This window comes from Clostridioides sp. ES-S-0190-01 (assembly GCF_020658275.1).
GTDB lineage: Bacteria > Bacillota > Clostridia > Peptostreptococcales > Peptostreptococcaceae > Clostridioides.
Genome location: NZ_JACVWA010000043.1, coordinates 1 through 183,554 on the forward strand (window position 1 = coordinate 1; position 183,554 = coordinate 183,554).

Below are 183,554 nucleotides of genomic sequence, written 5' to 3' on the forward strand. Positions count from 1 at the left end.
TGAATTTTCTCTTTAGCAAGAGCTCTAGTTTTTGTGTAAGACTCCGAACCTTTACTATAATCATTTAACTCTATATCAGAGCTTTGATACTTATCGGAGATATTGTTTGTGTCATTATCAGCAAAAGTAATACTTGGAGTAGCAGTAAATAACATACTAAGTACCAATGTGCTAGATAATAACTTACATAATCTTTGCTTAAACATATTAAATTACCTCTTTTCCCTTTTAATAATTATAATTAGCATAACATTCTTAATTATTTTAATCAACAGATTATTGTTCAAGAAAAGTGTATTTATAATAAGTATACATTTTATATATATGAGAAAAATAAAAATACAATATTTTGTTATCTGATAAAAAATAAAGGGTATAAGTAATATATAAATAAAATGGAGGAATCTTAAATTATGTACAAAACTATAAATAAAAATCAACTTAAGGAAATGATGAAAAATGAAAAAGATGTTTTATTGTTAGATGTAAGAACTAAAGATGAATTTAATGAAAGTAAAATAGAAAATGCGATAAATATATCTTTACAAGAGTTAATTAATAATATAGATGAAATTTATGAATATAAGGATAAAAAGGTAATAGTTTATTGTAGAAGTGGTCACAGAAGTGTTACAGCATGTAATTTATTAGCCGAGGAAGGTTTTAAGCATTTGTATAACTTAAAATCTGGAATAACTGATTATATGAATTAAATACTTAGGTTATGTTAGGTGAAGTAATTTAATATTAAATTTTTATGATATGCTTTTATAAATTATAAAGGCATATTTTTATTTAAAGAAAATAAAGCTAGAATATATGTAAAAGTTATATTTATTTTTTAGACGAAGAGAATTACAAAGGATTAATGTAACTACAAGTTTATCTAAAGATATGCAGAGTGGTATAAAAAATGTCAATCTGTATATCTTTAGAATAGAAGTAAAAGATGGAATGTAATACAAAATTATATTTGTAAAATATATGTATCTCTGATTGTTGAGTAGGGATATATTTAAATATTCATAAGATGAGTTAGGAAAGAACGAATTCTTTCTATCTTTTCATCATTAGAAATGTCATTACGTAGTAATATACCTTGTTGACCGTATACACAAAAGTATGCTGTTGTATCGGAATCAGGAACATCAATTTCTCCTCGCAAATGAGCTAGTTCAATTTGTTTTTTTACAATTGGCACAAGCTTTTCACAGACTTTTAAAGATAACTGGTCATGAATTTTTTTGTTTTGTTCTCCATGACATATTTTGTAATAAAGATTATCATCAGTTTCTATATCAATAAATGTTGGTACTTCTTCAATTATTTGTTTTAATGTTTTATTTTTATCGTTTAGTATAGATAGCATTTTATCTACTAAAGTTTGTGCATACTGATCTATAGCACTATCAAATAAGATTTCTTTTGATGGAAAATAACGATAACATAAACCTTGTGCAACATTCATATATTTTGCAATATCAGTAATAGAAGTTTTTTCATATCCATTTTCATAAAATAACTTCATTGCAGTATCTAAAATTTCTTGTCTACGCTCATTAGGTTCTTTAGTAATACGTGGCATATAGCACCCTCCTTCTGATTTCAAGTACATAATAGCATATGGGATTTTGAAAGTCAATGAATGAATATCAGTCATTTATAAGTAATTGTGAGGGATAGTCTATTAACTAGAAAAAGGTAGTAACTGAGAAGCTACTACCTTTAATATAAACTTAAACTATAGATTATTTTTATAGGATTTTTAAAGATATAATCAAGTGTTTAATGTCCAGTTAAATTACTATCACCAAATTTTTTGTTAAATGGTTTTATAACTCTATTTATAGGCCCTTTTAAAAGTACATTTAAGCAGATGAACAAAATCATAAATAATAGTAATACTAATACATCCTTAATTAAATTTGGAGGATATATACCACCAACAGCCTCCCTTGTGGCACCTATTGCGTAAGTAAATGGCATTATAGGGTTTATTCTTTGGAAGAATGTAGGTGTAACTTGTATAGGGAATGTACCACCAGAAGAACCAATCTGTACAACTAGTAGTACTATTGCAATTGCCTTTCCTATATTTCCAAACACAGACACTAAAGAGTAAACTATAAAATTAAACACCATACTAGTAAACATGAGTAGAATTATTAGTAAAATTGGATGTTCTGCTGTTACTCCTAATAATAATATATCTCCAGTTCCAATTATAAATCCTTGAACGAGGGCTATACTTAAAAAAGTAAGTCCTCTTCCAAAATAAATCTCATAAGGTTTATAGTTTCCATGTACAGATGTAGATAATAATGCTGAAAGCAGTAATATACCTACCCATGTAGAAAGAACACTATAAAATGGTGTCATTGCAGAACCATAGTTGGCAATTGGATATAATTTTTCTGTCTTTACTTCAACAGGTTCCTTTAAAAAGTTTGATTTTGTCAATATATCACTTTCAAGTAAGTTAACTAATTTTTTCATATCCTCGCCATTGCTAATTTTACTTAAAGTATCAACTAAGTCATCCAACATTTCTTTTGCCAAAGGCAGTTTTTCTCTTATTAATGATATACTTTCTTGTGCATTTCCTGAAAGACTTAAAGAAGTAGTAAGAATTTCTTCAACCTTTGGAAGTTTTGCTTCTGCTTTATCTAAAACAGTAATTATATCATTTGCTACATTTATGCTTTTTTCAAATATACTGTTTATAGGTTTTGATATTTTTGAGTCAAAATTATTCAAAATATTTAAATTAATTCTTCCTATACCATTTGATAAACTTAAAACATTATTTAAGGCACTTATAGATGGCTGTTGCCCAGATATAACCTTATCTTTAATATCATTTAATGTTGATATAGAAGAATCTATTTTATTGCTGGAATCTTCAAGGCTATTTATTACATCATCCAGTCTATTGTTGGATGTAAGCTGATTCAATTTAGTTAAAAAATCTTCTAAAGTATCATTTAAAGATTGTAAGTTAGAAAGCTTTTCTGATAAATTGTCTATCAATTTTGGTACATCTTCACTTCCACTGTTTACAGCATCAATTAAATTTAATGTAAGAGAAGAAGCAGAAGATGAAAGGTCAACCATTAAATTTAAATCAGACTTTATAAGAGGAGAAAGTTCATCTACATTGTTATTTGTATCCTCTAAGAATTTTTTTACATCACTTGATAATAATTTTGTATCATTTAAAGTCTTTTTAATTGTAGGTAAATCAGCCTTAATATCTCTAACTGTACCTGATAATTTTGAAGTAGCATCAGCAGCTAAATCGACCGTTTTATTTATATGGTCAAATCTTTTTTGAAGGTCCATAAGAGAGTTTTCAACTTTTGTTAGTTTTGGAAGACCATGTTCAATTCCTGCACCAACTCCATTTGATACACCAAGAACTATTTCACTCACTGTCTTTATTATTGTTTGATTAACTTGTAACTGTATTGCAGAAGCTCCCTTGTCAGTAATCTTTGGTGCAACTGCATTTATCTTTTCATTTACTGTATAGATAAGTTCACCCTTTTTGACATCATCTGTAATTAGGGAAGTTAAATCTTTTGTGAAATTCTTTGGAATCTTAAGTGATGCATAATAAGTACCTTTTTTAACACCTTCAAGAGCCGTTTTCTCATCTACAAACTGCCAACCTAAACTTTTATTATCTTTAAGTTGTTCAATTAACTGGTCTCCGATATTAATTTTCTGTCCTGCTATCTCATTACCTTTATCTTCATTTGTTACTGCTACAAGCATATTAGCAGTACTCCCATATGGGTCCCAAGATGCTTTTATGTTAAACCAAGCATATAAAGATGGTAAAAAAGCAAGTCCTACAACTATTATAAGTACTGCATAATTTCCACGTATATCTTTTAGGTCATTTTTAAAAATTTCTAATATATTTTTTAAACCCTTTGAAGGTCTTAAATTTTTCATATTATTCCAGTTTAAAATTTCTTTTAAACCATTTGTTTTTTTCAAATCTCTCACCTCCTGAATATTTTAATAGATAAAAAAGTTAGATTTATAATCAATTTTAAATTATATTACTTTTTACACAAATAGTAAAGTTAAAGTTTTGTCTTAATTTTAATACATATATATTATATATAATAGTATGCTATAAATATATATAAATATGGGAAATAAAAACAAATAATTTATAAAATATATAGTATAAAAATTAAGAATAAATCAAATATTTATAATTGATATAATCAATTAAATTATTGATTGTGATATACTTTTAATAGTTAGAAAATGCTATGAAGGGATGGTTGAATGAGGTATTTTAAAAAATATATAAAAAAATATATAGTGTTGTTTTTAACAGCAATATTTTTCTTAACATTGGAAGCTTTTTGTGATTTGGCACAACCAACTATAATGGCTAAAATAATTGATATAGGGGTTTCAAATAAGGACTTAGATTACATATTATCAACGGGAGCATTAATGATAGGTATAACTTTTTTAGGAGCAGTATTTTCAATAATAAGAAGTATAATCTCAGCAAGAGTTTCTCAGTGTTTTTCTTATGATTTAAGACAGGATGTATTTGAAAAGATAAATACATATTCATTGAAGCAAGTAGATAAATTTGGTAGAGCCTCACTAATAACAAGAATTACTAATGATATTAATCAGATACAATTATTTGTTCATGGAATGATGAGAGTTTTTATAAAATCACCAATTATGTGTATAGGAAGTTTAATTATAGCGATAAAATTAAATTTAAAAATGTCAATAATTATTTTAATTGCAGTTTCAATTATATTTATTATAATATTGCTTAACATGAAGATTGGATATAAGTTGTTTAAAAAAGTACAAGAAAGTACAGATAAGATAAACTCAAAATTGAGACAGTTTTTAGGTGGAATAAAGGTAGTTAAATTATTCTGTAGATATGATTATGAGAATAAACGTTTTGAAGAATTAAATAATGAACTTTTTCAAAATAGTAGAAAAGCCACAACAATGATGTCATTTTTTAGACCAACAATTACAATAATTATTAACATTGCTATAATAATAATATTGCTAATTGGGAGATATTTAATTTATTCTGGAGAAATTAAAATTGGAATTATAGTTGCCTATGTAAACTACATGACTAGAATATTAACATCACTTATAATGATTTCACACGTTTTTAATGTTTTTGTGAGAGCAAAAGCTTCTTATGAAAGAATAAGTGAAGTCCTAATTGATGAGAATGAAGAAGTAATTATCAAAAATACTGATTTAGATGCTAAAGAAAGAGAGTTAGAATTTATAAATGGTGATATAATTTTTGAAAATGTAGATTTTTCGTATAATAAAAATATAGATGAGAAGATATTAAAAGACATATCTTTTAATATAAAAGAAGGGCAAAATATTGGCGTGATTGGTCAAACTGGTTCAGGAAAGACTTCTTTAGTCAATTTAATCCAAAAACTATATATAGTTGATAAAGGAGATATTAAGATTGGAGAGCATAGCATATACAGTATATCTAAAGATAGTTTAAGAGAAAAAATAGGTGTAGTCTTTCAAAATAGCAGTGTGTTTGGAAAGAGTATATCAGAAAATATAATTATGGGAAGTAAAGATATAAGTAAAGAAGATGTTGTAAAAGCATGCGAAATAGCAAATGCAAATCAATTTATAACAAAACTTGAAAATTCTTATGATGAAGTTTTGTTTCAAAGGGGTAAAAACCTATCAGGAGGACAAAGACAAAGAGTTACAATAGCTAGAGCTATAGCAAAAAAACCACAAATATTAATTCTTGACGATTGTTTTAGTGCGATGGACATCAATACAGAAACAGTTATAAGGAAAAATATAAAAGATTATATAAATAATTTAAGAGAAAATGAAAACAAGAAATGTACTATTATAACTATTTCACAAAAAATTAGTTCTATAATTGACTGTGATAAGATTTTAGTCTTAGATGAGGGAGAGGTGGTTGGATTTGCTGCACATGAAGATTTACTGGTTAGTTCTCCAACTTATAAAAAGATTTTTGAGTTGCAAAATCTAGTAAATGAAGATGTAAATTAAGGAGGAAGTGTATTGAATTTGAGTACTGGAAATCAAAAGGTGAGTAGATTAAAGAAAAAAGCAAAGCCTAAAGATTTTAAAAAAACATTTAAAAGAGTTTTTATGTACTTTAAAAAAGATAAAAAAATTACTAGATTAATTTTTTTACTAGTAATAATTGATTCAATTATATCAACTATAATACCATATACTCTTGGAAAAGTAGTTGACATAATAAATATTGATATATATTCAAAGTCTATTTTCTTAAAAGGAATACTTATTTTACTTTTATTTTATATAATTGAATTTTTAGTTAAGTTGTTCAAGGGGATATTTACAGCTAGATTATCTCAAAGCATAGTTAGAGATATGAGAAGTAATTTATTTCTAAAATTCAGGAATTTACCAATAACTTTCTTTGATAAGAGTGCTACTGGAGATATTATGAGTAGAGTAACAAATGATGTTGATAATATTAGTACAGGTATTTCAACTTCATTAGTACAATTAATTACAGGAATTTTGAACATATTGCTAACTTTCATTATGATGTTTATATTAAGCCCTATTTTAACTTTTTGCAGTATCGTATTAATACCAATAGTAATGTTTCTAAGCAATTTCATTGCAAAGAGGACTAGAGTTTTTTTTAAGCAACAACAAGTAGAATTAGGAAAACTAAATTCTCATATTGAAGAAATGATATCAAATATAAATGTAGTAAAAGCTTTTAATTATGAAAAAAAATCTGTAGGTGATTTCAAAGTAATCAATGATAGGCTTTTGAGTATTTCACTTAAATCACAGATTTATACATCTCTTTTAATGCCTATTATGAACGTAATTAGTAATATAGGATTTGCAATTATATGTATTATAGGTGGAGTACTTGCGTCTAAAGACGTTATAACTATAGGCGTTATAGCAAGTTTTTTAAGTTATGTAAGACAATTTACAAGACCTTTAAATGAATTAGCTAATTTATTCAATACATTGCTTTCAGCTGTAGCAGGATGTGAAAGAATCTTTGAAGTTATGGATGAGCAAGAAGAAGAACAAATAAATAGTAACACTAAAAGTGACATTTACAACAATAAAAATAATAATTTAAAAAAATCTTTTATAAATGGAGATATTGAATTTAAAGATGTAAGTTTTTCATATGACTCAAAAAAGAATATTCTAAGTGATATAAACTTAAAAATCAAGGCTGGAACATCAAATGCCATAATAGGAGAAACTGGCAGTGGAAAAACGACAATTATAAATCTGATTACAAATTTCTATCAAGTAGAAAAAGGGAAGATATTTTTAGATGGGAATGATATATATTCAGTTGATAGGAATTGTTTAAGAAATTATTTTGGAGTAGTTCCACAAGAAAGTTATATATTTAATGACACTGTTATGGAAAATATAAGGTATGGAAACCTAACAGCAACTGATGAACAGGTTATATCTGCTAGTAAAATAGCAAATTTACACAAGTTTATAATTAAAATGCATGGAGGATATGAGACTGTTTTATCAGATAGGGGTGAGGATTTAAGTGAGGGGCAAAAACAATTAATTAGTATTGCTAGGGCGGTATTAAAAAATGCACCAATACTTATTTTGGATGAAGCTACGAGTAATATAGATATAGCAACTGAAGCTAAGATTCAAGATGCAATAAATAATGTGACTTATGGAAAGACTAGTATAATTATAGCTCATAGACTAAGTACTATATCAAATTGTAACAATATAATAGTTTTAGAAAATGGACGAATTGTAGAATCTGGAAATCATAAAGAACTAATGAAACTCAAAGGTCATTACTACAGAAATATACTGCTGACAAATCGAAATTAAAAATTAATAAAAAATTTTAAAAAAAATTGTTTGAAGGTATATGACACGGGTATATATAGACTAACTTAGAAAATAAAAAATTAAATTTGATATATAAAATATTAGGAGGAAATTAATTATGAAAAAATTTGTTTGTACAGTATGTGGATATATACATGAAGGGGATGCTGCACCAGCACAATGTCCAGTATGTAAAGTTGGAGCTGATAAGTTTGAAGAAATGAAAGGCGAAAAGAATTGGGCTGATGAGCACAGAATAGGAGTAGCTCAAGGTGTAGATGAGGAAGTAATCGAAGGATTAAGAGCTAACTTTGTTGGTGAGTGTACAGAAGTAGGAATGTATTTAGCAATGAGTAGACAAGCTGATAGAGAAGGATATCCAGAAGTAGGAGAAGCTTATAAGAGAATAGCTTTTGAAGAAGCAGAACATGCTGCTAAATTTGCAGAACTTCTTGGAGAAGTTGTAGTTGCAGATACAAAAGAAAACTTAAGAGTTAGAGTTGACGCTGAATATGGTGCAACTGATGGAAAATTAAAATTAGCTAAAAAAGCTAAAGAATTAGGATTAGATGCTATACATGATACAGTACATGAAATGTGTAAAGATGAAGCTAGACATGGTAAAGCATTCTTAGGATTATTAAATAGATATTTTGGAAAATAAATTTAATATAAATTAAGTAAACTTTTAGGAGTATTTCATTCATGGTTTTTAAAGATTATGAGTGAAATACTCCTTTTTGAGTAAATTAGATTCTAAAACAGTAAATTGACATACATATAGGAATACATTAAACTAAGTATAAAAATATTGACTATTTAATAAAGGTGGTGGATAAACTGATTAAGTATACACATAAAAGTAATATAGCTATTGTAGTGCTACATGAAATTTATGGAGTTAACAATTTTATAAAGGATATTTGTGAAAAATACTATCAAGATGGATATGATGTATTTTGCCCTGAACTTTTGGGTAGCGGGAAAGTTTTTTCTTATTTAAAAGCTCAAGATGCATATAATTTTTTTATAAGTAATATAGGATTTAATGTCTATGAAAAAGTAGAAAAACTTATAAATGATTTAAAATTAAAATATAAGCATGTATTCGTTATTGGATATAGTGTAGGTGCAACAATTGCATGGAGATGCAGTGAAAATTCCTTATGTGATGGAATAATTTGCTGTTATGGTTCTCGAATTAGAGATTATATGGATGTAATTCCAAAATGTCCTGTTTTATTAGTATTTGCAAAATACGATTCATTTGATGTTGAGTTTGTTGCCTCTCAACTTGCCAAAAAACAAAATATTCAAATTGAAATCGCAGATGCAAATCATGGTTTTGTTGATACATACTCAAAAAATTATTCCAATATTCATACACAAACATTTAATCTTCAACAAATAGAATTTCTATCTAAATATTCAAGTTAATAGAGAATATAATTATTTATAATAGAATTTAAACTTTGTTTGTCACACTCTCATACATAGAAGAAGAGAGTATGTCAAAATACATTTGTTTGTTGATATTTTAAAATTAGGTAAAGACATTTTTACAGAAAAAGATGAAAGTAATAATAAAAATATTTCCAAGTAAGAATTAAGTATATAAATAAATATAAAATAGATGAAAAATAAAGATGCTTTTAGATAGTCAAAGATACTATCTAAAAGCATCTTTATTTTATAAAAATTATGTTAAGATAAATAAGATTTGTATGAGGAATAAAATTAATTGAGAGAAAAAATCAAAAGAATACAATAATCACTTGCAAAAACTATACTATTATGATAGACTTAAATCAAAATTAAGAATTGTAAAAAGAAGGAAAAAAATAGGTAATCATTTTAATGAACCACAATTTAAAAATAAGATACTAGAATTTAAATAGAAGGAAAAGTCTACATATAAATTTAAATTAGTATAAGGAGGAATATCGTATGCCATTAGTATTATCAAATATAGGAGAAGAAGTAGTTATAAAGAAGATTTCAGGAAGTGATAAGACAAGAACATTTTTAAATAGCATAGGATTTGTAATAGGAACAAATGTTAAAATAATTTCTAAGATAGATGGTAATTTAATAATAGATGTAAAGGATACTAGAATTGCATTAGATAAAAAAATGGCAAGTAGAATAATAATATAGGGAGGTAGTAATATGAACAAGCTAAAGGATATTAAGTGTGGGGAAACTGTAAAAGTTAAAAAATTAGAAGGAGAAGGAGCTACACGAAGACGTATAATGGACATGGGAATTACAAGAGGTGTTGATGTATTTGTGAGAAAAGTAGCTCCTCTTGGAGACCCAATTGAAATAACAGTTAGAGATTATGAACTATCAATTCGTAAATCAGATGCAGAAAAAATTATTGTGGAATAATAAAGTTAATTATAGTAGAGTTAATGCAATTATATAGTGAGAATGATTTTCTGTATCAAAAATAATTTATATATCTAAATATTAATGGAGGGAATGGAAATGTCAATAAAAATAGGTCTCATAGGAAATCCTAATTGTGGCAAGACAACAATGTTTAATGGACTTACAGGTTCATCACAATATGTTGGTAACTGGCCAGGAGTAACAGTTGAAAAAAAAGGTGGAAAATTAAAAGGAAATAAAGATGTAGAAATAGTAGATTTACCAGGTATTTATTCTCTATCACCATATACATTAGAGGAAGTTGTTACACGTAATTTTATGCTTGATGATAAACCAGATGCAGTAATAAACATTGTAGATGCATCAAATATAGAGAGAAATTTATATTTAACAACTCAGGTTTTGGAATTAGGTATACCTACTGTTATAGCTCTTAACATGATGGACGTTGTTAAGAAAAATGGAGATAAGATAAATATTAAAAAATTATCAGAGGTTATAGGTTGCCCTGTAGTAGAAGTAACAGCTGTTAAAGGGCAAGGAATTATGGAAGCTGCTCAAAAAGCAATTGAAATTGCAAGTGGTAACAATAAATTAGATTTTAAGTTACCTTTTGTTGATGAAAGCAAAGGAGCAATAGAAAAAATCGAAAAGATAATAGAGGAAAAAACTCCATATATAGATATGGAAACACGTTGGTTAGCTATAAAGTTATTTGAAAGAGATGAAAATGTTATACAAAAGCTTGATATTTCTAAAGTAATATTAAATGACATAGAAGAGATAACTAGAAATTGTGAAGATGAATTGGATGATGATAGTGAAAGTATAATCACAGCAAATCGTTATGAATTTATTAGTTCAATAATTTCAAGCATAATAAAGAAAAATAGAAATGGTAAAGAAACTGTTTCAGATAAAATAGATAAGTTTGTAACAAACCGTATATTAGCACTACCTATTTTTGCACTTATAATGTGGGGAGTTTACTACATAGCAGTAAGTTCATTGGGTGCTATAGCAACTGATTGGACAAATGATGTATTGTTTGGAGAAATTATTCAAGGTAATGTAAGTAATTTCCTAGCTTCCGTAAATGTAGCTGATTGGTTACAAGGTCTTGTAGTTGATGGCTTAATTGGTGGAGTTGGAGCTGTATTAGGATTTGTACCACAAATCATGCTTTTATTTTTGCTATTATCAATACTTGAAGATTGTGGATACATGTCACGTGTGGCTTTTATAATGGATAGAATATTCCGTAAGTTTGGTCTTTCAGGAAAGTCATTTATACCGATGCTTATAAGTTCAGGTTGTGGAGTTCCTGGTGTTATGTCAACTCGTACTATAGAAAATGATAGAGATAGAAAAATGACTATCATGTTAACTACATTTATTCCATGTGGAGCTAAGATTCCAATAATAGCTTTATTTGCAGGAGCACTGTTTGGAGGGGCTTCATGGGTAGCACCATCAATGTATTTCTTAGGAATTGTAATGATAATTGTTTGTGGAATTATATTAAAAAGAACTTCTTTATTTGTTGGAGAACCATCTCCATTTGTTATGGAACTACCTCAATATCATGTTCCTAGTGCAAAAGGAGTTTTAATTCATATGTGGGATAGAGGAAAAGCATTTATAATCAAAGCAGGTACAATTATATTTGTTGCTTGTGGAGTAATATGGTTCTTACAATCATTTAACTGGTCACTACAAATGGTAGATGCAGGAGATAGTATATTGGCTAGTCTAGGAAATATAGTTGCACCAATATTTGCACCTCTTGGCTTTGGAAACTGGCAATCATCAGTAGCAACAGTTACAGGTCTAGTAGCAAAAGAGAATGTAGTTGGAACATTTGGCGTTTTATTTGGTATATCAGATGCAACAGAACAAGACCCAACACTTCTTGGTTCAGTTGCAAGTATGTTTACAGTAGTCAGTGCATTTTCATTTATGGCATTTAACATGCTTTGTGCACCTTGTTTTGCAGCTATTGGTGCTATAAAAAGAGAAATGGGTTCATGGAAATGGACATGGATTACATTAGGGTTCCAAACTTTAACAGCTTATATAGTTGCTCTTCTTATCAATCAAGTTGGAAGTGTACTTTTAGGAACTGGTGGAAGTATTGCTGGGGCAATAATATCTATAGTTATAGCAATAGCTGTAGTATTTGGGGTTTTAACTTATTCAAATCGAACAATAAAAAAAGATAAAATTGGTAATTTGAGCTATATGAAAAATTAGTTCATATAAATAAGGAGTGATGATTATGGCTACATTTATTATAGCAGCTATTGTGGTAGTATTAATGGCATTGGCTGTGATGCATATGGTTAATAACAAGAAAAAGAATGGCAGTAGTTGTGGATGTGGTTGTTCTGGATGCTCAAGTAGTAAGAGTTGCCATGATACTAAAAGATAGATAAAATAAGAGTCTGATAATAAAGTAAGTTAAACTTTTTATCAGGCTCTTATTTTATATATAAATAATAAATTTCATATTTGAAGTCAATTAGACTATATTATATTTTTACTGTATAATTATAGACAAATATATGATTAGGAGGGATTATTGCTAAATACAGCAATATAAATGTTTATTATGTTTAAATTTGATGTAACAAATGAACTTATGTGTATAGCAAGAGGAAGTGGTAAATTTTTTGCTAAAAAAGGTGCTATGGTAGCATTTAAAGGAAATTTTAACTTTGAAAAATTAATATTAGGCCCAAATAATGGTGGTGGTTTAGGTAGAGCATTGCTAGGACATGTTCAAAGGTCATTGACAGGAGAACAAATGCCAATAATGGTTGTTGAAGGTGAAGGTGAAATTTACCTAGCGCAAAATGCTTATCATGTAGATGTAATATCAATTGACCCAGGTGACTCGATTTGTGTTGAGAGTGAAAACTTATTAGCATTTTCAGAACAACTAGATTATAGTGTAAAATTAATTGGTTCAGGAGTAATATCTCAAAAAGGACTTTTTACTACACATTTAATAAATAAAACAAGTCAAAATCAAGATATTGCCATAATAACAGATGGGAACCCTCTAATACTTGAAGGGCCTTGTTGTGTCGACCCAGATGCGTTAGTAGCATGGACTGGAAGGGAACCATATCCTAAAGTAGCAAAACTATCATGGAAAACTTTTGTTGGTCAGACTTCAGGGGAATCTTATCATATGGAGTTTGTTGAGCATGGTCAAATTGTTATTATACAACCATCTGAAAGATTGTCTAGCTTGAATACAGATGCAACACCTTCTGACAGAATGAGATCAGGTGGAGTAAGAATTGGCATAGATTAATTTTTATAGTGAATTTTAATTGTAGCTTAAAATATATTTAAAGAATAAAAAGGGTAGCAGGGGTAGGTATATTAAAAAGGAGTATTAGATGCTGGAGAGAATTCATAGAAAGTTTAAAGGATATTACATTTTCTTACTAATCTTAATTTTATGGAAAATTGTATGTGTTTTAGGTATATGGAGTAGCTATATTTTGCCTCCGCCTGAAAGAGTTTTGGAAACTTTTATAAAAATGATAAATGATGGTTCTATTTTTTTAAATGTTTATGCTAGTGTGAAGAGGATATTTATAGGTTTTTTAATAAGTTCATTGATAGCAATACCACTTGGAATCGTGTTTGGTGTAAATAAAAAAATGTATGAATATTTCAAGCCACTATTTGAATTTATGAGAAGTACACCTCCACTAGCCTTAATACCTATGCTGATTTTATGGTTTGGTATAGGTGAAGAGTCTAAAATTATAATTATAGTTTTAGCATCGTTTTTTCCAATATTTTTAAATACACTAAAAGGGATAAAAAATTGTGACAGTAAATTAATTGAAGTAGGCAAGTCTTTTAATTTATCTAAGAAAAGAATTTTTTGCAAAATAATAATTCCTAATTCTATGTTAGATATTGTTGTTGGACTTAGTTTAGGTCTTGGGTATAGCTTTAGAGCTATAATTGGTGCAGAACTTATTGCGGCTTCTTCAGGTTTAGGATACTTGATTTCTGACGGTAAGGATATGTCAAGAACTGATATTGTACTGGTTGGAATTTTTGTTATTGGTTTTTTAGGTATACTTTCAGATTATCTATTTTCAATGGCAATAGCAAAATTTAGTAAAGGGAAGCAGGTTGATTTAAATGGTTAGAAATGGATTTTTATTAGAGAATATACATAAAAAGTATTTAGTTGATAATAAAGAACATTTAGTGCTTGATGATATATCATTAAGTATATCTAGCGAAGAAATAACGGTTATACTAGGGGAAAGTGGCTGTGGGAAGACAACCTTGCTTAGAATTTTAGCAGGTCTTGAAAGTACTACTAGTGGAAATGTATATTTTTTTAATAATGATAAAAAGTGTATCCCAAAAGTAGGAGTTGTTTTTCAAGAAAGTAGACTAATGCCATGGCTAAATGTAAGTGAAAATATACTTTTACATACTGAAAAAAATAATAGAAATAAAGTTGATTTAGATAGATATTTAAAGATGATGAAACTTGAAAAGTTTAAGAACTCATATCCAAATGAGTTATCAGGAGGAATGGCTCACAGGGTAAGTATTGCAAGAGCTCTTTCTTTTAACCCAGATATTCTATTGATGGATGAGCCATTTGCAGCATTAGATTATTTTACAAGAAGAAAAATGCAAAAAGAAGTAGTAAATATCCATAAAAATACTAAAAAAGGGGTAGTATTTGTAACTCATAATATAGAAGAAGCTATGGAAATAGCAAAGAAAATAATTGTTTTTAGTAAAAATAAAGGGATTAAACAATTTAGTGTCGAAGATGAAAGTGTCGAAGATGAATATAATAGAGATTTAACTAAAAGCTATTATATAAGCTTAAAAAAAGAAATATTAAGGGAATTGGGGGAGTTTTAAGTGATTAAGAGAAACAAAAAAATTTTAGCAGTAATGACATCTTTAGTAATGGTATTGGTTGGGACTGTGGGATGTTCAACCAAAGAAGAGGGTAATAAAGATGTTCCTACAAAAAAAGAGACTAGTTTACCTAAGGAAATAAATTTAACCTATGTGAAGTCTCCACTTAACGTTCCAAGTATACTGGAAAAGAAAGATGATTCATTTGGTAAGGAATTTAAAAAGGATAATATAAAAGTTAATTTTCATGAACTAACAACAGGCCCAGAACAAACTCAGGCACTAGCTGCTGGAGAATTAGACTTTTTACATGCATTAGGTGGAACATCTGCTATAATAGCAGCATCTAATGGAGTTGGACTTAAAGTTACAAATATCTATAGTAGATCACCAAAAGGATATATGCTTATAACTAACAATGAAAATATCAAATCTATAAAAGATTTAAAAGGTAAGAAAATTGTAGGTCCAAAAGGGACTATACTTCATCAATTATTGATTGCTGCACTTGCTAAGGAAGGTTATACGATAGATGATGTTGAATATGTAAACATGGATATTCCTAGTGCTGCCTCTGCATTAGAAAGTAAAAGTGCAGATGTTGCAATGCTTGCAGGGCCAGTGGCTTTAAAAACAATAAATGCAGGTAGCAAAATGATAGTAAATGGAGAAGGTTTAGTTAGTGGAATAATAGTTACTGCAGTAAGTGATGATTTTGCTCAAAAATATCCTGAATTAGTAAAAAGATTTATGAAAGTTCATGAAGATACTTTAAAATATATGGATGAGAATAAAGATAAGGTAATGGAAGAGGTATCAAAAGAAGTTGGTTTAACTTTAGATGAAACAAAGGAAATGTATTCTTGGTATGATTTTAGTTCTAAGATAACAGATAAGGACATAAAAGAGTTAGAGGATACACAAGAATTCTTGATGTCTAATGGAATGCAAGAAAAGAAAATAAATATTAAAGATATGTTATATAACCAAAATTAGTATATTAAGAAATTAGCATATTAAAATAGAAAATACATCCTTAAGTTATTGTGATAATAACATGATAAAAAAGGATGTATTTTTATTTTTAATTATTTTATAGAATAAAATCTAATTAGAAACAGCTTACTATTTTATCTACACTTATGTAGTCAAGTAATTTTCTCATTTTTTTACGATGAAGCAAGAACTTAGAATATGTGTCTTCTGATTGTTTTGGATCACCATAAACTTTCCAATACCTAATCATAGAAACTTCATAGTTACTATATCCCATAAATCCAATTACATCTTTAAGGGGATATCCTAAAAAAATACCTATTTCATCAGGAAAAGTATCAGTTTTAAGCTTTTCAACTAGATGCTCTAAATAAGCATTTACATTAGTATTTTGTTTGTATCCTAAAAACTTCAAGAAATTTACTGTTTTTTTACATTTTAATCTTTCTGACAATGCTGTTTTATTTACAAATAAAATTTTTAATCCTTTTTTTTCTTTATCAATAACTATAAAATCTATTCTTTTACAATTATATAGATATTTGTAAATATCATTAATTTTTTCCTCTCTATTTACATCAGTAAATGAAATATTTATTATTTCAGCAGGTTTAGAGCCTAAAAAAACTGGACCTAAAACTTCTAAAAGCCATTTTATATATGATGATTCAATTTTATTCTTACAACAAAATTGTGAATTGCAACAATGCATAAAAGATAACCTCCTTCAAATGAAAATTAATATCAATTAATTAAATTATACTATGAATGATAATCAATATCAATAATAAAATTATATTTTTTTTATTAATTACTTATCTATTATAATTTCCCAAAAAATAAATTATAAATTGTTTAATTTTAGTAAATAAAAAATAAAAATATAGAAATACTAAATTGAGAAAGAACTTTATTAAAACTTTTTGTAATATAAAACATCTAGGAGGATAATAAAAATGAAATTAAAAAGAACTTTATTTGTAGGACTAGCGTTAGTATTAGCTATAGGTATGACTGCTTGTACTAAAAAAACTGAAAAACCAAATGAAAATGCAGGAAAAAATCCAAATGAATCAGTAAACAACAATGAAGGTTATATGAATTATTATTCAACAAGCTATAATGATTATATAGCAGGTTTAAATAGATATTCTATTTATGATACTCCAGAAAGTATAAATAATCAATTTAAAGATAAAGAATATCCAGGAAATGAAAAATATTTAAGTGATGTAAAGGCTGCATACAAAGACAGTAGAGACAAAATACAATCATTTGTAACATCTCTTAAAAAAGATGGTAAAACAGAAGATGCTGAATTAAAGAAAATGAATGATGAATTAATAACTGAAGGTGAAAGATTAGTAAAAGATATAGATGCTAGATTAGAGAAATTAGATAAAGTATCTGATGAAGATATGAAAAAAGGTCAAAATGACTTTATGAAACTAGTTCATGGAACAGAAGATGTTGGAAATGATATAGGTAGTGGTTTTAGAAAAATGATAAAAGACATGAATGATAGATTAGGAATAACAGGAAATAATAAAAAATAGTAGAATAACCTGCCAATATCAACAATAAAAATTATTTTATAAAGCGCTGTAAAGCCACACGAACACTATGTTTGTGTGGCTTTATGTGTTTCTGTTTTAGTTGCTTAAAAATTCCGTTTTACGCCTATTTGATTTCAATATTTAATGATGGCTTATAAAAACAGTAAAAAAATATAAAACGAGAAATTTTCAGGTATAGTATCTAATCGAATTTTTAGCCTTGTTTTGTTGCCACATACAGGATAGCGTATCTACTCTATTTTTATAATGCTTTACTTTATTTCGATAAATAATTTAGAACACGATTATTAAAATCTTTTGCTTCCTCATACGCAGCATGTCCAAGACCTTTATATATAAATAATTCGCTGTCCTTAATTTTATCAGTTAATTCAACAGAAGAAGTTACACCAACTATCTTATCGTTATCGCCCCCAATTATCAAAGTGGGACATATAATATTATTCAACTCCATATATGCATCATGCTGAATACAAGAGGATGCTTGTATGAGAAACCGTCTAAAATCTTTAGGTTTACCGATTTTCCCAAGCAAGGGGTAAAGAAAACGATATTTTTTTAGATAATTCTCTGAATAAGAATTTTCTGATATGTCAATCATTAGATACTTATATTTTTCTTGCTCTGCCAATGTAATCCAATTCCCAACAACTTCTTGTATGTTTTTATTCTGCTTTGATAGCGTAACTGCCAGTACGAGTTTCTCAATTAAATCGGGATAATCAATAGCAAGGTATTGTGCTATCATTCCACCTTGAGAAATACCTAAAACTTTAGCTTTAGTGATACCAAGTATTTTCATGGCTTTCGCTTGGTCTTTAGCCATATCTCGTGTAGAATAACCTTCTTTTAAATGGTTTTTTCTGCTAAAAACATATACTTTATAGTCTTTGGCGTACATGCGATATGCGATAGCCATTGTAATAGCCATTCTTTTGACTGTGGTTAATCCATCGCCTAGTCCAGGAAGCATGATTAAAATATCACTACCATTTCCAAAAGAGATATAGTCCATATCTGTATCGTCAATGCTGACGCATCCACCTTTTGCCTTCCAAAACATAACTGTATCCTCCTTTTATTTTAAAAGCCCCATTTTTAATATTTCCAGATATTCTGTTAGACTTTTTACATATTCATTTTGTATGTGTTCGAATGAATAGTTATCTATTTGAGTACTTACTAAAAAAGAATCGTTAAAACCTTTTAGAAACCACTTCAAAATGTCGATAGTTTTCTGCTTATGCCAACGAAAATTACTCAAATCAATATCTTTAACTAGATTGTCATATACATCAAATTCCTTAATACTATATCGTTCTATGGTCTTTTGGTAAATCTCAGTATCACTTCTTGTAAATGCACCTATTAACAATTTTGCTTTTTCAGGATTTTGAATATACCAAGAAAATTCTAAAGCAGAATATTCAATTATTCGTTGGAATAACTCTGGTGAAATGGCGATTGTCTTTTTTTCTAAACTTTCAATAAAGTCTGCTGTGACGGTATCAAGTATGAAAAAATACAATTCTTCTTTAGTAGAAAAATATTTAAACAAGCTACCTTTACTAATACCAGAGCTTTTAACTATTCTATTGGTGGAACTATTTGTATAACCATATGTTGCAAATTCAGATATTCCCACACTAATAATATTCCTTTGTTTGTCTTCATTAAGCTCAAAAAATAATTTTGTAGGCATGATATCTCCTTATGTAATGACCGACTGGTCATTTCCGTTGTACAATATTAGTGACCATGTGGTCACTGATATTTAGTATACTTATTAGTCACTTACTTGTCAATGAGTTTTTCAAAAAAATGTTACAAGTGGAGATATTATAATGCTTTATTACAATCTTTTCTTACATAGTGACGTATTTGGTTTTTGCCTGCCAACGAGACTGTATTTAAAGTTCCAATAACTCCAGTTCAGATGATTAATATTTTCACAAATATTTACTTCGCATTTTAAAATAGTTCGTTTTTATTTTTTACTCCAAGTTCTTTGCAAATAAGTTCTTTATATGCTTCTACTTTTGCTGGAAAATCACTAACATTCTACTCGAAGAAATCCACATCCAAATAGAAATTAGATAGAACAAGTATCAGTTTTGTCAAAATAATTGAAAGAGTAGTATCTTGATATCCATTTTCTAAACTGATATGAGGTTTTATGAACTTTGTTTTCAATTCAGAATAATAAAAAATAAAAATTTCAAATAAATTTATTGACAAATATTATTAATAAATATATTATATATAACATAGCAAGAAATGATAATCGAATTAAATAACGTCTTATCAAGAGTGGTGGAGGGACTGGCCCTTTGAAACCCGGCAACCAGTATATTTTATATACATTGGTGCTAAATCCTGCAACTAATATAGTTGATAGATGAGTATAAATAGCTTTCTAAGCCTGAGTTTATACTCAGGCTTTTATTTTGTTAGATACAAAATTAAAATACATAAATAAAAATAAACATACAAATTGAGCAGAATATGTGGGGAGGAAATTTTATGATTAGCATAAAAAATGTTAATAAGTATTATGGAAAGACTCAAGTACTTAAAGATGTAAGTATTGAGATAGAATCTGGAGAAATTTTTGGAATAATAGGTCATAGTGGTGCTGGAAAATCAACACTACTTAGATGTATAAATGGGCTAGAAGAATATCAAGAAGGTAGTGTGCTTGTATCTAATAAGGAAGTAAAGTCATTAAATGAAAAGCAAATGAGGGATTTAAGAAAAGAGTTAGGTATGATTTTTCAACACTTTTCATTACTTGAAAGAAAAACAGTGTTTGATAATGTAGCATTACCTTTAGAGTGCTTTGGATATACAAAGGCAGAAATAAAAAAAAGAGTTTTAGAGTTACTAGAAGTGGTTGGTATATCTGAAAAGAAAAATGATAAACCAAGAAACTTAAGTGGTGGTCAAAAACAGAGAGTTGCAATTGCTAGGGCTTTAGCACTAAACCCACAAGTACTTCTTTGTGATGAAGCAACTTCAGCACTAGACCCAAATACTACAAAATCAATTCTTTCATTACTTGAAGATATAAACAAAAACCTAGGAATAACAATAATAGTTGTAACTCACCAAATGGAAGTTATAAAACAAATTTGTGGAAGAGTGGCAATAATGGAAAATGGAGAGGTATTAGAAATAGGAGATACAGAAGAAATTTTCTTGAGAAATACTAAAGGACTTAGAAAATTAATAGGTGAAGAAAGTATAATTTTACCAAAAGGAACAAATATAAAAATACTATTCCCTAAAGACATTTCTAATGAAGCTATTATTACAACAATGGCAAGAGAGTTAAACATAGATGTATCTATAATATTTGGGAAATTAGAACAATTTAAAGAAGATATTTTAGGTTCACTTATTATAAATGTTTCAGATAAAAGTGGAGATAAAGTAAAACAGTATCTTACAGATAAGGACATAAGATGGGAGGAAATGATAAATGAATAGTCTAATTGATTTTTTAACAACACTATTTCCAAATGCATTACTACAAACTTTATATATGGTCATAGTACCAACTGTAGTGGCAACAATATTAGGATTTATACTAGCAATTATATTAGTAGTGACAAAACCAGATGGATTAAAACCAAATAGTACGATTAATAGTGCACTAGGATTTATAGTAAACATATTTAGAAGTTTCCCATTTATGATACTTATAGTTGCAATGATTCCAATAACAAGATTAATTGTTGGAACAAGTATAGGAGAAACTGCTGCAATAGTACCAATAACTATTGGTGCAGCACCATTTATCGCTAGGATTATAGAAAGTTCATTAAACGAAGTTGATAAGGGACTAATAGAGGCTGCCAAATCTTTTGGAGCTACAAAAAAACAAATAGTATTTAAAGTTATGATAAAAGAAGCAATGCCTTCAATAGTATCTGGAATTACATTATCAGTAATTTCTATACTTGGTTATACAGCTATGGCAGGTGCAGTAGGAGCTGGTGGACTAGGTAATATAGCTCTTATTTACGGATACCAAAGATTTGACACAGCAGTAATGGTTTATACAGTAATAGCACTTGTAATACTAGTTCAAATAATACAAGGTTTAGGAAATCTAGCTTATAAGAAACTAAAATAATTTAATCAATAAAACATTTTTAAAGGGGGAGTAAAAAATGAAATTAAAAAAATTATTATCAGTAGCATTAGTGTCAGCAATAGCAATATCAGCAGTAGGATGTTCAAACAAAGAGGATAAAAAAATATTAGTAGGGGCATCATCAAATCCACATGCAAAAATATTGGAAGTTGCAAAACCTTTATTAAAAGAAAAAGGATATGATTTAGAAGTAAAGATATTTGATGATTATGTGCTTCCAAATACAGCTTTAGATGAGGGTTCTTTGGATGCTAACTTCTTTCAACATATTCCATTTTTAGAGGAGACTGTGAAGGAAAAGGAATATAAACTTACTTATACATCTAAAGTTCATATAGAGCCAATGGGATTCTATTCAGAAAAAGTTAAATCATTAGATGAAGTAAAAGATGGAGCAGTTATAGCTGTACCAAATGATGCGACTAATGGAGCTAGAGCACTTAAATTATTAGCAAAGCATAAATTAATAGAAGTAAAGGATGGCGAACTTATAACTAAAAAAGATATAACTAAAAATCCTAAAAATATACAAATAAAAGAAATGAATGCAGAACAATTACCAACAGTATTAAAAGATGTTGATGGAGCAGTAATAAATTCTAACTATGCTTTAACAGCGAATTTAAATCCTACTAAAGATGCAATAGTAATAGAATCAAGCGATTCTCCATATGTAAATATAATTGCTTGTAGAGAAGATAATAAAGATAGCGATAAGATTAAAGCTTTATCAGAGGCTATGAATAGTAAAGAAGTTAAAAAGTTTATACAAGATGAATATAAAGGAAGTATAGTTCCAGCTTTTTAAATTAAATATACAAAATCTATAAAATGAGTAAAATTTTAAAAACTTTACTCATTTTTTTTTATAACTAGAAAGTGACAAATTTTTTGGGAGAATTGTGGTAACATATTTATAGATAAAACTATATAAAAATGAAGAAGTGGTGGAGAATATGGAATCTAAAGGAACTTTAAGGAAGAATAAGGGCTATATATTGGCTAATGGGTTATTTTTAATTATTGCACTTTTGAATATAAATTTGTATACAGTTTCCATAAATATGTATAGAATAATTTTACTTTGGATATTTGGATATTCTATAGTTTATATAACTAGTTTTGAAAAAGATGAATTTATAAACATACTAAAATTAGGATGCCTTGTATTAGTTTTTGTGGGGATTTTAGGCATAGCAGAATTAGAGATTCAAAAATTCCAAGTTATGATACTCAATTTAAGTATAATTAATATATCTACATTTATATACTTAACAATTTCTAAAATAAAAAAGCTGAGAATAAGTCATTTGTTGATTTTCAACAGTACTTTTGTAATAGTAGATTATCTTCTAAGAAGTATTTTTAATAACTTTTATTTGAATATGATTATTATGGCAATTAATGTTGTCATGTCTTTGTTCAATTTATTGTTTGTATTAAACAAAACTAATAGTGAAACTGAACATTATAGCTTAATAAAAAATTTATCATACTTTGCTTTATTTGCAACTATTATAGGTTTTATAACAACTTGTCAAATTAGTATAGTAGATACAGATAGATTAATAGGAGTAGTGTATTTATTGTTATGTAATTATACTTACTATGTGTATGTATACAGTCTAATTAATAGAGTGGTATATCCATATTATGAATTAAATTCAATAAATAAGAAATTAAGTAAAAAGTCAGAACAATTAAGTAAGATAAATCTAGCAATAGAAAAGGACATGACTATACAGAAAACATTAAAAAATTACATAGATGAAAGAAAAGAGTTATTAAGACAAGCACTTGATACTATACCAAATGTATGGATAATAACAGATTATGATTTTAATATAAGTTATACAAATAATGCATTTAAAGATGAATTTTCAAAGGATATGAAAAACTTTTATCACATATTAAATTTTATAAAGGAAGATGAGCATGTAGCTGAAAAGCTAAAGAAATTTGATACGGATATAAGTATAATTGATAAACAAGTAGAGTTGAATAATAAAATATATTTGTTAAGTTTAAGTAATAATGAAGAAGAAAGTAATTATTTAATAAGCTTAAATAATATTACAAATGAAATAAAAATGGATAAAGAGATAAGGGCTATAAATAAAGATTATGAAAATATAATATTAAATATACCATCTCCTATACTTGTAAGAAGTGCAGAAGGTGGTATAAAGAAGAATAAAGTAATAAGCATAAATAAAAAATATGAAAAGAGTTTTAAATGTACACCAAAAGAGCTAGTTAATATGACATTAGAAAAATATTTTGAAACCTTTAACATAGATTTTTTTGATAATAGAGAGTTTAAAAGATTAAATCTAACAAAAGAAAAGAAAGCTGAAATAGTAAGTTATAATGATACGGCAAATTGTATAATTAATTTTGTAATGTCTGATTCAGAGGGCGAAGAACATGTTGAAGAAGTGAGAGTTGGAGATTATTGGTCAAATAATAAATTATTTAAGTTACTTACATTTAGAGATATAACTAAAGAAATAAATATACTTAGAACAGTAAATGAACAAAAAATAATATATGAAAAATTATTAGATGCTATACCAGAGGCTATTTTTCTTGAAGATTTAAGTACATCAAGAGTACTCTATACGAATAGAGCTTTTAGAGAATTATTTGGAATATCAAGTGATGTACTAGGCGTAACAACACAAAAATATAGAAATATCTTAGTAAAAAAATACATAAACAATTTAAATATAGGTGAAAGAGAAAAAAGTATTCATATAGTAAATGAAAACAATCATATTAAAGAAGTAAAGATGATATCAAGAACCTTATACTTTGGGCAGAAGAGAAGTAGAGTGAGAATAATTAAAGATTTAAGTGTACAAAGAGAGTCTGAGAGACTTAAAAAAGCATTAATAAAACAAAGACAGTATGACCAGATGAAGATGGAGTTCTATGCTAATATATCTCATGAACTTAAGACCCCTTTAAATAATATCTATAGTTCAGTTCAGCTTATCGAGAATCTTTATAAAAAAGGAAAGATAATTGACTGTCAAGATATATTAAGAGAACACATAAAAATAACTAAACAAAACATGTTTAGATTATTAAGATTAATAGATAATATAATAAATATTTCTCAAGTTAAATCAGAAATATATAAGATTAAAGCGGTTAACTTTGATATTATCGATATAACAGAAAGAATAGTTACATCCATTAGCAGTTATGCAAAATCTAAGGGAATAGACTTAGTTTTTGATACAAATGAAGAAACCATGAGAGTAGGACTTGACCCAGAATCTATAGAGAGGATAATATTGAATATATTATCAAATGCTATAAAGTTTACTTTAGAAGGTGGAGAAATACTTGTAGGAATATATAAAGAGGGTGAAAATGTAGAAATACTTATAAAAGATACTGGAATAGGTATAGAAAAGGAAAAATTAAATGACATATTTAATAGATTTAAACAAATTGAAAATAGTGGTATATCAAACGAATTCGGCAGTGGAATAGGATTGTGTCTTGCAAAATCGTTAATTGAAATTCAAAATGGAGAAATTTATATAGATAGTAAATTAGGAGAAGGAACAAAGGTAAAAATAATATTCCCAATTAAAGAAGTAGTTGAAGAAGTCTATGATAAATCAAATTACAACGATAATATTGAAAAATTCGAGATAGAATTTTTTGATATATATAAGTAGTAAATATTGAAATCCATTATTTTATATATTAATATACAATTAAAAGCAGACTAATTTTACTTATGATTTTAGCTGTATTTAACTGACTATAAATAAACTTTATGAGGTGAAATTTTGGAAAAGGATTTTTTTAGGAAAAATGGAATTGATTTAGCTAAATCTATATTAGGTAAATATTTAATAAGAAAATATGAAAATAAAACAATTGTTACCAAGATAGTAGAGACAGAGGCATACATGGGTATAAATGACAAAGGCGCACATGTATATGGTGATAAAAGAACTGAGAGAACTAAGCCTCTCTATTTAGATGGTGGACATATATATGTTTATTTAATTTATGGTATGTACAATTGTCTAAATCTATCAGCAAATATAGAAAATGTACCAGAGTGTGTGTTAATAAGAGGTGTCGAACCAATAACTTCTTTAAATGAGATATCTGTAAATAGATATAATAAACTGTATGATAATTTGAGTAAGTATCAAATAAAAAATATTACTAATGGACCAGGAAAACTTTGTAAGGCTTTAAAAATAGATAGAAGCTTAAATAGTAAGAGTATAATGGGTGAAGAATTGTATATAAGTGACTTTTATTATGATAATGAAGGAAAAAAAGTATTTAGTGAAGATAAATTGGATATAAAAACTAGTAAACGTATAAATATAGACTATGCAGAAGAAGCAAAAGACTTTTTATGGCGTTTTTATATAGAATAGGTACTGATATCAATAAGATATATATTTATAAAAATTATTTTTTATAAATATATATCTTATTTTTTATAGAATTTTTATTTTAGTATAAATAAATTTATAAAGCAGGAGATGTATTTTCAGTAGATTTTTATAATTATTTTCAATTGTTTTGTTTATACAAACAAAGATATATTTCAACAAAATAAGTATGATAATATTATACTATAAAATAAATGAATATTAACTTTTGGACGCATTTTATTAAGAATAGTCGTGTTTATATATAAAGTTAGTTTATTTTATATTAAACAGATTATTTATTACAACAAATAATTATTTATAAAAAATAGAAAAATTTTGACAAAAAAAGAAAGTATCTTTAGAATAGAGATATATTTAAAATCGTATGATTGAGGTTATAAGGTGATTTCATATGGTTTATTATGAAAATTATTGTTAGACAGAAAATTTAAAAATGGAATTTAAAAAGATGATAAATATTTTGATAACGATTGTTAAATTAGGAAATAACAAGTCTGTATCTGTATAAATATTAGAAAAATATGTATAGTTTTAGACTGTAAAATATAAGATATTGTAGAAATAAAAAAAGGCATTGAATAGATACTATTAAATTGTAAAATTATGTTATAATTATTGTAAAGGATGTAAAAATCTGTAGAAATAGCAATATAATAAGCTTGATTTTTAATAGTTAAATTCAAATAAACTATATAATGCAATATACATAAATTAAAGATAGTAATCTGATAAAAATTATACTAATAGGATTTATATATTATGAACTATATAAATAATAAAGTAAATTATAGGAATAACTTAAGTTTTATAATATAGTTTTATAATATAAAAAAAGTCATTATAATCAGATATATTAAAAAATAGAAAAATGATTAATAAATTTTATTAAATTAGGTAGAGAGATATATATAATAAATTATAAATAATGATAAATGTGTAGACAAAAGAAAGTGAATAAATTATATTTATACTAATAAAGTTTTTTTGAGGTGAAATATTATAGATATAATAGCCTATATTTATATTCTTATATTTATATTATGAAAAAATTAAAATTATTTAGGGGTGATGGTTTTGAATAAGGACATAGGAGCAAAAATAAAGCAACTTAGAACTCAAAAACAAATGACACTGAAAGATATGAGTGAGAAAACAAACTTATCAATTGGATTTTTGTCACAGCTTGAAAGAGGATTAACAAGTGTGGCAACAGATTCATTAGGTAAAATAGCAAATGTATTGGATGTAGATTTAACTTACTTTTTTATGAAACCAAAGGAGCATAAGAGACCTGTATTAAGAAGTTATGAAAAAGAAGTTTTTGATGTAGAAAATTCAACATTTATACATTATCATTTATCATCTAATTTAAAAGAAAAAACTATGTTACCAAGATTAATTGAAATTCTTCCAAGTAAAAGTAGTGAAGAAATTTGTTGCTATGTACATAGTGGTGAAGAATTTGTATATGTTTTAGAGGGCACTCTTACAGTGTTTTTGGGTGACGAGCAAATTGAAATGTATCCAGGTGATACAATACACTACAATAGTGAAAAGAACAATCACAATTGGGTTAACTATACTAATAAGATGGTAAGAATTTTAGTGGTAAGTATACCAAATCCATTTGAAAATTCTGATACAGTTAAAGAAGCTTAAAGTTTAGTTATTACTTATTTAAGGAGGAGTATTACAGTGAAAAGAATTGGATTTATAGGTGCAGGGAATATGGCCAGTGCTATGATAGGTGGTATAGTAAATTCAAAATTAGTTGAACCTAATATGGTAACAGCATCAGCATATACTCAAGGAACTCTTGATAGAATACATGCAAATTTTGGTATAAATACTACAAAAGATTCAAAAGAGGTTACTAGAAATTCTGATATAGTAATTGTAGCTGTTAAGCCAGACATATATGATGATATTTTAGAAGAGATAAAAGATTTTGTAGATGATAGTAAGATTATAGTTACAATAGCAGCAGGAAAATCTATAAAAGATATAGAGGCAATTATAGGTGAAAATAAAAAAATAGTTAGAACTATGCCTAATACTCCTGCACTTGTAAATGAGGCTATGTCTTCAATATCTATAAATAAAAATATAAAAGATGAAGATTTAGAAGCAGTGGTAGAAGTATTTAGTTCTTTTGGAAACACTGAAGTCGTACCAGAATATCTTATAGAAGCAGTGATTGGAGCGAGTGGTTCTGCACCAGCCTATGTGTTTTTGTTTATAGAAGCTATTGCAGATGCAGCAGTAATTGCAGGAATGCCAAGACAACAAGCATATAAATTTGCAGCACAAGCAGTTATGGGTTCTGCAAAAATGGTACTTGAAACAGGAAAACATCCTGGTGAACTAAAAGATATGGTATGCTCACCTGGAGGGACTACTATAGAAGCAGTTAAAGTCCTTGAAGAGGAAGGTTTTAGAGCCTCTGTTATAAAAGCTATATGTGCATGTATAGAAAAATCTCAAAAAATGAGCAAGTAATAAGAATTTATTTGAGATAAAAAGAATTGCCTTTTATAGAAAATTTCTATATTAGGCAATTCTTTTATTTACTTAATTTTTAAAATAAACCTGAAAGCCAATTCTTTATTTTTTCAAAGAAACCAACTGAGTCATTAGTATTGGATTGATTTTCAGAATTATTAGTTGTGTTATTTTCACTTGATTGAGTGTTATCATTATTCTCGCTATTATTTTCTGAGTTATCCGTATTATTAGAGTTAGTACTATCTTCTGAGTTATCTGTATTATTAGAGTTAGTATTATCTTGTGGATTTATTTGAACACCTTCTGTAGAGTTTATCACAGCATTTGAGCCAAGAGACTCATCATTAGTGTTATTTAAGATTCCCAAATCTTTTTTATCTCCTCCTGAGAATAAACCAGAGAACCAATCTCCTATTCCACTAAACCATCCACCTATAGTATCTAGTATTCCAGAACCTTTAACACTATCACCTAATTTTTTTAGTTGTTCATTTACATTGTCTGATACATTATCCAATGTATTTTTCATATTATTGTAATCATAATCTTGGTCAGCTATTTTTTTCATTACACCTTGAATTTGTTCTTTTTGTTCTGGTGTAATAGTAATATTGTAATTGTTTACAACATTATTTATCGTATTAGCTATTTGATTAGTATCCTTTGTACCATTTTTTACAATTTCTGTTTTGATATCATTCATCACACCAGTTGCTTTTTCTTGACCTATATCATCTCCTAAATCACCTGTAACCACTAACTCTTCAGAAGCAATTTCCTTTTTTGTTTCGTCAAGTTTTTTTCCTGATGCATCTTCAAATGCTTTCATAATTCCTGTCAATGCACCAGTACCACTTACAGGATATGGAGCAGCAGCAATAACATTTGCATTTTCAAGACCAGCTGTTGTAAGTGTTGAAGCAATCATTGAGCTAGTTACCCAAGTTAAATTTGCTGTTTTAACATTAATTCCATTGCCATTTGTTGTAGGCTCAACATAAGAGCAAGAAATAGTAACTTTACCAAGTTGGCTCTCTGTTGCAACACCTTGTAAATATTGTCTTTCTTCTGCATTTGTTACATCTAAAACTAAGACTTGGTCTTTTTTAACTCCAAAATAATTAAGCATTTGTTGTTTTTGAGATTCTGATAAGTTAGCTCCAAGTGTAACAACATTTGTTCCATCTGCATAAGCAAGGTTTAAACTTCCAAACACAAGCATAGTAGATATAATAATAGAGCTAATTTGTTTTTTAAACTTCATAATAATCCTCCTAGATTTAACATACATTACATTTTCAATATATATTTTTATCAATATATTGAATAAAAATATGTGCTACATTTCTATTATACTAAATATAAACTATTTTTTAAATCAATGCGATTACAAGTTTGTAATAAAAAAGGTAATATAAGGTAAATAATAAAAAAATAATTTTTATAAGAGATTGAAAAAACAATTAATGTAGTATACTATAATATAGAAATGATTATGATAATGTTATAGAATCGGAAGGAGAAAAAATAAATGTCAAAAGAATTAGTAAAAGACAGAGTAATAAAATATTTAATAGAAGATTTATTAGTACCTCAGGACATGATTGATACAAATGTTGAATTAGCAGAATTTGAAGAAGGTGCAGAGGGAACTTTAGATATTATTGTAAATGTTAAAGATGATGAGGATTATTACGCTCCAGTAATGATAGTGCAGTGTTTAGATGAAGATGTAGAATTAGAAGGGGAAGTTTTACAAAAACAAATAGAATTTTTAGAAGAAGTAGATAACATAACTATGTCAGGTAGATTGGTTTTAACTAATGGTGATGCTATGATGTATGCTGATTGGAGAGGCGAAGAATATGATACTGAGGCAGCACTTCCAACTTATGATATAATGGTAAAAGAGTTTAATGAGATGGAACAACAAGTTAAAGATTCAGAAGAAGAACATCATCATCACGATGAAAATTGTGGATGTGGATGCAATCATCATGAAAAGTAAATAACAAGCATATATATTAAAAAAGACTGTTTAATCAACAGTCTTTTTTTAGACATATATCAATCTAAAAACTTAGGATATAACAATATATAATAAAATAAATTATATATATAAGGAGGATATTAGGGTTAGAGGTAGAATAATATTATAGGTATAGTTTTTATAACTTTGTATACATAATATACAAAACAACTTATTTGAAGAAGGGGATATTATGTAGTTGTAGATTATGTAGTTTTAAATTATTTATTTTTGTTTTAGCAAATTCTATGAATAGAAGGGGTTTGATTATGGATACTAAAAAAGAAAATAATTATGAAAATTATATTTGTGTGGGTTCATCAAATGTATCAAATGCGATGAAAATGTATTTAAAGGAAATTGAGGAATACAAAATGTTGTCAGCAGGAGAAGAGGTAGAGCTGGCAAAGGAAATAATCAACTCATCTTCAGTAGCAAAGGAAAAGTTTATAAATTCAAATTATAGGTTGGTAGTGAGCATAGCAAAAAGATATAAAAGAGATAGTATTGATATGCTAGACTTAATTCAAGCGGGAAATATAGGACTCATAAAAGCAGTAGAGAAGTACGATTATAAAAAAGGATACAAATTTAGCACTTATGCTACATGGTGGATAAAACAAAGCATAACAAGATATATTGATGATTGCGAAAATACTATTAGAATACCTATACATCTTCACCAAAGAATAAATTTTGTAAAGAAAAAGAAACAAGAACTTTTAAATGTATTATTAAGAGAACCAACTGTAGATGAGATTGCAGATGCTTGTGGTCTTGAGGTTGAGAAAGTATTGGAATTATTAAAACGAGATAAAAATGTTGTATCTTTGGATACACCATTAAAAGAAGATGAAGATAGTAGTTTAGTTGAATTTATACCATCAGATGCTGATTTTAAAGATGTTGTAATGCATGAAGTGGAACAACATAATTTAAAAGAAAAAATAGAAGAATTACTTACAGGTCTTGGAGAACAAGAACAGCAGGTTTTGAGAATGAGATTTGGCATTGATGATGATGACCCTAAGACATTAGAACAGATTGGAAAAGTGTTTGGAGTTACTAGAGAAAGAATAAGACAAATAGAAGCTAAAGCAATAAGAAAATTAAGACATCCAAGTAAATTAAAACAATTAAAGCATTTTTATTAATATTTTTAAAGCGAATATAAAAGAAAGTAGGAGAAAGATTCTCCTACTTTTATTTTTTCTTTTGTTATACTTACACATAGTCAATAATGGTTTTTCAATAGGAAAACATGAAGTTAATAAAATAAAAATTACTTCTACATTACTTTAACTTGTAGAAAAGTTGAGTTTTTACTAGCTTAGTGACGATTATTAATAATCATATTTATATATTTTCTTTAAAATGCACTTATATATTTCTGTTAAGTATTCTTCATTGAGGAGAATACTTTTTTTGATTTTCTTTAAATGAATAGTTATCTAGTAAAAGTGATTAAAATTTTTCAAAATAGATAAAATATGTTAAAATATAACTTAAAAATGATTATATATTTTCCTTATGTGGAGATTATTAAGTTATAAGAAAGGTAATATTATTTATGATATATTAAAAAATAAACAACTACTATTATCTTTGTAAAATGTAGGAATAATGTATTAAATTATATATAATAGGCTAGCTTTTACTGAACTAAAAGAAGTGTGTTAGAAGTGGAGTGATGAAATGAGCAAAGTGGCTAAAGCAACTTTTTATTTGATGATAGTTACTGTAATATCTAAGATTCTTGGCATGGGTAGAGAATTAGTTTTATCATCAATTTATGGAACAGGTTTGTATACAGAAAGTTATTTGACCGCTATGAATATACCAAATATTATATTTGCAGCAATAGGAACTGCTATAGTTACTACTTTTATACCTATGTATCAAGACATAAGTAGTAAACAAGGTGAAAAACAGGCAGTAAAATTTTTAAACAATGTCTTAAATATAATAGTTGGTATATGCATAATTGTAGCTATACTGGGTGTGATTTTTTCAAAACAACTTGTGAGTATATTTGCTATAGGATTTGAAGGCGAGAGATTTGAGCTTACTGTAAAATTTACTAAAGTACTTATAACAGGAATAATATTTATAGGTATTACTAGTGTTATGTCAGCATTTTTACAAATAAAAGAAAATTTTATCATAGTTGGATTTGGTAGTATACCCTATAATATAGTAATAATTATTTCAATAATGATAAGTACCGTGTTTGGACCATATGTACTTCCAGTTGGTGCGGTAGTTGCTATGATAGTTCAGCTACTTTTTTACATGTTTTTTGTTAAAAAAACAGATTACAAATATTCATTTTACTTAGACTTTAAAGATGATAGTCTTATAAAATTGCTGGTATTACTTTCACCAGTGTTTATAGGTGTTGCTGTTAATCAAGTAAACTCATTAGTTGATACAACTTTAGCATCTACATTAGTTAAAGGTAGTATACCAGCACTTACTTATGCAGATAGGTTAAATGGTTTTGTTACAGGGACATTTACAGCCTCAATAGTGTCTGTTATGTACCCAATGCTGTCAAAATTAAGTGCAGAGAATAATCAAAAAAAATTTACTAGTTCAGTTAAATCTAGTGTCAATATGATAATAATTTCTATGATTCCTATTTCAGTTGGGTCTATTGTTTTTGCAAATCCAGTTGTTAGAATTATATTTGAAAGAGGAGCTTTTGATGCTAGAGCAACTCAAATGACAGCAACTGCTTTAGTTTTCTATGCAGTTGGAATGACTGCATTTGGACTTAGAGATATATTAGGTAAAGTTTTTTATTCATTACAAGATACAAAAACACCTATGGTAAATGGTATTATATCTGTTTGTGTAAATATAGTGCTAGATTTAATTTTAATAAAACCTATGGCTCATGGTGGTCTTGCTCTTGCAACTAGTTCATCATCAATTGCATGTATATTGTTACTTTTCATAAATTTAAGAAGGAAAGTAGGTTATTTTGGACAAGATAAGATAATAAAAGCAACCTTAAAATCATTAGTAGCATCAGTTATTATGGGAATTTTATCATATTTTACGTATAAATTTATATTTGGACTTTTAGGCGTAGGTACTCTTAACGAGTTAGTATCATTAACCATTTCAGTAATAGTTGGAGGTGGAATTTACACATTACTAATGACCATTTTTAAAGTTGAAGAAGTTGATATGATATTAAATATTGCAAAAAGAAAGTTACACTTAAAAAACTAGTTTAACTATATTAATTATATATTTAGGAGGATTTTATGAAACACATATTAAAAACGGTAGACCATACCATTTTAAAGGCTACAACGACATGGGAAGATATTAAGGTTTTGTGTGATGAGGCTATAAACATGAATGTAGCATCAGTTTGTATACCACCATCATATGTAAAAAGAGCAGCAGAATATTTAAATAGTAAAATAAAGGTATGTACAGTAATAGGATTTCCTCTAGGATATCAAACTACTGCAACAAAGGTATTTGAAGCTGAAGATGCAATTAAAAATGGAGCAGATGAAGTTGATATGGTTGTAAATATTTCAGACATTAAAAATGGAGACTATGAGAAGATAGAAAATGAAATAAAAGAAATAAAAGCAATTATTGGAGAGAAAATATTAAAAGTTATTATAGAAACATGTTATTTAGAGGAATGTGAAAAAGTAAAGATGTGTGAGATAGTAACAGTGTCTGGTGCAGACTTTATAAAGACATCTACTGGAATGGGAACAGGTGGAGCTACTTTGGAAGATATAAAGCTTATGAAAGAGCATGTTGGAGAAAATGTTAAGATAAAGGCTGCTGGAGGCGTTAAATCGATTTCTGATGCAGAAAAATTTATAGAGGCAGGTGCTGAAAGATTAGGTACTAGCTCAATATGTAAAATATTAAAAAATGAAGACATAACAGGTTATTAAAACTATTAATTAATGGATAAAACAATGACAACTAGATATTAGTTTAATTATAAATTTATAGAACAAAAGGCAGAGGGAAATTTCCCTCTGTTTTTTTTATTTAATCTTGACAGAAAAAACTTTATAATATATTATAGTCTTATAGTTAGTTACTTAAGTAATTAACTAACTTGGGAAGGAGGAACCTATGAAATTAATATTAAATAATGAAGAACCCATATTTATTCAGATAGCACGAGCAATTGAAGATGAAATACTATCAGATGGAATAAAAGAAGAAGAGCAGGTTCCATCAACAACTGAACTTTCAAAGCTTTATAAAATTAATCCTGCTACAGTCTTGAAAGGAATAAATACATTAGTTGATAAGAATATTTTATACAAGAAGAGAGGGATAGGAATGTTTGTATCAGAGGGGGCAAGAAGTATAATAAAAGAAGTTAGGAAAGAAAACTTTAAAAATAATTTTATAAAAAATCTACTTCAAGAAGCAGATAAATTAGAGATAAACAGAGAAGAATTAGTTGATATTATAATAAATTTTAAGGGGGAGTAATGTATGAGTAACTCTATCAGGATAAAAAATTTGTCTCATAGCTTCAAAAAACAAAAGATTTTTGATAACATGTCTCTGAATTTTGAAGAAAATAAAATATATGGTTTATTAGGAAAAAATGGTGCTGGGAAAACTACATTATTGAATATAATAGTAAATCAATTAATTCAAAGTGAAGGAGATATAGAAATTTCAGGAAAAAATATAAAAGAAGATTTAAAAGTATTGGAAGATATTTGTATTGTAAGAGAAAAAGAATTTTATAATTCAGACTTTAAAGTAGGTCAAATATTCGAGTTTTCTTCTAGCTTCTATAAAAATTATGATAAGGCATTAGAAGAAAAACTATGTAAATATTTTGATTTAAATATAAAGAAAAAGTATAGAAAATTGTCTAGGGGAATGAAGACTATACTTTCAAATATAATAGGAATTTGTTCCAATTCAGCCATCACTATATTTGATGAACCAACAATTGGTCTAGATGCAGTAAACAGGCAAGAATTTTATAATGTAATCTTAGATAATTATATAAAAAATCCAAGAACGATAATAATATCAACTCATTTAATTGATGAAATAGATGATTTATTAGAGCATGTAATAATATTAAATGAAGGTAAGATTATTATAGATGAAGATATTGATACTATAAAACAAAAAGCTCATTATATTACTGGAAGCAGAGAAGAAGTAGAAAAGTTAGAAGCAATAATAAATGTAAAGCCTAAGAAATCATTTGGAAATACAGTTGCCTACTTTTACTATGGTGACTTTAGTAAAAACGATGAAAATATAATTGAAAATTCAAATATAGATGTAGGATACATAGGATTACAAGATATGTTTGTAAGTATGACTAAAAAGGAGGTTTTGTAATTGAATGAATTAAGACCATATATGAAATTTTTTAATAAAAATACAAAACTATATATAATTTTATTTTTGGTAATGGGTGCTTTTTTAAATGTTTTACCACTTATTATTGTAACTTTTGCTAATTTGCCTAAACAAGACTTATCATCTTTCACAACGACACTTTTAAACTATATAAGTATACTAATATTTGTATATGGAATATCCATAGTAAATAAAGATTTTTCAGGGGCTTTAAGTATAAGGGCAGATAGAAAGAATTGTATAAAAGCTATTATACTAACCTTAATTATTTTGTCCTTTGTTCTTTCTATTATAAGTATAGTTTTAATATTTTTATCAAAGTTATCTATGGAGTTTATAACTGGTTATAAGGTGGATATATTATCTTTACTGAAACAAGATTTACTTTGGATCTCTATACCCACAATAATAGAATCATCAACAGCAAATATGCCACTAGCTTACTTAAATTATTTTATAAATTTATGTATTAGTGAAATATGTATAGGTTTGATAGGCGCTTTATTGGGTGCTTTTACTTATAGGGTTAGAAAAGCTACTAGCTTTACTCTATTGATAGGACTACCAATATTGATATTAATTTATGTAGTTAATTTTGCAATTAAACATATGCAAAAAATGATTACATATTTAGATAAAATTATTATTTTATTTGAAAATACTTCTATTTTATTAGGGTTAAAAGTAGGAACTATATTTGTTTGTGTAGCCTTAATAATATTACTACTTAGAAGAGCTCCAATTAAGGATTATGCAAATGATTTATTATAGTTAAAATATAAATTACCTTAAAAGTAGATTTAAATATTAATAGTAAAAAGCCCTTAAAAACCATTTGTTTTGGATTTTAAGGGCTTTAATTTCATTGCAAATATAAAGTTTCTAAAGAGAAATTTAAATACGGTCACTTTAAGCTAGCTTTACTAATTTTAACAAATATATATTTTACTAATACTTATATTTACTCTTATATTTTTTTATAAACAATATAGATATAAATATAGTTATAATTTCAGCAAATGGAACAGTAAGCCATAATCCATTTAGATGCAATATAGGAGGAAGAATTACAATTCCTATAATTACAAAAACAAAGGCACGACTAAAAGATATAATAGCTGAAATTTTTCCGTTGTGAAATGCTGTGAAAAATCCTGATGCAAATATATTTATACCAACAAATAAAAAAGCAAAAGCAAATATTTTTAGACCTTGTAAAGCTAAACCAAATACTCCATTATCAGGATTTACAAAAACCCTAACAATAAGTGGTGCAAAAACTAAAGCTACAATAAAAACTAAAATAGAAGAAACAAATATAAATTTTAAAGAATGCTTAAATGTTTCTTTTAACTTATCACTATTTTCAGCACCAAAATTATAACTTATCAATGGTGATACTCCAGCAGCAAAACCTAGATAAACCGATGTCATCAAAAAGTGAGCATAAAGTACTATAGTAAGAGCTGCAAGTCCAGTTTCTCCAGCTAATCTTAAAGCAACTATATTAAATAAGAATGTTGTAATTCCTGTAGATAATTCTGTAACCATTTCAGAAGAACCATTTATCATTGTATCTCTTATAAGTCTAAAATCAGTTTTTGGTTTTTTTAATTTTAATGTAGATTTACTTGATAAGAAGTAGGCTATACCTAAAATACAAGTTAAAATGATACCTATAGCAGTTGCAACCGCAGCACCTAGAAGACCCATTCCAAAATATTTAATAAACACATAATCTAATATTATATTTGTTACACCTCCAATTACTGATAGAAATAAACTAAGTTTAGAGTTTCCATCAGTTCTTGTAAAATATTCAAATATAAATTTTAAAATATAAAAAGGTGTACATAAAATCATAACCTTACCATAAGTTATACAATAAGGTAGTAGTTTATCTGTTGCTCCAAGTAAAATAGATATTTCTTTGACAAAAAAATACGAGATTACTGTGAATAAAATTCCAATAATCAATGAAAATAAAACTATAAAAGAAAATGTAGAATTGGCTTCATCTTGTCTATTTCCCCCCATACGTATAGAAACTATAGCTCCTCCACCAGTTGCCATCATTATTCCAAAACCACAAACAAGGTTGATTATGGGTAGTACAATATTTATACTAGCAAGAGCATCTGAGCCAACTAATGTTGACACAAATATACCATCTATTATTGTGTATAAAGATATAAATACCATGGATATAATTGCAGGAGAAACAAATTTTAGAAATTCAAAAGTAGTGAATTTTCTTGTAAATAAATTTTCCATAAATTTTACCTCCTTTTATTACTCTCTATATATAATAAGGTATATAGTAACTATATAGTCAAGAAAAACTTTGTTAATATTATAAATGGCTTTAAATCAATAATAACTTATGTTTCGTAGGATTTATAGAATAGCGATTAATGAACTTTTATTGAAAGAATAACTATACTCTATTGAAAAAGATAATTATATCTTAAGAAAATCTTTAGAAATATAGGTATATAATCTTAAGTTTTACAGCTTATCATATATATAAGATTTTGTTTGATAAGAAGTATATTTTAGTAACTATATATATTCAATATAGTTTTCCTTAGGTTGGCTATTATTTATTAAATATAATAACTATAGTATAGAGAATAGGTTACTTTTATTTCAATCAACAATTTTATATATTATATAGATATTAGGAGTGTGAAGTATGAAAAGGTTTTTTGTATTAGTTTTGGGATGTGTTTTTGCTTTAGGTATACTTTCTGGTTGTAGTAAAAAAGAGTCTAAGCCTATAGACACAAGCGAAAAGAATAGTGAATGGTTTTTTAATCTAGAAACCAAAGATGTAGATGGAAATAAGGTAACAAAGGAGGTGTTTTCAAGTAAAGACCTTACTCTTATTAATGTTTGGACTACCTGGTGTGGTCCATGTGTAGGTGAGATGCCAGAACTTGAAGCTTTATCAAAAGAATATGCAAGTAATAATTCAAATGTAGCTATAAAGGGATTAGTTGTAGAAGTGGATGGAGCTGATATGAAAACTGGTCTTTCGGATGAAGAGAGAGACTTAGTTAAAGATATTATGAAAAAATCAAATGCTACCTATCAACAATTAACAGTATCTGAAGGTTTGAAAAAGACTGATTTTAAAAGAATTATAGAGTTTCCAACAACTTATTTTGTAGACAAGAACGGGAAATTTGTAGGTGACAAAGTTGCAGGTGCAAATAGCAAAGAAGAATGGAAAAAAATTATAGATGAAAGATTAAAGATGGTAAAAAGTAATGAGTAACTTTATTAAAGAAAATAAAAAAGGTATTTCTATTATTGTAATTGGTATTTCATTTATTGTATTGGGCATATATCGTGGAGAAGCAAATATAGTATTAACTAAAGCAATTATGATTTGCCTTGAATGTATTGGTATTGGTTAGGAGAGCAATCATGAAGTTATTATCAAAAATAAACAATAATATAAGAATTATTACTCAGATTGCATTTACAGCATTAACAAATGGATATATAAATGGTTTTTTGCAAGGGACTATTTATGGTGGAGAAAGTAAAAACTTGTGTGTACCTGGATTAAATTGCTATTCTTGTCCAGGGGCACTAGGTGCATGTCCAATGGGTTCACTACAAGCCGTTTTATCAAGTAGGGATTATAAATTTTCATTTTATGTTGTAGGATTTTTAATGGCATTTGGAGCTTTTTTTGGACGCTTTGTTTGTGGATGGCTTTGTCCTTTTGGACTTATTCAAGATTTATTATATAAAATACCATTTCCATTAAAAGTAAAAAAAGTTTATGGTGACAAATATTTAAAATATCTAAAATACATAGTTTTAATAGTTTTTGTAATTATTTTACCAATTACTATTGTAAATGTAGCAGGTGGTGGTAATCCTTGGTTTTGCAAGTGGATTTGTCCTTCAGGTACATTATTAGGTGGGGTACCTCTTATTTTAGAAAATGAAAGTTTAAAAGAATCCATAGGATTCTTATTTAGCTGGAAATTAAGTATTTTGATATTGATTTTATTAGTGTCAATAATGATTTATAGACCATTTTGTAGGTACTTATGTCCTTTAGGTGCAATTTATAGTTTCTTTAATCCTATTTCAATATATAGATTTAAAATTGATAAAGATAAATGTACAAATTGTACAGTATGTCAGTCAAAATGTAAGCTTGATATTCCAATATATGAAGATGTAAATAGTTTAGAATGTATTAGATGTGGTGATTGTATAAAAGTGTGCCCTAAAAATGCAATTACTGTAACTTTTTCAAAAAATATAAAGAATAAATCAATATTTAAAAAAAATGTAAGGGGAAATAATTTAATGAAGAAGATTACTATATGTATTATGATGTTTGCAATCTCAGTATTAGTATTAACTGGGTGTAATAATGACAATAAAATAAAAAGTGAAGTAGATAATATGTTTAATGCAATAAAGACTCAAGATTCTGATAAAGTAGATAAATATTTTCCAGAATCAGGGTTAGGTAGTTTTATCTATAGTGACAAAGAAGGATTTAAAATGTATTCTAAAAATATGTCTTGGAAAATCGAAAATATAAAGAAAAAAGACGATAAAGTTATTGTAGATTTAAAAATTAATAATACAGATATGGTTTCTATATTAAAAAAGAATCCTCCTAAATTAGGAGAAATGATGCCTAATCCAACTATGAAGGACATTGATTCTGCAAATAAAAAAGAGTTTACAATTGCTTTAGAAGTCGTTAAGTCTGGGGAAAATTATATATGTAAAGCTAGCCCTGAATTTGCAATGAAACTTTTAAATGTAATTACTGGAGGAGGTACAGATTATCTAGCTGAGTATAATAAAGATTATTTTAAAAAACTTGATGGAGAATAAAAAAACTAAATTTATAGATAAAACATACTCAATAATTTATTAAAATTATGGTCAATATGTAGAAGTTTATTATGTAAAAGTTGTTTCTTATAGAAATAAAGATGCTAATAAAGAACATAATTGGCAATATAAATATTTACTTGAATTATATAAAAATAATTAAATATGTAACATAAATAGTATAATAAAAGTGGCACTTAATTATAAGTGCCACTTTTATTATACTATTTATGTTATTTATAAGAGTTTATGTAGGTATTTTTTATAGGTTATAAATAGATTATATTGATTTGAAAAATTAAGTATTATAGTAATTATAAGTTTTAAATTTTAAGTTTTAAGTTTGGGACATGATATAAAGGATGATTCATATATTTTTCATAATTAGAACGAAGAATAAAATTATGTGTAGCTATGTATATTTGTTCTCCAATGTCATTGTTTAGTTCAACTCCCAATTCTTCACTTGCCTCTTTAGGAAATCCAATATGACCTTCATTTTTAATTGTATTGATAACTTTTTGGATGTTCATCATTTCGTTATCTTGAATAGATATATCAGGGCGTTCTTGGTAATTATCATTTACTAATTCTGGATAGAGTGATAACATATTAGATGTTTCAATCCAGCCTGCGTGAAAATCATTTGGAAATAATTTGATTTTTTCTTTAATAGAATTAGAAAATTTTCTTAAGATTCCCTTTTGTTCGCAATTAAAAATTGAACCCATAGGTGCAATGGAAATTATGCCATATTCTTTGTTGATTGATTCACAGGCTTGTTCTATAGCAATTGTATGTAGTGGGTCAGCATGAGCAGATATAACAACGATATTTTTAACACCCCATTTGACTATGTTCTTTAATGTACTATAAATTATTTTGTAAATTAATTCACGGCTAATATGAATATTACCTGGGAAAGTTCCCATATCTGCAAAGCCCAAAGGTATTATAGGCAGTTTTCCATAACAATAGCTAGGTAAAATTGAGTCTAGTTTATTAATTGCAAGGTTAATCCATTCATCTGTTTCATAAATATCCACACCTATTGGTAAATGTCTACCATGTTCCTCAATTGGAGCTATACCAACAAATACTACTAGTTTTTCTTTGTCTAAATTCAAAATATCTTCCCATGAAAGAGTAAGTAAGTTATAATTCATAGCCTTGAACCTCCTGAAAATTTATTTTAGTAGTGATGTTATTTTCTATATACATAATAATTAACACTAATATGTATATATAGTACTTTATATAAATAGTAATATATATATATATTAGTGTCAAGAAAGAAATAACTCTGATTTTAAAAACAACGACGATTCTTTTAATAATTGTTAAGTGAAAAAGTTAATGCTTATAAATTTATTACAATATTTTTTAGACTAAATATAAAGAGCAAGTATAGTACTATTAAAAAATAGAAGATATTTATTCAAAAAACACCAATCGGAAATTAAAACAAAAAACTTTATGGTATTTATGAAAACTTTATTAGAAATACAATTTAAATTATATATTATAGAAGTTTAAATAATAAAAGTAGTAGATATTTTGATTTCTAAGGGAAATAGTATTTAAGAAAATTGGAATATAGAAATTTGAGGACAAGGTAAAAGTGATAGAGAGAAAATTTTATATAGAATTTTCTCTCTATCACTTATGTAAGTAAACTATGTAACATTATTTTATTATTTATGTAATTATTTTTGTTTACAGATGTATTTTATAGACCAAGATTTTCTCCAACTAATATTACTTTTATCTTATTTGCTGGACGACTGATTCTTGTAGTTACCATATATGCACAAATACTTTCAGGACTTGTGCAATCTATACAACTACCATTAATATAGCAAGGAGTATTAACATCTTGAAAACGCTGTACAACTGCTGGTGCAGCAATTGTTCTAGTTCTTTGTATTGCATCACCAATATTTTTTACAATCTTATTCATGCCAGCAACAACTATAACATTTTTTGGTCCAAAAATCATTGCAGCTACACGATTTCCATTCCCATCAATATTAAAAAGCTGACCATCGTCACTAATAGCATTACTACTCATTAAAAAAGTATCACATAGAAGTGCTTGACGCATAATTTCTGTTCTTTCTTCTGGACTTTTTGCCAAATCCCTATCAATAACTTTATATCCTTTATTTTTAACAGCAATTTGTACACCCATTTCCTTAAGAGTTTCAGAACCTCCCCATGAGACTGTATGATTTTGAGGAATTAAATCTAAAATTTGTTGTAAAGCATCGTTTTTAGTTTTACAGTAATAAGCATCAAAATAGCGTTTTTTAAGAGCTGTAACGATGTTTGGACCTAACTTATCGTAACGTTTTTCTAATGGTGTTTGTCTTATCATACTAAAATCACTCCTGTATTTAAATTTTAAAGTTGTAACTATTATGCTAATTAAATTTACCTACTAGATAATTGCATAAATAAAGATAAAGAAAAGATTATACAAAATAAGCTTACATAAAACCAATTTTATTATTAACTTTTCCTAAAATTATGAAAATAGTTACAATATAGTTATAACACAAATAAGTTTTTATTATAAGATGTATATTATTAATTTTTAGTAAATAATCAAGTGGAAAAATAGTTCTGTTAAGAGTTCTTATTTTTAAAACTACTATATAAGAATGTTGTAAATTGTAGTTGATTATATGATTTTTTCACAAATATTTATTATAAATAAATGACTTAAGTTCTGTTGAATAATAAAAAAGTAAAGAAACAGTTTAAATGCATCTTTACTTTAATTAATTTTATGTTATATAAATTTGTTTAGAGTTTTTTAATTACATATTTTTGTAGTTTTCCAATATTCTGATATAATGATTGGCTTCTCTTAACACATGGTCTGCTAAAAGTGGCAATATTATAGATTTTATTTTACATTCTTCTATTCCAGATACTCCAGCCTCTTTAAAATCTTTGAATTCAACTGTTTCATCTAGAGTTTTATCTGTCATACTATTTATAGTAGCATCATTCATTTTATTTGCTTCTTCTATTAATTCCTTAAATTTTGCAGCAAATTCGTTTGAAGTATTGATTAGTTCATTTTCAGATGGGTCAAGTAATCCTCTCATAAACAATGCATGCTCCATCATAATTTGGTCCCAAAATAATTCTATCTCTTTAAAATCTTTTGAATCAATATCTATTTTATTTTCTAGGTCAATTACATAGGAACGATATAAGTTAGCTTCATGTATTATATGTTCAATAAGTAGAGGGTAATTTGAGGTAAATAGATTGCATGATAGCACTCCATCTAGAACTCTTTCTTTTAGATTAATAAGTCCATCAAGTAACTTTAGTGAATCTGAGTTAAGCTGAGCTACATAATTTACTAAATCTTGGTTAACCTGTGGATTTACACCACTTTGTAAATTTAATTCTCTTGTGGTTATGTTTTGATTTATTTCTATTCCTGTAAATTCCTCTGTCTTTTTTTCTGCATTCAATGTATGACTAGTGACAATTTCTTCTGAATATAATATATCAGGTCTAATTACACCATTGCTAGCACTAACAGCATATGATAATAATTCCTCAAATTGCTTTTTATAGTGGTCAGCTTCTAGAGCAAGATTGTAATCCTTAGGTGTGAATCCTGCTTCCAAAAAAAGAGAATGCTCTTTCATGATTCTTGAAAAAAATAAGTGTAATTCAAGTGATAAAATAACATATTTTTGATTATCTATCATAACTTCCTCCCTTTAAAAATTATCTTGTTTATAATACTTTATTCTTAAGATTTGATTTTATGTATATTAGAAATAAATTAATTAAATTCTCTTGTTACTAGTTTTAAGATTTATTATTAGATTTTAGTTTTGAATACATAACTTTTGGATAAAACTATTAAAGCTAAAATACATAAAAGTAGGCAAGAAGAATCTTATATAAAATTCTTTTTGCCTACTTAATATACTTGACTTTATGCCAAACCACACTCACATAATAAAATCATTATTCTATGGAGACATGACTCCACAGTATCTTCGCCATATTTTTTAATAAAATCATCGATTTGAGTTTCTATAAATGAATAGTATTCTTTTAAATTAGCAATATATGCAGTCATTATATGGACACATTCATCAATTTTATCTTTAAACACAACCAATCCCCCTAAAAAACGAAAAATTAAAATATTCAGTAAATAGCATGTATTATTTCATTTGATAACCTATATAGTATGATATATTGGCTAGAAAAATTTTACAAGTGGGTATGCAAAACTGGTTGTTATAATTGCAAAACTGGATAGCTGTTTTGTTATATGTTCATGAATAAGAAACCAAGTAAGATATTGGGCAAATCCATTATCAAATAGATTTTTTATATATCATTTAAATTGGTAAATAGGATATTGATGTATTTTTTTTTATCAACTATAATTTAGAATATGAAGTGATAAATTTCCCCAGTAAATTAAGCTATTTAATGTGTATATATAAATGATTAAGCAATCCTCTGTAATAAAAAATAATTTTGGAAATGTTGTTATAAGTAATAGTAACAATGAAGGAGGCATGTATATGAACAGACATAACATTGAAATTATATTAAATCAGATAAAGACTAATATATATATTACAGATATTCATACTAATAAAATTATTTTTATGAATGAAAATATGAAAGAAGAATACAGTATTTTAGTTCCAGAAGGAAAAGTCTGTTGGGAAGTATTATATCCCGAAAAAAATATTCCTTGCAGTTGTTGTAAGATTTCAGAATTACTGGCGAGCAATAAAAAAGGAGTATCAATAAAATGGTATGAAAAATGTAATAAGTTAAATAGAGTTTTTGAGAATTATGATAGTTTAATTACATGGTATGATGGGACAACTGTTCATATACATCAATCTATAGATATTACAAACTCTATAGATTTAAACAAACAACTTAAGATTGATGAGTTTTGTCACGTATCAGATAACGATGAAAAAAAAGAGAACTTTGAGTATTTAAATATATCAAGAGATAAATTTGATTATGATTCCACTTTACTTTATGATGCTCTTATTAGAGGTACAGATGAATATATATATATATGTAACTTCAAAACAGGAGTATTTCGATATTCACCATCACAAGTTGAATTATTTGATTTACCAGGAGAAATTGTGGAAAATCCACTTGAATATTGGAAAAAAATTGTACATCCAGAGGACTGGAATCGTTTTTATAAGTCAAATATGGAAATAGGTAAAGATTATATGGATTATCATACAGTTGAATTTAGAGCTAAAAATCGTAGTGGAGAATATATATGGTTAAAGTGTAAAGGCCAATTAATGCGTGATGAATTTGGAGAGCCAAGTATTTTTGCAGGAATTATGACGCAGTTAGGTAAACAAAATAAGATTGACCCATTAACACAGTTATTGAACTACTATGAGTTTATGAGTGTATTTGAAGAAAAACTTTCAAATCCCATGATTGAAAAATTATGCATAATGCTACTAAATATTGATGACTTTAAGAATGTTAATGAGATGTATGATAGAGCCTTTGGAGATAACATAATAAAAACTTTAGCACAATCTATAAAATCTATTTTGCCAGGTAATGCTGAACTTTATAAACTTGATGGTGATGAAATGGGAATTCTTGTTGATAATGTTGAAGAAAATGACATTCGAATTCTATATGAACAAATACAGAATTTGATTATACATCTTCACTTGTGGAGAAAATATGGATTAAATATAACAATTTCTACTGGATGTGCTATATATCCAAAGCATGGAGATACAGTAAAAGAACTTTATAAATATGCTAGCTATTCTTTACAGTATGCTAAAGAACATGGAAAGAATAAACTTGTTTTTTTCTCTGAAAAAATCTTGAAAAATAAAATGCATTCATTGGAAATGATGTGGGAGTTGAAAGCATCAATTAATGATAATTTTCGAGGATTTAGTCTTAGATTTCAGCCACAAGTAGACACGCAAAGTCATAAAATAATAGGTGTAGAAGCACTTTTAAGATGGACTAACCAAAAAGGTGAAGCAATTTCTCCTTTAGAATTTATTCCAATTTTGGAAGAAAATGACATGATAAATGATGTGGGAGCATGGGTACTTCGAATGGCATTACGTACTTGTAGTGATTGGATTGATTATAATCCTCTTTTTACAGTAAGCGTAAATATTTCAGCTGTACAAATATTAGAGGAGACGTTTATTGAGGATGTAATTAAAATTATATCTGAGGAAAGTTTTCCTTATCAAAATCTTGTATTAGAGTTGACAGAAAGTCATACAGTACAAAATATGAGTATTTTACAAGATAAGTTTGAAATTCTACAATGTTTAGGAATTCGTATTGCTATGGATGATTTTGGTACAGGGTACTCTTCTTTAGAGATTTTAAAATTTTCTCCAATAGATATAGTTAAAATTGATAGAGTATTTGTCAAAGACATATTAAAAAGTAAGTTTGATGCTACATTCATACGATTTATTGTTGCAATTTGTCATGATGTAGGCATAAGAGTGTGTTTAGAAGGAGTAGAAACACAGGAGGAGTATGATTTAGTTAAGCAAATGAAACCAGATTACATACAGGGATATTTTTTTGGAAAGCCGCAAACAGCAAGAGAAATTTTAGCTATTTTAAAATTAGATATCTAATACTAATCAAATTTTCAATTTCACATTTACTTATATAATCTAGCAAGTAAATATATTTTAATTTTAACTGACATTTAACCTTAGATAAAAATAAAGAAAAAGTAAAATATAGGTAGATTATGTAAATATATATGCTATAATAGGGTTAACAAGAAGAAGCAGTCTACAATCTAAAGAGTGAGGTTCATGCGTAAAGAATATCCTCCCAACGTTAAGAAGGGAGGTGAATTGTGCATGGATATTTTTTTACGAGGTGTACTAGAACGTTTAGTTGCCAGTTTTATAGTTAACAAACTATTTGGAAAATGTAAAAAACCACTCGAAGCGGCAACTAAGAGTGGTTGGGAATTTGATTTAAAAATCACATTCCGTAAAAATGAGTAATTTTAAATTACGAACTCCACTCTACTGACAATAGATTGTAGTTCTTCTTGTTTTTTATTATACCACAAATTGATACAATTATTCAAAAAAAATATTTATATAATATGATATAATTATATAAATTTTGCAGTAATTTATGTATGTGATAGCTGCTATCAATTGAACTGTTTGTAGCTCACTGGAGATTTAACAAAAGGTATAAGCTATGATAGTGTCAAAGCAGGAAAAGCTAATAAAGCTAGTAATATGATTGATGATGCTAGTTCAATTCTAATTATGTTCAAAATCTATTAATATACTATATTAAGTATTTGAATTGAGATTAAAATCTCATACAATTTTGTATCTTAATTCAAAGTCTAAAAATCGGGTGGGACTTGGTAACTTCACTCATTATACAGGTACTGGTGTTTAATCTAGGTTCGATTCATAGAACTTGAGACATAATATGTAATTCCACCTTAAAAAGACTAAGTTTGGGTAAGTTTAGTCTTTTTAAATTCTAAAATTCTTCTAATGCAGTTCATATTCAGTACACAAACTTTTGGTAATATATAAGTAAATCAAAGATTGTATAGACACTAAATGAATTCAAATATACATACTTGTACACAAAATATATGATAATTTTGGGAGGTATAAACATGAAATGTCCTAACTGTGCTAGTGAGAAAATTCAAAAAAATATTAAATGGGGAGGAAAAGGAAATGCTGGTAATGTTGGACTAAGATATAGTTTACTAGGAGTAGCAACCGTATATTCTGATTTATGTTTGGATTGTGGTGAAATAGTTAGAACATACATAATGGAAAATACTGATGAGGATTGGCAGATAAAGAGAATAAAGAATATAAAAAAATAGAATAAGTTAAAAGGCTATCTTTGTAGATGGTCTTTTTTTATATAATAGATTGAAAAGGAGAATGAATTATGAAATTTGAAGAAGTATTACCACTAATAAAAAATGAAGAAAAAGCATTTAGATTATGTTGGAATGGGAAAGGAATGTATGTGCAAATGGATAAAGGCGGAAGTTATGAGTTTTCAGAAATTTATCCATTCTTTGTAATAAAAAACACATTAAATTCTTTTAATACATGGGTTCCAAGTGTAAGTGATATATTTGCAGAGGATTGGGAAGTAATAAGAGGAGAATGATAAGGGATGGATAGGATGTTAATAAATGATAAGAGTTTTTATCCAAATAATATTTATCCAGCAATAGACTTTCTCAAGATAAAAAGACAGTTAAAATCAATATACGTTTATGAGATTGAACAGTTATTCAAGTCTCAAGTTGAAAATTTTAGTATATCAAAACTTAAGAATTGATGCTTAAGAAGGTAGCAACTGGAAATAGTTGTTACCTTCTTTTTTAATAAATTTAAATTTTATAAAACAATATATCTTTTCCTAATTAAATAATAGGATATTATTGTTATGATAGACACTAATATTACTGATATTATTGCAGTATCAAGTCTTCTTATTAATAAACCCATGATTATATATTCTAAACCTATTAAATAGTGATAAAATATTTCTAGTTTAGTAGCTTTTTCTCTATCTATATTCCCATATTTTAATTCTAATTTATCTAAATATTTTTTCTTACAATAATTAGTTTTACCCTTAATTAAATATCCTACAGTAACTACTATTGTAAATGTTACTCCATAACTTAAAAATATAATGTTCCAAGAATTCATAGTAGAGATACCTCCATTTAGATTTATTTTCTTAATCAAAGTATATCAGTAGTATGAACATAAAGAGTGTCTAAAAAATTACAAATATTAACAAAGGGAATAAAATTATAGTAAAAGTTTTAATAATAAAACGAACAAAAACTATCATACTAAAACATAAGACATGTTATAATTGTATTACAAAGTTTCATTAATTACACTAAAAGCACTTCTGCAAAAGAGTGCTTATTTTTTTTGAATTCATTAATATATATGAACTATTAAGAACATTACTCAACACACTTTAAAATTGATTTAAATAGGTCTTTTTAACAACCTAAATCATATGATATAATAAAAAAATAGAAGTGTACTGCCAATACACTTCTATAGTTATAACTAAGCATTCTCATGTCGGGGAGTGCTTTTTTCATTTTTCCAAACAATATTATTTACTTCATCAATAATTATCAAATCAATCTCATTTTCTTCTAATATTTCTGTTGCAGTAAAAATTAGATTATCTAAGTCAAAACTTCGAGTTATTTCTAGTTGATTGTTGTTTAGAGTTCTTTTTAGTATGTAAGTCTTAAAACACACTTATATCACCTCTCATATTTATAAAAAAATTAAACATATATTAGCCTCTAAAATAGTTACATTAACTTGTGTTTTTAATAAACTTGTATTTACTCTTTTTTATCTAAAAGTATATTTATGAGCAAATATGCAACAAATAAAAAAATCTCAATGACACATAGTGTTATAGCTATAACTAGAAGTGATTGATTTTTCCATGCACTATAAGCTATGATGAAAAGAAATGTAAAAGCGCATAATGTATAATTCATAATTTTAACTAATATATGACTTGTTTTCATTGTTAAGTATAAGTCTCTTTCATCTGCATTATCTTGTAATTCTTCAACAATGCCTTTTTTTGAAAAAGCATTGTAAAAATTAAAGATTGCTATTGTAATTAAAAGGAATGATGAAATTAGGAATCTTTGTTCTTTTAAAATGCAGTAAATAACTATGCTAGCACAGCATAACATAGAAGCTATAACAGCTACTATAAAACCTCGTCTATTCTTTACCTTCATGTTTTTTGTCCTCCATTTCTTTATTTTCTTTTAAACAACATAGTTCTTCAATAGTTATACCAAACACTTGTGCCATACGATAAGCAAGCATAAGAGAAGGACTATATTGCTCTTTTTCAATAGAAATAATTGTTCTGTTTGATACATGGACTAAATCAGCAAGTTGTTGCTGTGTTAAACTCATATTTGTTCGAAATTCTCGCACTTTTGTTTTCATTCCATACCCTCTCTCTATATGAAGCTAACTTCATGTGAAGTTAGCTTCATAATATCCTAAAAAGAGTAAAATGTCAATTTTTTTTAGAGAAAAGATAAAAATAAACTAAAAAAGTAGAATATATTGTAAATTTTACCTGTAGTTTTTGTATTAAAAAGTTCCTACTATTAGTTTAAGTTAAATTTTATGTTATATAGAAAGAAGGAATATATTATGCTAAATAAAAAATTACCAGATGCAGAATTAAAACTCATGAAATTTATTTGGAATTTGGGATACAAAACTGTAATATCAAAAGATGTTGCAGATGAAATGGATGAAAACTATGGGTGGAAACATACAACTACAATTACAATCTTAGCAAGATTAACTAAAAAGGTTTTTTAATATCTCAGAGAATTAGAAGACATGTACACTATACAGTATTAGTGAAAGAAAAAGAATATTTGAAATTAGAAAGAAAAAGAATTTTTTGAGGTTTACATAACAATCCTTTATCAGAAATAATTTCAAAGCTACATAAAGAGGAAATAACAGAAGACAAAATAACAGAGATATGAGAATAGATAAAAACTTGGAAAGATGAAGATTAATAGAGTAAAAGGTAGCTACTAATATAAGTGCTACCTTTTTATTGATATGGATAAAATATGGAAAAGTTATATAAAATTGTGGGTAAAATATTTTACTGATATCTAACTGACATTTGACCTTTAAAATTAAAAAAATATTGATTTTATTAAATAATAACTACTTGATTTAGTAAATACTAAAGGATATAGTAACTATATAGACAACAAAGCGAAAAGGAGTGTACAAACCTTGGAAAAACAGTATTTTACTACAGGTGAATTTGCAAAACTATGTGGTGTTTCTAAGCAGACGTTGATTTTTTATGATAAAATAGGGATTTTTTCACCTGAATATAAAGATAAAAACAATTATAGATATTATTCAGTATATCAGTACGATACATTAGATATATTACAATCATTAAGAGAAATAGGCATGAGTTTAGAAGAGATAAAAGAATATATAAAAAATAGAAGCCCTCAACATTGTGTAGAAATGCTTAAAGAAGAAGAAAAAAAGATAAAAGAGAAAATAAAAAAATTAAAACAAATAAGTTCTAAAATACAAAACCGGATAAATACTACAGTTGAAGGTATTTCTAAGATATATAATGAAGAAATTTATATATCCAATAGATGTGAAGAATACTTAGTATTATCAAGTGATTTGAGTAGTATAAATGATGGCAATTTTATGATGGAATTGATTGATTTTACAAATTACTGTAAGTCAAAAAATCTGTATCAGGGGTATGAACTAGGAGCAATAGTAAGTAATGAAAATATAAAAAATGGAGAATATTTAAGTATATCAAGTTTTTATTTAAAAATAGATAAAAAAATAAAAGATAAAAAGCTATATATAAAGCCAGAAGGAATGTATGTGTGTATAAAGCATATTGGGAGATATGAAGACTCATATAAGTCCTATGAAAAATTAAAAAAATATATATACGATAATAACTATAAAATTATTGGTAATTCATATGAAGAAAGTATACTTGACTTTTTTTGCGAAAATAATGAAGAAAATTATATGACTGAGATTTCAATTCAAATATCTATATAAGAATTAAAAATTAAAATAGAGGTATATTCACGTGATAAGTAATTTTACTTATCACCTGAATATACCTCTATTTTAATAATAAAGTATATGAATTTTTAAATAATACTTATAGGATAAAGTTTAATATTAACTAAATGCTAATTATACAAATAAATTATAAACAAAAGTTGTTAAAAAACAAACAACAAAAGCAAGTACAGTAGGCATTAAAAATCCTAAGGCAGTCCATTTTAAACTTCCAGTTTCTCTTTTTATAGTTAAAAGTGTTGTTGCACAAGGCCAATGAAGTAAGCTAAATAACATAACATTTAAAGCTGTTAAATAAGTCCAACCATGTTCTCTAAGAACTTGACCTAGAGCACTAAAGCTATCTAATTCTATCATAGAACCAGTTGCTAGATAAGCCATTAAAAGTATAGGTACAACTATCTCATTTGCTGGAAAACCAAGAATAAAAGCCATTAATATGAAGCCATCTAGGCCAATTAGTTTAGCTAAAGGGTCTAAAAAGTTTGCAACATGTGATAATATGCTCAAATCTCCTATATAGATATTTGCAAATATCCAAGTTATTACACCAGCAGGTATAGCCACCATTACAGCTCTTCCTAAAACAAATATTGTTCTATCTATTATAGAAGTATATAAAGTTCTACCTATTTGAGGAACTCTATAAGGAGGAAGTTCTAATGTAAATGTAGAAGGAACTCCTTTTAATAATGTTTTGGAAAGAGTATAAGAAACCAACAATGTTATTATAACTCCTAAAATTATTAATAAGGTTATACAAAATGCAGTTGCTATACTAGATACAAAAGAGCTAGTTACAACAGAGCTAAAAAATATTGTAGATATGGCTATTAAAGTAGGAAAACGACCATTACAAGGTACAAAGTTATTTGTAAGTATAGCAATAAGTCTTTCTCTTGGAGAGTCAATTATTCTACAACCAATAACTCCAGCAGCATTACATCCAAATCCCATACACATAGTCAGGCACTGTTTACCATGAGCACATGCTTTTTTAAATAGATGGTCTAAGTTAAATGCAACTCTTGGCAAATATCCAAAATCCTCAAGTAATGTGAATAATGGAAAAAAGATTGCCATAGGAGGTAACATTACAGAAATTACCCATGCTAAAGTTCTATATAATCCTAATACTAACATATCATTTAACCACAATGGACAATTAATACTATTTAATATATTTGAAATACTTGGTTCAAATCCAAGTAATAAATTAGATAATAAAGTGGATGGATAGTTAGCACCTTCTATAGTAATCCACAGTATAGTACCTAATAATAAGAGCATTATTGGAAGTCCAAATATTTTAGATGTTAATATTTTATCTACTTTTTCTTCTCTATCTGTTGGTTTTTTAGCATTATTAGAACAACACTTATCACTTAATTTTTTAGCATAATCATAATTGATTTTAGTAAATTCATCTCTAGTCTTCTGTTTGTTTATATCATTTGGAACTTTTTTCTTTACTTCGTTAATAGCATCTATAGAATCTTTATCTATATAATTACTCATAGATTCAAAAATACTTTCATCGCCATCAATAAGTCTAAGACCCAACCACCTAGAATTTATATTTGGCATGATATCATCTAACTCTGGTTGAATTGATTTTACTGTGTTTTCTATATTTTCGCTGTATTTTACTGGCTTATTATTAAACTTGTATCTATCAAAAGATACGTCATTTAAAATTTCTAATAGTTCACCCATACCAGAACCATTTCTTGCAGCAGTTAAAACAACTGGAATTCCAAGAGATTCCTCTAAGAAATCTTTATTAATATTAATACCTTTTTTTCTAGCTTCATCTATCAAATTTATACACAAAATGACTTTATCTGTGAGTTCCATTACTTGAAAAACTAAATTTAAATTTCTTTCAAGACATGTAGCATCACACACTACTATTACTGCATCTGGATTACCAAAGCATATAAAATCACGAGCTACAACCTCTTCTTGTGACAAAGCAAATAGAGAATATGTTCCTGGTAAATCTATTAATGCATACTCTGTATTTTGATATTTGAAATTACCACGAGCTGTAGCTACAGTTTTTCCTGGCCAATTTCCAGTGTGTTGTCTAAGTCCAGTAAGATGATTAAATACAGTACTTTTACCTGTATTTGGATTACCAGCTAGTGCAATTACAAACTGGTCTTCCTTGTTATCTATATCAAACATGTCTTTTAAAGAATTCATTTTAGTTGAGTTGTGTGTTAAACCCATATTAATATCCTCCTGCTAGAAAATTTTAAATGTCAGAAACTAATATTAGTCTACTTTCTTCTTGTCGTAGAGCTATCTTGCTACCTCTGATGTTGTAGACAGTTAAATTATTTTTTGGTCCTTTTCTAACTACATCTATAACAGCTCCTCTAGTAAGACCAAGCGCTAACATTCTCTCTCTTAAATTACCACTAGATAATATATCTTCAACTTTAACAGTTTTTTTCACTTGAATATCATTAAGGTTTTTCATAGTAGCACCTCCATGCATGAAATTTAGCCTGAGCTAATCTTCTTATTTTAAACTATGCACTATGCTATTACCTTGTTACTTTTTGCAAAAAAAAGATAGGCAATATGCCTATCACAAAGTTGGGTATAATTCTTACTTTTGGGGAAAGTAGAATATAGAATAAAAATTAACATTTTGAATCTATATAATTATTGAATTTTGATAATAAAAAAGTCAGAAAGCGCAAAAGCCTTCTGACTTATATAAGGTATTTTCAAATACCTAGATATCAATTCAATATTTAATTTATGATTTAATTATATATTAACAATGTTAGCTTGTCAACACTATAATCTCATTTTAATATGTTCAATACCTGCTTCATCATACACTTCTGAAATTTCTTTAAAACCACAAGATAAGTAAAGATTTTTTATGTAAGCCTGTGCTGATAAGGTTATATTATTTTCATGCAAATTAACCTTTATAAAGTCTATAGCACAGTCCATCATTTTCTTTGCCAAGCCCTTTTTTCGATGAGTAGAAAGAACTAAAACCCTACCAATAGAAACATCATTATAAGAGCTATATTTTTTAGGGATTATTCTGGCATAAGCACAAATCAACCCATTCTCTTCTAAAAATATATGATAAGAGTTTTTGTCTACATCATCATAATCATTTAATGAAAATATCCTCTGTTCGCATGCAAATACTTCATATCTTGACTTTGCTATTTCGTAAAACTCATTTAGACTTAAATCATTAAAGTGTTTTATTTTAAACATAATAATTACCTCCTAAGTATATTAAAACCAAATATTAAGATATATTATACCATTTTATAATTTTTAACAGTAATACTTTTATTAAAATAGGTATGTGTTAAAAATATTTTAAAAAAGTGTTATACTGTATTAAAAACAAAATATTAGTTAGAAAAATTATGGTTTGTGGAGGAAGTTGTTTTGAATACTACCAAAAAATTAACTGAAGCGGCTTTATTGTCGTCTTTATTTATAGTAATAACAATTATAGCTGTAGGGACTGGGTTTGGATATGCCATTTATTTAGATTTTATAGTGCCAATATTTTTTTGTATAATATGTTTAAAGTGTGATTTAAAGTATACTGTTTTATCTGGAGTTATATCTCTTTTAATAATTTCCTTGGTGCTTGGAAATTTGGGAACTGCTATTTGGGCAAGTCAGAGTGTATTACTTGGTATAATATGTGGTTATTTGATAAGTAAATCATCAACAGTTATGGATGATTTAGTATATGGTTCAATTATTGGAGTCATTATAATGGTTTTTATTGATATATATGCTTCAGCATTAATAGGATACAGTTTTATGAGAGAATTTCAGGGATATAGTAAATTGATTTATTTTAATGAATACTCAGATTCTATTTTTTACTTACTGATAGCACTGTTTCCTTTTGGAATGGTTTTTTGTATATACTTTTTAAGTTTGATTATGGGACATAAATTACATATTTTAAACTCTAATGCATTAAAAAAGTTTCTAGTGTTTAAGAGTTTTAGATTTTTAAATCAATTTTTATGTTGCTCAAAGAAAGTTTTTTATATGTGTGTGTTTTATTTAACTATTTTTGAAGTTACAAATATATTAAATATTAAAACTGAGTTAGTTTACTTAAAAACAATTTTTATATCAATTGGATATTTGTGTATGTATTTTGTTATTAGAGATTCCTGTATGTCACTACAAAATTTTATAATAACTAAATTTGGAAAAGTAGCATACGCTAGAATTTCTTTTTTGATAGTAGTTATATCTTTATTTCTAATGTTTAAGATAACTGTTATGGGATTAATAATTATAAATGCATTTTTAAATAAGAAAATGAATATAAGATTGACTCAAATTAATATTGTCGATAAACAAATAAATATTTTAATTGAAAAATAAACTTTATGCATTGGTAAAAAATATAAAAAAGTAGTATAATGTAAAAAAACATGTATATAATAATAAAAAAGGTTGACAAAATGTAAAAATAATAATATATTATGAGTAAGTTAAGAAAAATTTCTTGTAATTGATGAAATAATCTGAATATATAAGTGCTGTGAAGAGAAGAAGTAGAGCTGAATTTTATTTAACAGAGAGTTCCAGTTTGGTGAAATGGAATAAATTGATTTAGTTTGAATACATCTTGGAGCAATATCTCTGAAAGATAACAACCACTAAGAGATATCGGAATAGTACACGTTATAGTACATGAGTAAACAAATTATACTCTACAGAGATTAATATCGTGAGATATTAGTGAACTAAGGTGGTAACACGTAAGCAATGCTTTCGTCCTTTTAATAGGATGAGAGCTTTTTTTATTATAAAAATAAAAATCATAGATTATATAAATATTTTAGGAGGAATGAAAATGAAATCAATAGACGAGCAAATGCGAATCATTATGAAAGGTGTAGACGACTTAATAGACGAAAAAGAGCTAAGAGAAAAACTTATTAAATCAGAAAAAGAAGGAAAACCTATGATAGTAAAATTGGGGTTAGATCCAAGTGCTCCAGATATACACTTAGGTCATACAGTAGTTCTTAGAAAGATGAAACAATTACAAGATTTAGGTCATCAAATAGTAATTATAATTGGAGATTTTACAGGTAAAATTGGAGACCCAACTGGAAAATCTAAAGCTAGAAAAGCTTTAACAACAGAGCAAGTTCTTGAAAATGCAAAAACTTATCAAGAACAAATATTTAAAGTTTTAGATAAAGAAAAAACTATTGTAAGATTTAATAGTGAATGGCTAGCTAAATTAAACTTTGAAGATGTAATAAAATTAGCTGCAACTATTACTGTTGCGAGAATGTTGGAAAGAGAAGATTTTAAGAAGAGATATGAAGGACAAATGCCAATATCAGTGCATGAATTTTTCTATCCATTGATGCAAGCATATGATTCAATAGCATTAGAAGCTGATATAGAGCTTGGTGGAACTGACCAAAGATTTAACTTATTAATGGGAAGATCTTTACAAAGAGAATTTGGTATGGAATCTCAAATAGTAATAATGATGCCTTTAATAGAAGGTTTAGATGGAAAAGAAAAAATGAGTAAGAGTTTAGGTAACTATATTGGAATAGATGAAGAAGCTGGAATAATGTACCAAAAATCTATGGAGATTCCTGATGAACTTATAGTTAAATACTATAATTTAGTAACTGATGTTCATCCTGATGAAGTTAATAAAATTGAAACTCAGTTAAAAGATGGTTCAGTAAATCCAAGAGATATAAAAATGAATCTAGCAAGAGAAATAGTAACTTTATACCATGGAGAAGAAGCTGCTAAAGAAGCTGAGGAAAGGTTTAAATCTGTATTCCAAAAAGGTCAAATACCTGAAGATATACAAACAATTCAAGTTAAACAAGAAGAATTTGATTTAATTGAAGTATTAGTTTCTAATGAGATTGTTAAAAGTAAGAGTGAAGTTAGAAGATTAGCATCTCAAGGTGGAGTAAAAGTAAATGGTGAGAAAGTGGAAGATTTAAGTACAGTTGCTAAAGAAAGCGAACTTGTTGTTCAAATAGGAAAGAAAAAATTTGTAAAAATAGAGTTAGTAAAGTAAAATAAAAGCAAGTTCGTTGGTTATATAAAAGTATAATCAATGAACTTGCTTTTTTATTATATTAAGGTTTTAAATTGGTAACCATTATCTTTAAAATATGTTATAATTTGGTCTAGTGCATTTACTGTTTCTTGCTTTCCATAAGTATCATGCATTAAAAGTACAACTATTTCTTTACCTTCAGAAGATTTCTTTGCATGTTCAAATAACTCTTGAGCATTTTTCTTTTTACCTTCTGCATCAGCATTTAGAGCATTCCAGTCTATTGATGCCATATTTTTTTCTTTTAAGTAGTTACCTAAAGGTTCCATATTTTTCCATGACATATATCCACCTGGGCATCTAACTACATGTGATGAAAAATTCTTTCCTAGAACTTTTTTCATGGCTTCATCTGTTTTATTAAGTTCATTTACAAATGTATCAAGATTTAGGCTTCTGCCAGGGTATAGTTTTTTGTAGTCATGAGAATATGAGTGATGAGCTATTGCATTTCCCTCATCAAATGTTCTTTTTAAAATTTCATTGGCACCTTTTCGTTCAAGAGAATCCCCCTTAATAAAGAAAGTTCCTTTAACATCGTGTCTTTTTAAGATATCTAGGACTTGTGGAGTATTAGTAGTAGATGGTCCATCATCGAATGTAAGGAATACTATTTTTTCTCCATTATTTGAATAGTCGTATTTGTTAAGTTTATCCCAAACTGATTTTGCGTCATATCCATATTCTTTTGCAGCTTCTTTTTTTGCACCAATGATAGGCTCATTTTTTTCTTTTTCAATTCTTTCTTTTTCTAATTTTTCAGCTTTAAGCTTTTCTTGAGTTTCTTTAATTTCTCTTTTCTTGGACATATCCGCCCATGCCATAGAAAAAATACCAATAACTATTACAACAATTATAGTAAGTGCCATAGTTTTCTTTTTTCTTTTTTTTACCATGATTTCAACATTCCCCCTTTTTGTCGAATTGTATCAAAAATATATTATAATTATATCGAAGAAAGTAGAAAAAGTAAACCGACAAAGTTGTAACTAAAATAACTAAAGTGTAACTTATACAACATTATTTGCATAATATTAAAGTATCCTAGATATTGAAATTATCTATAAAAAAATTTAATATAAGTAAAAAAAATATAAAAAAGGTAAAAATTTATTAAAAAGGTGTTTACAAAAAATGATTAATATATTAATGTTAAATAGTGGATATAAATCTAGATTTAAAATACTGAAAAAATTTACTATAACTATATAAATTTATAGTAATGCTTATAGAAAAACTCTCTTGCTGTTTAGGGGGTTTATAATTTTGCAAAAAAATAAAAAGGAGGGGGCTTTATTGAAAAAATACTTTGGAGAAATAGGACTAATATTCATAGCAATTATATGGGGAAGTGGCTTTGTAGCAACCCAATTTGCACTAGACGGTGGGCTTACACCTCTACAAATAATAACTATAAGATTTTTCTTGGCAGCTGTAATTATGAATTTATTATTTTTTAAACAAATTCGTGCCAATATGGGAAAGCATTTATTAAAAGCAGGAGGGCTTTTAGGAATATTTTTATTTTTAGCCTTTACAGTACAAACCATTGGACTTATGTACACTACACCATCTAAAAATGCATTTATAACAGCAGCAAATGTTGTAATAGTTCCATTCATAGGATTTATACTTTATAGAAGAAAACTAGATAAAATAGGATTAATAAGTAGTTTAGTAGCTCTTGTAGGTATAGGTATACTTTCTTTAGAGGCTGATTTCTCTGTTAATTTTGGAGATTTTTTAACACTTATATGTTCATTTGGATTTGCATTTCATATATTCTTTACTAGCGAATTTGCTAAAGATAACAATCCAATGGCATTAACAGCTATTCAATTTACTGTAGCATTTTTACTGTCTTTAGTAGTTCAGACATTTGCAGGACAGTTGAAAATGGAAGCTGAATTGTCTGGATATATGGGAACTATATATTTAGCTATATTTAGTACTTCAATAGGGTTTTTATTCCAAACTATATGTCAAAAGAGAGTTGATGGAACTAGAACAGCCATAATACTATCTACTGAAGCTATATTTGGGACTATATTTTCTATAATAATTTTAAAAGAACCTATTACAGCCAAATTAGTTATTGGTAGTATATTGATATTTGGTGCAATTATAACAGCAGAAACTAAATTATCATTTTTAAAAAGTAAAAAAGTAGAACTTAAAGAGTCAAAAGATTCTTCACTAGAAAGTATTTAAATAGACAATTGTTTCCTAATTAATCAAATAAAGTATATATTATGTAGAAATTTGACATCAAAACTTAGTTGATACCAATGTTTCAAAGTGATAAAATTAATTAGGAAATAAATTTTATTTTTAGTGTTTAAACTATAGTACATGGGGTATATATATTCTTGTAGCAAGTTATTAAACTTTAAAATAAAAATTTAATTAATATAAAATTGGGAGGAATTTAATTATGAAAAAATTTGTTTGTACAGTATGTGGATATATACATGAAGGAGATGCTGCACCAGCACAATGTCCAGTATGTAAAGTTGGAGCTGATAAATTCGAAGAAATGAAAGGTGAAATGGTTTGGGCTGACGAACATAGAATAGGAGTAGCTCAAGGTGTGGATGCAGAAATAATCGAAGGATTAAGAGCTAACTTTACTGGTGAATGTACAGAAGTAGGAATGTATTTAGCAATGAGTAGACAAGCTGATAGAGAAGGATATCCAGAAGTAGCAGAAGCATATAAGAGAATAGCTTTTGAAGAAGCTGAACATGCTGCTAAATTTGCAGAACTTCTTGGAGAAGTTGTAGTTGCAGATACAAAAGAAAACTTAAGAGTTAGAGTTGACGCTGAATATGGTGCAACTGATGGAAAATTAAAGTTAGCTAAGAGAGCTAAAGAATTAGGATTAGATGCTATACATGATACAGTACATGAAATGTGTAAAGATGAAGCTAGACATGGTAAAGCATTCTTAGGATTACTAAATAGACATTTTGGAAAATAATAATTAAAAACATAGATTAAAAGGAGAAACTTTGGTTTCTCCTTTTTTAAATTATACAAAAAATATAAAAAAATCTTTGTAATAAAAGGGTGAAGATAATATGAAATCGGTATCTGTTAGAAGCTGTAAAAATTATGAGTATGAAAATGTAAGATTTTCTATTGAAAAAATTTTAGATGACATTGGAGGGCTTAACAAGTTTGTAAAAGAAGGAAGTAAAGTACTTGTAAAACCAAATCTACTGATGAAAAAAAAGCCTGAAGAAGCTACAACTACTCATCCTATGGTAGTAAGGGTTGTATGCGAAAAGCTTTTAGAATTAAACTGTGATGTAGTAGTAGCAGATAGTCCTGGTGGACCATATAATCAAGCCTCTCTTAAAAGTATATATAAGACATCTGGAATTGAAAAGGTAGCAAATGATTTAGGTATCAAATTAAATTATGATGTTTCAGATGTTAAGATACATAGTGAAAAAGCGCATGCTCTTAAATATATGGATATTATTAAACCAGTAATAGATGCTGATTATGTAATAAATCTTTGTAAATTAAAAACACATGTGATGGCAACTTTTACTGGTGGAACAAAAAACTTATATGGATGTATAGCTGGATTAAAAAAAGCAGAAATACATTATAGATTTCCTACAGAGGAATTATTTTGTGAAAATGTACTTTTAGATATTTGTGATTATGTAAATCCGACACTGACAATTATGGATGGAATTGTAGGGATGGAAGGGGATGGTCCTTCAGCAGGAAACCCTAAAGAAATAGGTGTTTTATTAGCATCACAAAATCCATATGCTATAGATGTTGTTGCATGTAAGATTATAGGTTTGCTTCCAAATAAAGTTGCTACAATTAGAGGGGCTATTAAAAGAGAGTATATAAAAGAAGACTTTTTAGATATTGAGATTGTAGGAGAAGATATAAAGGATTTAATTATAAAAGATTATAAGGTACCAATTGTAAGTAAAGATTTAAGGCTATTTTCTGTAAAATTGCCAAAATTTTTAAATGAACCTATTTCAAAACTTATAACACCAAAGCCAGTGGTTAGATTTAAGGATTGTATAAAATGTGGAAAGTGCAAGGAAGCTTGTCCTGCAAATACCATAGAGATAGGGAATAGAGGTGCTCTTATAGATTTAAATAAATGTATAAGATGTTACTGTTGTCATGAACTTTGTCCTAAAAAGGCTATTGATGTCAAACGTAATTTTGTATTTAAGTATGTAAAATAATGTATAATATTATATGAGTCTATATAAATGAAAATTATAAAGGAGAAATAACATGATTTTAATTAAAAATGGTAGAGTGATAGACCCTAAGAGTCAAAGAGATGAGAAAATAGATTTAATTATAAAAGAAAATAAAATCTATAAAATAGGTAATTTTGATGAAAATGATGAATTTGAAAAAATAATAGATGCTAGTGGGAATATAGTTGCACCTGGATTAGTAGATGTACATGTACATTTTAGAGACCCAGGATTTACATATAAAGAAGATATAGATAGTGGAGCTAAATCTGCAGCTAGAGGTGGATTTACAACCGTTATATGTATGGCAAATACTGACCCAATTGTAGATAATGAAGATACTTTTAACTATGTGAAGGAAAAAGCAAAAAATGCATGTATAAATGTTTTACAAGCAGCAGCTATAACAAAAGGTTTTGAAGGTAAAGAGTTAGTGGATATGGAAAATCTTAAAAAGGCTGGAGTTCCAGGATTTACTGATGATGGATTACCTTTAATGGATAGCAGTCTAATTATGGAAGCAATGATTAAGGCAAAAGAGTTAGATGTACCACTTAGTTTTCATGAAGAAGACCCTTCTTTAGTTGGAAATCCTGGTGTAAATGCAGGAAAGATAGCTTCAGAGCTTGGTCTAAAAGGTGCATCGAATGTAGCAGAAGATGTAATGGTTGCTAGAGATTGCATGTTAGCACTAAAAACTGGTGCTAAGATTGATATACAACATATAAGTTCTGGGGTTTCTGTTGATATGGTTAGATTTGCAAAATATCTTGGAGCAAACGTAGTTGCAGAAGCTTCACCACATCACTTTACACTGACTGAGGAAGATGTATTAGAGTTTGGAACAAATGCAAAAATGAATCCGCCTTTAAGAACTAAGTGGGATAGAGATAAGATTATAGAAGGATTAAATGATGGTACTATTGAGATAATAGCAACAGACCATGCACCTCATAGTAAAGAAGAAAAAGATAGAGAGTTTATAAAAGCTCCAAGTGGTATTATAGGGCTTGAAACTTCGTTGTCTCTTGGAATAACAAACTTAGTATATAAAAATCATCTTAGTATGATGCAGTTAATAGAAAAAATGTCTACAAATCCTGCAAAACTATACAATTTAAATGTTGGTTTTATAGAAGAAGGAGCAGTAGCAGATATTGTTATATTTAATCCTGAAGAAGAATGGATAGTTGAAGATTTTGCTTCTAAAGCTGACAATTCCCCATTTAGAGGTAAATCTCTATATGGGAAAGTTAATTATACTATATGTAATGGAGAAGTTGTATACAACGCTTAAGGTTGTGTTTTAAGGGTGGTGAATACAGTGATTGAAAGCAAAAGATTATATATTAGACAAATGAATCATAGTGATTTTAAGGAAATAAGTAAAATGTTACAAGATTCAGAAGTAATGTATGCATGGGAACATGCTTTTTCTGATGAAGAAGTTACAGAATGGATTGATAGAAATATACAGAGATATAATAATGATGGATATGGATATTTTATTGTTATAGATAAGTATATAGATAATGTAGTGGGGCAAATAGGCCTTATAAAACAGGACATAGGGTTAGGAATAGGTTATATAGTAAAAAGAGAATATTGGAATCAAGGTTATGCTACAGAAGGTGCTACTATATGTTATGCTATTAGAAACTTAAATGTAGATACTTTAGTAGCAGATATCAGACCTGAAAATATAGCATCTATAAATGTGGCAAAAAAACTAGGTATGAAGAAAATATCTGAGTGCGACAAGATTTATAGAGGACAAGTAATGAAACATGATGTCTACCAATTAAAAGTAACAGGATTAACTACAAAAATTGTTGAAATAGTAGATTATAATCCAAATTGGAAGTATGAGTTTGAAAAATTAAAATCTACACTAGAAAAGACTCTAGGTAATTCGATTTTGAAAATAGAACATGTTGGTAGCACATCTGTTGAAGGGCTTTCTGCAAAACCTAGATTAGATGTTGATATAATAATTGGAGACTATAGCTACTTAAATGATGTTGTCAGTAAACTAAAAAAATTAGGGTATAAACATCTAGGCAATTTAGAAGTAGAAGGAAGAGAAGCATTTTCTTATGAGACAACTAGTTTCATGGAGCATAATTTATATGTATGTCCTAAAGATGGGAAAGGATATTTAGAGCATATTAAATTTCGAGAGTATTTGAGACTAAATCCAGATAAGGTTAAAGAATATTCTGACTTAAAAAAGAAGCTAGCAAAACTTTATAGGTATGATGTTAACTCTTATTGTGATAACAAAACAGATTTCATAAGAGGCATAATAGATTAGATATTAATATTAAAAATATTTAAAGCAAATAATTCATTAGTAATTTTGAAAATAACAATGCACTATTATATTTGATTTGAAAAAGATTAAGTTCTTAATCTATCATATATAATAGTGCATTAAATATTTAAGCATGTTTTAGAAAACAATTTAAAAATAATAACTTATTAATGGAAATACTATTTATAAATTGCCTTTATAGGGTCTAGTTTAGAGGCTTTAAAGGCTGGTATTAAACCAAATACAACTCCAGTTAATATAGTAGCCAAAATAGCATAAAGTAAGCTATTTAAGCTAGGAATTGCTTCAAATCCAATGTATTTAGAAACATAGTTAGTAGCAATAAATCCAACTATAGTTCCTAAAATTCCTCCACATACCGTTATAAAAACAGCTTCAACTAAAAATTGAAATAATATAGACCTAGGTTTTGCACCAATAGCACGTCTTATACCAATCTCTCTTTGTCTTTCCATAACTGATACATACATTATATTCATTACACCAATACCACCAACAAACATTGCAACTACAGTTATTATAGATACATATTTATTGACATTAGAATTGATGCTTTCAAGATAAGCTGTTTGTTCAGTTGGGTCTGGTGTAGTATAAGAACCATTGATACCAGGATGCATTTCATATAGTTTAGCTATAATATTGTTTGCAACTTCATTCACATTATATCCTTTAGAACAAACTAAGTCTAACTGATAAATTTCAGTGGAGTAAGAGTTTTGACTCATTAGACTATCAAAAGCTTTTTTAGGTATAAGAGAAGTTATAAATTGCATATCTTGATAACCTCCTAAAAATCCTCCAGCTTGTTGTTGGTTAGAAGAATCATCCAATACTCCAATTATTTCAAATATAGTTCCATTTACATTAATACCATGGCCTAAAGCGTCTTCTGGATTTTCAAAAATTTCACTTGCACTTTGCTGTGTAAGTAGAATTACCTTTCTTTTTTCATCATCCAAGGAAAAATCTCTACCACAGATTAAATTTATTTTTGAATCTTTTTTTACTGGTCCAACTTCCACATAAGTCGTTTTTTTATCAAAAGATGCCTCAGAAGAATAAGTTGAATCAAGATTAAATCCATCTCTTGCAGGAGCAATTCTTTCTACACCTTCAACAAATGATAATTCTTCTAAATCTTTTGCATTGAATGGCTTTAAAAATATACTCATATCATTGGTAAGACCTGTGTTATCAGCTGATTCAAATGAAATAGTAGTTTTATTAGGATTAGCGTTATTTACAGATTTCTTGATTTCTTTTTGAAATCCATTACCTATAGAACTAACAAGTATTACTGAAGTTATTCCTATAATAATCCAAAGTAAAGCTACAAAGACACGAAGCTTGTGCCCCTTTAAATTAGCCAAAGAATTTTTTAATAAGCCCATGATTACACCTCCGAAGTAAACACACCATCTTTAAGTCGTATGACCTTAGTTGCATACTTAGTCAAATCCTGATCATGTGTAACCATTATTATAGTCTTGCCTTGTTCATTAAGTTCTGTCAAAAGTTCCATAATTTCCCTGCTAGTTTCACTATCCAATGCTCCAGTTGGTTCATCAGCAAAGATTATTTGAGGGTCATTTGCCAAACAACGTGCAATAGCTACACGTTGTTGCTGACCACCAGATAATTGAAGAGGTTTTTGTTTGATTTTATCTAAAAGCCCAACAGATTTTAGTTTGCTCTTAACAATTTCTTCTCTTTCAGATTTTTTTAATATTTTATTGTAAATTAGAGGTAGCTCTACATTTTGATATATATTTAAAGTTTCTATTAAATTAAATTGTTGAAAAACAAAACCAATATTGATATTTCTAAAAACAGAACGCTCATTTTCACTGAGATTAGTTACATCTGTGCCATCAAATATATATCTTCCTTCGTCAAACACATCAAGAAAACCTAAGATGTTAAGTAAAGTGGTTTTACCACTACCAGATTTACCCATTATCATGACAAATTCTCCAGATTCAATTTCTAAATTTAAGGATTTTAAAACATGTAATTCATCTTTCCCTACTTTGTAATATTTTTGAATATTTTCTAATTTAATTAACATATGTAAATTAATTCACATCCATATTAACTTCTTTTAAATTTTTGTCTGGAGTAGCATCTCCATTATTATTAGAGCCAGCAGTTACACCATCACCTTGAACTGGGTCTCCTTCTTTCATTTCTTTAGTAGGGTATTTTATTACTATATCACCTTGTTCAAGACCGCCTCTAATTACAGCAAAGTCATTATTTTTACTTGCAACATCTACAATTTGTTTTTTCAAGATTCCATCTAAGTCTTTAAATACATATGAGTGTTTTTTATCCTTAAGTACACAAGATGCTGGTATTTTAAAGCTTGAGTTAGCTACTTCAAGTGATGCTTGAAGATGGAATCCATTTGTCAACCCTTCTTGGTTATCAAATGCTATGTTTATATCATAATAAGATAAAGTACTTTGTTGAGCTCCCATCTCGCTACTTGGAGTAGATGGCTTATCAGATATAAAACTTATTCTACCAGTAAGATTTTGGTCAGTTGAGAAAACTAATATATTAACCATTTGGTCAATTTTCATCTTAGGTAAATCTTGTTCACTTGCTTGCCCCTTCATATAAAACTCTAGACCTTGAATAGTCATAAATGAAGCTGGTTGCTCTGGATTTCCAGTTTGGTCATTTAAGTATACAGTACCATCAAAAGGAGCAGTAGTTCTATCATATGCTTTCTTATCTAAAGAAGCTATCTGAGAGTTTAAAGCTGTTATTTGTGCATTTATAGAAGCTATAGCATCTCTATTTTCATCAATATTTGCAAGTGATATCTTTTGTTTTTTATATTGGCTAAGTTGTGATTTTAGACTATCTATTTCTGCTATTATAGTTGGATTTTTAGCAGTAAAAAGAAGGTCTCCTTGATTTACCTTTTGCCCATTTGTAACATTTACATCACTTAACTCATAATCTCCAGAAATATTAAAGTCTTTAGTTTGCTTAGGAACAACCATACCATTTATAAATATTTTTTCGTTTTCTGGAATAGTGTATGTTTCTATGAAGTTTTCATTAGTTTGTAATTCAGTATTTTTTGAATCGACATAAGCAAGTACCCCTAATATTAAAAGTATGATTATCACGATTCCTGCATAGATTTTAAATCTCTTGTTTTTAAAAGGATTATTTTTAAAACCTTTATTTTTAGCTTTGAAATTATTACTTCCAAAGCTAGTATTTTTAAAGCTATTACTCTTAAAGCTACTATTTCTAAATTTTTTATTTTTAAATTTTTTTAGAAAAGACATGTTTTCCTCCTTTGTATAAAAACTACTTATTATATACTGGGATGTACATATAGAATCATTATAAGAAGCATGTTGAATATAAGTCAAATGAAAATAACTTATCAATATATAAGATACTATAGATAATCTTTGAATGTAATAGTAATTTTTGTATATTGATTGTACTCTGAATCTACATCAATTTTATGGCCAAGTTTGTCACAAAGTTCTTTTACTAAATAAAGACCAAGCCCTGTAGATTTAGTGTTATTTCTTCCATTATTACCTGTAAATCCCTTATTGAATATTCGATTTAAATCTTCCTTTTTTATACCACAGCCAGTATCTTCCACCCTTAATTGTAAATAATTTTTGTGGGTTTTGCAATAGATAGATATATTATCTTCTATTGAGGCATATTTTAGGGAATTATTTAATAATTGCTCGAATATGAAGTGAAGCCATTTTTCGTCTGATAAAACTGTATAATTCAAATTATTTAAGTTTAAAATTATTTTTTTTGAGATAAAATATTTTGAATATTTTCTTATAATATCTCTAAGAATATTTTCAATATTTACTTCTTGAATCAAAAAATCTTTATGAAAATCTTCAAGTCTAGATAAATATAAAATTCTTTCAACAGAATTTTCAATTCTAAATATCTCTTTATCAATATCATCTGAAATTTTTTCTTCGATTAAATCTTCGTTTTGTTCAAGTACTAGTTTAATTATTGCTATAGGTATTTTTATATCATGTACCCACATACTCATAATTTCTTTATTTTCTTCAAATTTCTTAGTATTGATATCTATTATATCATCACACTGGTTTTGATAACCTTTAATTATATCCAAATATATTTTTTCTTCATTTGTACATTTAACTAATTCTATATCATTAGTACTAACTTTGAATGTATTATTTTTAATTTTCTCTAAAAATCTATTTTTCTTAATGTAGCCAGTAAGTATATATATAAATGAAAATACTATATTTACAATTAATATGTATACAATAGTATCTACTAAGAGAGCATCAATAGGAGAAAATATAATAACTGCTATCGTAAAAAGTAAGAAACCAAAGTTGTATACTAAAAATTCGAGTTTATCTTTGAGAAAATCTTTAAAACTCATAAATTCACCTACTTAAAACTATTTTAACTGATTATATAACCTAATCCTCTTTTAGTTTCTATAAAGTCTTCCAATCCAATTTCACTTAATTTTGAACGTATTCTGTTTACATTAACAGTGAGAGTATTATCATCTACAAACCAATCATTATCCCATAATTTTTTCATAAGTTTATTTCTACTAACTATTTTACTTTTATTCCTCATAAGTTCATGAAGAATTTTAATTTCATTTTTGGTTAGCTCAATAGTACTATCTTTATAACATATAGTTGCAGTTGATAAATCCAAAGTAACCCCATTATGGACAATTTTATTTGAATTATTATCAACAAAATTATAAGTTCTTCTTAAAAGAGCATTTACTTTAGCTATTAAAACATCTATAGAAAATGGTTTTTGTATATAATCATCTGCGCCTAGATTTACACCCATTATCACATCCATATTAGAATTTCTTGAAGAAATAAATATTATTGGAACTTTGGAAATTCTTCTTATCTCATTACACCAATGAAATCCATCATAAAATGGAAGATTTATATCTAATAAAACCAATTGTGGTTTATAATGCTTAAATTCTTCTATTATGTTTTCAAGATTTTCTATTTGATAGACAATATGTCCCCATTTAGAAAGACAATCTGCTATTTGATGTTTTAATGAAACATCATCTTCAATTACCATTATTTTAAACATTTTTACCTCCTAATCCAGAATAGTTATATTAACATAACTATATTTTACTTGATAAGTTCAAACATTTCTACCTTATAATTTAAAATAATTATATTAATATAACTATATTTTACTTGACAAATTATATTTTAAATATAATTCTAGTAAAAAGGAAGAAATATAATTAATACTTACAGAAATGTAACATTATATTAATATAAGTAAATGGTTAAAAACTACTTTAATATATATAATATATTTATAAGAATTGGAAAATGAGCAATTATGTTGAGGAGTGGTAAGTAATTATGGAAGAAATATTAATTGTTGAAAATATAAAAAAAGAGTATGGTAGAAAAGGCTCAAAATATGAAGCTTTAAAGGGAATAAGTTTTAAAGTTTATAAAGGCGAATTTGTAGGTATTATGGGTTCATCTGGAGCTGGAAAATCAACTCTTTTGAACATTATTTCTACAATAGATTTGCCTTCATCAGGAAATGTTTATATAGAGAATAAGAATATTATTAAAATGAAACAAAATAAATTAGCCGACTTTAGACGTGATAATCTTGGATTTGTATTTCAAGACTCTAACCTTTTAGATACATTAACTATAAAAGAAAATATAATGCTACCTCTTTCTTTAAAAAATGAAAAAGTATCAGTAATAGAAAGTAGAATAAAAGAAGTTTCAAAATCACTAAATATAGAATCAGTATTAGATAAATATCCTAATGAAGTCTCAGGTGGACAAAAACAAAGAGGCGCTGTTTGTAGAGCAATAGTAACAAAACCATCATTAATACTTGCAGACGAGCCTACAGGAGCATTAGATTCTAAATCTGCAAGGGATTTATTAAATTCTCTAGTAAAATTAAATAAAGATAACGATTCAACAATATTAATGGTAACACATGATGCTATAAGTGCAAGTTTTTGTAGTAGAATACTCTTTATAAAGGATGGAATAATCTTTACAGAACTTATAAAAGGAGAAAGCACAAAAGAATTCTATAATAAAATACTAAATACAGTTTCCTTAATTGGAGGAGTTAATAAAAATGAGTTTATTTAAAATTGCTATAAAAAATATAAAAAAGAACTTTTTAAGCTATTTTATGTACTTCGTTTCAATTGTATTTAGTGTATTTATATTCTTTAGTTTCAAGTCAATAGAGTACAATGAAGCCTTAAATTTACTTGGTAGAAAAACTAAAATAGGTATTAATACAAGTTCAATTGTAATAGTGGTATTTGTTTTTTTGTTTATATATTATTCAAATTCATTTTTCTTTAATAGACGTAGGCAAGAGATAGGTACTTATAGCTTGATTGGAATGAGAAAAAATCAGATAGGCAGAATATTTTTATATGAAACTTTTTTGATGGGAATCTTTGCAATATTAATAGGAATATCTTTAGGTTTTTTATTTTCAAAGCTTATGACAATGATTCTTGTAAAATTAATTAAAGAGATTATAGTAGTAAAGATGACTTTAAGTATAAGGGCTTTAATTCAGACATTAGGAATATTTTTAATAATATTTGTAGTAATTGGAATGAGAAATATTATAGTTATTAGGAATAAAAAAATTGTAGAGTTATTTAAGAAGTCACCAGAAAAATATACAAATAAAAGATTTATAAAGCTAAAGGGAACTCTTGGAGTTTTACTGATAGTATTTTCTTATTTAATGTCAGTTAGTCATTTCATTGTTGAAAACATAATGTTTTCAGCTTTTATATTAATTACAATAATACCAGGTACTTTTTTATTTTTTTCATCAATAATGTCGATAATTATAGATGTTGCTAAGAAGAAAAAAAGTTTTTATTACAAGGGAAGAAATCTAATTGCATTTTCAGAACTTGGATTCAAATTAAAGAATAATAGCAGAGTATTGGCAATAATAGCAATATTAATAGCTACAAGTGTAACTATGTTAGGATTTACAATATCAATTTATTACGATATAGATAGAAATATAAATGAAAACTACAAGTATAGTTATACTATAAATGCAGAAAATTCTCTTGTAAATAATGAAATCGATAAGCTGCTATATAAATATAAAGAAGATGATAAGGTGCTTTTTGATAAGACAGTAGAGTTTATAAGTAGAGATGTAAATTTTAAATTGTACTATAAAAAAGGAGGAGTTTATAGAGAAAATACAGTGATTGTAGATTTTATTAAAGAAAGTGATTTTAAGAAATTAAGACAATATCAAAACAGTAATTATGAAGAATTAACTTCAGAAGAGCATGTATATTATGTTTCAGATTCATATAAGAGAATGTTTCTTAAAAGTACTGGTACTCAAAAAATAGATGTATACATTAAAGAAAAAGAGAAGATGAATTTATTTACAGTTCAAAAAAATATTTTAGAGCCAGAAATAAATTTACAATCAACATTTGATTTAATTGTGGTAAAAGATAACATATTTAATAGATTAAAATCAGGAGGAGAATCGAGATTATTAAGATTAATTGATATAAAAAATGAAAAAAAAGAGTTTGATATGTCTTTAAGATTAAAAAATATAGTTGATAAAAATATGGAATCAACTTATCCTTTTAATTTTACATCAAATGTCGAAAACTATAATGATTTAATTAGAGTAAGTGGTCTTATGTTATTTATAGGTATATTTCTATCTGTAGTATTTCTTTTGTGTACAGGAAGTATAATTTTATTTAAGCAATTATCAAATATATATGATGATAAAGAACGATATATTATGCTAAAAAAACTTGGGGCAAATAATCAAGATATTGAGAAAATAATATCAAGACAATTAAAAGTTGTATTTTTGTTGCCATTAATTGTAGGTACAATTCATAATTTATTTGCTATGTCAATTGCTCAAAAATTTATAACTAGGCCATTACTTATACCAATTATTACAACACTAGCCATTTATTATATAGGTTATTTTATATATTATTTTATAACATTAAAATACGCTCAAAATATGATAATAGATTAAGTTGTAGAGTATTTTTTACTTAATAAGAATTAAATACTAAAAACAAGATAGCTTATCTAATCAAAACAAAAAAATATTATAATAATGTAATTAAGTCTTGGAAAAAGTTTGTATTTTGTATCAGTTGTATTAATTAATGTTATATAATAAATTTAAGGAAAATATAAAATAAAAATGACAAGGAGTTGAAAATTATGATGTTTGATGCTCATCAACATAAATATCCATCAATAAGAAATGTTATATATGCTAAAAATGGAGCAGTTGCAACTTCAACGCCATTAGCTTCTCAAGCTGGGCTTGAAATACTAAAAAAAGGTGGAAATGCTGTGGATGCAGCAGTTGCAACTGCTGCTACATTATCTGTAGTTGAACCTACAAGTAATGGAATTGGAGGAGACGCATATGCTCTTGTTTGGATAGAGGAAGAAAAACGATTATATGGACTAAATTCTAGCGGTTTTGCTCCAGAAAGAATGGAATTAAAAAATTACAAGAACATGAAAGAAATGCCAAAGTATGGATTTGGAGCAGTAACTGTACCTGGAATACCTGCAGCTTGGGCAGAATTAAATAAAAAGTATGGAAAACTTAGTCTACTAGAATGTTTATCTCCAGCAATTAAATATGCAAGAGAAGGATATGTTGTTTCTCCTAATGTATCAAAAGTATGGAAAAAATCCTATGAACTATATGAAAAAGAATTTGTTGGAGAAGAATTTAAGTCATGGTTTGAGACGTTTTCTAAGGATGGTAAAGCTCCAGAAGCTGGTGACATATTTGTATGTGAAGAGCATGCTAATACATTAGAAGAAATAGCCAATACACAAGCTGAAAGTTTTTATAGAGGTAGACTAGCAGATAAAATAGATGAGTGTTCTAGAAAGTTTGAGGGAGCTATAAGAAAAAGTGATTTAGCGAGTTTTTATCCAACTTGGGTAGAACCTATAAGCACAGAATACAAAGGATATAAAATATTTGAAATTCCACCGAATGGACATGGAATAACAGTCCTAATGGCATTAAATATATTAAAAGAATTGGACATAAAAGGAGATATAGAAAATGTAGATGACATACATAAGATTATAGAAAGCTTAAAACTGGCTTTTGCAGATTCTAAAACTTATGTAACTGATATAGAACATATGAAAGTAAAGGTTCAGGAATTATTAAGTCAAGATTATGCAAAAAAGAGAAGTTTATTGATTGATAATGAAAAAGCTTTATACCCAAAAGAAGGAGAACCATATTGTGGTGGAACTGTATATCTTTGTACTGCTGACAAAGATGGAAATATGGTTTCATATATACAGAGTAATTATATAAATTTTGGTTCTGGGATAGTAATACCAAACACTGGTATTGCACTACATAGTAGAGGTAATAATTTTAACTTAGACCCTAAACACCATAATGTAGTAAAACCATTTAAAAAACCTTATCACACAATAATACCTGGTTTTTTAGGTAAAGATGATAAGGCAATAGGTCCATTTGGTGTAATGGGTGCTTTTATGCAACCACAGGGACATCTTCAAGTATTAACGAGTATGATAGACTTTGGTTTAAACCCTCAAGAGGCATTAGATGCTCCAAGATGGCAGTGGATAAAAGGTAAAGAGATAGAAGTTGAATCAGAGATGCCAAGACAGATGGTAGATGCTCTTATTGAAAAAGGTCATGAGATAAAAGTAATTCATGATAATGTTGATATGGGTAGGGGACAAATAATCTTCAAAACAGAGCAAGAAAGTTATGTTTGTGCAACAGAGTCAAGATGTGATGGTCATGTTGCAGTTTATTAATATTGTAAACTAAATTTATATTTAATGACTAAAGGAATCTATATGAAATGATGATAATAAAAGGCGAAAGTCTACAATGACTAACGCCTTTATAAAAAACTAAGATATATAATATGCTAGATTTATTTATTATTAACTTTATTCTTGTCCAGTTTTAACTTCGTTGTCATCATAGCTAATCCAGTCACTAAAGCTACCAACATAAATCTTATGGGGCATATTAAGTTCTCTAAGTGCAAGGCTGTTAACACAAGCAGATATTCCTGAACCACAAGACAAAATTATTTCTTCATAATTGTTTAAATCCTTAAAGAAGTCTTTTAAAAATTCAGTATCTTTAAGTGAGCCATTTTCAAAATCACCTTTTATTAAATCCTTGCAAAAGTAATTTTTTGCACTAGGTATATGGCCAGCTTTTGAATATGCAGGTTCAACTAAACCTTGGTATCTTTCATTAGCACGACAATCTATAATCACAGTATTTTTGTCATATAATTTAGACTTAACATATTCCATTGGAACAACTAAACTGTCATTTACATTAGGCTTAATTTTTTTGTCTGTACAGTTTGGAATATTTATTTTTTCTTCTAATTCTCCACCTTCTTTTACAAAAGCTGTTATTCCACCATCTAATACATAGACATTTTCAAGACCTAAGTGTTTTAATTGGAAGAATAGTCTACAAGCACCATTTAAATCTCCATCATCATAAGCTACAATTGTAGTGTAATTATCAACACCCATTTTTTCTAACTTTTCTTTTAATATAAAAGGGTCTTGTAAAGGATTTTTACCGCCATGTTCTTTTGTAGGAGATGATAAATCCTTGTCTATATCCAAGATAAAGCTACCTTTTATATGTCCTTTTTTATAAGAATCAATACCATAAGTTCTATTGATAAGGTCAAATCTACAATCTATAACAACTAGATTATCATTATGTTCTAATTTAGATATAAGTTCTTTTGCAGAAATAATATTTTTCAAAAAACAAACCTCCTATTTTTAATTATTTTTATGTGTATTCATAATAATTATTAACTTTATAAATTAATATTATTATAAATTATTACATAAGTAAATAAATCTTTAGAAAATATAAAAATTTTATATAAAAATTCAAATAATTAATGAATATTAAAAATTTTAGATATATAATAAAATAAGAGTATATTTTAGTTTATATAAAAGCTGGTATTGCAATAGATTAAAGCCTTATACATGTTTAGTTTTTAAAGAAATCTGAGTTATTATGAAAACCTAGGTTAATTTATTAAACAAATAATTGAATAAAAAAAATTTATTATGTATTTATAAAATTTTTGTTACAAATTTGGCATAATATAGTATACTTTAAGTGTGTATTAGGTTAAATCTATAACAAATTATACATATAATATGGGTTTTAATATTTGTTGGAATTTAAACGTAATTTGTTAATATCAACTATTTGTAATTTGGGCAGTTATAATTATTTTACAGGGGGGATGTCCAATACAAAACATTTAATCGAGAACTAATATTGTATTATAATTAGAGTTATAGTTTTGTGTGTTTATGTTTTAATTAAATTTAAAGTGGGAAAAATATATTTGTTAGAATGGAGAATAGCGAGATGAGTAATAAAATAGTTAGTAAGAGACAATTAACAGATAGTATTTATTTGATGGAAATAGAGGCTCCTAGAGTTGCAAAATCTTCTCAGCCTGGTCAATTTATAATAATTAAAAATGATGAAAAGGGAGAAAGAATTCCTCTTACAATAGCTGATTATGATAGAGAAAAAGGAACAGTAACTATCGTATTCCAAACAGTTGGTGCTTCAACTAAGAAATTAGCAATGTTTGAAGAAAACGATTTTGTAATGGACTTTGTAGGGCCATTAGGACAAGCAAGTGAATTCATACATGAAGATATAGAAGAATTAAAAAATAAAAAAATCCTATTTGTAGCTGGTGGAGTAGGTTCTGCTCCAGTGTATCCACAAGTTAAATGGTTTAAAGATAATGGATTAGATGTAGATGTAATAATTGGTGCAAGAACTAAAGAATTAATCATATTAGAAGATGATATGAGAAAAGTAGCTAAAAATGTATACATATCAACAGATGATGGTACATATGGATTTGATGGAAGAGTTACAGATTTATTAAAAGATTTGGTTGATAATCAAGGCAAAAAATATGACCAAGCAATAGTAATTGGACCAATGATAATGATGAAATTTATGTGTCAATTGACTAAAGAATTAAACATACCTACTATAGTAAGTTTAAATACAATAATGATTGATGGAACAGGTATGTGTGGTGGTTGTAGAGTTAGTGTTGGAAATGAGACTAAGTTTGCATGTGTAGATGGTCCTGAATTTGATGGACATTTAGTTGATTTTGACCAAGCTATGAGAAGACAATCTATGTATAAAACTCAAGAAGGAAGAGCTATGTTAAAACTTGAAGAAGGCGATAGTCATCATCATAGTAATTGTGGATGTGGAGGTAACAAATAATGGATGCTAAAAAAGTAAAAGTACCAGTTAGAGAACAAGAACCTGCTGTAAGAGCAACAAATTTTGATGAAGTATGTTTAGGATACAATAAAGAAGAAGCTATGGCAGAAGCTAATAGATGTCTAGGATGTAAAAAACCAAAATGTGTAGGTGGATGTCCAGTAGGAATTGATATCCCAGGATTTATAACAAAAATTAAAGAAGATGATATAGAAGGTGCTGCTAAAGTAATAGCCAAGAGTAGTTCACTACCTGCTGTTTGTGGTAGAGTATGTCCACAAGAAAGTCAATGTGAAGGTGTATGTATACTTGGAATAAAATCAGATGCAGTATCAATAGGAAAATTGGAAAGATTTGTAGCAGATTGGTCAAAAGAAAATGATATAAACTTATCTGATACAGAACCTAAGAAAAATCAAAAAGTAGCTGTAATAGGAAGTGGACCAGCAGGTCTTGCTTGTGCTGGTGACTTAGCTAAAAAAGGCTATGATGTAACAATATTTGAAGCAATGCATGAACCAGGTGGAGTTTTAACTTATGGAATACCTGAATTTAGACTTCCAAAACAAGCTGTTGTTCAACCTGAAATAGATAATATAAGAAAATTAGGTGTAAAAATAGAAACTAATGTAATTGTTGGTAAAACAATAACAGTAGATGAACTTATAGAAGATGAAGGATTTGAAGCTATATTCATAGGTTCAGGAGCTGGTCTTCCTATGTTTATGAATATACCAGGAGAAAATGCTAATGGAGTATTTTCTGCAAATGAGTTTTTAACTAGAGTAAACTTAATGAAAGCTTATAGAGATGATTATGATACACCTATTAGTTCTGGTAAAAAAGTTGCTGTAGTTGGTGGTGGAAATGTTGCTATGGATGCTGCTAGAACTGCATTAAGATTAGGTTCAGAATCATATATAGTTTATAGAAGAAGTGAAAAAGAGCTTCCAGCGAGAGCTGAAGAAGTACATCATGCAAAAGAAGAAGGAATTATATTTAATACATTGACAAATCCTAAAGAAATTTTAGTAGATGAAAATGGATATGTTAAAGGTATGGTTTGTATAAGAATGGAATTAGGAGAACCAGATGATTCTGGAAGAAGAAGACCTATAGAAATAGAAGGTTCTGAATTTGTACTTGATGTAGATACAGTTATAATGTCACTTGGAACAAGTCCAAATCCATTAATATCTTCTACAACAAAGAGCCTTGATATAAATAAGAGAAGATGCTTAATAACAGATGAAAATGGTCAAACTTCTAAAGAAGGTGTATTTGCAGGTGGAGACGCTGTTACTGGAGCAGCAACAGTAATATCTGCAATGGGTGCTGGTAAAACTGCAGCAGCTTCAATAGATGAATATTTAAAAGCAAAAGTTAATGCTTAATTTGTAAATTAAATATACCAAGTTAGAATAATTTCTAGCTTGGTATATTTTTTTTGAAAAATTATATAATAAAGTCATAGTTACTATTGTAATATTTACTATTAAGCAACATAATTTTGTTTAATTATGGTAAAATAATATCGAATAAAGATTTTATAAGGGGGAAATAATGTGTGGTTGGTAGAATCAGAGTTATCAGACTTGACATTAGAACTTATACCTAAAAAGAATATTTTTGGTATAACGGTTACATATATTAGTGCAACAGATATTGAAAATGTAAGCATTTTAGATAAAGCAAGTATAAATTACTTAAAAAATAATATCCCATCATTAGAATATAGGCCTTTCCTATATAAAATTGAAAAATTAAATGTGCCAGTTTTAAATTATGAATCTCGTATAAAGGATTCATATAAATTTAAAGAAAGAATACTTTTGGATTATTCACATAGAGTAATGTCACAAGTTATTAAAGAGCCGATTGAGTATGTATTACAATAGTATAATTAATGGTGTTTAAATATGAGAAAAAGAGAAAAAATATTTGATGGATTAGTTTTTAGGTATATATTAATTTTATGGATGTTATTAATTTTAATTGATTTTACAAGTACAATTATATATGCAAGTAATTCTATGGAGGTTGCTTCTAAAAATATGATTGAAGCCTCAAAAAGAGAATTAGAAAATTATTTAAGTGTCAATGCATCCTTATTAAAAGCTCTTAGTCAAGACGATAGATTTTCTGATGCCAGAACTTCTCTAATTGAAAAAGGTAAGTTATTAAGACCTTATCAAAAACAATATAACCTTTTTATGCTTGGAATAACTGATGCACAAGGGAATACTTCAAGTACATATAGAGAAAGGGTTGGGACAATAAAAGACCGAACTCATTTTCAGAAGGTATTAGAAACAAAAAAAATGGTGATTTCTAACATTACAGTTAGTAAGGTTACAGGGGATAAAGTATTTATTATATGTGTACCTATTATAAAAAATAATGAAGTAACTGGAACTATTTTTGCTTCCTTTTATTTTCAAGATGTAAATAAGATAGTAAGTAGAAGTAATTCTGATGATTCTATTAAGTTTTTAATGGTAGATAAAAATTATGCCATTATTTCTCATCAAAATAAAGACTATGTCCACAATAAGACGGACATGTTTAGTATAGAAGGAAATATTATAGGGTCCAGTAAAAATGAAATTTTAAAAAATATAGATGAGAAACGTCAAGGTGGTTTTTTATCATGGGATAATTGGAAGTTATATAGTGCAAGATATACGAGTATCGAAGGAACTGATTGGACGTTAATATCAAGTTGTGATGTCTTTAAGAACTTTAAAAGCTTGATAATTGATTTTATAATCAAGTTATTTTTCTATATATTAATATTTTTGATATTGTGGAAATTAAGTAATGTTACACTAATAGAACAACTGAAAAAATTAGCTTACTATGATTCCTTAAGTGGAATAAAGAATAAAGAAAAGTTTAAAAAAGATTCTATATATATTTTACATAATTATTATAAGGATGATTTTTACTTAGTTCAATTGGATGTCAATAAATTTAAATACATAAATGAGATGTTTGGTTATACTGAAGGAAATAAGATATTAATACATATTGCAAATGTGTTAAAACACAATACAAACAAATATGAACTTTGTGCCAGAATGGATAATGACCACTTTATATTATTGCTTTCTTGTAATACTGATACTGACCTTTTAAATAGACTAGCTAAAATAAATAATGAAATATGCAATTTAAGTACTAGTAATTCTTCACAATATAAAATTGTTATGTCAAGTGGCATATATAAGATAAATAGAAGTGATGATATACAAAAAATTGACTTGTTAATTGATAGAGCGAATATTGCTGCAAAAACAAAAAAAGATAAGTATGAGCATTCATATTCATTTTTCAATGAAGATACAAGAAATCGATTATATAGAGAAAAGAAATTGGAGGATAATATGAATAAAGCTTTGGAAAAAGGCGAGTTTGTAGTATATTACCAACCAAAATATAGTTTAAATGATGGAAATGAAATTGAAGGAGCAGAAGCTCTAATAAGATGGAACAATCCAGATATAGGATTTATTTCACCTGTAGATTTTGTACCTTTATTTGAAAGAAATGGTTTCATTGTAAATATTGATATGTTTGTATTTGAAGAAGTATGTAAGACCTTGAGAAAGTGGCTAAACAAAGGTTATAACCCTGTGCCAATCTCAGTGAATATATCTAGAGTTCATTTACATAGAGATAATTTTATAGAGAATATTACTGAATTGATAAATAAGTATAATATATCTCCTAAGTTTATAGAACTTGAATTAACAGAAAGTGTTGTATTTGATAATTTAAATATATTAATTGATATAATTAAGAGACTTAAAAAGATAGGATTTCTTATATCAATGGATGATTTTGGCTCAGGATATTCATCCTTGAATCTATTAAAGGACCTTCCTTTTGATATTTTAAAATTAGATAGAGGCTTTCTAATTGAAACAACAGATACAAAACGTGGAAAAATTATTATTTCTAAGATAGTAGAAATGTCAAAAGCGATTAATATTAAAGTTATATGTGAAGGTGTAGAAACCAATGAGCAAGTAGAGTTTTTAAAAGAAATAGGATGCGATAAGGTTCAAGGTTATTTATTTGCTAAACCGATGGTACTTAGTGAATTTGAAAAGCTTCTAAAATTTTAGTTGAATTAATTATTAATACTAATTAGTTTGTTGATACCCTAACAATTAACTTACAAATATGTAAGTTAATTGTTAGGGTATTTTTATGGTTAAAATGGGATATTCACGATAATATATTACTGTAGTGAAAATAAAAAAGTAATGGAGAATATAAAATGAACATATTAAGTATTAAAAATATATCAAAAACATATTATGGAAAAGTTCCATATAAAGCATTAGATAGTATTAATTTAAGTATAGAAAAGGGCGAATTTGTAGCTGTTATGGGTCCATCTGGAAGTGGCAAATCTACTCTCTTAAATATAATATCTACAATTGATAAGCAGAGTGAAGGCCAAGTTATATTAAATGGACAGGATACAAGTAAATTAGAAGGAGAAAAATTAGCTGAATTTAGAAGAAAACAACTTGGTTTTGTATTTCAGAATTTTAATTTGATTGATACTTTGACAGTTGGTGAAAATATAATGTTGCCACTTACACTAGATGGTAGAAATGTTAAAAAAATGAACAGGGAAACTAAAAATATATCTGAATTTTTAGGTATTGATAAAATTTTAGATAGAAGGACTTATGAGATTTCAGGAGGACAAGCTCAAAGATGTGCAATTGCTAGAGCAATTATAAATAAGCCATCATTACTTCTTGCAGATGAACCAACAGGGAATCTTGATTCGAAATCCACTGATGATGTTTTAGAGTTATTTGCTAAAATAAACAAAGAACAAAATGTAACTACACTTATGGTAACTCATGAAGCATATAGTGCAAGCCATTCAGATAGAGTTGTTTTTATAAAGGATGGATGCATATATACAGAGATAAAGAAATCAGGCACGAATAGTTCTTTTTACAATAAAATACTATCTGTCTTGTCTCAAATAGGAGGTGTAAGGTAGTGACTTTTGGAAGATTTGCTTATAATAATATAATTAGAAATTTTAGAGCATATTTAGCGTATTTTTTAAGCTCAATTTTCTCTATAATGATATTTTTTGTATTTGCAGTATCTATGTTTCATCCAATTATAACGGATTCTGGAATCCAAAGTGGTTCTACTGCATTTATGGCTCTTATGATTTCAGAATTAATAATATTAGGATTTAGTCTGCTTTTTATATTATATTCCTTAGGAAATTTCTTAAAATCTAGATTAAGAGATTTTGGAGTTATAATAATAATTGGAATGAGTAATAAACAATTGAAAAGATTGATATTGATTGAAAATTTAATAATAGGATTATTAGCAATAATGTTAGGAATACTTTTAGGGCTATCTATTTCTAAGTTATTTTTATTGTATTTAGGTAAAATATTTTATATGAACTTGACAGAAAGTTACTTTCCAATAAAAGCGATACTAATGACAATTATATCTTTTATGTTATTATTTTTGATAACAGGACCACTTAGCTTAAAATTGTTAAACAAAAATAATATTTTTGAACTTTTAGTAGGCACAAAGAAACCTAAAAAAGATATAAAACCTTCAAAATTATTTGGAATACTTGGTATATTATGTCTTATGACAGGATATGCTATGATGCTATTTGTTAATAAGTTAAATATAAATGGTGATATGTACATGATAGCGCTGTTGATTACTCTAGGAATGTTTTTATTTTTTTCTCAGTTTACCATTTTAATATTAAAGCATATGAAAAATAGAGAGAAGTTTTATAAAAACAAAATAAATATGTTGCTTATAGGTAATTTAGTATATAAGATGAAAGATAATTCTCGATTATTGTTTTTAATGACAATACTTTTATCTGGTACTTTAGTAGCATTTACAACAACTTCAACACTTGTAACTTCACAAGGTAAATCCTCTAAAAATAATTTTCCAATGGTTTACTCATATTTCTCAGAAGACAATAATAACAAAAAATATGAGGACTTAGAAGAAATTAGAAACACAATAAAAGAATATGATTATAAGGAATTAAGTTTTCCTATGCTTGAATATAATAATGAAGTATTATTAAGTATGAGTAACTATAATAAATTATCAAAACAATTGGGATTAGATAAAATTAATCTAAGGATAGATGAGGGCATTATAGTTCCTAGATATAATTCTAAAGAGCATATAAATTCTTTAAAAGAAATTAAAGCTTATAAGATAAAAAATGTAAACATAAAGATAAAAGAATCAACAGATAGGATAATTTTTCCTACAGGTATGTTTAGTAAAATTATAGTTATACATGATAATTTATATAATAATATACAAAGTAAGTTTTCAAAAATAAACTTTCATGGATTTGATTATGAAAACTGGCAAGATAGTGCTGATATAACTGAAGCATTAAAAGAAAAACATTTTAATCTAGATAGAAATGATATGAAGTCATATTTTTTAACCTTACCAGATATGTATTTAGCTGAGTTACAACAAAGTAAAATTCTTCAATTTATGGGCATTTTCATAGGTGTTATTCTGTTTATGGCAGTTCTTAGTTTTTTGTATTTTAGACTATACACAGATGAACCTTTTGATAAGGTTAAGTACAACAATCTATCAAAAATAGGTCTATCTTTTAAAAATATGAATAAGATTGTTAGTATAGAGATAGGTATACTATTTTTTGTACCTTTTATCATAGCTATTGTAAATAGCATATTTTCTTTACTCTTTTTAAATAGTGTACTAAACAATAGTTTTAACTTAAAAAATTGGGGTATATTATTAGTGCTCTCATGTATATATTCACTTTATTTTCATTTACTAAAGAAATTTTATATTAGAAAAGTTTGGTTTTTTGATTAAAGTGGTATATAATATATATTATAGAAAATTAATATTTAAAAAGTAGTTAATATTAAGGGAGGGCATATGCACCTCCCTTGTAATATGTGGAAAATTAAATATTAGAAGAAGGAGGAGACTTGATGGATAATCAACAATTATTAGGAACGGAACGAATCAGTAAATTACTACTGAAATACTCTATACCGGCAATAATAGGTATGCTGGTAAATAGTCTATATAATGTGGTAGACAGAATTTTTATTGGGAACATACCAGGGGTTGGACCACTTGCAATAACAGGTCTTGGTGTTACGATGCCAATAATGACAATAATACTTGCATTTGGTATGTTGATAGGAATAGGAACAACGACAACTATATCGATAAAACTTGGGCAAGGTAAAGTAGAAGATGCAAGGAAACTTATAGGAAATGCAATGACATTAGCTGTAGTTACAGGAATTATAATAATGGTACTTGGGATATTATTTGCAAATAAAATACTTACATTATTTGGAGCAAGTGAAAATACATTAATATATGCAAAGACATATATAAATATCATCTTATTAGGAACAATAGTAAATCTTCTATCCTTTTCTTTAAATCACTCAATAAGAGCTGATGGTAGCCCTAAGATTTCAGCAGGAATAATGATAATAGGATGCCTAACTAATATAGTTTTAGATTGGATGTTAATATTTGGATTCAATATGGGAATACAAGGAGCTGCAATTGCTACAGTAACTTCTCAAGCTCTTACAGCTATTTTAACTATAGGCTACTATATAAGTGGAAAATCAAATTTAAAATTCAGTAAATCTCATTTAAAATTAGATAAAAGATTAGTAGGTGCAGTATTTGCAATAGGAATGTCACCATTTGCTATGCAACTTGCAGCAAGCTTAGTTCAAGTAATATCAAATATTGCACTTAAAACTCATGGTGGAGATTTAGCTATAGGAGCTATGGCTACAATTTCTTCTATAGCAATGGTATTTTTAATGCCTATCTTTGGAATAAATCAGGGAGCGCAACCCATTATAGGTTTTAACTATGGGGCTGAAAAATACGATAGAGTTAAAAAAGCATACTTAGGTTCATTAGTAGTAGCTACTATAATCTTATGCATGGGTATGGTAGTAATTATGCTTTTCCCAGAGGCAATTATAGGGATATTTAATAAAGACCCTGAGCTTATGAGTATATCTGTAGATGGTTTAAAAATATACCTACTTATGTTACCAATTGTAGGTTTATCAATTACAGGAACAAACTTTATACAATCTATAGGTAAAGCAAAAATGGCAATGTTATTAAGTCTTCTAAGACAGGTAATTTTATTGATACCAGCAGTAATAATTCTTCCTACATTCTTAGGTTTAAAGGGTGTATGGACAGCTCAACCAGTATCTGACTTTATAGCCACAGTAATTACAGGTGTAGTAGTATTTAGAGAGTTGAAAAGATATACACCTAAAAGTGAACGTTTAAGTGAAATAACAACTGAATAAAAAGTATAATTTCAGATAAATAAGTAAAAAATTGTAAAAAATACAATTATATGATAAAATAAAACCGCTGTCAAAAAGAAGAGAAATTCTAATTATGGAGTGATTTTATGGAATTTACAAAAAAAAGCAAATTAAAAAATATGTATGTAAACATGAATGTAGCTAGAATGTTGTCTAAGATAAATGAGTATAAGGGTAGACAACTGCTTTACAAAAAACAACCAAAAGAAATTTTAGAAAGTCTAGAAAAAAAATCTTTAGTAGATTGTTCAGAATCTACATATATTGGAAATCAAAAAGAAAGTAATACTTTTAATTTAGAAAAATTAATAAGCAATGAAGTCACACCTAAAAGTAGAGAAGAGTTAAGTATTGTTGAATACAGAGATGTAGTAAAAACTATTAACAGTGCTTATGAGAGTATACCAATAAGCTCACAAACAATTCTTGAACTTCATGGATACTTATATAAATTTTCATCTACCAGAGGGGGAAGCTATAAATCAGAAAGTGGATTCTTTGAATATAATTTAAAAAATAGTGACTTCATAAATGTTGATGCAAGTGTTAATAAGGTTGAAAAAGCTGTAGAAGAAATATGTGAAGCTTATAATACATTGATAGATGAGGATGAAATTGATATATTAATATTAATTTCTGCATTTGTGTTAGATTTCATCTTGATACATCCATTTAAAGAAGGTAATATAAAAATGGCAAGAGTACTTATACTATTGCTGTTAAACAAAAATGGATATGAAGTTGGAAGATATATAAGTTTAGGAAAAATATTTGATGACAGTTCATATGAATACTATAGTAACTTAAACTATTTGAAGTCATCTATAGGGAATGAAAAATCAGATATGAATGCTTGGATTGAATATTTTTTAGAAACTATATTGACTGCATATAAGAAGTTAGATGACAGTTTAAATGTATCTGATAAGAAAAGACAGACAAAAACTAGTAGAATAGAAAAAATAATAAATTCTACTCTTGGATATTTTACAAAAGAAGATATAAAGGACTTGTGTCCTGATATTCCAGAACCTACTATAAATAGAGTTTTTAATAATCTAAGAAAACAAGATAAGATAGAGGTTGTTGCAAGGGGAAGAAGCGCAAAATGGAAGAAGAAGTATTAAAAAATACTTTAATAATTTTAATGGTATAGTGTTAAAGCACTATACCATTTTTTATTGAAATTAGAAACTCTGAGAGGAATTTACATAACTTTATGGAACACTTATCTTATCTAAAATACTATAGGTAATTTCTTGATTAGAATTTTAAAATATTTAAAATTATATTATATAATAAATTATGTTTTATTCCTGTACTCTATCAATTTACTTTTTAAGATTATTTAACAAATATATTTCTATTAACTTTATAATTTAATTACAGAATAGAATGGTTATTTTTGTGAAATAATAATATAAAAATAATCTTAGGAGTGAGCTTATGAAGAAAAAATTATTATATATAAATGTGAATTCAAAACCAGAAGATTTATCTTCAAGTAAAACTGTAGCAAGAAAGTTTATCAATAAATTTATAGAAAAAAATAAGGATTTTGAAGTTGAAGAAATAGATCTTTATAAAGAGCATATACCAAGACTAGAATATCAATACTTCGAAAAGAGAAATAGTATAGTCAGCGAAGAAGCCGCTAAGCAATTAGATGATAAGGATAGAAAAGAACTTGCAAAAATTAGAAGCCTTTGTGATCAATTTGTGAGTGCAAGTGTATATGTAATAGCAGCACCTATGTGGAGTTTATCTTTTCCAGCACCACTTAAAGAATATATAGATTGTATAATTCAAGATGGAAAAACTATATCTTTTGAAGGTGATGATAAACCACAAGGAATACTGAATGATATTGATAGAAGTATGGTATATATACAATCTTCAGGTGGACATATACCATGGGTACTAAAACCAGTTATGAATAAAGGGGTAAATTATGTGGAAAGTATCATGAAATTTATAGGAATCAAAAAATTTGATGAATTATTAGTAGATGGAACTGGAACTAGTGAAGAAGAAAGACAAAGTGCAATAGAAAAAGCATCTGAAAAAATAGAAGGCATAGTAGATTCTATGAAGTTTTAGTTATAATATTTTATTTTATTGAAAATATAAAGGAAAAACCTCTCTTAATGTAGAAACCTATATTGAAGGAGGCGAAAATCATGCGAGAAGAAAAAAGTAATGAGAAGTATGATTGTTATTGGTGTAATCAAGAAAATAATTTCCATGTAGAGATAAAAGACAATGTAGTGATGATAGATGATGGCACTGGTATACTTAAACAAGCCGTTTTCATAGGGTATAAACAAATTCAAGTTAATTTGAATTGTTCACATTGTCAAAACTTAAATAGAATAAAATTAAATTTGTAAACTTTAGATATGGAGATTCTTGAAAGAGTTAAAAATAGAAAGTATTAATATTTAGACTGAAAATTATATTGTATACAATAATGATTAATTTAAGCTGTATTGTATTTTAATATTTATTTTCAGTCTTACTTTATTAAAATTATTTTTTGGGAGTATCTTGGAAAAAAGTATCTACTATTTTTTCTGAAATACTTTTTAATTGGTCAGCCATTGAAGTTAGGCTTAGTAAGGCTATCAATAAATCACCTTTATTTTCTGGATTAATACTGATATTTTCAAAATTAGACTCTATAAAGTTTGGCATATTATTTCTTTGCCTTTCTTTTATTGATATAAACTTTTCATAACATGCCACTAAATCTTCTCCGCTGAAATCATCTTTTTCGTATACACCATTTAAGATTCTTTTAATCTCTTGTATTGTAAGTGTATTTTTCATAGAATAAATGATTATCATTTGTAAGATTTGTTCTTTGGTATATTTTTTTCCCTTAATTGGTTTGATTAATCCTTCTTTACTATAATTATTTATCATTGTTTTAGTGAGAATTTTATCATCCTCAAATCTTTTATTGGCAGAAAGTTTACTGTCAATTAGAGAAATAATCTGATCCATATATAGGTCAATAGATGGAATATCATTTGAAGTTATATCTGTATTATTTAGCGTTTCCAGTATTATGGTATTTAATTCATTGTTCATCATATGTTACCTCCATAATATTTATAATACACTAATTTAGAAAATAAAACAATATTAATGGTTGCAAAAGATATATAAAGTGGTATAATTAAATTTATAATATAGTATTAAAAACTATATATAAAATGTAATTTTTAAAATACATAATTGTAGGAGGACGAAATGTATCAATTTTTTTTAAAGGGTAGAGACCCAATAAGTAGTTTAACTCATTTTATAGGGGCTTGTTTATCTCTTATAGCTACTATAATTTTAATTTTTCAATCTATATCTTTACAACAAACTTCTTTTTTGATGATAGTGTCTGTGTCTGTATTTGGATTATCATTAATTGCTCTTTATAGTGCAAGCTCATATTATCATTTTTTAAAAGGTACACCAGAACAAGAATTATTTTTCAGAAAAGTAGACCACGCAATGATTTATGTATTGATTGCTGGTTCATATACACCAATATGCTTATATTTTATGCAAAAAGAAGAGGGAATAATATTTACTACAGCAATATGGATAGTTGCATTTATTGGTATAGTAATAAAAATATTTTGGATGGATGCACCTAGATGGTTGTCTACAAGTCTATATTTACTTATGGGGTGGGCAATTGTCTTTGATATAAATGCATTTAATTCAATTCCTAAGGATTGTCTTAACTTATTAATAATAGAAGGTGTATCTTACTCTATAGGTGCAGTTATTTACATTATTAAGAAGCCAAACATAAGTCCTGAATTTGGATTTCATGAGATATTTCATATTTTTATTATGTTAGGTTCTTTATTCCACTTTTTAGCTGTTTTATTGTATGTTTTATAGTTTAAGAATCCAGTTAATTGATACTAAAATTTCTACAATGAAGAAAATAAAAAGAACTGTCTTATATAGAATCTATCTTCTACTATAAGACAGTTCCTTATTATAAATACAATTATATTTATAATAACCTGTTTATAAAAATAGCATATTCAAAATGTCTATTCCATAATTCCTTTAATGTATTTCTCATTTACGACATATAGTTTGAATTTATGTACTATAATTATATCCTCTAAATTCTCTGACACACTAACAATTCTAACACATTTATTTCTAATTTCTACAGGCAAATCTAAATCATTTGTTAAATTTACATAGTCATCATATTTATACATAAAATCATCCCTTTACATTAAGATATACTTATTATACTATATTTTAATAAGTTTTTTTAAATTATTACAATTTTTCCCGAAATTTCATTTTTTATACACAAAACTTCCAAATTAAGTAAAGATTAAATATCTAACTGTACAAATAAAAAATCATATAAAATATTTTATTTAAATTTTTAAATAACTATTGCCAATTTTTGAAAAGTATATTATTATTAATAGTAATAAAAAAACTGTAAATTTAGAATATTAATAAAAAATATTTGGGAGGAAATTATCATGGTGAGATTAAATGTAGAAAAATTAAATATAAAATTAAATCATCACCATCATCATAGATTAAAGGGATTGTAATATGAAATTGATTCATAGACACAAGCCCTGTTTTTAGTGTAATTGGTCTTGTATCTATGATGGGAAGTAATTTTAAAAGAAAATTATAGCCATATAGGTATAAAGCCTATATGGCTTTTTTATTGTTTTAAATTTGCAAATGTAAGAGTAATTTTAATGAAAAGGGTGAGAGTATGAAATTTTTAAGAATTGAAGATGAGGTTATTTATTCTAAAAAAAGATACAAATTAAAAAGAGAAATAGACAGGCTTTTCTTAGATGAAGAATATTTTCAAATAGAACCACAATTATTTGAAGAATATGATGAATTTACAAATATAAATAGTAAAATCCCAAAAGAATCTATGGTAAAGGTTGTAAATGGAAGAGTAATGGTGTTAAGAGCTGATATAACTACAAGTATAATAAAAAGCCTCATACCAAGATGGGAAGAGGGTTTAAAACTTAAACTTTTTTATAATTCATCTATATATAAAAATAAGAATACAGTTGGAATAAAAGAGATAAGACAGATAGGTTGTGAGTATTTAGGAGAATCTTCTGTAGAAGCAGATAGAGAAGTGGTAAAATTGGCCCTTAAGATACTTGAAAAGTACAACAATAATTTCATTTTGGAAGTTGGGAGTAGTAAATATATTAATGGATTATTAGAGGAATTAAAATTGAATAAGAATTGTGAAAATCAAATTAAAAACTTATTATATACCAAAAATAACCATGAATTAAAAGTATATATTGAAGATTTAAAAATTAAAAATGATGTAAAAGAATTATTATCAAATATCTTAAGTTTTCAAGGTAATCTATATAATGTTATTGAAAAGGCGCAAAAATTCTATTGTAATGATAAGATGAAACAAGCACTTGAAGAGTTAAAACAAATAAACGATTTAATTGAGGAATGTAATTTTTTAGATAAAGCTAGATTTGATTTATCAATGATTACAATGCTTGACTATTATGAAGGAGTTATGTTTAGAGGATACTATCCAGACTCATATAAAGAAATTCTAAGCGGTGGAAGATATGATTCTCTAACTAAAGAGTATGGAAAAGAAATTCCAGCTATTGGATTTACATTAAGTGTTGATGAGCTAATGAAGTATGTATATAAGTAAGATTGAAAAGGAGGTATTATTTTGGATTATTTAACTATAGCACTAGCAAAAGGAAGAATAGAAGGGGAATCATTTAAAAAATTTAAAAAAATGGGCTTGGGAGACAGTATAGATACTGATACAAGAAAGTTAATTTTTAAAGATGAAAAAAATAAAATCATATATATACATGTAAAACCATCAGATGTGGTTACCTATGTTGAAAAAGGAGTTGCTGACCTTGGTATAGCAGGGAAAGATACTATTTTAGAAAATGAAACAGATGTATATGAAATATATGATTTAGGTTTTGGAAAGTGTAAATTTGCAGTAGCAGGATTAAAGGGAGATAGCATATATAGAAAAGATGAGTATTTAAAAGTGGCAACAAAGTACCCAAATATAGCAAAAAAATACTTTAAAGAAAAAGGTCAAAAAATTGAAATAATAAAACTAAATGGTTCTGTTGAACTAGCTCCAATAGTAGGCTTATCAGATGTAATTGTTGATATAGTTGAGACAGGTAATACACTTAAAGCAAATGGACTTGAAATATTAGAAGATATATGCGATATAAGCGCTAGGATTATATCAAATAGAGCTAGTTATAGATTTAAGTATGAACAAATTCAAAATATAATTCGTTTGTTTAAGGAAATTGATAACTAAAATATAATTAAAATTGACAAGGAGAGGTTTAGATTGAGAGAAAAAGAAAGTATAAGAGAACTAAAGGGATACGAACCAAATCATGTAAATTGTAAGGTAAAGCTTGATGCAAATGAAGGAAATAAAAAGTTGTTCAAGTATCTTGTTAAAGAGCTTGGAGATAGTGATATAGATTTAAATTTATATCCTGAAGACTCTTATAGCGATTTAAAAGAGTCTATAATAAATTACATAGATATTTCTGGAGTAAGTAAGAAAAACCTTTTAGTAGGAAATGGTTCAAGTGAAATAATTGATTTGATAATACATACTTTTGTAGATAAAGATGAAACAATATTAAGTTTTTCTCCAAGTTTTAGCATGTACTCTATATACAGTCAGATAAATGGTTCAAAGTTTATAGGTGTTGAGAGTGATGAAAATTTAGTTATAAATATAGATGATGTAATTGAAACAGTAAAAGAAAATAATCCAAAGATAGTAATTGTTTGTAATCCTAATAATCCAACAGGGGCAATACTTAAAAGAGAAGACATAATAAAACTTTTAAACTCAACTAACAGTTTAGTAGTTTTAGATGAAGCATATATGGATTTTGGGGAAGAAAGCATGTTAGAGAATGTTTTTGAGTATGAAAACTTAATCGTTCTTAGAACTCTATCAAAGGCATTTGGATTAGCTGGGATAAGAACTGGATATATGCTATCTAATAGTAGTTTGATAAACTCTGTTGAGAAGGTAAGACCTCCATATAACTTAAATTCATTGTCCGATTTCATTGCTACAAGAGCATTGAAAAATAAAGAAGTAGTTAAGTCTTATATAGATGAAGTAAAAAAAGAAAGAGAAAAATTGTATAAAGAAATAATTGATATGGGTATCAAAGCGTATGAGTCACAAGCAAACTTTATATTATTTTACTCTGAGATAGAAAATTTATCACAAAAGCTGATTGATAGAGGAGTACTAATAAGAAAGTTTAGTGGAAAACTAGAAAATTATTATAGAGTTACAATTGGTGATAAAGAAGAAAATATTATGTTTGCAAATGCTATAAAAGATATTTTTCAAAAGGAGAATTAGGTATGAGAGTTTGGAAGATAGAAAGAAATACGCTTGAAACACAGATTTTAGTAGAACTAAACATTGATGGTACTGGAAAAGTTGAGGTAGATACTGGAATTGGATTTTTAGACCATATGCTTACTTTAATGGCGTTTCATGGTAAGTTTGATTTAAAGATTATTTGTAAAGGAGATATATATGTAGATGACCATCATAGTGTGGAGGACATAGGTATAGCTGTAGGAGAGGCATTTAAAAATGCTTTAGGGGATAAAAAAGGAATAAGAAGATATTCTACTATCTACATACCTATGGATGAATCTTTATCCATGGTGTCTATTGATATAAGCAACAGACCATATCTTGTATTTAATGCAAAGTTTGATACTCAAACGATTGGTAGTATGAGTACTCAATGTTTTAAAGAATTTTTTAGAGCTTTTGTAAATGAATCTAGAGTAACTTTACATATTAATCTTTTGTATGGAGAAAATGACCATCACAAAATAGAAAGTATTTTTAAAGCATTTGCAAGAGCATTGAAAGAAGGTAGCGAAGTAATTTCCAATGAAATAGCATCTTCAAAGGGGGTCTTATAAAATGAATATAATAGTAGATTATGGTCTAGGAAATATAGATTCTGTATCTAGAGGTTTTAAGAAGGCTGGAATAGAAACTAAAATTTCTAACAATTTAAATGAAATAAAGAAGGCAAATTCACTAATACTTCCAGGTGTTGGAGCTTTTAGAGATTCTATAAATGCTTTAAATAAGCTAGATTTAGTGCCAATAATAAAAGAACATGTGTCAAAGGGAAAGTTTTTAATAGGCATATGTTTAGGCATGCAATTACTTTATGAAAAAAGCTATGAATATGGAGAATATGAAGGGTTAGGTCTTATAGAAGGTAGCATTGATAAACTGGATATAAGTTTAAAAGTTCCACATATGGGATGGAATAATCTAAAATTTAATAAGAAAAATGATGATATTCTTAAATATATTAAAGAAGATGACTATGTATACTTTGTTCATTCATATTATGCAAATTCATCAAATGAAGAACTTGTTGCGTTTTCAGAGTATGAGAAGAAGATTCCAGCAATAGTTAGAAAAGATAATGTATATGGTATACAATTTCATCCAGAAAAAAGTGGAGAAGTAGGTTTAAATATATTAAGAGCATATGGGGAGATGATAAAATGATAATATTTCCAGCAATAGATATAAAGGATAACAAGTGTGTAAGATTAACTCAAGGTGATTTTGACAAAGTAAATGTATATTATGATAATCCATTAGAAGTAGCATATAAATGGAAAAATGAAGGTGCAGAATATATACATATAGTAGATTTAAATGGAGCTAGAAGTGAATTTGGTGTAAATACAAAAACAATTGAAAATATAGCAAACAATATAAAAATACCTATTCAAGTAGGTGGAGGGGTTAGAGATAAGGAGAAAGTTCAAAGTTTAATAAAAGCAGGTGTTACTAGAGTGATACTTGGGAGTATCGCAATTGAAAATATGGAGTTAGTTGAAGAGTTGGTTAATGAATATCAAGAAAAAATTGTTGTTTCAATTGATGCTAAAAATGGAAAGGTAGCGGTTAGAGGTTGGGAAGTTGTAAGCAATGTAGATTCTCTGACTTTATGTAAACAACTTGAAAAAATAGGAGTAAAGACGATTGTTTATACAGACATATCAAAAGATGGTATGCTTCAAGGTCCAAACTTTGATATATATGAAAAAATATCAAAAGAGACATCTTTAAATGTTATTGCTTCTGGGGGAGTGACTTCTATTGAAGATATTAAAAAACTTAAAGATATGAACTTATATGGAGCAATAATAGGTAAAGCACTTTATGATAAGAAGATAGACTTTAAGGAGGCTCAACAACTATGCTTACTAGAAGAATAATACCATGTTTAGATGTACGAAATGGAAGAGTTGTAAAAGGGAAAAAATTTACAGATATAGTGGATGTGGACAGTCCAGAAGTCCTTGGAAAATTTTATAGTGACTGTGGCGCAGATGAACTTGTATTTTATGATATAACTGCATCAAATGAAGAAAGAAAGACATCTTTGGAATTTGTATCTAAAGTTGCAGAAAATATAAATATTCCATTTTGTGTAGGTGGAGGAGTAAATAAATTAGAAGACTTTACTAATATTTTAAGAAAAGGTGCAGATAAAGTTTCTATAAATTCATCAGCAGTAAAAAATCCTGAATTAATAAGAGAAGCCTCACTAAAGTTTGGTGCACAATGTGTAGTTTTATCAATAGATGCAAAAAAAAATGAAGCGGGTTCATGGAGTGTATATGTAAAAGGCGGTAGAGAGAAAACAGATTTAGATGCAATTGAATGGGCAGTCAAAGGTGTTGAACTTGGAGCTGGAGAGATTGTTGTAAATAGTATGGATGAAGATGGAATGAAAAATGGATATGATATAGAGTTACTGTCAAAAATAACATCTTTAGTAAATGTACCTGTTATAGCATCTGGAGGGGCTGGGAAAATGGAAGATTTCTATGAAGCAGTCAAAGAATCTAATGTAGATGGAATCTTAGCAGCATCTGTTTTTCATTTTGGAGAGATAAAAATAAAGGATTTGAAAAAGTATTTAAAAGAAATGGGTGTAGAAGTAAGATTATAAATTAAATATCTATAAGGAGATTGGAAAAATGAATGATAAATGTAATAATGTATGCAGTGAAAAATTTGAAGAATTTATAAAAAATGTAAAATTTGATGATAAAGGATTAGTTCCTGCTGTTGTTCAGGATATAATAAGTAAAGATGTATTGATGTTAGCATATATGAATGAGGAGTCTATAAAGAAAACTTTAAAAGACAAAATAGCTTGTTACTTTAGCAGAAGTAGACAAGAATTATGGGTTAAAGGTGAGACATCTGGAAATATTCAAAAAGTGGTCAAGATTTCTTATGATTGTGATGTAGATACAATATTACTTTTAGTTGAACAAACAGGTGTAGCTTGCCATACAGGTAATTACTCTTGTTTCTATAGAGATTTATTTGATGATACTGATAAAATTGACTTTGAAGTACAAAAAAATACATTAAAAGAATTATATGATTTAATAAATGAAAGAAAAAACAATCCTATTGAGGGGTCTTATACTAACTATCTATTTGACAAAGGTTTAGATAAAATTCTTAAAAAAGTTGGAGAAGAAAGCAGTGAAGTAATTATAGCCTCAAAAAATGAAGATAAAAGTGAACTTATTTATGAGATTAGTGATTTAGTATATCATACATTGGTTTTAATGATAGAAAAAGGTGTTGAAATTGATGAAATAAAAAAAGAATTAATTAAAAGAAGAAAATAGAATAAAAATAGATTGATAGAAAATAAGAAAGTATACCGTTTTTTAAAAAAAACGGTATACTTTCTTATTTTCTATTTTATATTGTAGAAGAAAATCACAGGTTTTTTACTTAAGTTTATTATGTATACAATTTATCAATAAAACGATTATAATACATTATTTATTTTAGAAAAAATATAATTATATAATTAATATTTAAGAAAAATAATTTTAAATTAATTTTCATATTGAATAATATGGGCTGAAAAAGGATATGTTTTAAGATGAAATAGATATAAATTTTAATAAAAAGTAAACGTTTTCAAAACTAATATTTTATTTTTTACTAAAAAATAAAATATTAGTTTTGATTTATGGTTTAATTTGGGTTATAATAAATTGTTAAATTATTTATTACTATAAAACAAGCTATAAAATAAATAAAAGTGATACTATTTAGTCAAAAACATTAATAATAAAATACAAATTACAAAAATATAATAAAATGTTTTTGAAAACAGTGAAAATTTATTGCAAAAGGTTTAAATTAACTTTTACTTGTGGATAGAATCTATTCTAATAGATAAATAGATATTGAAATGTAAAACAATTTAACTGTTATGAAGAATGTATCATCATATTGGGATTTTTAATTTTTATAATTTTTTTAAAAAATTTTAATTTTACTTAAAAATTAAAATTTATAAAAGTTTAGCATATGTTATTTTATCTTAATAAATAATAAAAACTATTTTTCTATAATATTGGCATAGTAGATGCTTATATAACTATGAAATTAAAATTAAATAGGATGAAGTAGGAGGAAAAAAATGGGAAATAGTGAGCTAAAAAAGACTCTTGGTGTATCTGCAGCATTATCAACTGTTGTAGGTTCAGTAATAGGAGCAGGTGTATTTTTTAAACCGCAGGCAGTTTATACATTAACTGGAGGAGCTCCAGGACTCGGTATATTGGCATGGTTAATAGCAGGAATCATAACTATAACAGCTGGTCTTACAGCTGCAGAGGTATCAGTTGCAATACCAAAAACTGGTGGAATGATGGTATATATAAAAGAGATTTATGGAGATAAATTGGGATTTTTAACTGGATGGATGCAAATTGTATTATTTTATCCTGGGATGATGGCAGCATTAGGTGTCATATTTGGAGAGCAAGCATCAGCTTTAATTGGTAATTCATCATTATTACTTCCAATAGCAATTGGAATTATAGTGATAGTTGCAGGGCTGAATATGTTGGGTTCAAAAACTGGGGGAGCTATACAAACAATTTCTACAATATGTAAATTAATACCACTTATATTAATAATGATTGTTGGATTTATTAAAGGCGGTGGAGATAATCCAATACTTAGTCCTATGGTTGGTGAAGGATTAAGTCTAGGAAGTGTAATAGGTCAAGTTTTAATTGCTATATTATTTGCATTTGATGGATGGATGAATGTTGGTACTTTGGCTGGAGAAATGAAAAATCCAGGAAAAGACCTTCCAAAAGCTATAATAGGTGGATTATCAGTGGTTATGGCTGTTTACTTTGTAATAAACTTAGCATATCTTTGGGTATTACCAGCTAGTGAGCTAGCTAATTACGCTTCACCAGCATCAGCAGTTGCTGAGGTTATATTTGGTTCAATAGGTGGAAAAATAATATCTGTAGGTATATTAATTTCAGTATTTGGAGCATTAAATGGATTCTTATTAACTGGTTCAAGAGTGGCCTATACTTTAGCAACAGATAAAACTTTGCCTAAATATAAAGTATTTTCTAAATTAAATTCTGCTCAAGTTCCAGCAAATTCTATAGTATTAGTATCTGTTCTTGCAGCTATCTATGCTTTATCAGGTCAATTTAATTTATTAACTGATTTAGCAGTATTTGCTACTTGGATATTCTATGTATTGACATTTATAGGGGTAATGAAGCTTAGAAAAACTCACCCAGATATACCAAGAGAATACAAAGTACCACTATATCCAATTGTTCCAATAATAGCTATAGTGAGTGGTATATTTGTCGTAGTTAATCAATTATGCTTCGCGGGTATGAAAACTACTATGATATCTGTTGGAGGTCTTATAATAACAGCTATAGGCTTGCCAGTGTATGCTTATATGACTAAGAAAACAAAAAATGAGTCTAACTAGTTTATAAATACTTTATGATTATATAAAAAATAAAATCTCAATCTATAACATAGATAGATTGGGATTTTATTTTTTTATTTTTAGCTTTTATAATTACACCTCTAAAAAATCACCTGTCTTAAAATACTCTATTTTGTCTCCAAGTAATTTTTTCATGTAATCAAATGCAACTAATCCTGTACAATGGAATGTATATATTTTCTGAAAACCAATTGTGTTAAGTTCCTTTATGACATCATCTATGTATTCTGTAGAACAGTTAAGTCCACCTTGTTTTGATAAATTATCCATATGAAATCCTCCAATAATAAACTTAATTGATTTATCTGGAAAGTATTTTTTAACAGTATGAGCGATATTTACAATTCCACTATGACTACAACTACTTATTATTGATACATAGTCTCCATCAACATATACTAAGAATAATTCGTGTTTAAAATCATCTTCAATAAACATATTGTCTTTAAATTTTAACAGATTTTTATCTCTACAAAAAAAATCTTTATTATTGTTTTTATCAGAGAAGATATAAAGATTTTCACTAAGTTTGTAAAAATCATCTATCCAAATGAAGTTTTTATTAAAATCTTCAAATAAGCCCTTTCTATTTCCTATATAGTAGTTTTCTTGCTGATTTTCGTTATGGTAGAAATATTCATATAATTTAGCTTGAGATTTTATATAAACATTAATATCTTTATTAATTTCAAAAAATTTATCTATACCGCCAATATGGTCGGAATGATTATGAGATATTACAAGTGCATTTAAATTTAATAAATCAACATTTAAATTTTTAGCATTTTCTATAAAATTTCCACTTTTTCCTGTATCTAATATATAGCTTTTATCATTAATTTCTAAAAATAAAGATAAACCATGTTCAGATTTTAAGTTTTTGGAGCCAGAAATATTTTCAATTAAAGAAATTACCTTCATAAACAATACCTCCCAATAATATTTTTAGAATTTTTATACAACTAATACTTACATTGTAACAAATTATTATGTTGTAATGTAAAAAGTTTCCTATAAAGTATAACACTTTGTAGACAAGTTTATAAATTTTTATTTAATAACAAAAACAAATGTATATGAATATATAACATATTAAGGTCAAAACAAGAAATAATATTGTTTTCTTAATATATTTCTTATTTTAAATTTCTATTTTATAGAAAAAAAATTATAAATTTTAAAAATTAGAAACGACATTTTAACTAGTATTAATTGTAAAAAACACTATATAATACTCAATTTTCAACATTCTATACAATTATACAGAAATTATACAGCATAATAATCAGCAAAATAACAAATTTTAAAAATTAAGTAAAACTTTTTGTCGAAGTTCAACGTCTATATATATGTAGTGTAGATTCTGATTCTAAAATACTACAAAAATATAAATGTAAAAATATAGTAATATTGGAGGTCGAACGATGAGAAATAAAAAGAAAAAAATAAATAGAAAGAGATTGTATTTGCTTTTAAGTGCTATAGTAGTCTGTTTAGCATTTATAATAATTGGCATACGAGTTAGTTATATGAACATGAAAGAAGATGAAATTAGTAGAAATGCTAAACTATCAAGTTCTACTATTACAGATATAATATCTAATACATCAGCAGAAGTTAGTAAAGGGCCTAGTAAAAGTTCTGGAAAAGTAGCATACATAACTATAGATGATGGTCCATCTAAATTTACTGACCAAATGATAAAAACTTTAAATAAGTATAATGTTAAAGCAACTTTTTTTATGATAGATGGAAATATGAAGGAATATCCACAGCAAGTTAAAAATATAATTAAAAATGGGAACACAGCAGGTTTTCATAGTGTATCTCATGATATTCATAAACTTTATGTTACTAGTACATCAGCAAAAGATGAATTTGATACGAATGATCAGACTCTTTATAGTATAACTGGTAAACATTCAAAAGTAATAAGAATTCCTTATGGAAGTAAACCATATACTCCACAAGCTTCATATCAAGCCTTAGTTGATGCAGGGTATAAAATTTGGGATTGGGATTTAGATACTGAAGACTGGAAATCTAATTCTGCACAAATTGTACAGAATGTAAAAGCTCATATTAAGAATAGAAAAGGTGAAGATAAGGATCAACTTGTAGTTTTAATGCATGAGAAAAAACAAAGTGCAGAAGCTTTAGATTCAATTTTAAAATTTTTATCAGATGAAGGCTATGAATTTGCAGCAGTAGAGCAAAATCAGATACCAAAAAATTATTGGTTACGTAATTTGGAATAGTAAAAATAAAAAATGTTGATTAAGAGTTTTAAAAATTGAAAATAAAAAATGAGTGAGGTGTAAGTGTTTTGAATAAAAAACTTTGTGTAGGAATGGTCGGAGTACTATCTTTAATGATGGTTGGTTGTAATAAAAGTTTAGCTAAAGTGAATGATGTAGAAATCACAAAGGCGCAATATGAAAAAACAAAGGCAGTATTATCTGCTACTAACAGTTATATAAATGGTCAATATTTAGATGAAATGGAAAAAAGTTTAGATAAAAAAGGTAGAAATAAATTAGAAAATGTTATAATATCGTTTATGGTGGATAATGAACTTTTATATCAAGAGGCTAAGGATAAAGGATTAACTCCAAGTAAAGGTGAGATAGACTCAAAATATCAAGAACTAGAAAATGAAATGAATTTGAATACAAGCTATAAAGAAAAAATGGACAAAGCAGGTGTAGATAAGGAATATTTAAAGCAAGAAATATCTAGAGATTTAGCCATAGACAAAAGTAAAAAAGCCTTTGAAAATAAAATAAATATAAGTGATGCTGAGATGGAATCTTATTATGTAAATCATAAAAAAGATTTTAACGTAGAAGAAGTAAGTGCTTCTCAAATATTGATATCAACTTTAGACAAAAATAAAAAAGAAGTAAGTAAGGATAAAAAAGAAGCTTTAAAAAAAGAGGCAGAGAGTATATTGACTAAAATCAAAAATGGAGAAAGTTTTGAAGCATTGGCTAAAAAATATTCAGATGACAAAGCGACTGGAAAAAATGGAGGTCAGCTAGGATATTTTTCAAAGAATGATAAAAATGCTGAATTTACAAAAAAAGTATTCAAATTAAAGAAAAATGAGGTTTCAGGTGTTTTTGAAACTAGTTATGGATATCATATAGTCAAAGTTACTGATAAAAGAGAAAGACAAAAAAGTCTTAATGAGTGTCAGAGTTTAGTAAGAGAATCTATTTTAAACGAAAAATATATTGAGCACATAAAAAAATTGAATGAAAGTGCAAAAGTAGAGAGATAGAATCTATAAAAACTCAATCCTAGCCTGTAGCCGGAGGGAGATTTTACAGGAATGTTTAAGAGTTTAAAGAGAAGGAAAGTTGAGAGATACATTATCGATAATAAAGACTCTTTTTATAGAATTGCATATAGTTATACAAAAAATGAAGAGGACGCATTAGATGTGGTTCAAGAAGCCATGTATAAGGCTCTATATTCAGTAGAAAACCTTAAAGAAGTAAATTATATAAAAACATGGTTTTATAAAATTCTAGTTAGAACGAGTATAGATTTTATTAGAAAAAACCGCAAATATAATAATATGACAGATATCACTCTTATAGATGAGACAGGAGAATGTGATAAGTATACTGATTTAGACTTAAAAAAAGCATTAGAAGAATTACCTATTGAATATAAATCTATTATAATATTGAGATTTTTTGAGGATTTAAAGATTGAAGAAGTAGCAATAATATTGGATGAAAATGTGAATACTGTTAAAACTAGGTTATACACTGCTTTAAAAAAATTAAAATTAAAAATTGAAGAGTAGGGATAAAAAGAATGACGAACAAAGAAAGGTTAGATAAGTTAAGAGATGAGTATCATAAAATTCCAATACCAAAGAAACTAGATACTATAATAAATCATAAAAAAATAAAAGATATATATTGCGAACAAAATAAAAAGATAAATAAATGGAGATTTAAAGTCATTATGGCTTCAGCCTGTATGTTTATAGTATTAGTAAATATTAGCCCTGTATTTGCAGATAACTTTTCTAAATTACCTATAATTGGAGGATTAGTAAAAGTAGTAACTATAAAAAATTATAGTTTAAAAAACGAAAACTATGAAGCTAAAATTGATATTCCTAAAATACAAGGTTTAAAAGATAAAAATTTAGAGAAGAGATTAAATAATAGTTTTATGGAAGATGGAAAGAGGCTTTATGATGAATTTCAAAATAGAATGGAAAAAATAGAATTATCAAAAAATAAGGAACATAAGTATTTAAGCTTAAGTTATAGTGTTAAAAATAATTCTAAAGATTTTCTATCAATAGAAATGACAAAAAATGAGATAGAAGCATCATCATATGTGAGCAAAATACATTATAATGTTGATAAAAAAAGACAAATAGTTTTAACTTTACCTATGCTTTTTAAGGATGATAAATATATAAAAGTTATTAGTAATAATATAAAAGAACAAATGCGAAATCAAATGAAAAATGACAGCACAAAATCATATTTTATAGATCAGGGGAAAGATTCTCCTGTTAAAGATTTTAAAACAATAAATAAATATCAAGATTTCTATTTTAATAAAAATGAAGACCTTGTAATTTGTTTTGACCAGTTTGAAGTAGCACCTGGTTATATGGGTTCAGTAGAATTTGTAATTCCATATAAAGTAATAAAAAATTTGTAAATAGAATAGTAATTTATATATAAATATATTAAGGAGGTTAATATGAATACATATAAAAAACTTAAAAAATCTATATTTAAAATTGCTGTGATTTCAGTGTGTCTACTTGTAGCATTAGTAAATGTAAATCCTATATTTGCAGGAAGTTCTTCTGATAGAGTTATAAAAAATAATCCGATAAAAGTGATAAATGCTAAAAATTATAGTTTGAAACAAGATAATTATGAAGTCAATATCAAAATTCCTAAGATAGAAGGTTTAAAAGATAAAGATTTAGAGAATAAATTAAACAATGAATTTATGGAAAATGGGAAAAAACTTTATAGTGAATTTCAAAATAAAATGAAAAAAGAAAACAACAAAGGTCATAGATACTTAAATGTAAGTTATAGTGTAAAAAATAATTCTAAGGGCTTTTTATCTATAGAAGTTAAAAAAGAAGAGATAGAAGCTTCCTCATATGTAACTAAAACACATTATACTATTGATAAAAATAGAGAAATACTATTAAACTTACCAATATTTTTTAAAGATAGTAGATATATGGATGCTATAAGTGATAATATAAAAGGACAGATGAAAAATCAAATTAAGAAAGACAATACAAAATCATATTTTATAGACCAAGAAAAAGATTCCCCAGTAAAAAATTTTAAGTCTATAAATAAGTATCAAGATTTCTATTTTAATAAAGATGGAAACCTTGTAATTAGTTTTGATGAATATGAAGTAGCTCCTGGGTATATGGGGCCAGTTGAGTTTGTAATACCAGACAAAGTAATAAAAAACTTAAAGTAGACATATAGAAGATTTTTAAATAGACTAGTAAGGAGAAATATATGAATATATATGAACAAGCGATAAAGTTAATAGAAAATAATGAGGACTTTGCATTTGCTACAATAACTTCTCACTCAGGTTCAACACCACGTGAAACTGGAGCAATGATGATTGTAAAAAGTGATGGCTCTATATTTGGTTCTGTAGGTGGGGGAAGTGTAGAAGCAACATGCATAAAACATTCAATTAATGTTATAAAAAATAGAGAGTCAATGTTGTATAAATTTACTCTAAATAAAACTGATATAGCAAAGCTTGGAATGATATGTGGTGGTACTGGAGAAATACAGATAGATTTTATTGATAGTAATTTGAAAAGCAATTTAGAAAGATTTAATAAAAACTTAAAAGAAAATATAAGTAAAGCATATATATTTGGTGCAGGTCATATTTCAAAAGATGTAGCAGTAATATTATCACTTCTAGAGTTTAGAACAATAGTAATAGATGATAGAGAGGAATTTGCTAATTCTGAAAGATTTCCACACTCAGAAGTGGTAGTTTTAGATTCTTTTGAAAATATACCAGATTTTCCAATTGATGAGAATAGCTATATAATTATTTTAACGAGAGGTCATCTATATGATTCAAGTTCATTGGAATGGGCTCTTAAAACGAATCCTTGCTATATAGGTATGATTGGAAGTAGAACAAAAATTGGATTGACATACGAAAAACTTATGAAAAAGGGGTTCAGTAAGCAAGAACTAAATAAAGTACATGCTCCAATAGGAATAAAACTAGATGCTCAAACACCAGCAGAAATAGCTGTGTGTATAGCAGCTGAACTTATAAATTGTAGAGCAAATAAGGAAAAAAGAAATTAATGAAAATGATGAGCAAAGGTTATCAGATTTTAAATATTAATTTTAAAAATAAAGAAATAGAAGCAGTATTACTGTATAAAAATAGAAAAAATATTTGCATAAAAATAGACTCATTTGGCAAAGTAGTTGTAATAAGTCCACCTAAAGTTTCTAAAAAAACAATAGAAGAAATAATAATTAAAAAAGGAGACTGGATACTTAAAAAATCTGGTGAGTATAAAGACAGAGAGGAAGCATACAAGCAAAGAACATTTATGACAGGTGACAAATTTCTTTATCTTGGTGAAGAATATTGCTTAGTTGTAAATAAAACTTTGGATGATTGTGCGAAAAAAAGTAAGTGTAAAATAAATCTTGAAGAATATAAAATAATTGTTAAAACAAATGACCTAAGTAAAGATTTTATCAAAAAATCTTTACAGTGTTGGTACAAAAATGAAAGTCAAAGAATTGTTTCAGAAAGAATCGATTTTCTTAAGTCGAATTGTGATATAATGAAGCAACTAACACCAGTTAATGTAAAAGTAAAAGAACAAAAAAGTAGATGGGGGAGTTGTACATCTCAAAAAAATATTTATATAAATTCAAAAATATCTATGGCGAGATTAGATGTAATTGACTATATAATAGTACATGAGTTTAGTCATTTATTACATATGAATCACTCAAAAAAATTTTATGATTTGGTAAAAAATATTATGCCAGAGTATAAAGATAAAGAAAATTGGCTTAAAAAAAATGGATATAAGATAATAATATGAAAACTATTATTTCAAATGTTCATTTAAAATATAAAAAAGTGATTATTGCGAAGAAAAAAAATAATCTGAAAATTTTAAAAAAGTCGTTGACATTCCAAAAGATAGATAATATAATCTATATTAACAGCAAAACAAAGTTAAAAAAATTAGATAGATAAAAGCAATGACAGAGACAACAATACTAATAGAGTTATCTACAGAGAACCAATGTTGCTGAGAATTGGTGTTAACAGTAGTATAATGATCACTCTGGAGCTTTTGTACTGAATATATTTTAGTAAGTACAAACGTCTGCCAACGTTATATGGCTAAGGTTAAGGTAATCAATTACCCGACCTGAAAAAAGAGTGGTAGATATATTTTTTATATCTACAAATAAGGTGGTACCGCGGAATTTAACTTTCGTCCTTATAAGTAATATTTATATTGCTTATAAAGATGAAAGTTTTTTTATTTTGAGCGATATAAAAGATTAATCCATATAAAATTAATGAAAATAATAATAAAAAATAAGGAGGAGTTTTTTATGGAAAATACTGTATATGCTAAATTAAACCAAGGAATAGATTCTTTTTTAAGAGTGGCGATGACACTTAGAAGAAGAGAAGTTGATATACAATCAATAAGTATGACTGTAGATAATATGAATAATTCAGGTATAAAATTGATAGTAAATGAAGAAAAGACATCTCTAGATAGTGTCTTAAATCACATGAAGAAACTACATGATATAAGAGAAATAACTGTTGAACAAGTAAGACACTAATTAAATATGACTTATAAAAATTAAAAACTAGTATGAAGAAACTAATGTTTAAATAAAAACTAAAGAAAAATATTAGATGAGAAAAATTTTAGATTAAAAATACGATTATTATTGAAATTATAAACCTATTACAAATTCTAAAGACTGAAAATTATAAATATTAAGATTATTAAAACTATAAATATTGAGATTCTGAAGATTAAAATTCTATAAATTAGAAAATAAAGTTTGTTAAGTAGCATAGAATCAATGATAATGAGTATAAATTTCTAATAAAAATAAATATCACAAAATAATTGAGAGAAAATATTGGGAGGAAGTAAAGATGGCAAAGATGTATTATGAAAATGATGTAAATTTAGAGGTTTTAAAAAATAAAAAGGTTGCAGTTTTAGGATATGGAAGTCAAGGTCATGCACATGCACAAAACCTTAGAGATAATGGTGTGGATGTAGTGATAGGACTTTATGATGGAAGTAAGTCAGCGCAAAAAGCAAAGGAAGATGGATTTGAAGTAAAGAGTGTAGCAGAGGCTACGAGAGAAAGTGATTTAACAATGTTGTTAATGCCTGATGAAAAGCAAAAGAAAGTTTATGAAGAAAGCGTTAGAGATAATTTAAAAGAAGGTCAAACATTAGCATTTGCACATGGATTCAATATACACTATAATCAAGTACAACCACCAGAATTTGTTGATGTTGTAATGGTAGCTCCTAAAGGACCTGGTCACTTAGTTAGAAATGTATTTACTAAAGGAAGTGGAGTTCCAGCATTGTTTGCAGTATATCAAGATTACACTAAAAAAGCCACAGAGACAGTTTTGGCATATGCAAAAGGAATAGGAGCTACAAGAGCAGGTGTTTTAGAAACTACTTTTAAAGAAGAAACAGAAACTGACTTATTTGGAGAGCAATCAGTACTTTGTGGTGGTATAAGTGAACTTATAAAATTAGGATATAAGACACTTGTAGATGCAGGGTATCAAAAGGAAGTAGCATATTTTGAATGTCTACATGAAATGAAACTAATAGTTGACCTTATATATGAAGGTGGATTTGAAAGAATGAGATACAGCATAAGCGATACAGCAGAATATGGAGATTATGTATCTGGTAAAAGAGTAATAACTGATGCAGCAAAACAAGGTATGCAAGATGTATTAGAAGATATACAAAATGGAAAATTTGCTAAGGCATGGATTAAAGAAAATGAAGAAGGGCGTGAAAACTTCCTAAAAACTAGAGAAGCAGAATATGCTACAGAAATAGCTGAAGTTGGTAGAAATTTAAGAAGTATGATGTCATTCTTGAAATAAATATATTAAATGGATTAGTTTGAGGGAAAGAGTGGTGCATAGTAGTGCGTATGAACGGAGCAAAGGTAATTTTAGAATGTTTAAAGAAAGAGGGAGTTGACACAATATTTGGATATCCTGGTGGAGCAGTAATACCTCTTTATGATGCTCTATATGATTATACAGATTATTTTAAACATATAAGGACTTCACATGAACAAGGTTTGGTTCATGCAGCAGATGGATATGCAAGAAGCACTAATACAGTGGGGGTTTGTTTTACAACATCTGGACCAGGAGCAACGAATGCTATAACTGGTATAGCAACAGCCTTTATGGATTCTTCTCCTATGGTTGTAATTTCAGGTCAAGTTCCAACTAGTTTATTGGGGAAAGATTCTTTTCAAGAAATTGATATAACTGGAGCAACCTTATCTATGACAAAGCACAATTATCTAGTTAGAAATACTAAAGAGTTAGTACCTACAATAAAAGAAGCTTTTAAAGTTGCAAACTCAGGTAGAAAAGGACCTGTACTTGTGGATGTTCCAAAGGATTTGTTTTTAGCAGAAATGGATTTTAATGATGAGGACTATGGTTTATGTCAAATAGATGAGTATATGGATTATAAGGATGATTTTGACTTAGATGATGAAAACAACTTTAAACTTTTAAAAGATGCAGTGGAGATGATAAAAGAGTCTAAAAAACCTATAATCTATGCTGGTGGAGGTGTTAAATCATCCAATAGTGAAGAAGTTCTTGTAAAATTTGCAACTAAGATAGATACACCTATATTAAATACACTTATGGGACTTGGAAATATAGATAGAAAAAATGAATTATCTCTTGGAATGGTTGGAATGCATGGAAGTAGAGAAAGTAACTTAGCACTTTCTAATTCAGATTTAGTGATAGCGATAGGTGCAAGATTTAGTGATAGAGTAATAAGTAAAAGTTCTGAATTTGCTAAAAATGCAAAAGTAATACACATAGATATAGATCCATCTGAAATAAGTAAAAATATAAAGTCCAATATATCTTTAGTTGGAGATGTAAAGATGGTTCTTAGTCTACTACTAGAAAGAGTTGAAGGTAAGGACAATAGCAATTGGAAAGAGGAAATAAAGACCTTTAGAAAAGGTGAGGGTGTAGAGGAAAAAGAGTTTCATCCACAGAATATACTTAGAAAAATAAACGAAAAATACGAGCAATTGGCAAATCCAACTGTAGTTGTTACTGATGTTGGCCAGCACCAAATGTGGTCTGCAAAGTATTGGGATTTTAAAGGAAATAAAAGTTTTATAACATCAGCAGGTCTAGGAACTATGGGATTTGGTCTAGGAGCAGCTATTGGAACTAAAGTTGGTAATTTAGATAAAAATGTAGTTTTAGTTACTGGTGATGGAAGCTTTAGAATGAATTGTAATGAGTTAGCTACAGTTGCAAATTATAATGTACCTATGCTTATTTTATTGCTTAATAATAGAACTCTAGGAATGGTAAGACAATGGCAGAAATTATTTTCTAATCAAAGATACTCTCAAACTGATATTAATGAAAATGTAGACTATGTTAAGCTTGTAAATGCTTATAATATAGATGGATATAAAGCATGTGATATGGAAGGATTAGAAAGAATTTTGGATGCAATAGATTTTAATAAACCTGTGTTTTTACAATGTGATATAGATAAAGACTATGATGTTTATCCTATTGTAGCTCCTAATGATGCATTAGAAAATTTGATATGTAACTAAAAATTGATACTGAATATTGATAAAGTTTTTTATTAAACTTTTATTGATATTCAGTTTTTTATTTTACAATAATCTCAAGTATAGATTAATATTTTTTAGTTTTATAATAATTTAATTCATGTATGATAAAGTATTGATTAAATATTAATGATGGAATTTAGAATAATAATGTAACTTAAGTAAATAATAATTCTGAATAATAATTTACGGAGGTATTTATATGTTTAAGCATGATAAAGCTTTATTAAAAGAAGTAAAAGTAGAAAGACCAAACCCTCAATATGCCGTTTTGATGCAAGAACAGTTAGGTGGTGGAAATGGAGAATTAAAAGCAGCAATGCAATATTTAGCTCAAAGCTTTAGAATAAAAGACCCTCAAATAAAAGATTTATTTCTTGATATAGCAGCAGAAGAACTTAGTCATATGGAAATGGTAGGTCAAACTATAAATTTATTAAATGGGCATGATGTTGATTACAAAGCAGTTGATACAGGGGAAATCGAAACTCATGTTTTAACTGGATTATCACCAGTATTAATAAATTCATCAGGAGCTCCATGGACTGCTGATTATGTTACAGTTACAGGTGATTTAGTAGCTGATTTACTTTCAAATATAGCTTCTGAACAAAGAGCAAAGGTAGTTTATGAGCATCTATATAGACAAATTGATGATAAATATGTAAAAGAAACAATTGATTTTTTACTTAATAGAGAAGAAGCACATAATGCTTTATTTAGAGATGCTTTAAACAAGGTTAAAGATACAGGTTCAAACAAGGATTTTGGAGTTACAGAAGATTCTAAGCTATACTTCGATTTATCAACTCCAGGACCAAATCATGATACTAAGATAGATATCAATCCTCCTTCTTTTGAAAAACCTTTAAAGAAATAGCTTGATATTTCTTGTATTGTTTTGTTTTGGTAGGTATTTTAAAAATTATTTGCCTAGAGGAATTAAGTAGATAAAAACTTAAATATATACAGTTAAAAATGGGTATATGCTTATTATAAGTGTATATCTATTTTTTTATTGCAAAACATATAACAAAATAATAAATGAGGTGGTATTATGGCAACGAATAAAAAACCTAATAATTTAATAAGTGAGAAATCTCCATATCTTCTGCAACATGCATATAATCCCATAAATTGGCATAGTTGGAACGACGAAACTTTTAAAAAGGCAAAGGAAGAAGATAAACCGATATTTTTAAGTATTGGATATTCAACTTGCCACTGGTGTCATGTTATGGAAAATGAATCTTTTGAAGATGAAGAAGTTGCTGAAATAATGAACAAAAACTTTATAGCAATAAAAGTAGACAAGGAAGAAAGACCAGATATAGATAGTGTGTATATGACAGTTTGTCAAGCAATGACAGGTAGTGGTGGATGGCCAATGACTATAATAATGACTCCTGATAAAAAACCTTTTTTTGCAGGAACTTATTTTCCAAAATACTCAAGATATAATAGACCAGGTGTTATAGATTTATTGGAAAATGTATCTGACAAATGGAATACAAATAAGGATATGCTTATAAAATCTGGAAATGAAATAGTAGAGGCTCTTAAAGATGATTTTGGAGTGAAAAATACAGATGGTGATTTATCAAAAGATATGTTGAGTTCATCAGTTAGAATATTTAAAACTATTTATGATGATAAATATGGTGGTTTTGGTAATGCACCTAAGTTTCCAAGTCCTCAAAATCTTATGTTTTTGATGAAATACTATAGTATAGAAAAAGATGAAGATGTATTAAAAATGGTGGAAAAAACTTTAGATGGAATGTACAGAGGAGGTCTATTTGACCATATTGGATTTGGTTTTTCAAGATATTCCACTGATAAAAAATGGTTAGCACCTCATTTTGAAAAGATGCTATATGACAATGCTATGCTTACAGTTGCATATTTAGATGCATACAAGATAACCAAGAAAGAGTTATATAAAGAAATTGCTATAAAAACTATAGATTATGTAATTAGAGAGATGCAAGATAAAGAAGGTGGATTTTATTCAGCACAAGATGCAGATAGTGAGGGCGAGGAAGGTAAATTTTATACATTTAATCCACTTGAAATAATTGATATATTAGGTGAAGAAGATGGAAAATTCTTTAATGATTATTTTGATATAACTAGTAGTGGAAATTTTGAGGGGAAAAGTATTCCTAATCTCATAGAAAATAAAGAATATGATAAGTATAATGAAAGAATAGCTAATTTGAGTAAAAAGGTATTTGAATATAGGAGAGAAAGAACTTCTTTGCATAAAGATGATAAAATTCTGACATCATGGAATGCATTGATGGTAGTAGCTTTAGCAAAGGCTTATAAAACTCTAAAAATGGATAGATATTTAGAGTATTCAAATAAGTGTATTGATTTTATAAATAGTAATCTTGTGAATAAAGCAGGTAGATTATTAGCTAGATATAGAGATGGTAGTGCTGATTATTTAGCATATTTGGATGATTATGCATTTTTAATATGGGCATATATAGAACTTTATGAATCAACATTTGATATAAAGTATTTAGAAGAGGCATTAAAATTAAATGAAAGTTGTATTGAGCTTTTTTGGGACTATGAAAAAAGTGGATTTTACCTATATGGTAAAGATAGTGAAAATTTAATAGCAAGACCAAAAGACTTGTATGATGGAGCTATTCCATCAGGTAATTCTGTACAATTATATAATCTTATAAGACTTGCAAAAATTACTGGTGACAATAAACTTGAAGAATTGTCATACAAGCAATTAAAGCTTTATTCAGATAGTGTAAAAAATTCACCAACAGGATATAGTTTTTATATGCTTTCATTAATGTATGAACTTTATCCTACAAAAGAAATCATATGTATTTTAAAGGAAAACTCTGATTTAATTGGTTTTAAGACTTTAGTAAGTGAAAATTTTTTACCAAATTCAACTTTTTTAGTAAAAAAATACAATGAAGAAAATACTAAGATAGATTTTTTAAATAATTATAGATTAAAAAACGACAAAACTACTTATTATGTATGTCAAAATAATAGTTGTAGTCAACCATTTAATGATTTACAAAAGCTAAATGATATAATTTTTATGAGAGACTAATTATAATGTTGAAAGAACTCAGTATTGATATTTGATACTGAGTTCTTTTTGCAATAGTTATTCACCTAGTTACATTTTACTGTTCTCCTTTCTTTTTAGGGATATTTACGTAGTTCTTATTATTAGGCAAAATAAATCATGGTATTCGCACTCCATTTCTTGATTTTATTTGGTTATCCATATATAATATATGCTGATATATTATAACGAAAGAACCATTTGAATATGGAATATATGTCTTGCCCCTAAGTGGCGATAAAATGGGGCATTTCTGAAAGATGGTGCAAAATATACTGGAATTTTCAAAAATTGATTATATGTGGCTAATACTAAAAGACTCTAAAAAGTCGTATAGTAGAACAAAGAGGAGAAAGGAGCTATAATATGAATAATGTTGTGATTATAGACGATGACAAAGAGCTTTGTGCTCTTATGAAAAAATGTGTAGAGCAAGAAAATTTATCTGCTATTATTGCACATGGAGGTGTGGAGGGATTACGCCTGACTGATGAAAACAAAAATAGCTGCTCTCTTGTGATTTTGGATGTAATGATGCCAGACATAGATGGGTTTCAAGTTCTGAAAAAAATTAGGGAAACAAGTAATGTCCCAGTACTTATGCTTACCGCTAAAAGTGACGAGAATGATAAAGTTTCTGGGTTGCGTCTAGGTGCTGACGATTATCTAACAAAGCCATTCTGCATAAATGAGCTTATGGCTCGTATCAATTCTCTTATTCGCCGTTATACTATGTTAAACCCTACTTTTGTAACAGATACAGATTGCATAATAATAAAAGGCATGGTTATTGACAGAACAAATCGCGTTGTTTCCGTTGACAATATTCCTGTTCAGCTTACAAGCAAAGAATTTGATTTACTTTCTTTTCTGGCTTCTAATAAAGGACGAGTGTTTACCAAAAAACAGATTTATATGCAAGTGTGGGGAGAAGAATATGCTTTTGACGATAGTAATATTATGTCTTTTATCAGTAAATTACGGAAAAAGATTGAAGCAGACCCTGGACATCCATTTTATATTTTGACAGTCCGAGGTGTTGGCTATCGTTTTAATAAGGAGGCATAACCTAAATATGAATGTTTATCTGCTTTTTGCATTTGCTCTTGCTTTAATTATTATAGTGTATCTCGTTTCTATTTTGTGGCGTGTCCGAACACAGCTTGCACTTATAAAATATGCTTTAGAAGATATAAAAAACGGGAACCTTAACCGACGTGTTTTAACAAGGAAGAGTGATATAACAAGACAAATTTGCTATGATATTAACGAAATTGCAATCAACAGTCAATCACAGCTTATCCAGCAGAAACAATCGGAACAAGCATACAAACAGCTAATGACAAGTCTTTCCCATGATGTAAAAACTCCACTTGCTTCTTTGGTTGGTTATTTGGAGGCAATCGAAACTGATATTGTTGTAGGAGAAGAAAAGGACGAATATATACATGTTGCGTATAATAAAGCCCAACACTTAAAACATTTTGTAGAAAATCTATTTGAATGGGTGAAATTGGATTCTAGGGAACAGATTTTTCATTTTGAACTTTTCGATTTGAATGAATTATCTCGTAATATTATAGCTGATTGGGTTCCTATTTTAGAAAAATGCCATTTTGAATATGAAATTGATATACCTGAAACTGAGTATGCTATGCACATAGATGTAAACGCATATACCCGCATTCTTAATAATCTATTACAAAATATCATTAGGCATAGTGATGGAGATAAAGTAACACTACATATTTTTGAAAATGAACAGCAAGTCAAAATTGTAGTAGAAGATAACGGGAAAGGAATATCTTCTGATAATCTCCCACATATCTTTGAAAGAATGTATCAATGTGACCATTCTAGGTCATCAAAAGGTAATGGCTTAGGATTGGCGATTGTAAAAGAACTTATCAATGTTCACAAAGGAACGATTACCGCCAACAGCACCATTAATATGGGGACTATATTTACAATATTGCTTCCGAAAGCTCTGTAAAATGCAGGGCTTTCTTTCTGCTAAAACAAGATAAAAGCAAGGTTTTAGCAAGGTTTTGGCAAGGTTTATGTTGTATACTTCTAATTGTGATTGTTTCTGATATTCTATCAGTTATCACATGACAAAAGTAGTTTTATGGAAAGTGAGGAAATTTTATATGAATGATTTTGTGATTGAAACAAAACATCTGACAAAAGTTTATGGAGAACAGGAAGTGGTTAGCAAAGTCAATCTCCATATTAAAAAAGGTCAAATTTATGGTTTGTTAGGACGCAATGGCGCTGGTAAAACCACGATTATGAAAATGATTTTAGGACTGACGCCTATCACTTCTGGCGAAGTAACTGTATTCGGAAAAAATATCAAAGGTAGAGAAAAACAAATATATCCCCGTATTGGCGCAATTATTGAAACACCAGGATTTTATCCAAATTTAACTGGAACAGAAAATCTTGAAATTTTTGCGAAGCTGCGTGGCACAGCCAGCCCACACGCAGTTGAAAACGCATTGAAAATAGTAGGATTGCATTATAAAGACAAAAAGCTGTTTGGTAAGTATTCACTTGGAATGAAACAGCGTCTGGGAATTGCAAATGCTATTTTACATGACCCAGAAGTGCTGATTTTGGATGAACCTACAAACGGTCTTGACCCTATTGGCATTGCTGAAATGAGAGATTTTATTAAACATTTAAGTGTTGAGTGCGGAAAAACGATTCTTATTTCAAGTCATATTCTTTCGGAAATTTCATTATTGGCTGATGATATTGGAATCATCAACAATGGTGTCCTCTTGGAAGAAAGCAGCATGAGCCAACTAGAAAAGAAAAATCGTAAATATATACTGCTGCAAGTGTCAGATACTCCAAAAGCTTTACTGATTTTAGAGCGTCAATTCAACTTAAAAGATTATTCTGTTCAAGACAGCCATAGCTTACGTATTTACGACACTAATCTGAATATGGGTGAAATAAATAAAGCCCTTGTTATGCAGAATGTTACTGTAACTAGTTCGGGGATTTGTAATGATACTTTAGAGGACTATTTCAAAAAAATTACAGGAGGAGAAGGCATTGCTTAAATTTATTCAAACAGAATTTCTTAAACTGCGCCGCAAGAAACTTATTTGGTTAATGTTGTTAGCTACTCTCATTATGCCATTTTTCGCACTATTATATTTCAAGCATTTGGGAGAAACTGATGTTGACCCAATACAATTTTATAAATGGTCTGCGTTCAGTTATACTATTTTTATTATTTTGCCTGTCGTTTTGGGAATGTTTTGTACGATACTTATGCGCGAAGAAAATCAGTATGATATACTCAAACAACTTTTGATTGTGCCTATAAGCAAAATGGGATACTTTTTCAGTAAATTTTTTGTGGTTTTGATTTACTCTATTTGTTTCATGCTGATTACAGCCATTGCTTCTATTATATTCAGTATACTTCCTGGATATGTCGTATTTGAATGGGGAAGCGTTTTATATTTACTGAAAAAATGTTTGGAATTTGGTGTTATTATTGCTTTTGTAATGCTACCAATTTTAGCAATCGCTGTGTCGCAAAAAGGATATATTCTCCCAACTTGTATAACATTGGTGTATGCCTTTTCTGGTTTTATCTTAATGACAGTAAATATGTATTTACACCCGTTATCCAGTATGGCAGTTATCGTTATGCGAAATAAAGATATTCCAGGTCTTGTATATACACAGGCAATTAACATTCCACTTGCATTTCTTTGTATTTGCATTTGGGATATTGTTTCAATAGTACTTGTAAATATAGCATTAAGAAAAAGAAAGTGAGGTATGAATCATGCAAAAATTACTTTGGGCTGAAAGCCAAAAGCTTCGCCGTTCAAAGGTTGTTTGGATTGCAGTTTTTGCAATAGTTATGGTAGCTACTATGATTTTTGCAGGAGGACAAGGTGTGCATGATGGACCAGATTTACACTATGGATTAAAAACTGTATATGAGGGCTCTCGGTATATAGACAATGCAGGGTGGTATATGGACGAAGTTCAACCCTGGGCAACTTTTTTTGTTCTTCCAGCAGTCATTGCCCTTTTAGGGAGTTATATGATTTGTCGTGAAGAAGATGATGATACCATAAAATCTCTGCGCCTAATTCCTGTAAATGAAGCAAAATTAACCATTGCAAAAATGATTGTTACTTTTGCATTTAGCATACTCCTTTATTTGTTGCTCTTTGCCATAACATTTTTGACTGAAGTTATTTTACATCTTTCCGATTTATCAGTAGAACTGATTTTAAGTTCTTTGAAAGAATATTTTTTAGGTGGTGTAGGTGTATTCCTTGCAATTTCACCCATTATCGCGCTGGTATCACGTATGAAAAAAGGGTATTGGCTTGCGTTAGTATTTACTGAAATTTATTCTGTTACTGGACTATTTGCTAGTATGTCAAATACTCTAAAAACCTTTTATCCTATTTCAGCTATATTTAACTTTTCTGGTTACCACATAACCACTGTAGGAAAAATAATGGGGAGTACTATAATATTGTTGCTGTGCATCTGTCTTTCTGCCTTTATACTGAAAGGGCTAAAACATAGTGAAGAAAATTGAAATAGGTAATATCAAAATGAAGAAGATGAAAAAGCTGATTATGCTTATTGTATTTCTATTACTCTTTGATATGCTACACTGTTATATCGAATGGAAATTCAACAATGACTCACCTAAAGGGATAATAGAACTAATAGATGAGTGGACTGACCAGATTGGTCTGCATCATGTGATGGGTGTATTTTTTTATTCGAAAATGCAACTGGAATCATTTCTGTGTGGCGACTAAGAGTGAAAAGTAGAAATTCCTATCAGAAATGATGAAGCCATTTGAAATTTCAGACAATCATAGAAAACCAGTTTGGTTACATCTATAGATAATTCATCTATGTATTTTAATGTAAGAATAAGCTTATAATGTTTGAGAATCTTATCTAAGCAACTTACTATAATCTGATTTTCATAATCTCGCATGATTTCAAGTTCAATGACCTTAATACAGTCAACAAAAGACTATAAAAGTTATTCAAATTTATAAAAGGATAAATAGATTTAACGGCGATTTTGAAAAAATTAAAGTCGCCGTTTTCATGTTTTGATTTATATTATACAAATATCTATATTTCAAACCTCCATCTTTAATCTCATGAGCATTTAAAAATATTGTGATATTATAGATAGCTTTTTCATTATAATATTAATCTTTTTTATTTACTTTATTTCTTCTTCTTGAGAATTCTTTAAGTGCTTCAGCTTTAATTTTATCAAGTTCTTCATCCTCCATAAAATTAGCATCGTCTTCAAATCCATCTTGTTCTTCGCCATTAAAACGATACATTTTTTTTAGTAAACTCCACAAGGTTTCTAATTCGTCTTGAGTAAACTCATGAAATACATCTGCCATAAAATTTATTCCAACTCTACTACATTTAATCATGACTTGTTTTCCTAAATCGGTAACCTTTACATTAATTGCTCTTTTATCATTTGGGCTTGGAACTACCTGAACATATTCATTTTTTTCAAGGTTAGCAACTATTCTATTTATATTTTGTTTACTTGTACCCATTTTTCGTGCAATATTATTTAATGTTGTTTCTTCTTCTGGTAAGTGAAGAATAGATAAAATAGTCATATATTGTCTTGAAGTAAGTACATCAAAATACTTATCGCCTTCTATTTGTATTTTGTTTGTAAGAGTAAAAAGAGTTGCATATGTTTGATTCATTAGAAACAATTCTTTCAATTCATTTGAATAATCCATAAAATATCTCCTTTGTATTTAGATACTATTTTGACGAAAACAGAATATCACGAATTGAATATAATGTCAATATGATGTCCAAGTATAGTTAAATGTTCTCTCTAAATAATTAATATTCAATAACTAAATTATTATATAGTTATTTAGAGCAACACTTGTATAGCAATTTATGCTAATAATTAATAAGTAAGAAACTTATATAGAACGTTTTGACTTGAAAATTGTAGTAATATAGTATATAAGTTAATATGTTGAATAAATTCAGGCTGGAGGAGTAATTATGAAGTGTACAAATTTTACTTTCAAGGGAAAAGAAGATTTAGATATATATACATATAAATGGGAAGATGAAAGTATAGAAAACCCAAAGGCAATTGTACAAATTGCCCATGGAATGGCAGAAACTGCACAACGGTATGAAGTTTTTGCTAAAGAGCTTACTAAAAATGGATATATAGTATATATAAATGACCATAGAGGACATGGAAAAACCGCAAAGACAGTAGAGAATGTTGGGCATCTAGCTGAAAAAGAAGGTTTTAGATGCCTTGTAGAAGATATGAATACTTTAACAAGTATTATAAAAAAGGAAAATAAAGATTTGCCAATTTATTTATTTGGGCATAGTATGGGGTCATTTGCGAGTCAAAGATACATAATGGATTACAGTGATAATTTATCTGGTCTTATATTATGTGGTTCAAATGGAAAACAAGGTATTATTCTAAATTTTGCTCATCTAATAATTAATCATGAGATTAAAAAGCATGGAAGAAATTCTCGAAGCAATAAAATAAATGATTTAATATTTGGTGGAGAAAGCATAAGAAGAAATAAAAATACTAAATTTGATTGGTTAAGTAGAGATAAAGAACAAGTTGAAAAATATATAAATGACCCATTTTGTGGGGTGGTATGTACTTGTGGCTTTTTTTATGATTTAGTACAAGGGTTAAAAGAAATAGAGGATAAAGAAAACTTAAAAAAGATACCACTTGATATTCCTATTTATATAATATCTGGAGATAAAGACCCTATAGGTAAAAATGGTAAGGGTGTCTTAAGGCTAAGGGATAGATATATAAAATTAGGAGTAAAAGATGTAACATGTAAACTCTATAAAGATGGAAGACATGAATTATTGAATGAGATAAATAAAGAGGAAGTTTTCGAGGATGTTATTTGTTGGCTAAATGAAAAATGGGAATTTTGTAGTCAATGAAATAAGCTTTTAACTTATAATTTAACCAATAGTTAAATTATAGGTTTTTTGTTAACTTTGCCTCGATTTACTAATAAATGCTTTTTTAATATACTTAAATTAAGAGATATACATTAAGGAGGTATATATGCGAATTAAAATAGGTGAAGTCATACAAACATTGAGAAAAGAAAAAAGTTTAACACAAGAACAATTAGCAAAGTTTATAGGAGTGTCAACACCAGCAGTATCTAAATGGGAAAGTGGAAACTCTTATCCAGATATAGAACTATTGCCAGTATTAGCAGATTTTTTTAATGTATCTGTTGATAAACTTTTAAACTATAAAGTAGATTTAAGTGAAGAAGAAGTAATGAAAGTCTATAAAGAACTAGAAGCAACTCTTGCTAAAGTAGAAATTGATTTATTAATAGAGGAACCATTAGAAGAATTTAAAGAAGATTTAGAATCTGTAGAAAGACTTGCTAATATGTATATGGAGAAATATCCTCAAAGTTATCTGCTAAAGTTAAAAATAAGTTCGCTATACCAAATGTATTCATATAAATTTGGTAAAGATAAATTCAATAGTAAAATTAAAGAAACAACAAATATTCTTGAAGATATAGTTAGAAATACAGATGATATTCAGATTAAAGAAACAGCGCTTCTTATTTTATCAAATGCATATTATATGTTAGACGATTACGAAAAGGCAGAATTATATTTAAATATGATACATAAAGCAATAGGAGACACAAGTGTTAATTTAGCTATGATATATTTAAGTCAGAATAGATTGGATGAAGCAGAAACATTACTTCAAAATAAATTATTTAGCGATGTATTTAATGCAACTCTGGATTGTAAAGGATTAATTAATGTATGTAAAAATAAATATAAAGAATTAAAGAAAGAATTAGATGATGGAAGCTATAACAAAAAAACAACAGAAAAAGAAATGGAATATATAAAAAATAAATCATTAGGATATGCAAATATATCTTTAGAAATAAAGAAGAAATTTAGTGAAAATAGAGGTGCTTTTTTTGGAATATACATGGACTACATAGAGTTGTCTTTAAATTTCTTATTTTTTAATATGAAAGAAGAAGCTAAAGAAGCTTTATATGGTTTAAATGAAATATTAGAAAAATATCATCTACATGAAAGTTCAGATACAAGTCAAATGATGTTTTTTGATAAAGTAAAATCTAGAAATTCATATACTTTTAATGTATATACTAATCTACTTATCATGTTTAATGATAATAGTTTTAATGAATTAAGAGAAGAACCAATTTTTGAATCTATAATTAAAAAGGTTTCAGAATTGGAGAAAATGTTAAAAGATAAATAAATGTTTAGTGTGACGAACTGAAATTAGTAAATAAAAAGCTGGAAATCAGGATACTTAATAAAGTAAATATCTTGTTTCTAGCTTTTTATTTGCATGAAATAAGTTATCAAACATAGAGATTTAATTTGTATGAAATAAGTCATTAACCGTAGAATATAAAAAAATTATGAATAAAACAAATTTAGAAGTTACAAAAAAGTTACATAAATTTAGAAAGTTATAATATACATATATAATATAAGATTAAAACTGTAATAAATAAGTTAATTTAAAATTTGAACATGAAAGGGGAAATATTATGGAGAAAAGAGAAAAGAAAATAATAATATCATCTTTATTAAGTGTATCAATTTTAATGAGTTTAGTAAGTATATATTCTATATTAAATAAAGAAGAGATAAGTCTAACTGTTAAAGGCCAAGAACAAAAAGTGTCTTCATTTAAAAAGACAGTTGAAGAACTTTTGGATGAACAGGGAGTGAAATACAATTCTGAAGATAAAATTAATCCAAGTTTGAATACAGAATTAAAGGATAACATGAAAATCAAGGTTGTTAAAGTAACTAAAAATCAAAAAGAAGAATTTGAAAAAATACCATTTGACACAAAACATGTGAATGATAGCAATTTAGTAAAAGGAAAATCTAAAGTCTATCAGGAGGGAATAGAGGGAGAGAAAAAACTAGTCTATAATTTAACTTACCATGATGGAAAGCTAGTCAAAAAAGTCTTATCAAAAGAAGTGATTTCTAAAGAACCAACTACAAAAATTATAAAAAATGGAACTAAAGAAAAAGTATTAATTGCATCAAGAGGAGCAAATACAAGAGGAGGAAAACATATGAGAGTAGTTGCTACTGCATATGCAGGAGATACTATAACATCTACTGGTACAACACCAAGATGGGGGGTAATTGCAGTTGACCCAAATATAATACCATATGGAACAAAAGTATATATACCTAGATTAGGTATGACATTTGTTGCAGAAGACTGTGGAGGTGCAATTAAAGGGAACAGAATAGATATATTTATGAATAGTGAAGGAAAAGCATCTAATTGGGGGAGACAGAGTCTAGATGTATATGTGTATTAATTTAGTGAATATAATAACTTTACTTAGAAGGAAAAAAAGTATAAAATATGAATTAATTAAACTGTTAGATTATTCTTAAAACAGAAAAAACATAGCTAAGGGGGGATAAGATGAAAATAGTCTGCTTAGGAGACAGTTTAACATATGGATTTGGAGTATCACGAAGTAATTCATGGACAAACATTGTGAGTCAGGAGACTGGTTTAGAAATAATAAATAAGGGTATAAATGGTGATACAACAAGTGGTATGTTAGTTAGATTTAATGAAGATGTTTTACAGAATTCTCCCGATATGGTTTTTATAATGGGTGGTACTAATGATTTTATTGCTGGAGCAGGAAATGAAGTTATTAATTCTAATATAATGGCTATGGTACATCAAGCATATGCAAAAAATATTATACCAATAATAGGTATACCACTGAGACCAGATATTCCAAATGTTAGGGAAGATTGGAGTAGCTTTACGGATTTTAATACAGTATCAAAAAAGTTAGAGTCATATAATTATTGGATAAAAAAATTTAGTGTGACATTTAATACTGATTTTGTAGATTTTTATTCTGAATATAATAAGAGTATGGAAAAAGAAGGATATAAAAAATTATATTTTGATGGATTACATCCAACTAAGGAAGGTCATAGAATAATTGCAAATATTTTTATTAAGTCAATTAATAAGTATATAGAAGAGTCATAATTATATAAAAAAGGTTTATCTATGCAATTATAATAAATGGATAAAATAGGGAGGATTTTATTATGGATTATACTAAAACTTATGAAGAATGGGTAAAGAGTTCATATTTTGATGAAGATACAAAACTAGAATTAGATAAAATAAAAGATAATGAAAAAGAGATAGAAGATAGATTTTATAAAGATTTAGAATTTGGAACGGCTGGTCTTAGAGGTGTAATTGAAGCAGGAACTAATAGAATTAACAAATATACAGTTAGAAGAGCTACTTTTGGATTGGCAAACTATATACTAGAAAATACTACAGAGGAAGAAAAAAATAGGGGCGTAGTAATAGCTCATGATAATAGGCATAAATCTAGAGAATTTTGTATAGAATCTGCAAATACATTAGCAGCGTGTGGTATAAAGGCATATATATTTGATAGTTTAAGAACTACTCCAGAATTGTCCTTTGCTGTTAGAAATCTAAATGCAATAGCAGGGATAGTTATAACAGCTAGCCATAATCCACCTGAATACAATGGATACAAAGTATACTGGGAAGATGGGGCACAAGTTATGCCAGATATTGCAAATGCAATAACAGAAAAAGTAAATAGCATACATGATTATAGTATAATACCAACTTTAAATGAAGCTAATAAAAATTTAGTAGTCTTATTGGACGAAACACAGGATACTGAATTTATAGAAGCTGTAAAAAGTCAAGTTATAAGAAAAGATTTAGTAAAAAGCGTAGGTAAAAATTTTAAAATAGTTTATACACCTCTTTGTGGAACTGGCAATATTCCAATAAGAAGAGCATTAAAAGAAGTAGGATTTGAAAACATATTAGTGGTTCCAGAAGAAGAAAATCCAGACCCAAATTTTGCAGGGCTTGACTACCCAAATCCAGAAGAGAAAAAAGCTTTAAACAGAGGAATATTGCTTGCAAAAGAAAAAGGAGCAGACCTTGTAATAGCAACTGACCCAGATTGTGATAGAGTAGGTGTAGCTGTAAGAACCACTACAGGGGAATATGTATTACTTACAGGGAATCAAATTGGTGGAATGTTGACACACTATATAATAGAAGGCTTAAAAGAAAATAATCAATTAAAAGAAAATCCTACAATGATAAAAACTATAGTTACATCAGAATTTGGAGCGGATATAGCAAAAGAAAATAATGTTGATGTACTAAATGTTCTTACAGGTTTTAAATTTATTGGTGAAAAAATAAAATTATTTGAAGAAAATAAAGATAGAAATTATGTATTTGGATATGAAGAAAGTTATGGTTATTTAGTTGGAACTCATGCAAGAGATAAAGACGGTGTTGTTTCATCATTATTAATATCTGAAATGGCAGCATTTTACTATTCAAAAGGCATGAGCTTATATGAAGGCTTAATAGAACTATATAAGAAATATGGATTCTTTAAAGAACAGACTATATCTTTAACTTTAAAAGGTATAGAAGGTGTGGAAAAAATAAAAGAGATAATATCTTATTTTAGAGAAAATCAAATTGATTGTATAAATAATATAAAGGTAATTGATAAAAAAGACTACAAAAATGGTGTAGATAATCTCCCTAAATCTGATGTTTTAAAATATTTCTTGGAAGATGAGTCTTGGGTAGCTATAAGACCATCTGGGACAGAGCCAAAGCTGAAATTTTATATAGCTGTAAAAGGAACTAGTGATGCTGAAGCAGATGAAAAGCTTAGAGGTTTAAAAGAATATATAGATATTATGGTATCAAAATTAAAATAAAATAGACTAAATTGCTATATAAAAGAATAATAAATAAGTATTAAAGATGCAATTTTATTTGTATTTAAATAAAAGCATTATAAAAAACTGGTTGACATTTAACTGAAAGTTAGCCAGTTTTTTAATTAAAAAGTATTTTACGAAAATTATTATTTTAATTATTTGTTTTGACAGCTTTTGTTATATTTGTAATAAATGATTTATTAAATTTTATACAACAGTATATTTTCTTAGTATGTAAACTTTAAAGACATTTGTTTTGAAAATAGATTTATTTTTCATACTTACTACTAATCTATCTCAGTTTTGTATAATAATATAAAAATAAAACAATATATACTATAGGTAATAAGAGTAATACTTTTAAATCAAGGTCAAAAGTATTAGTATAAAATGCAAATATGAGTGCTAATAATACAATTATTAAGTTTGGGATTGTTTGAAAGAATGCTTGTTTTGCTCTTTTATTCATTGTATTTCCTCCTTGTAAATATTAATATTTTAAAATGTTTTTCATAAAATAATCAGTAACTTATATTTGATTTTCTTAATCAAAGTATAACAAGAGAATAAGAATAAAGAGTTACTAAAATATTACAATAAGAAATAAAGAAACAAAAAAGTTTATATTTCAAGTTTTTAAAATTTCTTTATTATAATTGAGACTATTTAAGTGTGATATAATAAAAAGATACTTACTAATTTTACTTAGAGGAGTTTAACTTATATGGAAGTAAAAAAGATTGATAGTGATTACATAGAACCTTTACTTAATAAATTAATTGATGAATATCACATAAATGAAGATATTTTATCAAATTTGATTAAAATAGAATCAGAAAAACTAAGAAATTATAAAAAATATGAAAAAGAATTTACAGCAGATTTAGACGTATGGGCAAGATGGATAAATTTTGTTTTGCAACTCGAATATACTATAGATGTTGATTCAGATTCTAGGCTTAGAGGTATTTTAAGTTTACTAATTGAGATATATGAAATTAATATTGAATTTATAGCTAAAGTTGCACATGTTGAAGAACAATATTTGGTAGATTTTATAAATGGAGTAGATTATGTGCCAACAGAAGTAAAATACAGTATATGTGCTACTGCTATGAATCTGAGTTTAATATTTAAAAATAAGGAAATATAAAGAGTTAAATAAATAGAATAGATTATAATATATATTTGTATTAATCTACCTTAATACCTTATGAAGTTACCTATATATAGAAAAAGCACCTATAATTAAAAGGTGCTTTTCTTATTTATACAATTTATATTGTGTCTTTATCCTATTTGTTTTATTAAAGCTTTTGCAGATTTAATCTTTGATTTTTCATTAGTTTTTTCTAATAAGTCTAAAGCACAATTAGTACAAATATTTACTTCATTACAACTATCTTTTTCAGAGTAAGTTATATACTTATTTTTAGATTTGTCTATCTTGTCTCCACAATAATTACATATTATAAAGTTACTCATATTTTAAGACCTCCGTTTTATTTATTTTTGAATATAAAAATATTATTTAAATAGAATTTGCATTAACAATTAATGTAAAATTTGTATAATTCTGAAAATTAACTTGTTAAAATTATAGCAAATTTGCAACTTTACTTTTAATTATAATGTATTTTATTCAAAAGATAAACATTATAACCATAAATACTTAACTTTTATTACATATTTCTTAAATTATAAGCATAAGATTAATATTGATTTGATATAATCAATAATTGTTTAAGAAGAAAATATAATAAATTTAAAAGTTACCCTGCTAATACTAGTTTGTTTAATATTTTTATTTGTTGTTACTTTAAAAAACCTTTTTGTGTTGTCAATTCAATTAGAAAATACATCTCGAATTTTATCCTTTTAAATTAATACCACTAGAAGCTTGTATATAATCATAATTATAGTCCAATAATATATATTTAATTCAAGATTATACTTTTTATTTTCAGTGATTAAAAAATTAAAATATTAGTAGAATTATTATTTTCAGCTTTTATTTACTTTATTTTTGTTTAAATAATTATATTATGGTATGAATCTGAGTATAATTAATATTGTATAATGAAATTAATATTAGAGAAAAGGGGATATTTATGTTTGGGATAGATAAGAAATTAATTGAATATATAGTAGCAAAATCTAATTATAGTGAGTTAAGTTCAAAATCAGCAGAAGTATCTTTTTTCTTAATGTTGTCTATATTTCCTTTTTTAATATTTACAATAAGTTCTATAGCATATATACCAGTTCTTCATTTAAATAAATATATAGCCTTATTTAGAAACATGATGCCAGAGAGTGCTTTTGATGTATTATCTTCAATTATAGTTTCTGCAATAGACAATAGAAGTTTAAATTTTTTAGCTGTCAGTTTTGTACTTACGATGTGGACATCTTCAAGGGCAGTAAAAGCACTTATTAAAGGAATGAATAGAGCTTATAAAGTTAAAGAAACTAGGTCTTTTTTAAAAATCTTATCTATATCATTTTTATTTACGATTATGCTTTTGGTATTGATTTTTTTATCTATGATATTTTTGGTTTATGGAGAGAAGATAGGTTATTTTATTTTTAACTTTATAGGATTAGATGAGATATTCATAAAAATATGGGATATTCTAAGATACACTGTAGGTATTGCAACAATAATAGTAATATTTACATTTTTGTATAAGTATACACCTAATAAGAGTTTGACTATGAAAGAATCTGCTCCAGGTGCTATTTTTGCTACGTTTGCTTGGTTTGTAGTATCATTTTTCTATTCTTATTATACAAACTATTATGCTAACTATGAAGTAATCTATGGAAGCATAGCTGAAATAATTGTACTTATGACATGGATATATTTTAGTAGTTGGGTTATTGTTGTAGGTTATGAATTAAATTCAAGATTGTATTTTAGAAAGATAAGAAATGAAATGTTAAAGTAAAATATTAAAATAAAAATTGGTATTTGATATTGCAAATGTAAATTTTGTAAAAACGTTTTCTGAAAATAATTTACATTTGTTATTACATATGATAATATTGAGTTAAGATATTGGTAAGGAGATGATTCAATGTTGTCAACAGTTACATGGAGAAAAATGCTAATAAGTGCAGCAGAAATATTAAAAGAAAATAAGATATATTTATGTGAATTAGATGGTATAGTTGGAGATGGTGACCATGGAGTTACTATAGATAGAATAGCTGATTGTATGAGAAAAAGGGCTCTAGAAGAGCATGATGATGATAGTATAAAATCAATTAATGAAGATTTGAGTACTTTATGTATGAATGTAAATGGAGGGTCAGCAGGACCTTTATGGGGAACTATATTTGAGGGAATGGCTGAAGGAATAGAATATAAAAAAGAACTTAAAATAGAAGAAGTAAAAGATATGTTTATTGAAGCAAGAGAAAATTTATCTCTTATTTCTACTGCTAAAGTAGGTCAAAAAACACTAGTAGATGCATTATACCCAGCAATAGATGCTATGCATACTATTGAAAGTGACAACATAAAAGATGTTTTTAAAGTGGGTTATGAGAAAGCAGTAGAAGGCGCAGAAAGCACTAAAACTTACATAGCAAAATTTGGACGAGCAAAAAGTATAGGGGAAAGAAGTTTAGGGCATATGGACCCAGGCGCTGTTTCTATATCATTAATGTTTAAAGGTTTATATGACGCATTATAAAAGAGATTAACACAGCAATTAATCAATATAACAAATTTAATAGGGGGAATTTATCATGTCAATGAAAAAATTTATTAACCAACCAGAAGATTTAACTAGAGAAGTTTTAGAAGGTTTAGAACTTTCAAATTCGGAGTTACTAAGAGTTACAGATTCAAATTTAGTAATAAACAAAAAGTTGGAAGAAGAAGATAGAGTAACAATAGTTACTTTAGGAGGAGCAGGTCATGAACCAGCTTTGAGTGGATTTGTTGGAGATGGAATGGTTGATATAGCTGTAGTCGGAGATGTATTTGCCGCTCCAGGACCAAATTCTTGTTTAGAGGCTATAAAGATGGCAGACAAAGGGAAAGGTGTATTATTTGTAGTTCTTAATCATGCAGGAGATATGTTGACAGGAAACCTTGTTATGAAACAAGTTAAAAAAGAAGGATTAAATGTTAGAAAAGTTGTTACTCAAGAAGATATAGCAAATGCACCGAGAGAAAATAGTGATGATAGAAGAGGATTGGTTGGATGTATACCTTTATATAAAATAGCTGCAGGGGCTGCTAAAGAAGGAAAATCTTTAGATGAAGTTGCAGAAATAGCACAAAAATTTGCTGATAATATGGCAACTATAGCTGTTGCATGTAAAGGAGCAACTCATCCATCTACAGGTATGGTAATTTCTGAACTTGGAGAAAATGAGATGGAAATAGGAATGGGGCAACATGGAGAAGGTGGAGGTGGACGTATGGAAATGAAGTCTGCTGATGAAACTGCTGAAATAATGACACAAGCTTTAATAAAGGATTTGGATATCGAAGATGGTGAAAAAGTAATGTTAGTAGTTAATGGTTCAGGAGCTACTACTTTAATGGAAATGTTAATAGTTTATAGAAAGTGTCATAGAATATTACAAGAAAAAAATATAGAAATAGTTTCAAATTGTGTTGGAGAACTTTTGACTACTCAAGAAACAGCTGGATTCCAACTATTTATAGCTAGAATGGATGATGAATTATTGAGATACTTCAATTCACCATGTAATACGCCTTACTTTAAAAAAAATTAGATTAAATTAAAGGGAGATAAAAAATGGCAGATAAAGATGGAATAATATTACCAAAAGATTATGGAATAGGGATAAAACCACCTCAACAAAGTTTTTATTTAAAAGGAATGGACAATGTAGACTGGGGAATGAAAAATAGATTATCAAAGATATTTAATCCTAAAACAGGAAAATCATTGATGTTAGCTTTTGACCATGGATATATAATGGGTCCTACTCAAGGATTAGAAAGATTAGACCTTTCAATACCTGAACTTATAGAAGATGCAGATTGTCTTATGGCTACAAGGGGAGCTTTAAGAACGTGTATAAATCCCACTCAAGATAAAGCTATAGCACTTAGATGTTCGGCTGGTAGTTCCGTACTCAGAGAGGATATGAGTAGGGAGGTTATAGGAGTTGATATAGAAGATGCTATAAGAATGAATGCATCATGCCTAGCTATACAGACATTTATGGGGGCTGAAGGTGAATGTAAGGCTATAGAAAATTTAGTCAAAACAATAGATATGGGAAATAGATATTCAATACCAGTTTTGGGTGTCGTTGCAGTAGGTAAAGAGATGGAAAGAACTGCAAAATATTTTCTATTAGCCACTAGGATGTTAGCTGAATTTGGAGCAAGTATAGTAAAGACTTATTATTGTGAGGATTTTGAGAAAATAACATCTGCTTGTCCAGTTCCAATAGTTATAGCAGGAGGGAAAAAAGTTCCAGAAAAAGAAGCGTTAGAAATGGCTTATAGAGCTATAAATGAAGGAGCGGCAGGAGTTGATATGGGGAGAAATGTATTCCAATCAGAAAATCCAAAAGCTATGATAAAGGCAATAAAGGCTGTAGTTCATGAAAACAATACTCCAGAACAAGCATACAAGTTATTTGAAGAATTAAAAGAAGAGTATAAGTAGAATAAGTTTAATATATAGGTTTTAATATAATTGGAGGGGAATTTATGGAATTTGTACATATAGGTGTTATAACAGATAAGCCACAAGAGCATGAAGAGTTTAATGAAGAATTGAAGGTGTATATAACAGACCCAAAATACACAGATTTCAAATATGAATATTTAAGATTTGTTGAAGGAAGTCCACTTCCAGAAATAATGCAAAAAAATCCTCATGTTGCATATAAAGTAAAAAACATGGACAAATATCTGAGTGAGAATGAAGTAATTGTAGAACCTTTTAAAGTAGGAGATAACTTAAAATGTGCATTTATAATTAATGGTGGTTTTATAATTGAATTAATGCAAGAATGTTAATAATTAAGCTAAAAAGCCCAGAATTTTTCTGGGCTTTTTAAATTTTTTATACAACTTGACAAATTTTATCTAATGAGATAATTTTATCTTAGAATTAGCTTTGAAAGGATGAAAATATGACTATTGAAAACGAAATGTTGAAATTAGTAGAAGTATCAAAAATGTATTATGAAGATAATAAAACTCAAGCAGAGATTGCAAAAATTTTAGGAGTATCAAGACCATTGATAAGTAAAATGTTAAATAAAGCAAAAGAAATTGGAATAGTAAAGATAGAGATTAGGGAACTATTTTCTAGTAATGATTTGCTGATGAATCAGATGAAAGAGATATTTAACATTAGAGGTGGACTAATAGTACCAGAAGCTAAAACCGAATATATAACTCAACAAACTATACTAAGTCATGGAATAAAATATATAAAAGAAGAATTACCTAAGGTTAGTAATGTCGGTATAGGATGGGGATATACTATAGGTAATATAATAGAAGAAATACAAAAGAGTGAGGATACTTTTACTTTTAAAGGAGAAGTATATCCACTGGTTGGAATGGCTAACATACCAAATAAAGGATATCACCCTAATGAATTAATATCTGTATTTTCAAATAGTACAGGATTTAGTCCTGTATTTTTATATGCGCCTGCATTTCCAACTAGTAGTGAAGAGCGAAATATCTATTTGAAAACTGAAAATTATCAGAGTATGGAGAAAAAATGGGATAATATAGATACAATAATTTTATCTGTTGATAATTATCCTCAGGTTCCAGACCAAGCTACTGCGATTAGATTTGGAAAGAAGCTTACAAAAGAAAAAGCAATAGGTTCCTTTTTATCTTATTATTTTAATAAAGATGGAGAAATAATTAAAAGTGATAGTGATTATGTCATACAAATACCTCTTGAAAAATTAAAAAAGGCAAAAAAAGTAATAGCTATATGTTCAGATTCTAGTATAGATTCAATAACAGGTGCACTGAAGACTGGATACATAACACATGTCATTACCGATGAAAAAAAAGCGACACAAATAATTATAAACAAATAATAAATTACATAAAATTAAATTTATTTGAAAATATTTGTTATGAAATATGTTATAATTAATAGAAAAATGTCATATAATTACTTAAGAAGTATTATTATAAATAACATTGAGAGGTCGTGGTTAGGATATGGATATCCATAATAAATATGTGAATTTTATAAAAAATATACCTGTGCCTTTTTTATACTGTAAGATTATAAGAGAACATGAAGATATAGAATATAGAGTGGAATATATAAGTAAAGGTATGAGTCAAGTATTGAAACTAGAAGAGGGAATTTGTGATAAAGATATATTAGATGTATTACCTATATTTAGAGCAAAAAAATATTCTAAAGAGTTGTTCTCAGATAATATAGATTGTATAAAAAGATATATTCCAGCACTTAAAAATTGGATAAACATAAGAAAACAAATAGTTGGAGATTCGTACGTAGTTTTGTATTTTAGTAAAATAGTATTCGATTATAGACAGATAATCGATTCATTTGATAAAAAAGAAAAATTAGCTTATGTTAAAGATGAAGAAGGAATATATATAGATTGTAGTGAAAATTTAATATCAATATTAAATAACAAAATTAAAACTACAAAAGATATATTTGGAAAAAACGATATAGAGGTATGGGGAGAACGAACTGGGAAATTATTTAGAGATGACTATTTAGAAGGAATATCTAGTAAAAAAAGATTTTTACAAAAACTATTTGAATACGAAGAAACATTTTTTATGGTTGAAAAATATTTCTTATATGATGAAAGTGAACTTTTAGGTACTATAGGAATAATAGATAATATAATATACAGTGGATATAATAATAAAAACTATGATTCAAAAAACTTAATGAAGATGATTGAACATTCAATACCAGAGAATATGTTTTATAAAGATGTATATGGAAATTATATTGGATTTAATTCAGGATTTTTGAATCTAGCATGTATGAATAAAGAAGAATTACTAGGTAAGAATAGTCATAAATTATCAACAGAAGAATCTCTTATAGACAAGATATGTAAAAGTGATAAGGATGTAGTTGAAAATAAAAAGATTGTTACATTTGAATCAAATATGACTATACATAACGAAAATAAATGTATTGAGATTACAAAAAGACCATATTTTGATAGTTATGGTAGTGTCATTGGAATAATTGGTACAGCAAGAGATATAAGTAGAAGAAAAAAACTAGAAGAAGAGATGGATAAAAATAGAATGGAGTTTTTTGCAAATCTATCTCATGAACTTAGAACTCCTATAAATTTAATATCATCTTCATTACAAGTAATAGAAAAGAAAGAGGGAGACTTAATAGAATCAAATGATACTCTAAAAAGAAATCTAGGTATAGTAAAACAAAATGGAAATAGAATATTGAGATTAGTAAATAATGTTATAGATTTTACAAAAATGCAGTCGGGATATTTGGATTTTAAGCCAAAAGAGTCTGATATAATATCATTTGTGGAAGATATATGTATGTCTGTAGCTGATTTTGCAAGTCAAAATAATATACAACTTACATTTGATACAGAAATAGAGGAATTTTCAATGTTATTTGATTCAGAAAAATTGGAAAGAATAATATTGAATTTACTTTCTAATGGAATTAAGTACAACAAAGAAAATGGGAAAATAAATATATTTTTATATGTGAAAGATAATATGTTTGAAATGAAAATATCTGATAGTGGTATAGGTATACCAAAAGAAAAAATAGATAAAATATTTAATAGGTTTGAACAAATTGACAATGAACTTTCTTATAGAGTTAAAGGCAGTGGAATTGGGCTTTCATTAGTGAAATCTTTAGTTGAATTGCATGATGGTAGTATATCTTTAAAAAGTCAACTTGGTGTTGGAAGTGAATTTATTGTCTCGTTGCCAGTTAGAAGCAATAATAGTGAAAAATGCAATTATAAAAGAGAGCTCAGTAGTGAGCTAAGTAAAAAATTAGAAATAGAATTTTCGGATTTATAGATTAAGTATAAAAAATAAAATTAAAAAAACTATTGACAATTTATTTGTAAGGGTTTAAAATAAATTACAATATAATAAATAAAAAAGCGATGAATAGGAAGAGTAAATCTAATTCGATTATCAGAGAGAAAAGTCCATTGGCTGAAAGACTTTTTAAATTAGAGAGATTGAAAACTACCTAGGAGCTACTTTCTGAAGTTATCTATATTAATAGATTTTAGTAAGAATAGTCGTTAACTACGTTAAAGTTTAAAGTGGGTTTTCATAAAAAATGAAAACTAAATTAGGTGGAACCGCGGGAATTATACTCTCGTCCTTATGTTATAAGGATGGGAGTTTTTTGTTATTTAAAATATTATTTGAAAGTATAAAAAGGAATTATAAAAAATTATAAAAGCGATGAATAGGAAGAGTAAATCTAATTCGATTATCAGAGAGAAAAGTCCATTGGCTGAAAGACTTTTTAAATTAGAGGGATTGAAAACTACCTAGGAGCTGTTATCTGAAGTTACTCTAAAAAGAGTTTTAGTAAGATTAACCGTTAACTGCGTTAAAGTACAAAGTGGATTTTGTCAATAATTGACAAAAATCAAATTGGGTGGAACCGCGAGTATAGACTCGTCCCTTTATATAGGGATGGGTCTATTTTTATTACAATAAAAGATTGAAAATTAAAAAAAATCGGAAAATTATAAATTTAGGAGGAAAATAAAATGCAAAATAAAGTGAAAATTGGAGTACTAGGATATGGAACTGTAGGAAGTGGACTTATAGATATAATAGATAATAATAAAGAGAAAAGAAATATAGAAATAGTTGGAATATTAGTTAATAATTTAGAAAAGCATAAAGAAAAAAAATACTCTAATATAATAACTAATAATATAGATGACATATTTGAGAAAGATATAGATATATTAGTTGAAGTTATGGGTGGTTTAGAACCAACACTATCTTATATAAAAAAAGCATTAAATAATAAAATTCATGTTGTTACAGCAAATAAAGATTTACTAGCTGAATGTGGAGATGAACTTGCAAAATTAGCTAGTGAAAATAAAGTAAGTATTAAATTTGAAGCTTCAGTTGCTGGAGGGATACCAGTATTAAAGCCAATAATAGAATCATTAGAAGGAAATAATATAGACAGCATAAATGCTATTTTAAATGGAACTACTAACTTTATATTATCTAAAATGTATGATGAGGATTTGTCTTATGACATGGCACTAAAACAAGCTCAAGAATTAGGTTTTGCTGAAGCAAACCCAGAGTCAGATGTATTAGGATATGATGCTGCTAGAAAGCTATCAATATTGTCAACTCTAGCTTATGATAATAGAGTATACTGGAAAGATGTATATCTAGAAGGAATTACAGATATAGATGAAAAAGACATAGAATATGCTAAAAAACTAAATTGTAAAATAAAATTAATTGGGCAAAGTAAATATGAAAATGATAAAGTAAGTGCATTTGTTAGACCTGTTTTAGTAGAAAAAGATAACATACTTGCTAGAATAGACAATGAGTTTAATGCTGTCATAGTAAATGGAGATTCAGTAGGAGAAGTTTCTTTTGTAGGTAAGGGAGCTGGAAGTCTAGCAACAGGAAGTGCAGTTTACTCAGATGTTATTGATATAATAGATAACAGAGTTTCTAGTATAGATTCTTTTACTAAAGATAGAATACAAGTAAATAAAATAGTTAGAGAAAAATGTGGAGCACTTCTTAGATTTAAAAAATGTAATAAAGATGAAATATTGAATATAGTTGGAAATTGCTTAGTAAACTATGATATTTTAAATGATGATGATGAGCTTGCTATTATGGTTTATGCTGACTCTGAGTATGAAATAAATAACAGTTTATGTCTAATAAAAGACAAAGGATATTGTGAAAAAATGAATAAAATGTTGAAAATAAGCTAAAAAGAAAAGAATATAGGTTTCTATGTAACATATTTTGGAAATTTTAATACTATATAGTATGAGATGAAACAAAACATCTCATAAAAAATTAAAATTAAAAGGAGATATGCTATATGGGAAATAATAAATGTTCAGGAGATTGGTATAGAAGAAGTTATTCTACATCAAGATGGTTCCAAGATGATAATAATTCATGGGATAGAGACAGAGATAGAGATTGTGACAGAGACAGAGACAGAGATAGAGATTGTGACAGAGATAGAGATTGTGACAGAGACAGAGACAGAGATTGTGACAGAGACAGAGATAGAGATTGTGACAGAGACAGAGATAGAGATTGTGACAGAGATAGAGACAGAGATAGAGATAGAAATTGTGATAGATTTAGAAGAGAAGCAGAAAAAAGAGAAAGAGAAGCAAGAGAAGCATTCTGTGAAGCTGAAGAAAGAGGAAGAGAAGCAAGAAAATTTGAAAATGAAGCTAGAAAAATGTGGGAAAAAGCAGAAAAATCTTGGAATGAACACTCAGCTTATAATTATCAAGGTATAGAATCTCTAGAAGAGTCTAGAAGATTCTTTGACGAAGGTATGGAATGTGAAGCTAGAAGAAATGGAAACAACCATAATAACCATGATTGTGATAGATGTAGATGTCATAAGTGTAATTGTGACAGATGCAAATGTGACAAATGCAACAAATGCAAATGTGATAGATGCAATTGCAATTGCTGTAGAAGATAAAAAATTTCATTGACAAATTAATAGTTAAAATATATCATATTATGTATAATAAAGAGAAAATTCAGAAAGATTAACTGAAATATAAGTATAGTTATTAGACAAATAGTGCTCAGTCAGTGAGGTGAGTACAATATGATTAAACTCCTATCCTCTAGTTATTGATAGAGGGTGGGAGTTTTTATTTATTGCTAGAATGATAACATTATAAAACTAGGAGGGAAAAGATGAAGATTATAAAAAAATCAAATATAAAAGAAAAGGTAGATGAAAAAATACTAAGAGAACAAGTAAGTTCTATAATAGAAGATATAAGAAATAATAAAGAGACTGCGTTGAAAAAATATAATGAAATGTTTGATAAAAACACAAGAGATGAATTCAGAGTTACTGAAGAAGAAATAAAAGAAGCCTATAAACATGTAGATGAGGAGTTTATAAATAATTTGAAAATTGCTGCTAAAAATATAAGCGAATTTGCAAAAGCCCAAAAGGCTAGTTTCGAAAATTCTTTTGAAAAGGAAATCTATCCAGGCGTTATTTTAGGTCAAACTAATATTCCTATAGAGTCATGCCTTGCATATGTTCCAGGTGGACAATATCCTTTATTTTCAACAGCTCTTATGCTTATAATACCTGCAAAAATTGCAGGAGTAAAAAGAATAGTGGCATGTTCACCAACTATGAAAAACACTAAAAATATAAATCCTAAAACATTAGTAGCTATGGATATAGCAGGAGCTGATGAAATATATGCAACTGGAGGAGTTCAAGCTATAGCAGCATTTACATATGGTACAGAAAAGGTTAAACCTGTTGATATAATTGTAGGACCAGGAAATAAGTTTGTAACAGAAGCTAAAAGACAATGTTATGGGCAAGTCGGAATTGATTTTGTAGCTGGTCCAAGTGAAGTTCTTATAATAGCTGATGAAACTTCAAATCCAGTCTATATTGCAGCTGACTTGTTGGCACAATGTGAGCATGATTTAAATGCAAGAGGTATATTATTAACTGATAGTTTAGAAATAGCACAAGAGGTTGAAAAAAATATGAAAATCATGTTAGAAGATTTACCAACAAAAGATATTGCATATAATTCATGGAAAAATAATGGTGAAATAATACTGGTTGATGATATAGATGAAGCAATAAAAATAAGTAATTTTTATGCACCAGAACACTTAGAAATAGCAGTAAATAAATATGAAGAAATTTGTGATAAATTAACTAACTATGGCTCATTGTTTATTGGAAACTTATCTGCTGAGGTATTTGGTGATTATGTTTCAGGTACAAATCATACACTACCAACATTAAAAGCATCAAGATATACTGGTGGTGTTTGGGTTGGTACTTTTATAAAAACTTGTACAAAGCAAATATTAAATGAAAAAGCTATAAAAGTGTTAGCCCCTGTTGCAGAGAAGCTAGCAAAAGAAGAGGGATTATATGCACATGCAAAGGCAGCAGAAGTTAGATTTAAGAAGTAGATAAAGAGAGTTTTAATTGTTATAAAAATGTATACTGCAATAAAAAATAAAATTTTAGAAACAATTATTTATATTATAGTTGAGAATTTAAAAGAAATAAATTTAGAAATAACCTATTTTAAATTTATTTCTTTTTTATTGGAATAATATTGACAAATTTAACCTGTAACTATTATACTAAACTTAATAAATAAAGTTTATAAAGTAAGGTGTTGTTTATGAAAAATATAGTTGGAAAGCCACAAACGATAAAAAAAGTAAATGAAGACTTAATAAAAAATATTATAAAAAATGATGGACCTATAACAAAGCCAGAAATTTCAAGCATTACTGAATTGAGTTTAGCAACAGTTAATAAAATTGTAGAACAATTAGCTTTGAAAAATGAAGTTAAAGTAAGTGGATTAAATGAATCTACTGGAGGAAGAAGAGCTCAACTATTTGAAATAAATGCAGACTTAGAACATATAATAGCCTTGTATTATTATAGAAACAGCTGTATAGGAGTAGTTGCAAATTTATTAGGTGAAATAACTTATCAAGAAGAGTTCAATATAAGAATGGATACATATGAAAACGTTAACCATGATACTTTTTTTGTTATAGATACTTTGATTGAAAAAGTAAGGGGAAACAATATAAGAGCGATTGGAATTGGTGTTCCAGGCGTTGTAAAAAAAGGTGTAGTCAAAAACATTCCAACAATAAAAAGTTGGGAAGGTATAGATTTAGAAAATTTAATAAAGAGTAAATATAACACTAAAGTATTTATAGAAAATGATACAAATATTACCACTATTGGAATTTATCAAAAACAGTACAAAGACGAATATAAAAATATGGCACTTATGTATTTAGATGATGGTATTGGCTCAGGTATAGTTATAAATGGTGAATTATATCTAGGTTCTACAAATTTTGCTGGTGAACTAAGCTATCTAAATATAGAGTTTAGCAAGTATAACTATGATAACTTAAATATTGAAGATTACATTATGAGCTTAAGAAAAAGATATTTAAAGAGCAAAGATAATAAATTTAAGAAAGAAATTTTATCTATAATATCAAATTTTGTAAGGACTCTTGTTTGTGTTTTAAATCCAGAAGCTATGATTATACAATGCAATATATTAACTAAAAGTGACATGGAATTTATAGAAGAAGATGTAAATAAAAGTGTTGGAGGAGAAAATTTCCCTAGACTAATAAAAGTGGAGTCATTGAGAGAGGGAAGTATAAATGGGGTAATTAGTATGTGTTTAAAAGAAACTGACTACCAATATTCCCTATCTAATAAAAAAGGAGGATATTAATGTGAAATATTTGATTTCAATAGATGGAGGAGGAACAAAAACAAAATTTTGTGTAAGTGATTTAGATGGAAATATACTTAAAGAACATACTACTGGTTCAACTAATTATAAGTCAGTTGGAGTTCAAAAAACATATGAAAATATTAATAATGGATTTGAGAAAATATTAAAAGATTTACATATTGACTATAACGATATTGAGTACACTGTATTTGGTATATCTGGATGTGATTCTCCAAATGATTATAATATTATAATGGATGAAATATTAAAAGTTGGGCTTAACAAAGAAAAAATATATTTAGTAAATGATGCAGTTTTAGCCTTTTATGCGCAAACTGATGCTCCTGGCTTAGTAATTGTAGCTGGTACAGGTTCAATTGTATTAGGAATTAGGGAAGATGGAGACATATATAGAGTTGGTGGATGGGGATATAATTTTAGCGATTTGGGTTCTGGATATGATATAGGAAGAAAAGTACTAAAGAAAGTTTTACTTTATTGTGATGAGTGCCATGAATATAGTGATTTATTCGATTGTGTTTTAGATTTCTTTAATGCAGATAGCTTTAAGAAACTTACATATATGATTACTGAAATAAATAACAATGTTGAAATAGCAAACTTAGCTTCATTAGTGATTGATTGTGCTGAACGAGATGATAAATTAGCTATTGAAATACTGAGAGAGTCATCAATTGAACTGTCCAAATTAGCTCAAGTAATATTAAGTAAAATATCTAATTCAATGAAAAATAATAAAAGTGAAATAGATATAGTTTTATCTGGTGGTACATTAAACAAAACTATATATGCTCAAATGTTAATGGACAACTTAAGGGAAGAAAATACAGATAAAAAGTTAAAATTTATACTTCAAGAAAATCAGCCAGTATATGGAGGTATAAGACTTGCTATGGCGTTAGCTAATAGGAGGGTCAAACATGGATAGGAAAAAAATAGTTGTACAAATCTTTACAGGTGGATTCAAAAATAAAGAAATAAAATTTAATGATATAAAATGTAAGCTATTAGAATTAATGGAATGTATTGATGTAGAAAAAGTCATTATGGGTTGGAGTGTAGACAAAGAACTATATGTAAAAACTAAAAAACTTTTAAAAAAATATAATGTTGAATTATATCTTTGGTTCCCATGCTTTTCGGAAGTAGGATTACTTGAAAAAAGTAATCTATTAGTTGATTATACTGGAAAAGAAGTTAAAGGATATGCATTACAAGAAGATGAAAACTTTGAATTTTATTGTCCAAATAGTAAGGGAAATATAGAAAACATAAAGAAAATATATAGTACTTATTTTAGTGAAATTGAGTTTGATGGAATTTTTTTAGATAAGATAAGGTATGGCTCTTTTTCTAATAAATTAAATGGTGTTTTTAATTGTTTTTGTAAAGATTGTTTAGATATATATGAAAAAGATAATATTGATAAAAGGTCATTAATGATAGAAATGGATAATGTATCTAATGAAGTTATAGTTAGTGAAGATACTCCATTTGGTATAACAGAATACATTAATGGAAAATACAAATTTAAAAATAAAATATGGGAAGATTTTTTTGAAATGAAAAGTCAAAATATATATAACGCACTAGTGGATATAAGTAGTTATTTTAAAAGTAAAGGATTGAAAATAGGGATAGACACTTTTTCCCCTTTTATCTCTTACTTTGTAGGTCAAGATTTAGAAAAATTACAAGAAGTAGCAGATTTTATAAAACCAATGATGTATAGAATTACTAAAGCTCCAGCAGGTTTGCCATTTGAATTTGAAAGATTAATTGATGAATCAGTACATGAAAATAAAGAGATTGCAAAAAGAAATTTATTAGATATTTTAGGAATTAGAGAGTATGAAGGAGATATATATCCTATAAAATTTGTGCTAGAGGAAATCGATTTTATAACAAAAAATCTTATCAAAGATATATATGTAGGTATTGAAATAAATAAAAAAGAAATTATAGCTCCTGTTACACCTAAATATATAAGTGAAAATATTTCAAACATAAATAAGACAACAGTAAAAGGGTATGTACTATCTTGGGATTTGTTATCAGCACCAAAAGAAAATATTGATGAAGTTATAAATTGGTTTAGGAATTAGTGAGGTGATATAGTGAGTAAGATACTAAAAATGCAACAAATATACAAAAGTTTTGGAAAGGTAGACGTTTTAAATGGTATAGATTTTGAACTAGAAAAAGGAGAAGTAAGAGCCCTTTTAGGAGCTAATGGAGCAGGAAAATCTACACTTATTAAGATTCTAGGAGGAGTCCATTCTCAAACTAAAGGTAAAGTGATTTTAGCTGGCAATGAAATAATGTTTAAAAACCCACATCATTCTAAAGAAAATGGTATTAGTATAATTTATCAAGAATTAAGTTTAATACCAACTCTTACAGTTATTGAAAATATTTTTTTAGGTAGAGAGACTTTAAAAGGAATTGTGTTTTTAAATAAGAAAGATATGCTAGAAGAATACATGAAAATTTGTGAAGATTTTGACTTTAATATAGACCCACATGTAGTAGTGTCTAATTTGAGTGTAGCAAATCAACAAATGGTTGAGATAATGAAAGCAGTTTCATGTAATTCTGAAATCATCATAATGGATGAACCTACAACATCACTTACTAATAATGAAAAAGAAGGATTATTTAAAATAATAAACAGATTGAAATCTAAAGGTAAGACTATAGTTTACATTTCTCATATACTAGAGGAAGTTTTTAAAATATGTGATAGTGCAAGTATAATGAAAAATGGAACTATGATTGGAACTTATGATGTAAAAGATTTAACTAAATTAAAAATAACTCAACTTATGACAGGAAATGATAATCACAAACTTATTGAGAAGAAGGATTATACATTTGCAAAATATGAAGAAGCTCCTGTATTAGATGTTAAGAATGTAAGTTGGTCTAATAAAATAAAAAATGTTTCATTTAAAGTTTATAGAGGTGAAGTTGTAGGTCTTGCAGGTCTTGTGGGTTCAAGAAGAACTGAAATTATAAATTTAATATTTGGGATAGATAATAAAGATAGTGGAGATATATTTATTAATGGTAAAAATGTAGATATAACTTCTCCTAAAGTTGCTATAAAAAATAAAATAGGGTTAATCCCTGAAGATAGAAAAAATCTTGGGCTAATTTTGGAACAAGCTATATATACTAATTCGGCATCAGTACAAATTGATAAATTTAAGAAATTCTTGTTTATAGATAAAAATAGAGAAATTGAGTTTTCTAAAAAGGGTGTCAAGGAACTAGGAATAAAAGTTAGTGATGTAAAACAAGAAGTAAAAGAACTTAGTGGTGGAAATCAACAAAAAGTAGTAGTCTCTAAATGGTTAGACAAAGACTTAGATTTAATAATATATGACGAACCAACAAAGGGAATAGATATTGCTGCAAAAGAAGATATTTTTAATACAATAAAAGAATTTTCAAGTAAAGGGATAGGAGTAATCTTTATATCTTCTGATTTGGAAGAAGTAATAAGAGTAAGTGATAGAATTTTAGTGACAAGAGAAGGTTCTATTGTGGATGATTTAAAAAATGAGAATATAAAAGTTCAAGATATAATGAACAGTATATTTAATGTATAAAAGAAATGAAAATGGAGGACTGAGATGAAAAAAGCTTTTGAGACATTGAATTTAAGAGATTATGGAGTATTACTAGGTTTTTTGGCTTTATGTATAGCGATAAGTGTTGCAACTCCATCATTTTTAGGTAAACAAAATATACTTAATCTTTTGCGACAATCTTCTATAATTGGAATAATTTCGGCAGGTATGACTTTTGTTATAATATCTGGAAACTTTGATATATCAGTTGGGGCAGTAGCAGCTCTTGCAGGTGCTATAACGATGAAATTTGCGACTGGTGGAACCAATTTATTTGTATCTATGCTTTTAGGTATAGCAATTTGTGCAGTAATAGGACTAATAAATGGGTTAGTAGTTGCAAAGATAAATGTACCATCGCTAATAGCTACTATGGCTATGGTTACTATTGTAAGAGGATTGCTTTTGATGCTTACAGGAGGATATCCAATTACTGAAAATATACCAATACTCGATTATATTGGAAATGGATATTTATTTAATATACCAATACCAGTAGTAATTTTCTTTATAGTAGTACTAGTTGCATTTATTGTACTAAATAAAACTAAGTTTGGTAGATATGTTTATTCTGTAGGAGGTAATCAAGAAGCAAGTAAACTCAATGGTATAAATGTGGATTCCCATAAAATAAAAGTATTTATTATTAATGCTGTACTTGCAGGAATAGCTGGGATTGTACTAACTGGAAGACTTGGAACGGCAACTGCGATTGCAGGTGAAGGCTATGATATGGATGCTATTGCATCTGTTGTAATCGGAGGGACATCAGTAGCAGGAGGCTCTGGCTCTGTACTTAAAACTGTTATAGGTGTGTTACTTATGAGTGTTATAAACAACAGTTTTAATCTTCTTGGAATAGATGTATATTTCCAATACATATTTAAAGGTTTAATAATTTTAGCAGCAGTTGGATTTGATTCTTATAGCAAGAAAAAGCTTGCTTCAAGATAAAAAATAAGAGGGGGAAATTTTTTATGAGAAAATTAATGAAACATTTAGCATTATTACTATCACTTGCTATGATATTCAGTTTAGTTGGATGCTCAAATGATAGTGGAAAAGGAAAAGATGGAGAAAAAAAGATAGCCGTATTGTTGCCAGGTTCAACAGGTTATTTTGTAGCAACTAAACAAGGTATAGATGCAAAATCTAAAGAATTAGGTGTAAATGTAGAATATGCAGATGCTCAATGGGATGCTAGTAAACAATTATCACAAGCTGAAGATTTTATGGCTAAAGGAGTAGATATGATTGCATTATGTGGAGTTGATTCTGCTGTAAGCGAGAGAATAGTTAAGGCTGCTAATGATTCAGAAGTTCCTATAATAGCATTTACAAATTCTATAGGAAGTAACTCAACTGGAGAATTTAAAGGCTTAGTTACCTATATAGGGCAAAATGAGGAAGAAACAGGAGCATTAACAGGTAAAATTGCTAAAAACTTATTAGGAGAAGCTGGTGGAAAAGCTGTATTAATAGAAGGTGTTCCAGGAACTACTCCACAAGTATTAAGAAAAAAAGGTCTTGAAAAAGAGTTAAAAGATAGTAACATACAAATAGTTTATAACCAAACTTCAAATTGGGAGAAAGAGCAAGCCTTAAAGGTAACAGAAGATTTAATTCAAAAGAAAACTGATTTTAATGTTATAATATGTCAAGATGATAACTCTGCTACAGGAGCAGGACAAGCTTTAAAAGATGCTGGTCTTAAAGATAAAGTTAAAGTTATAGGTTTAGGTGGAAGTAAAGACGGATTAAAAGCTGTAACTGATGGGTTAATAGATGGTACAACTTATATGTCTGCTATTGAAGAAGGTGCATTAGTTATAGAAAAGGCATCTAATTTCCTTAAAGGCGAAAAAGTTGAACCTGTTACACAAATTAAACAAGTTGAAGTCAACAAGGATAATATTTCAGAATTTAAGGGTGAATGGTAAGATATTACATACATTAAAATTGAGAGAGTTACTTTATATAGTTTCTAAAGTAACTCTCTCTTTAAATCCAACCTAGTAATAAGTTATTGGATAGTATTTCTAAACAAATAAAAAATTAATATAAACAAAGACTTATTTATACTAAATTATAAGTCAAATTAATATAAACTTATGTAAAATGAGAAAACATTTAAAGTATTGAAAATGCTAAGGTTCAAAAGAATTATTAAAAAAACATAAAAAAACATAAAAAAACTATTGAAAAAAATAAAAAAATTTTGTATAATTAAAGTTTTAAAAAGTGTGGTATACAAAGCCAATTCTTTTGTATATAATATATATAAATTAAGAAAAAGGAAGGGATATGTATGGCCAGGCGGTTATTTTTAGAAAGAATTGGACTTATATTATTAGGTTCAGCAATATTAGCATTTGGAGTTTATAATTTTTACTATCTAAACAACATAACAGAAGGTGGAGTGTTAGGTATTTTACTACTGTTAAAAAATTTATTCAACATACAACCAGCAATAGCAAATATTGTAATTGATGGTTTACTACTTTTAGTAGGATATAAATTTTTCGGTAAAAAATTCCTAATATATTCAATAGTAGCTTCTATAAGTTTTTCAGTATTATATGATTTATTTGAAGCTATAGGACCTCTTGTACCACAATCACAAAATATGCTTTTATCAACTATTTTGGCAGGTATAACTGTAGGAGTAGGAGTAGGGATAATAGTAAAAGCAGGTTGTGCATCGGGAGGAGACGATGCTTTAGCATTAGTAATTTCTAAGACTACATCTTTGAACATAGGGCAAGTTTATCTAGCAACAGATGTTATTGTATTGTTGTTATCATTAGTTTACCTATCCGCATTTGATATTTTTTATTCTTTAATTGCTGTTACGATTAGTGGTAAAGTAATTGATTTTATTTACTATCATGGTAAAAATTTAGATATGGATATGAGTAATGAAATAGTTCCAGAATGTTAATATAAACTAAATAACAGTATTTTTGAAAGGTGGCAAACTTGCCTCCTTTTTTTATGTCTAAATTAAGTAGAGAAGAGCTAATTTTATATTTATGCAATACTAATCAATAATAGATGTATCTTAACCCTATCTTTATACCTAAAATGATAAGATAAATGAAGTAGCAATATGAAACCAAAACGTATCAAAGAAACTAAAGTAAATGGAGGAGTCGAAATGTTAGATATAGTGATGATAGCGTCACTGGCTATAGGATTTATTTCCATGAAGTTGCTTGCTGGCTGGTGTGGGAAACAAACTGAAAAAAAATAATGTAATGTATGGAGGTATTACCTATGTGGTTTCTGGCAGTTGTAATTGTAATGTTGATAGTATATTTGGTGTATGCGCTTATTAATCCTGAAAAATTCTAAATAGTATAGAGGTAATAAGCAAGTTGAATTGGGGGGAAAATTTTTATGGTACAGATAGTAATAGTATTGGCGATATTTATGGTTTTAGTAATACCTATGGGTAAATATTTATATCATATATCCACTAACCAAAAAACATTTGGAGATAAAGTGTTTGATAAAATAGACAATGGCATATATAAGGTATGTAGCATAGATAAGAAAAAAGAAATGAATTGGAAGCAATATGCTTTAGCTTTATTAGTTACAAATGCAGTCATGGTGTTTATAGGATATGTAATACTTAGAACTCAGAGCATGCATATTTTTAATCCTAATGGAATTAAAGGTATGGAACAAAGTTTATCATTTAATACAATAATAAGTTTTATGACAAACACGAATCTTCAACATTACTCAGGTGAAACAGGGCTTTCATATCTTAGTCAAATGACAGTGATAATATACATGATGTTTACATCAGCAGCAACAGGATATGCAGCGGCCATGGCATTTGTAAGAGGGTTAGTAGGCAAAAAGAAAACATTAGGCAACTTTTATGTAGATTTAATTAGAATAACAACAAGAGTACTTTTACCAGGGGCTTTAATTGTTGGTGTTATATTAGTTACACAAGGAGTACCACAAACTTTTGCTGGTACAGAAACAATAACTACTATAGAAGGAAAACTTCAAGATATAGCTAAAGGTCCTGTGGCAGCACTTGAATCAATAAAACACTTAGGAACAAATGGAGGAGGATTTTTTGGTTCAAATTCATCACATCCATTTGAAAATCCAACAATAATATCAAATATAGTAGAGATGTTATCTATGATGATATTACCAGGAGCTTGTGTTGTTGCATTTGGACATATGATAAAGAATAAAAAACAAGGTTGGGTTGTATTTGGTGCAATGTCAATCATATTTTTAATAGGTTTAATGGTTTGTTTTAGAGCAGAAAGTGCAGGAAATCCTATCTTATCACAATTAGGACTTAATCAAAGCATGGGAAGTATGGAAGGTAAAGAAGTTAGATTTGGTATAGCTCAATCAGCATTGTTTACGACAGTGACGACTTCCTTTACAACTGGTACAGTTAACAATATGCATGATACTTTAACTCCTCTAGGAGGATTAGTACCACTTTTAAATATGATGTTAAATGTCGTATTTGGTGGTAAAGGTGTAGGTCTTATGAATATGCTAATGTACGCTATAATAGCAGTATTTTTATGTGGATTAATGGTAGGAAGAACACCAGAATTCTTAACTAAGAAAATTGAAGGAAAAGAAATGAAGCTTATAGCTTTACTTATTATATTACATCCACTTTTGATACTTATGTTCTCTGGACTTGCAGTAGCACTACCAGCAGGTCTTGAGGGAATTTCAAATCCTGGATTCCATGGATTATCACAGGTTTTATATGAGTTTGCATCTTCAGCAGCTAATAATGGCTCAGGATTTGAAGGTTTAGGAGATAATACTATGTTCTGGAATATAACAACAGGTATAGTTATGTTTTTTGGAAGATATGTGTCTATTATAATATTACTTGCAATATCAAGTTTATTAGCATCTAAGAACTCTGTAAATGAAAGCATAGGAACACTTAGAACTGATAATTTCACATTTACAATAATTTTAGTATTGGTTGTTTTAATTGTTGGTGCTTTAACATTTTTCCCAGCCTTAGCGCTTGGACCTATTTCAGAGCATCTAGTATTATGGCACTAAAAAATTGGGAGGGAGTAAAATTTTATGGAAACTAAAAAAACAAAGTTTATTACAAAAGATATTTTCAAAACTTCCATTATAGAAGCTTTTAAAAAATTAAATCCTAAATATATGATGAAAAATCCAGTTATGTTTGTTGTAGAGATTGGATTTATAGTAACTTTGATACTTACAATAGTACCTAGTTTGTTTGGAGATGAAGGTAATAACTTAAGAGCTTATAATGGGATTGTAACAATAATACTATTTATAACTGTTCTTTTTGCAAATTTTGCTGAAGCTGTAGCTGAAGGTAGAGGAAAAGCACAAGCAGATACATTAAAGAAAACTAGAAAAGATACAGTTGCAAGAGTTTTAGATAAATTAGGAAATGAAAAAATGATAAGTGCAAGCGAGCTAAAACTGGGAGATATTGTTTTAGTCAATGCAGGAGAAGTTATTCCAAATGATGGAGAAGTAATAGAAGGTATAGCTTCTGTGGATGAGTCAGCAATAACTGGAGAATCTGCACCTGTTATGAGAGAATCTGGAGGAGATTTCGCTTCTGTTACAGGAGGAACTACAGTTGTAAGTGACTGGCTAAAAATAAAAATAACAACAAAACCAGGAGAATCCTTCTTAGATAAAATGATAGCTCTTGTAGAAGGAGCTTCAAGACAAAAAACACCAAATGAAATTGCTTTAAATACTTTATTGGTGGGATTAACACTTATATTTATGGTTGTTTTAATCTCTCTTTATCCAATGGCAAATTATGCAGGTGTAAAGATTCCAATTTCTACTATGATAGCACTTTTGGTGTGTTTAATACCAACTACTATAGGTGGATTATTGTCAGCTATTGGTATTGCAGGTATGGATAGAGTAACTAGATTCAATGTTATTGCAATGTCAGGAAAAGCAGTAGAAGCTTGTGGTGATGTTGATACTATGATTTTGGATAAGACAGGTACTATTACTTATGGAAATAGACTTGCATCAGAATTTATAGCAGTTGGAAATGCAGATTCAAAAAATTTAATAAACTATGCTGTTATGTGCTCATTAAAAGATGACACACCAGAAGGAAAGTCTATAGTTGATTTAGGGATAAAACTAGGTTCAACAGGAAAAACAAAAGAGGCCGAAGAAGCTGAGTTTGTAGAATTCTCTGCACAAACCAGAATGAGTGGTATAAATTTATCTGATGGAACAGCTATTAGAAAAGGGGCTTATGACAGTATAATAAATCGAGTAAAATCTTCTGGTGGATTAGTACCAGACGATTTAGAAGAAAGTGTGAATAGAGTAGCAAAATTAGGTGGTACACCTCTAGTAGTGTGTGTCGATAATGAGATATACGGTATTATCTACTTAAAGGATACAGTAAAATCAGGTCTTGTAGAAAGATTTGCTAGACTTCGTGAGATAGGAATAAAGACAATCATGTGTACAGGAGATAATCCTTTAACAGCAGCCACAATTGCAAGAGAGGCTGGAGTAGATGGATTTATTGCAGAATGTAAACCAGAAGATAAGATAGAGGCAATAAAAAAAGAACAATCTGAAGGTAAAATAGTTGCTATGACAGGGGATGGAACAAATGATGCTCCTGCACTTGCTCAAGCAGATGTGGGTCTTGCTATGAATAGTGGTACAACATCTGCAAAGGAAGCAGCAAACATGGTAGATTTAGATTCAGACCCAACTAAAATATTAGAAGTGGTTGAAATAGGAAAACAGCTTTTAATAACACGTGGTGCTTTAACAACATTCAGTATAGCAAATGATATTGCAAAATACTTTGCAATTATACCAGCTATATTTACCCTTGCAATACCTCAAATGGAGATATTAAATATAATGAAGCTTTCTACATCATTTAGTGCGATATTATCAGCTTTAATATTTAATGCTATAATTATCCCATGTTTAATACCTCTTGCTATGAAAGGGGTAAAATATAGACCTATGAAATCGCAAGCTATGCTAATGAGAAATATGCTTATTTTTGGTCTTGGTGGGGTTATAGTACCATTTTTAGGAATAAAAGTAATTGATTTATTAATTACACCTTTAGTAATGGTTCTTAATTTAGGTTAATAAATGGAGGATATAAAAATGAAAACATTAAAACCAGCATTGCTTGTAAGTCTTGTATTGTTATTTGTTTGCGGACTTGTATATCCACTTGTTTTAACAGGCGTAAGTCAAGTTGCATTTAAAGATAAAGCTAATGGAAGTATGATAGAAGTAAATGGCGTAAAGGTTGGTTCAGAGCTTATTGGTCAAAGTTTTACAGATGCAAGATTTTTTAAGGGAAGAGTTTCATCAGTAAACTATAATACTTATACAAAAGAAGATTTAATACCAGATAAGGATGGAAATACAGTTTATGGCGGTGTTTCATCGGGTTCTTTTAATTATGGAGCAACTAATCCAGAGCTTCATGATAGAGTTCAAAAAGACATTGAACAGTTTTTGAAGGATAATCCAGGTGTAAAAAAAGAAGATATACCAACAGATTTGCTTACAGCATCAGGTTCAGGACTTGACCCTAATATAAGTCCCGCTTCTGCAAAGGTTCAGATACCTGCTATAGCAAAAGTATCAGGAATATCAGAGAGTAAATTACAAAAAATTGTAGATGATAATACTTCAAAAAAACTTTTCGGAGTTTTAGGTGAAGATAGAGTTAATGTGTTAAAGGTTAATGTAGAGGTTGCAAAAATATTAGGTCTTATATAGTATTTCGTAGAATTTTTGTAGTGAAGTATTGTGTATGACTTAGCATAAAGCTTGAAGTTTGAAGAGTGAAAATCGATAATGATTTTCACTTTTTTTGTTTGAATATTATTAATATTAGAAATAAAACAATTGAAGGGATAAAATCCAAAAAAAGGTTGCATTATCAAAATGATAATACTATAATATATTTATCGTTATCAATTTGATAATAGAATTGGACATATAGGAGGAAGTAGTATGTTATATAATAACGCATTAGAGTTGATAGGAAACACACCTGTAGTAAGGTTAAATAATTTAGGATGTACTAAAGGGTGTTCTAACATATATGTAAAATTAGAAAAAGTAAATCCAGCAGGAAGTATAAAAGATAGAGCAGTTTATGAAATGCTAGAAGGATTAGAAAAAAGAGGAGAATTAAAAAAGGGTGATGTACTAGTAGAAGCAACTAGTGGCAACACTGGTATTGCATTATCCATGATAGGAAGATTAAAAGGATATGAAGTAGTAATAGTAATGCCAGAGACTATGAGTATCGAGAGACGAGATTTAATGAAGGCTTATGGAGCAAATTTAGTACTTACAGATGGAAAAGCTGGAATGTCAGGCTCTATAGAAAAAGCAAATGAACTATTGAGAGAAAATCCAAACTATAAAAGTTTGAAACAATTTGAAAATAAAGACAATCCAAATGCACATTATAAAACAACAGCAGTTGAAATTATGAATGATGTTAGAGATTTAGATATATTTGTATGTGGAGTTGGAACAGGTGGTACTTTAATAGGGACTGCAAGATATTTAAAAGAGCAAAATCCAAATATAAAAGTAGTTGCACTTGAGCCAAAAAAATCTCCAGCTATATCAGAAAATAAAACTGGACCTCATAAAATACAAGGAATAGGAGCTAACTTTGTTCCTGAAAATTATGATTCTAGTGTAGTTGATGAAGTAATATTAGTTGATGATGAAGATGCTTTTGATACAGTTAAATTACTTGCATCAAAGGAAGGGATTTTGGTAGGTATATCTTCTGGAGCAAATATATTTGGAGCTATGGAAATGGCGAAAAAATATCCAAATAAAAAAATAGTAACAGTAGCTCCAGATGGAGTAGATAAATATATGTCCATGGGAATATTTTAATAATTTTATTTGAGGGAGTGAATACTTTGTTTAAAAAAATAAATAAAGATATTGAATATATAATGAAGAATGATCCAGCAGCTAGAACTAAGATAGAAGTTTTTTTACTATATCCATCAGTGCATGCAATGATAATGCATAGAATAGCTCATTTTCTTTATAAGAAGAAGATGCTTTTTTCAGCTAGATTGATATCCCAGATATCCAGATTTATGACTGGTATAGAAATACATCCTGGAGCTAAAATGGGAGAAGGTATTTTGATAGACCATGGAATGGGTGTTGTAATTGGCGAAACAGCTGAAGTGGGAAATAGAGTAACAATATATCAAGGAGCTACTTTGGGTGCTACAGGAAAGGATACTGGCAAGAGACATCCAACTGTTGGCGATGATGTATTAATTGGAGCTGGAACAAAAATACTAGGACCTTTAAATATCGGTTCTAATTCAAAAATAGGTGCAAATTCAGTTGTTGTTAAAGATGTACCTAATGGAGCCACAGTTGTTGGTATACCAGCAAAAATAGTGAAAATAAGAAATCTAGAACCTGTAAAAAAGAATAAAAGAGAAGTATCCTACGAATACGAAGAGTTAGACAATGTATATTATATATAGTCATAGTGATGTTATAGAATATGAACTTTTGGAAAATGGTGAAACTGTGACTAAAGGTGGGATAGGAAGAGCTTTAGCAGAAGGAGTTTTATTTGGAGGAGTAGGTGCTGTTGTTGGTGGTGGAGCATGTGAAAAGATAGGTTCTATGACTAAAGAAAAGTTCACTATGATAAAGGAGAATGATACGCTTTACAAAGCATTAGATTTCATAAATAGATAATATTTTAAAATATATAAGGTATTTGTATAAATTATTACTATTTTATGAAAAAAAATAATTTTTTTAAAATATTAGCCGATTTTGCGTGTTTATTGACTAGTTATGCAGATTTCTTGTAAATTTACCTCTATAGTGCTAGGATATGATTAAATATAAGATAATTGAAGGGGTATAATTGTATAAATTTTAAGAAAATAACATCTATGTCATTAGCAACAATTAGTATTTTAGCATTATCGTTTTCTAATCTGGTTATTTCAAACGTAATGGAAAAGGACATAAATTTAAAAAACGAGAAAAATATTAGACTTGAGAATGGAGATACAATAAGCATTTCTGGGAATACAAGTACATGGAAGGGTAAATGGTTTATAGATGGAAGAAATTATGATTTTGCAGATGTATTAAGCAAGTATTCTGGTGTTTTTATATCTCAACATATGTAATTAATGTATGTTTTAAAGTAATTATATGAATGGTTTTAAAACTAACATATAATTACTTTTTTAACATAAGAATAAATTTATTTTGGAGAGGTAAATATAATGAAAATTTCTAGTCAATATAGAAGCCAATATTTATTAAATAATGAAAGTAACATAAAAAATACAAAAAAATACAAATATTATTAAGAAAAATGAAACTATAGAAAAAAATAATTATTTATCTAATATCATGAAACAAAAACAAGAACTTGATAATAGAATTAAAGATTTAAAAGATAAACAAGAACTTTATGCTAAAAAAATAAATGAAGCAATCAGAAATTTATTTAAATCAGAAGAAGAAAATAAAAATAGTAATGTAGAAGAAGAAAATAAAAATACTATTTTGGAAGAATATCCAATTTCTCTAAATACAGGAGAAAAAGAGGAATCATTAAATACAGATGAACTTAATGATAAAAATGAAGAAAAGGTAGAAGAATTAGATCAAAAAGGCGTCGATAATGAAAAAGAGTCAGAAGAACTAGAACAAAAACATATTGATAAAGAAGATAAAGAACTTGAAAATTTATTTTTAGAAGGTAAAACTCGCGAAGAACTTGAAAATATGCTTAAAGATTTTATGAGTATGACTCAAGTGGAAATAAAGAAAATTGAGTCAAGAATAGAAAAGTTAGATAAAGATGCTGAAAAATACAAGAAAAATCAAAATATTAATGGGCAAAAAAATTATATAGATACTTTAATTTAAAGACCCCCCAATAAAATCAGGTATATTTTAGAAGGTAGCAACTAGTTAGTTGTTACCTTCTTTTGCTATTAATCCTATTAGATTTTATATAGCTATATATTTCTTTCTAACTAGATAATATAATGCTGTTGTTACAATGGCTGCTATTATCATTGCTATTATTGTAATGTCTAATTTTCTTGTGAATAAGCCTATTGCTATATATTCAAGACCCATTACATAGCGAGAAAGTATTTCTAGTTTAACAGTTCTTTTCCTATCTATATTTCCATACGTTGAGTCTAATTTATTAAAATATTTTTCACTGCAAAAACTAGTTTTAGGTTTAATTAAAGATATTATTGTAGTTAATATTATAATTCCTACTCCAATAAGTATAAGATTGATATTTCCAAAGTTCATAGTATATACCTCCTTTAGCATAATAATTTTTTTATGTATGTTGTTTATATTCTTTTGTAAAGAGGAAAGGAAGATAAAATAGTGATACAAATATAAGTCTCTCTAAAATAACATAATAGCTAAGTGGCATTTCAGAACTATTACAAATAACATCTAAACTATTAACTAAAGCATGAATTATAGAACAAATCCATATATTTTTAGTTTTCAAATAAACATAACCTAAAAATATAGAAAGTCCGATTCCATAAATTAAATGAATTACAATTCCCAGTATTGGAGCATCTGGACTATAGAATGTAAATTGTAGAGGTAAATGCCATAAACTCCAACAAACACCTACAATTATAACACCTATTTTTTTGTCAAATTTATCAAAGAAAATACTTTGTAAAAAACATCTCCAGCCATATTCTTCAGACAAAAAAGGATAAATATATATTAATGATATTATAGTAAGGTTCAGATAAAATAAAATACCATTATAATTAAGATTATTTCTACTTATTATTAATCCAAGGATAACTTGAGAAAATATAAAGTAGATAATTAATAAAGCACCTGTTCTTACATTTTTTAGAATATACAGTTCTTTTGATTTAAAAGAATAAATAATAAGATATAAACTGCTTATTAAAATTAATATAGAATTCACTAATTGAGATTGATTGAGGTTTATTAAGTTAAATGATTTAGCAATAAATAATAAAAAATAACTAAGAAAAAGTAATATTACTAATGAATAAAACTTATACTCATTATTAGTTTTTCCTTCTGAGTAAAATTTTGCAATAGCGACAGAAGATAAAGGCAATATCATTATGAATGATGCAAAATTTCCTGGGTCAATAAACTTATTGAAATATAATAGAAAACCTAATAAATAAGTTAAGCCAAAAGTTATAGAAAAAAATATTATAATCTGTATTTTCTTTCTTTTTTCTTCATTTTCAATATATCTTGGATTTAATAAATCAATCCATTTTTCTTGTAATTTCAATACAAAAACCTCCTTTAACATATTACTTTCTTTTCTATAATAACAAATTCATATTGTATTAATTTTCTTAATAAAAGTATAGCAGCAATGTAAGTATAAAGAGTATCTAAAATATTACAAATATTAACAGGTTATATAAAACTATAGTAGAAGTTGTAATAATAAAACGAACGAAAATTATTATACTAAAACATAAGACATGTTATAATTATATTGTATATTTATTAATGTATAAAACTATCAAGAGCGTTACTTAACACATCTTAAAATTGATTTAAATGAGTCTTTTTCATACACAAAATTATATGATATAATAAAAAAATAGAAGTGTATTGGTAGTACACTTCTATAGCTATAACTAAGCATTCTCATGAGCGGGAGTGCTTTTTTCATTTTTCCAAACAACCTTGTTTACTTCATCAATAATTATCAAATTAATCTTATTATTTTTCAAAATCTCTGTTGCAGTATCAATAAGATTATCTAGGTCAAAACTACGAGTTAATTCTAGTTACTTGTTGTTTAAAACTCTTTTCAGTATGTAAGTATTAAAACACATCTATATCACCCCTTAAGCACTAAGGCATTCTTGTAAGCGCTTCCAAAATAAAAAATTCGTCTACATACTGGTCAAAGTTTCTAACATATTCAGTCTTGTATTTAGTGTTATTTATTTCTATAAAAGCAATAGTTTTGCCATCATCATAGTATCTGCTTATTACGAAATATTTTTCTGCAGTAGATACATTTTCTTTATCTTCTATAACTAAGCCTTCAGCATTAAAACAAGGTGCCATACTATGCTTTCCAATCCTTAAGTAGTTAATATTAACCTTTTAAGGTTAATTTAATAATATTACTATTTCATAATAAAGTCAAGAAAAATTAACTATAAAAGAGAAATATTGCCCTTAATGGGTTAATTATGATAAAATAAATTAAAAGAGGTGATAAAATGATTTCATACAATCGCTTATGGAAATTATTAATTGATAAAAAAATAAAAAAAATGGAATTTAAAGAAATGACAGGACTAGGAAGTTCAAGTATTAGTAAATTGAACGAGGATAAAGTTGTCTCTATGGCTACAATGGAAAAAATATGTTTGGCATTAGATTGTAACATAGAAGATATTGTTGAGATTAAAAAAGATATTGAGTAGTAATATTTATCTTAAAAAGTATATGATACTAATATGTTTTATAGGGCATTAGAAAATATAGAAATAATAGATTAAGTTTTATACAATGGACAAGGTTTTATCAGATTATAAAGAAAAATAATCATAACACAACTAATAAATTTTATAAAATTTATTTTGAAAAGGTATTATTTTCAAATTTGAGGACATAATAAAAAAGAACTGAAGGTCAAAGTTTTAGTTCGCCAATCGTTGGTAAACAAAAATTTTAAATTTGTAACATCTAGGAGGATTTTATTATGAAAGCAAATGTTAATCAAGATACTTGTATAGGTTGTGGATTATGTCCATCAATATGCCCAGAAGTATTTGACATGGCTGATGATGGAAAATCACATGTTATAGTTGATGAAATACCAAGTGATGCTGAAGAATCAGCAAAAGAGGCTAGAGAAAGCTGTCCAGTTGATGCAATAGATGTGCATTAACAAAAGAAAAGCCTATGAAGATTGAAAGCTCAATCTTTATAGGCTTTTATATTTTATTGAGTTAAAATTTCAATTCCTGTTTCTGTAACTAAAACCATGCACTCCCATTGAGCAGATAATTTACCATCTTTTGTGTAGATAGTCCAATCATTTTCTTCATCAACAAAAATCTCATGAGTTCCTTCATTTACCATAGGTTCTATAGTAAATATCATTCCAGGAACCAACAACATTTCAGTTCCTTTTTTAGAAACATAACTTACAAATGGGTCTTCATGAAAACTTAGTCCAACTCCATGCCCACCAATTTCTCTAACAACAGAATATCCATTTTCTTTTGCATAAGAATTAATAGCATTACCTATATCACCCAAGAATCCCCATGGTTTAGCAGCTTCAAGACCTTTTTGAATGCATTCTTTAGTAACTTGAACCAATTTTTTTGCATTTTCTTTAACATTTCCTATCATAAACATTCTTGAAGCATCTGAGTAATATCCATTAAAAATAGTAGACACATCTACATTTATAATATCTCCATCCTTTAATAGGATGTCTTTACTTGGGATACCATGACAAACTTCATTGTTTATTGATGTACATACACTTTTAGGAAAACCATTATAATCTAGTGGTGCAGGAATAGCTCCATTTTCTAATGTAAAGTTATGGACTAATTCATTTATATCTTCTGTAGACATTCCAACTTTAATTTTATCCGAAATATAATCTAAAATCTTTGTGTTTATTACAGCACTTTTTTTAATTTCTTCAATTTGTGTTGCATTTTTTATGATGTCGTGAGTAGGTACAATATGACCTAGCTGAGCAAATGAATTTATTTTATTATCTATATCCATATGACATTTTTTATATTTTTTAGTACTTCCACACCAACAAGCATCGTTTCTGTTTAATTTCATAACTCTTCATCCTTTTTATTATTTATTTAAATTATGGGCTACATAAACTATTTTAAAATATAACCATTAGAAATATTATAACATAAATATCAAAAAGTCTTTTATAAAGAGTACTTTATTAAATAGAAATATATTATTAAGTATTAATGTGTTTCATAGCTTAGTTCTAATTCTTCAAGAAAATTATATGTTAAAGGACAATTTTCTTTCAATATATTTTTTGAGTCTTCATCAAGATAATAATGCACAAATGATTCCGCAAAAAATTCTTCTGGGAATTTACTAATATATGCATGTGCAACTTGTTTAGGGTCATAAAGTTTATACCTTTCTTGAATAAACACTTCCATAAATTCTTCTGAATTTGATTTTTTGTCTAATACATTTTTATCTATAGCATGTGCAGTTTCATGTAATTCCAAATTTTTAGCTGAATGAACATTTGCATAACTAGGGTTACTATAACCTATTTTAGCCACAATAGAGTTGTTTCTATATATCCCAGGTACATCTTTCCAAGTTTTACCTGATCTTACCCAGCATGGAGGTAATTGGTGTTTTAAATCACTAAATTCTGGTTCATCAGTTAAATTTGAATTTATTAATTTTATAATTATATCTTTTTCTTTAAGTGTTTGTAGATATTTTCCATTTATGTTTGAAAGTCTGTTTTTCATGTTTTCAACTTCATCTTTATCATAGTCTGAATTATCTGGAAGTATAATCATTTGTTCAATTATATCTATATTACTTTCTCTTATATTTTTACTGTTTTTGTTAACTTCATATTTGAGGCTATCATCTCGATAAAAAGTCATATTTGCATCGTTTTCTGAAAAAGAGGAGTGAATATTTTCTAAATCTAAAATGTTCATTTGATGTAAAATATTTTTTGTTTCACCACTCCATACCACTAAAGAAAGTGAATTAAAGTTAATTAGTGGATTTTCTTTCATTTTTGTTTTATTACTTATACTGACATCGAATACATATTCAATGGAGTTTTCTATATCAAGATTGTTTGTATTCTTCTTAAGATATAGATATGCTTGTCTTAACTCTATATAAATGTTATCTAAAGATTCGTCGAAAAATTCTGATAGATTGTTTGTAAATATTTCTTCACTTAAAAGTTCACTTTTATCAGTCACACTTTCAATTAAAGTATTAATTTCTTTTATCATCTCAGGAATATTTATCTTCTTGCTTGCTTTTTCATCAGATACATTGCATGGTGCAAGAGCAATGCAATAAAAATCTTCTTCTTTTTTATAAAAGGCTTTAAGTGATTTTGACAAAAGTGTAAAGTCTACACCTATCTGTAAATTGACTTTAAATAAGTTCTTTTGTGATAATTCAATATTATTGCTTTTAGCTATAATTAAATTGTTTTCCATAATCATTGCCCCCTTTTTATTAGGTTATCATAATTTTTTTATATATGTCAATTTATTTTTTTGAAAATTATAATTTTTTTGAAAATTTTATTTTTTATATTTGTGAATTTTTTGTTAGAAGAATAAATATGTTATTAATATGTCAAAATTTAGCGTCAAATACTTTTAGAATCTACTTTACGAATTTACATTTGAGTTATTGTTATAGCTGACCAATATATAAAATTTACAGCAGTTTTTTTTATTTTATAATATAATGTTTATATATTTAATTTAAGGATGTGAATTAAGATGTATTTTACATATATTATAAGGTGCAAAGATGATTCTCTATATACTGGATATACTAGCAATATAGAAAGAAGAATGAATGAGCATAAGTCAGGAATTAATTCAAAGTATACAAGAGCAAGGGGATTTAAAAAGTTAGAGGTTTATTTTGTAACAAATACAAAAAGTAATGCAATGAAATTAGAATACTATATAAAAAAGTTAACTAGGGATAAAAAATTATCTATAATAAAAAATCCCAATATACTTATAGATTCAATTGACAATAAAGAAAATTATATTATTGGAGAAGAGATAAAAGAACTGAAGTAAGTGTCTTTAATTATATTGTAAATAAGTGTATACAGTGTAAAAACTTGACAATAAATACTATTGTAATATAATGAAGTTATAAATATAATAAATTAAAATAGCTAGGGGAGCCAAGAGCTGAGAGGAATACCGACCCTTACACCTGAACTGGATAATGCCAGCGTAGGAAAGCTTAGTATAAAACTTAAGTATGTATTATTTGTGATATATGCGAATTTCTAAGCTATACCTATTGTAGGTATAGCTTTTTTAGTTAATCTATTTAAATTAAATTTTTAGGAGGGTATAAATGAGTAACTACAAAATACCAACACTTACAATAGCTGGTTCAGATTCATCTGGAGGAGCTGGAATCCAAGCTGATTTGAAAACTTTTAGTGCAATTGGCACATATGGAATGAGCGTAATAACAGCTATAACGGCACAAAACACTCAAGGAGTTTTTGCTGTAGAAGATTTAAGCCAAAGTATAATAAAAAAACAAATAGAGGCAGTATTTGATGACATACCTCCAAGAGCAGTAAAAATAGGAATGGTTTCAAGCCCAGAAATTATACTTGAAATAGTTGAAAATTTAAAAAAATATAATCCAGAATATTTAATAGTAGACCCTGTAATGATATCTAAAAGTGGATATTATTTATTAAAACCAGAAGCAAAGGAAAATCTAATTAATTATTTAATACCACTTGCATATATAATTACACCAAATATTCCAGAAGCAGAAGAAATTACAGGAATAAAAATACATAATGTAGATGATATGAATAGAGTAGGAAAGAAAATATTAGAGCTTGGACCTAAATTTGTTCTTATGAAAGGCGGACATTTAGATGGAGAAGCAGTGGATATTTTAGTTGGTAAAAATATATTTGAAGTGTATAAAAGTGAAAGAATTGATAAAAAAAATACACATGGAACAGGATGTACATTATCTTCTGCAATAACATCTTACCTTGCATTAGGTTATGAAATAAAAGAAGCAGTAAAATTAAGTAAAATTTATATAACAGAAGCAATAAAAAATAGTTTTGATATAGGTCATGGAGTAGGCCCAGTACATCATTTTTATAAGTTTGAATAATAAAATTTTATGGAGGTAGAATATGTATAATTTAATTGAAGAAGTAAAGAAAGTAAACCCATTAGTAATTCACTATACTAATAATGTAACAATAAATGATTGTGCTAATGTAACTTTAGCTATAGGTGCAAGCCCTCTTATGAGTTTTTCATATGAGGAAGTAGAAGAAATGGTAAGTATAGCAAATGCTGTAGTTATAAATATAGGAACTATGAATTCAAATATATTAGATTTGTTTTTATTGGCTGGAAAGGCTGCAAATAAATACAATAAACCTGTTATCTTAGACCCAGTGGGAGTCTTTGCAAGTAAAGCCAGAGCAGAACTTACAAATAAGCTTTTAAATGAAGTTAAATTTGATGTGGTTAAAGGGAATATAGCAGAAATAAAATTTATAGGTGGCTTTGATGTAATGGGTAAAGGTGTAGATTCCTTTGATGATGAAGAAGATTCTACTGATATAATAAAAAAAGTTTCTGAAAAGCTTGAATGTATAGTTGCAGCAACTGGAAAAATAGATATAATAACTGATAGTAAGAATACATATAAAATAAATAATGGAACTGATAAATTAAAAGGTATTACAGGCACAGGGTGTATGACTGCTAGTTTGATTGCAAGTTTTATGGCTGTGACTAAAAATAAATTAGAAGCAGCTACAATGGGTGTACTTACAATGTCGTTAAGTGGGGAGCTGGCTAATTTAAATAATCCACCAATAGGTACATTTAAAGAAAATCTAATGAATTCTATTTATCAAATGGATGAAGAGATTATAAGTAAAAACTCTAATATTGAATTTTTAAATGAATAAATGGTCAACAGGAGGCTGTAAATGATAGATAAAGAATGTTTAAAAAAAGACTTAAAGTTATATTTAGTGACTGATTCTGAAATGCTAGAAGGTAGAGATTTTTATAAATGTATTGAAGATGCAATTGTTTCTGGAATAACAACGGTGCAACTCAGAGAAAAAAATGCTTCTGGAAAAGAATTTTTAAAAAAGGCTATGAAGCTAAGGGAAATAACTAGAAAACATGGTGTTAAGTTTATAATAAATGATAGAGTAGATATAGCAATTATTTGTGATGCAGATGGAGTGCATGTAGGACAGAGTGACATTGATGCAAAGGAAGTTAGAAAGCTTATAGGGAAAGATAAAATACTAGGTGTATCAGCAAGAACTTTAGAAGAAGCTATCTGTGCAAAAAATGATGGTGCAGACTATTTAGGTATAGGGTCTATATTTACAACATCTACCAAACTGGATGCTAAATCCGCATCATTTGAAACTGTCAAAGAAATTAAAGGAAAGATAGATATACCATTTGTATTGATTGGTGGGATAAAACTAGATAATGTAGATAAACTTAAGTGCTTAAATAGTGATGGATATGCTATAATATCTGCTGTATTAAAATCTGAAAATATTTCTGAAGAAGTAGAAAAGTGGACATTAAAAATATAAAATGAGTTATGGTAGTGAAAAAATTGGAAAAATTTGATATAATTTAAAAGTAAAATATAGGAAGTTATAAATGTAAACTTTTCTACATATACTTTTTAATCAAAATATATGTAGATTTGATTAAAAGGAGATATTAATGATTAGGATATTATTAGTGTGTGTTGGCGGTATGTCTTCTACTTTATTGGTAAATAAAATGGAGAAAGATGCAAAGAAAAGAGATATAGACTGTAAAATATGGGCAGTTGGAGAGGGAAATATAAAATCAGAACTTGGTAATTTTGATATTTTACTTCTTGGGCCACAGCTTAGATTTATGTTTGATGATGTAAAATCTATAGTTGGAGATAAAGCTCCAGTAGCTATAATAGATATGGTAAACTATGGTACTTGTAATGGTCATGCTGCATTAAATGCAGTACTAGAAATACTAAATTAAATTAATCACTGATAGTGAACTCTATGATATAGAGTTCACTTTTTATATTTTATAGTTCTTTTTCAAATTTTTTTATTTTCAACAAGGCTGATTTAAATTGTTCATCTTCATAGACTCTTAATATATAATTAACTTAGAAAAAAAATATTTCTAGAAAAAAATTAATAAAGGAGAATATAAGGTAGAGTTGTTTCTATATGTAAATTATTCCTAAATTTGCACTGATTATATACTTATCCATTTAGATTTTAATCTATTCAAAATACACTTCTATTTACTCGTTTATCAATTTATATGGTAATAATTGGATTTGATTGTATGAGATTAGTGCAGTACTATTTATTAGAATAAAAGAATATAATTTATTTTTTCACTAATATATAAAGGATATACTGGTATCATTGACATTTATATTGGAGGTTGATTATGAAGAATGAAATTTTACGTTTTATAAATGAAAAGGTATTATTTGACAATTTTGATGAACTTAAAAAACAAAGTGGTATAGTAACAGAAGATATAGTAAAAAAGTTTAATTTAAGTAGAACTCAATCAAGCAGATTATTAAATGATTTGGTAAAGTCTGATAATCTTATAAAGATAAATAGTAGACCTGTTATCTTTCTACCAAAAAATAAGATAAATGATGCAATAGGTCCTACGAAAAAAAGTATTTATGAAAGTGTTGATGAACTTAGTAATGAGTGTAAATTATTAAAGCAGGAGATTGTATTTAACAGTATTATAGGTCATGAAAGTAGCCTAAAAGAGGCAATAGAGCAAATAAAAACCGCTGTACTTTATCCAAATGATGGACTTACAATAATGCTAACAGGTGAAAGTGGTGTAGGTAAAACTTTTTTAGCGAAGGTAATATATAAGTATAGTGTAAGTAGTAATATATTAGAAAAAAATGCTCCATATAATGTACTAAACTGTGCACAGTACTATAATAATCCAGAGTTATTATCAAGTATACTATTTGGACATGTCAAGGGGGCTTATACTGGAGCAAATGAATCTAGAGCTGGGTTAATAGAGAAATCTGATGGTGGTATATTATTTTTAGATGAGGTACATAGATTAAACAGTGAAGGTCAGGAAAAGTTATTTACATTTATGGATACAGGTACATTTTCTAGAATTGGAGAGAATGGAGTAAATAGAAGTGCTAAGGTAAGGCTAGTATTTGCTACAACAGAAAGCTTATCTGAGTTTTTGCAGACTTTTTTAAGAAGAATACCTATAAATATTTATGTTCCTAATATAGAGGAAAGAGGAACTATTGAAAAAAGGAAGATTATAGAACATTTTATATATGAGGAAAGTAAGGTGCTTGGTTTACCTATAGAGATAACTCAAATTACATTAAATACGATTTTAAAGATAAAATTCAAAGGTAATATAGGTGAATGTAAAAATGTAATAAAATATGCATGTGGAAGGGCATATGCAAAAAACCAAAAAAGAAATGGAAATATTTTTGTTACACTTCAAGACCTTCCTAGAAATATTTATATAGAAAATGTAGATATATTTCAGTTCCAAAGTGCTAAAAGCAAAAGTATTGTGTTTTCTCCTAAACAATTTAATATTGAGACATCAGATGAAGGAAATAAAAGAAATATAATATATCAAAGCCTTACAAAGTGTTTAGATTATTTTGATAGACTAGAAAAAAAAGAAATAACAAAAGAGATATTTAGTGAAAAGAGCTCAAACTTAATGATTAGGTTAATGGATAACCTAGTTTTTTCAAATAATGATGAAAATAAAAATGTACTTATGGAGCTTATAATATCTATAATGCAGGATATATTTAGAAATTTAGAAGTTAACAACAATATAAAATATGATGGAAATAATGTATTAGCATTTTCTTCGTATCTTTATTTGAAGGATGAGTCTTATCAATTGTCTGATGAATGTAAAATCTTACAAAGTAAATTACTAACATATTTAAAGAAAGAAAATTACAAAGAATACTCTATAGTAAATAAAGTATCGACATTAATAGCAAATAGATTGGATATGTATCTTAATAATGTAGATATAATTATAATGATTATATTTATTAAGTCGACAGTTATAAGAATGAAGTCTAATAAAGTTAATGCAATGATTATAGCACATGGGTATGCTACTGCTAGTAGTATGGCAAATGTATGTAATCGTATGTTGGGTAAAAATGTATTTACAGCTATAGATATGCCTATAGATGCGACAATTGCTGATGTATCAAATCAAATGTCTAGATACTTGGAAGGAGATAGGATAAAAAATGGACTAGTTGTGTTATTTGATATGGGCTCTCTTAATCTGATATATGAAGATTTAAAAAGTAAAATAAGTAGTCCAATGTTGTTTATAGACCAAATATCCACTATTTTTGCACTAGAGGTAGGTAATTTATTAATGCAAGGTAAAAACATTGAAGATATAGCAGAAATTATGGATGAAGAAATTAAACCCAACATACAATTGTATTATCCTCAAAAAAATAAAGAGTATGCCATAGTATCTTCTTGTTTTACTGGGATAGGTACTGCTATAAAAATCCAACATCTACTTTCAGAAAGCTTAATGGGGATAGTTGATGTTAAGATAATACCGCACGATTATGAGAGTCTTGTTTCTATGGGAGATAAAGATCCACTTTTTAAAATGTATGATGTATTGGCCATAGTAGGAACTGCTAATCCAAATGTAAATGGAGTAGACTTCATACTACTAGAGGATATAATATCAGGAAAAGGAGAAGATGATGTCTTTAGAATATTTAGTAAAGTAGTAGAAAGTGAAAAAATCAAAAACATAAATGATTCTATCATAAAGAATTTTTCTTTGATTAGAGTAATAGATAGTCTGACTATTTTAGACTCAAAAAAAATAATAGAGAGAATAGAAGAAGGAATCAATGCTATAGAAAATAATCAAAAGAAAAAACTTCCTAATGATAAAAAAATTGCTTTATATGTTCACTTAAGTTGTATGATTGAAAGATTGGTTAGACAAGCTGAGATTGAAGAATATACTGATATGAATTTATTAATTAAAAACCATCACAGTGAAGTTAAACTAATAAAAAATGCATTTAGTGTGCTAGAAAAGAGTTATAGTGTGCAAATATCTATTTCAGAAATCGGATATATCTATAATATTATTTATGGTCCACTTCAGTAAAATACAGTATTAAAAAATAAATAAATAAAATTGAAAAAAAAGTATGCCACTAGTTGGCATGCTTTTTGCTTTTATAAATAAACAAGAGGATAAAAAATAAAAATTTTAATATATAATGGAGGATTTGAGGAAAATGATATCTTTAATGAGGATTGATGACAGACTAATACATGGTCAGGTAGCATATGGATGGACAACATCATTAGGTATAAATGTAATATTAGTTGCAAATGATGAAGCAAAAAACGATCAAATGAAAGCCATGTCATTAAATTTAGCTAAGCCTAGCAATGTAACTTTATATATAAGGGGGGTAGAGGAATCTGGAGAAATAGTAGAAAAATTTGCTTCTTCAAAGAAAAGTAATGTATTAGTATTAGTAAAAAATACAAAAGATGCTTTAGATGTAGCTAAAAACTCAGGAGGAGTTTTAAAAGAAATAAATGTAGGTGGATTAAGATACGAGGAAGGAAAGAAGAAGCTGACAGACTTAGTTGCTGTTGATGATAATGATATAAACAATTTTAAAGAAATAACTGATTTAGGAATTGATATAGAATTTAGAATGTTACCTAGAGACAAAAAGAAAAAATTATCAGACTTAATAAAATAATTTGGGAGAAAGAAAATGAAAAATTTTTTAATTGCAACACATGGAGAATTATCTAAGGAGCTTGTTGAGACAAGTAAATTAATAATTGGTTCATTAAGTAATGTTGAGTACTTTTGTATGACAAAAGATAAATCAGCAGACGATGCTGAGAAAGAAATGATAAGTATATTATCAAATAACAAAAATAATGGAGAACTTATCATACTAACAGATATATTTGGTGGAAGTGTAGCAAACATATGTACTAATTTACTCTTACAAGGGTTTAAATTTGAGTTATTGACAGGAGTAAATTTACCAATGCTTTTGGCTATTCTTTTATCAACAGAAGAGGATGCAAAGCTATTAGCTAAATCAGGTTTAGAGGAAGCGAGAAATGGAATAGTTCATGTAAATGAACTATTAGAAAATAAAAATGAAATCAAAAGTGTGATGTAATTAATGTAAATTAAGAGGGAGGTTCACTATGTTAGTACAAGCTATTATGTTAGCTATTATAGCAGGCTTTGGTATATTAGATGGACGTATATTTGGTCAGTCTATGTTTGATAGACCAATAGTTACAGGGGCATTAGTAGGATTAGTTTTAGGAGATATAAAGTCAGGAATTATGATTGGTGCACAACTTGAATTAATTTGGATGGGAATTGCAGGAATAGGTGCAGCTACTCCTCCAGATGTAGTAACAGGTGGTGTATTAGGTACAGCGTTTGCTATATTATCAGGAAATGGTGCAGAAGTTGCTCTAGCTGTAGCAGTGCCAGTAGCAGTTTTAGCACAATCTCTTGGAGTATTGGTTAGAATAGTAAACTCATATTTTTCTCAAAAGGCAGTTTTTTATGCTAAACAAGCTGACTTTAAAAAGGTTACTATAATGATGTGGATTCCAGTAGTATTATTCTTTTTAAGTACATCAGTTCCAACATTTTTAGCAATTATGATTGGTGCTGATAAAGTTACAACGTTAATAAATGCAATACCTAAAGTTATATTAGATGGATTAGGTGTTGCAGGAACATTGTTACCAGCAGTAGGATTTGCACTACTTATGGATATGCTACTTTCAAAAAAGATGTCTGTATTTTTCTTTATAGGATTCCTCTTAGCATCTTATGTTGGACTAGATATAACTGCAATAGCGTTGTTTGGAGTCTGTGTAGCAGTTATATTAAACTTTTATATTAACAGCAAAGAAAATAGTCAAAATCCTCAAGTAGCAACTAATATTTTAACGGAAGGAGAGATTGACTTTGAATAAACTAACAAAAAAAGAATTAAGAAGTATGTTTTGGCGTTCATTTGCTCTTCAAGGTGCATTCAATTATGAAAGAATGCAAAACTTAGGTTATTGTTATGCAATGTTACCTGCAATAAAGAAGTTATATAATAAAAAAGAAAATCAAGCAAAAGCGATAGAAAGACACTTAGAAATTTTTAATACAACCACAGTAGTAGTTCCTGCTATATTAGGTATAACAGCAGCTATGGAAGAGGAGAATGCTAATAATTCAGAATTTGATGAAAACTCAATCAGTGCTGTTAAAACAGCTCTTATGGGTCCTCTTGCAGGAATTGGGGATTCACTATTTTGGGGAACATTTAGAATTATAGCTGCTGGAATAGGAGTATCACTTGCAAAAGAAGGAAATATATTTGGCCCGCTATTATTCTTACTGTTGTACAATATCCCAGCATTTGCTCTAAGAATACTTGGACTTAAATATGGATATAAAGTCGGAGTAAATTCACTTGAAAGAATACAAAGAGAAGGGCTTATGGAGAAAATAATGTCTATGGCTACAACTGTTGGTTTATTCGTTGTAGGAGGAATGGTTGCAACAATGTTGAGTATAACTACTCCACTAAAATTTAATTTAAATGGTGCAGAAGTGGTTTTACAAGATATATTAGATAAAATAATACCTAACATGTTACCTTTAGCTTTTGCATTTGTAATATATTACATGTTAAAGCGAAAGGTAAGTGTAACAAAGTTAACTCTAGGCATTATAGTGGGAGGAATTGCTTTACATGCAATAGGGTTATTATAGAAAGAAAATTATAATTTATTAAATATATGAATAAGGAAGGCATACAAAATGAGAATACAAGATTATATGTTAGAAACACCAGCAAAAATGAGAGAAATGATATCTAATGCAGATAATTTATTTAATGAAATTAAGAAAGAAGATATAAAAAAGATTATAATAACAGGTTCAGGTACTAGTTATCACTCAGGATTGCAAGTACAACCATATTTGCAAAATTTATTAGACATAGATGTTGTAGAAAAGTATCCATTTATGATAACTGAAGATACATTTAAATTTGATAATAAAAATACTTTAGTGGTGGGAATATCTCAAGGTGGAAGTAGTTATTCTGCATATAATGCTATGAAGTTAGCTGAAGACAAGGGTTGTAAAATAGCATCTATGGCAGGCTGTAAAAATGCTCTAATAGATGAGATTTCTGACTATATATTAACAGTGAATTGTGGTGAAGAAAAATCTGGTGCTAAAACAAAAGGCTTTTATTGTACAAAGTTAAATTTAATGTTATTAGGTCTTCAAATAGCTAGAGAAAAGGGAATAATATCTAGTGAAAAGTACAATGAAGAGATAAATAAGATATTGGATGCAATAGATAGATTTGAATCAGTATATAAATCATCTGAGCAATGGATTGAAAGAAACAAAGAAAAGTTAGTTAACGCTAAAGAAATAAGAGTAGTAGGTCACTCTGATATATATGGAGATACATTAGAGTCAGCATTAAAATTATTAGAGACAATGAGAATTCCTGTAACTGGATATGAGTTTGAAGAGTTCATACATGGTGTATACAATGCTATAAATAGTGATTCTACTATATTTATACTAGATACAGGAAGAGAACCTAGAGTAACTAAGATGGTTGAAGTACTTTCTGGATGGACAGACAATGTATTTGTCATAGGTAGAGATGTTGCAGAAGAAGATAAAAATTTAAAGGCAGATATTATAGATAATCCTTACTATCAAACGTTTAACTTCATAGTACCTATACAATTGATATGTGGAGAAATACCTACATTAAGAGGTATAAACCCAAGTATTCCAAAAGATACTAAGTTCCACATGAAGTTAGGTAGTAAGAAGTTTAATAAGTAATTATACATATAAGTACTTTAGTTTATAGTTTCTTGTATAAATTTATAAATATACACTTAAGTAGCATGAATTATAAAGGTGGTGTCTCAAAATGATTTTAATTAATCATTTTGGAACACCACTTTTTTAGTGTATATATATTAGTGTATATATAATAGATTAGTTTTTTACAAATCTACACACATTATCTTCAAAAATTAACTTACCATTTCTTTTTTCAGTCTCCACATAGCAAGTGCGAAACTTCCACAACACAATATTAAAAATAACACTATAACAGGTAGTATATCTCCAACTAGAATGGTTTCACCAAATATTAGACTACGTAAAGTATTAATAACATGGGTAAATGGATTGAGCATAACTGCTATTTTTAATCCTCCAGATAAATCTTCAACAGGGAAGAGAGCAGAGCTTAAAAAGAAAATAGGAAGTACAATGGCAGTCATAATTGTTTCATAAATTATTTCATTTGGTAATAATAGACTTATAGCATAAGCTAGGCTTGATAAAAAAAAGGCTGTCATAAATATCAATACTATCATTATAGCAATTCCACCAATACCAGATGCTATTTTTACTGAAAAGAATATGCTTACTATGCATAAAATTGCTACTTCAATAAAAGACACTAGGATAGCTTCTAGTAACTGACCAAAGACAATGGAATATCGACTAATAGGTGCAATTAAAACTCTATAAAAACTCCCACTATTTTTCATTATAAAATTGATGATACCACCACTACTACATGATGAAAAGATAACCAATACAATTATACCTGGAAGTATAAAAGCTGTATAATTATCGACATTCATATCACTCATAGTTTGGTTTGCGACAGAGCTATAAAGTACAAGCCAAAGAAGAGGTTGTAATATAGTAACTACAAATGAAATTGGATTTTTAAAACGCCATTTCATATTACGCCATAAGATATTTAACATTTCCATTCCTCCTTTAAATCTTTCTTAGAACTTGTTAATGCTAAAAAAACATCTTCAAGACTTGGCTCTACAATTTCTATTGCATCAAACTTTATATTATGCTCTAAAAGAAATTTATTTATTAAAGTAAGTGAAGTTCTACTTTCTTCTACACTTATGAAAAGAGAATTTTCATGTATATTCATAAATTTAACTAAGCAAGCATTTTTAATATCATTCTTATATTTTTTTATATCTTCAATATCATGAAATGCGATACGAAGTATATTTTGCTTAATATAATTACGTAAACTAGATGGTGTTCCTTGTGCCAAATCTTTTCCATTTTTCATAATACAGATATTATCACTTAGCTGTTCAGCTTCTTCAAGATAATGAGTAGTTAGAAAAATAGTTGTACCATATTCATCTCTAATTTTTAGTAGCATATCCCACATAGCTTTTCTTGAATCTACATCCATACCAACAGTAGGTTCATCTAAAAACAGAATCTTAGGAGACGACACCATATTCATAGCTATATCTAATCTACGTTTTACTCCACCAGAATAAGATGAAGTAGGATACTTTAAGTAACTAGTTAACTCAAATTTTTCAATTAAAGAGTTTATTCTTTCTTTTGCAACTTGTGGTTCCACTTTATACATTTTGCTTTGGAATATCATGTTTTCCATGAGAGACAGGTGTTCATCAATAGATACTTGTTGTGCTACACAAGCAATTTGAGTGCGTATCCAAGATGGATTATTTATTAAGTCTTTTCCAAGCATCGTTACATTACCCGCTGTAGGCTTATAAAAAGTGGTCAAAATATTGATAAGCGAAGATTTACCAGCACCATTTGGACCAAGTAAAGAAAATATTTCTCCAGTCTTTACACTAAAACTTAGACCATTTAAAGCTCTTACACCATTTTTATATTGTTTTACTAAATTGTTGATTTCGATTGCCAACATGTATTATTCCTCCTCTTTAAGTGGAAATATGATTTCTGTAATATATTTATCTGGATTACCTTTTATTAGCATACCTGGTCCTTTAATAAATACTTCTCTCCAAGGAGTTTTTATTGTTAGATTATTTTCATGAATATATTTAAATATCATTTCATATGTTTTCGGCAAATTGTTATATGAACCAATGTGGGTAAAAAACAAAGCTTTTGTTTTAGGAAACTCTTTTATTGTTACACCCATACGATTTGGAGTTTCAGAAGTTGGTACACATAACTCCATTTTTCCTATGCCAGTTTCTTGGTCAACATTATGGTAGCAAAAGAATGGTGCACCATTTGATTTTCCTTTTATAGATTTAAATACATTTGGAAAATATTTTGTTGCTTCAGTCATGGGTCCATTGTAACTCATAGTAGCTGCTGTGACTGATTCGATGTTTTTAATTTCAATTTTATAATTCATTTGTTTTCCTCCTTAGGTATGTTTATAATGGTTTAATTAACCCATTAAGTATTAGTACAATATAAGATTTTTGATTCATTGATGATATAACCTTACCTTGTTTGTTTTCAAGTCTAACATAACATAAAATATATATCCTCTCATTTGATGCTCAATTTTGTAAACTTATTATTTGAATTTTGATTTTAATGATTTAATAAATTAAAATCAAATAATTTATTAAAAAGTATTTACAAATTAAGTGTATTAATCGTATAATACACTTAACGAAATATAAAATAAAATTTAAAGTAGAAGTGTATTTTTTTAGAAAAAGTGTATTATCGTATTAATACACTAGAATAGGAGGAAGTATGAATTTTGAATTAGATAATACATCTCCAATTTATTTGCAAATAATAAAGCATATAAAGAGACAAATAGTAACAGGAGAATTAAAACCAGGAGAAACAATACCATCAAGAAGAGAAATGGCACTTAATTTAAAAGTAAATTTAAATACTGTTCAAAGAGCATATAAGGAGATGGGTGATATGAATATAATAAATACTTTTAAAAACTATCAGAGTAGCGTGACAGTTGATGAAAATATATTAAAAAATTTAAAACTAGAGTTAATAAATGAATCTTTAGTTGTATTTATAGAAGATATGAAGGCAATAAATGTTACTAAAGAAGAAGTTTTAAAGATAATAGAAGATAGATATTAGTTTTTTAATAAATATAAACACTTAACTTATAAGGTTAATTGTACAAGCATATTAAATATGGAGGATACTAATATGATAGAAATTAAAAATGTAAGCAAAACATATAAAAGAATGCAAGGACTAAAAGTAAAGAAAATAGATGCTTTAAAGAATGTAAGCTTTAGTATTGAAAAAGGAAAAATAACAGCTTTACTTGGGATAAATGGTGTTGGTAAGTCAACAATTTTAAAAGCAATAGCAGGGCTTATAAAAATTGATAGTGGAGATATTTTAATAGATGGAGAAAAAATGAATAAAAACATATATAATAAACTTGCATTTGTTCCAGATGTAGAATCTCACTTTAGTAATACAACAATAAAAGAGTCATTTGAATTTATGGAAATTTTTTATCCAAGATGGAATAAAGAAAAATCAAAAGAAATGATGGATATATTTAAACTGAATGAAAATGAATTAATTGACAATTTATCTAAAGGAAATATTGCAAGAGTAAAATTAATTCTTGGATTTTGTCAAGACCCAGACTATATATTACTTGATGAACCATTCACAGGGATTGACTTGTTTAAAAGAGAAGAATTTATAGGAGTAATAGCACAGTATATGAAAGAAAATCAAGCTATTATTATAACCACTCATGAGATAGTAGAAATAGAAAGTCTAGTTGATGAAGTTGTAATTCTTGATGAAGGTAAAGTAATAACATCATTTAATGCAGAAGATTTGAGAGAAAGAGAAGGTAAGTCTATATTAGATAAAATGAGGGAGGTATATAAGAATGAATAAGCTTCTATGTCTAATAAATGTAGATTTAAGGAGAAATAAGAGGTTTTATATAGCCTATATATCTTTTTTATCTTTAATTACATTGGGCTTAAATTTATTTGAAATTATTAAATTTAAGAACTCTAAATTTATTATAAACTTAGCAATAGAGGATTTTGGAGGTGTATTTTATGGAATAGGTATCATTGGCAATCTTAGATGTATCCAAACAATTTTACTGTATGGAATATTGGGAATGTTTACATACTATATTTTTATGTGGAAAAGAGATTTCTTTTCTAAAAATCAAAGTATTTATACTTTAATGATGTTACCTCAGAATAAATTTAAACTTTGTATATCTAAGTCAATCACTTTGATAACAATGGTATATGGTTTTTTGATAAGTCAGATAGCAACATTATTTATATGTAAACACATATTTAATTTTGTTTTTAGAAATGTTCCAATAGTTAATATGTCCTTTGCTCAGGATTTATATTATTTAAATTTAAAAAGTATTCCAATCGATTTTATTTCTTTCATAACAATTTATGTATTTTTACTGTTTGTAGCTATTTCTTTTTTGAATAGTTGTATATTATTCACATTTTCTTACAGAGGTAAATTTTATGTGATTTTAATTACCTTGATAATTTTGGCAGGGTTATATTTTTCAACAGTATATATAAATATAATTAGTTTGTTTAGAAAGTATTATGGATTTGTTGGAACACAACTTAATTCCTTAGGTAACTATGTATTAAGTTTTATAGTTATAATGTTTATTTTAAATGGAATCTCTTATTTCTTAATAAATAAGAAATTGTCTATTTAGGAGGTGTGACATGAAATTAAAATCTAAAATATCTATACTTATTATATTTTTAGCAGTGGCAATATATTTTAGTATAGACCTATTGAACAATGAAAACAATTTAAGTATAAAAACGATAAAAGGTGACCAAGATGAATTGGGTTATATAAACATATATTTTGGATATGATTTTAATGGATATATAAATTCAAGATATATAATAAATGGAAGCAATAAAACTAAAAAAACAGAATTATTAAAATCAATAAAAGAGAGTGAGAACACGAATAACCTAATCGATGTCTCTAGTGGTTTGGATTCAATAGCTCATGTTGGTTTTGAAATAAGTGATGATTCTAAATCTAGTTCAAAAGGGATAAATTTTGTTATAGATGAGAAAAAAGAAGACCTAGAAAAAGGTGTATTTATTTCAGAAGGAAGTGATAGAAAAGTTGAATATGAAAAACTAGATATGGATAATTTTATAAGAACTAAATATAAAGTAGATAAAGATATCGATGAGTATCATGTAAAAGTGCTATCATCAAAAAGATACAAAAAAGATTTATATGTGTCTGTGCTTTATGCTCCAAATGAGTCATCAGAAAAAAATGAAGAAGATTTGAATACTATAGATATAATAAAGATTAATACTAAAAGTAAAAAAATAGAGACGATAAAAAGTATAAATATAAGCAAGTATATTTTTGAAAAATACAACAACATACAGAGTATTGATGTAAGTTATTCTAGTAAAGATGGAGATAAAATGTATATTTTGATAGAAGCGATAAATGCAAATACATGGGATGATGTTGATTCTAAGCTCAATTTACTTGAGTATAATGTTAAAGAGAATAAAGAGAAAATAATAGAATTAAAAAGTTATAATAGAATGTCTTTGGAAAAAGCAAAGCTAAAAGATAGTAAATTATATATGATAATGTCAGAAAGAGATAATTCCAATAAAAGTAAAGAGGTAAATTTAATAACTTATAACATACTAGATGGCAGTTTAGTTGAAGATAAATATGTTTTGGATGAAAAAGAAGAAAGAAGCATCAGAAACATTGAAATTGATTCAAATAAAATCATTGTATGTACATCAAAAACAAATTCCGTACTACCCTGGGACAATAAGACTATTCTATATATAATAAATAAAAATTCGAAAGAAATAGTGTATAAGGGAGAATTACAGTTTAATAGTTCAAATAGCAGTTTAGAATTTGAAATAAAGTAGGTGAATTGATGAGGGATTTAATGAAGTTATTTGAGTTTGATTTAAAAAGAAACATAAAAAATTATATATTTATAATAAGTTGTTTTTGTTCTATTGTATTTTTAAATCTAGTGAAAAATTTAAATGATTATAACTATATAATAGAAAATGCAGTAAAAACTGAGCAGTTATCAAAAGTAGGAAAGACAATAGAAACAGCAAGTGTCATGGGATTTTCAAGTTTTGGAAACATAATGGGTTCTATACAATCATGTTTTTTATTTGGGATATTTGTGTGTATTTGTTATGCTTTTTTTATTTGGTATAGAGATTTTGACATGAAAAGCAAATCCATATATACACTTGTGATGCTTCCTAAGAATAAAATTAATATTTATATATCTAAATTATTAAATGTATTGTTTCTAGTGTATAGCTACACTATATTATTTACAATAACTTTATTTATTGCAAGTAAAATACTACCTAATTATATGCTTGGTAGTATTGCAAACTATAATTTTGTACAAGAAACAATATATAAATTAAATATTTTACTTCCATACAGCTTTGAGAACTTATTAGTAGAATATGTATTTTTACTAATAGGAGTTATATGTGTAGTATTCACATCAATTCTTATAAATAAATCTGTGTATAAGATGAGAGCTTTAATGAGTTTTCTATTTTTAGTTATAGAAATTCTAATATTTATAATTCTTGTAGAGTTTATTATACCTTATGAATATAGTAATGTATTTACTGTAGTATATTCAAGTGTGAGCATATTTGTATGTAGTTTTATGTCTAATAAACTTTTAAATAATAAAATTGACTTTTAGGAGGTGTATATATGAGAGAAAAGAAATTAGGAAAATATACAATATGTTTTATAACAGTATGTTTATCAATGATTATTATGACTTTGATATTGAGTTGTCTTAGTAAAAATAAATTATCTATAAGAACTTTAAATGGTAATCTAAAGGATATAGGAAGAGTTAGTTTAGTATATACACCAAATATAAGTAGATATACTTATGAAGAAGTAACCATAAGTAAAAATGGGACAAGAAATGATATAAATCCTAAAACTAAAATTGGAAATGATTATTTGCATATTGATAAGAAATACAGCGATTTTATTGATGGTAAAGGAATCGAATTTATATATAAAGATGATTTGAATATAGGGGTAGCATATACTTCTACTAAGTCTAATTCAGTACAGGAAAGAAACAATTTAAATGATTATATAAAAGTTTCAAATAAAAATTTGAAAAGTGGCTTAGAAGAAAATTTTGATATTGATTTAAAAAAATCTGATTTTAAAGAAAATAGTTGGCAAACTATTTTTAACAAAATATATAGAGGAAATTTATATATGGTGATTAGTGAAACAAATGTTTCAGGTGTTACAGTCAATAATATTTGTATATTAAAGGTAGATATAAAAAATAAATCCTATAAATTATTAAATAGATTTAATTTAGACTCACAAAGTAAATACCAACAAAATATTAATGAGATTAAATTTTCTATTGGAAGTAAACTTTATTTAGAGAGGTTAAACAACAAAGAGATAAATGGTGACATTGAAGGGCATGATAATTATTCAGATTTCATTGTGTATGATATAGAAGAGAATTCTTTCGATAAAAGTAACAAGTTTATGGATAATTTAAATAAAGAAAAAAATGCTGACCAAGGGGAAATGGGCTTATTGAGTAAAACAAAGTTAGACTATATCGTTAAAGATAACAAACTAAATATTATAGTTACAGATAAGAGTCGTTTTATAATTAATCTTGTTTATAGTGTTGATTCTAATGAAATTAAACTAGAAGATTATGAAAAGCTTAATTTAAAAGTAGATTATGATGAAGCACTATCTGGTGTTAGGAAAGTTAAGTTATTAGACGATAAAATATACTCTATTTCAAGTGTAAAGGAAACTATTTCAGGAGAGAAAAAAGGAAGTGGAGTTACTTCTGATATAGTTGGAACCAAGCCAATAAAATTTCAAGTATTTGATATGAATCTTAAAAAAACAGTATATGAAGCTGAATTGATAAATGGAGATGTAAGTTTACAAGATAAGTTATTCTTTGTAGCAAATTAAATAATAGTATTAATCAAATAACTTTAAATTTAGATATTTTTTCATGTAAAATATAAAAATGAATAGATAAAAATAAAACAAGATAATTATATACATTTTGATTATCTTGTCTTATTTTAGCATTGATATAAAAGCAATTTGATTAATATCTTTTACATATTATAAATATTCTAATATTATAATATATTCTAGTTTAATCCGATATTTAATTCACTTAAATTTGAAATGATAGTAATATAGTGGTAGAATTAATTATTAGAATATTAAAAATAATAAATAAATAATACATTATACTTGAAGAGGGGGATAATTTAAAAATGAGTAAAAAGTATATAAAAGCAGGAAATTTAATTGATGGAACAGGAAATAGTATTATGGAGAATAAAGGTATAATTATTGATGGAGATACTATACTTGAAATTGAAGATATAAGAGAAGATTTAAGTGGATATGAGGTGTATGATTACCTAGATAAAACTGTTATGCCAGGAATTATGAATTGTCATGTGCATTTGACAATGGAACCAGTAGGAAATCCAAAAGTTTATTATGAGAATGTATCTGATGTAGAGCTTGTAGTAAATACAATAAAACAACTTGATGCATATTTAGATTCAGGAGTAACATATATTAGAAGTCTAGGTTGTCCGAAATATGTGGATGTACAACTTAAAAATCTTATAGACAAAGGATCTATAGATGGTCCTGGTATAGTTACTTCAGGTCCAGTTATATGTATGACAGGAGGACATGGATACTATTTTGGTATTGAAAGTGATGGAGTAGATGAATGTAGAAAATCAGCTAGAACAGTTTTAAAAAATGGAGTAGATTGTGTAAAGATAATGGCTACTGGAGGTGTAACAACTGATGGTGTTGAGCCAGGTTCACCACAGTTGACTTTAGAGGAAATGAAGGCTGCTGTAGATGAAGCTATAAAAGCAGGTAAAATAACTGCTACACATGCACAAGGAAGAACTGGTATAAAAAATGCAGTTCTTGCAGGTATTACTTCTATAGAGCATGGTGTTTATTTAGATGATGAAATAATTGATTTGATGCTTGAAAAAGGAACATATCTAGTTCCAACAGTTGCTGCACCATATTTTATTTTAAATGCAGGAAAAGAAAGTGGAATAACTGAGGCTACTCTTAGAAAGTGCGAAATTGTTGCTATTCCTCATAAGGAATCATTCTTAAAAGCGTATAAAAAAGGAATTAAAATTGCAGTTGGTTCTGACGCAGGAACTTCTTATAATGAACATGGAAAGACGTATTATGAAATGAAATTAATGTCAGATTATGGTATGGATAACATGGATGTAATAGTAGCAGCTACAAAAACTGCATCCGAACTTTTAAGAATTGATAAAAATTATGGAACTCTAGAAACAGGAAAGAAAGCAGATGTGATAGTGGTAAATGGAAATCCTATAGATAATATAGATGTAATGTCAGATGTTTTATCAGTATTTAAACTTGGCAAAAAAGTTAGATAATAAAATAAAAGAGAAATTAGAAAAAAGTGTCTGAAAGAATGTTTAAAAGATTAGAGACACTTTTTTTTATTGATAATATTTATTAATACTTTAAAAATTCATATGTTATTTTATATCCATTAGTTAATATATATATTATAAAAGAATAAAAAGTAATAATTTGTCATGTAAATATATGTGTTTTTATAAATAATATATTTTAAAATAAAAAACAGTATATAAAAAAGGTTTATATGTTATATTTATATAAATATATCTATAAATAAGAAAGGAGCAAGTTGGTAAATGATAGAGGTAGATAAATTATGTAAATCTTTTACAAGGGTTGTAAAAGATGATAAAAGTAAAAGTTCGATAAAAAAATTAAAGAAGATTAAAACTAAAAAAGAAGACTTTCTTGCTGTAAATAATGTTTCTTTTAGTGTTGAAGAAGGTGAGATAGTTGGAATATTAGGACCCAATGGTGCTGGAAAAACAACATTACTTAGAATGTTAGGAGGAATATTAACACCAACATCAGGAAATATAAGTGTTTCTGGATATGATTATTCAATAGATAGAAATTCAGCAAAAAAAGAAATAGGATATCTATCTGGAAATACAAAGCTGTATGGGAGACTTTCTCCTAGAGAACTTTTAACAACTTTTGGAAGTTTATATGAAATGACAAAAGAAGAAATAGAAGAATCAATTAAAAATGTTGTAAAAGTAATGGATATGAATGAGTTTATAGACAACAGAATTGAAAATCTATCAACTGGTCAGACACAGCGAACATCTATAGCTCGTTGCTTAATACATTCCCCAAAAGTATATATTTTTGATGAGCCGACATTAGGTCTTGATGTTTTGAGTAGTGCATCTATAATAGACTTTATGAAAAATGAAAAGTTAATAGGAAAAACTGTACTTTATTCAACTCATTATATGGAAGAAGCAGAAATTTTATGTGATAAGATTTTAATGATTCATAATGGAAAAATAATTGCATCAGGGACTCCAGAAAGTTTAAAAGAAGAATCAGGAGTAAATAACTTGAGAGATGTGTTTATAAATCTTGCTAGAATGGAGGAGGTTTAGATGAGAAGTAAAATTGTAAAATACATATTCAAAAAAGAAATGTTAGACATACTAAGAGACAAAAAGACTTTATTTATGATGATTGTTATACCACTTCTTTTATATCCTTTGCTTATGTTGTTGATGATTCAGGTAATGAATATGTCCGCAAATAGTATGAATAGTAAAGATATTAATATAGCTTTTGATAGTACACCCAATAAAGTGCTTGTATCAATGATTGAAAAGGAGAATAATTTAGAGGAAGACACTGGGAACAATAAAGATACTACAAATGATAAAGGCAAGATAAAAATATTAAGTGTTGATAATTATAAGAAGTCTTTAGAAGAAAATAAAATTGATGCCTACATAAAAATAGAAGAAAAGCAATCAGCTACAAGTTATAAAATATATATGAATTCATCTCAGGAAAATTCTTCTAACTCTGTAAAAAGAATTGAAACTGTTTTAGATAAATACAAGAGACTTACTGTAGAAAATACTTTAGCTGAAAAAGGATTAGATGTACAGAGTACATTGGAACCTATAACATACAATACTATAGATATTGCAAAAACAGAAGAAGTAGCAGGTTACTTTTTAGGTCAGATATTACCATTTATATTAATAATAGGAGTTTTGCTTGGTTCAATATATCCAGCAATAGATGTTATGGCTGGAGAAAAGGAAAGAGGTACACTAGAAACTTTATTTACACTCCCAATATCGAATTTAGAATTAGTAATGGGAAAATATATGGCGGTTTCCCTTAGTGCAATAGTAACAGCAATTTTAAATATTTTATCTATAGGATTAACGATGGCATTTATTTTAGTTAGTGGTGGTCTTAGTAGCCAGTTTGGTTTTGGAAATTTTAATTATGGAGATTTAGTTTTACCAGTTATTACTACTTTAATATGTGTATGTCTGTTTTCAATGGTAGTTGCAGCAATAAGTATGTGTGTATGTTCACTAGCAAAAAGTTTTAAAGATGCTCAAAACTATATAACTCCTCTTATGTTGGTTATTATGATACCATCTTATGTTTCTATGATACCCAATATAGTATTGGATAGAGTAACAGCTGTAATACCTGTGGTAAATATATCATTACTTATAAAAAGTGTATTGTCTTTTAAAAGTGATTTAAATCTGATAGCACTAGTTTTAACATCAAATATAGCTTTTGTAATATTGGCAATTATACTTCTGTCTAAAATGTTTAATTCTGAAGAAATACTTTTTGGAAATAGTAAGAGTTTTTCTTTCTTGGAGAAAAGATGCAATATAAAAAAAGGGTCTATACCAACTGTGAGTGATGGTATTATTTTGTATGCAGTAGGATTAGTTCTTTTAATTTATGTTGGTTCTTTGGTTCAAATTAAATTTGGAACAGCAGGTATTGTAATGACACAAGTTATGATAATTGCTTTACCACTAATATTTGAATATTATATCAAAGCTGATTTTAGAGAAGTATTTAGTATAAAGATTCCAACATTAAAACATCTCTTAGGAGGCGTTGTTCTTTGGGTTGGAGGATACATAATTATTATGATTATAACTCAGTTAATTTTATTTTTATTTCCTCAAAATATGGAAGTGGCTGAGAGTTTAAATAAATCTCTTTTTATGAAGGATAAATTTTTATTGAATTTATTGATAATAGGATTATTGCCAGCTATATGTGAAGAAATATTTTTTAGAGGTTTTATATTTTCTGCATTTAGTAAATCCAAAAATGGAGTTAAGTCTGTAAAGTTAGCAATAATATGTAGTGGAGTATTGTTTGGTATTATGCATATGGATTTTATAAGAATAATTCCAACATCAATATTAGGAATCATATTTGCATACAGTGTATATAAGTCTGGCTCTATATTTGTATCAATGTTATTACATTTCTTAAATAATAGTGTAGCGGTTATAGTAAGCCATTATGCAACAGGAAATATAGCTAACTTATATAAGTTTATTGAGGTTGATTTTTCAAATTTAAATATATTTAAATTTGCTTTAGTTCTTGTAATAAGCTTTATATTAGTTATATTAGGAATGAGACTTTTATACAGAAAAGATTTAAAAAATTAAATATAAATTTCTTAAATATATTGAGATAATAAATAACACTAAAATATATAAGTATTGCTTTATTTATATATACTTTAGTGTTATTTTATGTATTTATTCATTATATAAACTCTTTATAAATTCATTTATATAATATTTTAATTATATAAATGAATTTATAAAGAGTTTATATCTAAAAAATGACTTTAAAAAATTAGGTAAAAATGGCATATTAAAAAATTTATATTAAATATTATTCAATTTAGTTAATTATAAAAATTAAGTGTTGATTTGTCGAAATGAATAGAAGAAGAAAAACATAATGAAATTTTAAAGGTGAATGTATTGGAAATACTGTGTTTTAATAAAAAGTAGTCATTTCTTGTAAAATGGATAGTTT

Annotated in this window: 180 protein-coding genes, 2 pseudogenes, 2 riboswitches and 4 other annotated features; of the genes and pseudogenes, 140 read left to right on the forward strand and 42 right to left on the reverse strand. The window is 27.5% G+C overall.

Annotation, left to right across the window (positions count from 1 at the left end):
- On the reverse strand, nucleotides 1–206 hold a 206-nt coding region (locus IC214_RS16270), incomplete at its 3' end, for a hypothetical protein (RefSeq protein WP_227845885.1).
- 207 nt (nucleotides 207–413) lie between these two features.
- Here IC214_RS16270 and IC214_RS16275 point away from each other — a divergent pair.
- Complete coding sequence (locus tag IC214_RS16275; protein ID WP_227823720.1) at nucleotides 414–713, forward strand: rhodanese-like domain-containing protein; 300 nt, start codon at nucleotides 414–416, stop codon at nucleotides 711–713.
- 302 nt (nucleotides 714–1,015) lie between these two features.
- Here IC214_RS16275 and IC214_RS16280 read toward each other — a convergent pair whose 3' ends face one another.
- Nucleotides 1,016–1,585, reverse strand: coding sequence for a TetR/AcrR family transcriptional regulator (locus IC214_RS16280; protein ID WP_227851662.1), 570 nt, complete (start codon nucleotides 1,583–1,585; stop codon nucleotides 1,016–1,018).
- Between the two features lie 200 nt (nucleotides 1,586–1,785).
- Complete coding sequence (locus IC214_RS16285) at nucleotides 1,786–4,014, reverse strand: YhgE/Pip domain-containing protein (RefSeq protein WP_227866810.1); 2,229 nt, start codon at nucleotides 4,012–4,014, stop codon at nucleotides 1,786–1,788.
- A gap of 291 nt (nucleotides 4,015–4,305) precedes the next feature.
- Between IC214_RS16285 and IC214_RS16290 the strand changes: the two genes are divergently transcribed.
- From IC214_RS16290 to IC214_RS16345, 12 genes are all read left to right on the forward strand, one after another.
- Complete coding sequence (locus tag IC214_RS16290) at nucleotides 4,306–6,081, forward strand: ABC transporter ATP-binding protein (protein ID WP_227482319.1); 1,776 nt, start codon at nucleotides 4,306–4,308, stop codon at nucleotides 6,079–6,081.
- Nucleotides 6,082–6,093: 12 nt separating this feature from the next.
- The gene (locus IC214_RS16295) at nucleotides 6,094–7,917 is read left to right on the forward strand and encodes an ABC transporter ATP-binding protein (RefSeq protein ID WP_227482320.1); all 1,824 of its coding nucleotides are present in this window, start codon (nucleotides 6,094–6,096) and stop codon (nucleotides 7,915–7,917) included.
- A 118-nt stretch (nucleotides 7,918–8,035) separates the two neighbouring features.
- Nucleotides 8,036–8,581, forward strand: coding sequence for an NADH peroxidase (locus tag IC214_RS16300; RefSeq protein ID WP_107594844.1), 546 nt, complete (start codon nucleotides 8,036–8,038; stop codon nucleotides 8,579–8,581).
- Nucleotides 8,582–8,745: 164 nt separating this feature from the next.
- Nucleotides 8,746–9,354, forward strand: coding sequence for a dienelactone hydrolase family protein (locus tag IC214_RS16305; RefSeq protein WP_227866811.1), 609 nt, complete (start codon nucleotides 8,746–8,748; stop codon nucleotides 9,352–9,354).
- A 510-nt stretch (nucleotides 9,355–9,864) separates the two neighbouring features.
- Nucleotides 9,865–10,074 carry a FeoA family protein gene (locus IC214_RS16310; RefSeq protein ID WP_227866812.1) on the forward strand — a complete coding sequence of 70 codons (210 nt, stop codon included), beginning with the start codon at nucleotides 9,865–9,867 and terminating at the stop codon, nucleotides 10,072–10,074.
- A gap of 12 nt (nucleotides 10,075–10,086) precedes the next feature.
- A complete protein-coding gene (locus IC214_RS16315) occupies nucleotides 10,087–10,308 on the forward strand; it encodes a FeoA family protein (RefSeq protein WP_227432844.1) in 222 nt (73 codons plus the stop codon).
- A gap of 99 nt (nucleotides 10,309–10,407) precedes the next feature.
- Complete coding sequence (gene feoB, locus IC214_RS16320; RefSeq protein WP_227432845.1) at nucleotides 10,408–12,564, forward strand: ferrous iron transport protein B; 2,157 nt, start codon at nucleotides 10,408–10,410, stop codon at nucleotides 12,562–12,564.
- Nucleotides 12,565–12,589: 25 nt separating this feature from the next.
- Complete coding sequence (locus tag IC214_RS16325) at nucleotides 12,590–12,742, forward strand: FeoB-associated Cys-rich membrane protein (RefSeq protein WP_227432846.1); 153 nt, start codon at nucleotides 12,590–12,592, stop codon at nucleotides 12,740–12,742.
- 180 nt (nucleotides 12,743–12,922) lie between these two features.
- The gene (locus tag IC214_RS16330) at nucleotides 12,923–13,633 is read left to right on the forward strand and encodes an AIM24 family protein (protein ID WP_227432847.1); all 711 of its coding nucleotides are present in this window, start codon (nucleotides 12,923–12,925) and stop codon (nucleotides 13,631–13,633) included.
- A gap of 88 nt (nucleotides 13,634–13,721) precedes the next feature.
- Nucleotides 13,722–14,492, forward strand: coding sequence for an ABC transporter permease (locus IC214_RS16335; protein ID WP_227482321.1), 771 nt, complete (start codon nucleotides 13,722–13,724; stop codon nucleotides 14,490–14,492).
- Complete coding sequence (locus tag IC214_RS16340; protein WP_227866813.1) at nucleotides 14,485–15,231, forward strand: ABC transporter ATP-binding protein; 747 nt, start codon at nucleotides 14,485–14,487, stop codon at nucleotides 15,229–15,231. Before IC214_RS16335 ends, IC214_RS16340 begins: the two co-directional genes overlap by 8 nt.
- A gap of 33 nt (nucleotides 15,232–15,264) precedes the next feature.
- Nucleotides 15,265–16,227, forward strand: coding sequence for an NrtA/SsuA/CpmA family ABC transporter substrate-binding protein (locus IC214_RS16345; RefSeq protein WP_255612921.1), 963 nt, complete (start codon nucleotides 15,265–15,267; stop codon nucleotides 16,225–16,227).
- 115 nt (nucleotides 16,228–16,342) lie between these two features.
- Here the strand turns inward: IC214_RS16345 and IC214_RS16350 are convergent, their stop codons facing one another.
- Nucleotides 16,343–16,939, reverse strand: coding sequence for a DUF3793 family protein (locus tag IC214_RS16350; RefSeq protein WP_227432851.1), 597 nt, complete (start codon nucleotides 16,937–16,939; stop codon nucleotides 16,343–16,345).
- Between the two features lie 244 nt (nucleotides 16,940–17,183).
- Here IC214_RS16350 and IC214_RS16355 point away from each other — a divergent pair, with 244 nt between their 5' ends.
- A complete protein-coding gene (locus tag IC214_RS16355) occupies nucleotides 17,184–17,783 on the forward strand; it encodes a hypothetical protein (protein ID WP_227432853.1) in 600 nt (199 codons plus the stop codon).
- 152 nt (nucleotides 17,784–17,935) lie between these two features.
- Here the strand turns inward: IC214_RS16355 and IC214_RS21210 are convergent, their stop codons facing one another.
- From IC214_RS21210 to IC214_RS16370, 3 genes are read right to left on the reverse strand one after another with little or no spacing between them, the layout of a single operon-like run.
- Entirely contained in the window at nucleotides 17,936–18,034 is a 99-nt protein-coding gene (locus IC214_RS21210) for a cysteine-rich KTR domain-containing protein (RefSeq protein ID WP_227433305.1), read from the reverse strand.
- Between the two features lie 26 nt (nucleotides 18,035–18,060).
- Nucleotides 18,061–18,867: an alpha/beta fold hydrolase gene (locus IC214_RS16365; RefSeq protein WP_227823724.1), complete on the reverse strand. Its 807-nt coding sequence runs from the start codon at nucleotides 18,865–18,867 to the stop codon at nucleotides 18,061–18,063.
- Between the two features lie 15 nt (nucleotides 18,868–18,882).
- A complete protein-coding gene (locus tag IC214_RS16370; protein ID WP_227866814.1) occupies nucleotides 18,883–19,506 on the reverse strand; it encodes a TetR/AcrR family transcriptional regulator in 624 nt (207 codons plus the stop codon).
- Between the two features lie 596 nt (nucleotides 19,507–20,102).
- Nucleotides 20,103–20,209, forward strand: a riboswitch (SAM riboswitch).
- A 118-nt stretch (nucleotides 20,210–20,327) separates the two neighbouring features.
- Between IC214_RS16370 and IC214_RS16375 the strand changes: the two genes are divergently transcribed.
- From IC214_RS16375 to proC, 7 genes are all read left to right on the forward strand, one after another.
- Nucleotides 20,328–21,293: a methionine ABC transporter ATP-binding protein gene (locus tag IC214_RS16375; protein WP_227432855.1), complete on the forward strand. Its 966-nt coding sequence runs from the start codon at nucleotides 20,328–20,330 to the stop codon at nucleotides 21,291–21,293.
- The gene (locus IC214_RS16380) at nucleotides 21,286–21,942 is read left to right on the forward strand and encodes a methionine ABC transporter permease (protein ID WP_227432857.1); all 657 of its coding nucleotides are present in this window, start codon (nucleotides 21,286–21,288) and stop codon (nucleotides 21,940–21,942) included. Before IC214_RS16375 ends, IC214_RS16380 begins: the two co-directional genes overlap by 8 nt.
- Nucleotides 21,943–21,979: 37 nt before the next feature.
- Nucleotides 21,980–22,771 carry a MetQ/NlpA family ABC transporter substrate-binding protein gene (locus tag IC214_RS16385; protein WP_227432859.1) on the forward strand — a complete coding sequence of 264 codons (792 nt, stop codon included), beginning with the start codon at nucleotides 21,980–21,982 and terminating at the stop codon, nucleotides 22,769–22,771.
- A gap of 148 nt (nucleotides 22,772–22,919) precedes the next feature.
- Complete coding sequence (locus IC214_RS16390) at nucleotides 22,920–25,658, forward strand: PAS domain-containing sensor histidine kinase (RefSeq protein WP_227823726.1); 2,739 nt, start codon at nucleotides 22,920–22,922, stop codon at nucleotides 25,656–25,658.
- Between the two features lie 114 nt (nucleotides 25,659–25,772).
- Nucleotides 25,773–26,381, forward strand: coding sequence for a DNA-3-methyladenine glycosylase (locus IC214_RS16395; protein WP_227432862.1), 609 nt, complete (start codon nucleotides 25,773–25,775; stop codon nucleotides 26,379–26,381).
- 1,089 nt (nucleotides 26,382–27,470) lie between these two features.
- The gene (locus IC214_RS16400; protein ID WP_413840640.1) at nucleotides 27,471–28,061 is read left to right on the forward strand and encodes a helix-turn-helix domain-containing protein; all 591 of its coding nucleotides are present in this window, start codon (nucleotides 27,471–27,473) and stop codon (nucleotides 28,059–28,061) included.
- Between the two features lie 36 nt (nucleotides 28,062–28,097).
- On the forward strand, nucleotides 28,098–28,901 hold the full coding sequence (proC, locus tag IC214_RS16405; protein ID WP_227432864.1) for a pyrroline-5-carboxylate reductase: 804 nt from the start codon (nucleotides 28,098–28,100) through the stop codon (nucleotides 28,899–28,901).
- A gap of 79 nt (nucleotides 28,902–28,980) precedes the next feature.
- On the opposite strand, the gene IC214_RS16410 is transcribed toward proC, so the two are convergent.
- Nucleotides 28,981–30,171, reverse strand: coding sequence for a DUF1002 domain-containing protein (locus IC214_RS16410; protein ID WP_227482326.1), 1,191 nt, complete (start codon nucleotides 30,169–30,171; stop codon nucleotides 28,981–28,983).
- Nucleotides 30,172–30,438: 267 nt separating this feature from the next.
- Between IC214_RS16410 and IC214_RS16415 the strand changes: the two genes are divergently transcribed.
- From IC214_RS16415 to IC214_RS16445, 7 genes are all read left to right on the forward strand, one after another.
- Entirely contained in the window at nucleotides 30,439–30,915 is a 477-nt protein-coding gene (locus IC214_RS16415) for a type I restriction enzyme HsdR N-terminal domain-containing protein (protein ID WP_227432867.1), read from the forward strand.
- Nucleotides 30,916–31,205: 290 nt separating this feature from the next.
- Nucleotides 31,206–32,090, forward strand: coding sequence for an RNA polymerase sigma factor RpoD/SigA (locus tag IC214_RS16420; RefSeq protein WP_227432868.1), 885 nt, complete (start codon nucleotides 31,206–31,208; stop codon nucleotides 32,088–32,090).
- 541 nt (nucleotides 32,091–32,631) lie between these two features.
- The gene (gene murJ, locus IC214_RS16425) at nucleotides 32,632–34,176 is read left to right on the forward strand and encodes a murein biosynthesis integral membrane protein MurJ (RefSeq protein WP_227823729.1); all 1,545 of its coding nucleotides are present in this window, start codon (nucleotides 32,632–32,634) and stop codon (nucleotides 34,174–34,176) included.
- A gap of 35 nt (nucleotides 34,177–34,211) precedes the next feature.
- The gene (gene deoC / locus IC214_RS16430) at nucleotides 34,212–34,871 is read left to right on the forward strand and encodes a deoxyribose-phosphate aldolase (RefSeq protein ID WP_227866815.1); all 660 of its coding nucleotides are present in this window, start codon (nucleotides 34,212–34,214) and stop codon (nucleotides 34,869–34,871) included.
- A gap of 187 nt (nucleotides 34,872–35,058) precedes the next feature.
- Nucleotides 35,059–35,427, forward strand: a complete 369-nt coding sequence (locus IC214_RS16435; RefSeq protein WP_227432872.1) for a GntR family transcriptional regulator — start codon at nucleotides 35,059–35,061, stop codon at nucleotides 35,425–35,427.
- Nucleotides 35,428–35,430: 3 nt separating this feature from the next.
- On the forward strand, nucleotides 35,431–36,306 hold the full coding sequence (locus IC214_RS16440; protein WP_227823730.1) for an ATP-binding cassette domain-containing protein: 876 nt from the start codon (nucleotides 35,431–35,433) through the stop codon (nucleotides 36,304–36,306).
- Nucleotides 36,307–37,098 carry an ABC transporter permease gene (locus IC214_RS16445; protein ID WP_227823731.1) on the forward strand — a complete coding sequence of 264 codons (792 nt, stop codon included), beginning with the start codon at nucleotides 36,307–36,309 and terminating at the stop codon, nucleotides 37,096–37,098.
- A gap of 177 nt (nucleotides 37,099–37,275) precedes the next feature.
- Here the strand turns inward: IC214_RS16445 and IC214_RS16450 are convergent, their stop codons facing one another.
- Nucleotides 37,276–38,601, reverse strand: coding sequence for an MATE family efflux transporter (locus IC214_RS16450; RefSeq protein WP_227823732.1), 1,326 nt, complete (start codon nucleotides 38,599–38,601; stop codon nucleotides 37,276–37,278).
- Between the two features lie 421 nt (nucleotides 38,602–39,022).
- Between IC214_RS16450 and IC214_RS16455 the strand changes: the two genes are divergently transcribed.
- The 3 genes and pseudogenes from IC214_RS16455 to IC214_RS16465 form a co-directional block, all read left to right on the forward strand.
- Nucleotides 39,023–39,607 (forward strand): TlpA family protein disulfide reductase, encoded by a 585-nt coding sequence (locus IC214_RS16455; RefSeq protein WP_227823733.1) that lies wholly within the window; start codon nucleotides 39,023–39,025, stop codon nucleotides 39,605–39,607.
- Complete coding sequence (locus IC214_RS16460) at nucleotides 39,600–39,749, forward strand: CD1871A family CXXC motif-containing protein (protein ID WP_227432878.1); 150 nt, start codon at nucleotides 39,600–39,602, stop codon at nucleotides 39,747–39,749. The genes IC214_RS16455 and IC214_RS16460 overlap by 8 nt, the downstream gene beginning before the upstream one ends.
- Nucleotides 39,750–39,759: 10 nt before the next feature.
- Nucleotides 39,760–40,611, forward strand: a pseudogene (locus IC214_RS16465) (4Fe-4S binding protein); the annotation flags it as partial.
- A 917-nt stretch (nucleotides 40,612–41,528) separates the two neighbouring features.
- Here IC214_RS16465 and IC214_RS16470 read toward each other — a convergent pair.
- The 4 genes from IC214_RS16470 to IC214_RS16485 all read right to left on the reverse strand — a co-directional run bounded on the left by IC214_RS16470 (nucleotide 41,529) and on the right by IC214_RS16485 (nucleotide 45,358).
- Nucleotides 41,529–42,371, reverse strand: a complete 843-nt coding sequence (locus IC214_RS16470) for a creatininase family protein (protein ID WP_227432879.1) — start codon at nucleotides 42,369–42,371, stop codon at nucleotides 41,529–41,531.
- Nucleotides 42,372–42,934: 563 nt separating this feature from the next.
- Nucleotides 42,935–43,582 carry a lactate utilization protein gene (locus IC214_RS16475; protein WP_227866816.1) on the reverse strand — a complete coding sequence of 216 codons (648 nt, stop codon included), beginning with the start codon at nucleotides 43,580–43,582 and terminating at the stop codon, nucleotides 42,935–42,937.
- Nucleotides 43,583–44,027: 445 nt separating this feature from the next.
- A complete protein-coding gene (locus IC214_RS16480) occupies nucleotides 44,028–44,942 on the reverse strand; it encodes a DUF2935 domain-containing protein (protein ID WP_227863073.1) in 915 nt (304 codons plus the stop codon).
- A gap of 233 nt (nucleotides 44,943–45,175) precedes the next feature.
- Nucleotides 45,176–45,358: a hypothetical protein gene (locus IC214_RS16485; RefSeq protein WP_227432883.1), complete on the reverse strand. Its 183-nt coding sequence runs from the start codon at nucleotides 45,356–45,358 to the stop codon at nucleotides 45,176–45,178.
- Between the two features lie 421 nt (nucleotides 45,359–45,779).
- Between IC214_RS16485 and IC214_RS16490 the strand changes: the two genes are divergently transcribed.
- From IC214_RS16490 to IC214_RS16510, 5 genes are all read left to right on the forward strand, one after another.
- Nucleotides 45,780–47,882, forward strand: a complete 2,103-nt coding sequence (locus IC214_RS16490; RefSeq protein ID WP_227482333.1) for a bifunctional diguanylate cyclase/phosphodiesterase — start codon at nucleotides 45,780–45,782, stop codon at nucleotides 47,880–47,882.
- Nucleotides 47,883–48,116: 234 nt separating this feature from the next.
- The gene (locus IC214_RS16495; RefSeq protein ID WP_227432886.1) at nucleotides 48,117–48,266 is read left to right on the forward strand and encodes a hypothetical protein; all 150 of its coding nucleotides are present in this window, start codon (nucleotides 48,117–48,119) and stop codon (nucleotides 48,264–48,266) included.
- Between the two features lie 644 nt (nucleotides 48,267–48,910).
- Complete coding sequence (locus IC214_RS16500; protein ID WP_227432888.1) at nucleotides 48,911–49,129, forward strand: hypothetical protein; 219 nt, start codon at nucleotides 48,911–48,913, stop codon at nucleotides 49,127–49,129.
- Between the two features lie 68 nt (nucleotides 49,130–49,197).
- On the forward strand, nucleotides 49,198–49,425 hold the full coding sequence (locus IC214_RS16505; RefSeq protein ID WP_227482334.1) for a DUF2829 domain-containing protein: 228 nt from the start codon (nucleotides 49,198–49,200) through the stop codon (nucleotides 49,423–49,425).
- A 6-nt stretch (nucleotides 49,426–49,431) separates the two neighbouring features.
- Nucleotides 49,432–49,599, forward strand: a complete 168-nt coding sequence (locus IC214_RS16510; protein WP_227834589.1) for a hypothetical protein — start codon at nucleotides 49,432–49,434, stop codon at nucleotides 49,597–49,599.
- 59 nt (nucleotides 49,600–49,658) lie between these two features.
- Here IC214_RS16510 and IC214_RS16515 read toward each other — a convergent pair whose 3' ends face one another.
- From IC214_RS16515 to IC214_RS16530, 4 genes are all read right to left on the reverse strand, one after another.
- Nucleotides 49,659–49,976, reverse strand: a complete 318-nt coding sequence (locus tag IC214_RS16515; RefSeq protein ID WP_227851666.1) for a hypothetical protein — start codon at nucleotides 49,974–49,976, stop codon at nucleotides 49,659–49,661.
- 378 nt (nucleotides 49,977–50,354) lie between these two features.
- On the reverse strand, nucleotides 50,355–50,555 hold the full coding sequence (locus IC214_RS16520; protein ID WP_227432893.1) for a hypothetical protein: 201 nt from the start codon (nucleotides 50,553–50,555) through the stop codon (nucleotides 50,355–50,357).
- Nucleotides 50,556–50,644: 89 nt separating this feature from the next.
- Entirely contained in the window at nucleotides 50,645–51,058 is a 414-nt protein-coding gene (locus IC214_RS16525) for a hypothetical protein (RefSeq protein ID WP_227432894.1), read from the reverse strand.
- Complete coding sequence (locus IC214_RS16530) at nucleotides 51,042–51,275, reverse strand: helix-turn-helix transcriptional regulator (protein WP_227432895.1); 234 nt, start codon at nucleotides 51,273–51,275, stop codon at nucleotides 51,042–51,044. The genes IC214_RS16525 and IC214_RS16530 overlap by 17 nt, the downstream gene beginning before the upstream one ends.
- A 213-nt stretch (nucleotides 51,276–51,488) precedes the next feature.
- Here IC214_RS16530 and IC214_RS16535 point away from each other — a divergent pair, with 213 nt between their 5' ends.
- Together IC214_RS16535 and IC214_RS16540 are read left to right on the forward strand one after the other, a co-directional pair.
- The gene (locus IC214_RS16535; RefSeq protein ID WP_227432897.1) at nucleotides 51,489–51,662 is read left to right on the forward strand and encodes a BlaI/MecI/CopY family transcriptional regulator; all 174 of its coding nucleotides are present in this window, start codon (nucleotides 51,489–51,491) and stop codon (nucleotides 51,660–51,662) included.
- Between the two features lie 435 nt (nucleotides 51,663–52,097).
- Complete coding sequence (locus tag IC214_RS16540; RefSeq protein ID WP_227432899.1) at nucleotides 52,098–52,916, forward strand: MerR family transcriptional regulator; 819 nt, start codon at nucleotides 52,098–52,100, stop codon at nucleotides 52,914–52,916.
- A 141-nt stretch (nucleotides 52,917–53,057) separates the two neighbouring features.
- On the opposite strand, the gene feoB (IC214_RS16545) is transcribed toward IC214_RS16540, so the two are convergent.
- The 3 genes from feoB (IC214_RS16545) to IC214_RS16555 all read right to left on the reverse strand — a co-directional run bounded on the left by feoB (IC214_RS16545) (nucleotide 53,058) and on the right by IC214_RS16555 (nucleotide 56,198).
- Nucleotides 53,058–55,178 carry a ferrous iron transport protein B gene (feoB, locus tag IC214_RS16545; protein WP_227432901.1) on the reverse strand — a complete coding sequence of 707 codons (2,121 nt, stop codon included), beginning with the start codon at nucleotides 55,176–55,178 and terminating at the stop codon, nucleotides 53,058–53,060.
- A gap of 25 nt (nucleotides 55,179–55,203) precedes the next feature.
- Nucleotides 55,204–55,431, reverse strand: coding sequence for a FeoA family protein (locus IC214_RS16550; RefSeq protein WP_227432903.1), 228 nt, complete (start codon nucleotides 55,429–55,431; stop codon nucleotides 55,204–55,206).
- 326 nt (nucleotides 55,432–55,757) lie between these two features.
- Entirely contained in the window at nucleotides 55,758–56,198 is a 441-nt protein-coding gene (locus IC214_RS16555) for a GNAT family N-acetyltransferase (RefSeq protein ID WP_227432904.1), read from the reverse strand.
- A gap of 180 nt (nucleotides 56,199–56,378) precedes the next feature.
- Between IC214_RS16555 and IC214_RS16560 the strand changes: the two genes are divergently transcribed.
- The gene (locus IC214_RS16560) at nucleotides 56,379–57,347 is read left to right on the forward strand and encodes a DUF2232 domain-containing protein (protein ID WP_227482336.1); all 969 of its coding nucleotides are present in this window, start codon (nucleotides 56,379–56,381) and stop codon (nucleotides 57,345–57,347) included.
- Nucleotides 57,348–57,498: 151 nt separating this feature from the next.
- Nucleotides 57,499–57,751: a binding site (T-box leader), on the forward strand.
- 71 nt (nucleotides 57,752–57,822) lie between these two features.
- Complete coding sequence (tyrS, locus tag IC214_RS16565) at nucleotides 57,823–59,031, forward strand: tyrosine--tRNA ligase (protein WP_227432906.1); 1,209 nt, start codon at nucleotides 57,823–57,825, stop codon at nucleotides 59,029–59,031.
- A 56-nt stretch (nucleotides 59,032–59,087) separates the two neighbouring features.
- On the opposite strand, the gene IC214_RS16570 is transcribed toward tyrS, so the two are convergent.
- Nucleotides 59,088–59,969, reverse strand: coding sequence for a polysaccharide deacetylase family protein (locus IC214_RS16570; protein WP_227831135.1), 882 nt, complete (start codon nucleotides 59,967–59,969; stop codon nucleotides 59,088–59,090).
- Between the two features lie 370 nt (nucleotides 59,970–60,339).
- Between IC214_RS16570 and IC214_RS16575 the strand changes: the two genes are divergently transcribed.
- From IC214_RS16575 to IC214_RS21215, 5 genes are all read left to right on the forward strand, one after another.
- A complete protein-coding gene (locus tag IC214_RS16575; RefSeq protein WP_227432908.1) occupies nucleotides 60,340–61,284 on the forward strand; it encodes a DMT family transporter in 945 nt (314 codons plus the stop codon).
- A gap of 223 nt (nucleotides 61,285–61,507) precedes the next feature.
- Nucleotides 61,508–62,053, forward strand: coding sequence for an NADH peroxidase (locus tag IC214_RS16580; RefSeq protein ID WP_009889371.1), 546 nt, complete (start codon nucleotides 61,508–61,510; stop codon nucleotides 62,051–62,053).
- A gap of 100 nt (nucleotides 62,054–62,153) precedes the next feature.
- Nucleotides 62,154–63,302, forward strand: coding sequence for a DUF362 domain-containing protein (locus IC214_RS16585; RefSeq protein WP_227432909.1), 1,149 nt, complete (start codon nucleotides 62,154–62,156; stop codon nucleotides 63,300–63,302).
- A 52-nt stretch (nucleotides 63,303–63,354) separates the two neighbouring features.
- A complete protein-coding gene (locus tag IC214_RS16590) occupies nucleotides 63,355–64,620 on the forward strand; it encodes a dihydroorotase (protein ID WP_227432910.1) in 1,266 nt (421 codons plus the stop codon).
- A 27-nt stretch (nucleotides 64,621–64,647) separates the two neighbouring features.
- A complete protein-coding gene (locus IC214_RS21215) occupies nucleotides 64,648–65,637 on the forward strand; it encodes a GNAT family N-acetyltransferase (RefSeq protein ID WP_227866817.1) in 990 nt (329 codons plus the stop codon).
- Nucleotides 65,638–65,816: 179 nt separating this feature from the next.
- Here the strand turns inward: IC214_RS21215 and IC214_RS16600 are convergent, their stop codons facing one another.
- From IC214_RS16600 to IC214_RS16620, 5 genes are all read right to left on the reverse strand, one after another.
- The gene (locus IC214_RS16600) at nucleotides 65,817–67,052 is read right to left on the reverse strand and encodes an ABC transporter permease (protein WP_227432912.1); all 1,236 of its coding nucleotides are present in this window, start codon (nucleotides 67,050–67,052) and stop codon (nucleotides 65,817–65,819) included.
- Between the two features lie 2 nt (nucleotides 67,053–67,054).
- Nucleotides 67,055–67,729 carry an ABC transporter ATP-binding protein gene (locus IC214_RS16605; RefSeq protein WP_227482338.1) on the reverse strand — a complete coding sequence of 225 codons (675 nt, stop codon included), beginning with the start codon at nucleotides 67,727–67,729 and terminating at the stop codon, nucleotides 67,055–67,057.
- A 7-nt stretch (nucleotides 67,730–67,736) separates the two neighbouring features.
- Nucleotides 67,737–68,969, reverse strand: a complete 1,233-nt coding sequence (locus tag IC214_RS16610; RefSeq protein ID WP_227823741.1) for an efflux RND transporter periplasmic adaptor subunit — start codon at nucleotides 68,967–68,969, stop codon at nucleotides 67,737–67,739.
- A gap of 116 nt (nucleotides 68,970–69,085) precedes the next feature.
- Nucleotides 69,086–70,090, reverse strand: a complete 1,005-nt coding sequence (locus IC214_RS16615) for a HAMP domain-containing histidine kinase (RefSeq protein WP_227432915.1) — start codon at nucleotides 70,088–70,090, stop codon at nucleotides 69,086–69,088.
- 23 nt (nucleotides 70,091–70,113) lie between these two features.
- Nucleotides 70,114–70,788 carry a response regulator transcription factor gene (locus tag IC214_RS16620; RefSeq protein WP_227432916.1) on the reverse strand — a complete coding sequence of 225 codons (675 nt, stop codon included), beginning with the start codon at nucleotides 70,786–70,788 and terminating at the stop codon, nucleotides 70,114–70,116.
- 287 nt (nucleotides 70,789–71,075) lie between these two features.
- Here IC214_RS16620 and IC214_RS16625 point away from each other — a divergent pair, with 287 nt between their 5' ends.
- The 3 genes from IC214_RS16625 to ggt all read left to right on the forward strand — a co-directional run bounded on the left by IC214_RS16625 (nucleotide 71,076) and on the right by ggt (nucleotide 75,569).
- Nucleotides 71,076–71,843 (forward strand): ABC transporter ATP-binding protein, encoded by a 768-nt coding sequence (locus IC214_RS16625; RefSeq protein WP_227432917.1) that lies wholly within the window; start codon nucleotides 71,076–71,078, stop codon nucleotides 71,841–71,843.
- On the forward strand, nucleotides 71,830–73,761 hold the full coding sequence (locus tag IC214_RS16630) for an ABC transporter permease (protein ID WP_227823742.1): 1,932 nt from the start codon (nucleotides 71,830–71,832) through the stop codon (nucleotides 73,759–73,761). Before IC214_RS16625 ends, IC214_RS16630 begins: the two co-directional genes overlap by 14 nt.
- A gap of 194 nt (nucleotides 73,762–73,955) precedes the next feature.
- Complete coding sequence (gene ggt, locus IC214_RS16635) at nucleotides 73,956–75,569, forward strand: gamma-glutamyltransferase (protein WP_227432919.1); 1,614 nt, start codon at nucleotides 73,956–73,958, stop codon at nucleotides 75,567–75,569.
- Between the two features lie 138 nt (nucleotides 75,570–75,707).
- Here the strand turns inward: ggt and IC214_RS16640 are convergent, their stop codons facing one another.
- Nucleotides 75,708–76,559: a sulfurtransferase gene (locus IC214_RS16640; protein ID WP_227823743.1), complete on the reverse strand. Its 852-nt coding sequence runs from the start codon at nucleotides 76,557–76,559 to the stop codon at nucleotides 75,708–75,710.
- Between the two features lie 628 nt (nucleotides 76,560–77,187).
- Here IC214_RS16640 and IC214_RS16645 point away from each other — a divergent pair.
- The 10 genes from IC214_RS16645 to IC214_RS16690 all read left to right on the forward strand — a co-directional run bounded on the left by IC214_RS16645 (nucleotide 77,188) and on the right by IC214_RS16690 (nucleotide 88,894).
- Nucleotides 77,188–78,081 (forward strand): sulfide/dihydroorotate dehydrogenase-like FAD/NAD-binding protein, encoded by an 894-nt coding sequence (locus IC214_RS16645; protein WP_227432921.1) that lies wholly within the window; start codon nucleotides 77,188–77,190, stop codon nucleotides 78,079–78,081.
- The gene (gltA, locus tag IC214_RS16650) at nucleotides 78,081–79,475 is read left to right on the forward strand and encodes an NADPH-dependent glutamate synthase (RefSeq protein WP_227432922.1); all 1,395 of its coding nucleotides are present in this window, start codon (nucleotides 78,081–78,083) and stop codon (nucleotides 79,473–79,475) included. The genes IC214_RS16645 and gltA overlap by 1 nt, the downstream gene beginning before the upstream one ends.
- 171 nt (nucleotides 79,476–79,646) lie before the next feature.
- Entirely contained in the window at nucleotides 79,647–79,979 is a 333-nt protein-coding gene (locus IC214_RS16655) for a hypothetical protein (RefSeq protein WP_227866818.1), read from the forward strand.
- Between the two features lie 21 nt (nucleotides 79,980–80,000).
- Nucleotides 80,001–82,211, forward strand: a complete 2,211-nt coding sequence (locus IC214_RS16660) for an EAL domain-containing protein (protein WP_227866819.1) — start codon at nucleotides 80,001–80,003, stop codon at nucleotides 82,209–82,211.
- A gap of 155 nt (nucleotides 82,212–82,366) precedes the next feature.
- Nucleotides 82,367–83,113: an ABC transporter ATP-binding protein gene (locus IC214_RS16665; RefSeq protein ID WP_227866820.1), complete on the forward strand. Its 747-nt coding sequence runs from the start codon at nucleotides 82,367–82,369 to the stop codon at nucleotides 83,111–83,113.
- Nucleotides 83,113–84,987, forward strand: coding sequence for an ABC transporter permease (locus tag IC214_RS16670; protein WP_227866821.1), 1,875 nt, complete (start codon nucleotides 83,113–83,115; stop codon nucleotides 84,985–84,987). Before IC214_RS16665 ends, IC214_RS16670 begins: the two co-directional genes overlap by 1 nt.
- Nucleotides 84,988–85,109: 122 nt before the next feature.
- Nucleotides 85,110–86,483: an MATE family efflux transporter gene (locus tag IC214_RS16675; RefSeq protein ID WP_227482349.1), complete on the forward strand. Its 1,374-nt coding sequence runs from the start codon at nucleotides 85,110–85,112 to the stop codon at nucleotides 86,481–86,483.
- 107 nt (nucleotides 86,484–86,590) lie between these two features.
- Nucleotides 86,591–87,631 carry a Fic family protein gene (locus tag IC214_RS16680; protein ID WP_227432928.1) on the forward strand — a complete coding sequence of 347 codons (1,041 nt, stop codon included), beginning with the start codon at nucleotides 86,591–86,593 and terminating at the stop codon, nucleotides 87,629–87,631.
- A gap of 319 nt (nucleotides 87,632–87,950) precedes the next feature.
- Nucleotides 87,951–88,604, forward strand: a complete 654-nt coding sequence (locus tag IC214_RS16685; RefSeq protein ID WP_227432929.1) for an FMN-dependent NADH-azoreductase — start codon at nucleotides 87,951–87,953, stop codon at nucleotides 88,602–88,604.
- An 80-nt stretch (nucleotides 88,605–88,684) separates the two neighbouring features.
- Nucleotides 88,685–88,894, forward strand: coding sequence for a hypothetical protein (locus IC214_RS16690; protein ID WP_227432931.1), 210 nt, complete (start codon nucleotides 88,685–88,687; stop codon nucleotides 88,892–88,894).
- Between the two features lie 139 nt (nucleotides 88,895–89,033).
- Here the strand turns inward: IC214_RS16690 and IC214_RS16695 are convergent, their stop codons facing one another.
- Nucleotides 89,034–89,600 (reverse strand): DUF1836 domain-containing protein, encoded by a 567-nt coding sequence (locus tag IC214_RS16695; protein ID WP_413926671.1) that lies wholly within the window; start codon nucleotides 89,598–89,600, stop codon nucleotides 89,034–89,036.
- A gap of 159 nt (nucleotides 89,601–89,759) precedes the next feature.
- Between IC214_RS16695 and trhA the strand changes: the two genes are divergently transcribed.
- Nucleotides 89,760–90,413, forward strand: coding sequence for a PAQR family membrane homeostasis protein TrhA (gene trhA / locus IC214_RS16700; protein WP_227432934.1), 654 nt, complete (start codon nucleotides 89,760–89,762; stop codon nucleotides 90,411–90,413).
- Between the two features lie 158 nt (nucleotides 90,414–90,571).
- Here the strand turns inward: trhA and IC214_RS16705 are convergent, their stop codons facing one another.
- Nucleotides 90,572–90,748: a hypothetical protein gene (locus IC214_RS16705; protein WP_003420092.1), complete on the reverse strand. Its 177-nt coding sequence runs from the start codon at nucleotides 90,746–90,748 to the stop codon at nucleotides 90,572–90,574.
- A 527-nt stretch (nucleotides 90,749–91,275) separates the two neighbouring features.
- On the opposite strand from IC214_RS16705, the gene IC214_RS16710 reads away from it, so the two are divergent.
- From IC214_RS16710 to IC214_RS16750, 9 genes are all read left to right on the forward strand, one after another.
- Entirely contained in the window at nucleotides 91,276–92,220 is a 945-nt protein-coding gene (locus tag IC214_RS16710) for an ATP phosphoribosyltransferase regulatory subunit (protein WP_227432936.1), read from the forward strand.
- Nucleotides 92,221–92,241: 21 nt separating this feature from the next.
- The gene (gene hisG, locus IC214_RS16715; protein WP_227432938.1) at nucleotides 92,242–92,868 is read left to right on the forward strand and encodes an ATP phosphoribosyltransferase; all 627 of its coding nucleotides are present in this window, start codon (nucleotides 92,242–92,244) and stop codon (nucleotides 92,866–92,868) included.
- A 33-nt stretch (nucleotides 92,869–92,901) separates the two neighbouring features.
- Entirely contained in the window at nucleotides 92,902–93,951 is a 1,050-nt protein-coding gene (gene hisC, locus IC214_RS16720) for a histidinol-phosphate transaminase (RefSeq protein WP_227432939.1), read from the forward strand.
- Between the two features lie 2 nt (nucleotides 93,952–93,953).
- On the forward strand, nucleotides 93,954–94,532 hold the full coding sequence (hisB, locus tag IC214_RS16725) for an imidazoleglycerol-phosphate dehydratase HisB (protein ID WP_227432940.1): 579 nt from the start codon (nucleotides 93,954–93,956) through the stop codon (nucleotides 94,530–94,532).
- 1 nt (nucleotide 94,533) lies between these two features.
- On the forward strand, nucleotides 94,534–95,139 hold the full coding sequence (hisH, locus tag IC214_RS16730; RefSeq protein ID WP_227482353.1) for an imidazole glycerol phosphate synthase subunit HisH: 606 nt from the start codon (nucleotides 94,534–94,536) through the stop codon (nucleotides 95,137–95,139).
- Entirely contained in the window at nucleotides 95,136–95,858 is a 723-nt protein-coding gene (gene hisA / locus IC214_RS16735; protein WP_227823748.1) for a 1-(5-phosphoribosyl)-5-[(5-phosphoribosylamino)methylideneamino]imidazole-4-carboxamide isomerase, read from the forward strand. Before hisH ends, hisA begins: the two co-directional genes overlap by 4 nt.
- Nucleotides 95,840–96,598: an imidazole glycerol phosphate synthase subunit HisF gene (hisF, locus tag IC214_RS16740; RefSeq protein WP_227834579.1), complete on the forward strand. Its 759-nt coding sequence runs from the start codon at nucleotides 95,840–95,842 to the stop codon at nucleotides 96,596–96,598. Before hisA ends, hisF begins: the two co-directional genes overlap by 19 nt.
- A gap of 28 nt (nucleotides 96,599–96,626) precedes the next feature.
- Nucleotides 96,627–97,295 (forward strand): bifunctional phosphoribosyl-AMP cyclohydrolase/phosphoribosyl-ATP diphosphatase HisIE, encoded by a 669-nt coding sequence (gene hisIE / locus IC214_RS16745; protein ID WP_227860859.1) that lies wholly within the window; start codon nucleotides 96,627–96,629, stop codon nucleotides 97,293–97,295.
- 809 nt (nucleotides 97,296–98,104) lie between these two features.
- Nucleotides 98,105–99,442: an APC family permease gene (locus IC214_RS16750; RefSeq protein ID WP_227432948.1), complete on the forward strand. Its 1,338-nt coding sequence runs from the start codon at nucleotides 98,105–98,107 to the stop codon at nucleotides 99,440–99,442.
- A 93-nt stretch (nucleotides 99,443–99,535) separates the two neighbouring features.
- On the opposite strand, the gene IC214_RS16755 is transcribed toward IC214_RS16750, so the two are convergent.
- On the reverse strand, nucleotides 99,536–100,384 hold the full coding sequence (locus IC214_RS16755) for an MBL fold metallo-hydrolase (protein WP_227855111.1): 849 nt from the start codon (nucleotides 100,382–100,384) through the stop codon (nucleotides 99,536–99,538).
- Between the two features lie 503 nt (nucleotides 100,385–100,887).
- Here IC214_RS16755 and IC214_RS16760 point away from each other — a divergent pair.
- The 17 genes from IC214_RS16760 to IC214_RS16840 all read left to right on the forward strand — a co-directional run bounded on the left by IC214_RS16760 (nucleotide 100,888) and on the right by IC214_RS16840 (nucleotide 118,127).
- Nucleotides 100,888–101,721 (forward strand): polysaccharide deacetylase family protein, encoded by an 834-nt coding sequence (locus IC214_RS16760; protein ID WP_227432951.1) that lies wholly within the window; start codon nucleotides 100,888–100,890, stop codon nucleotides 101,719–101,721.
- Nucleotides 101,722–101,789: 68 nt separating this feature from the next.
- A complete protein-coding gene (locus tag IC214_RS16765) occupies nucleotides 101,790–102,746 on the forward strand; it encodes a peptidylprolyl isomerase (RefSeq protein WP_227866822.1) in 957 nt (318 codons plus the stop codon).
- A 51-nt stretch (nucleotides 102,747–102,797) separates the two neighbouring features.
- Entirely contained in the window at nucleotides 102,798–103,280 is a 483-nt protein-coding gene (locus IC214_RS16770) for a sigma-70 family RNA polymerase sigma factor (RefSeq protein WP_227432953.1), read from the forward strand.
- 11 nt (nucleotides 103,281–103,291) lie between these two features.
- Nucleotides 103,292–104,161 (forward strand): DUF3298 and DUF4163 domain-containing protein, encoded by an 870-nt coding sequence (locus IC214_RS16775; protein WP_227831123.1) that lies wholly within the window; start codon nucleotides 103,292–103,294, stop codon nucleotides 104,159–104,161.
- A 42-nt stretch (nucleotides 104,162–104,203) separates the two neighbouring features.
- Nucleotides 104,204–104,959, forward strand: a complete 756-nt coding sequence (locus tag IC214_RS16780; protein WP_227432957.1) for a DUF3298 and DUF4163 domain-containing protein — start codon at nucleotides 104,204–104,206, stop codon at nucleotides 104,957–104,959.
- Nucleotides 104,960–105,000: 41 nt separating this feature from the next.
- On the forward strand, nucleotides 105,001–105,828 hold the full coding sequence (locus IC214_RS16785; protein ID WP_227432959.1) for an XdhC family protein: 828 nt from the start codon (nucleotides 105,001–105,003) through the stop codon (nucleotides 105,826–105,828).
- A gap of 5 nt (nucleotides 105,829–105,833) precedes the next feature.
- On the forward strand, nucleotides 105,834–106,589 hold the full coding sequence (locus tag IC214_RS16790; RefSeq protein ID WP_227866823.1) for a SprT family zinc-dependent metalloprotease: 756 nt from the start codon (nucleotides 105,834–105,836) through the stop codon (nucleotides 106,587–106,589).
- Between the two features lie 154 nt (nucleotides 106,590–106,743).
- Nucleotides 106,744–107,002, forward strand: a binding site (T-box leader).
- A gap of 113 nt (nucleotides 107,003–107,115) precedes the next feature.
- Complete coding sequence (locus IC214_RS16795; RefSeq protein ID WP_227432962.1) at nucleotides 107,116–107,355, forward strand: ACT domain-containing protein; 240 nt, start codon at nucleotides 107,116–107,118, stop codon at nucleotides 107,353–107,355.
- Nucleotides 107,356–107,650: 295 nt separating this feature from the next.
- A complete protein-coding gene (gene ilvC / locus IC214_RS16800; protein ID WP_255606542.1) occupies nucleotides 107,651–108,670 on the forward strand; it encodes a ketol-acid reductoisomerase in 1,020 nt (339 codons plus the stop codon).
- A 50-nt stretch (nucleotides 108,671–108,720) separates the two neighbouring features.
- Nucleotides 108,721–110,409, forward strand: a complete 1,689-nt coding sequence (ilvB, locus tag IC214_RS16805; protein ID WP_227824256.1) for a biosynthetic-type acetolactate synthase large subunit — start codon at nucleotides 108,721–108,723, stop codon at nucleotides 110,407–110,409.
- Between the two features lie 220 nt (nucleotides 110,410–110,629).
- Nucleotides 110,630–111,307 carry a manganese catalase family protein gene (locus tag IC214_RS16810; RefSeq protein ID WP_227432965.1) on the forward strand — a complete coding sequence of 226 codons (678 nt, stop codon included), beginning with the start codon at nucleotides 110,630–110,632 and terminating at the stop codon, nucleotides 111,305–111,307.
- Nucleotides 111,308–111,484: 177 nt separating this feature from the next.
- Nucleotides 111,485–113,521, forward strand: coding sequence for a thioredoxin domain-containing protein (locus tag IC214_RS16815; RefSeq protein WP_227482361.1), 2,037 nt, complete (start codon nucleotides 111,485–111,487; stop codon nucleotides 113,519–113,521).
- A 384-nt stretch (nucleotides 113,522–113,905) separates the two neighbouring features.
- Entirely contained in the window at nucleotides 113,906–114,607 is a 702-nt protein-coding gene (locus IC214_RS16820; protein ID WP_227432970.1) for a response regulator transcription factor, read from the forward strand.
- Nucleotides 114,608–114,614: 7 nt separating this feature from the next.
- Nucleotides 114,615–115,532, forward strand: coding sequence for a sensor histidine kinase (locus IC214_RS16825; RefSeq protein WP_227866824.1), 918 nt, complete (start codon nucleotides 114,615–114,617; stop codon nucleotides 115,530–115,532).
- Nucleotides 115,533–115,689: 157 nt separating this feature from the next.
- On the forward strand, nucleotides 115,690–116,613 hold the full coding sequence (locus tag IC214_RS16830; protein WP_227432974.1) for an ABC transporter ATP-binding protein: 924 nt from the start codon (nucleotides 115,690–115,692) through the stop codon (nucleotides 116,611–116,613).
- A complete protein-coding gene (locus IC214_RS16835; protein ID WP_227866825.1) occupies nucleotides 116,606–117,343 on the forward strand; it encodes an ABC transporter permease in 738 nt (245 codons plus the stop codon). Before IC214_RS16830 ends, IC214_RS16835 begins: the two co-directional genes overlap by 8 nt.
- Nucleotides 117,344–117,353: 10 nt before the next feature.
- Nucleotides 117,354–118,127, forward strand: a complete 774-nt coding sequence (locus IC214_RS16840) for an ABC transporter permease (protein ID WP_227482363.1) — start codon at nucleotides 117,354–117,356, stop codon at nucleotides 118,125–118,127.
- A 225-nt stretch (nucleotides 118,128–118,352) separates the two neighbouring features.
- Here the strand turns inward: IC214_RS16840 and IC214_RS16845 are convergent, their stop codons facing one another.
- Both IC214_RS16845 and IC214_RS16850 read right to left on the reverse strand, forming a co-directional pair.
- Nucleotides 118,353–118,541: a hypothetical protein gene (locus tag IC214_RS16845; protein WP_227866826.1), complete on the reverse strand. Its 189-nt coding sequence runs from the start codon at nucleotides 118,539–118,541 to the stop codon at nucleotides 118,353–118,355.
- Between the two features lie 223 nt (nucleotides 118,542–118,764).
- The gene (locus tag IC214_RS16850) at nucleotides 118,765–119,331 is read right to left on the reverse strand and encodes a MarR family winged helix-turn-helix transcriptional regulator (protein WP_227432977.1); all 567 of its coding nucleotides are present in this window, start codon (nucleotides 119,329–119,331) and stop codon (nucleotides 118,765–118,767) included.
- A 280-nt stretch (nucleotides 119,332–119,611) separates the two neighbouring features.
- On the opposite strand from IC214_RS16850, the gene IC214_RS16855 reads away from it, so the two are divergent.
- The 5 genes from IC214_RS16855 (at nucleotide 119,612) to IC214_RS16875 (ending at nucleotide 125,449) form a co-directional block, all read left to right on the forward strand.
- Complete coding sequence (locus tag IC214_RS16855; RefSeq protein ID WP_227866827.1) at nucleotides 119,612–120,553, forward strand: alpha/beta hydrolase; 942 nt, start codon at nucleotides 119,612–119,614, stop codon at nucleotides 120,551–120,553.
- Nucleotides 120,554–120,680: 127 nt separating this feature from the next.
- Nucleotides 120,681–121,892, forward strand: coding sequence for a helix-turn-helix domain-containing protein (locus IC214_RS16860; RefSeq protein WP_227823760.1), 1,212 nt, complete (start codon nucleotides 120,681–120,683; stop codon nucleotides 121,890–121,892).
- A gap of 298 nt (nucleotides 121,893–122,190) precedes the next feature.
- Nucleotides 122,191–122,988, forward strand: coding sequence for a 3D domain-containing protein (locus IC214_RS16865; protein WP_227482365.1), 798 nt, complete (start codon nucleotides 122,191–122,193; stop codon nucleotides 122,986–122,988).
- A gap of 110 nt (nucleotides 122,989–123,098) precedes the next feature.
- Entirely contained in the window at nucleotides 123,099–123,689 is a 591-nt protein-coding gene (locus IC214_RS16870) for an SGNH/GDSL hydrolase family protein (RefSeq protein ID WP_227432984.1), read from the forward strand.
- Nucleotides 123,690–123,751: 62 nt separating this feature from the next.
- Nucleotides 123,752–125,449 (forward strand): phospho-sugar mutase, encoded by a 1,698-nt coding sequence (locus IC214_RS16875; RefSeq protein ID WP_227432985.1) that lies wholly within the window; start codon nucleotides 123,752–123,754, stop codon nucleotides 125,447–125,449.
- Nucleotides 125,450–125,744: 295 nt separating this feature from the next.
- On the opposite strand, the gene IC214_RS16880 is transcribed toward IC214_RS16875, so the two are convergent.
- On the reverse strand, nucleotides 125,745–125,921 hold the full coding sequence (locus IC214_RS16880) for a hypothetical protein (RefSeq protein ID WP_227866828.1): 177 nt from the start codon (nucleotides 125,919–125,921) through the stop codon (nucleotides 125,745–125,747).
- Between the two features lie 255 nt (nucleotides 125,922–126,176).
- Here IC214_RS16880 and IC214_RS16885 point away from each other — a divergent pair, with 255 nt between their 5' ends.
- Nucleotides 126,177–126,605 (forward strand): HTH domain-containing protein, encoded by a 429-nt coding sequence (locus IC214_RS16885; protein ID WP_227432988.1) that lies wholly within the window; start codon nucleotides 126,177–126,179, stop codon nucleotides 126,603–126,605.
- Between the two features lie 137 nt (nucleotides 126,606–126,742).
- On the opposite strand, the gene IC214_RS16890 is transcribed toward IC214_RS16885, so the two are convergent.
- Entirely contained in the window at nucleotides 126,743–126,937 is a 195-nt protein-coding gene (locus IC214_RS16890) for a DNA-directed RNA polymerase (RefSeq protein WP_227432990.1), read from the reverse strand.
- A 626-nt stretch (nucleotides 126,938–127,563) separates the two neighbouring features.
- On the opposite strand from IC214_RS16890, the gene IC214_RS16895 reads away from it, so the two are divergent.
- From IC214_RS16895 to IC214_RS17025, 27 genes and pseudogenes are all read left to right on the forward strand, one after another.
- Complete coding sequence (locus IC214_RS16895) at nucleotides 127,564–128,403, forward strand: YihY/virulence factor BrkB family protein (RefSeq protein ID WP_227432991.1); 840 nt, start codon at nucleotides 127,564–127,566, stop codon at nucleotides 128,401–128,403.
- Nucleotides 128,404–128,532: 129 nt separating this feature from the next.
- A complete protein-coding gene (locus IC214_RS16900) occupies nucleotides 128,533–129,153 on the forward strand; it encodes a dihydroxyacetone kinase subunit L (RefSeq protein WP_227432993.1) in 621 nt (206 codons plus the stop codon).
- 55 nt (nucleotides 129,154–129,208) lie between these two features.
- The gene (locus IC214_RS16905; RefSeq protein ID WP_227482369.1) at nucleotides 129,209–130,210 is read left to right on the forward strand and encodes a dihydroxyacetone kinase subunit DhaK; all 1,002 of its coding nucleotides are present in this window, start codon (nucleotides 129,209–129,211) and stop codon (nucleotides 130,208–130,210) included.
- 23 nt (nucleotides 130,211–130,233) lie between these two features.
- Entirely contained in the window at nucleotides 130,234–131,118 is an 885-nt protein-coding gene (gene lsrF, locus IC214_RS16910) for a 3-hydroxy-5-phosphonooxypentane-2,4-dione thiolase (protein WP_227432997.1), read from the forward strand.
- A 44-nt stretch (nucleotides 131,119–131,162) separates the two neighbouring features.
- Nucleotides 131,163–131,474, forward strand: a complete 312-nt coding sequence (locus tag IC214_RS16915) for a hypothetical protein (protein ID WP_227432999.1) — start codon at nucleotides 131,163–131,165, stop codon at nucleotides 131,472–131,474.
- A gap of 116 nt (nucleotides 131,475–131,590) precedes the next feature.
- Nucleotides 131,591–132,526, forward strand: a complete 936-nt coding sequence (locus IC214_RS16920) for a sugar-binding transcriptional regulator (protein ID WP_227433000.1) — start codon at nucleotides 131,591–131,593, stop codon at nucleotides 132,524–132,526.
- A gap of 148 nt (nucleotides 132,527–132,674) precedes the next feature.
- Complete coding sequence (locus IC214_RS16925) at nucleotides 132,675–134,507, forward strand: ATP-binding protein (RefSeq protein ID WP_227866829.1); 1,833 nt, start codon at nucleotides 132,675–132,677, stop codon at nucleotides 134,505–134,507.
- Nucleotides 134,508–134,587: 80 nt separating this feature from the next.
- Nucleotides 134,588–134,828, forward strand: a binding site (T-box leader).
- A 69-nt stretch (nucleotides 134,829–134,897) separates the two neighbouring features.
- Nucleotides 134,898–135,136: a binding site (T-box leader), on the forward strand.
- A gap of 84 nt (nucleotides 135,137–135,220) precedes the next feature.
- A complete protein-coding gene (locus IC214_RS16930) occupies nucleotides 135,221–136,438 on the forward strand; it encodes a homoserine dehydrogenase (protein WP_227433002.1) in 1,218 nt (405 codons plus the stop codon).
- Between the two features lie 113 nt (nucleotides 136,439–136,551).
- Nucleotides 136,552–137,178: a hypothetical protein gene (locus IC214_RS16935; RefSeq protein WP_227866830.1), complete on the forward strand. Its 627-nt coding sequence runs from the start codon at nucleotides 136,552–136,554 to the stop codon at nucleotides 137,176–137,178.
- Nucleotides 137,179–137,402: 224 nt separating this feature from the next.
- Complete coding sequence (gene hisD, locus IC214_RS16940) at nucleotides 137,403–138,668, forward strand: histidinol dehydrogenase (protein WP_227823766.1); 1,266 nt, start codon at nucleotides 137,403–137,405, stop codon at nucleotides 138,666–138,668.
- Between the two features lie 218 nt (nucleotides 138,669–138,886).
- The gene (locus tag IC214_RS16945) at nucleotides 138,887–139,981 is read left to right on the forward strand and encodes an ROK family protein (protein WP_227823767.1); all 1,095 of its coding nucleotides are present in this window, start codon (nucleotides 138,887–138,889) and stop codon (nucleotides 139,979–139,981) included.
- Nucleotide 139,982: 1 nt separating this feature from the next.
- The gene (locus IC214_RS16950) at nucleotides 139,983–140,933 is read left to right on the forward strand and encodes a BadF/BadG/BcrA/BcrD ATPase family protein (RefSeq protein ID WP_227866831.1); all 951 of its coding nucleotides are present in this window, start codon (nucleotides 139,983–139,985) and stop codon (nucleotides 140,931–140,933) included.
- Nucleotides 140,926–142,110, forward strand: a complete 1,185-nt coding sequence (locus tag IC214_RS16955; protein WP_227866832.1) for a hypothetical protein — start codon at nucleotides 140,926–140,928, stop codon at nucleotides 142,108–142,110. Before IC214_RS16950 ends, IC214_RS16955 begins: the two co-directional genes overlap by 8 nt.
- 12 nt (nucleotides 142,111–142,122) lie before the next feature.
- On the forward strand, nucleotides 142,123–143,619 hold the full coding sequence (locus IC214_RS16960; RefSeq protein ID WP_227482377.1) for a sugar ABC transporter ATP-binding protein: 1,497 nt from the start codon (nucleotides 142,123–142,125) through the stop codon (nucleotides 143,617–143,619).
- Between the two features lie 24 nt (nucleotides 143,620–143,643).
- The gene (locus IC214_RS16965) at nucleotides 143,644–144,594 is read left to right on the forward strand and encodes an ABC transporter permease (protein ID WP_227866833.1); all 951 of its coding nucleotides are present in this window, start codon (nucleotides 143,644–143,646) and stop codon (nucleotides 144,592–144,594) included.
- Between the two features lie 23 nt (nucleotides 144,595–144,617).
- Nucleotides 144,618–145,580, forward strand: a complete 963-nt coding sequence (locus IC214_RS16970) for a sugar ABC transporter substrate-binding protein (protein ID WP_227482379.1) — start codon at nucleotides 144,618–144,620, stop codon at nucleotides 145,578–145,580.
- Between the two features lie 368 nt (nucleotides 145,581–145,948).
- Nucleotides 145,949–146,581 carry a YitT family protein gene (locus IC214_RS16975; RefSeq protein ID WP_227433016.1) on the forward strand — a complete coding sequence of 211 codons (633 nt, stop codon included), beginning with the start codon at nucleotides 145,949–145,951 and terminating at the stop codon, nucleotides 146,579–146,581.
- A 168-nt stretch (nucleotides 146,582–146,749) separates the two neighbouring features.
- Complete coding sequence (locus IC214_RS16980; protein WP_227433018.1) at nucleotides 146,750–146,893, forward strand: hypothetical protein; 144 nt, start codon at nucleotides 146,750–146,752, stop codon at nucleotides 146,891–146,893.
- Nucleotides 146,894–146,916: 23 nt separating this feature from the next.
- The gene (kdpF, locus tag IC214_RS21220; protein WP_227433307.1) at nucleotides 146,917–146,994 is read left to right on the forward strand and encodes a K(+)-transporting ATPase subunit F; all 78 of its coding nucleotides are present in this window, start codon (nucleotides 146,917–146,919) and stop codon (nucleotides 146,992–146,994) included.
- 45 nt (nucleotides 146,995–147,039) lie between these two features.
- Nucleotides 147,040–148,716, forward strand: coding sequence for a potassium-transporting ATPase subunit KdpA (kdpA, locus tag IC214_RS16990; RefSeq protein ID WP_255613201.1), 1,677 nt, complete (start codon nucleotides 147,040–147,042; stop codon nucleotides 148,714–148,716).
- A gap of 24 nt (nucleotides 148,717–148,740) precedes the next feature.
- Nucleotides 148,741–150,798, forward strand: coding sequence for a potassium-transporting ATPase subunit KdpB (kdpB, locus tag IC214_RS16995; RefSeq protein WP_227823773.1), 2,058 nt, complete (start codon nucleotides 148,741–148,743; stop codon nucleotides 150,796–150,798).
- 18 nt (nucleotides 150,799–150,816) lie between these two features.
- A complete protein-coding gene (locus IC214_RS17000) occupies nucleotides 150,817–151,443 on the forward strand; it encodes a K(+)-transporting ATPase subunit C (RefSeq protein WP_227433020.1) in 627 nt (208 codons plus the stop codon).
- Between the two features lie 237 nt (nucleotides 151,444–151,680).
- Nucleotides 151,681–152,589 carry a cysteine synthase A gene (gene cysK / locus IC214_RS17005; protein ID WP_227866834.1) on the forward strand — a complete coding sequence of 303 codons (909 nt, stop codon included), beginning with the start codon at nucleotides 151,681–151,683 and terminating at the stop codon, nucleotides 152,587–152,589.
- 26 nt (nucleotides 152,590–152,615) lie between these two features.
- Complete coding sequence (epsC, locus tag IC214_RS17010; RefSeq protein WP_227855124.1) at nucleotides 152,616–153,206, forward strand: serine O-acetyltransferase EpsC; 591 nt, start codon at nucleotides 152,616–152,618, stop codon at nucleotides 153,204–153,206.
- 109 nt (nucleotides 153,207–153,315) lie between these two features.
- A pseudogene (locus tag IC214_RS17015) lies at nucleotides 153,316–153,426 on the forward strand (cell wall hydrolase); the annotation flags it as partial.
- 203 nt (nucleotides 153,427–153,629) lie between these two features.
- The gene (locus tag IC214_RS17020; protein ID WP_227866835.1) at nucleotides 153,630–153,872 is read left to right on the forward strand and encodes a hypothetical protein; all 243 of its coding nucleotides are present in this window, start codon (nucleotides 153,630–153,632) and stop codon (nucleotides 153,870–153,872) included.
- Between the two features lie 229 nt (nucleotides 153,873–154,101).
- On the forward strand, nucleotides 154,102–154,623 hold the full coding sequence (locus tag IC214_RS17025; protein WP_227866836.1) for a hypothetical protein: 522 nt from the start codon (nucleotides 154,102–154,104) through the stop codon (nucleotides 154,621–154,623).
- A gap of 84 nt (nucleotides 154,624–154,707) precedes the next feature.
- Here IC214_RS17025 and IC214_RS17030 read toward each other — a convergent pair whose 3' ends face one another.
- From IC214_RS17030 to IC214_RS17040, 3 genes are all read right to left on the reverse strand, one after another.
- Complete coding sequence (locus IC214_RS17030; protein ID WP_227866837.1) at nucleotides 154,708–155,025, reverse strand: hypothetical protein; 318 nt, start codon at nucleotides 155,023–155,025, stop codon at nucleotides 154,708–154,710.
- Between the two features lie 31 nt (nucleotides 155,026–155,056).
- Nucleotides 155,057–156,025, reverse strand: a complete 969-nt coding sequence (locus IC214_RS17035) for a CPBP family intramembrane glutamic endopeptidase (protein ID WP_227482384.1) — start codon at nucleotides 156,023–156,025, stop codon at nucleotides 155,057–155,059.
- Between the two features lie 578 nt (nucleotides 156,026–156,603).
- Complete coding sequence (locus IC214_RS17040) at nucleotides 156,604–156,822, reverse strand: hypothetical protein (protein ID WP_227823776.1); 219 nt, start codon at nucleotides 156,820–156,822, stop codon at nucleotides 156,604–156,606.
- Nucleotides 156,823–156,980: 158 nt separating this feature from the next.
- Between IC214_RS17040 and IC214_RS17045 the strand changes: the two genes are divergently transcribed.
- Complete coding sequence (locus tag IC214_RS17045; protein ID WP_227433028.1) at nucleotides 156,981–157,187, forward strand: helix-turn-helix domain-containing protein; 207 nt, start codon at nucleotides 156,981–156,983, stop codon at nucleotides 157,185–157,187.
- Nucleotides 157,188–157,465: 278 nt separating this feature from the next.
- A complete protein-coding gene (locus tag IC214_RS17050) occupies nucleotides 157,466–157,654 on the forward strand; it encodes a ferredoxin (protein WP_227433029.1) in 189 nt (62 codons plus the stop codon).
- A 53-nt stretch (nucleotides 157,655–157,707) separates the two neighbouring features.
- Here the strand turns inward: IC214_RS17050 and IC214_RS17055 are convergent, their stop codons facing one another.
- Together IC214_RS17055 and IC214_RS17060 are read right to left on the reverse strand one after the other, a co-directional pair.
- Nucleotides 157,708–158,577, reverse strand: a complete 870-nt coding sequence (locus IC214_RS17055; protein WP_227823777.1) for a methionyl aminopeptidase — start codon at nucleotides 158,575–158,577, stop codon at nucleotides 157,708–157,710.
- Nucleotides 158,578–158,720: 143 nt separating this feature from the next.
- Nucleotides 158,721–159,974, reverse strand: a complete 1,254-nt coding sequence (locus IC214_RS17060) for an anthrax toxin lethal factor-related metalloendopeptidase (protein WP_227823778.1) — start codon at nucleotides 159,972–159,974, stop codon at nucleotides 158,721–158,723.
- A 291-nt stretch (nucleotides 159,975–160,265) separates the two neighbouring features.
- Here IC214_RS17060 and IC214_RS17065 point away from each other — a divergent pair, with 291 nt between their 5' ends.
- The 11 genes from IC214_RS17065 to IC214_RS17115 all read left to right on the forward strand — a co-directional run bounded on the left by IC214_RS17065 (nucleotide 160,266) and on the right by IC214_RS17115 (nucleotide 170,519).
- Nucleotides 160,266–160,577 carry a GIY-YIG nuclease family protein gene (locus IC214_RS17065; protein ID WP_227433034.1) on the forward strand — a complete coding sequence of 104 codons (312 nt, stop codon included), beginning with the start codon at nucleotides 160,266–160,268 and terminating at the stop codon, nucleotides 160,575–160,577.
- A gap of 93 nt (nucleotides 160,578–160,670) precedes the next feature.
- Nucleotides 160,671–160,763, forward strand: a riboswitch (TPP riboswitch).
- A gap of 103 nt (nucleotides 160,764–160,866) precedes the next feature.
- Nucleotides 160,867–161,661: a bifunctional hydroxymethylpyrimidine kinase/phosphomethylpyrimidine kinase gene (gene thiD / locus IC214_RS17070; protein WP_227433035.1), complete on the forward strand. Its 795-nt coding sequence runs from the start codon at nucleotides 160,867–160,869 to the stop codon at nucleotides 161,659–161,661.
- 22 nt (nucleotides 161,662–161,683) lie between these two features.
- Complete coding sequence (gene thiM, locus IC214_RS17075; protein WP_227866838.1) at nucleotides 161,684–162,475, forward strand: hydroxyethylthiazole kinase; 792 nt, start codon at nucleotides 161,684–161,686, stop codon at nucleotides 162,473–162,475.
- Nucleotides 162,476–162,496: 21 nt separating this feature from the next.
- The gene (gene thiE / locus IC214_RS17080) at nucleotides 162,497–163,129 is read left to right on the forward strand and encodes a thiamine phosphate synthase (RefSeq protein ID WP_227855130.1); all 633 of its coding nucleotides are present in this window, start codon (nucleotides 162,497–162,499) and stop codon (nucleotides 163,127–163,129) included.
- A gap of 136 nt (nucleotides 163,130–163,265) precedes the next feature.
- Nucleotides 163,266–163,568, forward strand: coding sequence for a PTS sugar transporter subunit IIB (locus tag IC214_RS17085; RefSeq protein ID WP_227866839.1), 303 nt, complete (start codon nucleotides 163,266–163,268; stop codon nucleotides 163,566–163,568).
- 426 nt (nucleotides 163,569–163,994) lie between these two features.
- Nucleotides 163,995–166,751, forward strand: a complete 2,757-nt coding sequence (locus IC214_RS17090; protein ID WP_227433040.1) for a sigma 54-interacting transcriptional regulator — start codon at nucleotides 163,995–163,997, stop codon at nucleotides 166,749–166,751.
- Between the two features lie 133 nt (nucleotides 166,752–166,884).
- The gene (locus tag IC214_RS17095) at nucleotides 166,885–167,364 is read left to right on the forward strand and encodes a PTS sugar transporter subunit IIB (protein ID WP_227433042.1); all 480 of its coding nucleotides are present in this window, start codon (nucleotides 166,885–166,887) and stop codon (nucleotides 167,362–167,364) included.
- Between the two features lie 15 nt (nucleotides 167,365–167,379).
- Nucleotides 167,380–167,802 carry a PTS sugar transporter subunit IIA gene (locus IC214_RS17100; RefSeq protein WP_227433043.1) on the forward strand — a complete coding sequence of 141 codons (423 nt, stop codon included), beginning with the start codon at nucleotides 167,380–167,382 and terminating at the stop codon, nucleotides 167,800–167,802.
- 28 nt (nucleotides 167,803–167,830) lie between these two features.
- Nucleotides 167,831–168,622: a PTS mannose/fructose/sorbose/N-acetylgalactosamine transporter subunit IIC gene (locus IC214_RS17105; RefSeq protein WP_227831103.1), complete on the forward strand. Its 792-nt coding sequence runs from the start codon at nucleotides 167,831–167,833 to the stop codon at nucleotides 168,620–168,622.
- Entirely contained in the window at nucleotides 168,615–169,415 is an 801-nt protein-coding gene (locus IC214_RS17110) for a PTS system mannose/fructose/sorbose family transporter subunit IID (RefSeq protein ID WP_227433047.1), read from the forward strand. The genes IC214_RS17105 and IC214_RS17110 overlap by 8 nt, the downstream gene beginning before the upstream one ends.
- Nucleotides 169,416–169,463: 48 nt before the next feature.
- The gene (locus IC214_RS17115; protein WP_227433048.1) at nucleotides 169,464–170,519 is read left to right on the forward strand and encodes an SIS domain-containing protein; all 1,056 of its coding nucleotides are present in this window, start codon (nucleotides 169,464–169,466) and stop codon (nucleotides 170,517–170,519) included.
- A gap of 197 nt (nucleotides 170,520–170,716) precedes the next feature.
- Here IC214_RS17115 and IC214_RS17120 read toward each other — a convergent pair whose 3' ends face one another.
- The 3 genes from IC214_RS17120 to IC214_RS17130 are packed head-to-tail and all read right to left on the reverse strand — an operon-like array spanning nucleotide 170,717 to nucleotide 172,884.
- Nucleotides 170,717–171,466, reverse strand: coding sequence for an ABC transporter permease (locus IC214_RS17120; protein ID WP_227834564.1), 750 nt, complete (start codon nucleotides 171,464–171,466; stop codon nucleotides 170,717–170,719).
- Entirely contained in the window at nucleotides 171,460–172,422 is a 963-nt protein-coding gene (locus IC214_RS17125) for an ATP-binding cassette domain-containing protein (RefSeq protein ID WP_227860870.1), read from the reverse strand. Before IC214_RS17125 ends, IC214_RS17120 begins: the two co-directional genes overlap by 7 nt.
- Nucleotides 172,423–172,425: 3 nt before the next feature.
- A complete protein-coding gene (locus IC214_RS17130; protein WP_227482395.1) occupies nucleotides 172,426–172,884 on the reverse strand; it encodes a GyrI-like domain-containing protein in 459 nt (152 codons plus the stop codon).
- Between the two features lie 353 nt (nucleotides 172,885–173,237).
- Between IC214_RS17130 and IC214_RS17135 the strand changes: the two genes are divergently transcribed.
- The 9 genes from IC214_RS17135 (at nucleotide 173,238) to IC214_RS17175 (ending at nucleotide 183,175) form a co-directional block, all read left to right on the forward strand.
- On the forward strand, nucleotides 173,238–173,594 hold the full coding sequence (locus IC214_RS17135) for a GntR family transcriptional regulator (protein WP_227433053.1): 357 nt from the start codon (nucleotides 173,238–173,240) through the stop codon (nucleotides 173,592–173,594).
- Nucleotides 173,595–173,666: 72 nt separating this feature from the next.
- A complete protein-coding gene (locus tag IC214_RS17140; protein ID WP_227866840.1) occupies nucleotides 173,667–174,383 on the forward strand; it encodes an ABC transporter ATP-binding protein in 717 nt (238 codons plus the stop codon).
- Nucleotides 174,376–175,200, forward strand: a complete 825-nt coding sequence (locus IC214_RS17145) for an ABC transporter permease (RefSeq protein ID WP_227433055.1) — start codon at nucleotides 174,376–174,378, stop codon at nucleotides 175,198–175,200. Before IC214_RS17140 ends, IC214_RS17145 begins: the two co-directional genes overlap by 8 nt.
- Before the next feature lie 10 nt (nucleotides 175,201–175,210).
- On the forward strand, nucleotides 175,211–176,422 hold the full coding sequence (locus IC214_RS17150) for a hypothetical protein (protein WP_227862836.1): 1,212 nt from the start codon (nucleotides 175,211–175,213) through the stop codon (nucleotides 176,420–176,422).
- 20 nt (nucleotides 176,423–176,442) lie between these two features.
- A complete protein-coding gene (locus IC214_RS17155) occupies nucleotides 176,443–177,243 on the forward strand; it encodes a hypothetical protein (RefSeq protein ID WP_227831099.1) in 801 nt (266 codons plus the stop codon).
- 11 nt (nucleotides 177,244–177,254) lie between these two features.
- Nucleotides 177,255–178,523 (forward strand): hypothetical protein, encoded by a 1,269-nt coding sequence (locus tag IC214_RS17160; RefSeq protein ID WP_227831098.1) that lies wholly within the window; start codon nucleotides 177,255–177,257, stop codon nucleotides 178,521–178,523.
- A 317-nt stretch (nucleotides 178,524–178,840) separates the two neighbouring features.
- On the forward strand, nucleotides 178,841–180,022 hold the full coding sequence (locus tag IC214_RS17165; RefSeq protein WP_227433059.1) for a metal-dependent hydrolase family protein: 1,182 nt from the start codon (nucleotides 178,841–178,843) through the stop codon (nucleotides 180,020–180,022).
- Between the two features lie 285 nt (nucleotides 180,023–180,307).
- A complete protein-coding gene (locus IC214_RS17170; RefSeq protein WP_227433060.1) occupies nucleotides 180,308–181,102 on the forward strand; it encodes an ABC transporter ATP-binding protein in 795 nt (264 codons plus the stop codon).
- Nucleotides 181,103–183,175, forward strand: coding sequence for an ABC transporter permease subunit/CPBP intramembrane protease (locus IC214_RS17175; RefSeq protein WP_227866841.1), 2,073 nt, complete (start codon nucleotides 181,103–181,105; stop codon nucleotides 183,173–183,175).
- Nucleotides 183,176–183,554 lie beyond the last annotated feature (379 nt).

Bases quoted from the DNA above. Each gene is read 5' to 3' on its own strand.
- IC214_RS16275 (WP_227823720.1), top strand. From the start codon at position 414: ATGTACAAAACTATAAATAAAAATCAACTTAAGGAAATGATGAAAAAT.
- IC214_RS16280 (WP_227851662.1), bottom strand. From the start codon at position 1,585: ATGCCACGTATTACTAAAGAACCTAATGAGCGTAGACAAGAAATTTTA.
- IC214_RS16290 (WP_227482319.1), top strand. From the start codon at position 4,306: ATGAGGTATTTTAAAAAATATATAAAAAAATATATAGTGTTGTTTTTA.
- IC214_RS16300 (WP_107594844.1), top strand. From the start codon at position 8,036: ATGAAAAAATTTGTTTGTACAGTATGTGGATATATACATGAAGGGGAT.
- IC214_RS16310 (WP_227866812.1), top strand. From the start codon at position 9,865: ATGCCATTAGTATTATCAAATATAGGAGAAGAAGTAGTTATAAAGAAG.
- IC214_RS16315 (WP_227432844.1), top strand. From the start codon at position 10,087: ATGAACAAGCTAAAGGATATTAAGTGTGGGGAAACTGTAAAAGTTAAA.
- feoB (WP_227432845.1), top strand. From the start codon at position 10,408: ATGTCAATAAAAATAGGTCTCATAGGAAATCCTAATTGTGGCAAGACA.
- IC214_RS16325 (WP_227432846.1), top strand. From the start codon at position 12,590: ATGGCTACATTTATTATAGCAGCTATTGTGGTAGTATTAATGGCATTG.
- IC214_RS16330 (WP_227432847.1), top strand. From the start codon at position 12,923: ATGTTTAAATTTGATGTAACAAATGAACTTATGTGTATAGCAAGAGGA.
- IC214_RS16335 (WP_227482321.1), top strand. From the start codon at position 13,722: ATGCTGGAGAGAATTCATAGAAAGTTTAAAGGATATTACATTTTCTTA.
- IC214_RS16340 (WP_227866813.1), top strand. From the start codon at position 14,485: ATGGTTAGAAATGGATTTTTATTAGAGAATATACATAAAAAGTATTTA.
- IC214_RS16345 (WP_255612921.1), top strand. From the start codon at position 15,265: ATGACATCTTTAGTAATGGTATTGGTTGGGACTGTGGGATGTTCAACC.
- IC214_RS16350 (WP_227432851.1), bottom strand. From the start codon at position 16,939: ATGCATTGTTGCAATTCACAATTTTGTTGTAAGAATAAAATTGAATCA.
- IC214_RS16355 (WP_227432853.1), top strand. From the start codon at position 17,184: ATGAAATTAAAAAGAACTTTATTTGTAGGACTAGCGTTAGTATTAGCT.
- IC214_RS16365 (WP_227823724.1), bottom strand. From the start codon at position 18,867: ATGTTTTGGAAGGCAAAAGGTGGATGCGTCAGCATTGACGATACAGAT.
- IC214_RS16370 (WP_227866814.1), bottom strand. From the start codon at position 19,506: ATGCCTACAAAATTATTTTTTGAGCTTAATGAAGACAAACAAAGGAAT.
- IC214_RS16375 (WP_227432855.1), top strand. From the start codon at position 20,328: ATGATTAGCATAAAAAATGTTAATAAGTATTATGGAAAGACTCAAGTA.
- IC214_RS16380 (WP_227432857.1), top strand. From the start codon at position 21,286: ATGAATAGTCTAATTGATTTTTTAACAACACTATTTCCAAATGCATTA.
- IC214_RS16385 (WP_227432859.1), top strand. From the start codon at position 21,980: ATGAAATTAAAAAAATTATTATCAGTAGCATTAGTGTCAGCAATAGCA.
- IC214_RS16390 (WP_227823726.1), top strand. From the start codon at position 22,920: ATGGAATCTAAAGGAACTTTAAGGAAGAATAAGGGCTATATATTGGCT.
- IC214_RS16400 (WP_413840640.1), top strand. From the start codon at position 27,471: ATGGTTTTGAATAAGGACATAGGAGCAAAAATAAAGCAACTTAGAACT.
- IC214_RS16410 (WP_227482326.1), bottom strand. From the start codon at position 30,171: ATGAAGTTTAAAAAACAAATTAGCTCTATTATTATATCTACTATGCTT.
- IC214_RS16415 (WP_227432867.1), top strand. From the start codon at position 30,439: ATGTCAAAAGAATTAGTAAAAGACAGAGTAATAAAATATTTAATAGAA.
- IC214_RS16420 (WP_227432868.1), top strand. From the start codon at position 31,206: ATGGATACTAAAAAAGAAAATAATTATGAAAATTATATTTGTGTGGGT.
- murJ (WP_227823729.1), top strand. From the start codon at position 32,632: ATGAGCAAAGTGGCTAAAGCAACTTTTTATTTGATGATAGTTACTGTA.
- deoC (WP_227866815.1), top strand. From the start codon at position 34,212: ATGAAACACATATTAAAAACGGTAGACCATACCATTTTAAAGGCTACA.
- IC214_RS16435 (WP_227432872.1), top strand. From the start codon at position 35,059: ATGAAATTAATATTAAATAATGAAGAACCCATATTTATTCAGATAGCA.
- IC214_RS16440 (WP_227823730.1), top strand. From the start codon at position 35,431: ATGAGTAACTCTATCAGGATAAAAAATTTGTCTCATAGCTTCAAAAAA.
- IC214_RS16450 (WP_227823732.1), bottom strand. From the start codon at position 38,601: ATGGAAAATTTATTTACAAGAAAATTCACTACTTTTGAATTTCTAAAA.
- IC214_RS16455 (WP_227823733.1), top strand. From the start codon at position 39,023: ATGAAAAGGTTTTTTGTATTAGTTTTGGGATGTGTTTTTGCTTTAGGT.
- IC214_RS16460 (WP_227432878.1), top strand. From the start codon at position 39,600: ATGAGTAACTTTATTAAAGAAAATAAAAAAGGTATTTCTATTATTGTA.
- IC214_RS16470 (WP_227432879.1), bottom strand. From the start codon at position 42,371: ATGAATTATAACTTACTTACTCTTTCATGGGAAGATATTTTGAATTTA.
- IC214_RS16475 (WP_227866816.1), bottom strand. From the start codon at position 43,582: ATGATAAGACAAACACCATTAGAAAAACGTTACGATAAGTTAGGTCCA.
- IC214_RS16480 (WP_227863073.1), bottom strand. From the start codon at position 44,942: ATGATAGATAATCAAAAATATGTTATTTTATCACTTGAATTACACTTA.
- IC214_RS16490 (WP_227482333.1), top strand. From the start codon at position 45,780: ATGAACAGACATAACATTGAAATTATATTAAATCAGATAAAGACTAAT.
- IC214_RS16495 (WP_227432886.1), top strand. From the start codon at position 48,117: ATGGATATTTTTTTACGAGGTGTACTAGAACGTTTAGTTGCCAGTTTT.
- IC214_RS16500 (WP_227432888.1), top strand. From the start codon at position 48,911: ATGAAATGTCCTAACTGTGCTAGTGAGAAAATTCAAAAAAATATTAAA.
- IC214_RS16505 (WP_227482334.1), top strand. From the start codon at position 49,198: ATGAAATTTGAAGAAGTATTACCACTAATAAAAAATGAAGAAAAAGCA.
- IC214_RS16510 (WP_227834589.1), top strand. From the start codon at position 49,432: ATGGATAGGATGTTAATAAATGATAAGAGTTTTTATCCAAATAATATT.
- IC214_RS16515 (WP_227851666.1), bottom strand. From the start codon at position 49,976: ATGAATTCTTGGAACATTATATTTTTAAGTTATGGAGTAACATTTACA.
- IC214_RS16525 (WP_227432894.1), bottom strand. From the start codon at position 51,058: ATGAAGGTAAAGAATAGACGAGGTTTTATAGTAGCTGTTATAGCTTCT.
- IC214_RS16530 (WP_227432895.1), bottom strand. From the start codon at position 51,275: ATGAAAACAAAAGTGCGAGAATTTCGAACAAATATGAGTTTAACACAG.
- IC214_RS16535 (WP_227432897.1), top strand. From the start codon at position 51,489: ATGCTAAATAAAAAATTACCAGATGCAGAATTAAAACTCATGAAATTT.
- feoB (WP_227432901.1), bottom strand. From the start codon at position 55,178: ATGGGTTTAACACACAACTCAACTAAAATGAATTCTTTAAAAGACATG.
- IC214_RS16550 (WP_227432903.1), bottom strand. From the start codon at position 55,431: ATGAAAAACCTTAATGATATTCAAGTGAAAAAAACTGTTAAAGTTGAA.
- IC214_RS16555 (WP_227432904.1), bottom strand. From the start codon at position 56,198: ATGTTTAAAATAAAACACTTTAATGATTTAAGTCTAAATGAGTTTTAC.
- tyrS (WP_227432906.1), top strand. From the start codon at position 57,823: ATGAAATCAATAGACGAGCAAATGCGAATCATTATGAAAGGTGTAGAC.
- IC214_RS16570 (WP_227831135.1), bottom strand. From the start codon at position 59,969: ATGGTAAAAAAAAGAAAAAAGAAAACTATGGCACTTACTATAATTGTT.
- IC214_RS16580 (WP_009889371.1), top strand. From the start codon at position 61,508: ATGAAAAAATTTGTTTGTACAGTATGTGGATATATACATGAAGGAGAT.
- IC214_RS16585 (WP_227432909.1), top strand. From the start codon at position 62,154: ATGAAATCGGTATCTGTTAGAAGCTGTAAAAATTATGAGTATGAAAAT.
- IC214_RS16590 (WP_227432910.1), top strand. From the start codon at position 63,355: ATGATTTTAATTAAAAATGGTAGAGTGATAGACCCTAAGAGTCAAAGA.
- IC214_RS16600 (WP_227432912.1), bottom strand. From the start codon at position 67,052: ATGGGCTTATTAAAAAATTCTTTGGCTAATTTAAAGGGGCACAAGCTT.
- IC214_RS16605 (WP_227482338.1), bottom strand. From the start codon at position 67,729: ATGTTAATTAAATTAGAAAATATTCAAAAATATTACAAAGTAGGGAAA.
- IC214_RS16610 (WP_227823741.1), bottom strand. From the start codon at position 68,969: ATGTCTTTTCTAAAAAAATTTAAAAATAAAAAATTTAGAAATAGTAGC.
- IC214_RS16615 (WP_227432915.1), bottom strand. From the start codon at position 70,090: ATGAGTTTTAAAGATTTTCTCAAAGATAAACTCGAATTTTTAGTATAC.
- IC214_RS16620 (WP_227432916.1), bottom strand. From the start codon at position 70,788: ATGTTTAAAATAATGGTAATTGAAGATGATGTTTCATTAAAACATCAA.
- IC214_RS16625 (WP_227432917.1), top strand. From the start codon at position 71,076: ATGGAAGAAATATTAATTGTTGAAAATATAAAAAAAGAGTATGGTAGA.
- IC214_RS16630 (WP_227823742.1), top strand. From the start codon at position 71,830: ATGAGTTTATTTAAAATTGCTATAAAAAATATAAAAAAGAACTTTTTA.
- ggt (WP_227432919.1), top strand. From the start codon at position 73,956: ATGATGTTTGATGCTCATCAACATAAATATCCATCAATAAGAAATGTT.
- IC214_RS16645 (WP_227432921.1), top strand. From the start codon at position 77,188: ATGAGTAATAAAATAGTTAGTAAGAGACAATTAACAGATAGTATTTAT.
- gltA (WP_227432922.1), top strand. From the start codon at position 78,081: ATGGATGCTAAAAAAGTAAAAGTACCAGTTAGAGAACAAGAACCTGCT.
- IC214_RS16660 (WP_227866819.1), top strand. From the start codon at position 80,001: ATGAGAAAAAGAGAAAAAATATTTGATGGATTAGTTTTTAGGTATATA.
- IC214_RS16665 (WP_227866820.1), top strand. From the start codon at position 82,367: ATGAACATATTAAGTATTAAAAATATATCAAAAACATATTATGGAAAA.
- IC214_RS16675 (WP_227482349.1), top strand. From the start codon at position 85,110: ATGGATAATCAACAATTATTAGGAACGGAACGAATCAGTAAATTACTA.
- IC214_RS16680 (WP_227432928.1), top strand. From the start codon at position 86,591: ATGGAATTTACAAAAAAAAGCAAATTAAAAAATATGTATGTAAACATG.
- IC214_RS16685 (WP_227432929.1), top strand. From the start codon at position 87,951: ATGAAGAAAAAATTATTATATATAAATGTGAATTCAAAACCAGAAGAT.
- IC214_RS16690 (WP_227432931.1), top strand. From the start codon at position 88,685: ATGCGAGAAGAAAAAAGTAATGAGAAGTATGATTGTTATTGGTGTAAT.
- IC214_RS16695 (WP_413926671.1), bottom strand. From the start codon at position 89,600: ATGATGAACAATGAATTAAATACCATAATACTGGAAACGCTAAATAAT.
- trhA (WP_227432934.1), top strand. From the start codon at position 89,760: ATGTATCAATTTTTTTTAAAGGGTAGAGACCCAATAAGTAGTTTAACT.
- IC214_RS16705 (WP_003420092.1), bottom strand. From the start codon at position 90,748: ATGTATAAATATGATGACTATGTAAATTTAACAAATGATTTAGATTTG.
- IC214_RS16710 (WP_227432936.1), top strand. From the start codon at position 91,276: ATGAAATTTTTAAGAATTGAAGATGAGGTTATTTATTCTAAAAAAAGA.
- hisB (WP_227432940.1), top strand. From the start codon at position 93,954: ATGAGAGTTTGGAAGATAGAAAGAAATACGCTTGAAACACAGATTTTA.
- hisH (WP_227482353.1), top strand. From the start codon at position 94,534: ATGAATATAATAGTAGATTATGGTCTAGGAAATATAGATTCTGTATCT.
- hisA (WP_227823748.1), top strand. From the start codon at position 95,136: ATGATAATATTTCCAGCAATAGATATAAAGGATAACAAGTGTGTAAGA.
- hisF (WP_227834579.1), top strand. From the start codon at position 95,840: ATGCTTACTAGAAGAATAATACCATGTTTAGATGTACGAAATGGAAGA.
- hisIE (WP_227860859.1), top strand. From the start codon at position 96,627: ATGAATGATAAATGTAATAATGTATGCAGTGAAAAATTTGAAGAATTT.
- IC214_RS16750 (WP_227432948.1), top strand. From the start codon at position 98,105: ATGGGAAATAGTGAGCTAAAAAAGACTCTTGGTGTATCTGCAGCATTA.
- IC214_RS16755 (WP_227855111.1), bottom strand. From the start codon at position 100,384: ATGAAGGTAATTTCTTTAATTGAAAATATTTCTGGCTCCAAAAACTTA.
- IC214_RS16760 (WP_227432951.1), top strand. From the start codon at position 100,888: ATGAGAAATAAAAAGAAAAAAATAAATAGAAAGAGATTGTATTTGCTT.
- IC214_RS16770 (WP_227432953.1), top strand. From the start codon at position 102,798: ATGTTTAAGAGTTTAAAGAGAAGGAAAGTTGAGAGATACATTATCGAT.
- IC214_RS16775 (WP_227831123.1), top strand. From the start codon at position 103,292: ATGACGAACAAAGAAAGGTTAGATAAGTTAAGAGATGAGTATCATAAA.
- IC214_RS16780 (WP_227432957.1), top strand. From the start codon at position 104,204: ATGAATACATATAAAAAACTTAAAAAATCTATATTTAAAATTGCTGTG.
- IC214_RS16785 (WP_227432959.1), top strand. From the start codon at position 105,001: ATGAATATATATGAACAAGCGATAAAGTTAATAGAAAATAATGAGGAC.
- IC214_RS16790 (WP_227866823.1), top strand. From the start codon at position 105,834: ATGATGAGCAAAGGTTATCAGATTTTAAATATTAATTTTAAAAATAAA.
- IC214_RS16795 (WP_227432962.1), top strand. From the start codon at position 107,116: ATGGAAAATACTGTATATGCTAAATTAAACCAAGGAATAGATTCTTTT.
- ilvB (WP_227824256.1), top strand. From the start codon at position 108,721: ATGAACGGAGCAAAGGTAATTTTAGAATGTTTAAAGAAAGAGGGAGTT.
- IC214_RS16810 (WP_227432965.1), top strand. From the start codon at position 110,630: ATGTTTAAGCATGATAAAGCTTTATTAAAAGAAGTAAAAGTAGAAAGA.
- IC214_RS16815 (WP_227482361.1), top strand. From the start codon at position 111,485: ATGGCAACGAATAAAAAACCTAATAATTTAATAAGTGAGAAATCTCCA.
- IC214_RS16820 (WP_227432970.1), top strand. From the start codon at position 113,906: ATGAATAATGTTGTGATTATAGACGATGACAAAGAGCTTTGTGCTCTT.
- IC214_RS16825 (WP_227866824.1), top strand. From the start codon at position 114,615: ATGAATGTTTATCTGCTTTTTGCATTTGCTCTTGCTTTAATTATTATA.
- IC214_RS16830 (WP_227432974.1), top strand. From the start codon at position 115,690: ATGAATGATTTTGTGATTGAAACAAAACATCTGACAAAAGTTTATGGA.
- IC214_RS16840 (WP_227482363.1), top strand. From the start codon at position 117,354: ATGCAAAAATTACTTTGGGCTGAAAGCCAAAAGCTTCGCCGTTCAAAG.
- IC214_RS16845 (WP_227866826.1), bottom strand. From the start codon at position 118,541: ATGCGAGATTATGAAAATCAGATTATAGTAAGTTGCTTAGATAAGATT.
- IC214_RS16850 (WP_227432977.1), bottom strand. From the start codon at position 119,331: ATGGATTATTCAAATGAATTGAAAGAATTGTTTCTAATGAATCAAACA.
- IC214_RS16855 (WP_227866827.1), top strand. From the start codon at position 119,612: ATGAAGTGTACAAATTTTACTTTCAAGGGAAAAGAAGATTTAGATATA.
- IC214_RS16860 (WP_227823760.1), top strand. From the start codon at position 120,681: ATGCGAATTAAAATAGGTGAAGTCATACAAACATTGAGAAAAGAAAAA.
- IC214_RS16865 (WP_227482365.1), top strand. From the start codon at position 122,191: ATGGAGAAAAGAGAAAAGAAAATAATAATATCATCTTTATTAAGTGTA.
- IC214_RS16870 (WP_227432984.1), top strand. From the start codon at position 123,099: ATGAAAATAGTCTGCTTAGGAGACAGTTTAACATATGGATTTGGAGTA.
- IC214_RS16875 (WP_227432985.1), top strand. From the start codon at position 123,752: ATGGATTATACTAAAACTTATGAAGAATGGGTAAAGAGTTCATATTTT.
- IC214_RS16880 (WP_227866828.1), bottom strand. From the start codon at position 125,921: ATGAATAAAAGAGCAAAACAAGCATTCTTTCAAACAATCCCAAACTTA.
- IC214_RS16885 (WP_227432988.1), top strand. From the start codon at position 126,177: ATGGAAGTAAAAAAGATTGATAGTGATTACATAGAACCTTTACTTAAT.
- IC214_RS16890 (WP_227432990.1), bottom strand. From the start codon at position 126,937: ATGAGTAACTTTATAATATGTAATTATTGTGGAGACAAGATAGACAAA.
- IC214_RS16895 (WP_227432991.1), top strand. From the start codon at position 127,564: ATGTTTGGGATAGATAAGAAATTAATTGAATATATAGTAGCAAAATCT.
- IC214_RS16900 (WP_227432993.1), top strand. From the start codon at position 128,533: ATGTTGTCAACAGTTACATGGAGAAAAATGCTAATAAGTGCAGCAGAA.
- IC214_RS16905 (WP_227482369.1), top strand. From the start codon at position 129,209: ATGTCAATGAAAAAATTTATTAACCAACCAGAAGATTTAACTAGAGAA.
- lsrF (WP_227432997.1), top strand. From the start codon at position 130,234: ATGGCAGATAAAGATGGAATAATATTACCAAAAGATTATGGAATAGGG.
- IC214_RS16915 (WP_227432999.1), top strand. From the start codon at position 131,163: ATGGAATTTGTACATATAGGTGTTATAACAGATAAGCCACAAGAGCAT.
- IC214_RS16920 (WP_227433000.1), top strand. From the start codon at position 131,591: ATGACTATTGAAAACGAAATGTTGAAATTAGTAGAAGTATCAAAAATG.
- IC214_RS16930 (WP_227433002.1), top strand. From the start codon at position 135,221: ATGCAAAATAAAGTGAAAATTGGAGTACTAGGATATGGAACTGTAGGA.
- IC214_RS16935 (WP_227866830.1), top strand. From the start codon at position 136,552: ATGGGAAATAATAAATGTTCAGGAGATTGGTATAGAAGAAGTTATTCT.
- hisD (WP_227823766.1), top strand. From the start codon at position 137,403: ATGAAGATTATAAAAAAATCAAATATAAAAGAAAAGGTAGATGAAAAA.
- IC214_RS16945 (WP_227823767.1), top strand. From the start codon at position 138,887: ATGAAAAATATAGTTGGAAAGCCACAAACGATAAAAAAAGTAAATGAA.
- IC214_RS16955 (WP_227866832.1), top strand. From the start codon at position 140,926: ATGGATAGGAAAAAAATAGTTGTACAAATCTTTACAGGTGGATTCAAA.
- IC214_RS16965 (WP_227866833.1), top strand. From the start codon at position 143,644: ATGAAAAAAGCTTTTGAGACATTGAATTTAAGAGATTATGGAGTATTA.
- IC214_RS16970 (WP_227482379.1), top strand. From the start codon at position 144,618: ATGAGAAAATTAATGAAACATTTAGCATTATTACTATCACTTGCTATG.
- IC214_RS16975 (WP_227433016.1), top strand. From the start codon at position 145,949: ATGGCCAGGCGGTTATTTTTAGAAAGAATTGGACTTATATTATTAGGT.
- IC214_RS16980 (WP_227433018.1), top strand. From the start codon at position 146,750: ATGAAACCAAAACGTATCAAAGAAACTAAAGTAAATGGAGGAGTCGAA.
- kdpF (WP_227433307.1), top strand. From the start codon at position 146,917: ATGTGGTTTCTGGCAGTTGTAATTGTAATGTTGATAGTATATTTGGTG.
- kdpA (WP_255613201.1), top strand. From the start codon at position 147,040: ATGGTACAGATAGTAATAGTATTGGCGATATTTATGGTTTTAGTAATA.
- kdpB (WP_227823773.1), top strand. From the start codon at position 148,741: ATGGAAACTAAAAAAACAAAGTTTATTACAAAAGATATTTTCAAAACT.
- IC214_RS17000 (WP_227433020.1), top strand. From the start codon at position 150,817: ATGAAAACATTAAAACCAGCATTGCTTGTAAGTCTTGTATTGTTATTT.
- cysK (WP_227866834.1), top strand. From the start codon at position 151,681: ATGTTATATAATAACGCATTAGAGTTGATAGGAAACACACCTGTAGTA.
- IC214_RS17020 (WP_227866835.1), top strand. From the start codon at position 153,630: ATGTCATTAGCAACAATTAGTATTTTAGCATTATCGTTTTCTAATCTG.
- IC214_RS17025 (WP_227866836.1), top strand. From the start codon at position 154,102: ATGAAACAAAAACAAGAACTTGATAATAGAATTAAAGATTTAAAAGAT.
- IC214_RS17030 (WP_227866837.1), bottom strand. From the start codon at position 155,025: ATGAACTTTGGAAATATCAATCTTATACTTATTGGAGTAGGAATTATA.
- IC214_RS17040 (WP_227823776.1), bottom strand. From the start codon at position 156,822: ATGGCACCTTGTTTTAATGCTGAAGGCTTAGTTATAGAAGATAAAGAA.
- IC214_RS17045 (WP_227433028.1), top strand. From the start codon at position 156,981: ATGATTTCATACAATCGCTTATGGAAATTATTAATTGATAAAAAAATA.
- IC214_RS17050 (WP_227433029.1), top strand. From the start codon at position 157,466: ATGAAAGCAAATGTTAATCAAGATACTTGTATAGGTTGTGGATTATGT.
- IC214_RS17055 (WP_227823777.1), bottom strand. From the start codon at position 158,577: ATGAAATTAAACAGAAACGATGCTTGTTGGTGTGGAAGTACTAAAAAA.
- IC214_RS17060 (WP_227823778.1), bottom strand. From the start codon at position 159,974: ATGGAAAACAATTTAATTATAGCTAAAAGCAATAATATTGAATTATCA.
- IC214_RS17065 (WP_227433034.1), top strand. From the start codon at position 160,266: ATGTATTTTACATATATTATAAGGTGCAAAGATGATTCTCTATATACT.
- thiD (WP_227433035.1), top strand. From the start codon at position 160,867: ATGAGTAACTACAAAATACCAACACTTACAATAGCTGGTTCAGATTCA.
- thiM (WP_227866838.1), top strand. From the start codon at position 161,684: ATGTATAATTTAATTGAAGAAGTAAAGAAAGTAAACCCATTAGTAATT.
- thiE (WP_227855130.1), top strand. From the start codon at position 162,497: ATGATAGATAAAGAATGTTTAAAAAAAGACTTAAAGTTATATTTAGTG.
- IC214_RS17085 (WP_227866839.1), top strand. From the start codon at position 163,266: ATGATTAGGATATTATTAGTGTGTGTTGGCGGTATGTCTTCTACTTTA.
- IC214_RS17090 (WP_227433040.1), top strand. From the start codon at position 163,995: ATGAAGAATGAAATTTTACGTTTTATAAATGAAAAGGTATTATTTGAC.
- IC214_RS17095 (WP_227433042.1), top strand. From the start codon at position 166,885: ATGATATCTTTAATGAGGATTGATGACAGACTAATACATGGTCAGGTA.
- IC214_RS17100 (WP_227433043.1), top strand. From the start codon at position 167,380: ATGAAAAATTTTTTAATTGCAACACATGGAGAATTATCTAAGGAGCTT.
- IC214_RS17105 (WP_227831103.1), top strand. From the start codon at position 167,831: ATGTTAGTACAAGCTATTATGTTAGCTATTATAGCAGGCTTTGGTATA.
- IC214_RS17115 (WP_227433048.1), top strand. From the start codon at position 169,464: ATGAGAATACAAGATTATATGTTAGAAACACCAGCAAAAATGAGAGAA.
- IC214_RS17120 (WP_227834564.1), bottom strand. From the start codon at position 171,466: ATGTTAAATATCTTATGGCGTAATATGAAATGGCGTTTTAAAAATCCA.
- IC214_RS17125 (WP_227860870.1), bottom strand. From the start codon at position 172,422: ATGTTGGCAATCGAAATCAACAATTTAGTAAAACAATATAAAAATGGT.
- IC214_RS17130 (WP_227482395.1), bottom strand. From the start codon at position 172,884: ATGAATTATAAAATTGAAATTAAAAACATCGAATCAGTCACAGCAGCT.
- IC214_RS17135 (WP_227433053.1), top strand. From the start codon at position 173,238: ATGAATTTTGAATTAGATAATACATCTCCAATTTATTTGCAAATAATA.
- IC214_RS17140 (WP_227866840.1), top strand. From the start codon at position 173,667: ATGATAGAAATTAAAAATGTAAGCAAAACATATAAAAGAATGCAAGGA.
- IC214_RS17145 (WP_227433055.1), top strand. From the start codon at position 174,376: ATGAATAAGCTTCTATGTCTAATAAATGTAGATTTAAGGAGAAATAAG.
- IC214_RS17150 (WP_227862836.1), top strand. From the start codon at position 175,211: ATGAAATTAAAATCTAAAATATCTATACTTATTATATTTTTAGCAGTG.
- IC214_RS17155 (WP_227831099.1), top strand. From the start codon at position 176,443: ATGAAGTTATTTGAGTTTGATTTAAAAAGAAACATAAAAAATTATATA.
- IC214_RS17160 (WP_227831098.1), top strand. From the start codon at position 177,255: ATGAGAGAAAAGAAATTAGGAAAATATACAATATGTTTTATAACAGTA.
- IC214_RS17165 (WP_227433059.1), top strand. From the start codon at position 178,841: ATGAGTAAAAAGTATATAAAAGCAGGAAATTTAATTGATGGAACAGGA.
- IC214_RS17170 (WP_227433060.1), top strand. From the start codon at position 180,308: ATGATAGAGGTAGATAAATTATGTAAATCTTTTACAAGGGTTGTAAAA.
- IC214_RS17175 (WP_227866841.1), top strand. From the start codon at position 181,103: ATGAGAAGTAAAATTGTAAAATACATATTCAAAAAAGAAATGTTAGAC.